This is a genomic window from Pseudomonas sp. KCJK9016 (assembly GCF_046231795.1).
Taxonomy (GTDB): Bacteria; Pseudomonadota; Gammaproteobacteria; order Pseudomonadales; family Pseudomonadaceae; genus Aquipseudomonas; species Aquipseudomonas bananamidigenes.
In genome coordinates, this window is record NZ_JBJJMM010000011.1 from 1 (window position 1) to 217,718 (window position 217,718).

General features: G+C 60.4%; 182 protein-coding genes, 1 tRNA gene and 4 pseudogenes. 60 read left to right on the plus strand and 127 right to left on the minus strand.

Annotated features, from left to right (window positions below):
• Together ACK6BI_RS12745 and ACK6BI_RS12750 are read left to right on the plus strand one after the other, a co-directional pair.
• A partial coding sequence (locus ACK6BI_RS12745) for a hypothetical protein (protein ID WP_409317320.1) occupies positions 1 to 349 on the plus strand: 349 nt, incomplete at its 5' end.
• A gap of 72 nt (positions 350 to 421) precedes the next feature.
• A complete protein-coding gene (locus ACK6BI_RS12750) occupies positions 422 to 652 on the plus strand; it encodes a hypothetical protein (protein WP_260519640.1) in 231 nt (76 codons plus the stop codon).
• Positions 653 to 656: 4 nt separating this feature from the next.
• Here the strand turns inward: ACK6BI_RS12750 and ACK6BI_RS12755 are convergent, their stop codons facing one another.
• Together ACK6BI_RS12755 and ACK6BI_RS12760 are read right to left on the minus strand one after the other, a co-directional pair.
• The gene (locus tag ACK6BI_RS12755) at positions 657 to 953 is read right to left on the minus strand and encodes a hypothetical protein (RefSeq protein WP_409317321.1); all 297 of its coding nucleotides are present in this window, start codon (positions 951 to 953) and stop codon (positions 657 to 659) included.
• Between the two features lie 128 nt (positions 954 to 1,081).
• The gene (locus tag ACK6BI_RS12760) at positions 1,082 to 1,270 is read right to left on the minus strand and encodes a hypothetical protein (RefSeq protein WP_409317322.1); all 189 of its coding nucleotides are present in this window, start codon (positions 1,268 to 1,270) and stop codon (positions 1,082 to 1,084) included.
• A 247-nt stretch (positions 1,271 to 1,517) separates the two neighbouring features.
• On the opposite strand from ACK6BI_RS12760, the gene galU reads away from it, so the two are divergent.
• Both galU and gorA read left to right on the plus strand, forming a co-directional pair.
• Positions 1,518 to 2,357: a UTP--glucose-1-phosphate uridylyltransferase GalU gene (gene galU, locus ACK6BI_RS12765; RefSeq protein WP_065260495.1), complete on the plus strand. Its 840-nt coding sequence runs from the start codon at positions 1,518 to 1,520 to the stop codon at positions 2,355 to 2,357.
• A gap of 129 nt (positions 2,358 to 2,486) precedes the next feature.
• Complete coding sequence (gene gorA, locus ACK6BI_RS12770; RefSeq protein ID WP_409317323.1) at positions 2,487 to 3,845, plus strand: glutathione-disulfide reductase; 1,359 nt, start codon at positions 2,487 to 2,489, stop codon at positions 3,843 to 3,845.
• Here gorA and ACK6BI_RS12775 read toward each other — a convergent pair.
• Positions 3,842 to 4,846: a DNA-binding protein gene (locus ACK6BI_RS12775; protein WP_409317324.1), complete on the minus strand. Its 1,005-nt coding sequence runs from the start codon at positions 4,844 to 4,846 to the stop codon at positions 3,842 to 3,844. The genes gorA and ACK6BI_RS12775 overlap by 4 nt on opposite strands.
• Before the next feature lie 69 nt (positions 4,847 to 4,915).
• Between ACK6BI_RS12775 and ACK6BI_RS12780 the strand changes: the two genes are divergently transcribed.
• The 3 genes from ACK6BI_RS12780 to ahpF all read left to right on the plus strand — a co-directional run bounded on the left by ACK6BI_RS12780 (position 4,916) and on the right by ahpF (position 8,355).
• On the plus strand, positions 4,916 to 5,962 hold the full coding sequence (locus ACK6BI_RS12780) for a site-specific integrase (RefSeq protein ID WP_409317325.1): 1,047 nt from the start codon (positions 4,916 to 4,918) through the stop codon (positions 5,960 to 5,962).
• Positions 5,963 to 6,098: 136 nt separating this feature from the next.
• On the plus strand, positions 6,099 to 6,662 hold the full coding sequence (ahpC, locus tag ACK6BI_RS12785) for an alkyl hydroperoxide reductase subunit C (RefSeq protein ID WP_016774916.1): 564 nt from the start codon (positions 6,099 to 6,101) through the stop codon (positions 6,660 to 6,662).
• Positions 6,663 to 6,792: 130 nt separating this feature from the next.
• Positions 6,793 to 8,355, plus strand: a complete 1,563-nt coding sequence (gene ahpF, locus ACK6BI_RS12790) for an alkyl hydroperoxide reductase subunit F (RefSeq protein ID WP_409317326.1) — start codon at positions 6,793 to 6,795, stop codon at positions 8,353 to 8,355.
• Between the two features lie 60 nt (positions 8,356 to 8,415).
• Here ahpF and gloA read toward each other — a convergent pair whose 3' ends face one another.
• A complete protein-coding gene (gloA, locus tag ACK6BI_RS12795; RefSeq protein WP_065260490.1) occupies positions 8,416 to 8,937 on the minus strand; it encodes a lactoylglutathione lyase in 522 nt (173 codons plus the stop codon).
• A gap of 143 nt (positions 8,938 to 9,080) precedes the next feature.
• Between gloA and ACK6BI_RS12800 the strand changes: the two genes are divergently transcribed.
• Positions 9,081 to 9,599: a DUF4946 domain-containing protein gene (locus tag ACK6BI_RS12800; RefSeq protein WP_409317327.1), complete on the plus strand. Its 519-nt coding sequence runs from the start codon at positions 9,081 to 9,083 to the stop codon at positions 9,597 to 9,599.
• Positions 9,600 to 9,807: 208 nt separating this feature from the next.
• On the opposite strand, the gene ACK6BI_RS12805 is transcribed toward ACK6BI_RS12800, so the two are convergent.
• The 3 genes from ACK6BI_RS12805 to ACK6BI_RS12815 form a co-directional block, all read right to left on the minus strand.
• Positions 9,808 to 10,173 (minus strand): histone-like nucleoid-structuring protein, MvaT/MvaU family, encoded by a 366-nt coding sequence (locus tag ACK6BI_RS12805; RefSeq protein ID WP_065260488.1) that lies wholly within the window; start codon positions 10,171 to 10,173, stop codon positions 9,808 to 9,810.
• A 235-nt stretch (positions 10,174 to 10,408) separates the two neighbouring features.
• Positions 10,409 to 11,944 (minus strand): EAL domain-containing protein, encoded by a 1,536-nt coding sequence (locus ACK6BI_RS12810; protein ID WP_409317328.1) that lies wholly within the window; start codon positions 11,942 to 11,944, stop codon positions 10,409 to 10,411.
• Positions 11,945 to 12,058: 114 nt separating this feature from the next.
• Positions 12,059 to 12,931, minus strand: coding sequence for a LysR family transcriptional regulator (locus tag ACK6BI_RS12815; RefSeq protein ID WP_409317329.1), 873 nt, complete (start codon positions 12,929 to 12,931; stop codon positions 12,059 to 12,061).
• Between the two features lie 116 nt (positions 12,932 to 13,047).
• Between ACK6BI_RS12815 and ACK6BI_RS12820 the strand changes: the two genes are divergently transcribed.
• Together ACK6BI_RS12820 and hppD are read left to right on the plus strand one after the other, a co-directional pair.
• Positions 13,048 to 13,956 (plus strand): DMT family transporter, encoded by a 909-nt coding sequence (locus ACK6BI_RS12820; RefSeq protein ID WP_409317330.1) that lies wholly within the window; start codon positions 13,048 to 13,050, stop codon positions 13,954 to 13,956.
• Positions 13,957 to 14,202: 246 nt separating this feature from the next.
• Positions 14,203 to 15,279: a 4-hydroxyphenylpyruvate dioxygenase gene (hppD, locus tag ACK6BI_RS12825; RefSeq protein ID WP_409317331.1), complete on the plus strand. Its 1,077-nt coding sequence runs from the start codon at positions 14,203 to 14,205 to the stop codon at positions 15,277 to 15,279.
• Between the two features lie 60 nt (positions 15,280 to 15,339).
• Here hppD and rarD read toward each other — a convergent pair whose 3' ends face one another.
• The 3 genes from rarD to ACK6BI_RS12840 form a co-directional block, all read right to left on the minus strand.
• Positions 15,340 to 16,221 (minus strand): EamA family transporter RarD, encoded by an 882-nt coding sequence (rarD, locus tag ACK6BI_RS12830; RefSeq protein WP_409317332.1) that lies wholly within the window; start codon positions 16,219 to 16,221, stop codon positions 15,340 to 15,342.
• Positions 16,222 to 16,358: 137 nt separating this feature from the next.
• Positions 16,359 to 17,372, minus strand: a complete 1,014-nt coding sequence (locus ACK6BI_RS12835; RefSeq protein ID WP_409317333.1) for an aldo/keto reductase — start codon at positions 17,370 to 17,372, stop codon at positions 16,359 to 16,361.
• Positions 17,373 to 17,441: 69 nt separating this feature from the next.
• On the minus strand, positions 17,442 to 18,341 hold the full coding sequence (locus tag ACK6BI_RS12840; RefSeq protein WP_409317334.1) for a LysR family transcriptional regulator: 900 nt from the start codon (positions 18,339 to 18,341) through the stop codon (positions 17,442 to 17,444).
• A 99-nt stretch (positions 18,342 to 18,440) separates the two neighbouring features.
• Here ACK6BI_RS12840 and ACK6BI_RS12845 point away from each other — a divergent pair, with 99 nt between their 5' ends.
• From ACK6BI_RS12845 to ACK6BI_RS12855, 3 genes are all read left to right on the plus strand, one after another.
• Positions 18,441 to 19,157 (plus strand): SDR family oxidoreductase, encoded by a 717-nt coding sequence (locus tag ACK6BI_RS12845; protein WP_409317335.1) that lies wholly within the window; start codon positions 18,441 to 18,443, stop codon positions 19,155 to 19,157.
• Complete coding sequence (locus ACK6BI_RS12850; protein WP_409317336.1) at positions 19,154 to 19,519, plus strand: hypothetical protein; 366 nt, start codon at positions 19,154 to 19,156, stop codon at positions 19,517 to 19,519. The genes ACK6BI_RS12845 and ACK6BI_RS12850 overlap by 4 nt, the downstream gene beginning before the upstream one ends.
• A gap of 357 nt (positions 19,520 to 19,876) precedes the next feature.
• Positions 19,877 to 20,248 carry a DUF6124 family protein gene (locus ACK6BI_RS12855; protein ID WP_409317337.1) on the plus strand — a complete coding sequence of 124 codons (372 nt, stop codon included), beginning with the start codon at positions 19,877 to 19,879 and terminating at the stop codon, positions 20,246 to 20,248.
• A 184-nt stretch (positions 20,249 to 20,432) separates the two neighbouring features.
• Here ACK6BI_RS12855 and ACK6BI_RS12860 read toward each other — a convergent pair whose 3' ends face one another.
• Positions 20,433 to 21,743: an MFS transporter gene (locus ACK6BI_RS12860; protein WP_409317338.1), complete on the minus strand. Its 1,311-nt coding sequence runs from the start codon at positions 21,741 to 21,743 to the stop codon at positions 20,433 to 20,435.
• 170 nt (positions 21,744 to 21,913) lie between these two features.
• Here ACK6BI_RS12860 and ACK6BI_RS12865 point away from each other — a divergent pair, with 170 nt between their 5' ends.
• The 4 genes from ACK6BI_RS12865 (at position 21,914) to ACK6BI_RS12880 (ending at position 27,474) form a co-directional block, all read left to right on the plus strand.
• A complete protein-coding gene (locus tag ACK6BI_RS12865) occupies positions 21,914 to 23,026 on the plus strand; it encodes a sugar diacid recognition domain-containing protein (RefSeq protein WP_409317339.1) in 1,113 nt (370 codons plus the stop codon).
• A gap of 229 nt (positions 23,027 to 23,255) precedes the next feature.
• Positions 23,256 to 24,395, plus strand: coding sequence for a glycerate kinase (locus ACK6BI_RS12870; RefSeq protein ID WP_409317340.1), 1,140 nt, complete (start codon positions 23,256 to 23,258; stop codon positions 24,393 to 24,395).
• 224 nt (positions 24,396 to 24,619) lie between these two features.
• Entirely contained in the window at positions 24,620 to 26,245 is a 1,626-nt protein-coding gene (locus ACK6BI_RS12875) for a methyl-accepting chemotaxis protein (protein WP_409317341.1), read from the plus strand.
• A gap of 41 nt (positions 26,246 to 26,286) precedes the next feature.
• Entirely contained in the window at positions 26,287 to 27,474 is a 1,188-nt protein-coding gene (locus ACK6BI_RS12880; protein ID WP_409317342.1) for a pyridoxal phosphate-dependent aminotransferase, read from the plus strand.
• Between the two features lie 113 nt (positions 27,475 to 27,587).
• Here the strand turns inward: ACK6BI_RS12880 and ACK6BI_RS12885 are convergent, their stop codons facing one another.
• The 9 genes from ACK6BI_RS12885 to ACK6BI_RS12925 form a co-directional block, all read right to left on the minus strand.
• Complete coding sequence (locus ACK6BI_RS12885; protein ID WP_409317343.1) at positions 27,588 to 28,565, minus strand: 2-hydroxyacid dehydrogenase; 978 nt, start codon at positions 28,563 to 28,565, stop codon at positions 27,588 to 27,590.
• 21 nt (positions 28,566 to 28,586) lie between these two features.
• Positions 28,587 to 29,885: an MFS transporter gene (locus ACK6BI_RS12890; RefSeq protein ID WP_409317344.1), complete on the minus strand. Its 1,299-nt coding sequence runs from the start codon at positions 29,883 to 29,885 to the stop codon at positions 28,587 to 28,589.
• 58 nt (positions 29,886 to 29,943) lie between these two features.
• Entirely contained in the window at positions 29,944 to 30,981 is a 1,038-nt protein-coding gene (locus ACK6BI_RS12895) for a sugar kinase (RefSeq protein WP_409317345.1), read from the minus strand.
• Positions 30,974 to 31,756, minus strand: a complete 783-nt coding sequence (locus ACK6BI_RS12900; protein WP_409317346.1) for a sugar phosphate isomerase/epimerase family protein — start codon at positions 31,754 to 31,756, stop codon at positions 30,974 to 30,976. Before ACK6BI_RS12900 ends, ACK6BI_RS12895 begins: the two co-directional genes overlap by 8 nt.
• Before the next feature lie 64 nt (positions 31,757 to 31,820).
• On the minus strand, positions 31,821 to 32,846 hold the full coding sequence (locus tag ACK6BI_RS12905; protein WP_409317347.1) for a LacI family DNA-binding transcriptional regulator: 1,026 nt from the start codon (positions 32,844 to 32,846) through the stop codon (positions 31,821 to 31,823).
• 155 nt (positions 32,847 to 33,001) lie between these two features.
• Positions 33,002 to 33,643 carry a DUF1345 domain-containing protein gene (locus tag ACK6BI_RS12910; RefSeq protein WP_409317348.1) on the minus strand — a complete coding sequence of 214 codons (642 nt, stop codon included), beginning with the start codon at positions 33,641 to 33,643 and terminating at the stop codon, positions 33,002 to 33,004.
• A gap of 148 nt (positions 33,644 to 33,791) precedes the next feature.
• Positions 33,792 to 34,673 carry a hypothetical protein gene (locus ACK6BI_RS12915; RefSeq protein WP_409317349.1) on the minus strand — a complete coding sequence of 294 codons (882 nt, stop codon included), beginning with the start codon at positions 34,671 to 34,673 and terminating at the stop codon, positions 33,792 to 33,794.
• Between the two features lie 129 nt (positions 34,674 to 34,802).
• Positions 34,803 to 37,898: a multidrug efflux RND transporter permease subunit gene (locus ACK6BI_RS12920; protein WP_409317350.1), complete on the minus strand. Its 3,096-nt coding sequence runs from the start codon at positions 37,896 to 37,898 to the stop codon at positions 34,803 to 34,805.
• Positions 37,899 to 37,913: 15 nt separating this feature from the next.
• Positions 37,914 to 39,071 carry an efflux RND transporter periplasmic adaptor subunit gene (locus ACK6BI_RS12925; RefSeq protein ID WP_409317351.1) on the minus strand — a complete coding sequence of 386 codons (1,158 nt, stop codon included), beginning with the start codon at positions 39,069 to 39,071 and terminating at the stop codon, positions 37,914 to 37,916.
• Between the two features lie 274 nt (positions 39,072 to 39,345).
• Here ACK6BI_RS12925 and ACK6BI_RS12930 point away from each other — a divergent pair, with 274 nt between their 5' ends.
• Positions 39,346 to 40,047 (plus strand): response regulator transcription factor, encoded by a 702-nt coding sequence (locus ACK6BI_RS12930; protein WP_065261627.1) that lies wholly within the window; start codon positions 39,346 to 39,348, stop codon positions 40,045 to 40,047.
• Positions 40,048 to 40,051: 4 nt separating this feature from the next.
• Positions 40,052 to 41,353, plus strand: a complete 1,302-nt coding sequence (locus ACK6BI_RS12935) for an ATP-binding protein (protein WP_409317352.1) — start codon at positions 40,052 to 40,054, stop codon at positions 41,351 to 41,353.
• A 120-nt stretch (positions 41,354 to 41,473) separates the two neighbouring features.
• Here ACK6BI_RS12935 and pncA read toward each other — a convergent pair whose 3' ends face one another.
• The 4 genes from pncA to ACK6BI_RS12955 all read right to left on the minus strand — a co-directional run bounded on the left by pncA (position 41,474) and on the right by ACK6BI_RS12955 (position 43,988).
• On the minus strand, positions 41,474 to 42,100 hold the full coding sequence (gene pncA / locus ACK6BI_RS12940) for a bifunctional nicotinamidase/pyrazinamidase (protein ID WP_409317353.1): 627 nt from the start codon (positions 42,098 to 42,100) through the stop codon (positions 41,474 to 41,476).
• A 51-nt stretch (positions 42,101 to 42,151) separates the two neighbouring features.
• Positions 42,152 to 42,910 carry an anti-sigma factor family protein gene (locus ACK6BI_RS12945; RefSeq protein WP_409317354.1) on the minus strand — a complete coding sequence of 253 codons (759 nt, stop codon included), beginning with the start codon at positions 42,908 to 42,910 and terminating at the stop codon, positions 42,152 to 42,154.
• On the minus strand, positions 42,907 to 43,392 hold the full coding sequence (locus ACK6BI_RS12950) for an RNA polymerase sigma factor (RefSeq protein ID WP_409317472.1): 486 nt from the start codon (positions 43,390 to 43,392) through the stop codon (positions 42,907 to 42,909). Before ACK6BI_RS12950 ends, ACK6BI_RS12945 begins: the two co-directional genes overlap by 4 nt.
• Before the next feature lie 62 nt (positions 43,393 to 43,454).
• Positions 43,455 to 43,988 carry a tetratricopeptide repeat protein gene (locus ACK6BI_RS12955; RefSeq protein ID WP_409317355.1) on the minus strand — a complete coding sequence of 178 codons (534 nt, stop codon included), beginning with the start codon at positions 43,986 to 43,988 and terminating at the stop codon, positions 43,455 to 43,457.
• A 157-nt stretch (positions 43,989 to 44,145) separates the two neighbouring features.
• Between ACK6BI_RS12955 and ACK6BI_RS12960 the strand changes: the two genes are divergently transcribed.
• The 3 genes from ACK6BI_RS12960 (at position 44,146) to nudC (ending at position 46,651) form a co-directional block, all read left to right on the plus strand.
• Entirely contained in the window at positions 44,146 to 44,919 is a 774-nt protein-coding gene (locus ACK6BI_RS12960) for a methyltransferase domain-containing protein (protein WP_409317356.1), read from the plus strand.
• A gap of 82 nt (positions 44,920 to 45,001) precedes the next feature.
• Positions 45,002 to 45,814, plus strand: a complete 813-nt coding sequence (locus tag ACK6BI_RS12965; RefSeq protein WP_409317357.1) for a crotonase/enoyl-CoA hydratase family protein — start codon at positions 45,002 to 45,004, stop codon at positions 45,812 to 45,814.
• 6 nt (positions 45,815 to 45,820) lie between these two features.
• Positions 45,821 to 46,651, plus strand: a complete 831-nt coding sequence (gene nudC / locus ACK6BI_RS12970) for an NAD(+) diphosphatase (RefSeq protein WP_409317358.1) — start codon at positions 45,821 to 45,823, stop codon at positions 46,649 to 46,651.
• On the opposite strand, the gene ACK6BI_RS12975 is transcribed toward nudC, so the two are convergent.
• The 4 genes from ACK6BI_RS12975 to ACK6BI_RS12990 all read right to left on the minus strand — a co-directional run bounded on the left by ACK6BI_RS12975 (position 46,619) and on the right by ACK6BI_RS12990 (position 49,342).
• The gene (locus ACK6BI_RS12975; protein WP_409317359.1) at positions 46,619 to 47,398 is read right to left on the minus strand and encodes a TSUP family transporter; all 780 of its coding nucleotides are present in this window, start codon (positions 47,396 to 47,398) and stop codon (positions 46,619 to 46,621) included. The genes nudC and ACK6BI_RS12975 overlap by 33 nt on opposite strands.
• Before the next feature lie 107 nt (positions 47,399 to 47,505).
• On the minus strand, positions 47,506 to 48,027 hold the full coding sequence (locus ACK6BI_RS12980) for a hypothetical protein (protein WP_409317360.1): 522 nt from the start codon (positions 48,025 to 48,027) through the stop codon (positions 47,506 to 47,508).
• Positions 48,028 to 48,243: 216 nt separating this feature from the next.
• Complete coding sequence (locus tag ACK6BI_RS12985; RefSeq protein WP_085709991.1) at positions 48,244 to 48,723, minus strand: nuclear transport factor 2 family protein; 480 nt, start codon at positions 48,721 to 48,723, stop codon at positions 48,244 to 48,246.
• 52 nt (positions 48,724 to 48,775) lie between these two features.
• Positions 48,776 to 49,342, minus strand: a complete 567-nt coding sequence (locus ACK6BI_RS12990; protein ID WP_409317361.1) for a TetR/AcrR family transcriptional regulator — start codon at positions 49,340 to 49,342, stop codon at positions 48,776 to 48,778.
• 123 nt (positions 49,343 to 49,465) lie between these two features.
• Between ACK6BI_RS12990 and pssA the strand changes: the two genes are divergently transcribed.
• Positions 49,466 to 50,809 carry a CDP-diacylglycerol--serine O-phosphatidyltransferase gene (gene pssA / locus ACK6BI_RS12995; protein WP_409317362.1) on the plus strand — a complete coding sequence of 448 codons (1,344 nt, stop codon included), beginning with the start codon at positions 49,466 to 49,468 and terminating at the stop codon, positions 50,807 to 50,809.
• A 65-nt stretch (positions 50,810 to 50,874) separates the two neighbouring features.
• On the opposite strand, the gene efeO (ACK6BI_RS13000) is transcribed toward pssA, so the two are convergent.
• The 4 genes from efeO (ACK6BI_RS13000) to efeU are packed head-to-tail and all read right to left on the minus strand — an operon-like array spanning position 50,875 to position 55,093.
• Entirely contained in the window at positions 50,875 to 51,699 is an 825-nt protein-coding gene (gene efeO / locus ACK6BI_RS13000; RefSeq protein WP_409317363.1) for an iron uptake system protein EfeO, read from the minus strand.
• Positions 51,700 to 51,720: 21 nt separating this feature from the next.
• Complete coding sequence (gene efeB, locus ACK6BI_RS13005; protein ID WP_409317364.1) at positions 51,721 to 53,019, minus strand: iron uptake transporter deferrochelatase/peroxidase subunit; 1,299 nt, start codon at positions 53,017 to 53,019, stop codon at positions 51,721 to 51,723.
• Between the two features lie 17 nt (positions 53,020 to 53,036).
• On the minus strand, positions 53,037 to 54,236 hold the full coding sequence (gene efeO, locus ACK6BI_RS13010) for an iron uptake system protein EfeO (RefSeq protein WP_409317365.1): 1,200 nt from the start codon (positions 54,234 to 54,236) through the stop codon (positions 53,037 to 53,039).
• Between the two features lie 8 nt (positions 54,237 to 54,244).
• Positions 54,245 to 55,093, minus strand: coding sequence for an iron uptake transporter permease EfeU (gene efeU / locus ACK6BI_RS13015; protein ID WP_409317366.1), 849 nt, complete (start codon positions 55,091 to 55,093; stop codon positions 54,245 to 54,247).
• Between the two features lie 219 nt (positions 55,094 to 55,312).
• On the opposite strand from efeU, the gene ACK6BI_RS13020 reads away from it, so the two are divergent.
• The 6 genes from ACK6BI_RS13020 to ACK6BI_RS13045 all read left to right on the plus strand — a co-directional run bounded on the left by ACK6BI_RS13020 (position 55,313) and on the right by ACK6BI_RS13045 (position 62,051).
• The gene (locus ACK6BI_RS13020; RefSeq protein ID WP_409317367.1) at positions 55,313 to 56,329 is read left to right on the plus strand and encodes an AraC family transcriptional regulator; all 1,017 of its coding nucleotides are present in this window, start codon (positions 55,313 to 55,315) and stop codon (positions 56,327 to 56,329) included.
• Positions 56,330 to 56,470: 141 nt separating this feature from the next.
• Positions 56,471 to 58,135, plus strand: a complete 1,665-nt coding sequence (locus tag ACK6BI_RS13025) for an AMP-binding protein (RefSeq protein ID WP_409317368.1) — start codon at positions 56,471 to 56,473, stop codon at positions 58,133 to 58,135.
• 15 nt (positions 58,136 to 58,150) lie between these two features.
• The gene (locus ACK6BI_RS13030; protein ID WP_409317369.1) at positions 58,151 to 58,912 is read left to right on the plus strand and encodes an SDR family NAD(P)-dependent oxidoreductase; all 762 of its coding nucleotides are present in this window, start codon (positions 58,151 to 58,153) and stop codon (positions 58,910 to 58,912) included.
• A gap of 12 nt (positions 58,913 to 58,924) precedes the next feature.
• On the plus strand, positions 58,925 to 60,115 hold the full coding sequence (locus ACK6BI_RS13035) for an acetyl-CoA C-acyltransferase (protein ID WP_409317370.1): 1,191 nt from the start codon (positions 58,925 to 58,927) through the stop codon (positions 60,113 to 60,115).
• 20 nt (positions 60,116 to 60,135) lie between these two features.
• Positions 60,136 to 61,263: an acyl-CoA dehydrogenase gene (locus ACK6BI_RS13040; RefSeq protein ID WP_409317371.1), complete on the plus strand. Its 1,128-nt coding sequence runs from the start codon at positions 60,136 to 60,138 to the stop codon at positions 61,261 to 61,263.
• Between the two features lie 14 nt (positions 61,264 to 61,277).
• Positions 61,278 to 62,051 carry an enoyl-CoA hydratase gene (locus tag ACK6BI_RS13045; RefSeq protein WP_134827028.1) on the plus strand — a complete coding sequence of 258 codons (774 nt, stop codon included), beginning with the start codon at positions 61,278 to 61,280 and terminating at the stop codon, positions 62,049 to 62,051.
• Positions 62,052 to 62,151: 100 nt separating this feature from the next.
• Here ACK6BI_RS13045 and ACK6BI_RS13050 read toward each other — a convergent pair whose 3' ends face one another.
• The 11 genes from ACK6BI_RS13050 to argH all read right to left on the minus strand — a co-directional run bounded on the left by ACK6BI_RS13050 (position 62,152) and on the right by argH (position 73,880).
• Positions 62,152 to 63,303, minus strand: a complete 1,152-nt coding sequence (locus ACK6BI_RS13050; RefSeq protein WP_409317372.1) for an acyl-CoA dehydrogenase family protein — start codon at positions 63,301 to 63,303, stop codon at positions 62,152 to 62,154.
• 3 nt (positions 63,304 to 63,306) lie between these two features.
• The gene (locus ACK6BI_RS13055; RefSeq protein WP_409317373.1) at positions 63,307 to 64,413 is read right to left on the minus strand and encodes an enoyl-CoA hydratase/isomerase family protein; all 1,107 of its coding nucleotides are present in this window, start codon (positions 64,411 to 64,413) and stop codon (positions 63,307 to 63,309) included.
• 190 nt (positions 64,414 to 64,603) lie between these two features.
• Positions 64,604 to 65,290 carry an HPP family protein gene (locus tag ACK6BI_RS13060; RefSeq protein WP_409317374.1) on the minus strand — a complete coding sequence of 229 codons (687 nt, stop codon included), beginning with the start codon at positions 65,288 to 65,290 and terminating at the stop codon, positions 64,604 to 64,606.
• Positions 65,291 to 65,450: 160 nt separating this feature from the next.
• Complete coding sequence (locus ACK6BI_RS13065; protein WP_409317375.1) at positions 65,451 to 66,629, minus strand: MFS transporter; 1,179 nt, start codon at positions 66,627 to 66,629, stop codon at positions 65,451 to 65,453.
• 16 nt (positions 66,630 to 66,645) lie between these two features.
• Positions 66,646 to 67,998 carry an MmgE/PrpD family protein gene (locus ACK6BI_RS13070; protein WP_409317376.1) on the minus strand — a complete coding sequence of 451 codons (1,353 nt, stop codon included), beginning with the start codon at positions 67,996 to 67,998 and terminating at the stop codon, positions 66,646 to 66,648.
• On the minus strand, positions 67,995 to 68,885 hold the full coding sequence (locus ACK6BI_RS13075) for a polysaccharide deacetylase family protein (protein WP_409317377.1): 891 nt from the start codon (positions 68,883 to 68,885) through the stop codon (positions 67,995 to 67,997). The genes ACK6BI_RS13070 and ACK6BI_RS13075 overlap by 4 nt, the downstream gene beginning before the upstream one ends.
• Positions 68,878 to 69,726, minus strand: coding sequence for a polysaccharide deacetylase (locus ACK6BI_RS13080; protein ID WP_176504870.1), 849 nt, complete (start codon positions 69,724 to 69,726; stop codon positions 68,878 to 68,880). The genes ACK6BI_RS13075 and ACK6BI_RS13080 overlap by 8 nt, the downstream gene beginning before the upstream one ends.
• A gap of 147 nt (positions 69,727 to 69,873) precedes the next feature.
• Positions 69,874 to 70,698, minus strand: a complete 825-nt coding sequence (locus tag ACK6BI_RS13085; RefSeq protein ID WP_409317378.1) for an ABC transporter substrate-binding protein — start codon at positions 70,696 to 70,698, stop codon at positions 69,874 to 69,876.
• A 39-nt stretch (positions 70,699 to 70,737) separates the two neighbouring features.
• Positions 70,738 to 71,502, minus strand: a complete 765-nt coding sequence (locus ACK6BI_RS13090) for an amino acid ABC transporter ATP-binding protein (protein WP_064381510.1) — start codon at positions 71,500 to 71,502, stop codon at positions 70,738 to 70,740.
• A gap of 10 nt (positions 71,503 to 71,512) precedes the next feature.
• Entirely contained in the window at positions 71,513 to 72,391 is an 879-nt protein-coding gene (locus ACK6BI_RS13095; protein WP_169430487.1) for an amino acid ABC transporter permease, read from the minus strand.
• A gap of 61 nt (positions 72,392 to 72,452) precedes the next feature.
• Positions 72,453 to 73,880, minus strand: a complete 1,428-nt coding sequence (argH, locus tag ACK6BI_RS13100) for an argininosuccinate lyase (RefSeq protein ID WP_409317379.1) — start codon at positions 73,878 to 73,880, stop codon at positions 72,453 to 72,455.
• A 298-nt stretch (positions 73,881 to 74,178) separates the two neighbouring features.
• Between argH and ACK6BI_RS13105 the strand changes: the two genes are divergently transcribed.
• Positions 74,179 to 75,144 carry a LysR family transcriptional regulator gene (locus tag ACK6BI_RS13105; RefSeq protein WP_409317380.1) on the plus strand — a complete coding sequence of 322 codons (966 nt, stop codon included), beginning with the start codon at positions 74,179 to 74,181 and terminating at the stop codon, positions 75,142 to 75,144.
• 2 nt (positions 75,145 to 75,146) lie between these two features.
• On the opposite strand, the gene ACK6BI_RS13110 is transcribed toward ACK6BI_RS13105, so the two are convergent.
• The 11 genes and pseudogenes from ACK6BI_RS13110 to ACK6BI_RS13160 form a co-directional block, all read right to left on the minus strand.
• On the minus strand, positions 75,147 to 75,665 hold the full coding sequence (locus ACK6BI_RS13110; RefSeq protein WP_409317381.1) for a GNAT family N-acetyltransferase: 519 nt from the start codon (positions 75,663 to 75,665) through the stop codon (positions 75,147 to 75,149).
• 62 nt (positions 75,666 to 75,727) lie between these two features.
• Positions 75,728 to 77,326: an ArnT family glycosyltransferase gene (locus ACK6BI_RS13115; RefSeq protein WP_409317473.1), complete on the minus strand. Its 1,599-nt coding sequence runs from the start codon at positions 77,324 to 77,326 to the stop codon at positions 75,728 to 75,730.
• A pseudogene (locus ACK6BI_RS13120) lies at positions 77,321 to 78,702 on the minus strand (UDP-glucose dehydrogenase family protein); the annotation flags it as partial. The gene ACK6BI_RS13115 and the pseudogene ACK6BI_RS13120, both read right to left, overlap by 6 nt.
• Positions 78,699 to 79,112, minus strand: coding sequence for a 4-amino-4-deoxy-L-arabinose-phosphoundecaprenol flippase subunit ArnF (arnF, locus tag ACK6BI_RS13125; RefSeq protein WP_409317382.1), 414 nt, complete (start codon positions 79,110 to 79,112; stop codon positions 78,699 to 78,701). The gene arnF and the pseudogene ACK6BI_RS13120, both read right to left, overlap by 4 nt.
• Complete coding sequence (arnE, locus tag ACK6BI_RS13130; RefSeq protein ID WP_065257283.1) at positions 79,109 to 79,453, minus strand: 4-amino-4-deoxy-L-arabinose-phosphoundecaprenol flippase subunit ArnE; 345 nt, start codon at positions 79,451 to 79,453, stop codon at positions 79,109 to 79,111. The genes arnF and arnE overlap by 4 nt, the downstream gene beginning before the upstream one ends.
• Entirely contained in the window at positions 79,450 to 81,099 is a 1,650-nt protein-coding gene (arnT, locus tag ACK6BI_RS13135; protein WP_409317383.1) for a lipid IV(A) 4-amino-4-deoxy-L-arabinosyltransferase, read from the minus strand. The genes arnE and arnT (ACK6BI_RS13135) overlap by 4 nt, the downstream gene beginning before the upstream one ends.
• Positions 81,096 to 81,980: a 4-deoxy-4-formamido-L-arabinose-phosphoundecaprenol deformylase gene (gene arnD, locus ACK6BI_RS13140; protein ID WP_409317384.1), complete on the minus strand. Its 885-nt coding sequence runs from the start codon at positions 81,978 to 81,980 to the stop codon at positions 81,096 to 81,098. The genes arnT (ACK6BI_RS13135) and arnD overlap by 4 nt, the downstream gene beginning before the upstream one ends.
• Complete coding sequence (gene arnA, locus ACK6BI_RS13145; RefSeq protein ID WP_409317385.1) at positions 81,980 to 83,971, minus strand: bifunctional UDP-4-amino-4-deoxy-L-arabinose formyltransferase/UDP-glucuronic acid oxidase ArnA; 1,992 nt, start codon at positions 83,969 to 83,971, stop codon at positions 81,980 to 81,982. The genes arnD and arnA overlap by 1 nt, the downstream gene beginning before the upstream one ends.
• Positions 83,968 to 84,990: an undecaprenyl-phosphate 4-deoxy-4-formamido-L-arabinose transferase gene (gene arnC, locus ACK6BI_RS13150; RefSeq protein WP_085730868.1), complete on the minus strand. Its 1,023-nt coding sequence runs from the start codon at positions 84,988 to 84,990 to the stop codon at positions 83,968 to 83,970. The genes arnA and arnC overlap by 4 nt, the downstream gene beginning before the upstream one ends.
• Positions 84,987 to 86,135: a UDP-4-amino-4-deoxy-L-arabinose aminotransferase gene (gene arnB, locus ACK6BI_RS13155; RefSeq protein WP_409317386.1), complete on the minus strand. Its 1,149-nt coding sequence runs from the start codon at positions 86,133 to 86,135 to the stop codon at positions 84,987 to 84,989. The genes arnC and arnB overlap by 4 nt, the downstream gene beginning before the upstream one ends.
• Before the next feature lie 308 nt (positions 86,136 to 86,443).
• Positions 86,444 to 86,602 (minus strand): hypothetical protein, encoded by a 159-nt coding sequence (locus tag ACK6BI_RS13160; protein ID WP_176704399.1) that lies wholly within the window; start codon positions 86,600 to 86,602, stop codon positions 86,444 to 86,446.
• Here ACK6BI_RS13160 and xerC point away from each other — a divergent pair.
• Complete coding sequence (gene xerC / locus ACK6BI_RS13165) at positions 86,541 to 87,446, plus strand: tyrosine recombinase XerC (RefSeq protein WP_409317474.1); 906 nt, start codon at positions 86,541 to 86,543, stop codon at positions 87,444 to 87,446. The genes ACK6BI_RS13160 and xerC overlap by 62 nt on opposite strands.
• 7 nt (positions 87,447 to 87,453) lie before the next feature.
• Here xerC and ACK6BI_RS13170 read toward each other — a convergent pair whose 3' ends face one another.
• From ACK6BI_RS13170 to ACK6BI_RS13195, 6 genes are all read right to left on the minus strand, one after another.
• On the minus strand, positions 87,454 to 88,512 hold the full coding sequence (locus ACK6BI_RS13170) for an ABC transporter ATP-binding protein (protein WP_409317387.1): 1,059 nt from the start codon (positions 88,510 to 88,512) through the stop codon (positions 87,454 to 87,456).
• A complete protein-coding gene (locus ACK6BI_RS13175; protein WP_409317388.1) occupies positions 88,509 to 90,104 on the minus strand; it encodes an ABC transporter permease in 1,596 nt (531 codons plus the stop codon). The genes ACK6BI_RS13170 and ACK6BI_RS13175 overlap by 4 nt, the downstream gene beginning before the upstream one ends.
• Before the next feature lie 3 nt (positions 90,105 to 90,107).
• Positions 90,108 to 91,121, minus strand: coding sequence for an iron ABC transporter substrate-binding protein (locus tag ACK6BI_RS13180; RefSeq protein ID WP_409317389.1), 1,014 nt, complete (start codon positions 91,119 to 91,121; stop codon positions 90,108 to 90,110).
• A gap of 203 nt (positions 91,122 to 91,324) precedes the next feature.
• Positions 91,325 to 92,854 (minus strand): ArnT family glycosyltransferase, encoded by a 1,530-nt coding sequence (locus ACK6BI_RS13185; RefSeq protein ID WP_409317390.1) that lies wholly within the window; start codon positions 92,852 to 92,854, stop codon positions 91,325 to 91,327.
• Positions 92,851 to 94,563, minus strand: coding sequence for a lipid IV(A) 4-amino-4-deoxy-L-arabinosyltransferase (arnT, locus tag ACK6BI_RS13190; RefSeq protein WP_409317391.1), 1,713 nt, complete (start codon positions 94,561 to 94,563; stop codon positions 92,851 to 92,853). Before arnT (ACK6BI_RS13190) ends, ACK6BI_RS13185 begins: the two co-directional genes overlap by 4 nt.
• A gap of 292 nt (positions 94,564 to 94,855) precedes the next feature.
• Entirely contained in the window at positions 94,856 to 95,476 is a 621-nt protein-coding gene (locus ACK6BI_RS13195; protein WP_409317392.1) for a histidine phosphatase family protein, read from the minus strand.
• A gap of 359 nt (positions 95,477 to 95,835) precedes the next feature.
• On the opposite strand from ACK6BI_RS13195, the gene ACK6BI_RS13200 reads away from it, so the two are divergent.
• Entirely contained in the window at positions 95,836 to 97,146 is a 1,311-nt protein-coding gene (locus ACK6BI_RS13200; protein WP_409317393.1) for a sensor histidine kinase, read from the plus strand.
• On the opposite strand, the gene ACK6BI_RS13205 is transcribed toward ACK6BI_RS13200, so the two are convergent.
• From ACK6BI_RS13205 to ACK6BI_RS13225, 5 genes are all read right to left on the minus strand, one after another.
• Entirely contained in the window at positions 97,104 to 97,655 is a 552-nt protein-coding gene (locus tag ACK6BI_RS13205; protein ID WP_409317394.1) for a membrane integrity-associated transporter subunit PqiC, read from the minus strand. The genes ACK6BI_RS13200 and ACK6BI_RS13205 overlap by 43 nt on opposite strands.
• 16 nt (positions 97,656 to 97,671) lie before the next feature.
• Complete coding sequence (locus ACK6BI_RS13210; RefSeq protein ID WP_409317395.1) at positions 97,672 to 99,327, minus strand: intermembrane transport protein PqiB; 1,656 nt, start codon at positions 99,325 to 99,327, stop codon at positions 97,672 to 97,674.
• Between the two features lie 96 nt (positions 99,328 to 99,423).
• Positions 99,424 to 100,725 carry an NAD(P)/FAD-dependent oxidoreductase gene (locus tag ACK6BI_RS13215; protein WP_409317396.1) on the minus strand — a complete coding sequence of 434 codons (1,302 nt, stop codon included), beginning with the start codon at positions 100,723 to 100,725 and terminating at the stop codon, positions 99,424 to 99,426.
• Entirely contained in the window at positions 100,722 to 101,810 is a 1,089-nt protein-coding gene (locus tag ACK6BI_RS13220) for a polyamine ABC transporter substrate-binding protein (RefSeq protein ID WP_409317397.1), read from the minus strand. The genes ACK6BI_RS13215 and ACK6BI_RS13220 overlap by 4 nt, the downstream gene beginning before the upstream one ends.
• Positions 101,811 to 101,903: 93 nt before the next feature.
• Positions 101,904 to 103,262, minus strand: coding sequence for a glutamine synthetase family protein (locus ACK6BI_RS13225; RefSeq protein WP_065257395.1), 1,359 nt, complete (start codon positions 103,260 to 103,262; stop codon positions 101,904 to 101,906).
• Positions 103,263 to 103,424: 162 nt separating this feature from the next.
• Here ACK6BI_RS13225 and ACK6BI_RS13230 point away from each other — a divergent pair, with 162 nt between their 5' ends.
• The gene (locus tag ACK6BI_RS13230; protein WP_409317398.1) at positions 103,425 to 104,330 is read left to right on the plus strand and encodes a helix-turn-helix domain-containing protein; all 906 of its coding nucleotides are present in this window, start codon (positions 103,425 to 103,427) and stop codon (positions 104,328 to 104,330) included.
• Positions 104,331 to 104,348: 18 nt separating this feature from the next.
• On the opposite strand, the gene ACK6BI_RS13235 is transcribed toward ACK6BI_RS13230, so the two are convergent.
• The gene (locus ACK6BI_RS13235; RefSeq protein WP_409317399.1) at positions 104,349 to 105,095 is read right to left on the minus strand and encodes an anti-sigma factor family protein; all 747 of its coding nucleotides are present in this window, start codon (positions 105,093 to 105,095) and stop codon (positions 104,349 to 104,351) included.
• A complete protein-coding gene (locus ACK6BI_RS13240; protein ID WP_409317400.1) occupies positions 105,088 to 105,600 on the minus strand; it encodes a sigma-70 family RNA polymerase sigma factor in 513 nt (170 codons plus the stop codon). Before ACK6BI_RS13240 ends, ACK6BI_RS13235 begins: the two co-directional genes overlap by 8 nt.
• Positions 105,601 to 105,754: 154 nt before the next feature.
• Here ACK6BI_RS13240 and ACK6BI_RS13245 point away from each other — a divergent pair, with 154 nt between their 5' ends.
• Positions 105,755 to 106,726, plus strand: a complete 972-nt coding sequence (locus tag ACK6BI_RS13245) for a metallophosphoesterase family protein (protein ID WP_409317401.1) — start codon at positions 105,755 to 105,757, stop codon at positions 106,724 to 106,726.
• A gap of 14 nt (positions 106,727 to 106,740) precedes the next feature.
• A complete protein-coding gene (locus tag ACK6BI_RS13250; RefSeq protein WP_409317402.1) occupies positions 106,741 to 107,049 on the plus strand; it encodes a cupredoxin family copper-binding protein in 309 nt (102 codons plus the stop codon).
• Positions 107,050 to 107,087: 38 nt separating this feature from the next.
• On the opposite strand, the gene ACK6BI_RS13255 is transcribed toward ACK6BI_RS13250, so the two are convergent.
• The 19 genes from ACK6BI_RS13255 to ACK6BI_RS13345 form a co-directional block, all read right to left on the minus strand.
• Positions 107,088 to 108,137, minus strand: a complete 1,050-nt coding sequence (locus tag ACK6BI_RS13255; protein ID WP_409317403.1) for a hypothetical protein — start codon at positions 108,135 to 108,137, stop codon at positions 107,088 to 107,090.
• Between the two features lie 30 nt (positions 108,138 to 108,167).
• Positions 108,168 to 109,985 carry a hypothetical protein gene (locus tag ACK6BI_RS13260; protein ID WP_409317404.1) on the minus strand — a complete coding sequence of 606 codons (1,818 nt, stop codon included), beginning with the start codon at positions 109,983 to 109,985 and terminating at the stop codon, positions 108,168 to 108,170.
• A gap of 3 nt (positions 109,986 to 109,988) precedes the next feature.
• Entirely contained in the window at positions 109,989 to 111,281 is a 1,293-nt protein-coding gene (locus tag ACK6BI_RS13265) for a hypothetical protein (RefSeq protein ID WP_409317405.1), read from the minus strand.
• A 19-nt stretch (positions 111,282 to 111,300) separates the two neighbouring features.
• Positions 111,301 to 112,221 (minus strand): hypothetical protein, encoded by a 921-nt coding sequence (locus ACK6BI_RS13270; RefSeq protein WP_409317406.1) that lies wholly within the window; start codon positions 112,219 to 112,221, stop codon positions 111,301 to 111,303.
• A gap of 75 nt (positions 112,222 to 112,296) precedes the next feature.
• The gene (locus ACK6BI_RS13275) at positions 112,297 to 114,675 is read right to left on the minus strand and encodes a hypothetical protein (RefSeq protein WP_409317407.1); all 2,379 of its coding nucleotides are present in this window, start codon (positions 114,673 to 114,675) and stop codon (positions 112,297 to 112,299) included.
• Between the two features lies 1 nt (position 114,676).
• Positions 114,677 to 115,828 (minus strand): hypothetical protein, encoded by a 1,152-nt coding sequence (locus ACK6BI_RS13280; protein WP_409317408.1) that lies wholly within the window; start codon positions 115,826 to 115,828, stop codon positions 114,677 to 114,679.
• Positions 115,807 to 117,252 (minus strand): alkaline phosphatase family protein, encoded by a 1,446-nt coding sequence (locus ACK6BI_RS13285; RefSeq protein ID WP_409317409.1) that lies wholly within the window; start codon positions 117,250 to 117,252, stop codon positions 115,807 to 115,809. Before ACK6BI_RS13285 ends, ACK6BI_RS13280 begins: the two co-directional genes overlap by 22 nt.
• The gene (gene eboE / locus ACK6BI_RS13290; RefSeq protein ID WP_409317410.1) at positions 117,242 to 118,474 is read right to left on the minus strand and encodes a metabolite traffic protein EboE; all 1,233 of its coding nucleotides are present in this window, start codon (positions 118,472 to 118,474) and stop codon (positions 117,242 to 117,244) included. The genes ACK6BI_RS13285 and eboE overlap by 11 nt, the downstream gene beginning before the upstream one ends.
• Positions 118,471 to 119,355, minus strand: coding sequence for a TatD family hydrolase (locus tag ACK6BI_RS13295; protein ID WP_409317411.1), 885 nt, complete (start codon positions 119,353 to 119,355; stop codon positions 118,471 to 118,473). Before ACK6BI_RS13295 ends, eboE begins: the two co-directional genes overlap by 4 nt.
• Positions 119,356 to 119,391: 36 nt before the next feature.
• Positions 119,392 to 120,150, minus strand: coding sequence for an EboA domain-containing protein (locus ACK6BI_RS13300; RefSeq protein ID WP_409317412.1), 759 nt, complete (start codon positions 120,148 to 120,150; stop codon positions 119,392 to 119,394).
• Positions 120,147 to 121,037 (minus strand): UbiA family prenyltransferase, encoded by an 891-nt coding sequence (locus tag ACK6BI_RS13305; protein WP_409317413.1) that lies wholly within the window; start codon positions 121,035 to 121,037, stop codon positions 120,147 to 120,149. The genes ACK6BI_RS13300 and ACK6BI_RS13305 overlap by 4 nt, the downstream gene beginning before the upstream one ends.
• A complete protein-coding gene (locus tag ACK6BI_RS13310) occupies positions 121,034 to 122,908 on the minus strand; it encodes a 3-dehydroquinate synthase (protein WP_409317414.1) in 1,875 nt (624 codons plus the stop codon). Before ACK6BI_RS13310 ends, ACK6BI_RS13305 begins: the two co-directional genes overlap by 4 nt.
• A 556-nt stretch (positions 122,909 to 123,464) precedes the next feature.
• Complete coding sequence (gene dmpG / locus ACK6BI_RS13315; protein ID WP_409317415.1) at positions 123,465 to 124,484, minus strand: 4-hydroxy-2-oxovalerate aldolase; 1,020 nt, start codon at positions 124,482 to 124,484, stop codon at positions 123,465 to 123,467.
• Between the two features lie 10 nt (positions 124,485 to 124,494).
• On the minus strand, positions 124,495 to 125,436 hold the full coding sequence (locus tag ACK6BI_RS13320) for an acetaldehyde dehydrogenase (acetylating) (RefSeq protein ID WP_409317416.1): 942 nt from the start codon (positions 125,434 to 125,436) through the stop codon (positions 124,495 to 124,497).
• Positions 125,437 to 125,494: 58 nt separating this feature from the next.
• Complete coding sequence (locus ACK6BI_RS13325; RefSeq protein ID WP_409317417.1) at positions 125,495 to 126,286, minus strand: 2-keto-4-pentenoate hydratase; 792 nt, start codon at positions 126,284 to 126,286, stop codon at positions 125,495 to 125,497.
• Entirely contained in the window at positions 126,283 to 128,034 is a 1,752-nt protein-coding gene (locus ACK6BI_RS13330) for a bifunctional 3-(3-hydroxy-phenyl)propionate/3-hydroxycinnamic acid hydroxylase (protein ID WP_409317418.1), read from the minus strand. The genes ACK6BI_RS13325 and ACK6BI_RS13330 overlap by 4 nt, the downstream gene beginning before the upstream one ends.
• Complete coding sequence (locus tag ACK6BI_RS13335; RefSeq protein WP_409317419.1) at positions 128,027 to 129,058, minus strand: VOC family protein; 1,032 nt, start codon at positions 129,056 to 129,058, stop codon at positions 128,027 to 128,029. Before ACK6BI_RS13335 ends, ACK6BI_RS13330 begins: the two co-directional genes overlap by 8 nt.
• A gap of 9 nt (positions 129,059 to 129,067) precedes the next feature.
• Positions 129,068 to 129,937: an alpha/beta fold hydrolase gene (locus ACK6BI_RS13340; protein ID WP_409317420.1), complete on the minus strand. Its 870-nt coding sequence runs from the start codon at positions 129,935 to 129,937 to the stop codon at positions 129,068 to 129,070.
• A gap of 169 nt (positions 129,938 to 130,106) precedes the next feature.
• A complete protein-coding gene (locus tag ACK6BI_RS13345; RefSeq protein ID WP_409317475.1) occupies positions 130,107 to 130,712 on the minus strand; it encodes a TetR/AcrR family transcriptional regulator in 606 nt (201 codons plus the stop codon).
• 195 nt (positions 130,713 to 130,907) lie between these two features.
• Between ACK6BI_RS13345 and ACK6BI_RS13350 the strand changes: the two genes are divergently transcribed.
• Together ACK6BI_RS13350 and ACK6BI_RS13355 are read left to right on the plus strand one after the other, a co-directional pair.
• Entirely contained in the window at positions 130,908 to 131,981 is a 1,074-nt protein-coding gene (locus tag ACK6BI_RS13350) for an amidohydrolase family protein (protein ID WP_409317421.1), read from the plus strand.
• Positions 131,982 to 132,092: 111 nt separating this feature from the next.
• Entirely contained in the window at positions 132,093 to 133,388 is a 1,296-nt protein-coding gene (locus ACK6BI_RS13355; protein WP_409317422.1) for an OmpP1/FadL family transporter, read from the plus strand.
• A 91-nt stretch (positions 133,389 to 133,479) separates the two neighbouring features.
• On the opposite strand, the gene ACK6BI_RS13360 is transcribed toward ACK6BI_RS13355, so the two are convergent.
• Positions 133,480 to 133,644: a hypothetical protein gene (locus tag ACK6BI_RS13360; protein ID WP_176704400.1), complete on the minus strand. Its 165-nt coding sequence runs from the start codon at positions 133,642 to 133,644 to the stop codon at positions 133,480 to 133,482.
• A gap of 229 nt (positions 133,645 to 133,873) precedes the next feature.
• Here ACK6BI_RS13360 and fusA point away from each other — a divergent pair, with 229 nt between their 5' ends.
• Positions 133,874 to 136,021 carry an elongation factor G gene (gene fusA / locus ACK6BI_RS13365; RefSeq protein ID WP_409317423.1) on the plus strand — a complete coding sequence of 716 codons (2,148 nt, stop codon included), beginning with the start codon at positions 133,874 to 133,876 and terminating at the stop codon, positions 136,019 to 136,021.
• 229 nt (positions 136,022 to 136,250) lie between these two features.
• Here fusA and ACK6BI_RS13370 read toward each other — a convergent pair whose 3' ends face one another.
• Entirely contained in the window at positions 136,251 to 136,754 is a 504-nt protein-coding gene (locus tag ACK6BI_RS13370; RefSeq protein WP_409317424.1) for a cupin domain-containing protein, read from the minus strand.
• 242 nt (positions 136,755 to 136,996) lie between these two features.
• On the opposite strand from ACK6BI_RS13370, the gene chrA reads away from it, so the two are divergent.
• The gene (gene chrA, locus ACK6BI_RS13375) at positions 136,997 to 138,355 is read left to right on the plus strand and encodes a chromate efflux transporter (RefSeq protein ID WP_409317476.1); all 1,359 of its coding nucleotides are present in this window, start codon (positions 136,997 to 136,999) and stop codon (positions 138,353 to 138,355) included.
• A 389-nt stretch (positions 138,356 to 138,744) separates the two neighbouring features.
• Here chrA and ACK6BI_RS13380 read toward each other — a convergent pair whose 3' ends face one another.
• A complete protein-coding gene (locus ACK6BI_RS13380) occupies positions 138,745 to 139,806 on the minus strand; it encodes an SDR family oxidoreductase (protein ID WP_409317425.1) in 1,062 nt (353 codons plus the stop codon).
• A gap of 75 nt (positions 139,807 to 139,881) precedes the next feature.
• Between ACK6BI_RS13380 and ACK6BI_RS13385 the strand changes: the two genes are divergently transcribed.
• Positions 139,882 to 140,277: a MerR family transcriptional regulator gene (locus ACK6BI_RS13385; protein WP_409317426.1), complete on the plus strand. Its 396-nt coding sequence runs from the start codon at positions 139,882 to 139,884 to the stop codon at positions 140,275 to 140,277.
• Between the two features lie 24 nt (positions 140,278 to 140,301).
• On the opposite strand, the gene ACK6BI_RS13390 is transcribed toward ACK6BI_RS13385, so the two are convergent.
• The 6 genes and pseudogenes from ACK6BI_RS13390 to ACK6BI_RS13415 form a co-directional block, all read right to left on the minus strand.
• The gene (locus ACK6BI_RS13390; protein WP_409317427.1) at positions 140,302 to 140,604 is read right to left on the minus strand and encodes a hypothetical protein; all 303 of its coding nucleotides are present in this window, start codon (positions 140,602 to 140,604) and stop codon (positions 140,302 to 140,304) included.
• A 9-nt stretch (positions 140,605 to 140,613) separates the two neighbouring features.
• Positions 140,614 to 141,237, minus strand: a complete 624-nt coding sequence (locus ACK6BI_RS13395) for a LysE family translocator (protein ID WP_409317428.1) — start codon at positions 141,235 to 141,237, stop codon at positions 140,614 to 140,616.
• A gap of 51 nt (positions 141,238 to 141,288) precedes the next feature.
• A pseudogene (locus ACK6BI_RS13400) lies at positions 141,289 to 142,593 on the minus strand (SidA/IucD/PvdA family monooxygenase).
• Between the two features lie 10 nt (positions 142,594 to 142,603).
• On the minus strand, positions 142,604 to 143,071 hold the full coding sequence (locus ACK6BI_RS13405) for a GNAT family N-acetyltransferase (RefSeq protein ID WP_409317429.1): 468 nt from the start codon (positions 143,069 to 143,071) through the stop codon (positions 142,604 to 142,606).
• Positions 143,068 to 144,321, minus strand: coding sequence for a diaminobutyrate--2-oxoglutarate transaminase (gene ectB, locus ACK6BI_RS13410; protein ID WP_409317477.1), 1,254 nt, complete (start codon positions 144,319 to 144,321; stop codon positions 143,068 to 143,070). Before ectB ends, ACK6BI_RS13405 begins: the two co-directional genes overlap by 4 nt.
• Before the next feature lie 462 nt (positions 144,322 to 144,783).
• Positions 144,784 to 145,443: a carbonic anhydrase gene (locus tag ACK6BI_RS13415; RefSeq protein ID WP_065257353.1), complete on the minus strand. Its 660-nt coding sequence runs from the start codon at positions 145,441 to 145,443 to the stop codon at positions 144,784 to 144,786.
• A gap of 260 nt (positions 145,444 to 145,703) precedes the next feature.
• Here ACK6BI_RS13415 and ACK6BI_RS13420 point away from each other — a divergent pair, with 260 nt between their 5' ends.
• The 4 genes from ACK6BI_RS13420 (at position 145,704) to ACK6BI_RS13435 (ending at position 152,396) form a co-directional block, all read left to right on the plus strand.
• Positions 145,704 to 148,124, plus strand: coding sequence for a TerB N-terminal domain-containing protein (locus tag ACK6BI_RS13420; RefSeq protein WP_409317430.1), 2,421 nt, complete (start codon positions 145,704 to 145,706; stop codon positions 148,122 to 148,124).
• Positions 148,121 to 149,416: an ATP-binding protein gene (locus tag ACK6BI_RS13425; protein ID WP_409317431.1), complete on the plus strand. Its 1,296-nt coding sequence runs from the start codon at positions 148,121 to 148,123 to the stop codon at positions 149,414 to 149,416. The genes ACK6BI_RS13420 and ACK6BI_RS13425 overlap by 4 nt, the downstream gene beginning before the upstream one ends.
• 43 nt (positions 149,417 to 149,459) lie before the next feature.
• Positions 149,460 to 151,631, plus strand: a complete 2,172-nt coding sequence (locus ACK6BI_RS13430) for a DEAD/DEAH box helicase (protein WP_409317478.1) — start codon at positions 149,460 to 149,462, stop codon at positions 151,629 to 151,631.
• Positions 151,632 to 151,829: 198 nt separating this feature from the next.
• Positions 151,830 to 152,396 (plus strand): TetR/AcrR family transcriptional regulator, encoded by a 567-nt coding sequence (locus ACK6BI_RS13435; protein ID WP_065257354.1) that lies wholly within the window; start codon positions 151,830 to 151,832, stop codon positions 152,394 to 152,396.
• 83 nt (positions 152,397 to 152,479) lie between these two features.
• On the opposite strand, the gene ACK6BI_RS13440 is transcribed toward ACK6BI_RS13435, so the two are convergent.
• From ACK6BI_RS13440 to ACK6BI_RS13450, 3 genes are read right to left on the minus strand one after another with little or no spacing between them, the layout of a single operon-like run.
• Entirely contained in the window at positions 152,480 to 153,883 is a 1,404-nt protein-coding gene (locus ACK6BI_RS13440) for an efflux transporter outer membrane subunit (protein WP_409317432.1), read from the minus strand.
• Positions 153,884 to 153,886: 3 nt separating this feature from the next.
• The gene (locus ACK6BI_RS13445; protein WP_409317433.1) at positions 153,887 to 157,018 is read right to left on the minus strand and encodes a multidrug efflux RND transporter permease subunit; all 3,132 of its coding nucleotides are present in this window, start codon (positions 157,016 to 157,018) and stop codon (positions 153,887 to 153,889) included.
• A 27-nt stretch (positions 157,019 to 157,045) separates the two neighbouring features.
• Entirely contained in the window at positions 157,046 to 158,206 is a 1,161-nt protein-coding gene (locus ACK6BI_RS13450; protein WP_065257357.1) for a MexC family multidrug efflux RND transporter periplasmic adaptor subunit, read from the minus strand.
• 118 nt (positions 158,207 to 158,324) lie between these two features.
• Between ACK6BI_RS13450 and ACK6BI_RS13455 the strand changes: the two genes are divergently transcribed.
• Complete coding sequence (locus ACK6BI_RS13455; RefSeq protein WP_409317434.1) at positions 158,325 to 158,891, plus strand: TetR/AcrR family transcriptional regulator; 567 nt, start codon at positions 158,325 to 158,327, stop codon at positions 158,889 to 158,891.
• A gap of 53 nt (positions 158,892 to 158,944) precedes the next feature.
• Here the strand turns inward: ACK6BI_RS13455 and ACK6BI_RS13460 are convergent.
• The 3 genes and pseudogenes from ACK6BI_RS13460 to ACK6BI_RS13470 form a co-directional block, all read right to left on the minus strand.
• Positions 158,945 to 160,085 (minus strand): annotated as a pseudogene (locus tag ACK6BI_RS13460) (glutathione-independent formaldehyde dehydrogenase).
• 144 nt (positions 160,086 to 160,229) lie between these two features.
• Entirely contained in the window at positions 160,230 to 160,952 is a 723-nt protein-coding gene (locus tag ACK6BI_RS13465) for a DUF72 domain-containing protein (RefSeq protein ID WP_409317435.1), read from the minus strand.
• 3 nt (positions 160,953 to 160,955) lie between these two features.
• Positions 160,956 to 162,743, minus strand: a complete 1,788-nt coding sequence (locus ACK6BI_RS13470; protein ID WP_409317436.1) for a thiamine pyrophosphate-requiring protein — start codon at positions 162,741 to 162,743, stop codon at positions 160,956 to 160,958.
• A 276-nt stretch (positions 162,744 to 163,019) separates the two neighbouring features.
• Between ACK6BI_RS13470 and ACK6BI_RS13475 the strand changes: the two genes are divergently transcribed.
• Both ACK6BI_RS13475 and ACK6BI_RS13480 read left to right on the plus strand, forming a co-directional pair.
• Positions 163,020 to 163,496: a hemerythrin domain-containing protein gene (locus ACK6BI_RS13475; protein WP_409317437.1), complete on the plus strand. Its 477-nt coding sequence runs from the start codon at positions 163,020 to 163,022 to the stop codon at positions 163,494 to 163,496.
• Between the two features lie 50 nt (positions 163,497 to 163,546).
• Positions 163,547 to 164,080, plus strand: coding sequence for a cupin (locus ACK6BI_RS13480; RefSeq protein WP_409317438.1), 534 nt, complete (start codon positions 163,547 to 163,549; stop codon positions 164,078 to 164,080).
• Here the strand turns inward: ACK6BI_RS13480 and cydB are convergent.
• The 4 genes from cydB to ACK6BI_RS13500 are packed head-to-tail and all read right to left on the minus strand — an operon-like array spanning position 164,062 to position 167,284.
• Positions 164,062 to 165,063: a cytochrome d ubiquinol oxidase subunit II gene (gene cydB / locus ACK6BI_RS13485; RefSeq protein ID WP_409317439.1), complete on the minus strand. Its 1,002-nt coding sequence runs from the start codon at positions 165,061 to 165,063 to the stop codon at positions 164,062 to 164,064. The genes ACK6BI_RS13480 and cydB overlap by 19 nt on opposite strands.
• Before the next feature lie 15 nt (positions 165,064 to 165,078).
• Positions 165,079 to 166,452 carry a cytochrome ubiquinol oxidase subunit I gene (locus ACK6BI_RS13490; RefSeq protein WP_409317440.1) on the minus strand — a complete coding sequence of 458 codons (1,374 nt, stop codon included), beginning with the start codon at positions 166,450 to 166,452 and terminating at the stop codon, positions 165,079 to 165,081.
• A gap of 50 nt (positions 166,453 to 166,502) precedes the next feature.
• Positions 166,503 to 167,039, minus strand: a complete 537-nt coding sequence (locus ACK6BI_RS13495) for a hypothetical protein (protein WP_065257365.1) — start codon at positions 167,037 to 167,039, stop codon at positions 166,503 to 166,505.
• A gap of 17 nt (positions 167,040 to 167,056) precedes the next feature.
• Positions 167,057 to 167,284, minus strand: coding sequence for a PLD nuclease N-terminal domain-containing protein (locus tag ACK6BI_RS13500; protein ID WP_409317441.1), 228 nt, complete (start codon positions 167,282 to 167,284; stop codon positions 167,057 to 167,059).
• A 341-nt stretch (positions 167,285 to 167,625) separates the two neighbouring features.
• Between ACK6BI_RS13500 and ACK6BI_RS13505 the strand changes: the two genes are divergently transcribed.
• From ACK6BI_RS13505 to ACK6BI_RS13515, 3 genes are all read left to right on the plus strand, one after another.
• Positions 167,626 to 170,031, plus strand: a complete 2,406-nt coding sequence (locus ACK6BI_RS13505) for a glucose/quinate/shikimate family membrane-bound PQQ-dependent dehydrogenase (protein WP_409317442.1) — start codon at positions 167,626 to 167,628, stop codon at positions 170,029 to 170,031.
• 83 nt (positions 170,032 to 170,114) lie between these two features.
• Positions 170,115 to 171,401: a carbohydrate porin gene (locus ACK6BI_RS13510; protein WP_409317443.1), complete on the plus strand. Its 1,287-nt coding sequence runs from the start codon at positions 170,115 to 170,117 to the stop codon at positions 171,399 to 171,401.
• A 102-nt stretch (positions 171,402 to 171,503) separates the two neighbouring features.
• Positions 171,504 to 174,104, plus strand: a complete 2,601-nt coding sequence (locus tag ACK6BI_RS13515) for an EAL domain-containing protein (protein ID WP_409317444.1) — start codon at positions 171,504 to 171,506, stop codon at positions 174,102 to 174,104.
• Here the strand turns inward: ACK6BI_RS13515 and ACK6BI_RS13520 are convergent.
• Both ACK6BI_RS13520 and ACK6BI_RS13525 read right to left on the minus strand, forming a co-directional pair.
• A pseudogene (locus ACK6BI_RS13520) lies at positions 174,097 to 174,258 on the minus strand (DUF3313 domain-containing protein); the annotation flags it as partial. The gene ACK6BI_RS13515 and the pseudogene ACK6BI_RS13520 sit on opposite strands and share 8 nt — an antisense overlap.
• A gap of 19 nt (positions 174,259 to 174,277) precedes the next feature.
• Positions 174,278 to 174,604, minus strand: coding sequence for a hypothetical protein (locus ACK6BI_RS13525; protein ID WP_409317445.1), 327 nt, complete (start codon positions 174,602 to 174,604; stop codon positions 174,278 to 174,280).
• A gap of 163 nt (positions 174,605 to 174,767) precedes the next feature.
• Here ACK6BI_RS13525 and ACK6BI_RS13530 point away from each other — a divergent pair, with 163 nt between their 5' ends.
• The 4 genes from ACK6BI_RS13530 to ACK6BI_RS13545 all read left to right on the plus strand — a co-directional run bounded on the left by ACK6BI_RS13530 (position 174,768) and on the right by ACK6BI_RS13545 (position 179,899).
• On the plus strand, positions 174,768 to 175,478 hold the full coding sequence (locus ACK6BI_RS13530) for a response regulator (RefSeq protein ID WP_260519515.1): 711 nt from the start codon (positions 174,768 to 174,770) through the stop codon (positions 175,476 to 175,478).
• Positions 175,475 to 176,809 (plus strand): ATP-binding protein, encoded by a 1,335-nt coding sequence (locus ACK6BI_RS13535; protein WP_409317446.1) that lies wholly within the window; start codon positions 175,475 to 175,477, stop codon positions 176,807 to 176,809. Before ACK6BI_RS13530 ends, ACK6BI_RS13535 begins: the two co-directional genes overlap by 4 nt.
• Positions 176,810 to 176,886: 77 nt before the next feature.
• Positions 176,887 to 178,182 carry an OprD family porin gene (locus ACK6BI_RS13540; protein WP_409317447.1) on the plus strand — a complete coding sequence of 432 codons (1,296 nt, stop codon included), beginning with the start codon at positions 176,887 to 176,889 and terminating at the stop codon, positions 178,180 to 178,182.
• 79 nt (positions 178,183 to 178,261) lie between these two features.
• Complete coding sequence (locus ACK6BI_RS13545) at positions 178,262 to 179,899, plus strand: ATP-dependent nuclease (RefSeq protein ID WP_409317448.1); 1,638 nt, start codon at positions 178,262 to 178,264, stop codon at positions 179,897 to 179,899.
• Between the two features lie 15 nt (positions 179,900 to 179,914).
• Here ACK6BI_RS13545 and ACK6BI_RS13550 read toward each other — a convergent pair.
• The 7 genes from ACK6BI_RS13550 to fdnG form a co-directional block, all read right to left on the minus strand.
• Positions 179,915 to 180,010 (minus strand) — tRNA-Sec (locus ACK6BI_RS13550).
• A gap of 6 nt (positions 180,011 to 180,016) precedes the next feature.
• A complete protein-coding gene (selB, locus tag ACK6BI_RS13555; RefSeq protein WP_409317479.1) occupies positions 180,017 to 181,936 on the minus strand; it encodes a selenocysteine-specific translation elongation factor in 1,920 nt (639 codons plus the stop codon).
• Positions 181,933 to 183,339, minus strand: a complete 1,407-nt coding sequence (gene selA, locus ACK6BI_RS13560; protein ID WP_409317449.1) for an L-seryl-tRNA(Sec) selenium transferase — start codon at positions 183,337 to 183,339, stop codon at positions 181,933 to 181,935. Before selA ends, selB begins: the two co-directional genes overlap by 4 nt.
• A gap of 48 nt (positions 183,340 to 183,387) precedes the next feature.
• Positions 183,388 to 184,314, minus strand: a complete 927-nt coding sequence (gene fdhE, locus ACK6BI_RS13565; protein WP_409317450.1) for a formate dehydrogenase accessory protein FdhE — start codon at positions 184,312 to 184,314, stop codon at positions 183,388 to 183,390.
• A 3-nt stretch (positions 184,315 to 184,317) separates the two neighbouring features.
• A complete protein-coding gene (locus ACK6BI_RS13570; RefSeq protein WP_409317451.1) occupies positions 184,318 to 184,971 on the minus strand; it encodes a formate dehydrogenase subunit gamma in 654 nt (217 codons plus the stop codon).
• A complete protein-coding gene (gene fdxH, locus ACK6BI_RS13575) occupies positions 184,968 to 185,903 on the minus strand; it encodes a formate dehydrogenase subunit beta (protein WP_065257380.1) in 936 nt (311 codons plus the stop codon). The genes ACK6BI_RS13570 and fdxH overlap by 4 nt, the downstream gene beginning before the upstream one ends.
• Before the next feature lie 14 nt (positions 185,904 to 185,917).
• Positions 185,918 to 188,983 carry a formate dehydrogenase-N subunit alpha gene (gene fdnG, locus ACK6BI_RS13580; protein WP_409317452.1) on the minus strand — a complete coding sequence of 1,022 codons (3,066 nt, stop codon included), beginning with the start codon at positions 188,981 to 188,983 and terminating at the stop codon, positions 185,918 to 185,920.
• 218 nt (positions 188,984 to 189,201) lie between these two features.
• Between fdnG and ACK6BI_RS13585 the strand changes: the two genes are divergently transcribed.
• The 5 genes from ACK6BI_RS13585 (at position 189,202) to ACK6BI_RS13605 (ending at position 193,892) form a co-directional block, all read left to right on the plus strand.
• Positions 189,202 to 190,356 carry a MalY/PatB family protein gene (locus ACK6BI_RS13585; RefSeq protein ID WP_409317453.1) on the plus strand — a complete coding sequence of 385 codons (1,155 nt, stop codon included), beginning with the start codon at positions 189,202 to 189,204 and terminating at the stop codon, positions 190,354 to 190,356.
• A 90-nt stretch (positions 190,357 to 190,446) separates the two neighbouring features.
• The gene (locus tag ACK6BI_RS13590; protein WP_409317454.1) at positions 190,447 to 191,304 is read left to right on the plus strand and encodes an SDR family oxidoreductase; all 858 of its coding nucleotides are present in this window, start codon (positions 190,447 to 190,449) and stop codon (positions 191,302 to 191,304) included.
• 91 nt (positions 191,305 to 191,395) lie between these two features.
• A complete protein-coding gene (locus ACK6BI_RS13595; protein ID WP_409317455.1) occupies positions 191,396 to 192,007 on the plus strand; it encodes a Yip1 family protein in 612 nt (203 codons plus the stop codon).
• Between the two features lie 60 nt (positions 192,008 to 192,067).
• Positions 192,068 to 193,411 carry a cation:proton antiporter gene (locus ACK6BI_RS13600; RefSeq protein WP_409317456.1) on the plus strand — a complete coding sequence of 448 codons (1,344 nt, stop codon included), beginning with the start codon at positions 192,068 to 192,070 and terminating at the stop codon, positions 193,409 to 193,411.
• Between the two features lie 184 nt (positions 193,412 to 193,595).
• Positions 193,596 to 193,892 (plus strand): hypothetical protein, encoded by a 297-nt coding sequence (locus ACK6BI_RS13605; protein ID WP_409317457.1) that lies wholly within the window; start codon positions 193,596 to 193,598, stop codon positions 193,890 to 193,892.
• A gap of 59 nt (positions 193,893 to 193,951) precedes the next feature.
• Here the strand turns inward: ACK6BI_RS13605 and ACK6BI_RS13610 are convergent, their stop codons facing one another.
• The 3 genes from ACK6BI_RS13610 to ACK6BI_RS13620 are packed head-to-tail and all read right to left on the minus strand — an operon-like array spanning position 193,952 to position 199,849.
• Complete coding sequence (locus ACK6BI_RS13610; RefSeq protein ID WP_409317458.1) at positions 193,952 to 195,871, minus strand: PAS domain S-box protein; 1,920 nt, start codon at positions 195,869 to 195,871, stop codon at positions 193,952 to 193,954.
• A gap of 10 nt (positions 195,872 to 195,881) precedes the next feature.
• Entirely contained in the window at positions 195,882 to 198,200 is a 2,319-nt protein-coding gene (locus ACK6BI_RS13615) for an ATP-dependent DNA helicase (protein ID WP_409317459.1), read from the minus strand.
• Positions 198,197 to 199,849: a VRR-NUC domain-containing protein gene (locus tag ACK6BI_RS13620; protein WP_409317460.1), complete on the minus strand. Its 1,653-nt coding sequence runs from the start codon at positions 199,847 to 199,849 to the stop codon at positions 198,197 to 198,199. Before ACK6BI_RS13620 ends, ACK6BI_RS13615 begins: the two co-directional genes overlap by 4 nt.
• A 198-nt stretch (positions 199,850 to 200,047) precedes the next feature.
• Here ACK6BI_RS13620 and ACK6BI_RS13625 point away from each other — a divergent pair, with 198 nt between their 5' ends.
• Positions 200,048 to 200,272, plus strand: coding sequence for a YgdI/YgdR family lipoprotein (locus ACK6BI_RS13625; protein WP_409317461.1), 225 nt, complete (start codon positions 200,048 to 200,050; stop codon positions 200,270 to 200,272).
• 46 nt (positions 200,273 to 200,318) lie between these two features.
• Here the strand turns inward: ACK6BI_RS13625 and ACK6BI_RS13630 are convergent, their stop codons facing one another.
• From ACK6BI_RS13630 to ACK6BI_RS13675, 10 genes are all read right to left on the minus strand, one after another.
• Positions 200,319 to 200,693: a hypothetical protein gene (locus ACK6BI_RS13630; RefSeq protein WP_409317462.1), complete on the minus strand. Its 375-nt coding sequence runs from the start codon at positions 200,691 to 200,693 to the stop codon at positions 200,319 to 200,321.
• Positions 200,694 to 200,919: 226 nt separating this feature from the next.
• Positions 200,920 to 202,773, minus strand: coding sequence for a polyurethanase (locus ACK6BI_RS13635; RefSeq protein ID WP_409317463.1), 1,854 nt, complete (start codon positions 202,771 to 202,773; stop codon positions 200,920 to 200,922).
• A gap of 131 nt (positions 202,774 to 202,904) precedes the next feature.
• On the minus strand, positions 202,905 to 204,593 hold the full coding sequence (locus ACK6BI_RS13640; protein WP_409317464.1) for a polyurethanase: 1,689 nt from the start codon (positions 204,591 to 204,593) through the stop codon (positions 202,905 to 202,907).
• A 57-nt stretch (positions 204,594 to 204,650) separates the two neighbouring features.
• Entirely contained in the window at positions 204,651 to 207,737 is a 3,087-nt protein-coding gene (locus tag ACK6BI_RS13645; protein ID WP_409317465.1) for an autotransporter domain-containing protein, read from the minus strand.
• A 41-nt stretch (positions 207,738 to 207,778) separates the two neighbouring features.
• The gene (locus ACK6BI_RS13650; protein ID WP_409317466.1) at positions 207,779 to 210,730 is read right to left on the minus strand and encodes an autotransporter domain-containing protein; all 2,952 of its coding nucleotides are present in this window, start codon (positions 210,728 to 210,730) and stop codon (positions 207,779 to 207,781) included.
• A gap of 42 nt (positions 210,731 to 210,772) precedes the next feature.
• Positions 210,773 to 212,137, minus strand: coding sequence for a TolC family outer membrane protein (locus ACK6BI_RS13655; RefSeq protein WP_409317467.1), 1,365 nt, complete (start codon positions 212,135 to 212,137; stop codon positions 210,773 to 210,775).
• A gap of 2 nt (positions 212,138 to 212,139) precedes the next feature.
• The gene (locus ACK6BI_RS13660; protein ID WP_409317468.1) at positions 212,140 to 213,489 is read right to left on the minus strand and encodes an HlyD family type I secretion periplasmic adaptor subunit; all 1,350 of its coding nucleotides are present in this window, start codon (positions 213,487 to 213,489) and stop codon (positions 212,140 to 212,142) included.
• Positions 213,486 to 215,270, minus strand: a complete 1,785-nt coding sequence (locus tag ACK6BI_RS13665; protein ID WP_409317469.1) for a type I secretion system permease/ATPase — start codon at positions 215,268 to 215,270, stop codon at positions 213,486 to 213,488. Before ACK6BI_RS13665 ends, ACK6BI_RS13660 begins: the two co-directional genes overlap by 4 nt.
• Positions 215,271 to 215,475: 205 nt before the next feature.
• Positions 215,476 to 215,901, minus strand: a complete 426-nt coding sequence (locus tag ACK6BI_RS13670; RefSeq protein WP_409317470.1) for an AprI/Inh family metalloprotease inhibitor — start codon at positions 215,899 to 215,901, stop codon at positions 215,476 to 215,478.
• A gap of 93 nt (positions 215,902 to 215,994) precedes the next feature.
• On the minus strand, positions 215,995 to 217,458 hold the full coding sequence (locus ACK6BI_RS13675) for a serralysin family metalloprotease (RefSeq protein WP_409317471.1): 1,464 nt from the start codon (positions 217,456 to 217,458) through the stop codon (positions 215,995 to 215,997).
• Between the last annotated feature and the right edge of the window lie 260 nt (positions 217,459 to 217,718).

Consider the following 217,718-nt stretch of genomic DNA (forward strand, 5'->3'; position numbering starts at 1 on the left):
GGGTGTGGTCATTGTGCCGTTGGTATTGACGATGGGTGGTTGCGCAAGTGTTTCGGAGATCAATGAAACGTTGCCGACCATGAACGTCATTTCCGGCAAGAAACCCCACGAGTACGCGCAGTGCCTGGCCGAAAAGCTGGCGCAAAGTCGCGGGGCCCTGCAAATGGAGCCGCACAAGGATGGCGTTCGAGTGATCGTGCCGGGGAAACTGTCGTCAGGCCCGGCGGCGGTGTTTGACATCGAGGATCGCTCGGGTGGTAGCAGCATCAAGCTGCACGAGCGCATGTCCAATGTGCCGATTCGTCCTCGGGATGTACGCAACGCTGCTGAGGCGTGCATTTCCGGCTGATAAACTGTCACTTGTCAGTATCGATGCCGCCCAGGTCATGTCTGGGCGGCATTTTCATTTCTGGAGGTGTGCATGAAGCGGGAACAGGTGCGCGAGCGCCATAAAGAGGGATTGATTGCGGCTACCCATGTGATTCAGAACCCGGCGAATCCGGGGGAATGGATCGTGTTTTTCAAGAAGAGCGCCGGACGCAGTTATTTTCTGGTGGACGAAAATGACGAGGTCGAGTCCTTCGACAGGCTGGACGACCTGATTGAGGTCGTTCGCGGTCTGGGAATCAAGTTCGCCGAAATCCACATGTAGATTGCTATTTGCAGACCACCACGACACTGCGGTTCTTGTAGTTGCCGACGTCGACACCCAGCGTCTTGTCGCTTTCCTTCGGTGCGGGCGTACCGTCGGTTCCGACGATACGATAGCCCGTGCCGGCGCAGGAAGCATCGGCCTTTTCATAGCAGGCAGCCCAGGAATTGGCTTCACCCGAGCAGTCGATGCTCAGGCCTTGTTCGCCATTGTTCAGATAGGTCGTTTCGGAAGTGGCGCAGCCGGCCAGGACCAGGAGCGCAATCATTGGCAGCGTGCGATACAGGATGCGAGTGTTCATGGCGATGTTGTCTTCGCAAGGAGAGGGGTAGACGCTATGACAGCGCCGGTGTGAAAAGGTTATAGCGATTGGCCACGCCTTTGTGGGCAAGCGAAAAAAAGCCCTGCACATTGGCAGGGCTCGTTCGATCAGTCCTGATCCTTGCCGCGACGTTTCGGTGCAGCAGGTGTGTATTCAAGCACCGCGGCTACTTCAACCGCCATCGCTTCAGTGGGCAATGGACCGGACACATCTTCGCCGTTGGCGGCGGTGATATGCCACTGGCCATCTTTCGCCTTGGCGACGGTGTACCCGTTGATGATTTTTGCTGCGGACATCTAGCGGCCTCGTTGGCTGGTTCAAAGGCGTCATGATAACGGGAAACAGGCAAACGGGCGCGGGTCGATGCGGTGTTCCTGAATCTTTGGACTACGCTGAATGCGCAGGCTCGATGTGCCGATGGAACTATCCGCCAGATTATTTCTCTATGTTGGCATCGGTTAGCCAGTGCGGGGCATTGTAAGGTGCACGCCGCCTGATTAGACTGCGCCGAAACTCGTACACACAGCCCTTTCAAGGACTTATATGATCAAGAAATGCTTGTTCCCAGCAGCCGGTTACGGTACTCGCTTCCTGCCAGCGACTAAGGCCATGCCCAAGGAAATGCTGCCGGTGGTAAACAAGCCACTGATCCAGTACGGCGTCGAAGAGGCTCTGGATGCCGGCCTGAACGAAATCTCCATCGTCACTGGTCGTGGCAAGCGCGCTCTGGAGGACCACTTCGACATCAGCTATGAGCTGGAAAACCAGATCAAAGGCACCGACAAGGAAAAATACCTGGTCGGTATCCGCAAACTGCTGGACGAGTGCTCGTTCTCCTACACCCGCCAGACCGAAATGAAAGGCCTGGGTCACGCGATCCTGACCGGTCGTCCGCTGATCGGCGATGAACCGTTTGCCGTGGTGCTGGCAGACGACCTGTGCGTCAACCTTGAAGGCGACGGCGTACTGACCCAGATGGTCAAGCTGTACAAGCAGTTCCGCTGCTCGATCATTGCCATCCAGGAAGTCGACCCGTCAGAAACCAGCAAGTACGGCGTCATTGCCGGCGAGATGATTCGCGACGACATCTACCGTGTACACAGCATGGTCGAGAAGCCGAAGCCGGAAGACGCGCCGTCGAACCTGGCGATCATCGGTCGTTACATCCTGACTCCGGACATCTTCGACCTGATCGAGCAGACCGAGCCAGGCAAGGGCGGTGAGATCCAGATCACCGACGCCCTGATGAAACAGGCCCAGAACGGCTGTGTAATGGCGTACAAGTTCAAGGGCAAGCGTTTCGACTGTGGTGGTGCCGAGGGTTACATCGAGGCAACCAATTTCTGCTTCGAAAACTTCTACAAGACCGGCAAGGCCTACTGATAGCGCCTGATCTGTCTGTACGAAAAAGCCACCTTCGGGTGGCTTTTTCATTTTTCGCCCCTATATCGGCAGGAGTGCTTGCCCAAAGGGCGACGGCGCGTATGCTGATCGTCTGCCGAGGAGAAAGAAATGGCCTACGATTTTGACCTTTATGTGATTGGCGCCGGTTCCGGCGGTGTTCGCGCTGCACGATTCGCGGCTGGTTTCGGCGCCAAGGTGGCGGTGGCCGAGAGCCGTTATCTGGGCGGCACCTGCGTCAACGTCGGCTGCGTGCCGAAAAAACTGTTGGTGTACGGCGCGCATTTCGCCGAAGACTTTGAACAATCCTCGGGTTTTGGCTGGAACCTGGGTGAAGCGGACTTCGACTGGGCGACCCTGATCGCCAACAAGGATCGCGAGATCAATCGCCTGAACGGCATTTATCGCAATCTGCTGGTCAACAGTGGCGTGACCCTCCATGAAGCGCACGCGAAGATCGTTGGCCCCCATGAAGTGGAGGTCAGTGGCGAGCGCTACACCGCGAAAAACATTCTGATCGCTACGGGCGGCTGGCCGCAGGTTCCGGAGATTCCGGGGCATGAACATGCGATCAGCTCCAATCAGGCGTTTTTCCTCGAGGAGTTGCCCAAGCGGGTTCTGGTCGTGGGTGGCGGATACATCGCCGTCGAATTCGCCGGGATCTTCCATGGGCTGGGGGCTGAAACCACGTTGCTGTATCGCGGCGATCTGTTCCTGCGTGGCTTTGACGGTTCAGTACGCAAGCACCTTCAGGAAGAACTGACCAAGCGTGGTATGAACCTTCAGTTCAACGCCGACATCGAGCGGATCGACAAACAAGCGGATGGCAGCCTGAGGGCAACCCTGAAGGATGGCCGGCAGCTCGAGGCCGATTGCGTGTTCTACGCCACCGGACGACGTCCGATGCTGGACAATCTGGGGCTGGAAAATACTGACGTCACACTGGATGACAAGGGTTTTATCAAGGTCGATGAGCTGTACCAGACCACCGAGCCGTCGATTCTGGCGCTGGGTGATGTCATTGGTCGCGTTCAATTGACACCCGTGGCGCTGGCCGAAGGCATGGCGGTAGCGCGACGTCTGTTCAGGCCGGAGCAGTATCGCCCGGTGGATTACAAGATGATCCCGACGGCGGTATTCAGCCTGCCCAACATCGGTACCGTCGGCTTGACTGAAGAGGAGGCGCGGGCGGCCGGGCATGAGGTGGTGATTTACGAAAGCCGCTTCCGCCCGATGAAGCTGACCCTGACGGACTGCCAGGAGCGCACGCTGATGAAACTGGTGGTCGATGGCAAGACCGACAAGGTGCTGGGCTGTCACATGGTCGGGCCGGATGCCGGTGAGATCGTGCAGGGGCTGGCGATTGCGCTGAAGGCTGGCGCGACCAAGCGTGACTTCGACGACACCATCGGGGTGCACCCGACGGCGGCCGAAGAGTTTGTCACCATGCGTACGCCGGTTGGCGCTTAAACATCCTTTGATGCTGTCGCGTCTGGCGCTGCCTTGACGGCAGTCGCCAGGCGCATCTTCTCCTGACTCTCGGTCAGTTGCATGTTCAGTGAGTGGTTGAGCTGTTTCTGCTCTTCGACGCTCTGCTTGAGTGTCTGGCTGTCAAGCAGCGCCACGCGCAGGCGCTCTTGAAGAAGCGTGCGTTCACTTTCAACGCTTCGTGCTTGCTCCAGCAACTGATCCTGGCGCTGATGACTGTGCTTGAGCTGGTCCTGCAGCAGGCTCAGTTCGCGGATCGTGCCACGGTTCTCGGTCAGCAGGCGCTCGTTATCGCGGTGTAGTTGAGTGATTTCGTCCTGGCGTACCAGCGCACTTTGCTGCGCTTGGCGCAACTCCATCTGCAGTTGCTGAACCTGGGCTTCGTGACGGCTCTGTTCCTGCTCGCGCTGCTCCTTGATCGCGTTGCGGTAGTGCTCCAGCGCGTCACGCGCGTGCAGGTGTTTTTCTTCCAGCGAGCGGATCTGTTCGTCCTTGTCCTGCAAACGCAATTCAAAGTCTGCCAGCGCCTGGTTCAGGCCGGCATTGCGGGTCTGTTCGGTCTGGAGCATCGAGCGTGTACTGCTCAAGGCTTCGGATTCCCGGGCCAGGGATGCCCCCTGAATTTCGTGCTGATGTTCCAGTTGGCTGAGGGACTGGCGGGTCTCGTTCAACTCGGTTTCCAGAGTCTGGCGTTGTTCCTCGAATTGCTCGCGCGCCTGGTCGATGGGCTCCTGTGCCTGCTCCTTCAGGCGTTGCGCGAGACGCGAAACGAGGGCGGTCAGTTCATCGTCGATCGGTTCAGAGGCTGTTTCGGCGAGACCGCTGCCATCGTCCAGTTCTTTCAGATAGCGGTGGATGGTGGTTTTCGATCCGGTGTTGCCCAGTTCGATGCGTACTGCGTCGATGCTTGGGTGTTCGCCGCGGGCGAGGATCGCTGCGCGCGCGATCTGCACTACTGCTTTATTGACGCCGCCACGGGCCATATTGACTCCTTCGATTACGTACTGTGGTACATGCCACTAAAATACGCAGTGTACCATGCTGAAAATAAAGTGAAATATTTCAAGATAAACGGACGGGATATACTGGTATTACCCCGTGTGAAGAACCAGAATGCGCTTTCCACTCCTGCAATCAGTACATCTGCGAGAAATCTGCCCATGAGCGATCTGGATCGCTACCTGCAAGCCGCCACCCGTGACAACACCCGCCGCAGCTATCGTGCAGCCATCGAGCATTTCGAGACGGTATGGGGCGGGTTTCTGCCCGCGACGGCGGACAGTGTTGCGCGCTATCTGGTGGCTCATGCGGGCGTGCTGTCGGTCAATACGCTGAAGCTACGTCTGTCGGCGCTGGCGCAGTGGCATAACAGCCAAGGGTTCGTCGATCCGACCAAGACGCCGGTCGTGCGCAAGGTGTTCAAGGGCATTCGCGCGCTGCATCCTGCGCAGGAAAAACAGGCCGAGCCCTTGCAATTGCAAGATCTCGAGCAGACGGTGGCCTGGCTCGAGCAGGAAATGAAAGAGGCCCGGGAAAAACAGGATCGGCCGTTGCTGCTCAGAGCCTGCCGTGATCGAGCGTTGATTCTTTTGGGTTTCTGGCGTGGGTTTCGTAGTGATGAGCTGTGTCGGGTGCAGATCGAGCACGTCCAGGCCCACGCCGGCAGTGGCATCACCCTTTACTTGCCGCGCAGCAAAGGCGACCGGGAAAACCTGGGTCAGACCTATCAGGCCCCTGCGCTGCTGAAGTTATGTCCGGTACAGGCGTATATCGAATGGATCACTGAAGCGGCGCTGGTGCGCGGCCCGGTATTTCGCGCTGTCGACCGCTGGGGAAATCTGAGCGAGGAGGGCTTGCACGCCAACAGTGTGATTCCGCTGTTGCGTCAGGCCCTTGAGCGTGCAGGGATCTGCGCCGAGCGCTACACCAGTCACTCGTTGCGGCGTGGCTTTGCCACTTGGGCCCACCAAAGTGGCTGGGATCTCAAATCGCTGATGAGTTACGTGGGCTGGAAGGATATGAAGTCTGCCATGCGCTATGTTGAAGCAAGCCCTTTTCACGGGATGGCCCGGATTACGGATAAACCGTTATCGTCGTAGATATCGTTTTCTTCTATTAATACAGTGAGCTAATAGCGAAAACAAATCAGCAGCATCAGGTTTGCCAATGAGCCATCCGTCGAGTGAGTGGGTAGGATTCATCCATCGAATTCACAACCCTGACGGAGAGTCATCAATGCCTATCATCAACAGCCAAGTAAAACCGTTCAAAGCGACCGCGTTCAAAAACGGCGACTTCGTACAAGTCTCGGACGCTGACCTGAAAGGCAAATGGTCCGTAGTGTTCTTCTACCCGGCCGACTTCACCTTCGTTTGCCCGACCGAGCTGGAAGACCTGGCCGACAACTACGCTGAGTTCAAGAAACTGGGCGTAGAAATCTACAGCGTTTCCACCGACACCCACTTTGCCCACGCTGCCTGGCACAACACCTCGCCAGCCATCGGCAAAATCGAATACACAATGATCGGTGACCCGACTCATGTCATCTCCCGCAACTTCGACGTGCTGATCGAAGAAGCTGGTCTGGCCGACCGTGGCACCTTTGTGATCAACCCTGAAGGTCAGATCAAAATCGTTGAACTGAACGATGGCGGTGTTGGCCGTGACGCTTCCGAGCTGCTGCGCAAGATCAAGGCTGCTCAGTACGTCGCCGCTCACCCAGGCGAAGTTTGCCCGGCCAAGTGGAAAGAAGGCGAGGCCACTCTGGCTCCGTCCCTGGACCTGGTCGGCAAGATCTGAGTCTGTGAGACACGCAACACAGGGCGGGACTTCGCACCTACCCAAGTAAGCTGCACCGCCCAATAGAAAAGCCCGGGCGAGATTCGCTCGGGCTTTTTTTCGCCTCAAATAAAGTCAGGAGATCGCCCGTATGTTGGACGCCAATCTTAAAGCCCAGTTGAAATCGTACCTGGAACGGGTCACCCAGCCGATCGAGATCGTTGCCTCACTCGACGACGGTGCGAAATCCCGTGAAATGCTCGACCTGCTGAAAGACGTTGCCAGTCTTTCGCATCAGATTACCTTGATCGACAGCGGCGACGATGTACGCAAACCGTCGTTCTCGATCAACCGTCCGGGTGCCGACATCAGCCTGCGTTTCGCGGGCATTCCAATGGGCCATGAATTCACTTCTTTGGTGCTGGCTCTGCTGCAAGTTGGCGGTCACCCATCGAAGGCCAGTGTCGAAGTGATCGAACAGATCCGCTCGCTCAAGGGCGAGTTCAACTTCGAGACGTATTTCTCGCTGTCCTGCCAGAACTGTCCGGATGTGGTCCAGGCGCTGAACCTGATGGCGGTATTGAACCCGAATATCCGCCATGTCGCCATCGATGGCGCGCTGTTCCAGGACGAAGTCAACGATCGCAAGATCATGGCCGTGCCAAGCATTTACCTCAATGGTGAGAACTTCGGTCAGGGTCGCATGGGCCTGGAAGAGATCCTCGCCAAACTCGACACCGGCGCCATCGAGCGTCAGGCCGAAAAAATCAGCGCCAAGCAAGCCTTTGATGTGCTGGTGGTCGGCGGTGGCCCGGCCGGTGCTTCGGCGGCGATCTATGCAGCGCGTAAAGGCATTCGCACCGGTGTTGCAGCCGAGCGCTTCGGCGGACAGGTGCTGGACACCATGGCCATCGAGAACTTCATTTCCGTGCAGGAAACCGAAGGCCCGAAACTTGCTGTGGCCCTGGAGGAACACGTCAAGCAGTACGACGTCGACATCATGAACCTGCAACGTGCCGACAAGCTTATCCCGGGCAAGAACGGTGAACTGCATGAGGTTCATTTCGCCAGCGGCGCGACCCTCAAGGCCAAGAGTGTGATTCTGGCGACCGGCGCACGGTGGCGTGAAATGAACGTACCGGGCGAGCAGGAATACCGCAACAAGGGTGTGGCTTACTGCCCGCACTGCGACGGCCCGCTGTTCAAAGGCAAGCGTGTAGCGGTGATCGGCGGTGGCAACTCCGGCGTTGAGGCAGCGATTGACCTGGCGGGTATCGTATCTCACGTCACATTGCTGGAATTCGACGTACAGCTGCGTGCTGACGCGGTGCTTCAACGCAAGTTGCACAGTCTGCCGAACGTCACCGTGATCACCAGTGCACAAACCACTGAAGTCACTGGCGATGGCCAGAAGGTCAATGGTCTGCGGTACAAGGACCGCAAGACCGACGAGCTGCGCAACGTGGAACTGGAAGGGATCTTCGTGCAGATCGGTCTGTTGCCTAACACCGATTGGCTCAAAGGCACGATCGAGCTGTCACCACGTGGCGAGATCATCGTCGACAACCGGGGTGAAACCTCGATCCCCGGCGTCTTCGCTGCCGGTGATGTGACCACTGTGCCGTACAAGCAGATCGTGATTGCGGTGGGTGAGGGCGCCAAGGCTTCCCTCAGCGCCTTCGATCACTTGATCCGTACTTCGGCTCCGGCGTAAATCCCGGACCGAAAAAAGAAAAACCCCATCAGCGATGATGGGGTTTTTTCTTTTCAGCTTTTACAGCGGCGCCGGTTGAATGATCTCGACCCAGTAGCCATCCGGATCCTTGATGAACGCCAGACTTTTCATGCGGCCATCGGTCAGGCGCTTCTGGAAGTCGCACCCCAGCTCTTCAAAGCGAGCGCAAGCGGCAACGATATCCGGCACCGAAATGCAGATGTGGCCGAAACCACGTGGATCGGTGTTGCCGTTGTGGTAGGCGAAATCCGCATCGTTTTCGGTGCCGTGGTTGTGGGTCAGTTCCAGGATGCCGGGAATCGACTTCATCCACTCGGTCCGGGCGGCGGCGTCGGCCGGGATCTGCGATTTGTCCACCAGGGCGAGGAAGTACAGGCTGAATTCCGCTTCCGGGAAATCACGCTTTTCCACCAGCGAGAAGCCCAGTACACGAGTGTAGAAATCCAGCGATTTGGTGATGTCTTTGACGCGCAGCATGGTGTGGTTGAAGACAAAGTTGCGGGTTGCGCTGTCCGGGGTGGCGGTTACGCCAGGGAAAGTGTTCAGTTCTTGCAGGCTCATGGGCCCTCCGTAACAAATTGGGGCGAGTGAATGGGCGCAATGATACGCATGCGGTGCGGCATCGCCAAACCGAAAGCGCAGGCTTGCCCTGCGGGCAGTTGAGCCCTCACACTTCACGGCTCAATCCGCGAGTGCTTCTGGTAATGATCCGACCGTTCAAATCGCTGTTCGTTTTCTTCGGCTTGTCGCTTGTCACCGCTTCGGCCTTCGCGGATGCGCCGAGCATTGCCTGGCCTGCTGGCTGGCAAGTCGAAGCGCTCCCCGAATCAGCACCGGAAGTTTCCCGCCAGCGAGCGGTGAAAAACGATGCGGATGGCAACCAGGTGATGGTGATGGAGTTGACGATGACGCGTGTGGAAACAGGTCATCAGGTCAATTTGCAAGGTGTGTTGCTGGAGATGCGAAAGTCAGTGCAAAAGGGCTTTTTCCAGGCTGGCTACCAGAGTGTCTGCAACAAGATCCATCCAGGCACACTGGGTTCATTGGCGGCGCTTGAAACCACTTGCACGGTCACCGAAAACGGACGTCATGTGTTGTCACAAACATTGGTCGCCGCAGTAGAGGCGCAGAAGGCCTATGTACTTTCGTATGCCGGACAAGCCGAGGTTTACAAGGCCTGCGCGGAGGAAGTAATGGCGGCGAGAAACAGCTTGAAATTTTAGTCAGCTGTTCGGTGATCCTCATTCTGTTAGATACCTGAACGGATTAAATACAAAGTTGGGCCCCCTGCGAGGGTGCAACATTCGGAAGCATAGTTTCAGCGCAAGCGGCTGTTTGTTTCTGAACTTTCGAGTCGGGAAATTGTTGCATTTGTTAGATATTGTCCAAAAAAAAGCCCTGCATTTGCAGGGCTTTTATGTTTGCGAGGGATTAACCGCGCAACCAGGAATCAACGGTGGCTGCACCGTATTGTTCCTTCCAGGCCTTCAGGCCGCGATGGTTGCCACCCTTGGTCTCGATCAGCTCGCCGGTGTGCGGGTTCTGATAGACCTTGACCACTCGCGCGCGGCGGGTCTTGGGTGCGGTGGCCAGTTGCAGACCGGTTTTTGTCGGGTTCGGATCGAGAATGGCGATGATGTCTTTCAGGCCTTTGCCGTAGGTTTTCATCAGCCCCTGGAGCTTTTCTTCGAATTCGATTTCTTTCTTGAGCCCGGCATCGTTCTTCAGCGATTCCAACTGCTTGAGCTGTTCCTGAAGGGCCTTTTCAGCTGCACGAAATTCAGCGAGTCTGGACAATATCTTTACTCCAATAGTGTGTTTGGCTGATACCAACCGCAAACAAAGCTATAAGCCAAGAGCCTTGTAGCGACTCGGTGATAGTGGCTCACCTGCCAATCTTGCAACAGGCAAGAAAAATTGTAGTAGTTAATGCGGCGAGAGTAAATCCTGACGTTTTCTTTATGTAAAAAGCTGCGATGCCTTGTATCAATTTGGTGCGTGCCGGCGGTGAACAAGGATTTATCGTGTCAAGTTAATAATGAGTTAATGCCTCAATGAAATCCATGGCCGGCATGGGCTTGCCGAACAGGTAACCTTGCAGGAAGTTGACGTGATGAGCCGCCAGGTAATCGCACTGGGCTTGTGTTTCCACGCCTTCGGCCACAATCCCCAGCTCAAGCTTTGCGCAAAGTTCGATGACGCTGTCCAGAATGTGCCGGGACAGGGCGTCTTTATCGATCATGGCGACGAACGTCTGGTCGATCTTGAGGAAGTCGACATTGAATGTTCTCAAATAACCCAGGCTCGAATGCCCGGTGCCGAAGTCGTCGATGGCGATCTTCACACCCATGGCCCGCAGTTGTGCAAACAACTGATGAGTGATGTCGCTGGGTTCGATCAACTCCCGTTCCGTCAATTCGAGTACCAGATTGATACTGCCCGGTGCGAACGCCGCCAGGAACTCCCGGCAATCTTCCAGCAGTTCGAGATCTTGGCAGTGACTGGCTGTGATGTTGATACCGATGTGGAAGGGGGCCTCGAAGGCAGAAGACAGCGGCCCGAGCAGCGCAGCGGTCTGCTGCATCAATGAACGGGTCATCGGTACGATCAGTCCGGAATGTTCGGCGAAGGGTATGAACAGATCAGGGCGTACCAGGCCTTCCTTGGGATGATTCCAGCGCATCAGCACTTCGCAGCCCGACCAGCGTTTGCTGTCGCCATAGACCACCGGTTGAAAGTAGGGAATGAACTCTCCCGACTCCAGCGCACGCAGCATTTCATGACTGGGGGAGGCCGCACGGTTCTGCACGATGTAACCGATCGCCCCTGAAACCGCACCAAAGAAAATCAACAGACTGAACAACGGCGGGTATTCGTCGCTCATGTAGTTCCAGGTTTCATGTTCGGGAAAACCGGCCCTCACCGTGTAGGCATAGTGTGGAGAGTTCAACGTACTCTGGGCCACCGGAAGTTCTGGAAGGACGCTTTGATGCACTTGGCCGTCGGCAGAAAGCCAGTTGTTGCCAACCCGCAGCAACAGCAATGTCTGCCGTCCGATCAGCCGCAGAATGTTGCTCAAGTGATAGCCGTCCAGCGTCGTCAGCGCGCCAGCCCGGCCATCGCTCAGCCGATAAACTAGCAGCGCGGTGTCGGGTGTCACCGGGTTGCCGTTCATGAGCCATAACTTGCCTTGGGCGTAGTCGCCCGGATTGACGGTTTCCTTGAAGTTGCCGAACAGCGAGCTGCAATAAAGGTTGTTGTCCCACACCAGATTGGTCGAACGCACAAAGGGGCGGCGGGTGACCTGTTCGCGCAACGCCAGTTTGACGTCCTCGCAGCTCTGGCCCGCCAGCGGCAGCAACTCGCGGGCAGACTGGGCGGTGTTGTCGAGCATCAGATCGAATTGACGCAGGGCCTCCTCTGCGGTTTGCCGGGCGCTCTGTTCCAGCGTGCGTTCGGCCTGCATATGAAGAATGACGGTGCCGATGATGATCGGCAGCAAACCGCACAACAGCGTCACGATGATTCGGGTACTGCGTTTGCGGCGGGGCCTGGCGGTCAGAGGCATGGGGGCATCCTGTCGCGACGGTGTGGTGCGCTCGATTGCAGGAGGGGCAAGGCTGCACTTTCCGGAAACTTTGGGTCTGTGCCCATGATAGATGGCCGCTGGAGCTTGCGCCGCTCAACGGAAATTCAATGTGGTCGCGAGTTTGATGAAAGCCAGGGTAGCGGGAGAGGCCTGGCGTTGATCGAGCACCGCCAGGCCGATGTGTCGTTGCACGGCTGGTGATAACGGCTTCTTCAAATAAAGCGGTTCCGGCTCGTCAGGCAGTGAACCTTCGGCAACGATCGTGATGGCATCACCGCGACTCACGGTATCGAGGGTGCTCAGCAGTTGCGAGCATCGATAGCGGATATTCGGGCTCAGCCTTGCCGCGTTGAACAGGCGTGAAACCAGTTCCGAAGAGCCGGCTTCGGTGAGTACGAACGGGTCGTTGCACAGGTCTCTCAGGTTCAGCGCCGCTCGTGTCGCCAGAGGATGGCCCGGCGGAAGCAGGGCAACCATCTGGTCTTCGATCAGATCAAACGTATCGAAGCGTTCTTCGGGCAGCACCACGAAGCCGACATCAATCCGTCGTTCATCAAGCCACTGAATCACCTGACGATCCGGTCCTTCGTCGATATGGACCTCGATGCCCGGATGCGCCTGGCGGAAGTGTTCGAGGATGTGCGGCAGCAACCTGATCGAAGAGGTCGGGCCGAACGAGCCGATACGCAGGGTGCCGCTTTTGAGCCCGCGCGCATCGGCGGCTTCCTGACGCAATGTGTTGGCCAGGCCGAGCATGCCGCGAGCACGCAGCAGCAATTGCTGGCCAATGTCGCTGAGCTCCACCTGCGATTGATGCCGGCGCAACAATTCGACGCCCAGTTCCTGCTCCAGCGACTTCAAGGCATGGGACACCGCCGATTGGGAGATTCCCAGACGATGAGCGGCGAGGGTGAAACCGCGCAGTTCGGCCACCACAGAGAAGATTTCGAGCTGAGTCAGGGTCATGAGTAAAAACTCATTTTACGATGATTTGAAATTAGCCGGATGATACGGCATTCGTCAGTATCGTCGTCGAGAGTGTTATGAATAGTCGTGAATCAGTGCCTACGGTGGCCTCGGACATGCCTGTCTATTTGAATCTGGCGACAGTCAGCATGATCTGGGGCGGGACCTGGGTGGCCGGGCGATTTCTCGCCGGCAGCCTGAGTCCGATCCTCGCGGCCAGCCTTCGGTTTTTGCTGGCCAGCGTCGCGCTGCTCGGTTTTTTGTGGCTGGCGCGGATTCCTTTTGCGCGACCGACTGCAGGGCAATGGCTGCAACTGGCATTGCTGGGTTTCTTCGGGATTTTCTTTTACAACCTGTGTTTTTTTTACGGTCTGCAATACATCAGTGCGTCGCGGGCCTCGCTGATCGTTGCGTTGAATCCGGCGGTGATCGGCCTGGCTTCATGGCTGCTGTTCAAGGAGCGTCTGAGTCGACTGAAAGTCCTCGGGATCCTGATCTGCATCGGTGGTGCCGGTGTGGTGATCATCAGCCGTAATCCGCAACTGCTGGCCGCGACGCCAGACGCCTGGATCGGCGATCTGCTGATTTTCGGCTGCGTGTTGAGCTGGGGTATTTATTCGCTGTTTTCCCGTAGCCTCAACCAGAGCATCGGTCCGTTGCAGACGGTGACCTTTTCGATTCTGCTCGGCACGCTGATGCTCTGGGCGCTGGCTGCCGTTCGCGGCGAAGTGAGCGGGGCGGCGATGGCAAATCTGGGGATGACGCAGTGGCTGAGTCTGGTCTATCTCGGAGTGTTGGGCTCGGCCCTGGCCTACATCGGATACTACGATGGCATTCGCAGAATCGGCGCCACTCGTTCCGGCGTGTTCATTGCGCTCAATCCGCTGACCGCCGTGCTGGCCGGCGCCGTCCTGCTGGGCGAGCGACTGACGATGCCCATGTGTCTGGGCGGTGCGCTGATTCTGGCGGGCATCTGGCTGTGCAACAAACCCCTTGCACCGGGCGGAAAAAAGCGGATTTTATAGAGAGGGCAGACAACCCGTTTTACGCTGTGTAGAATCCGGTTACGCATACAATAATAATCGTCTTCTGGCAGCAGAAGCCTCGCCCGCAAGAGCCTTGGGTCGACAATGAAGATATTCGGGTTTCAATTGATCTACGGTGACTTCCTCGCCCGCAGTGTGCGTGGCATCTCCTGTGCGCCACCCACCGGCCTCAGCATTACTGACAAATAACTCTGGTTAATTGATAAGAATGATGAGGCGCCAACCATGGCAGATTTATACGAAAACCCAATGGGCCTGATGGGCTTCGAGTTCATCGAGTTCGCATCGCCGACCCCCGGCACCCTGGAGCCGATCTTCGAGATCATGGGCTTCACCAAGGTCGCGACCCACCGTTCCAAGAACGTGCACCTGTATCGCCAGGGCGCGATCAACCTGATCCTCAACAACGAACCCCACAGCGTGGCTTCGTACTTCGCCGCCGAGCACGGTCCGTCGGTGTGCGGCATGGCGTTCCGGGTCAAGGATTCGCAGAAAGCCTACAAACGCGCGCTGGAACTCGGCGCTCAGCCGATCCACATTGAAACCGGCCCGATGGAGCTGAATCTGCCGGCGATCAAAGGCATTGGTGGCGCGCCGCTGTACCTGATCGACCGTTTCGGTGAAGGCAGCTCGATCTACGACATCGACTTCGTGTTCCTCGAAGGTGTTGACCGCAACCCGGTCGGTGCCGGCCTGAAGATCATCGACCACCTGACTCACAACGTGTATCGCGGTCGTATGGCCTACTGGGCGAAGTTCTACGAGACGCTGTTCAACTTCCGCGAAATCCGCTATTTCGACATCAAGGGCGAATACACCGGCCTGACTTCCAAAGCGATGACCGCGCCGGACGGCATGATCCGCATCCCGCTCAACGAAGAATCGTCGAAGGGCGCGGGGCAGATCGAAGAGTTCCTGATGCAGTTCAACGGGGAAGGTATCCAGCACGTGGCGTTCCTCACCGACGACCTGGTCAAGACCTGGGACGCGCTGAAGAAGATCGGCATGCGCTTCATGACCGCACCGCCGGACACCTACTACGAAATGCTCGAAGGTCGCCTGCCGAACCATGGCGAACCGGTTGAAGCACTGCAATCGCGCGGAATCCTGCTCGATGGCGCTTCGGACAAGAACGACAAGCGCCTGCTGCTGCAGATCTTCTCGGAAACCCTGATGGGCCCGGTGTTCTTCGAATTCATCCAGCGTAAAGGCGACGATGGTTTCGGAGAAGGCAACTTCAAGGCGCTGTTCGAATCGATCGAGCGTGACCAGGTGCGTCGCGGCGTACTCGCCACCGAGTAACCCGCAGATGTAAAAAAGCCCGGCCTGCCATCGCGCAGGCCGGGCTTTTTATTGTGCATCTTACGGGCGCCGCTGGCGCATCAGATGCTTGAATCCTTCAAACACCAGCACCACCACCGCGAGCCAGATCGGGATATAGGTCAACCATTCTCCGGCCTTGATGCTCTCGCCAAGCAACAGTGCAACGCCCAGCAACAACACCGGCTCCACGTAGCTGAGCAGACCGAACAGGCTGAACGGCAGCAAGCGGCTGGCGATGATGTACACCACCAGTGCCGACGCACTGATCAGGCCCAGCAACGGAATCAGCCAAGTCAGAGCCGGGTATTGATCGAACACGCCGAAGCCCTGTTCGCCGCTGTGTACGAACCAGTAGGCCACCGGCAGCATCAAGGTCATGTCGACCCACAGGCCGCCGAGGTTGTCGGCCTTCAGGCGTTTGCGCAGGACGAAGTACAGCGGATAGCCGATGACGACCACCAGCGTCGCCCAGGAGAATCCGCCGACCTGATACAACTCGTTCAGCACACCGACACTGGCAAAAAACACCGCGATCTTTTGCAGATGCGACAGGCTTTCGCCATAAGCGATGCGGCCCGTCAGCACCATGGCCAGCGGCAACAGGAAATAGCCCAGCGACACATCAAGGCTGTAACCGTTGAGCGGTGCCCACATGAACAGCCACAACTGTACGCCGAGCAGCGCCGACGAGAGGATCAGGCCACCGATCAGCTTCGGATAGTGCGCAACCCGGCGCAGCAGCTCCAGCACCCGCCGCCATTCGCCGGACAGCACCATGAACAGGGTCATGCAGGGCACGGTCAGCAGCATCCGCCAACCGTAGATTTCCACGCCGCTCAGCGGAGTGAGCAACGAGGTGTAGTAATACATGACGGCAAACAGTGTGGAGGCTGTTACCGAGAGAGCGATACCTTTAGACAAACTGTCCTCGCGGGGTGATGGGCAAACGGGGCGCGCAGGATACGTGGTTTTTGTGCTGAATATTGGCCGAGTGATCGATATTTCCAACATTCGACACAGATCCCGCGAGAGCAAGACCCGTGTCGAAGCATAGGTGCTTAAGCCGAACGCGGTTTGCGCCCCGACACAAAATGGCTCACATCATTGAACCCCGGCGTCGACGCATGCCCCGGCGTCACCAGCGAATCAATGAACGCCTCATCCTCCGCCGTGATCTTCACCGCCTGCGCCTTGGTGTAGGCATCCCACTGTTCTTCCGTACGCGGCCCGACAATCGCCGACGTCACCGCGCCGTTGTTCAACACCCAGGCAATCGCGAACTCGACGATCCCGACCCCGTGCTCCTGGGTGTACTGCTGAATCTGCTGGGCAATGCGCAACGACTCCACGCGCCATTCGGTCTCCAGGATGCGTTTGTCCTGGCGCCCGGCGCGGCTGTTGGCGTCCGGGGTCACGTCCGGTGCGTATTTGCCGCTGAGCACGCCACGGGCCAGCGGGCTGTAAGGCACCACGCCGAGACCGTACGTCTGGGCGGCGGTGATCTGTTCGGTCTCGGCCTGACGGTTGACGATGTTGTACAGCGGCTGGCTGATCACCGGGCGATCGACGCCGAGTTTGTCCGCCACGCGAATTACCTCGGCAATCCGCCAGCCGCGATAGTTCGACAGGCCCCAGTAACGGATTTTGCCTTGGCGAATCAGATCGCCGATGGCCGAGACCGTCACCTCCAGTGGGGTGTTGTGGTCTTCGCGGTGCAGGTAATAGATGTCGAGGTAGTCGGTGCCGAGTCGGGTCAGGCTGGCCTCCAGAGCATTGAAGATGTGTTTGCGGCTCAGACCGCTGCGATTCGGCACGCCATCCACCGGGCCAAAACCGACCTTGGTTGCCAACACCCATTCATGACGATGACGGGCGATGGCTTCACCGACGATTTCCTCCGAGCGACCGTTGGTGTAGACGTCGGCGGTGTCGATGAAGTTGATGCCTTGGTCCCACGCCTTGTCGATGATGCGCAGCGAGTCTTCCGCGCTGGTCTGTTCGCCGAACATCATCGTACCGAGGGTGAGGGTGGACACCTGCAACCCCGAGTGACCCAGTGTGCGATAGCTCATGCCGAAATCCTTTTGTCGGTGGGAAAGCGTCCATCAAATACCAGAAGCTTGCGCCGGGGCAAAGTGAATTTAACGGCGCAATGCCTGGCAGCGCTCGCGCAAAAAAGCCTGCAACACCTTGACCCGCTCCGACACCTGCACCCGATGCGGGCACAGCAGATTGAACGGCACGCTCTCGCCGTGCCAGTCATCGAACAGCGTCACCAACCGTCCGGCGCGCACGTCTTCGGCGACGTCGAGCCAGGCCTTGTAGGCGATGCCGTGCCCGGCGAGCGCCCAGCGGCGGGCGACTTCGCCGTCGTCGCTGAGGTAGTCGCCGCGTACTTCGACTTCGACTGTTTCGTCGTCACGATGAAAACGCCAGGTGTTGTAAGGCCGGCCATTGCGCAGGTAGAGCAGGGCGCTGTGTTCGCTCAATTCGGCGGGGTTTTGCGGTGTGCCGTGACGCTCCAGATACGCAGGGCTGGCGCAGACCACACGGCGATGCTCAGGCAGAATCGGCAACGCCACCAGCGTCGAATCACTCGGCACGCCAAAGCGCAGCGCCACGTCCACCGTCTCGCGAAACAGATCCGCATGCCGGTCGTTGAGCAGCAATTGCAGCTGAATGTGCGGGTGCTCGCGCTTGAAATCGTCCAGCCACGGCAACAACACGTTGCGCCCGAAGTCCGACGGCGCCGCCAGTTGCAGCACGCCGCTCAGGCCCTCGGTCTGCTGCTTCAGCGCCTGTTCGCCCTCGGCCAGGGTGGCCAGCGCCAGACGCACGCTTTCCAGATAGCGCCGGCCTTCTTCAGTGAGGCGCATGCTGCGGGTCGAGCGGGCGAAGAGGCGGATGCCGAGGCGGGTTTCCAGGCGTTTCAGCGCGATGCTGGCCGCCGCCGGGGTCAGCTCCAGCGCCCGGGCGGCGGCGGAAATACTGCCGGAGTCGGCGGTGCGGACGAAGATTTCCAGATCGAGGATCGAGCTCATTGGTAAAAATCCTTTAAAGATCCTTCCGATTTACCGGGATTTTTCTGCGATTGGCAACCGGAGAAGATGCAATCTCCTTGAACCTCCCGGAGAACTCTCATGAAACCACTCGACAACCAGACCGTTGTGATTATCGGCGGCAGCAGCGGCATTGGCGCCGCTGTCGCGTCAAACGCTGCTGAACGTGGCGCCCGTGTTTATTCGGTCGGGCGCCGTGTCGAAACCTCCGAAACCCATAACGGTGTCCGTCACGAAACTGCCGATGTCACTGATAACGCCTCGCTGCGTCAACTGTTCGAAAGCATCGGCGCCTTTGATCATCTGGTGATTACCGCCGGGCCGAGTGTCAGCGCCAAGCCGTTGGCTGACAGCGATCTGCTTCAGGCGCAGCAGGCTTTCGACGTGAAATTCTGGGGCACCTTGCGCGCCATTCAAGCGGCGCTGCCGTACCTGAGCGAACGCGGCAGCATCACTTTGACGTCGGGTCTGCTGTCGCGCAAATTCGTTGCCGGGCAATTCATCAAGACCACCCTGAACGCGGCGCTTGAATCGCTGGCCAAACAACTGGCCAAGGAACTGGCCAAGGAACTGGCGCCGCGCCGCGTCAACGTGATCAGCCCCGGTGTGACCGACACCGAAGCCTACGCCGGCATGGACGAAAGCCACCGCAGGGCGATGTTCGCCCGCACCTCGGCCGCGTTGCCGGTGGGCCGAGTCGGGACACCACAGGATCTGGCTGCCGCGTTTATGCTGGTCATGGAAAACGGCTTTATCAGTGGCAGCATCATCGACGTCGACGGAGGTGGATTGTTATGACCTGGCACTTCGATCACCTGGCGTTCAATGCGCCGGACGGGCAACCGATTCAAGAGGCCTTCAATGCCTTGCTGGGCCTGACGCCGGGGCGCAGGCCGCCGTTTCCGTTTCCCGGGCGATGGTTGTATCAGGACGCGCAGGCGCTGGTGCATGTGATTGAACAGCCTGCACTGGATGAGGCTGCGTTGAGCCATATTGCGTTTCGTACCGATGAAGACGCGGCGGTGGTTTTGAAGCGGGTGCAGGGCAGTGGGTTGCCGTATCAGGTGGCGCAGGTGCCGGAGGATGGGGTCTGGCAGATTTTTGTGCAAATGCCGGGGGGAGTGGTGCTGGAGCTGGATGCAAAAACGGGGATTTTGTGAATGTTTAATCGTTGCGTTTAAAGGAAACGTTCAGACACGCACCCCAGGCTACACAACCTTGCGCCGTTGCCTACGACTGCGCCAGAATCCACCGGCTTGTGCGCTTATAGGCCGGGTTTTATCGTTGCTCCGTCGCTGAAAAACAGCGATCGGGTTTGGTAGCCCGGATCTGACTTGTTGCGCAATTCACCGTATTCGGACACTCATCCGTCCGTGCTTTTATGGTGGCCATGCGCGGGGCGCTTTCGAGCGCGCCGGTTCTCCAAGTCACCGGTCTACCAACCCGTGTACGGCCACCACCTCTTCGTTTGGTAGCGAAGTTTGATGGCTCCATTTTTCTGATTTGGAGATTCAAACGTGATCAAACCAACACCCAATCCACCCGAAGCCGATTCGACTTCCCCCTACGAAACCCTCGACTCCAAGAAATTCCACGAAGCCGCCGAACGCGCCCTCGATCACTACCTCAACCCGTTCCACACCAGAAAACCGCTGCTCAAACCCGGCACCCGCTACCTCATCGCCCCCGGCATCGCGAACGAAGAACTGCTGGCCGACGCCTGCGAGACCCTGACCTCCGCCAAAACCATGGCCAGCGATTTCGCCGGGATGATCGATCCGCCGCAGCGGCATGTGCTGCTGGGCATCGGGCAACTGATCATGCTGGCGGAACTGGCGGTGAATCGGGTGCTGGATAATCTGGAGATGAAGGCCGAGGCGCCGCTATAGCCTGATCGTTCCCACGTCGAGGCGTCGAACCGTCTGCGTGGGAATGCCTCAAGGGACGCTCCGCGTTCCAGCTCTGGAAGGGACGCGGAGCGTCCAGGGCTGCATTCCCACGCGGAGCGTGGGAACGATCCAGCGCCAATAAAAAACGGCCCGTAGTGGGCCGTTTTTGTGTGTCTGCCAATAATCAGGTCCGCAACGTCCGCGTCATCCGCAACGCCAGCAGACTCCCGCCAACGATCACACCCGCCAGCAGATACAGCGCCGCATCGGTCGAGCCGGTGCTGTCCTTGACCCAGCCGACCAAGTAGGGACTGAGGAACCCAGCCATCTGCCCCATGGAGTTGATCAACGCCAGACCACCCGCCGCAGCACCCGCGCTCAACATGGCAGTCGGCACCGGCCAGAACATCGGCAGACCGGTCAGCGCGCCCATGGTCGCAATGGTCAGACCGAGAATCGCAATCGCCGGATTCGCCGCGAAGTTCACCGCGATCAACAGGCCGATGGCGCCCATCAGCATCGGCACCACCAAGTGCCAGCGACGTTCCTTGCGCAGGTCAGCCGAGCGACCGACCACCAGCATGAACACGGCGGCCAGCAGATATGGAATCGCGCTCAACCAGCCAATCAACAGGTTGTCGCTGAAACCGAGGTTCTTGATGATCGACGGCAGCCAGAAGTTGATCGCGTACACGCCGCTCTGGATGCAGAAGTAGATCAGGCCGAAGGCCCAGATGGCCGGGTTCTTGAATACGGCGATCAGCGAGTCGGAGGTGGTTTTAGGCTTGTTCGCCAGGTCTTCTGCCTGATCGGCTTCCAGCACCGAACGCTCGTGCGGGGTCAGCCATTTGGCCTTGGCGAAGTTGTCGCTGAGCAGGAAATAGGCCAGCGCGCCCAGAACCACGGTTGGAATGCCTTGCAGCAGAAACATCCACTGCCAGCCGGCCAGACCGCCCTGGCCTGCAGCGAAGTGATTGAGGATCCAGCCGGAAAACGGGCTGCCGAGCAGGCCGGACACCGGGATCGCTGACATGAACAGCGCCATGATCCGGCCACGGCGGAAGGTCGGGAACCACTGCGAGAGATACAGCACAACGCCCGGGAAGAACCCGGCTTCGGCCGCGCCGGTGAACAGGCGCAAGGTGTAGAACTGGGTCGGCGTGGTGACGAACAGCAGGCAAGTCGACAGCGTGCCCCAGGTGATCATCATCAGCGCAATCCAGCGCCGTGGGCCGAATTTGGTCAGCGCCAGGTTGCTCGGTACGCCGCACAGCACGTAGCCGATGAAGAAGATACCGGCACCGAGGCCGTACACGGTTTCGCTGAATTTCAGCGCGTCGAGCATCTGCAGTTTGGCGAATCCGACGTTGACCCGGTCGAGGTAGTTGAACAGATAGCAGATGAAGATGAAGGGGATCAAACGCAGGGTGATGCGTTTGTAGACGGCGTTTTTACCGTCGTCGATGGTCTGGGCGGCAGCGGCGCTCTGCGACATGGCGGCTCTCTCTTTATTATGATTTTTTGCGATGCAAAGGGTAACGTTGATCGCCCTGAGAGTCTCGGTCACCTTTGGCCGGATTGTCTTTGTGCCTGAGCACAGGGTTTGCCGACAGACCCTGTGCGGGTGAACAACCGTCCGCGCCTGTTTTCAAGGATTTTCCCCTTATGTTCGAACTCGATCACGACCTTGCCCAGGACATCGTTGACCGGGCCATGGCCATTTTGCCGTACAACGTCAACGTCATGGACAGCCAGGGGCTGATCCTCGGCAGCGGCGAGCCGGAGCGCATCAACACCCGTCACGAAGGCGCGCAACTGGTGCTGGCCAACGGGCGGGTGGTGGAGATCGACGCGCAGACGGCGGTGCATCTGAAGGGCGTGCAGCCGGGGATCAATCTGCCGCTGCTGCTCGATCAGCGTTTGATCGGCGTACTCGGCATCACTGGCGAGCCGGAGCAACTGCGCACTTACGCCGAGCTGGTGCGCATGACCGCTGAAATGCTGGTCGGTCAGCGCAACCAGCAATCCGAGCAGCAATGGCGGCGGCAACGTTGCGACGACTTGCTGGCGCTGCTGTTGAGTGAATCAGGGGATTCGCCAAGGCTGGTCGACGAAGCTCAACAGCTCGGGCTGAAACCGCAATTGACGCGGGTGCCGTATCTGTTCGAACTGGGCCTGGAACACGGGCCGGGGCAAACCGTCGAGGCGCTGAGTGCCTGGCTGATGTCGCGCTATCCGGACAGTTGGTGCGTGAGTTCGGCCAAGTCGTCACTGCTGTGGTGCCGACCGGCGAGCCAGAACGTCGAGCATGATCGCCTGCTGGAAAAACTTGATGGTCTGGGCTGGAACATCCTGCGCATCGCCGTCGGCGGGCAGGCCGATGGACTGGCCGGACTGCGCCGTTGTTATCGGCGGGTCGGCGACTTGCTCGCCTATGGCCGCGAAGTGTTGCCGCGCTCACGACTGCTGACCCTCAATCGCTATCGCTTGCCGGTGATGCTCTGGCGCCATCGCAACGACGATGCGCTGGATGAATTGCTCAAGCCGTTGCGCAAGGTCATCGCCAGGGACAGCAACGGCCAGTTGCTTGCGACCCTGCGCAGCTGGTGCGATCACGATGGGCAGAGCCAGGCCTGTGCCGATGCGTTGGGGATTCATCGCAACAGCTTGCGTTATCGAATGGAGCGGATTGCCGAGTTGAGCGGGGTCGATCCGCTGAAGCTCGACGGCATGCTGGCGCTGTATCTCGGGGTGCAATTGCTGCCGCAGAATGACTGAAGTTTATTCGGCGCCTCGGATAATGCTATCGCGAGCAGGCTCGCTCCCACATTGAGATTCCATTTCCCTGTGGGAGCGAGCCTGCTCGCGAAAGGGTCGGGACATTCAACATCAACTTCAGAGCCTTTGTGAAAATGAACAATAAACGCCAATCCAACTTGTGCAGCGGACAGGCGTCAACGTTTCAAGTGACTGGCAGCATGAGGGGCATTGGAACTGGAGAATTCGCATGAAAGTCGTCATCGCCCCCGATTCGTTCAAGGACAGCCTGAGTGCCCAGGGCGTCGCAGAGGCCATTGCGCTGGGTCTGGCGCAGGTCTGGCCGCAGGCGACGCTGGTCAAGTGCCCGATGGCCGACGGCGGTGAAGGCACGGTGGAGTCGATTCTCGATGCCTGCGAAGGTGAACTGCGCCGCACTCGCGTGCGCGGCCCGCTGGGCGCGGCGGTTGAAGCGGCGTGGGGCTGGCTGCCGCACAACCACACCGCGATCATCGAAATGGCCGAAGCCAGCGGTTTGCAGCTTGTACCGCCGGGTCAGCGTGATGCGTGCATCAGCAGCACGTTCGGCACCGGTGAACTGATTCGTGCGGCGCTGGATGCCGGCGCGCAACGAATCATTCTGGCCATCGGCGGCAGTGCCACCAACGACGGCGGTGCCGGCGCGATGCAGGCGCTGGGCGTGAAACTGCTGGATGCTCAAGGCCAACCATTGGTGCCGGGCGGTCTGGCGCTGGCGCAACTTGCACGACTGGACTTGAGCGAACTCGACCCGCGTCTGGCACAGGTGCGTTTCGACATCGCCGCCGACGTCAACAATCCGCTGTGCGGCCCTCACGGCGCGTCGGCGATTTTCGGTCCGCAGAAAGGCGCATCCCCGGAGCAAGTGCAGCAACTGGATCACGCCCTCGGCCACTTCGCCGAACTCTGCGCGCAAGCGCTGGGCAAGGATGTTCGGGACGAACCTGGCAGCGGTGCGGCGGGTGGACTGGGCTTTGCCGCCAAGGCGTTTCTCGGCGCCCGGTTTCAGGCCGGGGTTGAAGTGGTCGCGGAGCTGGTCGGGCTGGCGCAAGCCGTGAAAGGCGCCGATCTGGTGATCACCGGAGAAGGGCGCTTCGATGCCCAGACCCTGCGCGGCAAAACCCCGTTTGGCGTGGCGCGGGTCGCCAGACAACACGGCGTGCCGGTCATTGTCATCGCCGGCACCCTGGGCGAGGGTTATCAGGCACTCTACGAACACGGCATCGATGCAGCTTTCGCCGTCACCGCCGGTCCGATGACACTGGAACAAGCCTGTGCCGAGGCACCACGCCTGCTGCGCGAACGTGCAACGGACATTGCCCGCGTCTGGCGCATGGCGGCTTCGGACTGACCTGTCACCCGTCATATGAAACATCGAGTGTTTCAATTGGGAAACACTCGCAATCATTTGAAAAATATTTACTCTTGACCTGAAAAAATACTCAAGCCTGGCCGATATAAGGATCAGGCGCGCACAAGACCTCCACAATCAGTGACGCCGGACTGAAGCCCGCTTTCGCGGGTCAGTGATTACGGCATGGATGCTCTTAGCTTCGACTACCCGAGAGCCTTCCTATGTCTTTGCGTAATCTGAACATCGCGCCCCGTGCCTTCCTCGGTTTTGCCTTTATTGCCCTGTTGGTGATCGTGCTCGGCGTCTTCGCCGTCAACCGCATGTCGGTCATCCGCCAGGCATCCGTCGAGATGCAGACCAATCAGTTGCCCAGCGTCGCTTACCTGGGCGTAGTGACGGAAAACGTCCTGCGCCTGCGGATCCTCTCGTTCCGCATTCTGGTCAACCGTGATGCCGCCGGCCTGCAGGAGGCGCAGACTCGCATCGGCGTTCTCGTCGACAAGGTGCGCAGCGCACAGGCTGCCTACGCCGCGCTGCCGGCCGAAAGTGAAGAACGCGCGCAATATCAGGCCTTCGCCACGACGCTGGACAACTACCTGCAAGCGCAGAACCAGATGATGGAGCTGTCCCGTCAGGACAAGCTCGATGAGATGCGGACCCTGATCAACACGAAGATCAAGGACGGTACCGACCAGATGGGCGAGCAGCTCAACAAACTGATTGCGATCAATGCCGCCGGTGCCAAGGAAGCCTCCATGCTGGCCGGTGAGCATTACGACAGTGCCATCACCGGCGTGGTGATCGTGGCGGTCATCGCTGCTGTGGCTACCGTGCTGCTGGCCTTGTTGTTGACCCGCAGTATCGTCACCCCGCTGAACCGCGCCGTGGCCGCCGCGCAAACCATCGCCGGTGGCAACCTGACCAAACCCATCGAAGTCGACGGCAAGGACGAACCGGCGCGTCTGCTCGAGGCGCTGGCCGCGATGCAGGCCAACCTGCGCAAGACCATCGAACAGATCGCCGGCTCCGCCACGCAGTTGGGTGCCGCTGCCGAAGAACTCAGCGCCGTGACCGAAGAAGCCTCCCGTGGCCTGCAACAGCAGAACGACGAAATCGAACAGGCCGCCACCGCCGTCAACGAAATGACCGCCGCGGTGGAAGAGGTGGCACGCAACGCGGTGTCGACCTCCGAAGCGTCGAACCAGTCGACCCACGCTGCTCGAGAAGGTCGCGATCAGGTGGTGAAAACCGTCGATGCGATCCAGACCATGACTCAGGACGTGCAGAACACCGCACAAATGATCGAAGGCTTGGCTGCGCAGGGCCGCGACATCGGCAAGGTGCTGGACGTGATCCGCGCCATCGCCGAACAGACCAACCTGCTGGCGCTCAACGCCGCCATCGAAGCGGCCCGCGCCGGTGAAGCCGGACGTGGCTTCGCCGTGGTGGCGGACGAAGTTCGTGCGCTGGCCCACCGTACCGCGCAATCGACCCAGGAAATCGAAAAAATGGTCGCCGGCATCCAGAACGGCACGGGTGAAGCGGTGGAATCGATGCAACAAAGCAACCAGCGCACCCAGACCACACTGGAAATGGCCCGCGCTGCCGGCGTCGCGCTGGAGCAGATCACCCAATCGATTCACCAGATCAACGAGCGCAACCTGGTGATCGCCAGTGCCTCCGAGGAGCAGGCACAGGTGTCCCGCGAGGTGGACCGCAACCTGGTGAATATTCGTGATCTGGCCACGCAATCGGCCGCCGGGGCCAACCAGACCAGCGCCGCGACCCATGAGTTGTCGCGCCTGGCGGTGGATTTGAATGCGATGGTGGCGCGGTTTGTGATTTGACCTAGGGTGAAGGCTGGAGACCGCGCAATCAGGAGACGTACATGCGCTATTCAGCCTTGACCCAACGAATCGCCGGGGACGGAGCAGCGGCCTGGCGGATTCACGACCGAGCGCTGGAACTGCGCGCCGAAGGGGTCGATGTGTTGCTGCTGTCGGTGGGTGATCCGGATTTCGACACGCCGCTGCCGATCATTCACGGCGCCATCGACAGCCTGCTGGCGGGTGATACCCATTATTCCGAAGTGCGCGGGCGGCTGGAGCTGCGCACGCGGATTGCCGAGCGCCATCGGCGCAATAGCGGCCAGCCAGTGGACGCTGACCATGTGATCGTGCTGCCCGGCGCACAGTGCGCGGTGTATTCGGTGGCGCAATGTCTGCTGGATCCAGGCGATGAGGTAATCGTCGCCGAGCCGATGTACGTCACCTATGAAGGTGTTTTCGGTGCCTGCGGTGCGACGGTCGTACCGGTGCCGGTTCGCCCGGAGAACGGCTTTCGCGTCGATCCGGCGGATGTCGCGGTGCGAATAACGCCCAAGACCCGGGCCATGCTGCTCAACAGTCCCAACAATCCCTCCGGCGCCAGTCTGTCATTGCTGATCTGGCAGGAATTGGCGGCGCTGTGCATTCGACATGACCTGTGGCTGATCAGCGATGAGGTCTACAGCGAATTGTTATACGAAGGCCAGCACGTCAGCCCGGCGAGTCTGCCGGGCATGGCTGAGCGCACGGCGACCATCAACAGCCTGTCTAAATCCCACGCAATGACCGGCTGGCGCATCGGCTGGATGATCGGGCCCAAACCGTTGGCCGAGCATTTGGTGAATCTGTCGCTAAGCATGCTGTTCGGTCTGCCGGACTTCGTGCAGAAAGCCGCGCAGGTCGCTCTGGAGAAAGATTTGCCGGAGGTGACCCGGATGCGCGAGGAATACCGGTTGCGCCGGGATCTGGTGTGCGAGCGCTTGCGTGGCTGTCCAGGGTTGTACCCGATCAGGCCGGATGGCGGGATGTTCGTGATGGTTGACGTGCGTCAGACCGGGTTCGGCGCACAAGCGTTTGCCGAGCGGCTGCTGGAAGGCTATGGCGTTTCAGTGCTGGCGGGGGAGGCATTCGGGCCCAGCGCGGCGGGGCATATCCGCATCGGACTGGTGGTGGATCGGGTGAAGCTGGCGGATGCGTGTTCGCGGATTGCCCTTTGTGCTGCGCAGCTTCTCCAGGTGCGCAGCGCTTGAAGGTTTTGTGTTGTCGTTGCTGGCCCTTTCGCGAGCAGGCTCGCTCCCACAGTGTTACGCGGTGTGTGGGAGCGAGCCTGCTCGCGAAGACGGCCTGACAGGCGCTGAATATTTCAGCCTTGCCAGGCTGATGAGTTCACCAGATTTATCGGCTTCTCACCACCCAGCGCCGTCAACAGATTCTCCACCGCACACCGTGCCATCGCTTCGCGGGTCTCATGGGTTGCCGAACCCATATGCGGCGTGGCCACCACGTTGTTCAACTGCAACAACGGCGAGTCATGATTCAGCGGCTCGCGCTCGAACACATCCAGCCCTGCCGCGCGAATCCGCTTATGGCGCAAGGTGTCGATCATCGCCGCCTCGTCCACCACCTTGCCCCGTGAAATATTGATGAAGATGCTTTCCGGACGCATCAACGCAAACTGTTTCGCGCCAATCAAACCTTCAGTCTGCGCGGTCAACGGCAACGTAAGACAGATGAAGTCTGCCTGCTGCAACAAATCTTCAAGACTGCGGTACTGCGCATCAAAACGCGCCTCGACCGCCGGTTTGCGCGATTGACTGTGATAGATCACCGGCATCCCGAACCCGAAATGCCCACGCTGCGCCAGCGCTTCGCCGATCCGCCCCATGCCGATGATGCCCAGCGTCTTGCCATGCACGTCGGTGCCGAAATGCGCCGGGCCGATGCTGCGATGCCAGTGACCGCTGCGCACCATGTTCGCCAGTTCCACCACCCGCCGGGCGGTGGCCAGGATCAGCGCGAAACCGGTGTCGGCAGTGGTTTCGGTCAGTACGTCCGGGGTGTTGGTCAGCAGGATCCGGCGCCGGGTCAGGTAGTCGATGTCGTAGTTGTCCACGCCTACCGAAACGCTGGATATCGCTTCGAGCTTCGGTGCCAGATCGAGCAGCGTCGCGTCCAGCTTCAAACTCGCGCCCAGCAATCCGTGGGCAACCGGCAGGGCGTCACGCAGTTTCATCAGACCATCGGCATCAAGGCTTTCGATCAACGTCACATCGACCTGTTCCTCAAGGCGCGCCATCAACGTCGGCGACAGTTTCTTGTACAGCACAACCTGCTTTCTCATCGCAGTCATCTCTCTATCAATTCAGGAATGCGCCGGCAGCGGACGCGGTGCGACGCGCTTGGCGTTCACCCGGTCGCTGGCGCCGGGCTTGAGAAAAATCGTCAGCACCACCGACAGCAGCAACGCGCCGCTCATCAACAGGTACGAAGCGCCGGGCGAGCCGGTGGAGCTGTTCAGGTAACCGACCAGATAGGAACCGCCGAACGAGCCGAGGGCACCCATGCTGTTGATCAGCGCCATGGCACCGCCGGCAACGTTGGCCGGCAGGATCTCGGGGACGATGGCAAAGAACGGCCCGTAAGGCGCATACATGCAGGCGCCGGCAATCACCAGCAGCGTGTACGACCACCAGAAATGCTCCGCGCCCAAGGCGTATGAGCCGTAGAACGCCACTGAGGCGATCAGCAGCGGCGGCCAGACGAAGCGTTTGCGCTTTTGCAGTTTGTCCGAGCCCCACGACACCAGCAGCATGCCGATCACCGCCGCCAGATAGGGCAGGGCCGACAGCCACCCGGCCTCGATCATGTCCATCTGCGCGCCAGCCTTGAGGATCGATGGCAGCCACAGCACGAAGCCGTAGACGCCGATGCTCCAGCAGAAAAACTGCAGCGCCAGGATGATCACCTTTGGCGAACGGAAGGCTTCGGCGTAGTTCTTCACCGCTTTGATCCCGACCTGTTCGGCAGCGAGAGCGCTTTCCAGATCTTGCTTTTCCCGGTCGGTGAGCCACTTTGCCTGTGCCGGTCGGTCATCCGCCAGCTTCCACCAGATAAATGCCCAGAGCACCGCCGGCAGGCCTTCGATGATGAACATCCAGCGCCAGCTGAAATGCTGCACCAGATAACCCGAAACCACTGACATCCACAGCATGGTCACCGGGTTGCCGAGGATCAGGAAGGTGTTGGCCCGGGAGCGTTCGGCGCGGGTGAACCAGTGGCACAGGTACACCAGCATCGCCGGCATCACCGCCGCTTCGACCACGCCGAGCATGAAGCGGATGACGATCAGCCAATAGGCGTTGGAGACCACGCCGGTCAGCGTGGCGAGCCCGCCCCAGAAAATCAGGCTGACGAAGATCAGCTTCTTCACGCTGTGCTTTTGCGCGTAGATCGCCCCGGGTACCTGGAAGAAAAAGTAACCGAGAAAGAACAGCGCGCCGAGCAGCGAGGACAGGCCCGGAGTAATCATCAGGTCGGCGGCCATGCCCGAAGCGGCGGCGAATCCGTAATTGGCCCGGTCCAGGTACGCCAGGCTATAGGTGATGAATACGATCGGCATGATGTACCACCAGCGGCGGGTGGCGAGGGTTGCGGTTTTCATGGTCTTGCTCCTGAGCTTGTTGTTTTTGTCGCAGCAGGTTCAAAAAATATGTTGCCTGTCAGGGCCTTATCGCGGGCAAGCCCGCTCCCACAGGATCGGTGGTGTGCACAAAATCTGTGAGAGCTGCGGTGTGAAGATTCGACTTGCCAGCGATGGCGGCCTCGAATTCAGCGGTGAGTTCGGATCGGGTCGGCAAACCCTCCATGTCGCCACGGCTCTGCACTGCCCGGCTGCCAATCCAGTTGGCGCGTCTGACGGCCTCGGGAAAACTCAGATGTTCAAGCAGGGCGCTGATCATCCCCACTGCAAATCCGTCCCCGGCACCGACTGTGTCGACCACGGTTTCAACCGGCACCCCGGCGACAAACCCCTGATCCAGATGCGTGCGGTAATACGCACCCTGCGGCCCGAGCTTGATCGCCACGGCTTCGGCACCCTGATCGAGATAGAACGCCGCGATGTCCGCCGGGTCTTCAAACCCGGTGAGCAGCCGACCTTCGCTCAACCCCGGCAATACCCAGTGGGCGAGGGCGGCGAGGCGGTTGATCTCGCTGATCATCTCTCGTTCGCTGGCCCACAGGCTCGGACGCAGGTTCGGGTCGAACGACACGCTGCGCCCGGCGTTGCGCATGCGGGTCATCAGATCTCGGGACATTTCCCGGGCTGACGCCGACAGCGCCGGCGGAATGCCAGTGGCGTGCAAATGTCGGGCATTCAATAGCGTCGGATTAATCGACTGCGGCGACAGATGACTGGCCGCCGAGCCACGACGAAAATACTCGACCGTCGGGTCGCTGCCGTCATCGTTGCGGGATTTGAGCTGGAAACCGGTCGGGTGGGTGTTGTCGACTTGGACATGGCTGCAATCGAGCCCTTCGCGAGCCAGGGTTTCGACAACAAACCGTCCCAGCGAATCGGCACCGACCCGGCTCAGCCATGCGACGTTGAAACCGAGCCGAGAAAGTCCGATGGCCACGTTGCTGTCGGCCCCGGCGATCCGTTTGTGGAACTGGTCGACGGAGGCCAGATCACCGCTTTGTTCGGCGACAAACATGGCCATGGTTTCGCCGAACGACAGAATATCGATCTCAGACATGAGCAGGCTCCAGGCGGGATTGGCCGAGACGGGCGAGAGCGGCGACGTGTTCAGCGGTGAGTTGCACCAGGTCATCGCCCTGCAACGGGTATTCGGCGGCACGCATGACACCTTGGGCCATGTGTCTCAGCAGTTGTTCCCACAGATGCAAGTCAGTAGCAGCCGGCGGCACTGCTACCATTTTGCCGTCGGCGCGACGGGCCACGGCTTTGCAATGCACGTAGCCAACGTGCCGGCCCAGCAAGCGTGCGGCGGTCGCGGCGGACTGGTCCTGCCACTGCCAGTTGCCGATGTCGAAGGTCATCTTGATCGGCAGATTGTGCTGTTCGACAGCGGCGAAGAAACGCTGAAAGGGTTCGATTCGACCGCCGTGCAGGGTCTGGTCGTTCTCAACCAGCAGATGTACCGGGCTTTGTTGAAGGATTGGCGCAAGGGTCCGCAAATCGTTGTTATCGGTGAAGAAGCCCAGCGACACTTTCAGCCACTTCGAACCGAACGCTTCGGCGTTGTGCAACGCGGTGATGAGTTCGGGATTGGGCCGCGACTGACCGGCCAGCCACAGCTCGGTGGGCGAGGAATAAATGCTTTGCAGGCCTGTTGCACGCGTGGCAGCGACGAGTTGTTCGGGGACCTCGTTGGTCAGCAGCTCTTCGCGCCATTCGATGCGATTGGCGCCGGCAGCGGCCAAAACTTCGATGAAAGAGCCTTGGCCACGAAGGCGCACAAGATCGGCGCCGTAGCTGGAAAGGCTGATGGAAACGGCGGGTTTATTCATTGTTATCTACCTCTGAAACCGGTTTCATTTTTGTTCAAAAAAATTTGGTTGGCCCCGCAGGGCCTTATTTCGCCTGGCTGCGCGTTGAGCCGCGCTCGATCAAAACCGGCGCAAAATCCAGGGTCCGCGCCGCTTCATCATTCCCGCGCAACCGCTTGAGCAAGCATTCAAATGCCTGTGCGCCAATCTCGGCGGTTGGCTGAGCGAGGGCAGTAATCCCGCTGCCCACCAGCGGATACCAGTCCAGATCATCCAGGGCGATCACCCCGACATCCTCGAACAACCGGCAGCCGATCTCGCGCAGCGCCAGGGTGCAAACCAGCGCCGCCACGCCGTTGGCGCAGAACAGGGCTTTCGGGCCTGAATCAGGTGTGTTCAAAAAGGTTTGAAGGTCGTTCGCAAGACTCGAACCGGTTTCCAGCACCGCGCCACACATGTGTTCGCGATGGCCAACCTGTTGCTGAAAACTGCCAACCCGCTCGATCCGCGAACTGGTGCCGTCATAGGGTTCGGTCACCAGCAGCACATCGCGATAGCCGCGCTGCTGAAGGTGTTCGAGCGCCATCTCGATGGCCTGCGGGTTGTTCAGCCCGACCATGTCGCTGTCGAGTCCGTCGACCTTGCGATCGACCAGCACCAGCGGCATTTCCCGTTTCAGCTCGTGCAGTTCATCCCGATGATGGCCCAGGGTGTTCACGATCAGCCCTTCGATGTTGTACGAGCGCAACAGCGCCAGATGCTGGCGTTCCTGCTCATCGTCGCGATCGGTGTTGCACACCACCAGGCTGTAGCCGTGTCGGCGGCAGGCGGTTTCCACCCCGTGCATCACGGCAATCGAATAAGGGTTGCGGATATCGGCCACCAGCATGCCGATAAGGCGAGTGCGACCGCGCTTCAGGCCGCGGGCCATTTGATTGGGGCGGTAGCCGAGTTCGGCAATCGCCCGCTCGATACGCTGGGCAATCGCATCGGAGAGCAGGGCACGGTCGTCGCCGATAAAGCGCGAGACGCTGGCCTTGGACACGCCCGCGTGTTGGGCGACGTCGAGCATGGTCACGCGGCTGCGCTGGGCGGCGGAGAAATCGTTCACGGTCTGAAACCTTGTTATTGGATTTGTCAGATCAGATCGCTGTATCAGGATCTGAAACCGGTTTCAGGGAACACCAGAAGAGAACCGATCGTCAAGTGAATGATCAGAAGTTCGTGAGCCACCGACAAGTAGCGCTCAGCAGGGAGTCGCTGACGTCAGCCGAACAACCCGGCGGCGATGTTGATCGAAAACCCGAGGATGGCGGTGTTGAACACAAATCCGATCAGCGACTGCGCCAGCACGATCTTGCGTATCTCTCGCGTGGCCACACCGACATCCGCCGTCTGCACAGCAACGCCGATGGTGAACGAGAAGTACAGGAAGTCCCAATAATTGGGCGTTGTCAGACCTTCGGCAAAGCGCAGTGCCGGTTCCTTGCCGTTCCAGGTATAAAACAGTCGGGCGTAGTGGACGCAGAAAATCACTCCGATCAACAGCCATGAGCCGATGACCGTCAGTGCGGTAAAACCGTAGTGCAGGAGTTTGCGGGTGGTTTCCAGGTCCTTGCTGCCGGCCAGTTCCAGGGTGATGGTTGCGAGGCTGGCCAGCGCCGCGATGCACACCACAAACAGCACCAACCCCGCATTCTCGTCCTCGATGACCGCGATCCTCTTGACGTCCGGTGCCTTGGCACGAACGGTAAGCCACAGCATCAGGGCCAGGTAAGTCCAGACCCCGACGTTCCAGCCAATGAGGATTTTGCTGATGACGGAGTCGGCAGGAACCAGCAGACCGACGGCGAGGCCGAACAGCGCGGCAGCGGAGAGGCGAGGGTGGGTACGGGCGAGGAAGCGCATGCGATGTTCACTGAGATCGAGGGAATAGCAAACATAACATGGATGATGGTGGTGACGAGGGAGGACTATTCCGAAGAGAGGAAAACCTCGAAGTCCTCAGCTTGAAAGGACTTCGAGGTTTTAATGTCGACAGGAAGTTACTTCACAATCAGGGGTTCTCAATACTCATATCACCGGCGGTGATTTCTGCTGTACTACCGTCGCTGGCCGTTCCTCGAAAATGAAAAGTCGCTTCGATTTTTTCGGTTCCAGGTGTCGGAAGTGTACGAAAGGTGATCGAACCGGCAGTCGCTGGATAGGGCTGGATTCCAAACTTGAGGTTCATGAACATACCGGTGACAAGGTTTTTATCGGTCGCGAAATCATAGGCCGTATTTGTTTTGACTTTTTCCGAGACATGGAAAAGCAACCTTTGGTTGTGGTGATCGGGTCTTCCTGACCAATATTCAGACCAAGCCACGGATTTCGGACCAAGATTTGGATCATTTTCCTGGGTGGTCAGATTCACTCCAGTGGATCGGTAACTGAACACTTCTCCGGTTTCAGGTAGCAACACATTGGCGTTGATGGCTCCCTCTGAAACGTCCCCGGAAGCGACCATGTTCTTGCTATCCGCTTTGAGGTTAAATTCGCCTTCAGACAGATTGATCTGTTTGCCATTGGGTGATGTGCCTTTGAAGCGGAAGGTTCCTCTTGCCGTTTCCTTCTCAGTATCAAGCGTGAGCGTCAATTGGCCTTCAAACGCCCGGTACGGTGCATCGACGGTACTGGGTGTGCTTTTGTACCAATTCCCCAGGGCGCCTGAACTGCTACTGGAAAAATCAAAAGTCTTGTCGGTTACACTTTCATCCGGCACATAGAAACTGATGTTTCGGAACTCGTTCGGAAAACCGGGAAGTGCCTGTTCGGCAGTGATGATCCAGTGTTTGCCAGGTATAAGAAAAAGTCTTACACCGTCGAAGAGTGGAAGCTCCGGATCATCTGTTTTCGCAGTGAGTGTGCCTGTTGCGGCGAACTTTGAACTGAACATAATTAGCTCCTGAATCGGGACGTTTTGAGAGAACGCACTTCAGGAGCTACATTAGTGAGAGTGACGAAGGGCCGCTACTGTCAAAGTTGACAGGTATGAACCCTCAGCTTTTTATGACCTATAACTCAATCACTGCCCCGCCCATTTCTTGACAACTTTGATCACCACCACAAAGAACACCGGCACAAAAACCACCGCCAACGTTGCGGTAATCATCCCGCCAATCACCCCGGTACCAATCGCCTGCTGACTCGCCGAACTCGCGCCCGTGGCAATCGCCAGCGGCACGACACCCAGAATGAATGCCAGCGACGTCATGACAATCGGCCGCAAGCGCATGCGTGCCGCTTGCAACGTGGCGTCAATCAGGTCGTGACCTTCGTCATACAGGCTCTTGGCAAACTCGATGATCAGGATCGCGTTCTTCGCCGACAGGCCGATGATGGTGATCAAACCGACCTTGAAAAACACATCGTTGGGCATCCCGCGCAGCGTGACCGCCAGCACTGCACCGAGCACACCCAGCGGCACCACCAGCAGCACGGAAGTCGGAATCGACCAGCTTTCGTATAACGCCGCCAGGCACAGGAACACGATCAGCAGCGACAGCCCGAGCAGAATCGGCGCCTGACTGCCGGACAAGCGCTCCTGCAACGACAGACCGGTCCACTCCTGACCCAGACCTTGCGGGCCCTGAGCCACCAGCCGCTCGATTTCGGCCATGGCTTCACCGGTGGTATGTCCGGGTGAGGGTTCGCCGGAAATCGCGATGGCCGGGTAGCCGTTGTATCGGGTCAACTGCGTCGGCCCCTGAGTCCAGGTTGCCTTGACGAACGCGGACAGCGGCACCATTTTCCCGGCGTCATTGCGTACGTGCATTTTGAGCAAATCATCAACCTGGCTGCGGCGGTCACCTTCGGCCTGCACGACCACCCGTTGCATGCGCCCCTGATTGGGGAAATCGTTGACATAGGAGGAACCGACGGCCGTGGACAGCACGTTGCTGATATCGGCGAACGATACCCCCAGCGCATTGGCCTGCTTGCGGTCCACTTCCAGCTGCACCTGCGGCGCTTCGGCCAACGCGCTTTCACGCACATTCATCAGGATCGGACTTTCTTCGGCGTCATGCAGCAGTTCGGTTCTGGCCTGCATCAGCGCGGCATGACCAAGGCCTCCGCGGTCTTGCAGACGGAACTCGAAGCCACTCGAAGTGCCGAGACCGTCCACTGGCGGCGGCAGTACCGAGAACGCCATCGCATCCTTGATCTGGCTCAGGGCGATGTTGGCGCGGTCGGCAATCGAGCTGGCCGAGTCGTCGCTGCCGCGATGCGACCAGTCCTTGAGCGTGGTGAACGCCAGTGCGGCGTTCTGCCCGCTGCCGGAGAAGCTGAAACCAAGGATCACCACGCTGTCGCTGATGCCCGGTTCGCCATTGTTGTGCGCTTCGAGTTGTTCGGCGACCTGCACGGTACGGTTCTTGGTCGCGCCCGGCGGCAGTTGAATGTCGGTTATGGTGTAACCCTGGTCCTCGACCGGCAGGAACGAGGAGGGCAGACGTGCGAAGCACAGGCCCAGACCGACCAACAGCACAACGTAAATCAGTAAATAGCGACCGGTACGTTTCAGCGCGTAACCAACCCAGCCCTGGTAGCGATCACTCAGTCGTTCAAAGCGACGGTTGAACCAGCCGAAGAACCCGGTTTTCTCGTGATGTTCGCCCTTGTCCACCGGTTTGAGCAGCGTGGCGCACAGTGCAGGAGTCAAGGTCAGGGCGAGGAAGGCCGAGAACAGAATGGAGGTGGCCATGGACAGCGAAAACTGCCGGTAAATCACGCCCACCGAACCCTGCATGAACGCCATCGGAATGAACACCGCGACCAGCACCAGCGTGATGCCGATGATCGCACCGGTGATCTGCCGCATCGCCTTGCGCGTCGCCTCTTTCGGTGACAGGCCTTCAGTGGCCATGATCCGCTCGACGTTCTCGACCACCACGATGGCGTCGTCCACCAGAATGCCGATGGCCAGCACCATGCCGAACATGGTCAGCACGTTGATCGAGAAACCGAGCGCGAGCATGGTCGCGAAGGTGCCCATCAGCGCCACCGGTACCACCAGCGTCGGGATCAGCGTGTAGCGGATGTTCTGCAGGAACAGGAACATCACCGCGAACACCAGCAGCATCGCTTCGCCGAGGGTGTAGACCACTTTGGTGATCGAGACCTTCACGAACGGCGAGGTGTCGTAAGGGATCTTGTATTCCACGCCCTTCGGAAAGTAACGCGACAGCTCATCCATTTTTGCCCGGATCAGTGTTGCGGTACTCAGAGCGTTGGCGCCCGGCGAGAGTTGCACGCCGACGGCGGTGGAGGGTTTGCCGTTCAAGCGGGTGCCGAACTGGTATTCCTGGCTGCCGATTTCCACCCGTGCCACATCCTTGATGCGCACGGTGGAACCGTCCGGGTTGGCCTTGAGCACGATGTCGGCGAACTCTTCCGGCGTCGACAATTGCCCCTTGACCAGAACCGTCGCGGTGATTTCCTGAGTGCCAGGGTTCGGCAGATCGCCGATGCTGCCGGCAGAGACCTGAGCGTTCTGCGCGACGATGGCGGCGTTGACGTCAGCCGGCGTCAGGTTGAAACCGATCAGCTTCTGCGGATCGACCCAGATCCGCATCGCTCGCTCGGCACCATACAACTGGGCCTTGCCGACACCGTCGATGCGTTTGATTTCGTTCATCACGTTGCGCGCCAGGTAATCGCTGAGCGCCACGTCATCGAGCTTGCCGTCGCTGGACGTGAGACTGATCAACAACAGGAAGCCGGCGGAGACCTTCTCCACCTGCAAGCCTTGCTGATTGACCGCCTGCGGCAGACGCGACTCGACGGCCTTCAGTCGGTTCTGCACATCGACCTGCGCCAGTTCCGGGTTGGTGCCGGGCTGGAACGTCGCCTTGATCGTGGCGCTGCCCAGGCTGCTCTGCGATTCGAAGTACAGCAAGTGATCGGCGCCGTTGAGCTCTTCCTCGATCAGGCTGACCACGCTTTCGTCGACGGTCTGCGCCGAGGCGCCCGGGTACACGGCATAGATTTCGATCTGCGGCGGTGCGACGTCCGGGTATTGCGCCACCGGCAACTGCGGGATGGCCAGCGCGCCGGCCAACAGGATGAACAACGCGACGACCCAGGCGAATACCGGGCGGTCGATAAAAAATTGCGGCATGGAAGAGCGTCCTGCTTACTGACCAGAGGTCTGGGCAAGTGGAAGAGGGGTGTCGTCGATCTGCACGGTTTCACCGGGGCGGGCGTGCTGCAAGCCTTCGATGACCACGCGGTCGCCGGCCTTCAGGCCGCCGGTGACGATCCAGCGATCATTTTGTACGGCGCCCAGCTGCACCGGTTGCAGGGCGACGCGCATCTGATCGTCGACGGTCAGCACCTGGGCGACACCGGCGCTGTCACGTTGAACGGCACGTTGCGGCACAGTAAGGCCATGCTGGATCACGCCTTGTTCCAGTCGCACGCGCACGTAGCTGCCGGGCAGCAAGTCGAGGTCCGGGTTGGGGAACTCGCTGCGCAGAACGATCTGCCCGGTGCCCGGATCGACCGTAATGTCGCTGAACAGCAACTTGCCCGGCAGCGGATAGAGACTGCCGTCGTCCTGGATCAGCGTGGCCTTGACCTGATCTTGGCCGACCTGCTGCAACTGGCCGGAGCGGAAGGCCCGGCGCAGCTCGTTCAATTCACGGGTGGACTGGGTGAGGTCGGCGTGGATCGGGTTCAGTTGCTGGATCAGTGCCATGGGCGTGGTTTCGTTCTGGCCGACCAGTGCGCCTTCGGTCACCAGAGCGCGGCCGACGCGGCCCGAAATCGGCGCGGTGACGGTGGCGTAACCGAGGTTCAGCTTCGCCCGCTCGACGGCGGCCTTGTTGGCGGCAACCTCGGCGGCGGTCTGCCGGGCAGTGGCGCGGGCGTTGTCGTAGTCCTGAGCGCTGATGGCCTTGTCGTCAACCAATTGGGCGTAGCGTTGCTCTTGCAACTTCGCCTGGAAGGCGTTGGCCTCGGCCTTGCGCAGGGCGGCTTCGGCGCTGTCCAGATCAGCTTTGAACGGTGCCGGGTCGATGCGGAACAGCACGTCACCCTTTTTCACGTCGCTGCCTTCGCGGTAGGTGCGTTGCAGCACCACGCCGGCCACCCGGGCGCGGACTTCGGCGATGCGTGGCGCGGCAATGCGTCCGCTCAGTTCACTGGTGATCGAGAGGGGGCGTGCCTCAAGGGTTTCGACCCGCACCGTGGCCGGTGGCGTCTGTTCCTCGGCGTCCGAGGATTTATCACACGCACTCAGCGTCAGCGCCAATGCGATCAGGCCGAGCCCGGCCAGCAAATTCTTCGACATGTACAACCCCCAATATTGATCTGCGCATCCTACGGGCAGGCACCGAGGGTAGCGGTGAAGCTTTGTAGGCGCTGTGTGAAATTGTGTAAGGGTTTTGCTCAGGGACGATTGCGGGCGTATATCCTTTACGCCTTGAATTATTTCGTGACTGTTAAACCGCTTTCGCGAGCAGGCTCGCTCCCACAGGTTTTGTGAACGACGCAAATCCAATGTGGGAGCGAGCCTGCTCGCGAAGGGGGCCTGACAAACACCACCGCGATATCTGGACACCTCAATGCCCAACATCCTCCTGGTCGAAGACGACACCGCCCTCGCCGAACTGATTTCCAGCTACCTGGAACGCAACGGTTATTCCGTCAGCGTGATCGGGCGTGGCGACCATGTGCGCGAGCGGGCGCGGCTCAATCCGCCGGATCTGGTGATTCTCGACCTGATGCTGCCGGGCCTCGACGGCTTGCAGGTCTGCCGACTGCTGCGCGCCGACTCCGCGACGCTGCCGATCCTGATGCTCACCGCCCGCGATGACAGCCACGATCAGGTGCTGGGCCTGGAAATGGGCGCTGACGATTATGTCACCAAGCCCTGCGAACCACGGGTTCTGCTGGCGCGAGTGAGGACTTTGCTGCGCCGCAGCAGCCTCGGCGAGCCGATGACCGCCAACGATCGCATCCTGATGGGCAATCTGTGCATTGACTTGTCCGAGCGCACCGTGACGTGGCGCGATCAACCGGTGGAGCTGTCCAGCGGCGAATACAACCTGCTGGTGGTGCTGGCCCGTCATGCCGGTGAGGTGTTGAGTCGCGATCAGATCCTGCAACGCCTGCGCGGCATCGAGTTCAACGGCACCGACCGTTCGGTGGACGTGGCGATTTCCAAGTTGCGGCGCAAGTTCGACGACCACGCCGGCGAAGCGCGCAAGATCAAGACTGTGTGGGGCAAGGGTTATCTGTTCAGCCGTTCCGAGTGGGAATGCTGAGTCGATGTTCAGAATCCTGTTTCGCCTGTATCTGGTGACGATCGTTTCCTACAGCGCGGCGATCTATCTGGTGCCGGATCTGGTGGTGATGGCGTTCAGGGATCGTTTCGTCACCTATAACCTCGACTATTCCCGTGGCCTGCAATCGCTGATCACCAAGCAGTTTCGCGCCGTGCCGCAGGATCAGTGGCCGGCGGTTGCCGCTTCGATGGACAAGGACTTCCAGCCGCTGCACATCGTCCTGGCCCGTATCGACAACGCCGATTTCACCCCGATCGAACAAGAGCGTCTGCGCCGCGGCGAAAACGTGGTGCGTATCGGAGATTGGGGCTGGCGCACGCTGGCGGTGACACCGTTGAACGGGGAAATCGCCGTGCAAATGGTGGTGCCGCCGGATCCGATGGACGTGAACCTGCTGTACTGGAGCATCAACGTATTGATCGGCGCGAGCCTGCTGGCGTGCCTGTTGCTCTGGTTACGCCCGCACTGGCGGGATCTGGAGCGACTCAAGGGCACCGCCGAACGTTTCGGCAAGGGTCATTTGAGCGAGCGTACGCAAATCGCTCCGAGTTCGAACATTGGCAGTCTGGCAACCGTGTTCGACACCATGGCCGGCGACATCGAAAACCTGCTCAATCAGCAGCGCGACCTGCTCAATGCGGTGTCCCACGAACTGCGCACACCGCTGACCCGTCTGGACTTCGGCCTGGCGCTGGCGCTGTCCGATGACTTGCCGCAAACCAGCCGTGAACGCCTGCAAGGTCTGGTCGCGCACATCCGCGAACTCGATGAGCTGGTGCTGGAGTTGCTGTCCTACAGCCGCCTGCAGAACCCGGCGCGTCTGCCGGAGCAGGTCGAGGTCGCGCTGGACGAATTCATCGACAGCATTCTGGGCAGCGTCGACGAAGAACTGGAATCGCCGGACATCGTCATCGATGTGTTGCTGCACAACCAGCTGGAACGCTTTTCTCTCGATCCGCGTCTGACCGCCCGGGCGATTCAGAACCTGTTGCGCAACGCCATGCGCTACTGCGAAAAGCGCATTCAGATCGGCGTGCAGGTCTGCCCCAAGGGTTGCGAGATCTGGGTGGATGACGACGGGATCGGCATTCCGGAGGATGAGCGGGAACGAATTTTCGAGCCGTTCTACCGACTTGATCGCAGTCGTGACCGGGCGACCGGAGGGTTTGGCCTGGGACTGGCGATCAGCCGGCGTGCGCTGGAAGCGCAGGGCGGGACGTTGACGGTGGAGGGCTCACCGTTGGGTGGGGCACGGTTCAGGCTATGGCTACCGACCCCGACCTGATATTGGCACGATACCCGTGGCGAGGGAGCTTGCTCCCGTCGGGCTGCGAAGCAGGCCTCTATAAAGGGCCGCTGCGTGTCCTTGGCGGGAGCAAGCTACCTCGCCACAAGTCTTCATTCCTCAGAGCAGTTCAGTGGACTGGATCAATCCGACCCCGGCCACCTGCATCCGTTCGATCGCCGAGGCCAGTGATCCGTTCATGTCGATTGCCCGGCACGCATCCAGCACCACAAAGGTATTGAACCCTGCCGCCCGCGCGTCCAGTGCGGAAAACATCACGCAAAAATCCAGCGCCAGCCCGACCATGTATACCGTGTCGATCCCGCGCTCTTTCAGATAACCGGCCAGCCCGGTGGTGGTCGCCCGGTCCGCCTCCAGAAACGCCGAATAACTGTCGATGTCCGGGTTGCAGCCCTTGCGGATGATCAGCTGCGCGTGGGGCAAGTCGAGACCGGAATGAAACTCGGCGCCGTGTGAGCCTTGAATGCAATGGTCCGGCCAGAGAGTCTGCTCACCGTAGGGCAATTGAATCACTTCATAGGGCTGGCGACCGGGATGACTGGAAGCAAATGAAGCGTGGCCCGTCGGGTGCCAGTCCTGGGCGACGATCACTTGCTTGAACTGCCCGGCAAGACGATTGATCAGCGGGACGATCAGATCACCCTCGGGCACGGCCAGTCGGCCACCGGGAGTGAAATCGTTCTGGACATCGATGACCAGCAATGCGGTGCGCGTCGATATCGGCATGTAAGGGGGCCTCCCTGGAGAATGACTTGCCAAGCATAGTGACAAGCCCGCTCATGTGCCCAGCCGCTCCTTGAACATTTTCGCCAGACCTTCCAGCTCTGAGGGCGGATTGTGACCGATCAGCATCCAGGCGTGCTCGCGTTCAGTCCAGTACACGACGTTCATCCCGTGTCGTCGTTCGTGGGCCAGCGCCTGGTTGCCGTTGTTGGAACGCGTGACGCACAGCGCCAGCGGGCCGTGTGTGGCGTCGAGCCAGGTCATTTGTGCAATCGGCACGCCGTCATATTCGAGCAGTTGTGCCCGTTTGAACTGCGCACCGGACAGTTTCAGTTTCGCCGGCGACAGGCTCAGGCCCAGCCGCGCATCGACGGTACGCAACTGCGCCAGTTGCGAGGCCTCGTCGGTGGCAAGATGCTCAAGGGTTTGCGGCACGTATAACGCCATGTAATCGCCCACCCGTTCGCGCCAGTCGTTCGATTGCTGCGCTTGCCAGCTCATGAACAACCGGTCGGCCGCCATACCCGCGAGCGCCATGCCCGCTGCGGCTGCACCGATGAACCAGCGGCGGCTTAGTCCGGGTCGCTGCGCAGAGGGTGCGGCATCAAGGCGGGCTTGCAGGCGATCGAGCGGGGCCTGTCGGGCGAGTTCGTCATAAGCGTCGCGATAGGGCAGGTTGCTGCGGTTCAGCCACTGCACGCGCAGATTGAGTAGCGGATCATCGGCGATAAGGCTGTCGAGCCGGCTGCGCTGTTCGCTGTCCAGTTCGTCGTCCAGATACGCCACCAGTTGTTCGTCCGAGGGCGTATTCATTGCCGGTCTCCTGCTGGGCTGTTCGGTACCGCATGCAGCGGCGGGTATTCGGCGAGTTTCAGGCGTGCGGTGGCCAGACGACTCATGACCGTGCCGATCGGTACTTGCAGGATCTCGGCGACTTCGCGGTAGGACAGGCCTTCGACATATGCCAGATACACTGTTTCGCGCTGGGTTTCGGGCAACGCATCGACACGCCGGATCACCTGAGTCGCCATCACGTGGGTGTGCGCGACATGTTCGCCGTCGATGGTCAGCTGGCCGTCGGCGTCCACGGTGCCCTGGCCCTGACGCACGCGGCGGGCGCGCACTTCGTTGAGCCATATCGAATGCAGAATGCTCAGCAGCCAGCGGTCCATGCGCGTGCCGGCCACGTACTGGCCCGAACGCTCCAGCGCCCGTACGCAGGTGGCCTGCACCAGATCTTCGGCCACATGCCGATTACGCGACAGCAGCAAGCCGTAGCGCCAAAGGCGCGCCAGGTGTTGTCCGAGTTCGGCTCTGAATGCCTGATCGCTGAAAATGATCGCCTCCGCGTGTCGTGTCAGGTTTTCGATGAATCGTTGATGGCTTCGGCCAGGTCCCGGTATTCCTCGCAGGTCGTGCCGCAAATCTTGCGGATGTGCTGCAGCTGCTCCTGCGCCAGATCGATGCGGCCCTTGATGACGTAAGCCTCGCCCAGGTACTCGCGTACTTGCGCATACTGCGGATCGAGCCTGACCGATTGCAGGTAATAACCGATGCCTTCGTCTGTACGTCCCAGTTTGCGAGTGGCATAGCCGCGATAGTTCAGCGCCTTGGCGGTATTGGGCTGCTTCAGGGTGTCGAGCAAGGCCAGCGCTTCTTCATATCGGCCATCCTTTGCCAGACGATAGGCGTAGTCGGTGCGATCCGCGTCCGGCACCAGACTGCTGGTCTGCATCACGCATTTCTGTGATTTGCTGTCGTAGACCTGACCTTTCGGGCAGTTGGGTTTCTGCACCGGCTCGTCTTCATCGCCATGGGCCAAGGCCAAAGGGCTGGACAACATCGCTGCCATCAGCAACGGGGCGGCGAACATAACGGAACGGATAGTCATGGGCAAGGCTCCATAGTGGGTCATGTCTGAGGTTGAACACCGCAAGGTGAAGTTTTATTCATTGCTTTGTCAGCTGCCATTCAAGGAAAGCCCAGGCCCGAGCGCTATGCTCCAGGCGTCTGTCGTCGATCCGCCGTTCCACATTGGGAGTCGCGCCATGAAAGATCAGGTTCACCACAGCGCTGCCGCCGGTTACAAAACCGCCGCCGAAACCTATGTCAAAGGCCGGCCTGACTATCCGCCGGCGGTGACCGAATGGCTGACGGCAACGCTGGATCTGGACACCCGCAAGACCGTTATCGACCTCGGCGCCGGCACCGGCAAGTTCACCGGACGGCTGGTGGCGACCGGTGCCCAGGTGATCGCCGTGGAACCGGTGTCACAAATGCTGGAGAAACTGTCCGCCAACTGGCCCGACGTACTGGCCGTGAGCGCCATGGCGACGGATCTGCCGCTGCCCGACGCCTCGGTGGACGTGGTGGTCTGCGCCCAGGCCTTTCACTGGTTCGCCAGCACCGAGGCGCTGGATGAAATCGCCCGGGTGCTGAAGCCGGGTGGCAAGCTCGGGCTGATCTGGAACCTGCGCGATACCCGGGTCGGCTGGGTGCCCAAGCTCGATGCCATCGTCAATGCCCGGGAAGGCGACACGCCGCGCTACTACACCGGCGCCTGGCGCAAAGTGTTTCCGCACCCGGCGTTCGGTCCGTTGCAGGCTCAGCACTTTCATCATGGCCATACCGGCTCGCCGGAAGACGTGATTTTCAACCGGGTGCGTTCCACCAGTTTCATTGCGGCGCTACCGGACGCGGAGCGGGCAAGGATCGATGAGCAGCTTCGCGAGTTGATCGCGTCCGATCCCGAGCTGCGGGGCAGGGATGTGATGACCGTGCCATACGAAACCGCGGCGTTCGTGGCCGTAAGGGGCGATTAGAGTCCTGCATTTGGCCGAACCGCCGTTCTGCGGCCTTGATATAGTTCAGGCCTCATTTTCAGACCGGTAAAGGATTTCTGCCATGACTCAATACACCGCCTTCAGCGTCGAACTGGCCGACAACATCGCTCATGTGCAGATCAACCGGCCGGAAAAGATCAACGCGATGAACGCCGCGTTCTGGAGCGAAATCGTCGAAGTGTTCCAGTGGATCGACGACACCGACGAAGTGCGGGTGGTGGTGCTCAGCGGAGCCGGCAAACATTTCTCTTCAGGCATCGATCTCATGATGCTGGCCGGCGTGGCCAATGAGCTGGGCAAGGATGTCGGCCGCAACGCGCGCCTGTTGCGCAAGAAGATCCTCACTCTGCAAGCCTCTTTCAATGCCGTCGACACTTGCCGCAAACCGGTGCTCGCGGCGATTCAGGGTTATTGCCTGGGCGGCGCGATCGATCTGATCGCGGCCTGCGACATGCGCTACGCCGCCGAAGACGCACAATTCTCCATCAAGGAAATCGATATCGGCATGGCGGCCGACGTCGGTACGTTGCAACGGTTGCCACGGATCATCGGTGACGGCATGCTGCGTGAGCTGGCCTACACCGGTCGTATCTTTGGCGCCGATGAAGCGCGCAGTATCGGTCTGGTCAACCGCGTCTACAGCGACAAGGACAGCCTGATCGAAGGCGTGATGGACATTGCCCGGGAGATCGCCGGCAAGTCACCGATCGCGGTTACCGGCACCAAGGAAATGATCAGCTACATGCGCGACCATCGCATCGACGATGGTCTGGAGTACGTTGCCACCTGGAACGCCGCCATGTTGCAATCCAACGACTTGCGCGTGGCCATGGCCGCCCACATGAGCAAACAGAAACCCGAATTTCTGGATTGAAAAACCATGACATCTCGCTGGACCACCGCAGTACTGGACACCGATCAACCCGGCGGCTGGGCCGTCGCGCGCAGCCCCGAGGGCTTTCTGTTCGATGACAACGGCGTGCTGTTCCCCCGGGAATGGCTCAAGCGCCAGGAGTTGTCGATCCTCGCCGAGCATGGTATCGGCCACCTCGATGGTGAACCGGTGTTCCTGCTGGAGCTGCGCAGTCACAGCGAGGTGCCGGGCTGCAACTGGAAAGGCTTGCGGGCGTTCATGCTCGACGGCGATCACACGATCTACAAGGTGCTGGGTTATGCCGCACAGATCGGGACATGGGCGCGGGAACACCGTTTCTGCGGCAATTGCGGTCAGGTCATGACCCAGGTGCCACGGGAGCGGGCGATGTATTGCCAGCCGTGTGACCTGCGCAGCTATCCGCGGATCTCGCCGAGCATGATCGTGCTGGTGACCCGTGGCGATGAAGTGCTGCTGGCGCGCTCACCGCGCTTCGTGACCGGGGTCTACAGCACGCTGGCCGGTTTCGCCGAGCCTGGGGAATCGGCCGAGGACTGCCTGATTCGCGAAGTGCGTGAAGAAGTCAGCATCGAGGTGAAAAACATTCAGTACATGGGCAGCCAGTGCTGGCCGTTCCCGCACTCGATGATGCTGGGCTTCCACGCCGAATACGCCGGTGGAGAGATTGTCTGTCAGGAAGACGAGATCGAGGACGCCCGGTGGTTCAACGTGCACGACCTGCCGCCGTTGCCAGCGTCCAAATCGATTGCACGTTACCTGATCGACGTCTATGTGGCGCGACGCTTAGGTCACGTTGAACCAGTGTTGCCAGGCTAGGCGCACGGTCAACCCGAGCACCACGGTGATGAATACCGGACGAATGAATTTGGCGCCGCCGCTGATCGCGGTGCGCGCTCCGAAGAATGCGCCGACCATCACCGACAGGCCCATGCACAGGCCGATGATCCAGTCCACCTGACCGGAAAACACGAACACCGACAGCGCCGCAATGTTGCTGACGAAGTTCATGCTGCGCGCCACGCCGCTGGCCTTGACCAGATCGATCGGGTACAGCAGCAGGCTGCTGACGGTCCAGAATGCGCCAGTGCCCGGACCGGCCACGCCATCGTAGAAACCGAGACTGAAACCCTGACTCGATTGCCACGTCTTCTTGATCGGTGCGTCGCTGTCCAGTGGCGCCTTTGGCGTGCCGCCAAACAACAGATACAGGCCACAGGCGAAGACGATCACCGGCAGCATCTTGTTCAGCCATTCCGCCGGCAGATAGTGGGCGACGATGGCGCCGGTCAGCGCACCGACCAGCGTGCCGATGATCGCGTGCATCCACTGCCTCGGATGGAACAACTTGCGCCGGTAGAAGGTGAAACTCGCGGTGGCCGAGCCGAAGGTCGAACTCAACTTGTTGGTGCCCAGCACCAGGTGCGGCGGCAGACCGGCAGTGAGCAACGCCGGCGTGGTCAACAGACCGCCACCGCCGGCGATGGCGTCGATGAATCCGGCAATGAAAGCGACAAGGGCCAGAACGGCCAGGGTGGTGAGGTCAACGCTGAGTTCGAAAGGCATGGAATCGGCTTATTTCGGCAGGGCAGGAACGGGCGGTCATCATAGCTGTAACACCTGTTCATCGCGACTGGGATCCTTATCGATCAAGTGATGCTGGATGAAAGTCGTTACAAAACCCAGAACCAGAAATTGTCGATGATGTAATGCCCTTTGTTTCCAAAGGGATCGCTGGGGATAGCGAGGTAAATATCGACTCGTTCAAAACCTGGCGGAACAGTACCTTTGAATGTCAGCGTCTGCTTGGTCGGATCTACATATTTCAACTGATACCACACTTCGGATTCTCCGGTAGTTGGATTCTCCAGCCAGAGGGTATAAATGACAAACGCATGTAGCAGTGGGTTTGATAGTTTGTCGTGATCCGAGATGTGAAATCGTCGATCCTTGGTGTCTTGCAGCGGGACGGCATCGGGTGCTTGAACGTCGAAGCTCAAAGTGAACTCTCCCGGCTCAGTACGGAAACGCTCGGTGGCCAGATTTTGGCCCTGGTTTCTGCCGCCGACCATGCGCACTGCGTAGTTGGAGTTATGGAGTATTACCGACATGGGCGTGTCGTAGTTGCTAGCAATCCAATGCTGGAAGTCGCCGGTGCTGAAATCACCATTTAGAATCAGGTTTTTTTGCGTCATGTCAGATGCTCACGATTATGGGGAAGTAAGCAGTTGCCAGCTTTTCAACCGGGCAACCTTCCGGTGCGTGAGTATCATTAGGTGGATTTGTTATCGTCGCTACTGTCATAACTGACAGTTCATAAGCACCATTCGCTATTTGCAGAGCAGCTAAACAGGAATATCAGCATGAGAGTGGGGGCTTCCGTGCTCCCACCTCTGCAGTTTGATCTGAAACTACAGACCGAGCTCGGACAACCCCGGATGATCATCCGGGCGTCGGCCCAGCGGCCAGTGGAACTTGCGCTCGCTTTCCTTGATCGGCATGTCGTTGATGCAGGCGTAACGCTGGAACATCAGACCATGCTCGTCGAACTCCCAGTTCTCGTTGCCGTAGGAACGGAACCAGTTGCCCGAGTCGTCGTGCCATTCGTAGGCGTAGCGCACGGCGATGCGGGTGTCGGAGTAGGCCCAGAGTTCCTTGATCAGCCGGTAATCCAGCTCCTTCGCCCATTTGCGGGTCAGGAAGGCCTTGGCTTCTTCGCGGTTGTTGGCGAATTCGGCGCGGTTGCGCCATTTGGTGTCCAGGGTGTAGGCCAGCGACACGCGCTGCGGGTCGCGGGAGTTCCAGCCATCCTCGGCCAGGCGAACTTTTTCAATGGCCGATTCACGGTTGAAGGGTGGCAATGGCGGACGTACTTCGGCTGCAGTAGACATGTTTGTCTCCCGATCAAATTAACGATTTAACAACTTGTCGCTTATTGAGGCTTTACAGGTCCAATAACTTTCGCGCCATGCATTGCGCATTATCGGCGGCACTGTGATCACCCATCACAAGCGCTACGGTAATGGCGCCGTCAATCAGGATCAGCAACTGTCTGGCCAGCAGTTGCGGGTCCTCGGCACCATGTTCGGTACACAGCTCGCACAGGTAGTCGAGCAGCTTCTGTTTGTGGTCTTTGGCGACCTGGCGCACCGGATCCTGCGGATCGCCGGTCTCGCCACTGGTATTGATGAAGGCACAGCCCCGGAAGTTTTCCGAGGCGAACCAGCCCTTGAGCACGGTAAACAGGTTGAGCAGGCGGTCGGCCGGGGTTTCGGCCTGATCGACGGCGCTTCTGTACCAGTGCATCCAGCGCACGTCGCGGCGTTGCAGGGCGGCGACGGTCAGCTCTTCCTTGTTGGCGAAGTAGCGGTAGATACTTTTTCTGGAGACGCCAGCGGTTTTCACCAGAAGATCCATGCCGGTGGCCGCGATGCCACCTTTGTAGATCAACTTTTCGGTGACATCCAGAATGATGTCGCGGGTCGTGTCGTTGCTGTTGATTTCGTTCATGTGGCGAACAGTAGAACGATCGTTCTCCTTGGTCAAGAATTTATTTTTTGATCAGGCGGGAGACCCGAAGGAGTTGATGGTGTAAGCTCTCGGGTTCTTCGGATTCGACCCATTGCGAGCCCTATGCCGTTGCTTTTCAAACGCTCTCTGCTGCCCAAGTTGCGCAGCTTTCCGCTGACCGCCGAGGCCGTGACCATCCTGTCCGGCGCCGCCGAGTTCCGTCGTTGCCTGCTGGAGAACATCGCCCAGGCGACCCGGCGCATCTACCTCGTCGCGCTCTATCTGCAAAACGACGAAGCCGGTCAGGAAATCCTCGAAGCCTTGCACGCAGCCAAACTCAAGCGTCCCGAGCTTGAGGTCGTGGTGGTGGTCGACTGGCTGCGCGCCCAGCGCGGCTTGATCGGAGCCGGCAAGCAGCCGGGCAATGCGGCCTGGTATCAGGAAATGACCCGCACCCACCAGAGCATGGTGCCGGTCTACGGCGTGCCGGTGCAGACCCGCGAGCTGTTCGGCGTGCTGCACCTCAAAGGATTCGTTATCGATGATCGAGTGGTCTACAGCGGTGCCAGCCTGAACAACGTTTACCTGCACAAGTTCGACAAGTATCGCTTCGACCGTTATCACGTGCTGCAGAGCCGTGATCTGGCGGACTCGATGCATCATCTGGTCAAGCACGGCCTGATCGAATCGAAAGCGGTGCATCGCCTCGACTTGCCGAAACTGCCGACCACCCGCAGCTTGCGCAACGACATCGGTGACCTGCGCAGTCGCCTCAAATACGCCGCTTACGACACCAGTGCCGGCAGCATCGCGCATGCCGGCCTGTCCGTCAGCCCGTTGCTCGGTGTCGGCAAGAACAACCCGCTGAACCGGGTAATCCTTGAGCTGATCGCCAGCGCCCAGAAGCAACTGACCATCTGCACGCCGTACTTCAACCTGCCGCTGGGGGTGATCCGCGAGATCAACCGGGCGCTGGCGCGCGGCGTGAAGATCGACATCGTGGTCGGCGACAAGACTGCCAACGACTTCTACATTCCGCCGACCGAGCCGTTCAAGGTGATCGCGGCGCTGCCGTATCTTTACGAGATCAGCCTGCGCCGTTTTGCCAAGCGTCATCAGCGCAATATCGACAGCGGCCAGTTGAACCTGCACCTATGGCGTGAGGGCGATAACAGCTATCACCTCAAGGGCATGTGGATCGACCAGCGCTACACGCTGCTGACCGGCAACAACCTCAACCCGCGGGCGTTCCGTCTCGATCTGGAAAACGCCTTGCTGATCGACGATCCGAAAGGCGAGTGGCTGGAGCCGCGACGGCTGGAGCTGGAAAACATCTTCGAACACACCACGCGGATCGAGCGCTTCCAGGATCTGGAAGCCTTGCCGGACTACCCGGCCGGGGTGGCCAAGTTCCTCAAACGCGTTAGCCGGGTGCGGGTCGAACGGTTGCTGTACCGGATTCTGTAACGCCGGAAAACAAAAAATCCCCCCGACGCGCAGACCGCGTCCGGGGGATTTTTTATGCGCGGAACTCAGTTCAGACCGAGCTTGCCACGCAAGGTCGACAAGTCTTCGGCCAGGGTATTGACCGGGCCCACCAGCGCTTTGCGGTCGTTTTCCTTCACTTTGTCATAGGTCTCGAAACCACCATCCTTGGTCTTGTACTTGGCCAGGATCCTGTCCACGGTGGCGAAGTTCTTGTCGACTTTGGCCACGAAGGCCTTGTCCTGCTTCTCGATCTGCGGGCGGAACAGGTCGACGATTTTCTTCGCGCCGTCGATGTTGCCCTGGAAGTCATAGAGGTCGGTGTGACTGTAGCGGTCTTCCTCACCGGAGACCTTGGTGGCGGCGACTTCTTCCAGCAGGGCGGCGGCACCGCCCACAACTTTTTCAGGCGGGAACGTCAGGCTGGCGACGCGGGTCTGCAGGTCCTGGACGTCTTTATCCAGCTTGTCGGCCAGATCGTTCAGACCCTGGGTGCTTTTCTCCGAGAACAGCGAATATTCGAGGCGGTGGAAACCGGTGAAGTCTTCGGCCTTCACGCCTTTTTCGTGGTCGTCGACGCGGGAGTCGATGGACGCGTCGAGGTCACTGAACAGCTCGGCAATCGGCTCGATCGACTCGTAGTAGACGCGGGTCGGCGCATAGAGCTTTTGCGCGGTGGCCAGGTCACCCTTTTTCACGGCGTCGGTGAACTGCTTGGTGTGGGTGCCCAGTTGGTCCAGTTGCTCGGTGACGTAGATCTTGTAGTCCGAAACCGGCCCGACCAGATCCAGCGGTGCGGTCGCCGCGAACGCCGTCAGCGGCGTGTTGAGTAAACCCAGGGTCAGCAATAACGCGATGGGCGTCTTTTTCATGGGGGCGGCTCCTGTTGAGTGCTATGCAGTTGTTTTTGGTTGGGTAGCGTCGAGCAGCGAGCGACCGATGAAATCCTTGTCGCCCGTAACACCCGGCAGGGTGAAGAAGTAACCGCCGCCGACCGGCTTGAGGTATTCCTCCAGCGGTTCGCCGTTAAGGCGGGTCTGTACGGTGATGAAGCCTTTTTCCAGGTCGGCCTGGTAGCAGATGAACAGCAGGCCCATGTCGAGCTGGCCGTTCTTGTTCACTCCGTTGGAATAGTTGAAGGGACGGCGCAGGATCAGGTTGGCCTGGCTTTCGGCGGTACGCGGGTTGGCCAGGCGGATGTGTGCGTCGAGCCTGGTCAGCTTGCCTTCCGGGTCCTTGCTGTAGTCCGGGACTTCGGTCTCGTGGCTGGCGCCCATCGGCGCGCCGGTGGTTTTCACCCGGCCGATGATGCTTTCCTGTTCCTGCAATGGCGTGCGGTCCCAGCGTTCGACGAAGTTGCGGATGATCCGCACCGCCTGATAACTGCCGTGAGCGGCCCAGGCCGGTTCGTCGCTGCCCGGTTGCACCCAGACAATGCGGTCCATGGCTTTGGCGTCGTTGGAATCCGGGTTGGCCGAGCCGTCGCGGAAACCGAGGAAGTTACGCGCCGACTGCGCCGGAACACCGGGTTTGGCCGGGGCTTGCGGCGGCACGCTGCCTTCCTGCTTCCAGCGTATCAGCAGCAGGTCCGGCAGGTTTTTCACGATGTCGCGCAGGGCATGGATATTGGTGTCGGCAGTGTTGGAACAGAACTGCAGGCTCAAATCGCCGTGGCAGCAATCGGCTTCCAGCGCATCGTTGGGGAAACCGACCATGCGCACCAGACGCTTGGGTTTGGCAGACGCGAGGCCGAAGCGCTCATCGAACAATGATTCGCCGACAGACACAGTGATAGTCAGGTTGTCCGGGGTGACGATCGGGCCGAGGATGCCGGAATCCGGAGGCGGCAGTTTCGGGTCAATCTGCGCCACCGGACCGCCCTTCATCAGGAACGCGATGCGCTCGTTGAGGGTGCGGAACAGGCGTTCGAGGTCTTCGCGGTCGCTGGCCAGTACGTCGAACGACACCAGCATGCCGGACGCAGGGCGCGGGGTGACGATGCCGGTCTGGTGCACACCATGGAAGTCGTGGTGATCCTGGGTCTTGTCGCTGCTCGGCGCTTCGGTGACTTGTGCAGGGGCGGCGGCCATGGCCGGGCAGCTCAGGGCGGTGCCGGCCAGTGCGACGCCGGCGGCGCCCATGCCCATCAGTACACGGCGGCGTTGCAGGTTGAAATGTTCGCAATCGTTCATCGTTAGTCGTCTTCTGCTTACAGGCCGGAGAGGCCAAGGGCGGGGTCAATGGCGTCGAGGGCGTCGGCCAGAGCCTTGGCCTTGTCGGCGATCTGTTTGCGTTGTTCACCGCTGACGGTGTCGTAACTCGCGTAGCCGTCCTTGACCTTGAAGCCGTTCAGGGTGTTGTCGAAATCGGCCAGTGCGCTGTCGATCTTCGGCAACAGGTCGGCGGCGGATTTCGTCAGCAGGGGTCGCAGCAGTTCGACGACTTTGTGCACGGTCTCCAGGTTCGCCGCGAAGCCGTTGAGATCGCCGTGGCTGTAGCGTTCCTCTTCGCCGCTGGCGGCGCGTACGTCGGCCAGGGTGTTGAGGTTGCGCACAAGGATTTCCACCAGTTGCTCCGGCGGCAGCGATTGGGCCAGCAACTGTTGTTTCAGCGTGGTGACGTCGCCCAGCAGGCGCTCGGCAATGGGTGCCAGACCGTCGAGGTTGCGTTGCTGGAACAGCGCGTACTCGATGCGATGGAAGCCGACAAAGGCCGGATCCTGCTCGCGTTTTTCGAAGTAATCGGCGCGGGCGTTGATGCTGTTGTCCAGCTCGGCCAGGCGTTGTGCGGCCGGGGCCAGGCGCTGATACGCCGCGCGGGCCGGCAGGTACGCCGCCTGGACCTGGGCCAGATCACCGCTGTTGATCGACTGATTGAGCGTCGTGACAGCTCTGATCAGCGCGCTGCCCTGAGTGGCGAGATAGACCCGGAATTCCGACAGTGGCCCGACAAACGCGACCATCGACGGCTTGGCCTTGGCGGCAGCGTCCGAAGCCGCCGTCGGCGTGACATGCAGCACGCCACGCGGATTGCTCAGCAGACCGCAGGTGATGGCGTAGTCGCCAGGTTGCAGGTTGGCGTTGATCACCTGGCTCAGGCCCGGCGCGATGTTTTCGCGCTCTTCGATCACCAGCACGCCGTCAAGGATTTCCCATTCCACCGCTCGCTCGGAGCGGTTGACGATGCGGAAACTGGCGTGCCCGGCGGGTACGCTCAGTTCGTTGGGCTCGCAACTGCCGGGGTGAATGTTGACCACCACTTCGTCATGGTTGTGCTGACGTTTGGCCGCAGCCATTTTCGAGGCGTAGTAGAACAGGCCGCCGGCGGCGATCATCACAACCACCGAACCGGCCACCGCCCAGCGCAAGGCACGGGGAGGCGAGGCCTGAGGAGTATTAGGCTTTGACATGGGGGCCCTTATTGGCTGGAAACGGAATTCGAGGCGGCGGCTTTGGACGCCGGGGCGGGAGCCGGATAGAAGAACATCACCAGCGCCACCACCAGATAGATCAGGTACGCGCCGAGGGTGCTGACGGTCGGCACATCCTGATAACCGAACATGCCGGCCAGCACCGAGCCCAGTGGGCCGTCCATCGGCAGCGTCGCGCTGAAGTCGAAGAGCACGGTTTGCAGGTGATTCCAGACGCCGGCTTCATGCAGTGCCTGTACCGAGTTGGAGAGAATTCCGGCAGCGACCACTAGGATGAACAGCCCGGTCCAGCGGAAGAACGCCGAGAGATTCAGGCGCATGCTGCCGCTGTAGATCAGGAAACCGACGACGATCGCCAGGCTCAGGCCGAGCAGGGCGCCGATCGGCGCGCCCGGACCCTCGCTCTGCTGGAACACGGCGAGCAGGAAGAACACCGTTTCCAGTCCCTCCCGGGCCACGGCGAAAAACACCATGGCGATCAGTGCGATGACCTGATGCTTCGACGCCGTCAGCGCATGATCGAGAGATGCCTGCAGCGAATGCTTGATCGAACGCGCCACCTTGCGCATCCAGAACACCATGGAACTGAGAATGCCCACGGCAACGAGGCCGACCGCGCCTTCGAACAGTTCCTGCTGTTTCTGCGGAAATTCGGCACTGACCAATTCCAGGCCGCCACCGACCAACAGAGCCAGTGCGGCAGCGAGAAATACGCCGATCCATACCGCCGGCATCCATTGGCCGCGACCGGTCTGTTGAAGGTAGCTGGCGATAATGCCAACGATCAGCGCAGCTTCAATGCCTTCGCGCAGCATGATCAGAAAGGGAACGAGCATTCGGCATCCACTGTGTCACGAAATGAGGTAACAAGTTGTAACATAATGACATTCATTCTCACATGAAATTCATTGGCATTTACCTGAACGAAAGCTGAACGGTCTTGAAGAACAACCATTCTCAAATGCATGACCACAATCCGGATGGAGCGAGCCGACCCCTGCGCAGCTGCGTTAAGATACCCGCCACTCGAACAACAACAGGATTTGCCTGGATCCATGTCGGAAAAAGACACCATCGCCATTCAACTGGTGCGTGAAGCACTGCAGCAAAGTTGTGCCCCGGGCGTGGCCACGGAAGAGGTCTTGAACAAGGTCGGTATCGATCCGGCGCTGCTGTCCACTGAGGGTGCGCGCGTCCCGGCCAGTCAGTACGCGCGGTTGTGGCGGCTGCTGGCACGGCGGGGTGATGACGAGTTCTTTGGCATGGACCCACGCAAGCTGAAATCCGGCAGCCTGGAGTTTCTCTGCCGTAGCGCCATGGCCCAGCCCAACCTGGCTGCGGGGCTCGGCACCGGATTGAATTTCCTGTCGTTGATGCTCGAGCGCCTGCCCGCGCAACTGGTGCATCAGCAAAGTCTGGCGGAGATCGTCCTGCTGGAGGACGACCCCGAACCGCGCCGGGCCTTCACCTATTTCACTTACTGGATGATTGTTCACGGCGTGGCATGCTGGCTGGCGGGGCGGCGAATCCCGATCCTGGCCATCGAGCTGCGCTGCCCGGCGCCGGCGTTCTGCGATGACTACCGGGTGATGTTCTCGGAAAACCTGCGCTTCGACCGGCCGCGCACGCGGATGATCTTCGCCGCGGACGTGCTGGATCTACCGATCAAGCGCAGCGCCGAGGAACTGAAGCGTTTCCTGGCTCATGCGCCCGCCAACATTCTGGTGAAGTACCGCGACCCGGAAAGCCTCGCCAGCCGGATCAAGCAGGATCTGCGGCAATTACCCGCCGAACATTGGCCGGAAACCGATGCGCTGGCCCAGCAGTTGTGCATGTCGGCCTCGACCCTGCGTCGGCGTCTGGCCGAAGAAGGGCAGACCTGGCAGGGATTGAAGGACAGCGTGCGCAAGGAGCTGGCGATCACCTGGCTGGCGGAACCTTCGGTCAGCTTTGCCGACATTGCCACGCGCCTCGGTTTTGCCGATGCGAGTTCGTTCTACAAGGCGTTTCGCAAGTGGTCCGGGACCAATCCGGGGCATTACCGCAGCCTGATCCTCAACGAAGCGGTCTGATCCTCGAATCGACGCAAACCTTGGCCAAACCAGTCATCCACTTTGAGGGCTTTGACCATTGCCGCAACCGGCCTGCGGCGCGAGTATTCCTCTGATGTTTACGGTTCCCCGACCTAATAAAAACACAGAGGGATTCTGGCAATGCGCGATTACTTGTCTGCCACCGAACAGTTCAATTATCAGCACACCGTGGACGCCGCACTCAGCGGCTCGCTCGAGGCGCTCAACGCCTGCGTCGAATGTTGTGACCGTCACGCCTTGCCGGGGCGCATCGCGCTGTTCTGGGAAGGCCGCGATGGCGCCAGTGCGACTTACACCTTCAGTGACCTGCAGGACAAAGCCGCACGTTTCGCCAATTTCCTCCTCGCCCAGGGCGTGCAGAAGGGCGACAAGGTTGCCGGTCTGTTGCCGCGCAACATCGAACTGCTGATCACCGTGTTCGCCACCTGGCGCATCGGCGCGGTGTATCAACCGCTGTTCACCGCATTTGGCCCGAAAGCCCTCGAACATCGTCTGAACAGCTCCGGCGCCAAAGTCGTGGTGACCGACGCGGTCAACCGGCCGAAACTCGCCGAAGTTGCCGATTGCCCGACGCTGGTCACCGTCGGTGGTCCGAAAGGCCAGGGCATCGTCCGTGGCGATTTCAGTTTCTGGGCCGAGCTGCCCAACCATTCCAATGTCTGCGAGCCGGTGATGTTGACCGGCGAAGACCCGTTTCTGCTGATGTTCACTTCGGGCACCACCGGCCCGTCGAAAGCATTGTCGGTGCCGCTCAAGGCCATCGTCGCATTCCAGAGCTACACCCGTGACGCCGTGGATCTGCGCCCGGAAGATGCGTTCTGGAACGTCGCCGATCCGGGCTGGGCCTACGGCATTTATTTCGGCGTGACCGGCCCGTTGTCCATGGGCCATCCGATCACCTTTTACGATGGCCCGTTCACCCTCGAAAGCACCTGCCGGGTGATCAACAAGTACGGCATCACCAATCTCACCGGTTCGCCCACGGCGTATCGCCTGCTGATTGCCGGCGGCGATGAATTCGCCAAGTCGATCAAGGGCAAGCTGCGCATCGTCAGCAGCGCCGGCGAGCCATTGAACCCGGAAGTGATCCGCTGGTTCGCCGACAACCTCGGCGTGGTCATTCACGACCACTACGGTCAGACAGAGCTGGGCATGGTGCTGTGCAACCATCATGGCCTCGAACACCCGATCCACCTGGGTGCCGCCGGTTTCGCCTCCCCGGGCCATCGCATCGTGGTGCTTGACGACCAGTACAACGAACTTGGCGTCGGCCAGCCCGGCATCCTCGCCATCGACCGCACACAGTCGCCGATGTGCTGGTTCGCCGGTTACGAAGGCGCGCCGACCAAGGCCTTTGTCGGCGATTACTACCTGAGCGGCGACACCGTGGAGTGGAACCCGGACGGCAGCATCAGTTTTGTCGGTCGCAGTGATGACGTGATCACCACGTCAGGCTACCGGGTCGGCCCGTTCGACGTGGAAAGCGCGCTGATCGAGCACCCGGCCGTAGTCGAGGCGGCGGTGGTCGGAAAACCCGATCCGGAGCGCACCGAACTGGTCAAAGCCTTCGTCGTGCTCAACCCGCAATACCGCGCCGAACCTGCGCTGGCCGAAGAACTTCGGCAACACGTGCGCAAGCGTCTGGCCGCGCATTCGTACCCGCGTGAAATCGAATTTGTCAGCGAATTGCCGAAAACCCCGAGCGGCAAATTGCAGCGCTTTATCTTGCGCAACCAGGAAATCGCCAAGGCTCAAGAGGCCGCGGCGCACAACGTTCCAGCTTGAATCAGGAAGTCAGTCATGCAGATCGAAAACAAGGTTTTTATCGTCACCGGCGGCGCCTCCGGCCTGGGTGCCGCCACCGCTGAATTGCTTGTGGGCGCCGGCGCCAAAGTGATGCTGGTGGACATGAACGCCGAAGCCGTTGCCGCCCAGGCCCAGCGCCTCGGCGCGCAAAGCGTAGTGGCCGACATCAGCAACGAAGCCGCCGCTGAAGCCGCCGTGCAGGCGACCGTGAAAGCCTTCGGCAGCCTCAACGGGCTGGTGAACTGCGCCGGTATTGTTCGGGGTGAGAAGATCCTCGGCAAGAACGGCCCGCATGCGCTGGCGAGCTTCGCGCAGGTGATCAACGTCAACCTGATCGGCAGCTTCAACATGCTGCGCCTGGCGGCGGCAGCGATTGCCGAAAGCGAGGCCAACGCTGACGGCGAACGCGGCGTGATCATCAACACAGCGTCCGTGGCGGCGTTCGATGGCCAGATCGGCCAGGCCGCATATTCCGCGTCCAAAGGCGCCATCGCCAGTTTGACCCTGCCTGCCGCCCGTGAACTGGCGCGCTTCGGCATCCGTGTGATGACCATCGCCCCGGGCATATTCGAAACCCCGATGATGGCCGGCATGACCCCGGAAGTGCGCGACTCGCTGGCCGCCGGCGTACCGTTCCCGCCACGTCTGGGCAAGCCTGCCGAGTACGCTGCGCTGGTGCGGCATATCATTGAAAACAGCATGCTCAACGGTGAGGTGATCCGTCTCGACGGCGCCTTGCGCATGGCCGCCAAGTAAGGAGGATTTCCCATGACCATCTCCAACGATCCGATTGTCATCGTCAGCGCCGTCCGCACCCCGATGGGCGGTTTCCAGGGCGAACTGAAAAGCCTGACCGCGCCGCAACTCGGCGCTGCTGCGATCAAGGCTGCGGTCGAGCGTGCCGGTGTTGCCGCCGATGCGGTCGATGAAGTGTTGTTCGGTTGCGTGCTGCCGGCAGGTCTCGGCCAGGCGCCTGCGCGTCAGGCTGCCCTGGGCGCCGGCCTGGACAAATCCACCCGCTGCACCACCGTCAACAAGATGTGCGGTTCGGGCATGGAAACCACCATCCTCGCCCACGACATGCTGCTGGCCGGCAGCGCCGATGTGGTGATCGCCGGCGGCATGGAAAGCATGTCCAACGCGCCGTATCTGCTGGACCGCGCCCGTGCCGGTTACCGTATGGGCCACGGCCGGGTGCTGGATTCGATGTTCCTCGACGGCCTCGAAGACGCCTACGACAAGGGGCGCCTGATGGGCACCTTCGCCGAGGATTGCGCCGCAACCAACGACTTCAGCCGCGAGGCTCAGGACGCATTCGCCATCGCCTCGACCACCCGCGCCCAGCAGGCGATCAAGGACGGCAGCTTCAAGGACGAAATCGTTCCGCTGACCGTGACTGTCGGCAAGGAACAAGTGGTGATCAGCAACGACGAGCAGCCACCCAAAGCCAGACTGGACAAGATCGCCTCGCTGAAACCGGCGTTTCGCGAGGGCGGCACCGTGACAGCGGCCAACTCCAGCTCGATCTCCGACGGCGCTGCCGCTCTGGTGTTGATGCGCCAGTCGCACGCACAGAAACAGGGCCTGAAACCGCTGGCGGTGATTCATGGCCACGCCGCGTTCGCGGACACCCCGGGCCTGTTTCCGGTGGCCCCCATCGGTGCGATCAAGAAGCTGATGAAAAAAACCGGCTGGTCGCTGGATGAGGTCGATCTGTTCGAGGTCAACGAAGCCTTCGCCGTGGTCGGCATGGCGGCGATGACCCACCTGGAAATCCCCCACGACAAGCTGAATATTCATGGCGGCGCCTGCGCCCTGGGTCACCCGATCGGTGCGTCCGGTGCGCGGATTCTGGTGACCTTGCTCTCGGCCCTGCGCCAGAAAGGCCTGAAACGCGGCGTCGCGGCGATCTGCATCGGCGGCGGCGAAGCCACGGCGATGGCTGTCGAGTGCGTCTGAACCCGAGTTAAGGATTTGCCATGATTCCCAATGACGACCAGCAACAAATCCGCGATATGGCCCGGCAGTTTGCCGAGGAACGGCTCAAACCGTTCGCCGCAGAGTGGGATCGCGAACACCGTTTTCCGAAGCAAGCCATCGGCGAAATGGCCGGGCTGGGCTTCTTCGGCATGCTGGTGCCGGAGCAGTGGGGCGGTTGCGACACCGGTTACCTGGCCTACGCCATGGCCCTGGAAGAAATCGCCGCCGGCGACGGCGCGTGTTCGACCATCATGAGCGTGCACAACTCGGTGGGTTGCGTGCCGATCCTGAAGTTCGGCAACGACGACCAGCGCGAGCGCTTCCTCAAGCCGCTGGCCAGCGGAGAAATGCTCGGTGCTTTCGCGTTGACCGAACCCCAGGCCGGCTCCGATGCCAGTAGCCTGAAAACCCGTGCACGACTGGAAGGCGATCACTACGTGCTCAACGGCTGCAAACAGTTCATAACGTCCGGGCAGAACGCCGGGGTCGTGATCGTGTTTGCCGTCACTGATCCGAGTGCCGGCAAGCGCGGGATCAGCGCGTTCATCGTGCCGACCGACTCGCCGGGCTACAAAGTCGCCCGCATTGAGGACAAACTCGGCCAGCACGCTTCGGACACCTGCCAGATTCTGTTCGAAGACGTGAAGGTGCCTGTGGCTAACCGGTTGGGCGAGGAGGGAGAGGGCTACAAGATCGCCCTGGCCAACCTGGAGGGCGGCCGCGTCGGCATCGCTTCGCAATCGGTGGGCATGGCTCGTGCCGCGTTCGAAGCGGCCCGTGATTACGCCCGTGAACGCGACACCTTCGGCAAGCCGATCATCGAGCATCAGGCCGTGGCCTTCCGCCTCGCGGATATGGCCACGCAGATCGCCGTGGCGCGGCAGATGGTGCATTACGCCGCCGCCCTGCGTGACAGCGGTCAGCCGGCGCTGGTCGAGGCGTCGATGGCCAAACTGTTCGCCTCGGAAATGGCCGAGAAGGTCTGCTCCATGGCCTTGCAAACCCTCGGCGGTTACGGTTACCTCAACGACTTCCCGCTGGAGCGCATCTACCGCGACGTGCGGGTCTGCCAGATCTACGAAGGCACCAGCGACATTCAGCGCATGGTCATTTCGCGCAATCTTTGAGAAGGAATCTGCACATGAGTTACGAAACGATTTTGCTGGAAACCCACGGCCGCGTCGGCGTCATCACCCTGAACCGCCCGCAGGCGCTGAATGCCCTGAACGCGCAACTGGTCAGCGAAGTGAACCGCGCCCTCGACGGTCTGGAAGCCGATGCGAACATTGGCTGCATCGTCATCACCGGTTCGAAGAAGGCCTTCGCCGCCGGTGCCGACATCAAGGAAATGGCCGAGTTGACCTACCCGCAGATCTACATGGACGATTTGTTCAGCGACAGCGACCGCGTGGCCAACCGCCGCAAGCCGATCATCGCGGCGGTCAACGGCTTCGCCCTTGGTGGTGGCTGTGAACTGGCGTTGATGTGCGACTTCATCCTGGCCGGTGATAACGCCAAATTCGGTCAGCCGGAAATCAACCTCGGCGTGCTGCCAGGCATGGGCGGCACCCAGCGCCTGACCCGCGCCGTGGGCAAGGCCAAGGCCATGGAAATGTGCCTGAGCGGGCGTTTGATCGACGCGGTGGAAGCCGAGCGTTGCGGCATCGTTGCGCGGATCGTGCCGAGCGACGAGTTGCTGGATGAAGCGCTGAAAGTTGCTGCCGTGATTGCCAGCAAGTCGCTGCCGATTGCGATGATGGTCAAGGAAAGCGTCAACCGCGCGTTTGAAGTCAACCTAACCGAAGGCGTGCGTTTCGAGCGCCGGGTGTTCCATGCGGCGTTTGCGACGCAGGATCAGAAAGAAGGGATGGCGGCGTTTGTGGCCAAGCGGTCGCCTGAGTTCCAAGGCAAGTAACGCGGCGTATTCACTGACGCCATCGCTGGCAAGCCGGCTCCCACATTGGATCTGAGGTTTACACCAATCCCTGTGGGAGCAGAGCTTGCTCGCGAAGCTTTTAGAGCTGGTAGTTCTTCAACTCCCGCGCAATCACCATCCGCTGTATCTCGCTGGACCCCTCGTAAATCTGGGTAATCCGCGCATCCCGGTAGTATTTCTCCACCGGATAATCTTCGAGATATCCATACCCGCCATGAATCTGAATGGCTGACGAGCACACCTTCTCGGCCATTTCCGACGCGAACAGCTTGGCCTGCGAAGCCTCCGACAGACACGGCTTGCCCGCCGTGCGTAGCCGCGCCGCGTGCAGGATCATCAGCCGCGCCGCGTTGATCTGCATCTGCATGTCCGCCAGCAGGTTGGCGATGCTCTGGTGTTCGACGATGGCCTTGCCGAACTGAACGCGATCACGGGCGTAACCCAGCGCCGCTTCGAACGCCGCACGGGCGATGCCCAGTGCTTGCGCGGCAATGCCGATGCGCCCGCCTTCAAGGTTGGAAAGGGCAATCGCCAAACCTTTGCCGCGTTCACCCAACAGATTGGCTTCAGGAATGCTGCAATTGTCCAGCGTCACCGCGCAGGTGTCGGATGCCCGGATGCCCATCTTGTGTTCGGTGCGGTCGACAATGAAGCCCGGCGTATCGGTCGGCACCAGAAACGCCGAAATGCCGCGCTTGCCCAGATCCGGGTCGGTGACGGCAAACACGATCGCCAGTTTCGCCCGCTTGCCGTTGCTGACAAATTGCTTGGCACCGTTGATCACCCATTGCCCGTCGCGCAGTTCGGCACGGGTGCGCAGGTTGTGCGCTTCGGAACCGGCCTGAGGCTCGGTCAGGCAAAAGCAGCCGATCACCGCGCCGCTGGCCAGGTCCGCCAGCCAGGTCTGTTTCTGTTCTTCGCTGCCATAGTTGAGCACCGGTCCGCAGCCCACCGAGTTGTGGATGCTCATGAACGCACCGGTAGCGCCGTCTGCGGCGGAAATTTCTTCCACGGCCAGCGCATAAGCCACGTAGTCGACGTAAGTGCCGCCCCATTCTTCCGGCACCACCATGCCCAGCAGCCCCAGTTCGCCCATCTTCGCCACCAGAGCGTCATCGATCCAGCCAGCCTTTTCCCAGGCTTGTGCATGGGGGGCGATTTCGCCCCGGGCAAAGTCCCGGGCCATGTCGCGGATCATGACCTGGTCTTCAGTCAATTCTAGATCGTGCATGGCTCAGCTCCCGCTCTCATCAAAACCGTGGAAGAAACTCGCAACCTGCTCGGCGTGCAACGCGGCCAGCGTCGGCGGGTTCCAGCGTGGTGATTTGTCTTTGTCGATCAACAAGGCGCGTACGCCTTCGATCAAATCGCCGCGCTCGAACCACTGGCGATCCAGATGCAGTTCGAGGGCGAAGCAGTGTTCCAGGCTCAGGTGCCGGCCACGACGCAGCATTTCCAGGGTCACGCCCATGGCCAGTGGCGAGCGGGTGTCCAGCAGGTCAGCGGTGGTGGTCGCCCACTCATGGCTGTCGGCGACGGTCACGGCGCGCAGTTGCTCGACGATGCTCGGTACGTCGGGCAGCGCGAAGAAATGGTCGATGGCTGGACGCAAGGCTTCCAGCGGCGCGTCCGGCAGCGTTTGCACGGCGTGGCGGGCCAGCAGGTTTTGCAGGTCTTTCAGCGGCGTGTCGTGCCACTCCAGGTGATCGAGCTGTTCGTCGAGGGTACCGAGTTTGCTGCTGTCCAGATACCAATCGGCGAGGCCGCAATACAACGCATCCGCCGCACGAATCTGCACGCCGCTGACACCCAGATAAATCCCCAGCTCACCAGGAATGCGCGGCAAGAAATAACTGCCGCCGACATCCGGGAAATATCCGATGGCCACTTCCGGCATCGCCAGACGGCTCTTCTCGGTGACCACCCGCAGATCGGCGCCTTGCACCAGCCCCATGCCACCGCCGAGAACGAAACCGTCCATCAGTGCCAGCACCGGTTTGCGGTAGTGGTGGATCGTCAGGTCGAGGGCGTATTCCTCGACGAAAAAAACTTGGTGCAACGTGTCGCCGCTTTTATGGCTGTCGTGCAGGGAACGAATGTCGCCACCGGCACAGAAGGCTTTTTCGCCGGCTCCGCGCAGCACCACGGCATGCACATCGGCATCGGTTGCCCAGGCATCCAGATGTCGCTGGAGCTGGCGAACCATGTCGAGGGTCAGGGCATTGAGGCCGGCGGGGCGGTTGAGGGTCAGGTGACCGATGTGATTGCGAACCTCGGTCAGCACTTCGTCTTGCGTGGCATCCATGGGCGAAGTCCGCGGGGATGAAGCCTGAGCAGTCATCACTAACTCCCTGCTTTTATTGTCTTTATTCGAGAAGCCCGGGCACGGGCGTTGACGGATCGTAACAGTGCAAATTTGCCGTGTACAACGGGGATATGTGCATGGGGTGTCTGCATTTTTGCCTTGGGCCAAATGCACCGGATCGCGGCTTGTTTTCTATCGACAATGCTGACAGGGACAGGCCCGTAGCTTATCTGAACACTTGCCCGATACTGCGCCGCCTGGCGTGCAATTCACTGGCATGAATCAACTGCTCCAGATCCTCCGGCGTGACATCGATGAACGCCTCCATGTCCGCGAGCGCCAGTTTCAGGTCTCCAGCCGTAATGGCCTGGGAGTCGACCGGTGCCACGGCCGGCGCAGGCTCGGCGGGGCGTTTCGGATAGCGGATGCGGGTCAGGTTGTTGTAGGCCAAAGCGGCCAGCAGCAGGCAGGCGGCGCTGAGCATCAGCGGTTCCAGCGCTTTCCAGTCCATGGCGATGGTCGTCGGGTCGGCCAGCACCATCGTCAGGGCCACCGCGCCGGCCGGTGGGTGCAGGCAGCGCAGCCAGCACATCAGGATCAGCGCCATGCCTGCCGCCAGGCAGGCGCTGCCCAACGTTCGACCAAGGACATGAGCCACCAGCAATGCAACAACACCGGCACACAGATAACCGCCGATGATCGACCACGGCTGGGCGAGGGCACCGGAGGATACGGCGAACAGCAACACCGCCGATGCCCCCAACGGGCCCATCAGGTGGCAGGCCACTTCGATACCGAACACCTGACTGCACGCCCACACACTGAACAGTGTGCCGAGTGCCATGCCGATCGCGGCACGGCTCCATTCGGTGGGGCGAGTGTTGATGGCAGCGGGCAACCAGCGAGCGAGCATGAAAAAAACGATCCTTTGCAGAAAACCGAAGGCAAAAAAAAGGACTTGTCCGTCAATCCGGAAAGTCCTTCGAAGCGTTCCAACGATTGGGGGAGGAACGCGCACAGTGTGCCAAGCAATCTCGATGCTGACAAATTCATATAAATGCATCTTCAGTGCATTATTTATGCAGTAAAGCCACTCGCCGACCACTCATGAAACACAGAAATCCGCCCATCGTGGTCAGTGCGCTGAGCGCGTAGAACATGGTCGGTGCCGGCGCATGCACCAGCAGGAAACCGCAGATCACCGGGCTCAGTGCGCCGCCCAAGGCTGCGAGGTTTTGAGCGCCGTAGTAACTGCCGCGCAGTTCTTCCGGAGCCAGGGTATCGACGAACAGGAATTCCGACGGATAAATGATCATCTCGCCGAGGGTGAAGATGAACATGGCGATGCACCAACTCACCAGGCTGTCGGCCAGGCTGAAGCCGATCAGGCCGAGGATGAACAGACTGGTGCCGGCGGCGATCCAGTAGCGCAGCTTTTCCCGGTTGAGAAATCGGCCGATCTGGTACTGCAACAGGATCACCGCGATGGCGTTGCAAGCGAGCAGGGCGGCCATGGTTTGCAGCGCCCGTTGCGAGTCTTCGACCACCAGCAGGTATTGCGACAGGTACAGCGTGAAACGTCCATGGACTACGGTGCTGAGCAGGCACCCGCAGGTGAACATGATCAGCGTGCGATCGTTTTTCAGGGTGATCAGGGTTTTCAGGAAGCTTTGCGGCTGGCCGATGACGGCAACCGGGCTGGCGTCCCTGGGAATACCTATCATCAGGAAGATGCTGCCGAAGGCGATGCCAGCGGCAATCAGGAACGGCGCAATCGGGTACACCCCGGCGATCACCACGCCGAGCATCGGGCCGGTGGCGTAACCGATGTTGGTCAGGGTGTAGCGCAGGGAAAACGCCTTGGCCCGTTGGCCCATGGGCAGGTTTTCACTGAGGATCGCCTTGGAACCGATCAGGAACAGCGCCGAGGCGGTTTCGGTGATGACCAGGGTCAGGGTCGTCAGGTACAGGTCTTTGGCGAAGGTCAGCAACACGAAGCCGATGGCGCTGGAGAGCATCGCCAGAATCAGCAACCTGCGCTTCTCCAGCCGGTCGATGATGTAGCCGCCATACAGCGCGAGCAGAGTGGCGATAAATACCGCGATGCCCAAGAGTAACCCGACGTCCTGTTGGTCGAGGCCGAGCTTGTTGCTCAAGAATAGCGTGAGTAACGGACTGGTGATGGCGCGACTGACGACGATGGTCAGTGAAACGATCATCAGGCGGCGGATAACGAGCGAGTAGGTGGCCACGGAAAATCAAATGTCCTTATTCGGTTAACAGGTGCTCGAGATCGCGCACGGAATCCAGCGTTTGCAGTTGCCGCAGCTGCACCATTAGCGACTCGGCCTTAAGCGGTGAAATCACCCGCAACGCCAGACTGAAAAACTTCTCCTCCAGAGCCGTCTCACTCAGCGGATTGCCCGGCGCGCCCAGCGGCACCTCGACACACAGGCTCGCCTGGCGCCCGTCGCGGGTTCGAACGATGACCACCGGCTCGCCATCCTCCGACAGCCGCTCATCCACTTCAAGGCGAATGCGCGTCAGCCATTGAGCAATGCGCGGATCGTTGCGCGGCTGTTCATCGTAAGCCTCGAGCCGGCAATGCCCGTGCACCAGTCGCGCGGCGAGGGCGTAGGGCAGACTCATCTGCGCAGCGGCCAGACTTTGGGTGTCGCGACCGCCGCACATGTCGAGCAGAAACCCGCACAAACTCACCTGGACGTCTTCCACCTGATCCGCTCCGACCTGTAATTGCTCCAGCAACAAGCCGAGCGCATCGATGGCCGAATGAGTGCCACGACACGCGGCATAGGGTTTGATCGAACAGCGCGCGAGTTTCCAGACCCGTCGCAAATCAGCATTCAGCGCATCCGGCTGCGCACTGCCCGGCGCGAGGGTTTTAAGAAAACCACCCCAGACATCCTCGAACAACATCGACGGCCCACTGACACCTTCGCGAGCAAACCGCGCCGCGAGCAAACCGCCCTCGGCCGCACGACCGCTGTGCAGTTTCTTGCTTTGCGAACCGTCATGGATGAACGCCCACAACCCACCGCTGAAACTGCCGGCGATGCCGAGCGCTGACACGGTTTGCGCTGCATCCAGGGCAAAGATCCGCGCACAGGCCGCCGCCGCACCGAATACGCCGCAGGTGGCGGTGGAATGCCAGCCGGCGCCGTTGTGGGCCGAATAACTGCCGCAGGCTTCCAGCACCCGCCGGCCGATTTCATAACCGATCACCACGGCGGTGATGAAATCGCGACCGTCCACCGGCCGATCCACCAGCGACAGCGCCGCCATCACCGCCGGCAGCACCACCGCGCCGGAATGATCGCAGCCGCCGGTGTCGTCCAACTCAAGCGCATGGGCGGCGATGCCGTTGAGCAATGCTGCGTGCCCGGCGCCGACACGCAGTGACGAACCCCAGACCGGTGCGGTGCCGGGCTCGGCACCGAACACCTGCCGCGCCTGAAGTGCCACCGCACTGTCGGCACCGGCCAGCGCGGCACCGAAGGTGTCCTGAATGTGCCGCTTGGCCTGTTCCACCAACGCCGGGGGCAGATCCTCGAACCGGGTCTCGACACAAAACTGCGCCAGCCGCTGCATGCGTTCAGTCATACGAGGTAGTCCCGATAATGGCGCTCATACACTGACGCCGGATGATCCTGCGCAACCGGTACCGCCGTTTGCGACCACCACTGCGCGACTTCAGCGCCGGTGGCGATCCATACGTCGTCGTGCTGATGAATGCCTTGCAGCAATTGGCGCAATACACCGATGCGGCCCGGTGTGGCGATGATTTCCGGGTGCAGGCGCAGCACATAGCACAGGCCGAAGCGGTGGAACCCGGCGAAGTCCATTTGCAGGTTGCCCAGCGTGTGGCTGTAGGAGGCGATCCGCGATTGCGCCGGCGGTACGGCCGGGCTCAGGTTGAAGGCGAAGTAGGGCTCGTCTTCCAGTTCGTAATGCAGCGGCAGCTCGACCACTTCGGGTGCGGTCGGGTGCAAGAACGGCAGGTCATCACCACGCCACGATGACGACCAGAGAATGCCGTGATCTTTCAAGGCTTGAATGAAGCCCGGGGCGCCGTTACCCGCGGGAATGCGGAAACCGCTTGGGTGCACGCCGGTTAATGCTTTCAGCGCCGCACAACCCTTGGCGATTTCCGCGCTCTGCGCTGGCAGATCCAGCGTGTCGTAATCCTGATGGCGGTAACCGGCGCAGGCGATTTCATGGCCGTCGGCCAGAATCGCGGCGATGTGCTGCGGGTTTTCCTCGGCGACGATGCCGGGCACGAACCAGCTGCTGCGCACCCCGAGTTCCCTGAACAGGCCGAGCAAACGCTCGACGCCGCGTTGGGTGCCGTAGCGCCACACCGACAGCGTCTTGTCGCGCCCGGCGACTTCCGGGGCCTGGGTGAGAATGCCGTGGATGTCGTTGTAATCGACGGTCAGCACCACCGCGCAGCGTTTACCGGCAGGCCAGAGATTATTCGCGTCAGCCATGGTGATGCTCCTTCAGCCACCAGCGTGCGACGTCGCGACAGGTGGCGAACCACACGTCATCGCGTTGGCGCATGTGTTCGAAGAGTTTCTCCAGCAACAGGATGCGCCCCGGTTTGCCAGTGATTTTCGGGTGGAACAGGGTGGTCAGGCACAGGCCTTCGTCCATCGCGCCGTCGTACTCGCGCTGCCAGTTGTCGAGGGTCAGCTCGTAGCTGGCGGTGCGGTCGAGCCCGGACGGAAAGTTCGGTGCGCGGGTGTAGGCGAGGGAGGCGTAGTCGTCCATTTCCCAGCGGCCGGGGATTTCCACCAGTGGGGTGTCGTGGCCGGGGACGTTGACCAGATAGGGGCGGTCATCGCCGCGCATACTGCTGGAATAGATGACGCCGTTGTCGGCCAGCATCGCCGGGGTTTCAGCACGCCAGTCCCCGGACGGGGTGCGAAAACCCTCGGCGCGGATGTGCAGGTATTGCCAGAAGACATCGCGGGACTTGTTCATCACGGCCTGCTGCTGGTCCAGCGTCAGGGCATAGAAAGATTCGTGCTTGTAGCCGTGATAGGCGACTTCATGGCCGCGCTCGACGATGGCCTGGCACTGTTTCGGCCAGTTTTCCACGACCCACGCGGGGACGAAGAAGGTGGTCGGGATCTTGAAGGTGTCGAGCAGGTCGAGCAGGCGTGGCAAGGCGCGGTAAGGGCCGTAGCCGCCGAAGCCGAAGTATTCGGGTTTGTGCCAGATCGAACCGTTGAGCATGGCATCACCGGTCGGGCCGTCGAGGTCGAAGGCCAGGGCGAGGCAGGCTTTGTGCTGGTCGGGCCAGGTGGGTTGCAAGGAGGACATCAAGAGCGCTCCAACTGTCTGAAGATGGGCACCTGACCTGTGGGAGCGAGCCTGCTCGCGATGACGGAATGACTGGCGGCATCAATGTTGAATGTGCCGGCCTCATCGCGAGCAGGCTCGCTCCCACATAGGGTCGCGGTGCCTGCAGGATTACTTGCCCGCGTTAATGGTCACGTCCTTGATTGCACCCAACTCCAGATCCCACTTCTTCAGAATCGCGCCATAACTTCCGTCATCCACCATGCTCTGCAACGCCACTTTCACCGCCTCGCTCAGCTCAGGTTTCTTCTTGCTCACACCCAGGCCGGTGAACTGCACGGAGATCGGCTGGCCGACCGTCTTGTACATGTCCTTTTCCTGGGTCTTGAGGTAAGACAGGGTTTCGCTGCCTTGCATCGCCGCGTCAATGCGGCTCTGGCGCAGTTGGGCGCGAGCGTCCGCGGAGCCCTCGGTGCCGATCACGTTGATCGCCGGTTTGCCTGCGGCCTCACAGTGCTCCTTGCTCCAGGCGGCGATTTCCGCCGGGAACGTGGTGCGGCGGCTGGTGCCGACTTTCTTGCCGCACAGGTCGGTGATCTCGTTGGTCGCGGTGTTCTTCTGCAAGGTGTAGAACTGCGGGCCGCTGGTGAAGTAGTCGACAAAGGTCACGCTGGCCTGACGCTCGGCGGTGTCGGTCATGCCCGACAGCACGATGTCCACGCGGTCGGTGGTCAGGGCGTTGATCATTTGTTCGAAGCCGGTTTCCTGCCATTTGATCTTGATCCCGAGGCGCTCGGCCAGGGCGTTGCCCAGGTCGTAATCAAGGCCGGTGAGCTTGTTGGTGGCCGGATCCTTGAAGTCCATCGGCGGATAGTTGGGCATGATCGCAACGACGATCTCGCCTTTCTCCTTGATGCTGGCCGGCAAGTCGGCGGCCACGGCGAAACCGCAAGACATGAGGGAGGTGAGTACTGCGGGAATGACGAAGTTCTTCATGGACGTTCTCTTATGAGTGTTGTGAAGGCCAAAGGGGCCTCAGGTTCGAACGGCAGAAATGAAGCTTTGGGTGCGCGGGTTTTGCGGACTTATTAGTATTTCTTCGGGGCTTCCAGCCTCCACGATCTGCCCGCCGTCCATGAACACCATGCGGTTGGAAACCTCGCGGGCGAAGCCCAGTTCATGGGTGACGACGATCATGGTCATGCCGGTCTGCGCCAGATCGCGCATCACCGACAGCACCTCACCGACCAGTTCCGGGTCGAGTGCCGAAGTGGGTTCATCGAACAGCATCAGCTTGGGTCGCATGGCCAGGGCGCGGGCAATCGCCACCCGTTGCTGCTGGCCGCCCGACAGTTCGATCGGGTAGCTGTCGCGTTTGTCGGCGAGGCCGACCCGGGCCAGGAGTTCCAGAGCTTCTTCGTGCGCCTCCTTGGGCGAACGCTTGAGCACCTGACACGGGCCTTCGATGATGTTTTGCAGCACAGTCATGTGCGGAAACAGGTTGAAGCGCTGGAACACCATGCCGGTGGCCAGGCGCTGGCGGGCGATCTGCGACTCGTTGAGTTCGTGCAGCTTGTGCCCGACGACGCGGTAGCCGACCAGTTCGCCATCGACCCACAGACCACCCTTGTCGATCTTTTCCAGCTGATTGACGCAGCGCAGCAGGGTGCTCTTGCCCGAACCGGACGGGCCGATGATGCACAGCACTTCGCCTTGCTCGACCTCGATGTTGATGTCCTTGAGCGCGTGGTACTGGTCGTAATATTTGTTCAGGCTCACGGCCTTGACGATGCTTCTCATGACGGACTCCTCAAGAACGCTTGCCGGCGCCGCGAGCGAAACGACGCTCCAGACGGCTTTGACCAAAGGACAGGACGGTAACGGTAGCCAGGTACCAGATACCGGCGACGATCAGCAGCTCCATGACCCTGGCGTTGGCGTAGTAGATGTTCTGGGCGTTGTAGAGCAGTTCCGAGTACTGGATCACGCTCGCCAGCGAGGTCATTTTCACCATGCCGATGAATTCGTTGCCGACCGGCGGAATGATGATCCGCATGGCCTGCGGCAGGATGATCCGGCGCAGCGCTTGCAGGCGCGGCATGCCGATCGACTTCGCCGCTTCGTACTGTCCGGTGTCCACCGACAGCAGGCCGGCACGCACCACTTCGGCGGTGTAGGCGCCCTGGTTGATGCTCAAGCCGAGCAGGGCGGCCACGAAGGGTGTCATCAGGCTCACGGTGTCGAGTTCGAACAGACCGGGAATACCGATGGTGGGGAAGATCAGCGCCAGGTTGAACCACAACAGCAGTTGCAGAATCAGCGGCGTACCGCGAAACAGCCAGGTGTAGGTCAGCGCCACGTAGCGCAGGATCGGGTTGGCCGACATGCGCATGATTGCGGTAATCACCCCGAACACGATGCCCAGCGCCATGGCCAGCACGGCCATGATGATCGTGTTGAGCAGGCCCCACATGATCGCTTCGGAGGTCAGGAACTGGCCGATGTACGACCATTCGATCTTGCCTTCGGCGAAGGCACGTACCAGACCGATGATCGCGATGACGATCACGGTGGCGAAGAAAATTCGCCCGTAGTAACGCCGTGGCACGTGCTGGTACTGGGTGATGTCGAACTGGTTTTCCGCCAGTTTGCGCTCCGCCTGGAGTCGTTCTGCCTGAGTCTGGCTCATGGTGTTTCTCCGTACACTGTACTTTCATATCACCCCCCTCCCGGTGGGAGGGGGGCCCGGCTCAGAGGCGGAAGCCCTGGTAGTTTTCGGTCCACTGTTGCTGCGCAGCGAGGGCGCTTTTCAGTCGGCCGATCTGCTCGCGCACCTGTTGCGGCGCGGTGCCGCCCCAGCCGCTGCGGGCAGCGATGGCGGCTTCCAGGGTCAGGCTGTCACGCACGTCTGCCGTGAGGCGCGGGTCAATCCCGGCCAGCAATGCCGGCGAGGCTGACCACAATTCGAGGCTATGTTTTTCGCAGGCTTGCACCAGCGCTCCGGTGATTTCGTGGGCCTCCTTGAACGGCACGCCTCGTACCGCCAGCCAGTCGGCGACTTCGGTGGCGAGGGTGAAACCCAGCGGCGCCTGACGCCGCAGTTCCTCGACGTTGACGGTCATGGTCGCCACCATTCCGGCCATGGCCGGCAGCACCAGCAGCAGGGTGTCGACGCTGTCGAGCGCGCCGTTCTTGTCTTCGCTCAGGTCGCGGTTGTACGACAGCGGCAGGGATTTGAGCGTCGAGAGCAGGCCGGTCAGGTTACCGATCAGGCGGCCGGCCTTGCCTCGGGCCAGCTCGGCGATGTCCGGGTTTTTCTTCTGCGGCATGATCGAGCTGCCGGTGGCGTAGGCGTCGTCCAGGTCGACCCAGCGGAACTGGCGCGACGACCACAGGCAGAACTCTTCGGCCAGACGCGAGATGTTGATCCCGAGCATGCTGGCGATGAACAGGAACTCGGCGACGTGATCACGGCTGGCCACGGCGTCGATGGAGTTTTCGCAGACCCCGGCGTAGCCCATTTCCTTGGCCGACTGTTGCGGCTGGCGCGCGATGGCGGAACCGGCCATGGCTGCGGCACCGAGTGGCGACAGCGAAGTGCGGGCGTCCCAGTCCACCAGTCGTTGCACGTCACGCAGCATCGATTGCGCGTGGGCCAGCAGGTGATGGGCGAACACGATCGGCTGCGCTTGCTGCAAGTGGGTGAAGCCCGGGCAGATGCTTTCGACGTGCTGCTCGGCCTGATCCACCAACGCCGTTTGCAGGGCCAGCACTTCCACGGCCAGGGTGCGCACGTGATCGCGCAGGAACAGGCGCAGGTCGTTGGCGGTCTGGTCGTTGCGCGAACGGCCGGCGCGCAACTTGCCGCCCAATGCGCCGAGGCGTTCGGTCAGCAGGCGCTCGATGAAGGTGTGAACGTCTTCGTCATCCAGGGTCGGGGCGATGCGTCCGGCAGCGAAATCGGCACCGATGCCGTCCAGGGCGTCGATCATCGTGAGGGTTTCTTGCTCGTCCAGCAGGCCGGCACGTTGCAGTTCCCCGGCGTGGGCCTTGGAGCCGGCCAGATCGTACGGCGTCAGGCGGAAATAGCGCTCGGGGCAACGGGACAGGGCCGCCAGGGCTGCGGATGGGCCGCTTTTGAAACGGGCACCCCAGAGACGGTCGGTGGTTTGAGACATTTGTTGTTTTCCTCGTCGATAACGCGAACTGAAATCGGTATGCCGGGCCCTGAAAATCACGCTGAAGAGTCAGCGGACAGAATCAGGCCAAAGCAGTTTTCAAGGGGGCAGTTGCAAAGAGACAAGCGCTGATCGAAGTGTCAGCTTTTAATGTTTGGCGATCAGCGAGTTGGCACTGATGTTCGGGATTTTTTGGCGGGTGCCAAGGCCAGTTTTCTGTGATCATTATTATTGGTCGGCGATGTTTTTGTTGTTGGACACAGATTGTTGAACATGGCGCCAGAGGTAAATCAGCATTATGGAAACCCCACTTTCCAATTCCGGAAACCCGCCGCTGAAAACGGCTCACCGAGCGCCGCTGGCCCTCAGTGGACTGGATTTCAAACTGCTGAAAGTGTTCAAGGCCGTGGTCGAGGCGGGAGGCTTCAGCGCCGCGCAAAATGAGCTTAACGTGGGCCTGGCAGCCATCAGCAAGCAGATCTCCGACCTGGAAATCCGTATCGGCATGCGTCTGTGTACCCGGGGTCGCGAGGGCTTTCACCTGACCGAGGAAGGGCGTCTGGTGTATCAGGCGTCGATTGACCTGTTCGCGTCGGTCGACAACTTTAGGGATCGGCTTAGTTCAGCGCAGAACGAACTTATTGGCGATCTTGGTGTGGGCGTTATTGATAATACGATCAGCGACCTAAATTCACCGTTAGTTGCTGCGCTTAAAAAGATAAATGAAGAGTCGCCGAAAGTAAGATTTCAACTTCAGGCCACCCAGCTGGATGAGGTGGAAAGAGGCGTGGTAGAAGGGCGTCTGGTGGCGGGAATAGTGCCGGTTTATCAAAAACGGGAAGAGTTTGATTATTACCCGTTATATGAAGAACGCTCGGAAGTTTACTGCGCTGTCGGCCATCCGTTGTTCGACATGCCCGAGTCGCAGATGAACAGCAATGTGCTGCAGGATTACGAGTGCATCAACCACCGCTACGCGATCCATCGTGACAAGCTCAATTTTGCCCGCTATGACAGTTTTTCCGCTTCGGCGACCCAGGTCGAAGCCGTGGCACTGCTGATCAAGACCGGGCGCTTCGTAGGCTTTCTGCCCCGACATTACGCGGCCACGCTGGTGGCGGCGGGGCAGTTTCGCGCAGTGCTGCCGGAGCGAATCAACATCGCTACGCCGTTCAATCTTATCCTGCGTCACAACACCGTGCGCAGTCCGTTGGTGAAGGCGTTCGCTCAGGCGTTGGGTGTCGATCTGAAGGCGTCGATGTGACGTCAATCGAGCGTAAAACGCATTGCACAGCGTCGCACGCCGGGCAAACCGTGGGCGATTTCGTCCTTGAGTACGTCGATCAAACGCGCTCCGGCATCCATTTCGTTCAATGGCACAAAACCCATTCGTTGATAGAACGGCGCATTCCACGGCAGGTCGCGAAAAGTGGTCAACGTGATTGCTTCAAGTTGTTGCCGTCGCGCGTGTTCAATCACGCCCAACAATAACTCGCGACCGATACCCTGTCCCTGAAAGTGTTGGCTTACGGACAGCTCTTCGACGTGCAACTGGTGGTCGATTTCAACGGCCCTTATAAAGCCGGCAAGTTGTCCGACAGTATTTTCTGCAACCCATACATGTCCCTGTTCGATAGCCTGCAAATGCTGCGCTGCGTCGGGTACATCGCTATCGGCCAGCCAGGCCAGTGCAGAATCCAGACGAAACAGTTCGGCGGCCGAGCGTTCGATGGCGGGGAGAGTGGCCGCGTCTGCGGGCCGGGCGGGGCGAATGAGAAATGTCATGCTGGAACTGCCGATGGCTGCGATCTTGGGAAGCTCCGCAAGATCGCAGCCTTCAACGAGGTCTACAAGGGTTTCAGATACAACAGCACGTAATCGTTCTTGTCGAAGCGGCCGCTCAGTACCGGTTGCAGGCTGGCCAGCGGCGTGCCCTGCAGCGATTGCAGGTCCTTGCTGTCCATGATCAGCCAGGCCGGCCCCTTCAATGCTTCCAGTTGCTGAACGGTTTCGGTGAACTGCGGTTGCAGGTCCTGTTCGACGTTGACCATGAACTTGATCGCCTTGGCGTCCTTGCCCATGCCGTGCAGCACCAGCGGGGCCGGGTTCTGCCGGACCTGGGCGAACGCGGCGCGGCTGAAGGCGCGGGTGTCGTAGAGCGCGCGCTCCACCGGTTCGAACACCGCCGCGTAGACCACCCACAACGCCAGCACCGAACTCAATGCCAAAACTTCCGCCCGCCAGCGCGGTTTCCACAGTCGGGACAGCGCCAGCAGTTGCAGCACGCCCAGCACGATCAGTACCGGCATCACGCCGCTCAACAGTTCGGGAAACTTGCGTCGAGCGACCAGCAGGGCAACGATCAGCAACAGCGGCGTCAGCAGCCACAGGGCCTGAATGATGCCGCGCAGCCACGCAAACACTCGACCGTGAGCCACCTGGAACGGATACGCCGCGATGATCGCCGCCATCGGTAACATCGGCAGCAGGTAGCGCGCCTTCTTCGCTTGTGGAATCGACAGGCCGACCATGACGATCAGTCCGGCGGCTGCGCAATATTGCACCAGACGCAATGCCGGCCCGCGCTGATGCGGTTTGCTCAACCATGCTGCCGCCAGTACCACCAGCGCCAGCGGATACGCCAGCGCGTAGTTGCCCAGCGAACTGGTGAAGTAATACAGCGAACCGCTGACACCTTCACTGCCATCCATGCGCCCCATGAACTGCATGCGGATCACGTCTTGCAGAAAGGCCTCGCCACCGCTGAGCTTGGCCAGCCACAACAGCAGGCCCACGCACACCGCGAGCAGGATCGACGCCAGCACACCGAACACGAACAGCCGTGTCCACTGACGGTTGAGCAGGTAATAGCTGCAGAGCATGCCCGTCGGCACTACAAGCCCGATCGGTCCGCGAATGCCAAAGCCCAGTAGCAACAGGGCAAAGATCAGCGGCCAGCGCCGCCCGGTGCCAAAGTGGTCGTGAGCGTAACCCAGGTAGAACACCGACAGCGCCACGGCGGCCAGCATCAAGTCTTGCGATACGGCGCGGACTTCCGTGATGAAGGTGCTGGTGAGCATCAACAGCGCAATGCTGATCAATGCCCAGCGCTGTGAATGCACCGCCAGCAAACGGTACATCAGCATCACGATCACCCCGCCGGCGATGGCGCTGGGCAGCCAGGCGGTGAGGGTATTGATCTCGCCGAAAGGCAACGCCAACAGCCAGATGAACAACGTCGAGACAGCCGAATAGTCAGCGTAGGGCTCGCCGTAAGTGGTCGGGAATACCGTCGGCCCGTGGCGCAGCATCTCCTGGGCAAACAGTACAAAGCGTGAATCAAAGCCGATGGGTGCCTGTCCATAAACCCCGGCGATAAACAACAACAGTGCCAGCAGCCCTGCGATCAGGGACTGCCGGCGGATGGCAGGCGACAGCGTAATCAAGCGACGTCCGCAGTGTTGGGCCATTGATGCAGCGGCATCGGCAGCTTGCGCGAATCCCCTCGACCGATCGGGAAGTATTTGAAGCCATTGCGCGCCAGACGATCGGCGTCGTACAGGTTACGGCCGTCGAAGATCACCGGATCCTTGAGGCGTTGCTGGATCAGGTCGAAATCCGGTGCCTTGAACTGCTGCCATTCGGTGCAGATGATCAGCGCGTCGGAACCGGACAGTACCGATTCAGGGGTGCCCATCAGCATCAGTTTTTCTTCATTCGGGTACAGATGCTGGGTTTCCTGCATCGCTTCCGGGTCGAAGGCGCGAACGCTGGCGCCGGCGGCGAACAGCGAGTCGAGCAGGACTCGGCTTGGCGCATCGCGCATGTCGTCGGTGTTCGGCTTGAATGCCAGGCCCCACAGGGCGAAAGTCTTGCCGCGCAACTCGCCCTTGTAGAACGCATTGATGCGGTCGAACAGCTTGTGCTTCTGACGCTCGTTGATCGCTTCGACCGCTTGCAGCAGGTCACTGGAGCAATGGGCCTGCTCGGCACTGTGGATCAGCGCGCGCATGTCTTTGGGGAAGCAGGAGCCGCCGTAGCCGCAGCCCGGATAGATGAAGTGATAACCGATGCGCGTGTCCGCACCGATACCCTGACGGACCGACTCGATATCGGCGCCCAGGTGTTCGGCCAGCTCGGCGATCTGATTGATGAAGCTGATCTTGGTCGCCAGCATGCAGTTGGCGGCGTACTTGGTCAGCTCGGCGCTGCGCAGGTCCATGAACATGATGCGGTCATGGTTGCGGTTGAACGGCGAGTACAGGTCGCGCATCACGTCGCGCACTTCATCGCCTTCGCAGCCGATGACGATGCGGTCCGGACGACGGCAGTCGGAGACCGCCGAGCCTTCCTTGAGGAATTCCGGGTTGGAGACGATATCGAATTGCAGCGTACGACCGGCCTTGTCCAGTGCGGCCTGAATATGGGCGCGCAGGGTGTCGCCGGTGCCGACCGGAACGGTGGATTTTTCCACCAGAATCAGCGGCTGTTCACGATGGCGGGCGACCGCATCACCCACCGAAAGCACGTATTTCAGATCGGCCGAACCATCTTCGCTGGACGGTGTGCCCACGGCGATGAAGGCGACGCGACCGTGAAGCACGGCGGTTTTTTCATCGGAAGTGAAGTGCAGGCGACCGGAATCCAGGCCTTCACGGACCAGGCCGGAAAGCCCGGGTTCAAAGATGCTGACGTGACCCTGGCTGAGCAGCTCGACTTTCTTCTGATCGATATCCATGCACACGACATCATGGCCGACCTCGGCCAGAACCGCGGCTTGCACCAGGCCGACGTAACCGCTTCCAAATACTGTGATTTTCATGGAGCACTCCTCAAATCGGGCGCTTGTGCCGGACGAGTGTTGATAGTGATGACACCGAGCATGACCAGGGCCACGCCCAGCGATTTGGTGAAACTGAAAGATTCGTTGAACAGCGGCAGACTGGCCGCCAGCAGATAAACCAGCGCATAGCTGATGCTCAGCAGCGAATAGGCCCGGCCCAGCGGCAGGTCACGCAGAGCGGCGAGCCAGCAGAGCATCGACAGTGCGTAGGCAACGATGGCCGTGAACACCACCGCCAGCGCCGACAGATCGACGCTGCCGGTGCTCAGCGCGGACAACCATTGCTCCGGCTGCGGCAGGCGCGTCATGCTCCAGCGCATGCCCAGCTGGGCACCGCTGACCAGCAATACGCTGCCCAGGGCGAAGCCGATCCCGCGTCCCTGACTCATGACTGCTGTCCCAACAACGCCACGCCGCCGATCACCAGCGCCACGCCGATCCAGTGCTGGCGATCGATCGGTTCGCGAAACACGAAACGCGCGATCAGCGTGATCAGCACAAAGTTGAGGCTGAGCATCGGGTAAGCGATGCCCACTTCAAGGCGTTGCAACACCAGCAGCCAGACCAGCAGCCCCGAACCGAGTGCGAACAGCGCCAGCCACAGCCAGGGCGAGCGCAGCTTGTCGGCCCAGGACGAGTCGACTCCGCGCCAGCTCTCCACGGCGTACTTCTGTGCAACCTGGCCCAGACACGTCAGCAGACACGCCGTCAGCAACAGCAACCAGCTCATGACGGATCCTTGGGCAGGACGATAATCACGAGGTTGCCTTGCTCGTAACGGGTGCCATCCTTGGGCAGCAGATCGACTTCATGCAGCTCGTCGTCACCCTTGACCCGCATGACCACGCCGACCGAGCCGGTGCGGCGGGCATCGCGTACCCACTGCTGGACTTCATCGGTGGTGATCCGCTGCTGCGCGCCTTCGGGATAGCTCAGGCCATATTTCAGCTCACCCACGGTGTTGTACAACGCCACCTTGGGTTGCTTCAGACGCCAGGCCAGTGCCGAGGCGGCACCGAGATCGTTGCTCAGCAGGTGCGTGGTGCCGGACAGTTCGTCGAGGTGATGCAGGATGAACTGGTCCGGCGTCTTGTTCGCCACCACCGACTTCGGCAGCGCGGCCGGCAGCACACCGATCAGCAGCAGACTGCCGAGCGCCGGAGCGGCCCAGCACTGCAGCGGCAGAAACGCTTGAGCGAGGTTGGCGATGATCCAGCCGATCAGGGCAATAAACACCAGCACCATGCTGTGCAGTTCGTGGTCGTACACCGGCTTCTTCAGTTGCAGATAAACCAGTGCGATCAGCGTAACGACACCCAGCACCAGGTTAAGCAAACCGTTGATGCTCAAGGCCCGGCCCTGTTCCAGACGCAGTCGGTCGGCGAGGGCATGACCCAGCAACAGCGCCAGCGGCAGCAGGCACGGCAGGATGTAGGTCGGCAGCTTGCCGTTGGCGGTGCTGAAAAAGGCCAGCGGCATCACCAGCCACAGCAGCAGGAAGGCAATGCCCGGTTGGGTACGGGTCTGCCAGGCTTGCTTGAACGCCGGCACCAGCATGCCGACCCACGGCAGGCTGAAGGCAACCAGCAAGGGCAGGTAGAACCACCAGGGTGCGTCGTGCTGGGCATCGTCACCGGCAAAGCGGCGGATGTGTTCGTGCCAGAAGAAGAACCGCCAGTAATCCGGTTCCTGACTGTGCACTGCCAGCACCCACGGCAGGCTGACGACGATCGCCACGACAACCGCCACCGGACCGTAGATCAACAGTTCACGCCAGCGTTTCTGCCAGAGCATCCAGGGCAGGGCGATCAGCACCGGCAGCAGCCAGGCGAGAAAACCCTTGGTCATGAACCCCATGCCGCAGGCCAGCCCCAGGACCGCCCAGCTGATTACGCGTTGCCGGGTGCTTTGGCTGTCGACGGCAAACCACAGGGCGACGAGGCTCAGGTTGACCCAGAAAGTGAATTGCGGATCGAGGTTGGCATAACCCGCCTGACCCGCAACCACCGTGAAGCTCATGTAGAGCAGGGCGCAGATAAAGCTTTTGCCCGGTTCGTTCCACAGGCGACGGGCAACCAGGAAGCACAACAGCACACTCAGACCGGTGCTGAGGGCCGAAGCGAAACGGACACCGAACAGATTCTGCCCGAACAGTTCCTGACCCAGCGCGATCATCCAGTAACCGGCAATCGGCTTCTCGAAATAACGCAGGCCCATGAAGTGCGGGGACACCCAATTGCCGCTCAGCAGCATGTCCTGGCTGATCTGGGCGTAACGGGTTTCATCGGGAATCCACAGGCCATGGGTGCCGAGCGGCAGCAGGTAGGCGAGCAGAAGCAATCCGATCAGCAGCGGCAATGCCCAGCGTTTGCTCATGCGCCTTGCACTCCCAGCCAGCCTTCACGGCCTTCGAGGACGCCACGTTGCACACGGCCGACCGGCAAGGTGTTGAGAAACTCGGGCAGCAGGTCGCCCAGAGGCTGAAACTCGATTTCTCGCTGGCGTGCATCAGCCAGCAAACGGCGAAACTCATCGGCCATCAGAATCCCTTCTACTTCGGCATGAATGGTGTAGTTGTTGAGGTTGTCCGGGCGGAACCGGTCCAGGATGAAGGCGTTGAAATCCTTCGCCGCCACGGTCGGACCGACTACCTCGTCGAAAGTCGGCATGTCCACCGGAATCTGCGGTGCCCCCACGGAACCATCGGCCAGCAGCGGTCGAAACAGACGATTCCCGCGGCAATCGCTGTTATAGCGAAAACCGAAGGTTTCCTTGGCTTCGACCACTCGCTCGTCCGCACGCCAGCCGGCGGCGGCCGAGCACTGGATCTTCTCGCCGATGATGTCGCTCAGGGTGTCGACGCCGCGACGGATCTGTTCGATCAGTTGCGCATCGCTCCAGGTCCCGGCATTGGCTTGCCAGCCGTGGTGATCCCAGGCGTGCAGGCCGATTTCATGGCCGGCGTCCCGGGCCTGACGCATCAGGTGCCCGAGGTCGCGACCGATCGGCTTGCCCGGCCAGGCGGTGCCGGCCAGCAGGATGTCCCAGCCGTAAAGGCCGGCGGCATTGGAACGCAGCATTTTCCAGAGGAATTGCGGACGGATCAGGCGCCACAGATGTCGGCCCATGTTGTCCGGGCCGACACTGAAGAAAAACGTTGCCTTGACCTGCGCTTCGTCGAGGATTTCCAGCAACCGGGGCACCCCTTCACGGGTGCCTCGGTAGGTGTCGACATCGATACGAAGACCTGCCTGCATCAACGCTTGTCCGCGATTTCGAGCATGGCTTCACGCAGGAAGAAGTCCAGGGTGTTGCCGATGGTTTCGCGCATTTCCACGGTCGGCTCCCAGTTCAGCAGGCGCTTGGCGTTGGCAATGCTTGGCTTGCGGTGTTCCACGTCCTGGTAACCGGCACCGTAGAACGCCTTGCTTTCCACGTCGCGGAAACCGGCGAACGGAGGGAAGTTGGAGCGCAGCGGGTGAGCCTCGAACTGACGCAGCAGTTCTTCGGCCAGCTGACGGATGCTCGCTTCGTTTTCCGGGTTGCCGATGTTGATGATCTGGCCGTTGCAGACGTCGTTGTCGTTGTCGATGATGCGGGCCAGTGCCTCGACGCCGTCGGCGATGTCAGTGAAGCAGCGCTTCTGCTCGCCACCGTCGAACAGGCGGATCGGGGTGCCTTCCACCAGGTTCAGAATCAGCTGGGTGATGGCGCGGGAGCTGCCGATACGGGCGGAGTCCAGACGGTCCAGACGCGGGCCCATCCAGTTGAACGGACGGAACAGGGTAAAGTTCAGGCCCTTGGCGCCGTAAGCCCAGATCACGCGGTCCAGCAGTTGCTTGGACACCGAGTAGATCCAGCGTTGCTTGTTGATCGGACCTACGATCAGGTTCGAGCTGTCTTCGTCGAAGTTCTTGTCCTGGCACATGCCATAGACTTCCGAGGTCGACGGGAAAATCACGCGCTTGTTGTACTTGACGCAGTAGCGAACCAGTTTCAGGTTCTCTTCGAAGTCCAGTTCGAATACGCGCAGCGGGTTGCGGGTGTATTCGATCGGCGTGGCGATGGCCACCAGCGGCAGGACCACGTCGCACTTCTTGATGTGGTACTCGATCCACTCGGTGTGAATGCTGATGTCGCCTTCGACGAAGTGGAAACGCGGGTGGTCGCGCAGACGGTCGATGGCGTCGGAACCGATGTCCAGGCCATAGATTTCGTAACGGTCGTCACGCAGCAGGCGCTCGGACAGGTGGTTACCGATGAAACCGTTGACGCCCAGGATCAGTACGCGGGTGCGACGTGGCGCACGACCGGATTCGGCACCGCGCAGCAGCGAGCCGTCTACCAGACCCAGTTCATTGGCCAGTTGCGGGCCGCTCAGGTACAGGCCGTTGTCGTTGCGTTGACCGGCGTTGATCACCAGCGAGTCTTCACCACAGGCAATGCGCAGCGGATCGACGCTGATCACGCGGCCCGGCGCCTGACCTTCGTTGCCCTTGACGACTTCGGCGCTCCAGACGATCAGCTTGTGCTCGCCCACGGCGCAGAAGGCGCCAGGGTACGGACGGGTCACGGCGCGAACCAGGTTGAACAGCTGCTCGGCAGGCTTGGCCCAGACCAGCTTGCCGTCCGCCGGCGTACGGCGACCGAAGACGGTGGCCTTGGATTCGTCTTGCGGGGTTTCGGTGATCTTGCCTTGCAGCATGTTCGGCAGGGTATCGCGCAGCAGGTCGCTGGCGGCCGTGCGCAGTTTGGCGTGCAGGCTCAGGCCGGTGTCGCTGCGCTCGATGGCCACGCGTTGCTGGGCGACGATGGCGCCGGCATCGGCGCGCTTGACCATGCGGTGCAGGGTGACGCCGGTTTCGGTTTCACCGTTGACCAGCACCCAGTTGGCCGGTGCGCGACCACGGTAGCGTGGCAGCAGCGAGCCGTGCAGGTTGAACGCGCCTTTTTTGGCCAGGGCCAGCAGCGGCTCGCTCAGCAGGTTGCGGTAGTAGAACGAGAAAATGTAATCCGGGTCGAGTTTGGCGATGCGCTCGATCCACAGTGGGTGGTTGGCGTCTTCCGGCGCGTGCACCGGGATACCCTTGTTGGCGCACAGCTGCGCAACCGAGGCGTAGAAGGCGTTTTCTTTCGGATCGTCGGCGTGAGTGAACACTGCTGCAATGTCATAGCCGCTGTTAAGCAGGGCTTCAATGCCGGCGCAGCCAATATCGTGGTAAGCGAAGACAACAGTTTTTGCACTCATGAGAGAACCTGATCGGAAGTGGAATTGGAAGTAAGGCCGTCAACGGTGACCGCAGGCGCCGGGGAGGCCGGCTGACTGCGCAACACCTTTTCAATGAAGAAGCGCGGGCGGGCGCGCACGTCGCTGTACATGCGTCCCAGGTATTCACCCAGCAGACCCATGCCGATGAACTGGCCACCGGTGAACACGAACAGCACCGCAAATAGGACGAACGTGCCGTCACCGGCCCAGACCGCACCGAACGCCAGACGTAGAACGATCAGCGCAACGGCGAACAGCGCACCCAGACCCGCCATGGCGAAACCGACGATGCTCAACAGGCGCAGCGGCGTGGTGGTCATGCAGGTAACCAGATCGAACATGAGGTTGATCAGGCGCATCGGGCTGTATTTCGAATCGCCGTGTTCACGCTCGGCGTGGGCCACGACGATTTCGGTGGTGTGACGGGCGAAGCTGTTGGCCAGGATCGGGATGAAGGTGCTGCGTTCGCGGCAGGCCAGCATCGCGTCGATGATGGTGCGGCGGTAGGCGCGCAGCATGCAGCCGTAGTCGCTCATGGCCACGCCGGTGGAGCGTTGCACCGCCAGGTTGATCAGTTTCGACGGATAGCGGCGCAGTGCCGAATCCTGACGATGGCCACGCACGGTGCCGACCACGTCATAGCCTTTCTCGGCTTCTGCCACCAGGCGCGGAATTTCTTCCGGCGGGTTCTGCAGGTCGGCGTCGAGGGTGATCACCACGTCGCCCTTGCACTGCTCGAAACCGGCCATGATCGCGGCGTGCTGGCCGTAGTTGCGGTTGAGGATGACCGCCACGAACGGGCTGTTTTCGCGTCCGGCGGCTTCTTCGAGCATGTTGGCCGACTCGTCGCGGCTGCCGTCGTCGACCAGCACGATTTCGTAGTCATGTTTGAGTTGGGCGCAAGCCGCTTCTGTGCGCCGAAGCAGCTCAGGCAGACTGTCCTGTTCGTTGTAGACCGGGATGACGATCGACACGCATTTAATCGGGTAAGGTCTCACGAGCGTTTGTCCATAAGAGTGGCGATGGCGCCGACAACACGATCCAGATCCTGGTCGGTCATGTCGGGGAACAGCGGAATCGAGCACAGCCGCGCCGAGTTCCATTCGGTGTTGGGCAGGTACAGGTCAGGGTCACGCTGGCGATACCAGGTGTGCAGGTGGGTGGCGATGAAGTGGATACCGGTGCCGATGCCTTGCTCCTGCAAGCCTTTCATGAAGGCTTCACGATCCATCCCGCAGCGCTCGCTGTCGATGCGCAGGATGAACAGATGCCAGGCGTGTTGCTGGGCGTATTGCGGCACGGCCAGGGGCTGTACCGGCAGGCCTTCGAGCTTTTGCAGGTACTGACCGGCCAGCTCGGTGCGGCGGGCGTTGATGGCGTCCAGACGCTGCAATTGCACCAGGGCAATGGCGGCGTTGATGTCAGACAGGTTGTACTTGAAACCGGGTTCGATGACCTGGGCCTGCGGCTTGCGGCCACCGGTCAGGCGGTCGTAGGCATCGACACCCAGACCATGGAACTTGAGCATGCGCACGCGGCTGGCCAGGGCTTCGTCGTCGGTGACGAACATCGCGCCTTCGGCACAGGTCATGTTCTTGATCGCGTGGAACGAGAAGATCGCGGTGCCATGGGAGCCGACATGGCGGCCCTTGTAGCGGGTGCCGGCAGCATGGGCGGCGTCTTCGATGACGGGGATGCCGTGCTTGTCCGCCAGGGCGTACAGCGGATCCAGATCGAACGCGGCGCCGGCGTAGTGCACCGGAATGATGGCCTTGGTGCGCGGTGTGATGGCGGCTTCGATACGGGCGGCGTCGGTCATCAGGGTGTCGCGGTCGACATCGACGAACACCGGTGTGGCGCCCAGCAGGGAAATCATGTTGGCGGTGGAAACCCAGGTCTGCGACGGCGTGATGACTTCATCGCCGGGGCCGATGCCCAGGGCCAGCAGTGTGATGTGCATTCCGCCGGTGGCGGAGGACAGGGCAACGGCGTGCTTGCAACCCACGTACTGCGCGAACTGTTCTTCAAGTGCCTGGTTTTTCGGCCCGGTGGTGATCCAGCCCGAACGCAGTACCTGTTCGACGGCCGCAATTTCTTCGTCGCCGATACTCGGGCGAGAGAAGGGGAGAAACGCCTGACTCATGGACACCTCATTGCGAAAAAAATGGACAGATCCATCTGTTCATCGGATCCAATCCCAGCGTAGACGCAAAAAACGGGTTTTGCATCAACGAGTTGCTTGGTAAGCATGACGTCGGGGGTTGGTTGACTTTTCAGGCGTTGCCCGGCAGGTTGGGCGGCACCGACTGAGGACCTATCCGGCGTAGGTTATTCCCGATTTTGTGAAAGGAATATGAAAAACCGGTCGGCGAATCGTTTATCTGAAATTCATACAGCCGTTGTTCAGATTTGCGCGGCTTTATCTGGAAAGTCCCACTAAAAGACTCTTCTTTACATCAAGTTCATTGCAGTAGTTAGTTGTTGTGCTGGACTGTTTTTACTCAAGGCCTTTCGTTTGAGCAGCTTATCCGTTACCCCTTCAGAATCCATCGCAAGTAACCCTTTGTCCTTGTATTTGGCGCGTTTGGCACCTTCAAGCCAACTGACCATGCGCTATGTCCTGCAGGATGCCGCCGACCGTCTGGGCTTTGAAGACGTGAATGTCGAGGACATTCCGTGGCACGCCCTGCAACCGGAAGATGTCGTTGCGTTAGTCGCGGCATTGCGTGCCGATAACTACGCCCCCAATACCTCTTCACTTTATGTAAACGCCATTCGTGGTGTCATGAACGAGGCCTGGCGCATGAGCCTGATCAGCCAGGATCATCTGCTGAAGATGCGCTCGGTCAAGGGGATTTCCGGCACGCGGCTGTCACAGGGACGCAATCTGAAACGCACGTTGATCCATGAGTTGATGGAAGTCTGCGCGGCGGATCCGCGTCCGCAAGGGCTGCGGGATGCGGCGGTCATTGCGCTTTTGTATGGCACGGGCATGCGCAAGTCCGAGTCGGTGGACCTTGACCTGAACCAGGTGGATTTCGCCGAGCGCAGTCTGTGCGTCACGGCCAAGGGCAACAAACAACTGATCAAGTACGCGCCGGCCTGGGCCTTCGCCAAACTCAACGCCTGGCTGGAGTTTCGCCGTTCGCAGCTCAGCGAGGGCGAAAGCGACGACGCTTTTCTGTTCAACCGCATCCGCCGTGGCAGCCATATCACCCGCGAGCGCATTACCAAGCACGCGATCTATTACATCGCTCGCCAGCGTGGAACCCAGGTCGGAGTGAAAATCATGCCCCACGATTTCCGGCGTTCGTTCATCACCCGGGTGATCGAAGAGCACGATCTGTCGATTGCCCAGAAACTGGCGCACCACAGCAACATCCAGACCACGGCCAACTACGACGTACGCGACGACAATGAACGGCGTCGCGCCGTGGACCGTTTCGACCTGTAGTCGAGCGTCACGAAACCTCGAAGACGTGGGCCGCTCCCAGAATCGACAGCTGCACCGCGCTGCCGGCGGGCGGCGCGTGCATTCCGGAACTGCGCACCAGCAACGAGCGGCCCGATGATTCGCCGGCTCCGGCAAGCAATTCGACGGTCAACGTGCAGGTATTGCCGCCGAAATCGCGCTCGGTGACCACGGCATTGCAGCCTTGCGGGTTTTCGGGATGATCGGACAGCAACAGTTGTTCCGGGCGCAGCATGATGTGCGCCGGGCCTGCAAACCCGTTTGTGTTCACCGCCACCCGCCCCAGATCGCAATGGGCCCAACCGTCCTCGATCCGCGCCGGCATGACCACCGCTTCGCCAAGGAAACGCGCAGTCTGCTCGTCATCAGGGTAACGATACAGATCCATCGGATGCCCCGACTGCACCAGCCGTCCCTCACGCATCACCGCCAACTGGTCGGCGAATGACAGCGCCTCACTTTGATCGTGGGTGACCAGAATCGTGGTCACGCCAGCGGATTCCAGCAACCGGGCGACCATTTTGCGCATGTCGGCTCGCAGGCCGGTGTCGAGGGCGGAAAAGGGTTCGTCCAGCAACATCAAGCGCGGTTGCTGGGCCAGCGCCCGGGCGAGGGCGACCCGCTGCTGCTGGCCGCCGGACAACTCATGGGGCCAGCGGCCGGCCATGTTCGCGTTCAATGCAACGCTGTCCATCAGCGACTGGATGCGTTCGGTTCTGGCGCTGCCGGTGACGGCAAGACCGAAGCCGATGTTGTCGGCGACGCTCATGTGCGGAAACAGTGCGCCGTCCTGCGGCACGTAGCCGATCTGGCGCTGGTAGGCGGGCACGGCATGACTGCTGTCCACCAGGGTCTGGCCATTGAGCGTCAGGCTGCCGGCATCGGGAAATTCGAAGCCGGCGATCATCCGCAGCAGCGTGGTCTTGCCCGATCCGGACGGGCCGACGATGACCGTGCGGCTGCCGGTGGGGACGGACAGGTTGATGGTGTCCAGCGCTGTTTGTGCGCCGAAGGATTTGCTGAGATTGATGATGTCGAGAGCGTTCATCGGCCGGCACTGCGCCTGGATTGGTGATAGAGAATGGCCGTGAGCGGCAGCGAAAGCACGACCATCAGCAGCGCATAAGGCGCGGCTGCGGCGTAGTCGATTTCGCTGGTCATGGCCCAGAAACCGGTGGCCAGGGTGCGCGTGCCGTTGGGCGCGAGCAACAGGGTTGCGGTCAATTCATTGGTGATTGCCAGGAACACCAGCGCGGCACCTGCCGCCGCACCGGGTGCGGCCAGGCGCAAGGTGATCAGCCACAAGGCGCGCAGCGGCGAGCGTCCGAGGCTTTGCGCGATGTTCTCCAGCTCTACCGGCGCCTGGGCGAAACCGGCACGCAGGCTGACCAGCGCCCGTGGCAGGAACATCAGCAGGTACGCCAGCAGCACGGTGAGGGAGGTCTGGTAAATCGGTCGCGCGAAGTGGATCGTCACGGTGACCAGCGCCAGTGCCACGACAATGCCCGGCAGTGAACTGGTGATGTAGTTGCAGCCTTCCAGCAGGCGCTGCAACTTGCCGGGGGCGCGAATCGACAGCCAGGCGATGGGAATCGCCGCGAGGCTGGTCAACAACGCTCCGGCGACGCCGAACGACAGGGTCTGGAGCAGCGCGGGCAGCAGTTCTTCGCCTTGCCAGACGTCGGCACCGCCAGCGATCAGCCATCGTCCCAGCGTAAGCATCGGGACGCCGAGGGCCAGCAGGCAAGTCAGGATTTGCAGGCAAAGGCCCAGCGTTGCAACGCCGGACTTGAGGCGCACCGTCCGCTGTTCCCGGGCGCTGCCGGAACCGACCCGGGCATAGCGGGCATGGCCGCGGGCGCTGGATTCGGCGGTCAGCATCGCCAGGCAGCACAACGCCAGAACGCTGGCGAGCATGTTGGCGGCCGGGCCGTTAAAGGTGGATTTGAACTGGTCGAAAATGGCCGTGGTAAACGTGTCGAAACGAATCATTGCGTACAGGCCGTATTCGGCCAGCAAGTGCAGGCCCACCAACAGCGCACCGCCACAGATTGCCAGACGCAATTGCGGCAGCACCACCCGGAAGAACACGGCCCACGGTTTGAGACCGAGGGATTCGGCGACGTCCTCAATCGCCGGGTCGAGGCGGCGCAATGTCGCCGCGATCGGCAGATAAAGGAACGGAAAATAGGCGATCACCGACACCAGCACCCCGGCCGGCAGCCCATTGATTGACGGAACCAGACTGACCCACGCATAGCTGTGCACGAACGCCGGCACCGCTAGCGGCGCGACCGCCAGCACTGACCACACTCGCCGTCCCGGCAGGTCGGTGCGTTCGGTGAGCCAGGCCAGAGTGACGCCCAGCACAATGCAGATCGGCAGGGTGATCAGTACCAACAGCACGGTGTTGATCAGCAGTTCGGCGACCCGTGGACGAAAGATCATGGCCTCGATCGTCGCCCAGCCGGTGTACCACGACACGCCGATGACAAATGCAATCGGCAGCAGTGACAACAGCGAAACGCCAATCGCCAGTACGACCACCCACGGACTCCCGCGCCCGTTGAGGGCGCGGGTTCTGCGTGGCAACTTGGCGGGGGATGCCGCAGCGATCCCCGCCGGCAGAGTTTCAGGCATCAATTAAAGCAGTCCCGCCTGAGTCATCAGTTCGACGGCTTTCTTGCTGTCGAGCTTCGACGCATCGACTTTGGGCGCATCAAGATCCTTCAACGGCACCAGTTTCGGGTTGGAAGCCGAGTCCTTGCCCACGGCGTATTCAAACGAGTTGCCGGTGCGCAACACGTCCTGACCTTCCTTGCCGGTGATGTACTGGAGAAATTTCTGCGCTTCTTCCTGATGTTTGCTGGACTTCAGCACGCCACCACCGGAGATGCTCACGAATGCGCCCGGATCCTGATGCTTGAAGTAGTGCAGGGCCGTGTTCTTGCTGTTTTCGCCGGTCTTGGACTGATCGACGAAGGCGTAGTAGTGATAGATCACGCCGCTATCCACCTGGCCGGCGTTCACCGCTTTGAGCACGGAGCTGTTGCCACGGTAGGCGGTGAAATTGGCTTTCATGCCCTTGAGCCATTCCAGGGTAGCCGCTTCGCCTTTCTGTTCCAGCACGGCGGCGACAATGGCCTGGAAGTCGGCACCGGCAGGGGACGCGGCCCAGCGGCCTTTCCATGCCGGGCTCGCCAGATCCATCAGGGATTTCGGCAGGTCCTTCTCCGGCAGTTTGGCCGGGTTGTAGACGAATACCGTGGAGCGAGCGGCGATGCCGACCCACTGGCCATGGGCCGGACGATAGGCCGAGCCCACTTGTTCAAGCGTGGCCGGTGCCACCGGAGCAAACAGTTTGGCATTGTCCACCAGCACCATGGCCGGGGAGTTTTCCGTCAGGAACACGTCCGCCGGGGATGCCGCGCCTTCCTGAACCAGCTGATTGCCCATTTCCGTGTCGTCGCCGTTGCGGATCGTGACCGGGATCCCGGTTTCTTCGGTAAAACCGGCAACCCAGGCCTTGGTCAGGGTTTCGTGCTGGGCGTTGTAGACCACGATGCCGACGGAATCGGCGGCCAATACCTGGCCGGTTGCCAGCAACGCGGTCGCCAGAACAGCGTGCTTGAAAAAGGACGGAACGGATGGACTCATGACGGAGCAGCTCCTGTTTTTTAGACGTTATGGGCGAGCATTCGCCGGAAAGCATGCAATGCGAATGAGTTGCATATGTTGGCTGGCTGGCAATGTAGAGAGGCAAATGAGAAAAAAACGTCAAACAAACCGTTAATACATGTCATTGTCATTCAGGTTAGCAGTCACTGCGCGGGGACGCCGGGCGAACCCGGCGTTGTTTTTCAGGAGTCTTTGGGGAGATAAGCGACGCTTTGATCCTCGCGGCCATGGAAAACCTGTTCGCCGCGGGTCGGGGTGGTCGTGATGATTTGATGATCGCGACCGAGCTGAGAAAGTGGAACGGGATCGCCAGTGCGGTACTGAGCGACAAAGATCGTACGTTGCGGATCCCAATGCCGTCCGCTGTTGCGTTCCAGCCATTCGAACATCGCCGCCGCGTCGCCATCGCGAGGGAAATCACGGGTTTCCGGCACGTAGTAGAACGGCTCACCGCCAGTCTGCAGGTACATCGGAACCTTGTTGTCCACCTCGACCATGACGAAGTGCCATTGACTCAACGGCGCCTTTTGGCTGGCTTGCAGGCGCACGGTTTCGCCGAAACGGATCGCACCGCCTCCGCTGTTGGTCCACGGGTAGAGCACACCGAGGATGCCCAGCAGCAACACCGTGGTCACGGCGAAACCGATTTTCAGGCCGCGCCCGCCAAACGGACTCACGGCATTGCGAGCGGCCATGCGCCGGGTGATCCACCAGGCTCCGAGCAATTGTGCGAACGGGACCAGCGGCAGCACGTAATAACTGCGCCGGCTACCGCTGGCGGTGAAGAACAGCATCAACAACCCAAGGCCCTGTATCAGCCAGCGGGTGTCCGGTTCGATGTGTTTCCAGTTCCGCGCCGCCACCCACAGTGCGATGATCCAGCACGGTGCCCAGGGCAGGGTGTAGACCGGCAGGTAAAGCAAATAGGTATAGATCGGGCCGATGTTGTCGAACGGCTGGAAAAACCGCACGACGTTTTCCCGCAAGACGAGCCCCAAGCCGCTTTCGCCATAATTCGGCGCGCCATAGAGATGCGACAAAAGGAACGGCGTCATGTAGAGCGCCCCGGCAATCACCAGCGCCGCGAGCAGGCGCAGGTTCAGGTGACGCTTCCAGCGGCCTTCATTCAGCAGGTGCGGCAGCAGCACCAGCCCGGGCAGGACGAAACCGATCAGGCCTTTGAACAATGATGTCAGCGACAGCAACACGCAGAACACCAGGTAGCGCGAAAAACGCGTGTCCTCCGGCCCGCGCCAGTACCACCAGACCGCTGCCAGCACGCCGCACACCGTCAGGATGTCGGCAGTAGCCACCCGCGCCCAGAACACGAAATAGAACGTGGTGGCCAACATCCAGCCGGCGATCAGGCCGGTGCCTTTGCGAAACAACTGTTCGCCCAGCAGATACACCAGCCAGACGCTGAGCCATGCAGACACCACCGAAGACAGGCGCAGCGACCAGTGATCCAGACTGCCGGTCAACCAGGCGGTCGCGGTGATCAGCCAGTACGACAGCAGCGGCTTGTCGTAGTAGGGATCGCCCTTGAGGTACGGGTCGAAGTAGTCGCCGCTCTGCATCATCTGCAACGCGATGTTGGCCCAGCGGGTTTCCGCGCCCCAGAGTTCGCGACTGCCCAGACCGAGCAGCAACATCAGGGCGCTGGCCGCCAGCAGGAGCAGCAGGGCGCCCCGGTCGTTATTGCGCAAGGTCATGGCTGGCGCTGCGGGAAGATGAAGATCTGCAGGTTGCCGCGACGATAGTGCTTGCCGTCTACCGGCAGCAATTCGACTTCCTGCTCTTCCTGCGTGCTGTTGACCCGCAGGACCACACCGACTGCGCCTTTTTTCCGGGCTTCGGTCATCCATTGACCGACGTTTTCCATGGTGACTTTACGGGCTTCCATGGCCGGATCGTCCAGGCCGTATTTCAGTTCACCGATGGTGTTGTAAAGGTCTACCTGCGGACGCTTCAGTCGCCATGCCAGTGCCGAGGCAGCCCCCAGGTCGTTGCTCAACAGGGACGCGGTTTCGCTCAGTTCCTGTTGATGTTCGGCAATGAACTGGTCAGGCATCTTGCTGTTGACGATCTGCCCCGGCATGGCCGCCGGCAACAACGCCACCAGCAGACCGATACCCAGCGCCGGCACCGCCCACAGCGTCAACGGACGCAACACTTGCAGGGCGTTCACGATGATCCAGCCCACCAGCACGATATAGGCCAGTGAAAGGCTGAACATCTCGGTGTTTTCGTAGATTTCCTTCGTCGCTTGCAGATAGAGCAGAGCCACCAGCGCAGCGCTGGCAATGACGGTGTTGATCACGCCGTTCAGGCGCAGGGCGCGGCCACTGTTTTGATCCAGCCAGTTGATCACGGTCTGTCCCATCAGCAGGGCGACCGGAAGCAGGCACGGCATGATGTAGGTCGGCAGTTTGCCGCTGCTCAGGCTGAAAAACGCCAATGGCAGCAGGAACCACAATGCCAGGTAGGCGGTTTTTGCATCACGCTTTTCGCGCCACATGCGCAGCAACGTCGAAGGCAGCAGCAGCGCCCACGGCAGGGTCGAGGCGAACAGCAACGGCAGGTAGAACCACCATGGACGGGCGTGTTGCGCCGCATCGCCGGCGGCAAAGCGGCGGATGTGTTCGTGCCAGAAGAAGAAACGCCAGAAGTCAGGCTCACGGTAATGAACGGCCAGTACCCACGGCAGGCTGACGAGGGTGCAGACTACCACCGCAATCAGCCCGTAACGCACCAGTTCGCCGAAGCGGCGCTGCCAGATCATGTAAGGCAGAGCGATCAGCACTGGCAGCAACAGGGCCAGAAATCCTTTGGTCATCAGGCCCATGCCGCATGCGACACCGAGCAGCACCCAGCCGCCCAGACGAGCGCGAGGTGTCTGGCTGTCGATGGCAAACCACACGGCGACCATGCTCAGGTTGACCCACAAAGTGAACTGCGGATCGAGGTTGGCGTAGCCGGCCTGACCGGCAATCAGCCCGAAGCTCATATAAAGCAGGGCGCTGGCGGCACTGATCCGCGGGTTGTTCCACAACCGGTGTGCCATCAGGTAGGTCAGCCAGACGCTGACACCGGTGCTGAGCGCCGACGCAATGCGCACGCCGAACAGGTTATCGCCGAAGATCGCCTGGCCGATCGCGATCATCCAGTAGCCGGCAATCGGTTTTTCGAAATAGCGGATGCCCATGAAGTGCGGTGCGACCCAGTTGCCGCTGAGCAGCATTTCCTGGCTGATCTGGCCGTAGCGGGTTTCATCGGGGATCCACAGGCCGTGGGTCATCAGCGGCAACAGATAAAACACCACGAAGCCCAGAATCAGACCGGGAATGGCCCAGCGTTCGAAGGTCGTGGTGGGGGAGAAATGACGGGCAGCGTGGCGCAGCGGGTTGTTTTCAGACGTCATGACAAAGCCTTGGTGCCAAACGAAGTTCTTGTGTCGATGGCCTGCCCGGCGCGTTCCTGAGCGGGCGGGTCATCGTGTTGAATGAATGCAGGTGTGCGATCGGGCGACGGGCATTTCCTGTATCCAGAGAACTGCCAAACCTCCAGGCTGGAGTTCTCGCACTATAGCCAAGCTTAAAAAAAACGGTTGTCCAGTAAATCGGGGGCAGATACATCTTTTATTACAAGTTAATGAAGTCCGCCCTGACAAGTTGAAAAAAAAGCAACCCTGCCGGTCCGCCCCAACTAAAGCATTAATGAGTATTAAGGTGTGACCAGGCATCGGCATTCATGATGCCCAGTACTTTGAGTTGCCCTTTGTCATCGATGCGGGCAAACAAAGTGCTGCCGTATTCGGCGGCGACGGCGTGAGGAAAACCGGTCTGTTTTTCAAAATCGCTGATGCAGCCACTGTGGGTGACCAGCACCAGATTGCGCTTGGCAACCTTGTGTGCCACCACGTCGTTGCGCAGCGAAGAACCACAGGATTCGAGCCAGGTCTGGGCGGTAGCGTCCTGACCGAACATGGCACGGGCCGTCTGCACGGTCCGGGTCAACGGGCTGGTAAACACCTGTGCCTGCTGCATGCCCAGACCCATGAAGCCTTTACCCACCTGCACTGCAGAGTCATTGCCGACCTGAGTGATGCCGTCGGCCGGACCCATGCAAAGGTTACCGGAGCGGTCGCAACGTTCGGCATGACGCACCAGCGCCACGACTTCGCCAGCCTGCCAGGCCTGGGTCCAGTCAGCCCGTGCGGCCTTGCCGGCCTGGCCAAGATCCATGGGCGAACGGGTCACCCAGACGAAGCCGCTGACCAGCGCAATCGCGGCCACCACACCGATGCCGGTCAACAGTTTTCCAAGTCCAAACATGCGGCGCTGTTTATATGTCGCAGTTAATTGCATCTGTCGCTCCACGGCATGCCCCTTGACGTCGCAGGCGAGTTGGGCCGGCGATTTAACCAACTTTTATAGTTATGTACTTGAATAATGGCTGAACATTACGTTCGTGCACGTCGGGGGGGAGTGAAGAACATGTGAAAATTTCGCGAGTGTCGAAAGTTCGCAACTAATCGGGTGTTTGATAACCAGACTCAAATACCCTTTTTTTACCGGCCAGTCTTAACAAATGTTCATGTTTGCGGTGAAGCTGCGCAGGTTCGGTCAATGTCGCGGTCTTCGCCTGTTCTTGACCGTGAAGTCTGCAATCAGCCGTGGAGTCATCGACCCGAATGGATCTCAAGCAAAGCCTGACGAAACGTATCGTCATCGTGTTCGCTTTGATGAGTGCCCTGGTGGCCGGCTTTTTTGCGCTGGGCATCGTGGCCGCCGTGCACGTGGTCGAACACAGGCTGGCCAGCAACTCCCTGAGTGGCGGCCTGCACCGCTTGCTGGCGATGGAAGACATCGATCGCTGGAGTCATCAACCGGAGAAAGGCGAGCTGTTTTTCTTCGAAGGTGGGCCCGGCCCCATGGCCCTCATGCCTTCGCTGGCGGCACTTTTGCCCGGCTTTCAGGAAATCCGCTTCAATGGCGATGACTTCTTCGCCATGGTCGAAGTGGTCGGCGGACGCAAATATGTGTTGTTGCGCGATCAGGAAAGCCTCGAACAGCGTGAGCGGCTGTTGTTCATCGTGGTGACCGTGGGTGTCGTCCTGAGCATACTGCTGGCGCTCGTGCTCGGCCGATTGCTGGCGCGGCGGGTCATGGCGCCGGTCATTCGTCTGGCGCGTCAGGTGCGCCACCGCGATCAACTGCTGGTTCTGGCGCCGCCATTGCACCCGGATTATGCAGCCGATGAAGTGGGGGAACTGGCGCTGTCGTTCGACCAGACCCTGGGCCGCCTGCGTGAAACCCTCAGCCGCGAAAAGCTCTTCACCAGTGACGTCAGCCATGAACTGCGCACGCCGTTGATGGTGCTGTGCGGTTCGTGCGAATTGCTGCTGGCCAACCCGTCGCTGGATGCCCGCTCAACCGCGCAGGTCAACCGTATCGCCCGGGCCAGCCACGAGATGCGGCAACTGGTCGATACTTTTCTGATGCTGGCCCGCGCGGAGGACGATACCGGCAACGATCGCTGTGTGACACTCAAGGAAGTGGCGGACGCTCAGGCGGAAATCTGGGGCCGGTTAATCCGGGAAAAAGGTCTGGCGTTTTTCTACGAGGTGCATCAGCCGAGCCCGGATCGCTTCAACCTGACGTTCCTGCAATCGGTGATGGGCAACCTGTTGCGCAATGCCTGGCATTACACCGATCACGGGTTTGTCCGGCTGACCCTGACCTCCAACGGTTTCGTGGTGGAGGACAGCGGCATCGGCATTCCAGAAGAGCAGCGTCAAACCGTGTTCCAGCCGTTCGTACGCGGCGACGAGGGGCGGGGAGAGGGCCTTGGTCTGGGGTTGTCACTCGTGCAACGGATCTGCAAACGCCAGCACTGGCGGGTGCAATTGAGCAGCGGTCAGTCCAGTGGCAGCCGCTTCAGCGTGGAGTTGAAACCGGCTCAGGATGAGGATGGACAGCCCCGCATTTCACCGGCGGCCTGACGGATCAGCGCGGCGAGGCGTTTGACGTTGTTCTGCTGAGCGATCACCAGATCGTCGATGCTCCCTCCGGACGGGGTCTGCAGGATCGAGCGACAGGTCATCAAGCCGACGTCGCCCGCATTGGCCGGGCGCAGACGCCATTTCACGTCCATCAGCCCGTATTGTCCGGGCACCGAATCGAAGCGTTGCACATCAATGCGTACCGACGTCTTGTGCGGGACGCCCGCATTGCTCAGTTGATCCACCAGCGCACTGCGCAGCTCATCGCTCAGGCTTGCCGCCCACCACTGGGTTTCGAGAATCGCCAGCCCGCTGTTGCCCTGACGGATGACAATTTGCGGGCGGTCAACCTGGGGCGGCACGCTGATGTTTTCAATCGCAATGTCCTGCCCTGATCGACCGGGCGTCGGTTGTGCCGGGGTCAAGGTGTGGAAGCTGATCGGGTCGCTGCGACAGGCGCCCAGCAGCAGGCACGCAGCGAGCACGGTGAACTTCAGCGGTAAAGCCATGGCAAGGCTCCTGTGCTCAATTGCGCGGCGGTCCCTTGAGATCCAGCGGCGCAGCGTTGTCGGGACGACCGCGAACCAGCGATTCCGGATGGCGACCGAGGTAATCCGACAGTTCACGCAACGAGCGCGACATGCGCCCGAGTTCGTCGAGGGTCTGGGTGAGTTTTTCCCGTTGCGGCGAATCTTCGGCCAGGGTCGAATTGGCCGATTGCAGGGTCTTGCTGACGTCGGTCAGGGTGTTTTGCACGCTCGGCAAGGTCTTGGCATTGAACTGGGTCAGGCTTTTGCGCAGTTCCACGAGGTTGCCGTCCAGATTACCGGCAATACGCTCCACCGGCAGTTTGTTGAGCTTGTCGACCATGGCTTCGAGTTTTTCCTGCAACTGTTCGAGGCTACCGGGAATGGTGGGAATGACGATCGGGCGAACGGTCGGGTCAAACGCGACCTTTTCGGCCTTGGGGAAGAAATCCAGTGCGATGTACAGCTGACCGGTCAAGAGGTTGCCGCTACGAGCCTGCGCGCGCAGACCGTTGTCGATGAACGTGCCGATCAGGCGTACAGCGGCGGCTTCGTCATCCGGATTGTGACTGAGCACCTTGAGCATTTTTTCGTGGGCCCGGCCGAGGCGTTGCGGGTAGATCACGATGCCGACACTCACCGGGAAGCTGCGTTTCTTCTCGTCGTAATCCAGGTTGACGCTTACCACCCGGCCGATTTCCATACCGAGGAATTCCACCGGCGCATCGACTTTGAGGCCGCGCATCGCCTGATCGAAACGCAGGCTCAGGTACTGCGGCTTGCCGGCAGGCGGGGCGAGGGCGGTCTGCTGGTCTTCGAACAGGTCGAACGTCTTTTCTTCGGCGGCGGCGACGTCGTTGGGACTGTAGTCCGGAGCGCGAAAGGCGATGCCGCCGATCAGCAAGGTTGAAAGCGATTCGGTTTTCACGGCAAAGCCATTGGCGCCGACATTGACGTCAATGCCGCTGGCATTCCAGAAACGGGTGTTTTCGGTGACGAAGGCATCGTTCGGCGCATGAATGAACACTTCGATATTCACACCTTTGCCATCGCCATCCAGCGCATAGGCCACCACCTGACCGACCGGGATCTTGCGGTAATAGACCGGTGAACCGATATCCAGCGACCCCAAATCCTGGGTGTGAAGGTTAAAGCGTTTGCCCGGCTCGCCGTAGGTGATCGGTGGCGGGTTTTCCAGGCCCTTGAAGTATTTGGCGCGTGAACCTGACTGGCCGATGTCGGCACCGATGTAGTCGCCGGACAGCAACGTGTCGATGCCCGAAACGCCGCCGGCGCCGATGCGTGGGCGCACCACCCAGAATTTCGAGTCTTCGCGGGTAAAGGTTTCGGCCTGCTTGGCCAGTTTGATCGTGGCGTTGACGCTCTTTTGATCGTCGCTCAGCTCGACGTCCGAGACATGGCCGACCACCACGTTGCGGTATTTGACTTCGGTCTTGTTGGCGGTCAGGCCACTGCCGGTCTTGAAGGTGACGACGATGGTCGGGCCTTCCTGCATCACGTTGTGCACTACCAGCGAAATGCCCACCAACACCGCGACAATCGGCACGATCCACACCAGCGAAATGCTGAAACGCCGGGTCTTGATCGGGGCCTGGCCGGGTGCCTGCGGTTTGTCGGCGGCTGACGACTCCATCCATGACCTCCAGAGTGTATTGGGCACTGAGCGTCAGGAACGCAAAAGCACTTCATCAATATAGAAGTGCTTTGCGATAGAGCAAATCGGCTGGCTTCAGCCCAGCATTTCCCGCAGGCGATACCAGAACATCCCCAGTGCCAGCAGCGGCGAGCGCAACGCAGGGCCACCCGGGAACGTCATGTGCGGCACGCCGCTGAACACGTCCATGCCCTGACTGTGACCGGCATGGATCGCTTCGCCCAGCAACTTTGCGCACCAGTGCGTGACGTTCAGGCCATGGCCGGAATACCCCTGGGCGTAGAACACGTTCGGCTGCTGTTTGAGTCGCCCGACCTGCGGGAAGCGATTGGCGGTGATGCCGATCTTGCCGCCCCATTGATAGTCGAGACGCACATCCGCCAGTTGAGGAAAGACCTTGAGCATTTTCGGTCGCATATAGGCAGCGATGTCCGACGGATCCCGACCGGAATAATGGCAGGCACCGCCGAACAACAGCCGGCGGTCTGCCGAGAGCCGGTAATAGTCGAGGCCGACTTTCTGGTCGCAGAGTGCGAGGTTTTGCGGAATCAGTACATCGGCGCGCTCCTTCGACAACGGCTCGGTGGCGATGATGTAGCTGCCCGCCGGCAGCACTTTGCCGCTGAGCCGTTGCTCGAGTTCGTCCAGATGTGCGTTGCAACCGAGCACCAGACTGCCGGCACGCACCGTGCCCGAGGCGCAACGCACTTGTACCGTCGCACCGTGGATGATTTCCAGCACCGGACTCTGTTCGAAGATCCGCACGCCGAGCGATGCCGCGAGTCGCGCCTCGCCCTGAACCAGATCGAGCGGGTGCAGATGGCCTGAACCCATGTCGATCAGGCCGCCCTTATAGACACCCGAATCGACGACCTGGCGGCGAATGTCTTCAGGGTTGACCAGCCGTGTTTCGTGGGCGTAACCCGAGGCTGCGAGACTGTCCTGTTCCACCTTGAACGCCTCGAACTGTGCGGTGGTGTTGGCCAGTTCGCAAAAACCCCAGCGCAAGTCGCACTCGATCCCGTGGTCGACGACTCGACGGCGCACCAGTTCCACCGAATCGACGCCGGCCTGTTGCAGGTAGCGCACGCCTTCGGTGCCGACGTAGCGGGAAAAACCTTCGATCTCATGACCGATGCCACGAATCAACTGGCCGCCGTTGCGCCCGCTGGCGCCCCAGCCGATACGTCGACCTTCGAGCAAGACCACCGAAAGGCCGCGCTGTGCCAGTTCGATGGCGGTGTTGACGCCGGTGAAACCGCCGCCGATCACGCAGACATCGACGGTCAGGTCGGTGTCCAGCACAGGGTAGCGCGTGCTCGAACGGGCCGAAGCGGCGTAGTAGGAGCGTGTGTGTTCGTGGGTGTACTGATTCATTTGTTCGACTTCACTTTGCTCCAGGAACGAGTCATCAGACGCATGATCGACTGGGGCGGGGTGGTGGAAATGTAGAGTTTGTCGAGCACCTCTTGAGGCGGATACACCTCTGGATTACTGACCAGTGCCACATCCATGTATTGCTTGGCCGCGGGGTTCGGGTTGGCGTAACCGACCTGGGCGCTGACTTTGGCGATCACTTGCGGATCGAGCAGGTAATTGATGAAAGCGTGAGCCTCTTTGGTGTTGGCCGCGTCGGCTGGGATGGCCAGCAGGTCGAACCACAGGTTCGCGCCTTCCTTGGGAATCGCGTAGGCAATGTTCACGCCGTTCTTCGCTTCCCTGGCGCGGTTGGCGGCCTGGAACACGTCGCCGGAGTAACCGAACGCCACGCAGATGTCGCCGTTGGCCAGGTCGGTCACGTATTTCGAGGAATGGAAGTAGGTGATGTACGGGCGGATGCTCAGCAGTTTGGCCTCGGCCTTCTTGAAGTCTTCCGGGTTCTCGCTGCGCGGGTCCATGCCCATGTAGTTGAGAATCGCCGGGAACACTTCATCCGCCGAGTCCATCATCGACACGCCGCACTGGGTGAGTTTCTTCAGGTTCTCCGGTTCGAACAGCACCGCCCAGGAATCGATCTTGTCAACGCCCAGTACCTGCTTGACCTTGTCGACGTTATAGCCGATGCCGTTGGTGCCCCAGAGATACGGCACCGAGTGCTGGTTGCCCGGATCGTTCTTCTCGAGCAATGCCAGCAGTTTCGGGTCGAGGTTCTTCCAGTTCGGCAGTTGCGAGCGGTCCAGTTTGAGGAACGCCCCGGCTTTCACCTGACGAGCCAGAAAGTGGTTGGACGGCACCACCACGTCGTAACCGGTGCGACCGGCGAGCAGTTTGCCTTCGAGGGTTTCGTTGGAGTCGAAGACGTCGTAGATCACCTTGATGCCACTGCCGGCCTGGAAGTCGGCGAGGGTGGTTTCGCCGATGTAATCGGTCCAGTTATAGACGCTGACCTGGGGTTCGGCCTGGGCACCTGCACTGCAAGCCAATGCCAGAGCGGCAGGGATCAGGGATTTCAACAGACGCATGGCGACACCTCTTCGAATTATTGGATTTTTCGAGTGGGCACGGTCCCCTGTGGGAGCTGGCAAGCCAGCCCCAACAGGGGTCGTGTGTGTTGGTTAAACGCTCAACAGCAGGAACTCACGCTCCCAGGAACTGATCACGCGCTTGAAGTTTTCATGCTCGGCACGCTTCACCGCGACGTAGCCACGCACGAACTTGCTGCCCAGGTACTCGGCGACGGTGTCGCATTCTTCCATCTGTGTCAGGGCTTCTTCGATGGTGATCGGCAGGCGCAGGTTGCGGCGCTCATAGGCGCGGCCTTCGACGGCAGCGCTCGGTTCGATGCCCTCGACCATGCCGATGTAGCCGCACAACAGACTGGCTGCAATCGCCAGGTACGGATTGGCGTCGGCGCCGGGCAAGCGGTTTTCCACGCGCATCGCCTCAGGCCCGGACGTCGGAACCCGCAGGCCGACCGTGCGGTTTTCCTCGCCCCATTCGACGTTGACCGGCGCCGAGGTGTCCGGCAGAAAGCGGCGGAACGAGTTGACGTTCGGCGCGAACATCGGCAGCACTTTCGGGATCAGCTTTTGCAGACCGCCGATGTGATGACGGAACAGGTCGCTCATGCTGCCGTCGGCGTTGGCGAAAATCGGCTTGCCGGTGGCGATTTCCACCACGCTCTGGTGCAGATGCATGGCACTGCCGGGCTCATCGCCAATCGGCTTGGCCATGAAGGTCGCGGTCACATTGTGCTTGAGTGCGGCCTCACGCAGGGTGCGCTTGAACACGGTGATCTGGTCGGCCAGATCCAGCGCATCGCCGTGACGGAAGTTGATTTCCATCTGCGCCGGGCCGTCTTCGTGAATCAACGTGTCCAGGTCCAGGCCTTGCAGTTCGCACCAGTCGTAGACGTCTTCGAACAGCGGATCGAATTCGTTGGCCGCATCGATGGAAAACGACTGACGACCGCTTTCAGCCCGACCGGAACGGCCCAGCGGCGCCTTTAACGGCAGGTCCGGGTCTTCGCAGCGCTGGGTCAGGTAGAACTCCATCTCCGGCGCGACGATGGGCTTCCAGCCTTTGTCGGTATAGAGCTGCAGGACTTTCTTCAACACGTTGCGCGGCGACAGTTCAATCGGGTTGCCGAACTTGTCGAAGGTGTCGTGGATCACGATGGCCGTCGGCTCGATGGCCCATGGCACCACGTACACCGCGTCGCTCACCGGTTTGCAGACCATGTCGATATCGGCCGGGTCGAGCAGGTCGTAGTAGATGTCGTCGTCGACAAAATCCCCGGTTACCGTTTGCAGCAGCACACTTTCCGGCAGGCGCATGCCTCGCTCATGCAGGAACTTGTTGGTCGGTGCAATCTTGCCGCGGGCGATGCCGGTCAGGTCGCTGACCACGCATTCCACTTCGGTAATCTTGTGATCTTTCAGCCATGTGAACAGCTGATCGAAAGGGGCATTCATAAAGACCTCGTCGTTGGTTTTGTTGACGCGGGGGAAGTGCGATTTCATCTTTCGCAGACTTCCCCTGTGGCGCGTTGACGACTATCTTGGGCGGGCCTTGACGTTCGATCTATCCACTTTCAGCAGCACCAAAGCGCACCAAAAGAGTGCGCAAGGTCTCCCATGACAACGTGTAATCCGCTACAGGTTCAAGCTTTCAACACCGCCGATGTCGCCGAGCAGATCCGTGCGACACCGGGCTGGGTCCAGCATTACCAACAGATGTCGCCGGGGCATTTCGCCGGGCGAATCCGTTATCTGGATTTGCAGGGTGTGGAGGTCTACGAAGAACAGATGAACACCCGGGTCGAGCAGAATTTCAGTGCGCCGTCGGGTGCCCTGGCGTTCTGCTTCGATCGCAGTGACAACGCCCTCTATCTGCTGAACGAAGAGAGCCGCAACATCTGGATCACCCCGGAGAACTACCAGGAAATCGCCGTGGTGTTCGGCCCGGAATTCGTCCGGCGCAACGGCCTCGACGTGGCCAGGCTGGAAGGCCTGTTCATGGCGCCACTCAACGGCGCGCAGAACGCACTGTTCAGTCGCTGGTTGAGTTCAACGCTCACGAAGTTGTCGCAAGCCCCGGATCAGCCAGACAAAGAGGCTTTGACCCAGCAGTTGCTGGAGGACTGCCTGTTTATCCTCGATAACGCCCGGGTGTGTCTCGACAGCGGTGGTTTGCAGCGTCGCACGCAAGAGCGGCAGACCATGAAGCGGGTGGGGGAGTGGGCGGCGGACTCGCCGGAAGAAACCCTCAACCTGCTGGAGCTGGCCCAGGTGGCCGGGGTGTCGTTGCGGCAACTGCAGCAGACCTTCAAGGCTTACACGGGGATGTCGCCGACCCGGTGGTTGCGTTTGCGCCGGCTCAACAGTGCACGCCGTGAGTTGCTCAATCGTTCATCCCATGAAACGACCGTGGCCGAAGTGGCCATGAACTGGTCGTTCTGGCACCTGGGGCGTTTTTCCAATAGCTATCGGGCGTTGTTCAATGAATTGCCGAGCGAAACCTTGAAGCGATCCTGTCGCTGAAAGAGGCGTTACGTCTTCTCAAGCGCCGTTTCTGAGTAACTGACCGAACGCCTCCAGCTCGCTTTTTTCAACGTCGGACACCAGCACGAAACGCATGTGATCGACCTGCCAGGAGACCACGTTGAAGCCGCGAATCGACTGGCTCTGCGTGGGTTTGTCGGCGTCTGTCGTCGGCAGAATGAACACATTGATGATGTGTTTGGCCCGGCCGTAACTCAGCGCTGCGGTGGTCTGGTGCTGCAGATAATCCAGCCGCCCGCCGAGCAGTGGAAAACCCTGCGCCGAATAGTCGACCACCGGCGGCGAGAAGTCGAGTTTGCCGGTGAACCAGGGTTTGACGGTATGACGGTCGGACGACACCACATCGTTCAGATGAGCGCCCATCAACGAGCGCACATGGCTGGAAACCGCTTCCTCCATCAATGGCTGTTCGCTGCCCGGCGTTGCCACGTAAAGCACCATCGCCAAGGCCAGAGCGGCAGTGGAAAATGCCGGGGCGAGCCATTTTCGCCAACGCTCGAACGGGCTCGGCGGAGCCGGTGCAACGGCGGCGAGCACGCTGGCCGTCAGCGATGCCGGTGCGGAGTAATACGGTGCATGGCGCTTCACGCTGACCTTCAACAGTTTCGCCTCATCATGCAGCCGCGCGCAGTCTGCGCAGGTGGCCAGATGCGCCGTGACATTCGCAGCGGTTGCCGGATCGAGCTCCTGATCCAGATAACCCTGCAGTCGTGTCTGGCAAACCGTGCAGTCGAATTCATTCATGATCGTACAACTTCAGTAATTCGAGCTTGAGCATCGCCCGTGCCCGGGCCAGCCTCGACATGACGGTGCCGATGGGAATGTCGACCACCAGCGCAATGTCCTTGTAAGGCAGGTTTTCGAGTTCCTTGAGCACAATGACCTCGCGAAAGGTTGGCGGCAAGGCGCTCAGAGCCTGGTGGATCAATGCCGCGTTTTCCGTGTGAATGGCCAGCAGTTCCGGCGTCTGGCTGTGGCTCAAAGCACCTTCGTTCTTTTCGATCTCTTCATCGAAGGCGACCCAGTGGCGCCCGGCCGAGGCCTTGAGCCAGGTGTAGCTTTCGTTGCGCACGATGGTCAGGAACCAGGCCTTGGCATTGCCATCGGCAAAACGCTGCAAAAACCGGAAGGCGCGCAGGGCACTTTCCTGCACCACGTCCCGTGCGGCGCTGTCACTGCCCGTGATCCAGCGCGCGAGGTTGTAAGCCGCGTCCAGGTGCGGCGCAATCAGTTCCTCGAATCGATTCATAGTGGCTTCCGCACCGTCACCCCCCTATAACCGTGATGCGTCGAGATTTATTCCCTGAAAAGAATTTGTTTTGCGGCGTGGAATAAATGCCCGGGCCACAAAGTTCTCTCTGGTGTCAGCTACATCACTGTAGTCCGCCAGCGAGGGCCCACCGATGGACAATCAAACAAAACATCCACTGCGCACCGACGGTTTGCTGAGCAACCCGGACCGGCGAACGTTGCTCAAGTGCTCGGCGTGGGCCGGGGCCGGGGTGCTCTGGGCCTTGAGCGGCGGCATTCCCAGAGCCTTTGCGATGGATGAGGCGGGTAACGTCAGCGATCCCGAAGCGATGGCCAGCACCTTTCATTTCGTGCAGATCAGTGACTCGCACATCGGCTTCAACAAGGAAGCCAATCCTGAGCCGGTGAAAACCCTGCAAGTGGCGATCGACAAGGTCATCGCGCTGCCGAAACGGCCGTCGCTGATCCTGCACACCGGCGACATCACGCACTTGTCGAAGCCTGAGGAGTTCGACACGGCGGCGCAGGTACTCAAAGGCCTGCCGTCCACCGTGCATTACATCCCCGGCGAACACGACACCCTCGACGAGGGCGGCGGCAAGCTCTATCTGGAACGCTACGGCAAAGGCACCAAAGGCAACGGCTGGTACAGCTTCGATGATCATGGCGTGCATTTCATCGCGCTGGTGAATGTCTTCAACTTCCAGGCCGGACATGAAGCCAACCTCGGCGCCGACCAACTGGCGTGGCTGGCCGATGATCTGCGTGCGGTATCGAGCAGCACGCCGATCGTGGTGTTCACCCACATTCCGCTGTGGACGATCTATCAGCCCTGGGGCTGGGGCACCGAGGACGGCGACCAGGCAATCGCGATGCTGCGCAAGTACGGTTCGGTGACGGTGCTGAACGGGCACATCCATCAGGTGATCCAGAAGGTCGAAGGCAACATTACCTTCCACACCGCCCGAGGTACGGCGTATCCGCAACCGGCACCCGGGGCAGCGCCGTCACCGGGGCCGATGACGGTGGCGGCGGATCAGTTGCGCAACTATCTGGGGATCACCGAGGTGCGGGCGACGCAGGGCGATCATCCGTTGGCGCTGATCGACTCGACACTGGTTTAGGGGAGGATGGCTCAATGAAAGCGCGACTGTTGGCAGTGCTTTGCCTGTTTTTGTCGATGCCCGTATGGGCACAGGAGGTAAAGGTCGATATCAAGGAGTTCATGTTCGGCCCCAAGGATTTGACCGTGGCGGTGGGCACCAGGGTGACGTGGGTCAATGACGATCAGATCCCGCACACCGTGGCTGAAACCCACAAGGTGTTTCGCTCCGGGGCACTGGACACTAATGACAGTTTTTCGTGGGTATTCAATACGCCGGGCGAGTACGAGTACTTTTGTGTGCTGCATCCGCAGATGATCGGCAAGATTGTGGTGACTCAGTAAACGGAAGGCGCGGCTTCCACAAGCCGCGCCTTGTTTTTTCAGAGCTGTACCCGACGCAGCTTGCCACTCAACGCAACCACCTTGTTATCCGGCGTGGGCAACGGTCGCCCGGTCAACCCCATGCCTTCGCTCACCAGCACCGCATCCTGCACCAGACACAGGTTGGACGGGGTATCCAGGTCACGGGCGAGTACGGCCACTTCGCCGGTTTGCAGATTGCAGCTCAACAGGCGCCCGCTGAACCGGGTGAAACCGCCATGCAGGGTTTGGCCGTTCCAGTCGGGGGGCAACGGTTGTTGCAGATGGCTGCAAAGCTCCAGCACCAGGACGTTGCCTTGTGGGCACAGCGCCAGTCCGGTGGGCAATTGCAGGCCGCGGATCAGCACTTCGATTCTGCCGGTGTCGGGCCAGACCCGAATCACCTGACCGGCCTGATCATCGAAGTCGATGCCTTTGCGGGCGGGGTCGTTGTGCAGTTCTCCGGAGAACAGACTGATCAGCACGGCGTCTGTCGCCGGTTCGTGGATCAGTGTGACCGGCACGGCTTCCTGGCCCATGTCCAGATCGGGCAATTGCACCAGTACCTGCTCGTCCTCGCCTGAGCTGAATTCCACCAGTTGATTGGTATCGGGTTTGACCGCCAGCCAGCTACGGCGGGTCGGGTGATAACACAAAGCGTTGAGATTGCCCCGGCTGTGAAATATCGGTTCGGGCGGGGTGTATTGCAGGTCCAGCAGTTTCGAACCCGCAACGTAATCGGTCTGGCTGACCAGGCAGCGCCCGTCGCCACAGGCCACGTCCGACAGCCCCATGATTTCATCGCGCAGCATGCGGGCCTGCATGTTCATCGAGCGAAAACCCTGGGCCAGGGTTTCCCGGGCGAGCCAGGCGCCGGGGTGGAGCGGGTCGGGGCGCAATCGGCTGATGCGACCACTGAAGGGCTGGTCGGGCAGGCCCGAGCCCGCTTCGACCAAAAGCAGGCTGCCGTCGGCTTGCAGGCAGGCACCGCGTGGGTTCAGCAGGCCTTCAGCGATGATCGTGCTCGGGCGCAGCGTCTCGCGGGGGCGCGCAGGAATGTGTACGGTCATGGATTTCTCTCCAGAGGCGAAGGGGCGCGATTACTGCGGCGGCTGCCACGGCTCGCCCGTGAGATAGGCCCGCAACAGCGCCCGCTGAGAGGCCGACATCGAGCGCACCACGGGCATGAACAGCGTGGTGCCTTTGTAGGCATCCGAGGTTCGGGCGAGGATCGGGTTCTTCGCGCCCATGATCGCGTCCGGCTGATTCAGCGGGATGTAGCGAGACATGGCCGGGAAGGCCAGGTAGTGAAAACGCAGGACGTTCGGGTACATCTGCTCCCAGGTGATGGTGGTGCCTTTGGGGATGCCGAAGTCGGTCTGAGCGTATTTGCGGAAGTTGGTGAAATACGTGCCGCTGTCCTGACCGTTGACGGTGTAGGTCAGGGCGACGAAACCTGCGAGGGGTGCCGCTGCGGGTTTTACGTTGACGGAGAACGTGACGGACAACTGACCGGGGCTCACCGTCAGCGCAGGGGGGAAATAAAGGAAGTCGCAGTAGCGCTGTTGCGTGTAATACGGTCCCGGGGGCGCGGCGGTGAGATCGATTTCAGTCGTGCTGGTCACCGCAGCACCGAGATACCGGACCTGCAGCGTAATCGACAGGCCCTGCGGGTAGTCCTCGGTATAGACGCTGCGTTGATCCGCGTAGATTCGATAGACAGACTCTGTTGCCAGCAGCTTGGTCCCGGCGACCGTGCCGGGGGCGCTGATGGCCAGCGCCGAGGATCTGACCGCCGACTGTTGGGCTGTATTGAGCGGCAGATCGACAATGCCGCCATACACGTAATAGTCGAACAGGGGACTGCTGGTCGGATCGAGTGTGCTCAGGGTGGTCTCACCGGCTGCCAAGGTGACGGGCCCGTAATTGCCGTTAGGTCCGATAGGGCTGGTGATATCATCCCTGACGGCCCTGAACGTCTGTTTCGGAATGATGTTGACCATGTCGACGCTCAGCATGCCCGCGTTGCTCATGTCTGCGTAGCCGGTGCCGCCCGTGCCTTGATTGACGATCTGACGGCCCGCCTGACAGTCCAGCGGCTCATTGGCGAACGCCGGCGCCAATGTGCCGATGACCCGGCCAATGCTCGGGTTCGGGGTGTCTCGGCCGGCGGCATAATCGGCCTGCAACTGGGGCGTGGTCATTGTCGGGCACATTTCGAACATCACGAAGCGCAGCACGATTCCGGTGGCACCCGGTGCCTGGATGATCGATCGCAAACCGATGCTGTTCTGGTTCCAGCTGACGATACTGCTCAGTGGAAAGGTCAGCTGGAAGGTGCCGCTGATACGGCAAGAACCAGGTGCATCCAGCTCCTTCGGCGTCGGTTGCAGCACCCGCTTGCCGAGATCCTGGCTGCTGCAAACCGTGTTGGCGTGAATCAGCAACTGGATGTTGCTGCTGCTACCGATTTGCAGGCCACCGACAAATATCTGGGTGGTGGTGGTCGAGGTGGGGTCGAGGTCCACCATCATCGGGCCTGATACCGGCCCCTGTCCGGTGACCGGGTCCACGGAACCCAGCAGATAGACCGGCTGGCCCACCATATCCCCGGTGGTACTGACGCTGCCCGGGCTGCCTTGGGAACTGATCAGCGCATTCTGCATGTCGACGACATGCTGCCCGTAGTGATTCCAGCCTCCGGCGGTGTAGTAATCGCCCGTGGGCGCATTGATCATGTTGTTCAACTGATCGTCGGTGTAAGACTGGGCACCCGATGCCAACGTCGAAGTGGTCAGGTCAAAGATCGGCCAGTTGTCATCGCCGTCATAAGGAATGGTGGGTGAATTATTCGGCAGGCTGACATCCGTGCGGATACCACCCCAGAAATTCAGTCGCGGGCCATTGAGGATGCTCATGATTTAGTTCCCGTCCTTGATGGTTTTGCCGAGCGGCGAGTTGGCGAATTTGAACAGGTAGGAGTAATCGGACTTGTAGGGACTCTTGACCGGCGTCGCCATGGAATGGCAATTCATGCAGCTGCTGTTGGGCTGGATGTAGCTTTCCATGGTCACGTTGGCCGAGAGTGCCGGCGTCGGCTGGCCCAGCGGGTTGCTCGGGTTGTCAGGCATCAATGGGCGCTGGGTGGTGATGAGCTGGTAGTACTTCAACACGCTGTTTTGCAGCCCCGGGTCGGCCTGGTAACGGGCGTTGATCTGGTGGGTGATGTCGGCGATCGGCGTGACCCGGTTCAGCGGGTTCGGGGTCTGGAACGTGGTGCCGGGTTTGGGCACGCAGACCTGATGCGGGCCCTGGGTCTGCCAGTCGCAGGGAGACTGGTTGAGGGACGCGGCGGGCGCAGCGGCGTTGAAGTAGGAATAGGCCGTGCCCGCGACGGGCTGATCGACCCACTGGCCGTTCACCAGTGCCTTGGGCGGAACGTTGTCGACCTGTTCGAACGTCGACCAGATCCACTGCGGATAGCCGTTGGCCTTGGTGATGATGTGCAGGCCGACCAGCCCCAGAAACGCTTCGGTGACACCGTTCTTCTGGCCTTGATCATTGAAGGTCGCCACCCGGGCAAGCATGGTCAGATAGCGGCTGGCATTGTCATGAGGTGTGAGAATGCGCCAGCTCGACTTGATCTCGATGACGCCCCACGGAAACGTGATGTTGTTGGCCCTGGAGACGACGTCGGCGTTGTAGAAGTTGTTGTTGACGATGTAGTTGTATGAAGTCTCGTTGGCCGAAATGTCGTAGTAGGTCGGGTTTTTCGCCTGATCGATCAGCCAGCCGCCGACCGCCTGATCGACGGCGTTCACCTGAGCGCTGTTTTTCAAAGAGGCGATGTTGATGATGTTGAAGCTTTTGGCGAGTTGCGGGGAATTCCACGGCCCCGGATTGGCGGCGTTCGGCAGAAAGATCTCGCTCACGGTCTTGTAGGTCTGCCAGACGGTGTAGCCGGCGGCACCAGGCTGCCTGGTGCAGTCGGGGTTACCCCGTTGCCCATCCTTTGCCGGCCAGCTCAAAGCGATGAACATCTGCCAGCTATATTGATCGAACTGGTCCTGACCCGCCGTGGCGGCGGGTGCGGTAGCGGGCGGCTGGCAGTTCAACTGGCTGGCCTGCATCGCGGGCATGGCTTGTTCCCTGGCCAGCGCCGGCAGGCTGGCCAGACCCAACAACATCACGGAAAAACAGAGTGTGGTTTTCATGGCGATCCTTCGTCGTTGATCACGGTTTACGCTGCATGAGCTTGTTCCACTGCGCCTTGTGGCCGTTGCTCTGCGAAGCGGGCGGCTCGAACAACTGGCAGGGCGGCGGATTCGACGGGCACATGGCGGCGACCTGCGCCCAGGTCTGCGCCGGGTCCGGTCTGGCGATACGGAAGTCGGTGTAGTTCTGGCTGACGATCGGTGCGTTGGCGACGCTGGTATCGCCCGAGAAAAAGAACGATTGCGGCGGGCGGAAGGGTGGTTGACCCGACATCTTTTTGTAGAAGGCATAGCCGAACAGAATCGGCCCTTGCGGCGATTGCAGATCCAGTGCGTAGGCCTGCACGCTGCCATCGAGGTTCTTGCTGCGCTCGGCACTGTAGGGCAGGTGTTCGATAAAGTCCTGCCGTGGCGGATGATTCATCGGCGAAAACATGCAGCAGGCCGGCATGTCCTTTGGACGATCCTGCGGATAGGTCAGGAAATACGCCTTGTTGCCCAGCGACACGAATGAGCAGGTGTAGTTGTTGTTCTTGATCGGGAAGATCGGCAGGCAATATTTCTCGTAGTGCTCCATCATCGCGCCGAAACCATCGCCATCGGGCGGGATGTACGTCGTGTCGTAGTAGCTGGTTCCGCGGGAGACGGTGTAGTCCGCAGGCTTCAGGGTCGTTGGTGGGTTGCTGTAGGGCGGCGGGTTGTTTTCGTAGTTGTGCATCACCCGGTACATGGTCCAGTTGCTGATCCAGAACGCCGGGAAGAACGGGTCGGACGGCTCACCCGGCTTGCGTTTGGCGATACAGTTGCCGTTCTCTTCATTGCAGCCCAGCGTGTTGTGCACGCCATTGGTGAAGTAGACGGCGCCGCTGTCCTGGGCGAATGCAGACGGGCAAAACAACAGGATCAACAGCAACAGACGGTTCAAGAGGCTGACGTTCATGGGGCACTCCCTGGCAGGGCGCACTGCGGGCTCCAAGCCCGCAGTGGCTCATCGTTCCTGGTTGAGCAGCGTGTATCAGAGGTTGTCGTAATCGCTCATCCTCAGAGGCATGGGCGGGAAGTTGCGCTTGACCAGCTTCTGCGCCCACAACTCCAGCACCGCTCGACGGCTTTGCGACAGGTCGCGGGTGATGGGCATCGCGAGGGTGCTTTCTTCCTGGTATTCCTTGCTGATCAGCCGGATCAACTGGTCGACGGCGCCTTCGACCCGCGTGCGGGAGTTGAGCGGCATGAACTTGTTCATGATCGGGTACAGGTAGTAGAAGGTCTTGAGCACCCTTGGGTAGATGAAGTCATTCCAGATTTCCTCGGGCGCATTCTGGTCCTCGTAAATGTCGTTCCAGTGATTGACGAAATCCTGTTGCAACTGCATGTCCAGTGGCAGGACGCGCAGCGGGGCGAGGAAATCGATCTGGGCCTGGTTGAGCGCGAAGCTGAAAGGGATGTCCGGGTCGCTGGCGGTGTCCTTCACGAAAAAACGCAAGGTCGGAAAGCCGGGGGCTATGGCCCTGAAACTCACCTGGGCGATGCCGTCGGGGCCTGTGGTGGTCGTTACGTAGGAGTAATTCACCTGGGTGGACTGGTCGTTCTCGAGTATTCCCGTGGTATAGACACCGGCGTCGAACTGCAGGCATGGACTCAGGGGCACCGTAATCGGTTTGCTCGAGCCGGTCAGGAACGCCTGATAACCGACCGGAGTTCCCGTCTGCTGACTTACGTTCTTGAGGGCGGTGAGTCGACGTCCGCTGCCGGTGGCCAGATAATTCGATACGGGGCGCGCGCCTTGAAACTGCTGCAGGTTGGCCTTGTTCAGGTTGCGATTTTCGGGGTGGTCGTAGAACAACGTGAAGTCGGCGTTGTTGCTGAACGTCAAGTAGTAGTCGCTGGTGGTTACGTTGTACGGGTTACCGTACTCCGCCACAAACAGGGTGGTGTTGGCCGCCGGCTGCCCGTTTTTCTGCACCATGATGTTCAGCGTTTTGTGGTCGTTCACGTCGACGAAGGTGCCGCTTTCGATCACCTCGGCGGTCCAGACTTGCTGAGTGGCGGCTTTGACGGCCCCGGTCGGATTCTGTTGTTGCAGCTCCAGCGGACCGGATTGCAGCGTAGCCGTTTGCGCGGCGGTGAGCGGAATGTCCAGCAGGCCCGAGCGTTGGTGGAAGGCCGACTGTCGATACTGCTCGAAGCCGATGTCGACCACCGGTACGAAATTCCCGTTCTGCGATACGCCCAGCTTAAAGTTGCCGGCCTGGAACTTCTCGGCAGTCAAGATATCGGCGTTCTGGTCCAGCGGATAGAAAGGGAACGTGTTGGCCAGATCCAGCGACAGCGTGTTGTTGGTGATCTGCGCCGAGGTCACCCCGAGGTTGGTGCTGGTCGGCTGAGGCATGCCGGGGCGAGTGACCATGATCTTCTGGCCGGTAACCAGGCGCTGGCCGGCCGGCGCTGTGGGGTATTCGTGTTCGAACCAGAGTCCCAGAGTCGCCGCGGTCCGGTTGTAGGCGGGGTTGAAGAAGATATCGGAAACGTTGTCCAGCCCCTTTTGATACATCGCTGTCAGCCGTTTCAGCGCCGAGGGGTCATTGTCGCGTGTGTCAACGTAAGGGAAGTCGTTGAACACCCCGTTCCTGTCGTAGCAGGTGAGGTAAGTGGCGAACCTGAACATCAGGCCCTTGGCATTTTGCAACTCCATCTGTTGTTTGAGATTGTTCAGCAGGACCGAATCGCCGGTGACCCATTCCAGATTGTCCCGGGGAAAGCAGGTCTGCCAGGTGGTGGTGACATACGCCAGGCCACCGAAATCGCCGGCCCAATTGAACGTCAGGAAACGGTCCAGCATCCGGTATTCACGGTTAAGGGTCAGGCCGCAACTGGCGTCCCCCAGTTGCAGCTTGTCGAAGTACAGCGCCGTGAAGGTGTTCTGCCACGGGCTGATATCCACGAAGCGGGCGGACGTCGGGCTCTGGCTGCCAAAGGGATTGCCGAGCAGCTGGAAGTCTCTGCCGACCAGCGCGTCTTCAACGATGTAGGTGTTTGCCTGCAACTCGCCACCAATAATGGTCGAGCGGGTGCTCTGGTAACTCACCGTCCCGCAGGCGTTGTCGCCAAACAGGTCCCATTCGGCGGGTATGAACGGGAAGGTGGTCGGACTGCCATTGGTCGGAACCTGCTGCACATAGGGAGGCAGATCCTTGGCCTGCACCGGTGAAATGATCCAGGGCATCAAAGTGGTCGGTGCGTTCGCCTGGGTGATGTCGAAGTAGTTGGTGAACGGCCAGTTGATATCCATCTTCACCGCGTCATACAACGGCAGCACATCGTTGTTGTTGGCCGTGGGCGGGTTCCAGAACATATGGCCGTTGAGGTAGATGCGGGGGAAGTTCAATACGCTCATGTCAGGCTCCTTTTCGTTGCCACTGGGCGCGCTTCAGCGACCAGACAAAGTCCAGTTTTTTGTAGCCGTCGAAATCGGACGGCGGCAGCGGAGTGGTCGGGTAAACGATGCCGCCACCTTGCTTGATGGCGAAGTTGAAATAACCCTTGTCGTTGGAGTAGGCGGCGGTGCCATGGCAGGCCAGGCACGATGAGGTGTTCTGGAACGCCGACTCCAGCTGCGAGTTGGCCAGCACCTGCGTGACCGGCTGAAACTCGACGCCGATCAATTCGTACTTCGACAGCGACGGGTTGCCAGCCTGGAAGCTGGCGTTCACCGGTTTGGCAGCCGGGGTCGGCCCCGTGATGTTGGTCATCGGCGTCGGGGTCGGCGCGTTGGTGACGGTGTACTTGCTGTTGTTGATGTTTTCGAAGGTGGTCCAGACCCAGTTGGCGTCCAGCTTGTTGACCACATGCAGACCGCTCAAAGCCGCATAACCGACCTGATAGGTGCCGTCATCCTGCTGGTAGTAGGCCTGGCCGATGTAGTAACCGTCGTTGGCCAGTGTCTGCCGATAGGTCGTGTCCGCACCGATCCACAGCCACGCGGCTTTCAGCTCCCAGGCGGTGGCAGGAAAGTCCAGGTCGCCGGCCAGCGCATTTTGCCCGTTCATGTTGTAGACATTGCGCGCCACGATGTAGTCGAAGGTGTCCTGCCCCATCAACAGTTGAAAGCGCACGGGGTTGCCTTTCTGGGAGACCGGCACCGACCCGCCCATGTGCAGCGCCAGACCATCGACCTGTTGCACCGCGTTGATGTTATGGAAGGTCCGGTTCAGGTCCATGCCCAGCGCCGTGGCTTGCCTGGTCACGTCGGCCGGAAGCGGCGCGTTACTGGCATAGGGGCCGGGCGCAGCGCCATTGGGCAGGTAGACCTGATCCGACGGCTTCATGGTTTCCCACACCCGGTTGCCGGTCTGCGCGGCGCTGGGCTGGTTCAGACAGACGAACCAGTTCCAGGCCATCGTTTCGGGGCTCTGCTGGAACGCGGCCCGGGTCTTGGTGATGTCGGTTCCGAATTTCAGGAACTGGTTGCAATCGAAACTGTTGGTGTCCTGTGCCTGAGCCAAACCGGCCAGTGCACTGAGAACGGTTAAAGAAATGGCTCGCCGCATGGAAGCTCCTTGGCATTGGCCGAGTGGTGGTAGAGATGCCCCAGAAAATGCGCAAGGAGCAGTTGTTTCACCGCCGTGGCCGCCAGGGTTTGCGGCAGCGGCAGATCGCAATTGGTGATGAGCAGCGGGCCGGTTTCCTCGCGCTCGGGCAGGCGACCATGACTGCCGCGGACCAGTCCGGTGTCCAGCGGGATCAGGTCCATGTAGTAGCGAAAGCCAAGCTTTTTCTGCAGCAGACGGCGCGCCACTTTCAGGATCGGGAAACGGATGGCCGGGTCGATGAACAGCTCGAGCGGGTCGTAGCCGGGCTTGCGGTGGATGTCCACGGTGCGGGCAAAGTCCGGGGCCTTGCGATCATCGAACCAGTAGTAGTAATCGAACCAGTAACCCGCCGCAGCCACGGCCACCAGTTCGCCGCTGCGGGGGTGATCCAGCTGAAACGCCTTTTGTTCGGCCGTATCCAGCACTTGCTCGATGCCTGGCTGGCGTTGCAGCAACGCTTTGACGCGAGGAATGTCGTGGGTGTTTTTCACATAGACATGCGCGATCTGGTGATCGACGACGGCAAACGCGGCGCTGGCGCCGGGGTCGAGCAGCTCCCAGGTCAGTGACTGACGTACCTGCAGCAAACCTTCCGAACGCAACACGCGGTTGATGGACACCGATTGATTGACCGCTTCGATGCCGTACTCCGACAAGAGCATCACCGCAGCGCCTTGCTCTTCGGCGAACGTCAGCAGCCGGCCGACCTCATGGTCGATGGCCCGCACCTCATCGGCAATCGAAGGATGATCAGGCCCCACACGCTGCAGGCTGTAATCCAGATGCGGCAGATAGATCAATTGCAGGTCGGGCCGGTCGAGCCGGAACTCGGCAATGGCGCAATCGACGATCCAGCGGCTCGACGCAATGCCTGCCGCCGGCCCCCAGAAACCGGGGAAAGGAAACGCACCGATCTGCTGTTCGATGGTTTCGTGCAACGAAGCCGGAGACGAATACAGGCCGAATATCTTGCGGCCATCGGCAGGGTAATGCGGACGCGGGGTGATGGCGGCGTCCACATCGGCGTACATGTTGTACCACCAGAACAGCTGACTGCAGCGAAACCCGGGGATCTCGCGCCTGAGTGTTTCCCAGACCTTTTCTCCCTGGATCAACGCATTGGGTTGCAGCCAGAAGCGTACTTCAGCCTGATCGCGAAAATACCAGCCGTTACCGACGATGCCGTGTTCAGACGGTGGGCGACCGGTAAGAATCGAGGCTTGCACCGACGACGTGACAGCCGGGAACACTGGTTGCAGGCTGGCCATTCTGGCGGTTTTCAGCAGGGCATTGATGTGCGGCGTCGCGTCACCCAACAGCGACGGGGTCAGCCCGACCACGTTGATCAGCAACAGCGGTTGGCGAGAACGATCAGAGGGCATCGGCGTACGCCTCCCGTGTCTGGGGCCGCAGTAATTGACGCTGACGCAACTGGTCCTCGACCCATTGCAGTTCGGCGGCGATGCCTTGCAGTTGGGCCTGTTCAGTGGTCGGCCTCAGTTGGGTAGGCAGAACGCCCCAGCTGTAGGTTTCCACTTCCAGCACGGGACGAAAATCGCGATGGTCGGCGAGGTAGTCGAAGGTCTGCGCCAGGGCGAGCTGGCTGCCGCTGAGTTCGGGTATCACCAGTTGTTCGCAGAACAGCGGGATGTGGAAGTGAATCCGTAGCTCCGGGTAGCGTCCCGGATGCGTTGTGCAATCGTCCAGCGCAGCCGGCAGATCCGCCCAGGCCACCAGGCGGTTCTCGCTGTCGAGCGCCTTCACTTGATGCAGGTAAGTGGTTTCGCAAAAGTCACTCAGAGTCTGGAGGACGTGTTCGCGGCGTTCGTCGTCCGCAGCAGGCAAGCGACACACCAGGGCACTGGACAGCTGGATCTTGCCGATGGGCACCTGCGCCTGACGCAGCCGGACCAATGATCGATAGCAGTCTTCGAACATCACGGCCTGGTGGCAAACGTCAAAACACAGCGCCAGATAGTCATGGTGCGGATCAGTGGTTTGCCAGCGGCGGAAGAAGGCGATGGCCTGGTCGGTGTTTTCCAGCACGCAGTCCGGTTCCATCTCCAGACAGAACACGATTTTCTTGCCGGTTTCCCGATGCAGCCGGGCCAGTGCCGTGGTGAGTTCGCGCAGTTGAAACTCGGCACGCTGTTGCAGCGTCGGGCTCCAGGTGGCGGCGTACCCCAGCGGCACAGTGGAAATCACCCCTTGCTGACAATCCGCCGGCAACGCTTGCGCGAGGATCTGCGCCAGTTCGAGGCTGTACGCCAACCGTTTCGGCTCGGCCCAGCTGGGCAGGTAGACGGCGGCTTTCACCGCCCCGTCGTGAAACTGACCGTAGGGGAAACCATTGAGCGACGTGAGGCGCAATCCGCTGCGTTGCAGCAGCCCCAGGAACGCCGAACGAGCGGATGTCTGCTGCAGCCCGGAGGCGGCGAGGGCGCTGATCCACAGTCCACTGTCCTGCTCCTGCAGCCCGCGTTGCGTCCGCACACCCTGGAAGTGCTGGTCGACGGAGGCCTTCAGCCTCGCCAGATCATGGGTCGGGTGCACATTGCTGCAGTACCCGACCTGTGTGGCAGACCACCCCTTGCCGACACTCATTTGATCACCGGCTCCTGCCCCCGAAGGGCAGAGTTGTCCTGCCACTGCCGGCGCTGATCGATCGGCAGCGGCGTGCTGATCACGGCTTTGTCCAGTTGACCGCTCTGGGCGAAGAAGTCGACGGGATTGTGGAACAGCACCTGCTCGACCTGGGCTTCGCTGAAGCCCGCCGCCAACATCGCCTGACCGGTTTTCGGCACCTTGAGCGGGTCGCTGATGCCCCAGTCGGCGGCGCTGTTGACCACCATTTTCTCGGTGCCGTACTGCTGGAGCAGGGCGACCATGCGTTGTTCCGACATTTTGGTGTTGGGATAGATCGAGTGGCCGCGCCAGCAGTCGCTGTCGAGCACCAATGGCAGGGTCAGCTCGTTGAGGTGGTCGATGATCACCAGATGTTCAGCAATCCCCACTTCGCGGATCACCGCCAGCGTGCGCTTGGTGCCGCCGATCTTGTCGCGATGCGGCGTGTGCACCAGCACCGGCAGGTTGAATTGCCTGGCCAGTTCCAGCTGGGCGGCGAGAAAGCGGTCTTCCTCGGGCGTGATGTCGTCATAGCCGATTTCACCGACCGCTACCACGCCGTCCTTCACCAGGTAGCGCGGCAGGACTTCCAGCACTTCGTTGGCCACCGACAAGTCATTGGCCTCCTTGGGGTTGAGGCCGATGGTGCAGAAGTGATGGATGCCGAACATGCTGGCGCGAAAGCGCTCCCAGCCCAGCAGGGTGTCGAAATAGTCGATGAAGCTGCCGACACTGGTTCTAGCCTGGCCCTGCCAGAAGGCCGGTTCGATCACCCCGGTGATCCCGGCGGCGGCCATGTTCTGGTAGTCATCGGTGGTGCGGCTGACCATATGAATATGCGGGTCGAAGTACTTGGCCATGGTGAATCCTCATCAAGGGAAAGGGATCGTCGGGTATCAGTTCAGGTGATCTCGCCATTGCGCCGGCAAGCGCCGCTGTCGGTTCAGCTCGATCAATCGCTGGCGTTGAACCGGGCTGAGCTGGTCAAAGGCAATGGCCAAGGGCAACCCGACGGATACCGCCCGGTCAGCGGCCAACTGTTCCTCCAGCAGGTCGAGGGCCAGTTGATTCAGAGCGATGCTGTGTCGCTGGCTCAGGCCGGTCAGGCGACGTATGTCCAGGCCCATGCCCAGTGCCTTCAGCACCAGTTGGTGGAAGGCGCGCTCCGGGTAATGGCGGGACGGGTAGGGGGTGTCGAGGGCGAGTGCGGCGAACACCTGGCTGTTGCTGGTGCGTCCGGCCTGCAACGCCAGTTCAACGCACACGCCATGGCTGTCGAGCCAGTCGAAGGCTTTGAGGATGGCGATCTTTTCCTGATCGTCACCCCATAGAAAAAGCTGGCGCAGCATGGACAATTGTCCGCCCCCGGAGGACTGTTCGAGGACCTGTGCCAGCAATAAGGCGCGGGCCAGCTGGATCAGACTCCAGCTGTCGTTGTCGGGCAGTGCGCGATCACGCAGATGACGCTTGCACTGACCGCTCAGGAGCGCCGCTGTGTTGGCGTCCGGTTGCCGGGCCAGTTGCTCCTGTACCTGACGCCACCAGTGCAATTCGGTGTCATCGAGTTGTTCGGCCAAGGCCTGATGCTGTCGGGCGAGGCAATCGCGGCGCATGCCAAGGGCCGCCGTCGGCGGTGCAGTGACGTCCATGTTCATGTCGGTTTGACCCAGCGTTGGAAGTGTGGGAGCAGGAAAAACACCAGAACACACAGCAGGCTGCCCAACGGCTGATTGGCCACGGCCATCACCAGCGCATCGAACAGCGGCAGCGCCGCTAGACCGGCACCGATAAACGCGCGGATCTGCCGATGCTGCGGGTTGGCCAGGTGGTGCCAGTAATGCCAGCCCAGCCAGCCGAGCCAAAGCAGCAGCACCGGCCAGAACCACAGGTTGTCGGAGTAGATCGCCAGGACCAGCGGGCTCAGCATCAGGAGCAGAGGCAAGCGACTGAGCAACTGGTTGTTGTGCTCATTACGCGCCAGATAAGTCAGCCCGCTGATGTAGACCCCCAGCAGCACCGCGCACAGCCAGATCGGCTCCGGTGGCAGCGCCAGGCTGGCCGCCGCCGTGAGGTACAGGGCCGAGCGGCAGGCACCCATCAACCACACGCTGTGGGCGTATTTCTTGTGCAGCACGTTATAGCCGATGATGCAGCCCACCAGCAGGCTGACGCTGACCAGCAACCAATGGGGTTGATCGATCAACTGGCTCAACCCCAGCACCGACGCCGCCGCGAGTGTCAGCAACAATACGGTGGCGAGACGCACTTGCTGGCGGCTGACCAGCCCCAGGGTGATGGGCCGAGGATTGTGGTGCTGTTGATCCCAGTCGGCGTCCAGCAGATCGTTCAGCAACATGCCGGCCAGATACAGCAGCGACAGCGTGAACAGCAGCAGAATCCACACCAGCGACGAGGGCGGCGCCAGGGCACCGGCGCTGCTGGCCAGCAGGGCGGCAGCCAGGGTGTTGGTCCACACCGTGGGCAGGTTGGACACCCGGCCCAGGGTCATCCAGGTCTTAAGGTTTTGCGAGGGCTGGCTCATTTCGCAAAACCCTCGCTCAGACCGATAGCCGGGGCATTGAGGGCGGACAGCTTCGCCAGCGCCTGCTCCATTCGCGTGTCGTCGATCTCGTGCACGTCCACCGACTGGCCAATGCCGCTGAGCATCGGAATCGAGAGCTGTCCGCCGAGGTGCTGGCGGAACTCCTCCAGTCCAAGCAACACCAGCGAGCGACCTTGCGCATCTTTGAGGGCCAGTTCCGGCGGGCACAGGTTGAAGCCGAGCCGGCTCAACAGACTCGTCACCCGCTCGGTATCACCATCGTTCAGCAGCCCGAGGGCGTTGGCGTAGAGCCCGTCGAGGGCCATGCCCACCGCGACGGCTTCGCCATGACGCAAGCGATGGTGGCTGAGGTTTTCCAGTTTGTGCGCCGCCCAGTGCCCGTAATCCAGTGGTCGCCCGTTGCCGCGCTCGAAGGGATCGCCGGCGCCGGTAATGTGTGCCAGGTGCAGTTCGGCGCAGCGGCGAATCGCGTAACGGCTGGCCGGGTGATCGAAGCGGGCGAGGGCTTCGGCCTGTTGCTCCATCCACTCGAAGAACGCCCGGTCCTTGATCAACGCGACCTTGACCGCTTCGGCCAGCCCGGCGATCTGATCGCGGCGGGTCAGGGTGGTCAGCAACTGGAAGTCATTGATCACGGCGGTGGCAGGGTAGAAGGCCCCCAGCAGGTTTTTCTGGCCGAAGGCGTTGATGCCGTTTTTCACGCCGATGCCGGCGTCGTTCTGGGCCAGCACCGTGCTAGGCACCCGGATCAGCCGGATGCCCCGATGGAAAGTGGCACAGGCATAGCCGACGCAGTCCAGCACCGCGCCACCACCCAGGGCCAGCACATAGCAATGCCGGTCCAATCCGTGGTGCAGCATGTCGGCGTAGAGCTGTTGCAACACCTGTGAATCCTTGCTCAGCTCGCCGGCCGGAACGGCAATGGGCGAGGCCAGCAAGTGCAGATCCGTTGCATGTGCAGCAAAGTAGATGTTGATTTGCTCCAGCAGCGTCGGCGTGCTTTTGAGCAACTGTTCATCGGCGAAGATCATCACCTTCACCTGAGCGCTTTGCCCGGCAGTGAGCTGTTGGTGCAGGCAGGGATTGCGCGGATCGAACAGATGATCGGTGAACACCACCGGGTAGTCGTAACTGACCTCGAAACGTCCGTGCAGCGTTGGCGCCGTTCCCTGTTTGCGCAGGGCCTTGAACAGGCTGTATCCGGCGATGAACAGACCCGGCAACACCATGCTGGCAAGGATGGTCACCAGCAACGCGTTCTCTTCGACCAGGAAGGTGCCGATGGCGCTGTAGGCCAGCGCCAGTCCCGCGTTGGCCAGGGTCGTCACCAGCAGAAAAGCGCGCAGCGGATAACGCTGCATGCCGGCGGCCACCACCGAGGTTTCCGCCAGTACCGGCACGCCACGCAGGCAGATCAACGACAGCGTGCCCAGCCGATACGCCAGTTGCCCGGTCTGGCGCTGATGCAGACCAAGTCGGCTGGACAGCATCCGGAAATAACCGGCCCCCAGCGCATAACCCAACCCGGCCCCGAGGCACAGACCAGCGAAAATCACCAGATAACCGCCGACACTGCCCAGCATCGCCACCGCCAACAGCGCGACCACACTCGACGGCACGGGCAACACCACGTCCAGTGCCAGCAGGGCAATCAGCAACAACGCGACGTTGAGCTTCTGGGTGGGAGAAGAGGGCAGGTACAGGTCGAGATGTGTGAGGAAGTTTTGGATCTGCTGTTCGAACAGCAGGAAGCTGGCAATCACAAGGGCTGCAAAGCAAAGCAGCGAGAGCCAGAAATGCCCGGCCGACGCATTGTTCGAGAGCGCACGAAACCAACGGCTGTGCTTCATCAAGCATCCCTCTTGAATGGTTATGACTGAGTTCCGTTCAGCAACTAAAGCAGAGTCTGATTTATCTCAGAAGAATGAATGCTCCCGCCGCAAAGGCTGTTTTTATTGTCAGGCCGATAGCACTTGCGAAGATATTGATGAACCTAGACGGTTGTTGTGGATTTGCAAGTCGATTGGGGTGGGAAGTTGTTTGTGCTGTGTTGAAGTGATGTGAGACGGCGAAGGAGTGTCGCTCAAGCGTGGTCAATTTGTTCCTTGGTATCAATCAGATAAGGTCGTTTAGTCTGGCGTGATGAGCAGCCTCTTTCATTCGGAATGAGAAGAGTCACCCATAATCTTAATTAGCTAACTAATAAAAGGTGGCCATGTGACATTATTTTTGGTTATTTATGCTATTGCTGCTGGTTATATAAGTTTTAAAGTTGACTGAAATGCTCGGTTAGTTAATGGCAACTGATTTGGCAATAAACTGCAATCAACAACAATAAAGAGGGCACAAGCCAGTCTGAAACCGGCTGACCGCTGCATGGGCGGTCAGCCGGGAGTGCTACACGGTTTACTGCTTGAGCAGGTCCAGTGCGACATCGACGATCATGTCTTCCTGACCGCCAACCATTCGACGCTTGCCCAGTTCCACCAGAATATCCAGAGTCTTCAGGCCGTATTTGGCGGCGGCAATCTCGGCATGGCGCAAGAAGCTGGAGTAAACGCCTGCATAACCCAGTGCCAACGTTTCACGGTCGACCCGCACCGGCCGATCCTGCAGCGGGCGAACGATGTCGTCGGCAGCGTCGAGCAGCGTGTAGAGGTCCGTGCCGTGGTTCCAGCCGAGACGTTCGGCGGCGGCAATAAAAACTTCCAGCGGTGCGTTGCCGGCACCCGCGCCCATTCCGGCCAGACTCGCATCGATCCGGTCACAGCCTTCCTCGACAGCGGTTATCGAGTTGGCGACGCCCAGCGACAGGTTGTGGTGGGCGTGCATGCCGGTTTCGGTGTCCGGTTTCAGAACGGCTTTGAAAGCCCGGAAGCGCTCGCGAACATCCTGCATGCTCATCGCGCCACCGGAGTCGGCCATGTACACGCAGGTCGCACCATAGCTCTCCATCAGCTGAGCCTGGGCCGCGAGGTGCTCAGGAGCGATCATGTGGCTCATCATCAGGAAACCGACGGTGTCCATGCCCAGCTCGCGGGCGTATTCAATGTGCTGCTTCGAGACATCGGCTTCGGTACAGTGCGTGGCGATGCGCACCACTCGTGCGCCGGCGTCATAGGCGGTCTTGAGGTCGTGCACCGTGCCGATACCTGGCAGCAGCAGGGTGGTGATTTTGGCGTGCTCGATGACATCGGCCGCCGCTTCGATCCACTCCAGATCGGTATGGGCCGCGAAACCATAGTTGAAACTCGAACCCTGCAGGCCGTCGCCGTGGGCGATCTCGATCGAATCAACCTTTGCCTTGTCCAGGGCGCGCGCAATGTCTTGCACATTCTGCAGTGAGTATTGATGTCGGATGGCATGGCTGCCGTCGCGCAGAGTCACGTCGGAGATGTAGATTTTCTTGCCGGGATTGAAGGTCATGTCGGGCCCCTCAGGCGTTGAGCATCGACTGCGCCATGCGCTCGGCGGTGGCCAAGGCGGCGGAGGTCATGATATCGAGATTGCCGGCATAGGCTGGCAGGTAATGGGCGGCCCCTTCGACTTCAAGAAATACGGAGGTCTTGAGGCCACTGAAGCGTCCCAGCCCCGGAATATTCAACGGTGCCGAATCGGAAACTACGTCAAACTGAACCCTCTGTTTCAGGCGATAGCCCGGCACATAGGCCTGGACTGCCGCCACCATCTCCTCGACGGAAGCCTCGATCTGCGCCTGATCGGCGGTTTCGGACAGCACAAACACCGTGTCACGCATCATCAGCGGCGGTTCGGCGGGGTTCATGATGATGATCGCCTTGCCTTTGGAGGCACCACCCACCATTTCGATGGCCCTGGAGGTGGTTTCCGTGAACTCGTCGATGTTGGCGCGGGTGCCGGGACCGGCCGATTTGCTGGCGATCGAGGCGACAATTTCGGCGTAGTGAACCCGGGCAACACGGGATACGGCGGCGACTATTGGAATCGTCGCCTGACCACCACAGGTGACCATGTTGACGTTGAATCGATCCAGATTTTGCTCCAGGTTGACCACTGGAGTGCAGTAAGGGCCAATCGCCGCCGGTGTGAGATCGATCAGGCGAATACCGGGCTTGATCGAGCGCAGGATTTTTTCGTTCTCGATGTGGGCACTGGCCGAGGTGGCATCGAAGACGAAATCGATGTCCTTGAACGCCTCCATGCAGGTCAGGCCTTCAACGCCCTCGTGGGTAGTCGCAACGCCCATGCGTTCGGCACGGGCGAGACCGTCGGATGCAGGGTCAATCCCGACCATCACCGCCATTTCCAGATACCTGGCATTGCGCAGAATCTTGATCATCAGGTCGGTGCCGATGTTGCCGGAGCCGATGATGGCGACCTTGAGTTTGGTTTGACTCATGGGAGCAATCTCTCAGAATGGCCAGGCCACGACAGCCTGGCGCAGAAGGATGGGCAGGTCAGATGAAGTGGCAACTGATCTGGCCAAGTCGGGTCAGGTGCAAGTGCAGGCTGTCCCCGGCCACGACAGGTGTCATTGGCCCCAGGGCGCCAGAAAGCAACACGTCACCGGCCAGCAAGGGACGACCCATCCGGGCCATGGTGCGAGCCAGCCACAGGCAGGCGTCCAGCGGATTGCCGAGGCACGCAGCGCCGACACCGATCGAAGCCGTGGCAGCATTTTTTTCCAGCAGCATGCCTTCCAGCCGAAGGTCCAGCGAGGCGAGTGGAGTCGGCTGTTTACCCAGCACATACAGCCCTGATGAAGCGTTGTCCGCCACCGTGTCCACCAGCGATATGTTCCAGTTCTCGATGGCCGAGTCGACGATTTCCAGCGCGGGGACCATGTACTCCACCGCCCGCAGCAGTTCCGCGAGGGTCGTATCTTCATACGGAAGATCGCGGCCCAGAACGAACGCAATCTCGCCTTCGGCCTTGGGCTGGATCAACTGACTGATCTGGATTTCACCGCCATCGACGATTTCCATATCGGCGAACAGCATGCCGAAATCCGGTTGATCGACGCCCAGTTGCTGTTGCACGGCAGCCGAGGTCAGTCCGATTTTACGGCCGACCAGACGCCGCCCCTGGGCCAGGGCCCGTTGGGTGTTGATCTCCTGTACGGCATAGGCGCCGGTCAACGAATCGATACCGAAAGTGGACGAGATCCGTGCACAGGGCTCGCGTTGCTCCCGTGCTCTGGCCAAGGCTGCGGCCGCGTCTTGCAAAGGCTTCAAAGGGAACTGGCTCATGCGATTTTCCTCAGCAGCCGGAGTTCGTCCGCAACGACGCCAGAACCAGGGCTCCATTGCAGCTGGAACTTGAGTTCGTTGATCGCCCGATCCAGATCCGCGGCCTCGACCATGGCGAAGGTGAATTTGTCCGGGCGCACCACGGCGACGGCGCCGCTGGAGTACCCCGAGCGCTTGAACCAGGCGACCATCTCACCCTGCACATCCTCCAGTTCGACCAACTCTTGGGTATTGGAACGATCGGTATTGGCGCCCTGTGGACGGGTGCCGAACGGGAAGAGGGTGGCGAAACGCGTGTTCTGGATATCCAGCAGTTTCCGGGAGGCCTGACTCAGGTGGGCGCGTGGATCGACTTCAAGACCTATCAAGGCAAACCCTTCGCCCAGCAGGTCATCGAGCAATACGCGCTGGCCCTTGAAGGTGCGGACCTCGGGTTGCGGAATCATCCGGCCTTCCGGAGAGCGTCGGTGGCGGCGCAGCATGCCCAGATAGCTGTCAGGGGCATAGGTCGGGGCCGGTTTGAAGCGGCCTTCGCGAACATAGCGGCCGAGAAATGGTGTCGCCAGGACGGTCTTGACCAGCAGGTTGCGCATCAGGCTGGAAACCGGACGGGACATCGAGACGAAGTCTTTCATCTGCACCGAAATATCAATCATCGCCTTGGCATGGTGGAAGCGTTCGCTGCCATAGGTGTCGAGCAGCCGTTCACCGGCTTGCCCCTTGATCACGGCGTCGATTTTCCAGGCCAGGTTGTAGGCGTCACGCACGCCGGAACTCATGCCCTGGCCCATGAACTGCGGTGTCATGTGGGCCGCATCGCCGGCGATCAATACCCGACCCTTGCGCCAATCCTTCGCCACCAGCGCGTTGAAGGTGTAGACCAGCTTGCGTTTGACCTCGAACTTGTCCGGATCGACGTAGCGGCTGATCAGGTTGCGCACCATTACCGGATCTTCCATTTGCTCGCGAGTCTGGCCGGGCATCAACATGAATTCGAAGCGATGGAAACGCCCGGGCTGAGGGCAGCAGACCGTCGGGCAATCCGGGTCGCAGATGAAGCTGAAGTAGGGCAGATGACGCAAGGCATCCTCGCCTTCCTTCATCTCCAGGTCGACCACCAGCCAGGGTTCGGGAAAGTTCTTGCCGCTCATGCCGATGCCCAAGGCCTCACGGACCGTACTGCGGCCGCCGTCAGCCCCCACCAGATAGCGCCCGCGAATGGTTTGCGGGTCGGGATCGACTTCGCGGGCCTGACGGGCATCCGTCGCATCACTGAAGCGGAAGGTGCTGGTAGCCTGATGGGTCACGGTCACGCCCTGTTCATCCTGTGTGAACTGCGTGAGTTCACGACCACGGGCAACCCGCACATCGGGATAGCGCTCGAGCAGATCGCTCAGCGTGGTTTCCAGCCAGGGCTGGTAAAGGAAATTGATGATCGGCCAGCCGTAGGGGCGATCGAGGCGCCAGTACTGGCCGAGGATCTTGCCATTGGCGAGTACCCACTGCGCGGGCGTATCGACTTGCATGTTGGCCGACAGCTCGGCGGCAACACCGGCCGCCTGCATGACCCGCATGCATTCGTCGTCCGTATAGACCGCCCGCGCGTTGCCATAAAACATGGGCTCGCGTTCCAGTACCAGCACCGACAGACCACGCTTGCCGAGTAGATGCGCGAGCGTAGCGCCCGTCGGACCAAGCCCGGAAATAATCACGTCGACGCTCGTTGCGGATTCGTTTTTGTTATTCATGACGATATCTCTCTTGCAGCGGTGAGTATTCGGGCTTGAACAACGAGCGTGTGCCGCGGGCGAAGTTGCCCAGGTTGGTGGTCAACGTGTGCCAGGCACCGCTTTTCTCGGGGCGATGCCCCCAAAGGCTGATGCCTTGATAGGAGGTTGTGCGCCAATGCGACTCATCGACCACCATGGCGTTGCAACCCAGTTCCAGCTCGAAACCGCTGGGGCTCATCACGTAGAACGATTGCTCACGGTCGTTGGGGTGCTCACCGATTTCGTGGGCCATTTCGAAACCGAGGGTCCGGCAGCGCAAATAGGCGTTGGTCAGTTCGCTGACCGAGGTGGTCAGCATGTTCATGTGTTGCACACGGGTACGAATCGGGTCCATCGGCAGGCCACGCAAACGGGCGATGGCAATCGAATGGTGACGTTCGTTGACCCGGAAGAAATCAATGTCCAGCGTCACCCCGGCAATACGTTCGACGATGTGGTCGCTGGCTCTTGCATCAAGAATTTCCTGCCAGAAACGTTGCATCTGCTGCGGTTTGCGCGTGGTGATTGCCAAGTGGCCCATACCGGCAGACCCGGTGATGAAACCTGCGCTGAGCATGTTCAGTGGCTTGTCAGTCAGCAGCGGCTCCCAGAACAGCTCGACGGCCATGCGTTTGGGGCCGAGTACCCGCCAGAACCTTTTCACGCCGCGTTGTGCGGCTTCTTCCGGCTGGCTGGGTCCCGCTTCGATACCGAGGCGTTGCAGGCGCTTGAGCACTTCATCGAGGGTGGCCTGGTCGCGCAGCTGCCAGCCGACGGCAAGAAAATCTTCCTGCGGACCGCGCTGGATAATGATCCGCCGCTGGTGCTGATCCATACGGAAAGCCAGGGTTTGCTCGTCCGAACTGGCCAAGTGCAGACCGATGCCGTGCTGGAGCAGCTCACACCACCGCGTCAGGTGGCGAGACTCGATCAACGCATAGCCCATGCTGCTGGCGCCGAAGATGTCCGGCGTTGTTCGACTGATCGTTGCTTGATTGTTCATGACGACAACTCAGCGCGCTGTGCGCCTGGCGAGGAACGCCAGGGTCACGGAGTTGAATTCGTCCGCACGTTCCCACTGCACCCAATGACCGGTCCGGCTGAACAGGTAGAGGTTGCAATCCGGCATGCGACTGCGCAGCGCCTCGCCACCGCTGGGACGGTTGACCTTGTCGTCCGCCCCCCAGAGCACCAGGGTCGGAACCTGGCAATGCTTGAGGCGTGAATCGCGGGTGAAGTCCCAGCGCGAGAAGCGGGGAATACCGGTTGGCCGACGCAGAGGAGGGGCCGCAATGACCTGCGGGTCGATACTCGCCTCGAAACGTTCGCGGATCATTTCGTCACTGACCTGGCTGCCGTCATACACCAGGTAGTCGCGGATAAAACGCGTGATCTTGGCCAGCGTCGGGCCTTCGCCGTTGTAGTAGTCGAGCAACAGCTTGAGACCGGGCGTCGGCAGGCTGCGAGTGGTATTGACGCCACCGGGGCCCATCAGCACCAGAGCCGAGACACGGCCGGGTGCATCCAGCGCCATGCGCAAGGCACAGGCACCACCCAAAGAGTTGCCCACCACGTGAGCGCTGCTGATGTTCAGGGTGTCGAGCAGGCCGAGCATCGCCCCCGCCAGATCGCCGAAGGGGTCTTTGCGATCCACACCCTTGGTGGATCGGCCGTAACCGGGCATGTCGACCACAATGACGCGGAACTGCCGGGCAAGCGATTCGATATTGCGCGAGTAGTTTGAGAGCCCCGAGGCTCCCGCTCCGCCACCGTGAAGCATCAGCAGGGGATGGCCGACGCCCGTTTCGCTGATGAAAATCTGCCGACGACCCACTTGTACCGTTCGCGAGGTCAGGGCAGGAAGAGGTTCTTTATTGTTCATTGTCAGTTCCTGGCGTAAGGCACTTCGACCCGGGCGGTGGGTCAGTGCTTGCGACAGACTCTAACACTCAAGATTAGAATTGAACAACAGTGTTCAATTGTCTTTTTGCGGGCAATAAAAAAGCCAGATTCCCGAAGGGATCTGGCTCAAGAAACATCAGCGTAGGACCTCAGGTTGCGAGAAGGGGCAGATCCTGTGTAGCAATGCTGCGCGCTTCATCGGCTGACACGCCGAGCGCCCGGAGAACGAATTCGGCCATATCGGAACCTGCGTCGCGCCAGGTCTTGTGCCCCTGAAGTACCAGCATCGTGGCCCCCAGTACGCCACCTCCGATCATCGCCATCACCGAAGGCAGTTGCTCCTGTCTAAAGCTGTATTGCTCACTGGTCAGGCCGCTGAGTACATCGTGCATGGGTGGACCGCTCCACATCTGTTGCAGCGTCTCATTGCTGGCCCCGTAGCGCACGATGAACGCCCCCCAGTGCGGCTCTTCATGGGCGCGGCGGATATACAGACGGATACCGGTAGCCAGGCGGACGGCAGGGGACGCATGGGGATCTGTACTGCGCGCGGCCCTGTCGTTCATTTCGGCACTGAGCTGGCTGGCGACATCTTCGAACAGCGTCTCCACCGAGTTGAGGTTGTTGTAGATCGTGCCGCGCGCCACGCCGGCGATTTGGGCCAGCTCGCTGACATTGACCTCTTCGATACGTTTCTCGACAAACAGCCGGATCGCCGCTTCATGGATGCGCTTTTGCACGGGACTGAGTTTCAAAGCAATGAGCTCCAACGGAGAGATTCCGGACATTGAACAATTGCGTTCAAAATAAAGCAAATCAGCGTTTGCCGATCGTTGACATAATTGAACACAAATGTTCAATATTGATCTCGAGAGCTGTACGGCCACCGAGCACGGTTCTTTACCCAGTGGCCGCACGCGCTCGGTCGAAGCCCAAACAAGAGAGTCAGCATGTCAATCAAGCAAGGCCGTATCGATGTCCACCATCACATCATTCCACCTGCATTCGTCGATGCGATGAATGCCAGAGGGCTGCACTCCGTTGCGGGAGCGCCGCTGCCAGACTGGACCCCGGAAAAATCCATTGAGGTGATGGATGCGAACGGCATCGAGCGGGCGATCACCTCGCTGTCTGCACCCGGCGTCCACTTCGGTGACGGGGTCCAACAGGCCAGTGAACTGGCGCGACGCTGCAACGAATTCGCCGCGCAGATGCGTACGCGCTACCCGAGCCGCTTCGGCAACTTCGCGGTGCTGCCGATGCCGTTCACCGAGGCCGCCTGCCGTGAAGCCGTTCATGCGCTGGACGTGCTCAAGGCCGAGGGCATTGTTTTGCTGGGCAGCACCGATGGGGTGTTTTTGGGTGACCCACGTTTCGATGAATTGATGGCCGAGCTCGACCGTAGAAAAACTGTGGTGTTCATCCATCCCAACATGCACCGGACCAGCGAAAGCATCGGTCTGCAAACCCCGGGATTTCTCATCGAGTTTCTTTGCGATACCACCCGAGCGGCGGTCAATCTGATTCTCAGCGGCACCATGGAACGGTATCCCGGCATCCGCTGGATTCTGTCCCACTCCGGCGGCTTCCTGCCGTTTGTAGCCTGGCGTGTGTCGCTGGCCAACATGTTGCCGGAGTTTCAGCAGCACGCCCCGCAAGGGGTCATGACCTACATCCGTCGCTTTTACTTCGATACGGCGTTGTCACCATCACCTTATTCCATGGCGGCGCTCAAGGAAATGGTGGAACCGTCACACATTCTTTTCGGCAGTGACTATCCCTTTGCCCCGGCTCCCGCCACGGCGCTGCAGTGCCGGACGCTGGAAAGCCTGGAGATGTGGTCGCCGGCAATCATGCACGGCATCAACCGGGCCCATGCACTCAGTCTTTTTCCGCAGTACCGCCAGCCGAATGAAGTGGTCACCCCGGCGCCGATCTATGAGGGCGAATCCTTCTCTCAACGCTTGCGACGCAGCATGACCCGACCGATCGGTGCGCTGGCCGAGCGGATGCGCAAACGCTGAACCAAACCCGTCGCCATGGATGGTTGGCGACCTATCTCATCATTGAATCCAACGATCCATCCGCGTGCCTTGGGTGTTCGCGCCCACCAAAAAAATAACAAGAGCCAGATCATGACAATAAGAAATCAGCTTTGTGTGCTGGGGCTTTGCCTCACCTCCACTCAACTCCTGGCCAACGGCCTGCAAATCAACGAACAGAGCATCAGCTCGGCAGGCAAGGCTTATTCGGGTCGGGCTTCTGATGTGCAGGATGCCTCGATCGTTTACGGCAACCCCGCCGGCATGTCCCGCCTGGCGGGTGAACACGTCAGTGGCGGTCTCAGTTTCATTGATGTCAGTTCGCGCATCAGCAACGTCAATACCACGGTGTCGGGCACTTCGCGCGGCGATATGGTGCCCGATCCGATCATCGTGCCATCGGGCTTCTATACGCTGCAACTCAACGATGACTGGCACGTGGGTTTCGGGGTTTACGCCCCCTTTGGTGGAAGCACGGATTATGAGAGCGGCTTCCAGGGACGCTATCGCAGTTCGCGGACTCAGGTGAAGGTCATCACCTTGCAGCCGACGGTCAGTTACCGGATCAATGATCGACTGTCGGTGGGTTTTGGGCCGACGATCAACCGCATCGACGGGCTGCTCGAAAGCAAAATTGCCAACAGCGCGGTGGGCGGGCAGGGCGACGGGACGGTCAAGGTCACCGGCGATGACACGGCCTTGGGATTCAATCTGGGCATCCTGTTCGACCCCTTGGACGATCTGACTCTCGGGCTCACCTATCACTCCAGGGTCGACTACAACCTGAGTGGAAAGACCAAAGTCTCGGGCGCCAATGGGTTGCTGTCACCGATCCCGGTGCCGGGGTTGCCGGGGCTCAACGGTAAGTACGACGCGAGCCTCGATTTCACAACCCCGGAAACGGTCGATGCCTCGGCGACCTGGCGCATCAATGATCGACTGGATATTTCCGCCGGCGCGCTGTGGAGTCGCTGGAGCCGCGTGCAGGAATTGAGGGTGCTGAACTCCGGTGTGCCACAGGCCTATGGCCCTTTCGATACGATCCTCGAAACCTTGAAGTGGCGTGACACCTGGTCGTTCTCCACAGGTCTGTCCTATCGCCTGAACAAGCAATGGAAGGTTCGTGGCGGGATCGCCTATGAACCGACACCGATGCCCAATCAGTACACCTCCACCCGTGCGCCTTCGGGAGACCGCAAGATTTTCACGGTAGGTCTGAACTGGCAGATGACTGACCAGACCTCTCTGGATCTGGGGTACGGCTATATTCATGAAGATCCGGTGAAGGTTTCACAGGACACGACGCAGGGTGGCCTGCGCCCGGGTTATAGCGCCACCTACCAGAACACGGTCAATGGCGTTGGGCTGCAGTTGAACCACCACTTTTGATCAATCTTGGTTCCACAACAAGATTGCGTTGGGCGCCCGAATCGAAGCCACGTCTGTGCTGCAATGGACCCGGAAGGCCTGGTCTTCGGACTCAATCGGTAGAGCGCGAACTGGAGATATGTACCAGTGCAACGAGTGCCGCAATGCTTGCTAGAACGGCCATGAACAACGGTGGTTGAGCAGCCTGCGGTCCTTCAACCAGGGCATAGCCCAGAGCACCGATTACGAACAACAACGCGACGACGACTTTGCCCATGTTCAATTCCTGAGTGATGACGGCATTTCGAGGATCATGCGCCGCCGTGTGGCGCAGCGTAAACAGGTGTTATGACAGTTGTACGTTTCACGAGTTTCCGTCAACAAGGTGCTCGGAAACAGTGTGTTGATTGCTGCTGAAAACTGCCTTCGTCGTCTACCTCTCGATGGATCTACAATCATTCTTCCGGTCGTGAATAATTGCTTTATCACCCTTCAAGGAGCGCATCATGGCTCGTACAACGCCCATCAATCTTTATCGCAATCTCGGTATCGTCGCGCACGTCGATGCCGGCAAAACCACCACGACCGAGCGGATCCTGTTTTACACGGGCCTGAGCCACAAGATGGGCGAGGTTCACGACGGTGCCGCGACCACCGATTGGATGGTGCAAGAGCAGGAGAGGGGGATCACCATCACTTCTGCGGCTGTCACCACGTTCTGGAAGGGGTCCCGTGGCCAGTACGACAAACATCGCGTAAACGTTATCGATACCCCGGGCCATGTTGACTTCACCATTGAAGTTGAACGTTCCCTGCGCGTACTGGACGGCGCTGTCGTGGTGTTCTGCGGCACCGCCGGTGTCGAGCCACAGTCCGAAACCGTATGGCGTCAAGCCAACAAGTACCACGTTCCCCGTGTGGTTTACGTGAACAAGATGGACCGTGCCGGCGCGAATTTCCTGCGTGTAGTCGCGCAGATCAAGAACCGTCTGGGCCACACTCCGGTTCCGATCCAGCTGGCCATCGGCGCAGAGGATGACTTCCAGGGTCAGGTCGACCTGATCAAGATGAAGGCCATTTACTGGAACGAAGACGACAAGGGCACGACCTATCGCGAGGAAGAGATTCCTGCAGATCTGGTAGACCTGGCCAACGAGTGGCGAAACAAGATGGTGGAAGCAGCAGCCGAAGCCACTGAAGAGTTGATGAACAAGTACCTGGAAGAAGGTGAGCTGTCCGCCGAAGAGATCAAGGCGGGTCTGCGTGCCCGAACGCTGGCCGGCGAGATCGTTCCGGCGGTCTGCGGTTCGTCGTTCAAGAACAAAGGCGTTCCTTTGGTTCTCGACGCCGTTATCGACTACTTGCCTTCGCCGACCGAGATCCCATCGATCAAGGGTATTCACCCTGATCTCATCGAGAAGCCGAAGGAAGAACTGGTAGAGGATGACTACGACGAGCGTCACGCTGACGATGACGAGCCGTTCTCGGCGCTGGCATTCAAGATTGCCACAGACCCGTTTGTGGGGACTCTGACCTTCGTTCGCGTTTATTCGGGCTTCCTGACCTCGGGTGACTCGGTCATCAACTCGGTCAAGGGCAAGAAAGAACGCGTGGGTCGTATGGTGCAGATGCACGCCAACCAGCGTGACGAAATCAAGGAAGTGCGGGCAGGCGACATCGCTGCGCTGATCGGCATGAAAGACGTCACCACGGGTGAAACCCTGTGCGACGCCGACAAGCCGATCATCCTTGAGCGTATGGATTTCCCTGAGCCTGTGATTTCGCTCTCCGTTGAGCCGAAAACCAAGCAGGACCAGGAAAAGATGGGGATCGCGCTGGGCAAGCTGGCCCAGGAAGACCCGTCGTTCAGGGTCAAGACCGATGAAGAAACCGGTCAGACCATCATTTCGGGTATGGGCGAGCTGCACCTGGACATCATCGTTGACCGCATGCGGCGCGAATTCAACGTCGAGGCCAACATCGGCAAACCACAGGTTTCATATCGCGAAAAGATCACCAAATCCAACGTCGAGATCGAAGGCAAGTTCGTTCGTCAGTCGGGTGGTCGTGGCCAGTTCGGGCACTGCTGGATCCGTTTCTCGGAGCCGGACATGGACGAAAAAGGCAACATCACCGAAGGCCTGGTCTTCACCAACGAAATCGTGGGGGGTGTGGTTCCGAAGGAATACATTCCGGCGATCCAGAAAGGGATCGAAGAGCAGATGAAGAACGGTGTCGTTGCCGGCTATCCGCTGATCGGACTGAAGGCTGCCGTGTTTGACGGTTCCTACCATGACGTCGACTCCAACGAGATGGCGTTCAAGGTAGCGGCCTCCATGGCGACCAAGCAACTGGCCCAGAAAGGCGGCGGCGTTGTGCTTGAGCCGATCATGAAAGTTGAAGTGGTCACACCGGAGGAATACCTGGGTGACGTGATGGGCGACCTGAACCGCCGTCGCGGTCTGGTACAAGGTATGGACGAGTCTGTCTCTGGTCGTATCGTCCGCGCTGAAGTACCGCTTGGCGAGATGTTCGGTTACGCGACAGATGTACGTTCTATGTCGCAGGGACGCGCGAGCTATTCAATGGAGTTTTCCAAATATGCGGAAGCACCGGCGAACATTGTTGAAGCGCTGACGAAATATCAGAAGTGATTGGCTCGGGCCGGGACGCTGGTGGAGGCGTCCCGGTCGATAATGCTGAAGAGGCGTTGGGACCAGTTGGTGGCGCTTATCTCAGACACACCGTTTAACATAATATACATTACACGTAACAATGTATTTCAAGATCGACCCGGTTGCACACACGATTTCAATCTCCGGCATCGTCCCAGGCGCCATGTCTTTGATGCCGATGATCTCCCTGTTTCAAAATGGACCATTCTCAATCCTCATCACGTGTCAGCATTTCAATCAACGCTCGATGCTGCGGATACTGCGCCACGAGCTTCTGCCGATTCCCCATTTCCATATCCGCAAAATCAAATCCTGGCGAAACCGCTTCGCTGATCAACCCAAACCCGTATTCGCCATGCAGCAGTCTGGAGGCTTTCCAGATTCCGCCTGGTACGTGTAGTTGCAGATGCTGTCCGGCCAGAACGTTTTTGCCCATCACCAATGTCTGCAATGAGCCGTCAGCATGAATCAGGCTGTACTCGATAGCGTCGCCCAGATGGAAAAAATGCAGGATGTCCGACTGGTTGAAATGAAACTGGCCGATCGGCGAATCTTCGGTCAACAGATAGTAAATGGACGTCATCAAATAACGTGGGCCAGTCCTGGTTTCGAGCATGTCTCGATGATCGGCCTGATACGTCCTGCGGAAATAGCCGCCTTCAACATGAACTTCCAGTTCAAGAGCGGCAATCACGTCATTTGCGTTCGGCATGGTCTTCTCCATTGATTTCTCAGCTTTTTTTCATAGCTCAACTAAAGACTCATTTAGTGTAGTTAACCTAAAATAGCGTCACAACTGATGGTTTTTGCTTCATTTAGATACTTTAAGAGCAATCAATCCTCTCCTCGGATAAAGCTCATCTTGCCCGCCGCGCTCATATTGCTGTTGTGGATTACTGCTTTTATCCTGCCCTTCATCGATCCTGACGGCGTTTGTAAACGATGACCAATCCAATGGATAAAGTGATGTCCCCCACGATTGAAAACGAACTGCCGAGACCGCCAACCGTCAGTCTGCGTGAGGCGTTCTGGTTTTGGCTGAAGCTCGGCTTCATCAGCTTCGGTGGACCGGCAGGGCAAATTTCGATCATGCACCAGGAGTTGGTAGAGCGGCGGCGCTGGATCTCCGAACGCCGCTTCCTGCATGCGCTCAACTACTGCATGCTGCTGCCCGGGCCTGAAGCCCAGCAGTTGGCAACTTACATCGGCTGGCTGATGCATCGTACCTGGGGCGGAGTGATCGCAGGAGCACTGTTCGTGCTGCCCTCCTTGTTCATTCTGATCGCCCTGTCCTGGATGTATATCGCGTTCGGCGAAGTGCCCGTGGTGGCCGGGCTCTTCTATGGGATCAAGCCTGCCGTGACGGCTATTGTGGTGCAAGCGGCCCATCGAATCGGATCTCGGGCGCTGAAAAATAACTGGCTGTGGGCGATAGCGGCGGCGTCATTCACTGCGATCTTCGCGTTCAATGTTCCGTTCCCCTTGATTGTGCTGGGGGCGGCATTGATCGGTTATGCCGGCGGGCGCCTGGCTCCCGAGAAGTTCAGGACCGGAGGCCATCGCGCCGACAAGAAATCCTTTGGCCCGGCTCTGATCGACGACGACACCCCTCCCCCGGAACACGCCCGGTTCAGCTGGCTGAAACTGACAGTGCTGGCACTCATCGGCGCCGGGTTGTGGGTACTGCCGATGAGCGTGTTGACCGCCGTTTTCGGTTGGGAAGGCACCCTCACCCAAATGGGCTGGTTTTTCACCAAGGCGGCGTTGCTGACCTTTGGTGGAGCCTATGCGGTTCTCCCGTATGTGTATCAGGGCGCGGTCGGTCACTATGGCTGGCTGACACCCACGCAGATGATCGACGGCCTGGCGCTGGGGGAAACCACGCCCGGGCCGCTGATCATGGTGGTGGCCTTCGTGGGGTTTATCGGAGCCTACGTTTCACAAGTCTTCGGGGCCGATCAGTTATTTATGGCCGGGGCTGTGGCCGCCATCGTGGTGACATGGTTCACGTTCCTCCCCTCCTTCCTGTTCATCCTCGCAGGCGGTCCATTGGTGGAGTCCACCCACAATGAACTCAAGTTCACTGCACCACTGACGGCCATTACCGCCGCCGTGGTTGGCGTGATCCTCAACCTGGCCTGTTTCTTCGGTTATCACGTCCTTTGGCCAAAAGGCTTCAGCGCCAGTCTCGACTGGCCTTCAGCGCTGATCGCGATATCCGCCGCCGTAGCCTTGTTTCGCTTCAAACGGGGAGTTATCCAGGTGTTGCTGGGCTGCGCGCTCGTGGGCCTGGCAGTGCATCTGCTGCGCTAGTGCTCTCCGCCGATCCGGAATGCGCAAAGCAGAATGAACTCCGCCGCCGTTCGAGCCTTCGGAACTGGAAGAGGTATTTTCAGTTGAAAGGAGAGGATCATGAAAACACTTTGCGCGTGTCTGGGACTTTGTTCCGTGTTGATCTTGCAGGGCTGTTTCGAAGGTTCGAACGATGCCCCGAATAAAGATGGCGACAAAAGCAAGGCATCGTTGCAGATTCAGAAGGACAAGGCGGCGGAGCCAAGCCAGTAATTGTCGACCTACGCCGCCTTGGCCGCGAAGCCGCCACCGACGCAGATGCCCAGGCCGTATTTGCTACCACAGCAAACGTATGACTTGCCGTTGAATCACCTGCACTGGAGCGGCAGCTATGGATTCTGAAGGCCCCTCTACAGGCAATATGAATGGACGAACCTTGCAGTGTGCTGCAACGATTCGCATATGTCCGGCCTGGCAATGCCATGCCGGTTGGCAAATTGCTCGAGCGTTGAAGTATCAAAGCGCGTGGTCTGGATGAAGTCCAGCGCCTCGGGTTGTGTATTCAGAAAACGCGCGACGGGAGCAATCTTCAAAAGCCACTTGAGCCATCGAAGCGAGATGTAATGCCTGGGTGATTTCACGCCAACCGATTCTGCCACCTGTGCCAGGAGTTCGCGCAGGTCGGGCGTCTGGTCATCGAGCGCCAGCAGTTCCTGCCCGGCCATGGCAGGATCGAACGCACACGCTGCCGTCAGATCAACCAGGTGATCCACGGTAACCAGCGGCAGCCAGTGCCTGGCGGTACCGGGCACCGCAGTCAGTTTGCCTTGCACAAGGTTGCGTATCAGCGCCACCAGCGGCTGGCCCTCCAGGATGTGCCCGGTGCGGCTGTGGCCACATACCGTCGCCGGGTGCACCACGGTCATTTCGCCGCCCTTGGCAGCCATCAGCGCCAGGGTCGCAAAGTGCGCCTCCAGCTTGCTGCCCTCGTAACCACCGACGCGCCGATAGACCGCTGGCCAATCGGTCGACTGCGGATGCAGAGGATCGATGCCGATGCGCCGCAGATGCTCATGATTTTTCAGCATGAAGCCGCCGATCATCACTAACCGGCTGTTTTGCTCGGCCGCCAGCAAGGCCACACGCTTGGCGCCTTCAACATTGACTGCCCGAGCCTGCTCCATTGACAGCCCCCAGGCGAACTGGGCGCCGAGGTGGAACAGGACGCCAGCGTGTTTCAACACGGCCCGGTCTGCCGGGCTCAACCCCAACCCGTCACTCTGCAGGTCACCCGCCAAGGCGAATACCCGGGTAGAGTTGCCTCCCAACGCATCCACTTGCTCGCGTAGCGTCGCGAGTCGCTCGGGGCGACGCATCAGCACTCGAACGGTGTGACCTTTTGCACTCAAAAGCGCCACCAAATGCTGGCCGATAAATCCGGTTCCCCCTGTGACAAAGCACTCCACGCTCATTCCTCTGCTCCTGTTTTCCGGTGAGGAATCAAGCGTAAACTATCGACCCAACTCTACAGTCAAGCGGTGTTTTTCATGAAAATCGGCGAACTCGAGACCCGCAGCGGTGCCAGCCGCCATACGCTACGTTACTACGAACAAATCGGCCTGATCACAGCGGAGCGTCGAGCGAACAACTATCGCGTCTACAACGCGCAAACCCTGCAGGATCTGGACTTTATCCAGCGTGCGCAAAGCATGGGCTTCTCCCTGGGGGAAATCGGCGAAATTCTCGATGCGCAGCGCGACCAACGGATTGACTGCGCCGAGGGCGCCAAGCTGATTGAAAAGAAAATGGCCGAAATCCAACAGAAGATCGCCAGCCTCCAGAGCATCCATCGGTATCTGGATCAGGAGCGTGCCAATCTTGAAGCCAGTGCGGCACGGCAACTTGAGCTTCAGCGCCTGAATGAGCTGAAGGCCACTTCGTAGCAGAGGGTGGCGAAAATGAATCCATCAACACGCCCACTTGAAGTCGTGAAACGCCACCGCCTCCGGTATTTCCGCCACCTCAGCTTCAGCCTCGCGCCTGACCGTCTGTAACGAGGCTGCATAGCTGATACCCGCCCCCAAGGCATCGACTATGGAAAAGACATCTTCAAGGCCACAGTCGAGTATCAGGGTGAACCGGGTGTAATCGCTTGCCAGGTTCCGCATCAGCCGATTCAGCAGCAACCCCTCGCGAGGCAGGTCGATCAGCAACCAACTGCGAGATTTGAAGCGCACGCTCACGTCCTTGAGCACATCGTTCCATTCCATGACGCGACCTCACCGGCTGGCAATCAAGACTGGAATGGCGTTGTTGAGAGAGAACGCCACCAGGAACACCGCCAGCCCTATATCGATCTGCCGAGTGTATTTGAGAAACAGCGCCTTGATCGGGCCTTGGCCGAAGAGCAACGACACGGTGGAATACCAGATGACTTCGAGGGTTGAACACAACGCGACCACCAGAACCTTTTCGATGTCGGTGCGCGGTGACGAGAGAAAACCGGCGTAGATGCTGATCATGAAGGCGATCGTCTTCATGTTGCTGATGTTGGTGATGACGCCCACCCGATAAGCCTTGCCGAAGCTGGTGACGCCAACGGCAGTGCTTTCGGTGGTGCCGGTATTTTTGGCCAGCACGCTTTTGATGATGCTGTAGGCGATGTAGAGCAGGTAGGTCGAACCACACAAGGTGGCCACCTTGGAAAAGGCCGGGTATTCATGCAGCAAGGCCGCCAAACCCAGCAGGGAAATGGTCGAGAAGAAGACGCCGACGGTGCAGATGCCCAGCGTCGCTCCAAGCCCGGTGGAAATCGAGCCCAGTGAGGAGAATCGACTGACAATGATGAAGTTCGGTCCCGGGCTGATGACCGCCAGGATGTAAATCAACGCTGCTGTGAACATAAAACCTCCTTGTTTGAAGCAGCAGCCCGGACGGGCTGCTGCCGGGTGGCATCAAGCCAAGGCTTGCACCGGGGTTTCGACCTGCTCCAGGTTTTTCTCCAGGGCCGAAAGAATGTGCTCCACCCGCAGGGAAATCAGGCTGAACGAGCCCGCATCCCCCAGCCCGTGGGAGCTTTCGCACAACCCGTTGAGAAACACCGCCGGCAAGTCATCCAGAGCGGTCAGGCTGTAATCGCGATTGACCACCAGAGCGCCTTGTTCATCCGTGCGGAACCGGCGGTGATGAGGCGCGAGCAGCGGCGGATACAGCTCGCCGTTTTCCTTGTCTGCGATGTCTTTGAAGCCGGTGGCGAGGACCAGCGCATCCAGCGTCAGGCTCGAATGCGTCAGCTGATTGACCTCCTTGAGTGCCAGTTGCACCTGACCCGACGCATCAATGTGCGCCTGTTCGATGGCGATGTTATTGAGGATCCTGATGCGCTCCTTGCCCTGCAGTTTTTCCTCATGGATGCGCACGTACAGGGCGTTGATGACATCTTCGTCGGCGGAGCTGTAGTTGGTACCGCGCAACTGCTTGTCCAGCCGCGATTTGGCTTCAGGCGGAAGGCCGAAGTAGTAGTCGATGAATTCCGGGAAATACACCTTGTCACTGAACGGGCTGGTGTCCTTGAGCCGAAAGCTGAAGCTGCGGTGCAACGAATAGATTTCCTTGTCGGGGAATCGGGCCGTCAGGTCGAGAACGATCTCCACCGCACTCTGACTGGAGCCCACCACGCCGACACGTTGCACGCTCGCAGGCAGCTTGTTGATGTTTTCCAGGTAGTGATTGAGGTGGAACACGCGGGGGCCGGTCAGCCCTTCGAACACCGCCGGGATATTCGCCGTGCGCCCGGTGCCCAGCACCAGGCTGCGCCCGTAGATCACACGCTGATCGTTATAGGTGACCTTCCACACTCGCTCTCCCTTGAACAGCAGCGGTTCGACCTGCTGCACAAACGCCGACGACTCCACATCGCCGAGAAAATGCCCGGCGACCCATTTGATGTACTCGGCATATTCCCGTCGCAGCGGATACGTCAACGGCAGGTTGAGATAATCGAACAGGCGACCGGTTTCTTTCAGGTAATTGACGAAACCGTAGCGGCTGCGCGGATTGCGCGGCGTCACCAGATCCCGCAACGGGTTGTTCTGGATGTCCGATCCGCTGAGCAGCATCTCGTCCTGCCAGTCCGGCTTCTGCTTGGCGTCGAGGAAACGCTAGGTCAGCGCCGATGCCGACTCTTCGAGCGCAATGGCCAATGCCAGATTGGAGGGGCCAAAACCGATACCCACAATATCGAAAACAGTGTTTGACATGGTAAAGCTCCTATCCCTGGAATGGCTTTAACGGAAGATGGTAATAGTGATATGCCGTGTTCTCGATAAATCCAAATCGAGTGTAAAGATCTCGTGCGTGTGGATTGTCGTCTGCGCCTTCGATAAACAATTGTTTGGCGTTTGTTGACTGCGCAAATGTCTTTGCCGCATTCAATAACGCCAGCCCGGCTCCTTTCTTGCGTTTGGAGGCTTCGACATATAAGTCATTGAGTATCCAGAGGCGCTCAAGTGTGACACTTGAGAAGCTGGGATATAACTGCGTGAATCCAATGATTTCATGATTGAACTCGGCAACCACAATGACGGATTCGCCCAAAAAGAATCGCTGTTTAATAAACTCCAGCGAGCGTGCCAGGTCGGAGCTTTCACCATAGAACTGGCGGTATTTGTCCAGCAATGGTGCGATGGCTTCGGCATCATCGAGTGACGCATGGCGGGTAATGACTTGATCACTCATGGCGCGGTCACCTCGGCGAAAGCCTGCTCGAGTATGTGCAAGCCTTGTGTGATCTGCGCGGGAGATATGGTCAGTGCCGGCAGGAACTTCAGGACCTGGTTGTCGATGCCCGACGTTTCAATGATCAGCCCGCCCGCGTAAGCCTGTGCCGCAACCTTTTGCGCCAGGTCCTTGTCCTGAAACTCAATGCCTCTGAAGAACCCGCGCCCTTTCAGGCGATTAGGCGCCCTTGCGGCAAAGCGTTCGGACAACGCCAGCAACCCTTGCTCCAGCAGATCGGCCTTGGTGCGAAGCACCCGGGTAAAACTCGCATCGCTCCAATAGTGGTCGATAACCGCTTTGCCCGTGACAAACGCCAGATTGTTGCCACGAAACGTGCCGTTGTGTTCCCCGGGCTCCCACACATCCAGATGGGGAGCCAGTAACACAAGGGACAAGGGCAAGCCGTAGCCGCTGATGGATTTGGACAAGGTCACGATATCCGGGGTGACACCGAGGGCCTCGAAGCTGAAGAAGTCCCCTGTGCGGCCGCAGCCGGCCTGGATATCGTCGATGATCAACAGAATGTCATGCTCATGGGCGATGCGCTGCACCGCCTGCACCCACGCGGCCGAAGCACTGTTCACACCGCCTTCGCCCTGCACTGTCTCGAGGACAATGGCGGCGGGCTTATCGACACCGCTGCCGCTGCGCAACATGTTGGCCAGGTACAACGAGGTGTCCAGGTCATCGCCGAAATACCGGTCATACGGCATGAACGTCACGTTGTTCAAGGTAACCCCTGCCCCGGCCCGCTTGCGCGGGTTGCTGGTCAAGGCGAGGCTGCCCAGGGACATGCCATGAAACGCATTGGTGAATGCCACGATGTTCTGGCGACCGGTGTACTTGCGGGCCAGTTTGATCGCGGCTTCTACCGCATTGGTGCCGGTAGGGCCCGGGAACTGGACTTTGTATTTCAGGTTGCGTGGCGCCAGGATCTGCTCATCGAACGCCGTCAGAAAGCTTTTCTTGGCAGTAGTCTTGAAATCCAGGCCATGGGTGATGCCATTGCTGTCGATATAGTCGAGCAGCGCGGCTTTCAGGACGGGATTGTTATGCCCGTAATTCAGAGCCCCCGCACCGCTGAAGAAATCAATGAACACCTGACCCTGTTCGCTGGTCAGGGTCGATCCTTCGGCAGTGTGAAAGGTGGCAGTGAAGTCCCGGCAATAAGAACGAACGTTGGATTCTTTAAGTTCGAATATATCCAGGGAGTGTGGTGTGGCAGGTGCAAGTCGCAAAGTCGAGTCATTCAGCGTAGCCGTCATGTCAGGTACCGTTTATCAATCCAATTGAATGGACTTCAAACAGGCATAGCGATTTCCCAGTGGCCATGTAGCGAATGCTGAGAGGTCTATCGTCCTTGAAGTCCGCGTGCAACTTTCATCCGTTGAAACATGACCCGCTCTGTTGGCCAGCAGGAACAATGACGTCTTTCGCTGATTAAGCTATCAGTAATTCGTGAGCGTGCGATCAATTATAAATTCATATGCTTATGACTGACTTCCGAAGCCACAGCAGACGGCAGTAACGCGATCGTTTATCGAACGGAGGCCATGTGTGAAGTGCCCGCGCCGGCGAGCTGGGACTGCTGGGAAGAAAGGGAATTGAAAGCCTGACCCGGCCCCGGGCTGCGCCGGGCACCGGGCCGGGTCGGGCCAATAAAGACGTCGTTACATCTGATCCGTGTTGCGTGCAGCGACGGCAACGGTAGCCGGTGAGTCGGAAAGCTTGACGAAGCGCCGGGTTGCGCCATCCAGCGCGTCGATGCATCCGGCCTCGATGTCGTAGACCCAGCCATGCAGATTCAGGCGACCTTGTTCGAGCGCGAGGGCCACCGACGGGTGTGTCCGCAGGTTCGCCAGTTGTGCGATCACGTTTTCCCGCACGAGACCGTCGAGTTTGGCGCCAGGCGTTTCGAACTCATGGGCCGCGTTGATCGCTTTCGCGGCGTCTGCGTGACGCAGCCAGTTGGCGACCGCCGGAAGGTGATCCAGACAGGTACAGCGTGAAATCGCGCCCATTGCTCCGCAATCCGAGTGACCGCAGATCACGATGTCCTTCACGCCAAGCACGGCGACTGCATATTCCACGGTGGCCGAGACGCCACCCGGTTCAGGTCCGTACGACGGCACGATGTTGCCGGCGTTGCGAATCACGAACAGCTCGCCCGGCTCGCGCTGTGTGAGAAGTTCAGGTACTACACGGCTGTCCGAGCAGGTGACGAACAATGCCTTGGGGTTTTGTTCTGTCGCGAGCTGCTTGAACAGCTCGACCCGCTGCGGATACACCTCGCGCTGAAAGCGCAGAAAGCCATCAATAATGTCACGCATGGAATCCTCCAATACCAGATGCCGGATACCGACACGAGCACTCGACATGCCCTCGCGCCGCAATGGTGGTCATTATTGCAGACGTCGTGCACGTTAGGTGTACTTGATCGTGGGCTCGCCCCGGCTCTGGCCGAGAAAAAGCCTAACGACGTGTCTGAAATTTGTTAACCACTACACTCCCTTCGTCTGTTCAACTTGGCCCCCCTCGAAAAATCCGTAAGAATGCCATTTGGCCATTACCAACTTTACGGACCACTTATATGCCACGGAAGCGCAAAGGGAGCGGCGGCGGGCTGATCGCTCTGTACGCCTTGTTATTCGTCGTTGCCCTTTTGGCACAGATTCCTAAACAGGTGTGGATTGCACTTGGGGTTATTTTGGGCATAGGTGCATTGATATGGACCGTCAGACGCGTCACCCAGGCAAAGCCCTACATTCCTGAAGATGACATTGCTGCAAAGGTCGCCGCGGCCTCTCGACAAGCAATCTCCCCCACTTTTACCATCCAATTCAGCACCAGCACCCGCGAACGAGGCTTCCATAATGTTCAGGTCGGTTCGTCCAGCGATAATCAGAGCTACGCCATCCCAAGCCCAAATGCCAAGCCCATGGGGATTCGTTGGCTGGCTAAAGGTGAGTCCATCAACGTGGCTGGCTTGGCCATCCCCGGCGGAATGCTCTACATCACCGAGCGAGCGACACAGTTTGGCCAATATGAACCGTCCTTGATCGATGCCACGCTTCGAGTCGCGCGCTCACCTGTAAGTTTCACCGAGCGGCAGATGCCCTACTGGCCAAACTACCGAAGCATCACGCCCGAGGCGCGACGAGCGTATCTGCAATGGTTGGCAGGAGAACGCTGTCAGCCTGCAGATGCAGGTTACGTGTTCCTGTTTTTCTACGGGCTTGAACGCCGCGCGTTGGTCGATGCACCGAGCGATCCCCAGGCCAAAGCAGAGATCCCTGCCATCAAGGCTGAGGTGGAACGCTTGCTTGGTCTCTACGGCGACAACAACTCCTTCCGCAGCTACGCTACCCGTTTTCTCGCCTATATCGACGCTGATTCTGTACTACCTCAAAGCTACATGAGCGAGCCCGCTGCCAGTGCCGCAGATGGATATGAGCTTCCTATGTCACTGCGCGTTGCGCTGGGACAGATGGCCGTGGACAAGTATCCGCTTGACCCGAGCTGGGCATTGGCCTGGGCGCTTGCAGAACCCAACATTTCCAGGCGTACACCCGTGACCCGGTGCCCGGAGCAATTCGCAGCGCTCTTCAAAAACGAATTCGCGAAGCGCTATCCCAATGGCATTGCGCTCCTGCAGAACAAGACCAAGCTAAAGATTGCCTATCGCCCCGCTTCTGCCGGGTTGAACATTCCGGCAGTGGCCGTAGGTGACCTTCCCGATGTTGCGGCGACCTCAGGAACGCGTAACAAGCTGCAGGTCATTGTCGAAGAATGCACCACCGTACTCGATGCCTACAGTCGGTATCTGGGGCGCAATCCAGACGCAGGGAATAGCCTGGAAGCCATCCTGCAATTGCCAACTGAACTCTGGCCTGCTGATGCTAAAGCTGAACTCGAACAGTTGGAGCTGCGCGTCGGTGGCGAAACCATCAGCATGAGTTTCGGAGAACTTGCAGGTCGCTTCAAATCCGCCGGCGCGCTTTCCCGCGACAAAGTCATCGCACTCGCCCGGGCGTTGGAAAGCAAACGGATCGGATTGGAGCCCGATGTCCTTTCTGGCAGCCGTACACCCAAGGCAGAAGACACCATCGCGTTGTTCGCTGCGGACTCTGACGAAGGCACCCTTCGCTCTACATATGCCTACAGCGCTGCAGCTGTGACTTTAGACCTGGCCAGTGCAGTCGCTGCGGCAGACGGTGACACTTCGCTAGAAGAGGTAAGTCTGCTGTCAGGCCACATTGACTCATGGGATCACCTCTGCGTCGCGCATCGCAAACGTTTGAAGGCACACCTCCAAATCCAACTGAAGCAACCGCCCACGCTGGCAAGCCTCAAGAAGAAGCTTGAACCCCTTACCCTCGAGGCCAAACGAAAAATTGCTAGTTTCCTGGCCCATCTGGCACATGCGGATGGTGAAGTGACGCCGCAGGAGGTGAAGCTGCTTGAGCGCGTGTACAAATCGCTCGGTCTTGATCCTCAGTTCGTCTATAGCGACCTCCATATTGCAGCCGTTCGTCCTTCCCCGGTCGTGGAAGCAATGACTGCGACTGCCACGCCGGCCCCTGAGGGACAGACTTCAGAAATCACTGGTTCAGGCCTTGCACTGGACATGAACAAGGTTGCTCGTTTGCAGCAAGAAACGGCAGAGGTGTCGGCGCTGCTGGCCAGCGTCTTCAATGATGAAGCGTCCACTGAAATACCTAGCGCCTTGGAGTCCGGGTCGCCCCAATTGCAGGAAGACAGTACCGCAGAGCAGTTTGCTACCGTACATGGCTTGGACGTCGAGCATTCCGCGTTCCTCCGACTTCTGGTCTCGCGGCCTGAATGGAGCCGTGCGGAGCTGGAGGACGCGGCCAGCGATATGGAACTGATGTTGGACGGCGCCTTGGAACGGATCAACGACACAGCGTTTGAGCTGTTCGACATGCCCGTCACCGAGGGCGATGATCCCATTGAAATCAACCCCGACATTCTGGATGAGTTAGCCCTATGAGTAAGATACGAGCCAAGGATCGCGACGCGGTCATCCAATCGCTACGTGCAGGCGTGGTGCCCCGTGTTGGGCAACATCTGATTCAGGTAGGTCGGGCGGGTGAGCTCGACTCACTGCTCAAGGATGTGGATCGTCTTGCGGATGGCGGCTCGGCATTCCGCGTCGTTGTTGGCGAGTACGGTGCGGGCAAAACCTTCTTCCTCAACCTGGTGCGTGGAATCGCCATGGAGCGCAAGCTCGTTACCATGCACGCCGATTTGAATCCAGACCGCCGACTTCACGCTTCGGGCGGTCAGGCACGCTCACTTTACTCGGAGCTGGCCAAAAATATAGCCACGCGTACCAAGCCTGATGGCGGCGCCCTCCAAGGTATCGTTGAGAAATTCATCTCCCAGGCGAAAACGGAAGCCAAAGCCAAAGGGGTCGAGAGTGAGGTAGTTATTCGTGAGTACTTGGCAGAACTCACCGAGATGGTCAACGGCTATGATTTTGCCGACGTCATTGCTGCCTATTGCCGCGGTTTCGAGGAAGGTAATGAGCAACTCAAAGCTGACGCCATCCGGTGGCTCCGCGGGGAATTTTCTACCAAAACCGACGCGCGAGCTGCACTGGGCGTGCGGACGATTGTCGATGATGCTTCTGTCTACGACCAGTTGAAATTGCTGTCGCGGTTCGTGCGTCTGGCTGGCTTTGGCGGCTTAATGGTCTGCCTGGATGAACTGGTCAACCTCTACAAACTAGCAAATACCCAAGCCCGTAACGCCAACTACGAACAGATTCTGCGCATCCTCAACGATTCGTTGCAGGGCTCCGCTGAAGGTCTGGGCTTTGTCTTGGGCGGTACACCAGAGTTTCTGATGGACACTCGTCGGGGACTCTACAGCTACCCCGCCCTGCAATCGCGACTTGCGGAAAACAGCTTTGCGAAGTCGGGCCTCGTCGACCTTTCTGGGCCGGTCATTCGGCTCAGCAGCCTAACCCCTGAAGACTTTTACGTGCTTCTACAAAAACTTCGCAATGTCTATGCATACGGCGAGCCTGATAAATTCTTGCTGCCGGACGAAGCTATCCCCGCTTTCATGGTGCACTGCAATCAGCGCTTAGGCGAGGCGTACTTCCGGACGCCGCGCACGACCATTACAGCCTTCATCAATCTGCTCGCGGTGATCGAGCAAAATCCTACGGCGGAATGGCGTACCTTGCTGGGGGCCGTGGAGCTGTCTAAGGATGATGGCGGGCAACAAGATCTTGAAGTCGAGGCCGACGATGAGCTCGCAAGCTTCAAGCTCTGACTCCTCCTCGTTCGAGCGTCTTCATCCCGAGGTTCAACAATGGATCTGGTCACAGGGGTGGACGTCGTTACGTGATGCTCAGGAGTGGGCGGTACCTGCTTTGGTGGGCGCTGATCGGGATGTAATCATTGCAGCGTCCACCGCAGCAGGTAAAACAGAGGCCGCATTCCTTCCCATCCTGACCAATCTGCTTAACGACCGTGAGCCCGCCGGCGCAGTTCTGTATATCAGCCCGCTCAAGGCACTGATCAACGACCAGTGGGACAGGCTCAGCCGGCTATGTGAGAGGCTCGAACTGCCCGTCGTTGCTTGGCATGGTGATGTAGCAACCAGCAGGAAACAGCGGTTCCTGAAATCTCCTGAGGGCATCTTGCTGATCACTCCGGAATCCCTCGAGGCCCTCTTCGTAAACAGAGGATCAAGCTTACCTGCAGTCTTTCAGAACCTGCGCTACATCGTCGTTGACGAGCTACATGCTTTCATTGGAAGTGAGCGCGGGAAACAACTGCAATCACTCATGCAGCGGGTTGAAATAGTCTTAGGCAGAGCGCTGCCCCGTGTTGGGCTTTCTGCGACGCTTGGGGAGATGTCGCTGGCACGAAAGTTCCTGAGGCCAGCTCGCCCCGATGACATTACAGTCATCGAGTCGAAATCTTCAGGACAGGAACTCCAGGTACAAGTCCGTGGATACATAGAACAACCCATGCAGCAGCTAGTGGCGGAACACCTGGGGAATACGTCAGCAGATGAAGGTGACGAGAAGGAGGACGCCTCAGGTACCAAAGTGGCAATTGCAGGTCACCTGTACAAGGTACTGAAGGGGCATAACAACCTGATCTTCCCCAACAGGCGCCAAGAGGTTGAATGGTTTGCTGACCGCCTGCGTTCACTGTGCGAGAACGATGGAGTACCAAACGAGTTTTGGCCGCACCATGGTAGTTTGTCCAAGGAATTGCGGCAGGATGCCGAACGGGCATTAAAAGCAGGAGATCCTCCTGCTTCTGCCGTATGTACTACCACCCTAGAGCTGGGAATCGACATCGGTAACATCAGGACAGTCGCGCAGATCGGCTGTCCGCCCTCCGTGGCGAGTCTTAGGCAACGGCTTGGCCGCTCGGGTCGTCGAGCCGGTGAGCCCGCTACACTCAGGGCATACTGCCGAGAGCGTCCCTTAACGGATCAGTCGGATCTTTCCGATCAGTTACGAGAGGGCCTTGTCCAAACAATTGCAATGATCCGATTGCTGATCAGTGGATGGTTTGAGCCACCTCGGTCGGAAGGTTTACACGCGTCAACGCTGGTGCAGCAGTGCCTTTCTTCGATCGCTCAGTTTGGTGGTGCTTCGGCTACGCAATTATGGGGAGATCTCATAGCCAGCGGCAGTTTTGCGAGTGTTACCAAGCCTGATTTCCTGTCTTTGCTCAAGGGCATGGGCGAGAAAGAATTGATCGTCCAAGAAGGTTCAGGCCTCCTGCTGCCAGGCGAGTTGGGGGAGCGCTTGATAAACCACTACGAGTTCTACACTGCCTTCACGAGCGATGAAGAGTTTCGTTTACTCCGAGATGGCAAACCACTGGGCTCGCTGCCCGTCAGCAAACCCCTGTCCAGGGGACAACGTATCATCTTCGGCGGAAGACGCTGGCAGGTTCAAGATGTAGATCTTGAAGCTAAAGTGATCGTCGTTACGCCAGCAAGAGGGGGGGAGCCGCCGGAGTTTGATGGTTTAGGTGCACGGGTAGATGATCGTGTCAGGCTTGAAATGCGAAACGTGCTGATGGAAACCACTTCCTGTCCCTTCGTGGACAAATACGCTCAAACCCTACTGGAGGAAGCTCGAAGTAACTTCCGCGCCCTCGGTTTGAACAGTGCGGCAATTTTCAGCTCTGCCAGCGTAAGCCACGTTGCGACCTGGCGAGGGGACTACACCAATGATGCGCTGGCGTTGTTGCTCCGACATGTGGGCATTCAGTGCGAAAACACCGGGCTTTTCTTAGAGGTTGCATTTGGTAAGGACGATACGTTGCGAGCGTTACGTGTGGTCGGTCAGATGGACATCTCAGATGTAGAATCCATCTTGGAGAACGTCGAAAACATGAGCCGAGAGAAATGGGATTGGGCCCTTCCCCGCTCGCTCCTAAAGAAGTCATTTGCCTCGAGCCATCTTGATCTCCTAGCAGCGGTCACCACAGCACGACTGCTAAGCGAGGAGCTGTAGGAAGAGGCGAATCCCCATGATGCTACCCAAAATCTGTCGCCCGCTTTTCGAGCTCGGCTTCTAATTGCTGAAGAGCAAACCGTATGCACAGCTGAGCGAAAAGAGCCTCAATGAGCTGACTCTCTCTATTTCCGCAGTTGCAGTTATGGGCTTTTCCTGCACAATCCCCCGCATTGAAATTCGCTTCGAGACCCACTGATGTCCCTGACACCCCAAGACGAACGACTCATCAAGGCGCTGGCACTGGCCATCGTTGATCGCCCGCGGGCCACGCTCAAGGAACTGGCTGAAGCCGCAGGTGTGAGCAAAGCGACGCTCCACCGCTTTTGCGGTACTCGTGACAATCTGGTGCAGATCATGGAAGGCCACGGTGAGACCGTGCTGAACCAGATCACCACGTCCACCGATCTGTCGCAGGGCGATCCCGTACAAGCCTTGCGCAGTCTGGTCAACGAGCATCTGGCGCACCGTGAAATGCTGGTGTTCCTGCTCTTTCAGTACCGCCCGGACACGTTCACCGACACCGACGAAGGCAAACGCTGGCAGTTCTACCTCGATGCCCTCGATGCCTTCTTCCTGCGCGGCCAGCAACTGGGCGCGTTCCGTATCGATATCACCGCCGCGGTCTTTACCGAGCTGTTCCTGACCATGATCTTCGCCATGGTCGATGCCGAACGCCGTGGGCGTGCCGCCAGTGCCAACTCGGCCAACGTCGTGGAACAGATGTTTCTGCACGGTGCTGCCAATCCCGCCCGACCTCAATAACGCTGCACTTGGCAAAAAAAGGCCCCGTGACCTCTCGGTACACGGGGCTCAATGGCTGGACGCGCCAACCCAAAGGAGCTGTTTCAGGACTTGTCGGAGGACCAGCCGCCACCCAGCGAGCGGAACAGATCGATCAGCGCAATCTGCCGCTGCGTGCTGACTTCGATAAACGCCGTCTCGTTGACGAAGCTGGTGCGCTGGGCATCTAGGTAGCGCAGATGACTGTCGATGCCACCTTCATAGCGCGCCTTGGCCAGTTTCAGGGTCTCGCTGCTGGTATTGGCCAGGGCGCGCCGGGCTGCCTCTTCCCGGCGCAAGGTGTCGGTGGCGGCCAGTGCATCGGCCACTTCGCGAAACGCCGTTTGTACCGTCCCTTCATAAGCCGCTACCGCCGAGTCTTTGCGAGCCTCTGCCAGACTCAAGCCGGCACGGTTGCGCCCGGCATCGAACAACGGCAGCGACAGGTTCGGCACAAAACTCCAGGACCGCGAGCCACCGTCGAACAGACCGGACATTTGTGCACTGGACGTACCGAAACTGCCAGTCAGGCTGATGCGCGGGAAGAACGCCGCCCGCGCCGCGCCGATGTCGGCATTGCGAGCCTGCAAGCGATGCTCGGCGGCGAGAATGTCGGGCCGGCGCTCGATCAGGGCGGACGAGGTGTCCGGGGCGATGTCCTGCACCAGCATCGGCTCACTCGACAATTTCTCGGGAATCGACTTCGCCGCATCCCTGGTGCCGAGCAACAGCACCAGCGCGTTGAAGGCCTGCTGTTTCTGTCGAAGATTGCTCTCCTGCTCGGCCCGCGATTGCTCTACCAGCCCCAACGCTTCCTGATAGTCCAGCGCAGTGGCGGTACCGTTCGAACGGCGCTGGCTGATCAGGGCGAACGAATATTCGCGGCTGATCAGCGTTTGCTGGGTCAGCTCCAGACGACGCTGGGCGCCATCGTGAACCAGATAAGCCTGACTGACCTCGGCGATCAGGGCGATCTGCGCCGCACGGGCGGCTTCTTCAGTGGCCAGGTATTCCTGCAACGCAGCATCCGTGAGGCTCTTCACCCGACCGAACAGATCCAGCTCATATTCCGGCAGCGCAACGCCCACCTGATAGTTGCTGGCAACCCCTGCCCGGCCATCGCTGGCCAGATCCGCCGGCAAACGCTGACGATTGCCGGAGGCATTGGCATTCAAGCCCGGAACCCGGTCGGCCCGCTGAATGCGGTATTGCGCCCGGGCCTGTTCGATGTCCAGCAGCGTCTGGCGCAACGAGCGGTTGTTGTCCAGCGCGATGGTCACCAGTCGGCGCAGATCGGGATCGACAATAAACGTCTGCCACGCCAGTTGATTGATCGGACTGCCCTGCTTCGTCGACTCTCCCGCCCAGTGATCCGCCACCGGTGCAACGGGACGCTCATAAGTCGGTGCCAGCGAGCAGCCGCCCAGCATCAGGGCGATCACCAGCGTAGAGAAAGCTGAAATACGCATGTGTCACTCCTGAGCCAAAGCGGGTTGTTCAATGGGGGCCGGTTTGCTGCGCAACCGCGACAGCACCCAGACAAAACAGATCGGTACGAACAGCACACCCAGCAGCGTCGCACTGAGCATGCCGCCAATCACGCCGGTACCGATGGCGCGCTGACTCGCCGCGCCGGCACCGGTGGCGATGGCCAGTGGCACGACACCGAGAATGAACGCCATGGAGGTCATCACGATGGGCCGGAAACGCAGGCGTGCGGCCTCGATGGCGGCGTCGCGCAGGCTGTAGCCCTTCTCCCACAGTTCCTTGGCGAACTCGACGATAAGGATCGCGTTCTTCGCCGCCAGGCCGATGATGGTGATCAGCCCCACCTTGAAGTACACGTCGTTGGGCATGCCGACGACCATCACCGCCAGCACCGCACCGATGGCGCCGATCGGCACGATCAGCATCACGGTCAGCGGAATGGCCCAGCTTTCGTACAACGCCACCAGCAACAGGAACACCACCAGGATCGCCAACGCGAAGAGTTGCGTCGCCTGACCGCTGGAGACCTTTTCCTGATAAGAAAGCCCCGTCCACTCATAGCTGAAACCGGCCGGCAATTGCGCAGCGATTCGTTCCATTTCCGCCATGGCTTCACCGGTGCTGTAACCCGGCCCGGCGTCACCGACGATGCGAATCGACGGATAACCGTTGTAGCGCACCAGTTGCACCGGCCCTTCTTCCCAATGGGTGGTGACGAAGGCGCTCAACGGAACCAGATTGCCGGCGCTGTTGTGAACGTACAGTTTGAGCACGCTTTCCGGGGTCATCCGGTCGCCCTGCTCGGCCTGCACCACGACGCGCTGCTGGCGGCCGACGTTGGTGAAGTCGTTGATCACCTCCGAACCGAACGCGGCGGACAATGCCCCGCTGATCGACTCGAAACTCACGCCCAGGGTGCGGGCCTTGTCACGGTCGATCACCACTCGCAATTGTGGCGACTCGGCCAGACCTTCCATCATCGCGTAAAGGATTTTCGGGTTGCCGTTGGCCTGACCGAGCACCTGATCGCGGGCGGCGAGCAAGGCTTCACGGCCCAGGCCGGCGCGGTCTTGCAGACGCAACGCAAAACCACCGGAGTTGCCCAAGCCGTCAATTGGGGGCGGCGGCACGGCCATCACGGCGCCGTCGTTGGTCACGGCAAACTGCTCGTTGAGTGCCATGACTTCCGCCATGGCCGACTGATCTTCGCCACGCAGCGACCAGTCCTTGAACACCGGGAAAGCCAGCGCTGCGTTGTCACCCATGCCCGAGAAACTGAAGCCCGAAACCAGGAAGGTCGATTGCACCGCGTCACGGGAAGCGAGGAAACGCTCCAGTTGTTCGCCAGTGGCCTCGGTACGGGTGCGGGTCGCGCCCGGCGGCAACTGCACGTCGACAATCATGTAACCCTGGTCTTCCACCGGCACGAAGGACTCCGGCAAGCGCAGGTAGAAGTAACCGAGCACCGCAATAATGCCCGCGTACACCAGCATCATCCGTCCGGCACGGGCGACCAGCCCGTTGTTGAGGATCGAATAACGCTCGGTGAGCCGGGCGAAACTACGGTTGAAGGCACCGAAGAAACCACGTTTTTTATGATGCCCCTGAGGGATCGGCTTGAGCAGCGTGGCGCACAGGGCCGGCGTGAAGGTCAGCGCGAGGAAGCCCGAGAACAGGATCGACACCGCCAGCGAAACCGAAAATTGCTGGTAAATCACACCCACCGAACCGGACATGAACGCCAGCGGCATGAACACTGCCGACAGCACCAGGGTGATGCCGATGATCGCGCCCGAGACCTGACTCATGGCCTTCACCGTGGCGTCGACCGGCGACAACCCTTCTTCGGCCATGATCCGCTCGACGTTCTCCACCACCACGATGGCATCGTCCACCAGAATCCCGATCGCGAGCACCATGCCGAACATGGTCATCATGTTCACCGAGAAGCCCAGCAGGTACATCATCACCAGCGTGCCGAGCAGACACACCGGCACCACAATCGACGGAATCAGCGTGTAACGGATGTTCTGCAGGAACAGGAACATCACCAGGAACACCAGCACCATTGCCTCGATCAGGGTGTGAATCACCTTCTCGATTGCCACATCGACGAAACGCGACGTGTCGTAAGGCACGGAATATTCAACGTCCGACGGGAAATACGCCGACAGTTCCGCCAGGCGCTCCTTGACCGCGCTGGCCGTCTGGATCGCGTTGGCACCCGGGGACAGCTGAATCGCTGCTGCCACCGCCGGTTTGCCATTCAGACGCGAGTTGAAGTTGTAGCTTTCCTGGCCCACTTCCACACGGGCGACGTCACCCAGTTTGACCGTCGAGCCATCTTCATTGGCGCGCAGGACGATGCGACCGAATTCTTGCGGATTATCCAGCGTGCCCTTCACCGCCAACGTGGCGGTCAGTTCCTGCTGGCTGCTGCTCGGCGTGCTGCCGAAGCTGCCCGCCGGCACCTGTACGTTCTGCCCCCGGATAGCGTTGTTCACATCCTCGATGGACAGGCCGTAGCCCACCAGTTTCTGCGGATCGATCCAGACCCGCATGGCGGCTTCGGACGAGAAGAACTGCAGTTTGCCGACACCCGGCACCCGGCGCAGTTCGTTGTTGATGTTGCGCGCGGCGTAGTCGCCCAATGCGGTCGTATCACTGTGCTGACTGCCTTCCTTGTAGCTGAGCGCATAGATCAGCAGAAAACCGGCGCTGGTCTGTTCCACCTCAAGGCCCTGAGTGAGCACCGCTTGCGGCATGCGCGCCTCGGCCTTTTTCAGGCGATTTTGCACATCGACCTGGGCAAGTTGCGGATCGGTGCCGGGCTGGAACGTCACCACGATCTCGGCAATGCCGTTGGAGTTGTTGGTCGACTCGAAATACAACAGGTTCTTCGCGCCGTTGAGCGACTCTTCGATCACGCTGGTGACCGAATCCACCAACACCTTGGCCGAGGCACCGGGATAGGTCGCCGTCACCTTGATCTGGGGCGGCGCAACATCGGGATACTGCGCCACCGGCAGCATCGGAATGACCAGCAGACCGGCCAGAGAGATGAACAACGCCACCACCCAGGCAAAGTTCGGGCGCTTGATGAAAAACTTGGACATCGGAAAATCCTCGCGACAACGGCGCCCTTACTGTTTCGACTCAGGCGACTGAGCCAGGGCCGGGGATTGACCCGCAACGACCTTGGTCCCCGGTTGCAGGCCGGCCAGACCGCCGACGATCACCTGATCGCCGGCCTTCAGGCCCTCACTGATCTGCCAGCGTGAATCCTGCATGGCACCGGTCACGACAGTGCGTGCCTCGACCCGGTCATCGGCGCCGACCACCAGCACCTGGGCGCTGCCATCGCTGCCGCGCTGCACCGAGCGCTGCGGCACGAGAATTGCTTGGCTGTCGGTGCCTTGCGGCGTGCGCACACGGACAAACATGCCCGGCAACAGCACGCCGTCGGTATTGGCGAATTTGCCGCGCAACGACACTTGCCCGGTGCCGCGATCCACCGCCACGTCGGTAAACATCAGCGCCCCCTGACGCTCGTACGCGGTGCCCTCGACCCGGACCGACAACGCCGTGTTGTCGTCGGCGGAGAGTTTTCCGTCCTTGAGCGATTCACGCAGACGCAGTGCTTCGGCAGCCGACTGCGTGAAGTCGACGTACACCGGATCCAGCTGCTGAATGCGCGCCATCAAGGTTGCATCCCCCTGCCCGACCAGCGCGCCTTCGGTCACCAGCGCACGACCGACACGACCGGAAATCGGCGCCGTCACCGAGGCATAACCGAGATTAAGCCGTGCCGTCTGCAGATCGGCCTGGGCCGAACGGGTGGCTGCCTGCGCGCTGCGAAGATCAGCCATGGCGCTGTCGAAATCCTGCTGGCTGACCGCCTCGATCTTCACCAGCGGCTCATAGCGTTTGACCCGGGCCTGCGCCTCAAGCGCAACGGACTGGGCACGAGCCAGTTCACCCTCGGCCCGGGACAACGCCGCCTTGAGCGGTGCCGGGTCGATCTGGAATAACAGGTCCCCGGCCTTGACGTCAGCGCCCTCTTCAAAACGCTTCTGCATCACGATGCCAGGCACCCGGGCACGCACTTCCGCGACGCGCATCGGCTCGACCCGGCCCGGCAGCTCCGAAGAGAGCGCCAACGCTTCAGTCTTTACCGCCAGCACTTCTACCGGACGCGCCACTTCAGCGCTGCTCGCTGCCTGATCCTCAGTCGGCCCACACCCGGCCAACGCAATGGCGAGTGCCAACGAACTCGCCATCCCTACCGCACGCAAATTGCCCATAACTCACCCAAGGCTTGATCGAATTTGGCGCGAATGCTACGTTTCAAATCCTAATGAGTCAATATTGTCTCATGTGAGTATTTTGTGAATCTTGTATGACTGTCGCCAAGGCCCCGTGATGAACTCGATTTCCCATGATGAACAGCTGCTCAAATCGCTGACGCTGGCGGTGGTCAACCGACCGCGAGCGACGATGAAGGAGCTGGCGCAACTGGCAGGCGTGAGCAAGGCGACCCTGCACCGCCATTGCGGCACGCGGGAAAACCTGATCGTGCAACTGGAGGCGCATGCCGAGGGCACGCTCAGACTGATCATCGATAACGCCGCTTTAGAGGAAACAGAACCACTGGACGCGCTGCGCCGGTTGATCCGCGAACACCTGGCCCATCGTGAAATGCTTGCTTTTCTGATGGCGCAGTACCGCCCCGACTTCCTCGATCTGGAATGCGGCGGCACACGCTGGCTGTTTTATCTGGAGGCGCTGGACGGCTTCTTCCTGAAAGGCCAGCAAAGCGGGTTGTTTCGCATCGACATCACCGCCGCGATCCTGACCGAACTGTTCATCGCTCTGGTCTATGGGCTGGTGGATGCCGAGCAGCGCGGGCGGGCTGCCAACGCCAACTCGGCCAGAACGATCGAGCACATGTTCCTGCAAGGAGCTTCATCGGCTGAGGGCGTTCGCTGACGCCCATCTGCACGAAGCAAGCCTTCAGCAATTGCCTTTCTGTCAATGCAGACTCACGCGCCCGGTTTCAGGACGACCTTGGTCCAGCCGTTGTCACGCTCATCAAAATGTTTGTAGGCGTCCGGCCCTTCGTCGAGCTTCAGACGATGAGAAATGATCTGCGCAGGATTGGCGCGACCGTGGTGAATGAGCTCGGCCAATCGGCGATTGTAGGCTTTGACGTTGGCCTGACCGGTCTTGATCTGCTGGCCCTTGAACCAGAAAGCACCGAAATCGAAGGCCATCTTGCCTTGTCTGGCGAGTTCGTTTTCGGCCCCCGGGTCTTGCGGTACGAAGACCCCGACGACGCCGATTCCACCGGTGGCCTTGGTGGAAGCGACCAGATTGTTCATGGTCAGATGATTGGCCTCATGGCCATGTCGATCACAACATTGGTAGCCCACGCATTCGCAGCCACGATCCGTACCTTTGCCATGGGTCAGGTTGAGAATCTGGTCCACGGCCTCCTTCTCGACCGAATTGATCGGCGTTGCACCGATGCTGGCGGCGAGCTTCAGCCGGTCAGGGTGATCGTCGACGACAAAGACTTGCGAAGCCCCTTTGATCATGGCGGAGTGAGCAGCCATCAAGCCGACCGGGCCGGCGCCATAAAATGGCGATGCTTTCGCCCGGCAGCAGGCCGGCCAGCTCGGTGGCGTGCCAGCCGGTGGGGAAAATGTCGGACAGCATCACGTAATCATCTTCCCGCTCCTGGGCGTCCTCGGGTAGAACCAGACAGTTGAAGTCCGCGTAGGGCACCCGCAGCAGTTCTGCCTGGCCGCCTTGATACGGCCCCATGTCGGCAAACCCATAAGCGGCACCCGCCGTGCCCGGATTGGCCGTAAGGCAGAAACCGGTCAGGCCCCTCTCGCAGTTTTCACAGAAACCGCAGCCGATGTTGAAGGGAAGGCAAACTCGATCTTCCACCTTTACCCGCTCCACCGCTGCGCCCGCTTCGATGACTTCCCCCAGATTCTCGTGTCCGAAAACCCGGCCGGTTTCCATCGAAGTGCGCCCCTCGTACATGTGCAGATCGGAACCGCAGATGTTGGTCGTCGTGATTCTGACCAGGACATCGGTCGGCTTTTCAATTTTCGGATCGGCGACGTTTTGCACACTGACGTCACGCGGGCCGTTATAGACGATTGCTTTCATGGTCTTCTCCCGTTGGCAGACGAAGTGAAATTCCGCCTGCTCAGACTTATCTGTCAGAGACGACCAAAGGGATGTTCAAACAATTGCCAGACCGCTGCGACGAGTGGTGGCGTGCGACGTCTTTGGTCAGAATGATTGAACGACTCACGCCTCAAGCCAATCAGACAGCGTCAGCGCATCGACCAGAGCCGCGCCGCTGGCCGTGTTATCGAAGATGCACCAGACATGCTCGGCCTCGACCGTCCGCAGCTGCATGGCCAGGTTTTTCAGGTAATCAGGGCCGTAAGGACTGTGGTAAATCCTCGGCGAGCCGTGCAAGCGCCAGTACTGTGTGCCCGGCGCTCCGCGAGGTGCGCCATCTGTCTTTATGCGCGAGGGATCGACCGCCGCTTGGGCAATCTGCCAGGTCGTCAGAAGCGGCTGGGCATTCACCCAGCTGGAGTGACGTGGCTCCAGTACGACGGAGCCGGAAAACCGGTCCCGTAGCTGTTTGAAGAAAACCCGGGCGACGGCCTCGTCATAAGCGAGCGACGGCGGCAGTTGCACCAGCAGACAGCCCAGACGCTCGCCGAGCCCTGAACACTGTTCAAGGAACGTATCCAGCTCGGTCTCGCATCCGGCCAGCCGCCGTTCATGAGTGATGACTTTCGGTACTTTCACGCTGAACCGGAAATCCCGAGGCACGGCTTGCGCCCACCGTTCGTAGGTCGTTCGGCGATGCGGACGGTAAAACGAACTGTTGATCTCGACACCCGAGAGCCTGAGGGCGTAACGCTGCAGGTGCGTTCCATCCCCGGGAAACTCCGCGGCAAGTTCACGCCCGATGCCCCATCCCGCGCAACCGATATACAGATGCGGCGCGCCCATGAGTCACTTCTTGCGCGTCATGACCGAGCCCAGCACCTGCCTGGCGGTCTGCACCAGAACACCCGCCTCGTCCGGGTCGCCCTTGAGCAAGGTCGTGGCGAACTTCTTCGCCTGTTCGAGCTTGATGTGCGGCGGCAGCGGCGGCACGTCGGGGTCGGTCTTGAACTCGATCAGCACGGGAACCTCCGATGCCAGCGCCTGCTCCCACGCGGCGGCCACGTCCTCTTCGCGATCGACGAAGATGCCTTTCAAGCCAATGGAAATGGCAAACAGGTGATAAGGAACATCGGGAATGCTCTGTGACGCTTCGAACTTCGGATCCCCCTCCATGACCCGTTGTTCCCAGGTCACCTGATTGAGGTCTTCATTGTTGAAGACGGCGCAGATCCACTTGGGGCTCGCCCACTGCCGCCAATATTTGGCCACGGTGATCAACTCTGCCAGATTGCTCATCTGCATCGCACCATCGCCCACCAGTGCGATCACAGGACGCTCCGGGAACGCGAATTTGGCCGCAATCGCATAAGGCACTGCGGCGCCCATCGAGGCCAGACCGCCGGACAATGAACACTTCATGCCGCGCCGCACTTTCAGATCGCGGGCGTACCAGTTGGCGCAAGAGCCGGAATCGCTGGTGATGATCGAAAGCTCCGGCAGGCGTGGCGACAGTTCGAACACCACCCGCTGCGGATTGACGGGATCGGCCTTGACCATGGCGCGTTTTTCCAGGGTCTTCTCCCAGGAACCGCGCCAGCCTTCGACCTTTTTGCGCCATTTGCGTGAAGTTTTGTGCTCGAGCAACGGCAACAGTGCGGCGAGGGTTTCCCCGGCGTCCCCCACCAGATTGACCTCCATGGGGTAGCGCAGGCTCAGCATGTCGGGTTGCAGATCGATCTGCACCCCGCGTGCCTGACCTTCCTTTGGCAGAAATTCAGAGTACGGAAACCCCGAGCCGATCATCAGCAAGGTGTCGCATTCGGTCATCAGCTTGTAGCTGGGCTCGGTGCCCAGCAAACCGATGCTGCCCGTGACCCAGGGCAGTTCGTCCGGCAGTACCGCTTTGCCGAGAAGCGCCTTGGCGACACCGGCGCCGAGTTTTTCCGCCACGGCGATGACCTGGTCGGTGGCCTGCAACGCACCGGCCCCCACCAGAATCGCCACTTTCTCGCCTGCGTTCAGAACCTCGGCGGCGCGTTGCAGATCCGCGTCATAAGGCACGACTTTCGGTTTGGTATAACCCACCCCGGAATGCACGGTGCCATGGGTTCGTCCCGGGGCTTCATATTCGATGTCCTGCAAGTCGTTGGGCAGGATGATCGCCGTCACGCGCCGCTCACCGACAGCCGTGCGTACCGCCCTGTCGATCAAGTGGCGAACCTGTGCCGGCGCTGACGCCTGTTGCACGAAGGCACCGGCCACATCCTTGAACATCGACAGCAGGTCGAGCTCCTGCTGATAGTGTCCGCCGAGTGCCGCGCGCGCCTGTTGACCCACGATGGCCAGCACGGGGACGTGATCCATGCGCGCGTCGTAGAGCCCGGTGATCAGGTGCGAGGCACCGGGGCCCGAGGTGGCGATGCACACCCCCAGCTCACCGGTGAACTTGGCATGCGCCGAGGCCATGAAAGCGGCCATCTCTTCGTGCCGCGCCTGAATGAATTCGATCTTGCCCCGGGCCCGGCTCAGTGCACCGAATACGCCGTTGATGCCGTCGCCCGGATAACCAAAAATCCGCGTCACGCCCCACTCGCTCAGTCGCTCGACCAGAAAATCTCCTACGGTCATCGTCATGTCGTTTCCGCCTCCATCCAGTGCATGTAAAGGACTGGACAGTCCGGCGGACGGCGAAGTTCGTGTGGATGTCGAGCCCATGTGACGCATGGGCTGATTGCAAGGCTGGCAAAGGGTGAATCTTGCAGAGTGCAATCCGGCTTACAGACGGGTCGAGCGTCATATAACTGATTTGAAAGACATTTTTATCCGCGATAGAAATGGCATGCGAAATGCGAGTACGCCTGAGCACATAACAATGATTCAGCCGCAATCCTTTAATCGGAGACAGCCAAAATGAACGCCATCGATCTTCTGAAAGCTGACCATGAAAAAGTGAAAGGCATTCTGGGCCAATTGAGTGATTCCACCGAACGGGCCACCAAGAAACGGGTAGAGCTTCTGGACAAGCTGGAGATGGAAATCACCATCCATACCCGCCTTGAAGAAGAAATCCTCTACCCGGCCTTCAAGGCAGCGGGCAGCAAGGAACAGGACGTGATGTATTACGAGGCCAAGGAAGAACATCGCACCGTGGATTCGCTCGTATTGCCCGACCTCAAGGAAACCGATCCCGGCATCCCGGAATTCGCAGGCAGAGTGAAAGTCGTCAAGGAACTGCTGGAACACCACATCGAGGAAGAGGAAAAAGAGATGTTTCCTCAAGCCAGGAAGTTGCTCGGCAAAGCCCGGCTCGATGAACTTGGCGAGCAGATGGAAGCCATGAAAAGCGCCTGTAAAAAGGAATGGGCCGCCAGCCATATGGCGGCATGACCTGCCACAGGGCCTGATTGACGATCAGGCCCTTTTTCGGGAGAGCAGTCATGACCCGAGATGATTCCGATTCGGTGCACGCCTTGTTGCTGCCGCGCAATGGCTGGGTGCCGAACAATCCGCGTCTGCCCGTGTTGGTGTATTCCGGTGCCATTGCCATCCATGGCGAAGATCCAGCGTCGGCATTCGAGAAAACCTTTGCCGACAACGGTTGGCCGCCACAGTGGCGTTCCACTGTCTTTGACTATCACCACTACCATACCCAAGGCCATGAGGTGCTTGGCATCGCCCGCGGCGAGGCCCGCTTGATGATCGGCGGCCCGGACGGGCAGATACTCATGGTCAGCGCGGGCGATGTCCTGTTGTTGCCGGCAGGCACCGGTCATTGCAGCCTGAATGCCAGCGACGACTTTCTGGTGGTCGGCGCCTACCCGCCTGGCCAGCATCCGGACATTCGCCGCGAGTCGCCCAGCGAAGCTCAGATGCAGCAGATCGAAACACTGCCATTCCCTGCCACCGACCCTGTTCAGGGCCGCTCTGGAGCGTTGACCAAGCATTGGAAGAATCAATCTTCGGCGGGATGAATCTTGCCGCTGAACACGCGAAAGCCGTAGGTGTTGTAGAACAGCGTCAGCGGGATCAGCACCGCGAACCCCGTCAGCATGAACACCTGACTGACCGGGCTCGACGCAGCGGCCTGCAAGGTCAATTGCGGCGGGATGATCAGCGGAAACAGGACGACGAGCATCAAGGCGAATGCCAGGACAAAAATGCCCAGGGCAGCGAAGAGCGGCAGATAGTCGCGTCGGGTTGCGAAGGCCGCCCGGAATCCGGCCAACAACAGCGTCAGGGTCGCCATTGTCGGTAGCCACACCCGAGGATTTCCCAGGCGCTGCGCATAGTGCGCGTGAAGGGTCGATGTCCAGACAACCAGAACGATCAGCAAAGCCACGGTCAGCATGGCCAACCACTTTGCCTGCCGCCGCGCTCGGATTTGAAGTTCGCCTTCGCATCGCCAATACAGCCAGCCTGCGCCCAGCCATGTGTAGCCGATCACCAGCACCGTGCCGCAAAACAACGGGAACGGGGCCAGCCATTCCCAACCGCCACCGCTGTATTGGCCGTTCTGTTCGGGCACACCTTGTACCAGCGTGCCCAGCACGATTCCCTGACAGCCGCCCGCCACAACCGAGCCGAGCATCAATAAACCATCCACCCCGCGCTTGATGCGGCAATCGGGCGCATGATCGCGAAACTCCAGCGCCATCGCCCGGACAATCAACGCCAGAAACATCAGCATGAACGGCAGGTACAGCGCCGGCAGCAGAATGGCGTAAGCCTTGGGGAACATGGCGAGCAAACCACCGCCGCCGAGCACCAGCCAGGTTTCGTTGGCGTCCCAGATCGGCAGGATGCTCACGGCCATGGCCCGGCGGTGTTGACGGCTGCGAGTCACGCCCATCAGGGTGCCCGTGCCCAGATCCGTGCCGTCCAGCAGCACATAGTTCAGCACGGAGAACCCGACCGCTGCCGCGCAGAGAAGTGTCAGCCAGTCAGTACCGAACATGCGCTTCAAGCCTCATCATTTGCCGGTTTCCCGTGCGAGAGCAGGTTGCGGCCCTTCTTCGTGCTCGCGAGGCGGCTGACGCAACAGGCGCAGCAGCACCCACAGGCCGATCCCGAATGTCGCCAGATAGAACAGCAAAATGGTCCATGTGGCGCTGACGACCTGCTCCCGGGACACGGACGAAAGGCTGTCGGCCGTGCGCAACAGACCATAGACGGTGAACGGCTGACGGCCCACTTCGGTGACTACCCAACCGCAGAGCATCGCCAGCATTCCCGCCGGCGCCATCCAGACACTGACTCGAAGCATCCAGCGTGCCGCGTACAAGCGACCGCGCCAACGCAGTACCAGGCTGATGACGCCCTGCCCCAGCATCAACAGGCCCAGGCCGACCATCGCCCGAAAGGCAAAAAACACGGCCGGCACTGGCGGGATGTCCTGCGCCGGAAATTCATCGAGCGCCGGGATCGTGCTGCTCAAGTCGTGGCGCAAATACAAGGACGCGATGCGCGGGATCGCCAACTCCCAATGATTGCGCCGCTGGTCCATGTCAGGGATCGCGAACAGACGCAAGGGCTCGCCCGCGCCCTCGGGTGGACGCGTCCATGTGCCCTCGATGGCGGCGACCTTTTGCGGCTGATACTCGAGGCTGTGTTCGCCATGCAGATCACCGACCACGATTTGCACCGGGATCAGCACTGCCAGCGCCCAGAGCGCCATGGAATAGGTCAGCCGGGCCCTTGGATTCTCGGGTGCATGCAGCAACTGCCAGGCGCTGACACCGGCCAGCAGTGTGGCCGTGCCCAGCAGCGTGGCCAGGGTCATGTGCACGAACCGGTATGGAAAGGACGGATTGAAGATGATCGCCCACCAGTCCCGGGCAATGAACCGACCATCGGCGGCCATCGAATAACCGGAGGGGGTCTGCATCCACGAATTGGCTGAAAGAATCCAGAACGCACTGATCAGCGAGCCCGCCGCAACGGCGCAGGTGGCGAAGAAATGCAGGCGCGGGCCGACCTTGTTCAAGCCGAACAGCATGATTCCCAGAAAACCGGCCTCGAGGAAAAAGGCCGCCAGCACCTCGTAGAACATCAAGGGGCCGAGGATATCGCCCGCCTGCGTCGACAAACGCGACCAGTTGAGCCCGAACTGGTACTCCAGAATCAGCCCCGACGCCGTGCCCACCGCCACATTGAGCGCGAAGATTTTCAGCCAGTAGCGATAGACATCCAGATAGACAGCCTTGCCGCTGCGTAACCACAGGGCCTCGAGCACCATCATGAAATTCGCCAGACCGATGGTCAGCGCCGCCAGGACGATATGGAAACTGATGGTGATCGCAAACTGCGCCCGTGCGGCCATCAGGGCGCAATCAAGCGTTTCCATGGGACGGGCCGGGGGTGCGGGCGCAAATGTGAATGACGGGTTCCAAGTTCTCATCCCCCGGGATTGGCCAGTTGTATGTAAACGGACCACCCTGTCAGCAACACCCAGAATGCCGCGAAGATCCAGGGCGTGCGCACCGAAAACAGCAGCGCCTTGCGATAACCCTTGTGGCTGGACTCGCGCTCGCTGAACAGTGGCGACTCGTCATAGGCCAGTCCCATCACAGGTTCGCTGCGCAGCAGCTCGCTCTGCTTGTAATACCAATGGTCGATGATGTCGTACGCCGCGCGAATACCCGGCCAGGCGTTCAGCGAAGTGAGTATGCCCAGCAGCGCCAGCAACGGTGGCACCACCAGCGTGAACAGTTTCCCCCATTCAGGGTTGACGTTGGCCATGCACGACCCGAACGCAATGACCAGAAAGGATTGCGCAGTCAAATACGCATTGGTCCGGTTGGAGAGGATGCTGGTTTCGTACTGGATTTCACGCCGGTAAAAGTCCAGCCGCTGTTTGGGTGAACCAAACATCGTTGCATCCCGTGCAGACAGTTCGGTGTCGCTCACCTGGGAAGTCAGAATTCTAGGCACAACAGTCGTCCCGGTGATTAGCCTTTACTGTGTTCAGGGGATGTCGGCCCCTCTTTGATCCCTCGCGGACCGGCGATCCCCCAGACGATCAGTCCCAGCACGGGAAAGACGATCAGGCCGATGGCCCACGCGGCTTTGATCCCCACCGTTTTGTCGCTGCGAAACACACTGATGATGGCCCACAGGTCGATCAACAGAATGATCACCGCCATGGCGATCAAGAAGTAGCTGGTTGCTTGTGCCATTGGGCAATCCTCCGGAGTCGGTAAGGTTTAGGCGCCCGCCAATCCAGGGTGTTCAAAACAATTGTGGTCAACGGTCGAGACGGGAGCGTCATCCCTGCGCGACAGGCAGGCACTGTGACCTTCATCTGACTGCGAAATGAATACCTGTCATAAACAACACTTCACCTGACAAAAAAGACAATTTCATCTACACCACCACCTTTATGAAGGCGCTTGATCGTCAGTAAGTGCTTGTTAACTCTGCCACCGGGCAGTAAACACCTCTTCAATCAAAATTAGTGATTTAACTAGGTAGTTACCTAACGATATAATGCCCGCCTCATTTCAACGGGACATTCAACGTGAAGCAGAGTCAACGCCTCTCGGGCATATCAACATTCATTCTGGTCGGGCTCGGGGTGACCATCGCCCTGCTCGGTCTGGCACTGGCCGCTGGCGGTGTGAAATTGGTCAGCCTGGGAGGCTCCTGGTACTTCCTGGTCGGTGGACTGGTCATGGCCGTTTCCGGTCTGCTGATCGCTCGGCGCAAGCCTGCCGGTGCCTGGTTGTTCGCGGCGTTTCTGCTGGGCACCGCGATCTGGGCCGTCTGCGATGCCGGTTTTGAATTCTGGCCGGTGTTCTCGCGCCTGTTCATGTTCAGTGCGGTGGGCCTGGTCGTTGCGCTGGTCTACCCGATGCTCAAACGCGCCAATGGCGGCGTTGCCGGGCGCGGCGCTTATGGCGTTGCCGCTGTCCTGGCAGTCGGGCTGGCCGTGGCAGCCGGCAACATGTTCGTTGCGCACCCGACGGTCGCCCCTACCGGCACCGGCCCGGGCCTCACCCCGGTCGAACCGGAAAAGGCGCAGAAAGACTGGGCGCATTACGGGAATACCGAAGGCGGCAGCCGCTTCGCCGCGCTGGACCAGATCAACCGCAGCAACGTCGACAAGTTGAAAGTCGCCTGGACCTACCACACCGGCGACATCGCCGAAAGTGACGGCAACGGCGCCGAAGACCAGCTGACCCCGCTGCAGATCGGCAACAAGGTGTTCATCTGCACCCCGCACAACAACCTGATTGCGCTGGATGCCGACACCGGCAAGGAACTCTGGAAAAACGCGATCAACGCCAAATCCAAAGTCTGGCAGCGTTGCCGTGGCATGGCCTACTTCGATGCCAGCACTGCGGTCGCCAAACCGGCCGGCTCGCCGGTAGCCGAGACGCCAGTCCCGTCGGCCGCCAACTGCACGCGCCGTCTGCTGACCAATACCATCGACGCCCGCCTGATCGCGGTCGATGCCGACACCGGCGAGTTCTGTCAAGGCTTCGGCAACAACGGCCAGGTCGATCTGAAGGCCGGTCTGGGTGATGTTCCGGACAGCTACTATCAACTGTCTTCCGCGCCGCTGATGGCCGGCACCACCGTGGTGGTTGGCGGTCGCGTGGCCGACAACGTGCAGACCGACATGCCGGGCGGCGTGATCCGTGGTTTCGACGTGATGACCGGTGCCATGCGCTGGGCCTTCGACCCGGGCAACCCGCTGGATAAAAAAGCACCGGCCGACGGCAAAACCTACGTACGCAGCACGCCGAACAGCTGGGCGCCGATGTCCTACGACCCGGCAACCAACACGGTCTTCCTGCCGATGGGCAGTTCCTCCACCGACATCTATGGCGTAGAGCGCAGCAAGCTCGATCACACCTATGGCGCATCGATCCTTGCGCTGGACGCCAACAGCGGCGAAGAAAAGTGGGTCTACCAGACCGTGCACAACGATCTCTGGGACTTCGACCTGCCGATGCAGCCGAGCCTGATCGACTTCACCAAGGACGGCAAAACCATTCCGGCACTGGTGATCGGCACCAAGGCCGGACAGATTTACGTGCTCGACCGCGCCACCGGCAAACCGCTGACCGAAGTCAAAGAAGTACCGGTCAAGGCGTCGAACATTCCGAACGAACCCTACTCGCCAACCCAGCCGAAATCCGTGGGCATGCCGCAGATCGGTGCGCAGCACCTGACCGAATCGGACATGTGGGGCGCCACGCCGTACGACCAGTTGCTGTGCCGGATCGATTTCAAGTCGATGCGCTACGACGGTCTGTACACCGCGCCAGGCACCGACAAGTCCCTGAGCTTCCCGGGTTCGCTGGGCGGCATGAACTGGGGCAGCATTTCCACTGACCCGGTGCACGGTTTCATCTTCGTCAACGACATGCGTCTGGGCCTGTGGATTCAGATGATTCCGTCGCAGAACAAAGGTGAAGCAACCTCCGGTGGCGAAGCGCTGAACACCGGTATGGGTGCCGTTCCGCTGAAAGGCACGCCGTACGCAGTCAACAAGAACCGCTTCCTGTCGGTGGCCGGCATTCCGTGCCAGGCGCCGCCGTTCGGCACCCTCACCGCCATCGACATGAACACCCGCAAAGTCGCCTGGCAGGTGCCGGTCGGCACCGTTGAAGACACAGGTCCTTTGGGCATCCGCATGCACCTGCCGATCAAGATCGGTCTGCCGACCCTGGGCGGCACGCTGTCGACTCAAGGTGGTTTGATCTTCATCGCCGGTACCCAGGACTTCTACCTGCGCGCCTACAACAGCGGCAACGGTGAAGAAATCTGGAAAGCGCGCCTGCCCGTCGGCAGCCAGGGCGGCCCGATGACGTACGTATCGCCGAAAACCGGCAAGCAGTACGTGGTCATCACCGCCGGTGGTGCCCGTCAGTCGACCGATCGGGGCGACTACGTCATGGCTTACGCCCTGCCGTAAACCGCTGCGCCCTCCTTCATTTCACTGCGCGCGGCACCTTCGGGTGTCGCGCCGTTTCATGTCTATCGTTCTGGATTTCAGCAATGTCATTCGTGGTTCGCTTTTCCTGCACCGGAGTACTGCTCGCTCTTGCCGGCAGCACCGCCCTGCCCGCCTTCGCCGACGCCGACTCAAACCTGTTCACCCGTAACACCCTGACCGGCGACTGGGGCGGCCTGCGCCACCAGCTCGACGAAGACGGCGTCAAATTCACCGGCGACTACACCGGCGAGACCGCCTACAACGCCGACGGCGGCCTGCACCGTTCGGCCCGTTACTCGCAGAACATCAAGCTCGGCGCGCAATTTGACCTGAGCAAAATCTATGGCGTGGACAACGCCGGCAAAGTCCAGCTGACCATCAACGACCGGCGCGGCAACAGCGCCTCGCAAGATCTGGTCGGCAACCGTCTGCCGATCCAGGAAAACTACGGAGGCCTCTACACCCGCCTGACCGAACTGAGTTACGAGCGCACGCTCTTCACCCCGGCACTGAACGTCAAACTCGGCTACATGGCCATGGGCAATGACCTCGGCGGTCTCGACAGCGGCATTCTCTGCAACTTCATGAACGCCGGTTTCTGCGGGCACCCGCTGAACATGTCCGGTGGCAGCGGCTGGACCAACTACCCCAACGCCCATTTGGGTGTACGGGTGAAATACGACCTGACACCGCAATGGCAATTGCGCGTGGCGGCGTTCAACGTCGATCCTGAAAGCAACGGCAACTCCAGCCGTGCCTGGCACCTGGGTCCGAAACACACCACCGGCACCGTGGTGCCGGTCGAACTGGTCTACAAACACGCAGGCACCCTGCCCGGCGAATACAAGCTCGGTTACTACTACGACAGCTCGGATGTGAAACGCATCGGCAGCAACGAGGACGTTTCCGGTCGCGGCGGCCATTACCTGCTGATCGATCAGGCCGTGTGGAGCTCGCCAACGTCCGAGGGCAGCAGCCTGCACGCCTTCGGCCAGTATTCGGCAGCCAGCGAAGCGGCATCGCCGTTCACCAAGTGGTATGGCGCCGGGGTGGTCCTGTACAAACCGTTCGAAGGCCGCCCGCGTGACACCGTCGCCCTGGGTTACGGTCGCGCCGTGCAGAACCCGCGCAGCCGCGACGTGCAGCAAGACGCGGCGCTGGCCAACGGCACGCCGCTTTCCAGCCTCGATGGCGCCGAGCAACTGATCGAACTTGGTTACGGCTACCAGGCCACTCCTTGGCTGACCTTGCGTCCGAACCTGCAGTACATCATCGAGCCGGGCGCGTTTTCCGGGCAGGACATCGACAATGCGCTGGTGGTCGGTCTGCAGGTGAAAGCCGCGCTGTAAGCAGCCATTTACGGGTGGCTACGAAGCGTTGCGCAGAAGATCTGAACGTCTTGCGCTCGCCAGTGTTCTACATTCAATAGACACCGGATCAGGGACGAGCAAATGGACATTTCCAGCGATGCGACGCCTCTCGCCACCCTTCAAGGCGCAATCACCCGACGTCTGGCCCTGGCAGTCGGGGCACTGTTCATTGCCGGTGTCACCGCCGCCACGGCGGCACTGTTCAGTATCGCCACGCACCTGGATGAAGATGACTTCAATGACGTGCACTTCTATTCAGCCCGTGCGCTGGAAAACCGTATCACGGCATCGAAAAACTACATCACCAGCTACGCCTACTGGACGACGGCCTACGAGCATTTAAGCGGCCAGGTCGATACGAATTGGGCGTACACCGAGCAGAACATGGGCAAGACCCTGTTCACCAACGATGGCTACGACGGCGTATTCGTGCTGGACCGCGAACGAACCAAATACGCGGTGGTTCGCGGACAGTTGCTCGACGCGCAGATGCCCGCGTTTCTGCAGGTACCGGCGCAGACACTGATCGATCTAGTGCAGAATCAGCCGGACCTGACCAAACCCGTCAACACCTATTCACTGTTCGAGGACTGGCCGGCACTGATCACCGCTGCCGCGATCATTCCCAACGACGAACGTCCCATCGGTGACCCGCAAAAGACCTCGGTGCTGGTGTTCGTCGACAAGCTGACACCCACCAAGCTGCGCAAGATCGGCAGCGGTTACGGCCTCAACAACCTGACCCTGGCCCCCGACGACACCATTGACCCGGCCCAGCCCCGCGTCCCGCTGGACAGCACCGGCTACAGCCTGGTCGCCGACCTGGACCGACCGGGCCAGCATCTTCTGTGGTCGTTGCTGCCGACGCTGGGTTCTGCCCTGTTGGTACTGATGGTGCTGACGGCGTGGTTTTTTCGCCACGCCATGCGCTCTTCCCAGCACGTCGACAAGAGTGTCGCCGCGATGCTGGCTTCGAAGCGGGCACTGGAGGCCAGTGAAGAACGGTTCCGGGCGGTGGCCGAAGCGGCTTCCGACTGGATCTGGGAAGTCGACCGGGATTTGTCCATCACCTACCTTTCGAACCGTTTCAGCGAAGTGACCGGCCACGCTCAGATGCAGTGGATCGGTCAGGACATCGGTCATTTGCTGGTCTGCGATACCACGCCACTGGCACTGTGGCTGAGAAAACTCGACGAGGGCGGCAACGCCAGCGATTTGCGCTGTACCTATCGCGATCACGCCGGGCAATTGCGCCACTGTCGCCTTTCGGCCAGGCCCTACCTGGAAAACGGCAGTGTCATCGGCTATCGAGGCACCGCCAGTGACATCACCGATGAGGTGGCGGCCCATGCGCAGATCCAGCACCTGTCCTTGCACGACGCGCTGACCGGCCTGCCCAACCGCAACAAACTGGCGCGCTACCTGGACGACGCCTTGTTGCTCAAGGAACACGCGGCCCCGTTGTCGCTGTTGATGATTGACCTGGACAACTTCAAGCCGATCAACGACTCGCTGGGGCACCCCGCCGGAGATGCCGTGTTGCAGGAGGTCGCCAGTCGCCTGCGTGAATGCACCCGCGATCAGGACATCGTCGCCCGGCTCGGCGGGGACGAATTCGTGGTGGTCCTCAACGGCATGGACACCCGTCAGGAAATCGACAAGTTCTGCACACGCCTGATCGGCAGCCTGCATCAACCGATCATCTTCGAGCAGCATCCCTTGCACATCGGAGCCAGCATCGGAATCGCCCTGAGCCGGCGCCATGGCTTCGTGGCCAGCGAGCTGATCCGTTGCGCGGACATCGCCCTGTATCGGGCCAAGTCCGATGGCAAGAACACCTGGTGCTATTTCGAAGCGCACATGAGCGATCAGATCCAGACACGGCGGCAGATGGAAGATGATCTGCGGCGCGCGCTGAGCAACCAGGAACTGGTGCTGCATTACCAGCCGCGCTACACGGTCGATGGCAAGGAGATCGTTTCGGTCGAAGCGCTGGTGCGCTGGCAGCATCCGACCCGGGGATTGCTCGGGCCGGACGTGTTCATTCCGTTGGCCGAACAGACCGATCTGATTGTGCCGCTTGGCCGTTGGGTCCTGCGTGAGGCCTGCGAAACGGCGCTGACCTGGCCGGGCGACATCCTGTTGTCGGTCAATCTGTCCCCGGCCCAGTTCGCGATCAGCGATGTGGTCGAGGACGTTCGCGAAGTGCTGGTCGGCACGCGATTTCCGGCCAGCCGCCTGGAGCTGGAAATCACCGAGAACGTCATGCTCAACGATACCGACGGTGCCCTGACCACCATGAACGCCCTCAAGGAGCTGGGCGTGAGGCTGAACATGGATGACTTCGGCACGGGCTATTCCTCGCTCGGCTATTTGCGCGCCTACCCCTTCGACGGCATCAAGATCGACAAACGCTTTATCGCCTCCATCAGCAGCGGCGCCAATGACCGGGCGGTGGTGCAAGCGATCATCGGGCTGGGCAAGGCCATGGGCCTGACCGTCACGGCCGAGGGCGTCGAAACCGAGGAGCAACTGGACATTCTCGGCAAGGACCAATGCAACGAGGTGCAGGGTTATTACATGAGCCGCCCCATCGACAAGGAAGCCTTCGCCCGTCTGTTGCAGACGTCCAGAGACGTCCGCGCCGAGCGGCAGCCGTCACGCAAGAACCGTGTCACTTGAGCTTTCGCGAAGCGATACAGGTCTGACTCAGATCGCTGGCCCAGCCGTCAAGCACGCCTTTGAGATGATCAGCGGTCATCACTTGTCTGTCGTTTTCCAGCGGCACGCCCGTGCCCTTGCGAACGACCTTCGCCACCACCTCGCCGGTCGAGCCGTGCGCGTGACGACTTCTATCAATGCGTTTCCCCGGCGGCCTGCATCTGACTGGAGGGCGTATTGTCAGAGCACTCGATGCGCAAGTGACCGTGGGTCATGATCCATTGGATGAATTCGCTGGTGGGAATCGAATGGATGTATTCCACCCAATGACTGTCGGCGGGGCTGAAACGCTCGAAGTAGCGGCGCATGACGAGTTGGCTTTGATCCTGAGCAATCCCCAGGCAGGTTTCCTGGAAAAGAATCGGCGCGTTGAGCATGCCGGTCGTGGTGCGCTGCGTCAGGATCAACGGGCGCACGACGCCATGTCCCGGGTTGGTATAAGCGCTTTTCATATCCTTCATATGAACCCCCTTGGATGGAATGCGCGCAGAGTGCCCGAGTTTTTTTGCCCGACGATGTCCGGCTGATGTCCGCGCTGAAGAAATGTTGCCGGATTGAAATAAATGACCCCGGCCGCGAAATGGTTTTAGATGCCTTTTTTTTGGGTACAGGGATCCTGCAACCGTGAGCAGATTGCTGATCGTCGACGACGACGTGGAAATTCTCTCCCTGCTGAAGAAGTTTTTCGTGCAGCACGCCTACGAGGTGGATGTGGCAGCGGATGGCCAGGCCATGTGGGCCGCCATCGAACAGACGCGCCCGGACACGATCATTCTCGACCTGATGCTGCCGGGTGAAGGCGGTTTGAGCCTGTGCCAGAAAATCCGTGCGCAGATGGGGATCCCGATCATCATGCTCACGGCCATGGCCGAACTGAGTGACCGGATCGTCGGCCTGGAACTGGGGGCCGACGACTACCTGACCAAGCCCTTCGCGCCCCAGGAACTGCTGGCCCGGGTGCGTGCGCTGCAACGCCGTACCGGCGAGAATGTCAGCCGCAACAATGAACCGGCACGCCCGGTCATGTCCTTCGCCGGTTGGCACCTGGACATCACGTGCCGCGAGCTGCGTTCGCCCGAGGGCGTGATGATCCCGATGTCCGGCGGGGAATTCGACCTGCTGCTGGTGTTTCTCGAACATCCCCAGCGCATCCTGACCCGCGAACAATTGATCGATCTGACCCACGGCCAGGGCCACGAAGCCTTCGATCGCAGCATCGACGTGCAGGTCAGCCGCCTGCGGCGCAAGATCGAACCGGACAGCAAACGCCCGGACCTGATCCGCACCGTGCGCAACGGCGGCTACATGTTCACGGCCAAGGTCAGCCGCTCATGATCGGTCGAATCCTGCCGCGTGACACCCTCAGTCGGCGGATCGCCCTGACGATCGTCGCGGCCATGCTCGCCTCGCTGTTGCTCAACGCCCTCTTCGTGCAAGTGGCCGGCATCTGGGCCCAACCGCCCATCGAACGCACCGGCCTGCTGGAGCGGATCGCCGCAACCACCCGCCTGATCGAAGCAGCCCCCGCCTCGCTGCGTCCGCAACTGGCCAGCGCGGCCAGCAGCCCGACGCTCCAGGTGGAGTGGAATGTCCGACGCACCCTGTTCAACCTTCCCGGCGACGGTGCAGCAGTCGAAACCTCGGAGGTTCCGGCGCTGGAACAATTGCTGGGCAGTCATCGGGCGTTCGAAGTGTTCAACCCGGACGACTGGCCGGCCGGCAGTGCGCAGGCTCACTATGTCGCCCTCATCCCGCTGACCGATGGCAGCTGGCTGTCGTTCACGCCGCCGGAACGCAGCTGGGGGCTGACCCTGAATGCCCGGATTGCAGTGATTGTCGCCCTGGGCCTGATCGCCACCCTGCTGGTGGCCTGGGTCGCTACCCGTCAACTGGCCAAGCCCTTGCAACGTTTCGCCAGCGCCGCCCGGCGGTTTGGCGGCGACCTGCACGCGCCGCCCATCGACATCGAAGGCCCCCACGAAATCCGCCAGGCCATCATTGCCTTCAACACCATGCAGGCGCAGATCCAGCATTTCATCGGCGAACGCACCCATATGCTCGCTTCCATCTCCCACGACCTGCGCGCACCGTTGACCCGCATGCGCCTGCGCAGCGAGTTCATGGAAGACCTGGAACACCAGCAGAAACTGATTCGCGACATCGAAGAAATGCAATCGATGATCAACGCCGCTCTGGCGTTCTTCCGCGAGGGCACACGCCTGGAGCAAACCACCGCGTTCGATCTGTCGGAGTTGCTGCAGACCATCCTCGACGACTACCGCGACCAGCACGTCCTCATCGACTTCAATGGCCCGGCCCACCTGGTCTATGACGGTCGTCCGCTGAGCCTCAAGCGGGTGATCGTCAACCTGCTGGAAAACGCCGTGAAATACGCCGAGCGTCCGCACATCTCGCTGAGTCGCAACAGCCATTCGATCTGCATCGAAATCTGCGACGAAGGCCCGGGCATTCCTGAAGAGGCGCTGCAACGGGTGTTCGACCCTTTCTTCCGCCTCGAAACCTCGCGCAACCGTGAAACCGGCGGCGTCGGGCTCGGCCTTTCGGCGGCCCGGGCAATCGTGCGCGAACAGGGTGGTGAACTGACCTTGAGCAACCGCACGGGCTCGGGGCTGGTGGCGAAAGTGCAATTGCCGGTGGCTGACTGACGCAGCACATCCGCTCAATCAATCGAAGATCATCCGCACGACAATCCGGCGACATCCCATCAACGCCGGACCGACACATGAAAGATTTATCGCCATCGGGTATCACGCTGGCCTTGCTGCTGGGCGGTATCGCCAACCCGGCACTGGCCAGTGGTTTTCTGGATGACGCCAAAGGCGAAGTGCTCAGCCGCAACTTCTTTCTGAGCAACGACTACCGCTCGCCCTCGCCCAGCGGCAAGAATTACAAACAGGAGTGGGCTCAGGGGTTTATCGGCACTTTCTCATCCGGTTTCACCGAAGGGACGGTCGGTTTCGGCCTTGATGCGCACGCCTTTTATGGGCTGAAACTGGACGGCGGCCGGGGACATTCGGGCACCGGTCTGTTACCGGTGGACAGTGACGGTCGCAGCGAAAGCGACTATTCCAGCGCAGGCGGTGCGCTGAAGCTCAAGGCGTCGGAAACCACCCTCGCCTTCGGCGAAATGACCGTCGAAACACCGGTATTCGACACCTCCGACAAACGCCTGCAACCGGAATACGCCACCGGTTTTCTGCTCGACAGCCGGGAAATCGACAACGTGAATCTGGTGGCCGGGCGCTTCACCGCGTTCAAGAATCAGGACAGCTCATCCGGCCAAGGCGATTTTCAGGGCTACGGCGCCAATACCAAGGCTGGCGCAATCAGCTTCATCGGCGCCGATCTGTTCACCGAAAGCCCGGTTGGCGGTGCGTTGTACGCGTCCGACTTGAGCGACACCTGGCACCAGTACTACGCCAACCTGCATTTCAAACAGTCCGGTCTGCTGCTCGACGCCAACGTCTACCACACCCGCGACAGCGGGCAGGCGCTGGCCGGGGAAATCGATAACACCGCGTTCAGCCTTTCGGGCAAATACGCCTTTGGCCCGCATGCAGTGATGCTTGGCTGGCAACGGATCAACGGCGATACACCGTTCGATTTCGTCGGCGGCGACTCGATCTACCTGGCCAACTCGATCAAATACGCCGACTTCAACGGCGCCCATGAGCGCTCGTGGCAGGCCCGCTATGATCTGGATCTCGGTGCGTTCGGCATTCCCGGGCTCAACTTCATGACCCGCTACGTCTCCGGCAGCCACATCGACGGCACCCATGCACCCAAGGGCGGCGCCTACAATCCATTCGACCCGCAGAGCGGCCAGTACCAGCCTCAGCAAGGAGATGGCGGCAAACACTGGGAGCGCGACATCGACCTGCGCTACATCGTCCAGTCCGGCGCGGCCAAGGATCTTTCCGTGCAACTGTCCCACGTCTCGCACCGGGCCAACAGTGCTCAGGCGGGGGATGACATTGACCGGATTTACGTGGTGATTCAGTACCCGTTGGGGTTCTAGGGACCCCCAGGCTCCGCAAGTTGACTAGCTATGTGCCATTACTTCTTTTAGTCTGCGCCCCCTTCATAGTGAGTCATGGATGCGCGCTAACCCGATGAAAATCAAAAATATCTGGCTATCCGCCATTCGGACGCTGAACACACCCGATGTTGCGGTGAGCTCCGGCGACTTCTGGGGCTACATGCGGGTGCTGTGGCGCAATGAACCGGTCAGTCTGGGCCAGATCAATATCTTCATTGGCGAAAACGGTTCCGGAAAATCGACTGTCCTCGACATGGTCAGGGCTCTGAGATACCCGGAGGTGCTGGCCTCGCTGCCTCGTGAAAACCCTCCCCGGCAGATCCTGCCCAGCGCCAGTGTCGAGTTTGATAACGGTGAGCGCTGGTCCTACATCTTTTCCGCATCGACGTTCGACGACACGCTTGACGGCATCGAGGACGTCGCCTGCAGGCAGGTTGTAGAGTCACCCTTTAAACCGCTCCGGCAACGTTCCGGCGACCTGCACAAACACGCACTGTGCTCTCCGATTCCGCGATTTATCACGCATGAAAACATTCATTACCGCAACGGAATGACGCTGGAAGAGTCCTTTACCGAGGCCGCAGTCGCCGAGCTGAACAGGAGCAAGCCATTCCTGTGCAATCTCGACATCGAACGCCAAGACCCCTTCGGGCATGAACCACTGGATGACGGGACATTCCAGTTGGGTGAGGACGGAAGATTGTCGGTCTGGATCAAAGACGATCCGCTCATGCCCAATCAACTTCCGGCCAGTTGGCTCCCTTCTGGCTGGAAAGCCTACGCCTTGATGGCCGCCTGGCTGCGAGAGTGCCCCGAGCACTCCATCTGCCTGTTGGAGGAGCCGGAAACCCATCTGCACCCGAAAATGCTCAGGTTTGTCATCGACTCATTGATCGCCATTGCCGAGGAGCGCAATCAACAACTGCTGCTCAGCACCCATTCGGCAACCGTGATCAACGTTGCAGCCAAGGACAGACTGACACTGTTCCAGACGTGCGGCAGTCATATCAAAAGTAAGCCTGACTTGCGCGACATTCTCGATCGCCTCGGGTATCTCGCTTCCGATATTTTGCAGGCCAACTGCATCCTGTGGGTCGAAGGCCCTTCCGATCGCATTTACCTGAACCACTGGATCAAAGGCCATACGCCGGATCTGGTTGAAGGTCTGCATTACTCGATCATGTTCTATGGTGGCCGCTTGTTGAGCCACCTTGCAGCGGACGAGCAGGAGGATGGAGCAGATGACTTTATTGACCTGCAATCACTCAACAGGAACTCGGCAATCCTGATCGACAGCGACAGATCCAGTGCACAAGGGGCGTTACGTCAAAGCAAAGTGCGAGTCATGAAAGAAATCGAGGCCAGTGGCGGGGTTGCCTGGGTCACCAAAGGCCGGGAAATCGAAAACTACATTGCGCCGGCTCATATTGAGGCTGTGATCAGAAATCACCACCGTCACGTCGACTCAATCGTTTCCCCATCCATCTGGGCCAATCCCCTGGAATACAAAACGCTCAGAAGAGTCGCGAAAAAAGTGCCGGGCAAGGCAAGCAAAGTAACCCCTCCCAAGCGACTGGTGGCCAACAAGGTCAAGGTAGCGGCGAAGATCACCAGCCAGTACGCCCCTGATTACTCGATTCTTGACCTGGCAGAGCGCATTGAGGCTTTGTGCCGCTTTATTCGCAAATGCAACTGAACAGCCTGGAAGAAATGGCGGAAGGCAGCCGGAGTCGAACCTGCCCGGGAACGGATGCCGTCCCCAACCGGGTTTGAAGCCCGGCCGCGCCACCGGGCGCGATTGCCTTCCTTGAACTCAGTCGGCGCCGGGACTGGCCAGCGCGTTGTCGAAACGGATCTGTCGCCCTTCGCCGACTCGTCGGGTCAGGCCGAGGCGGTCGAAGTATTCGAGGATCTGGATACTGCGTTTGCGACCCAAGCCTAGCGCATCCCGGAACGCCGTGACTTGAATCTGTGGATTTTCTTCACCGAGGCGCAGCAGCAGGGCTGCCGTTTGCCGCAGGGTAATGTCGGTGTAAAAAAGATCGCGCACTACTTGATGCATCACCCCCTGGCGCGCCAGTTTGCGTAACAGCAACCGCACTGTGGCATCCTCCTGTCCCACGGTTTGGGCCAGGTCACGTACCCAGGGCGGGTCGAAGCCTGCCTGCTCGAACAGCGGCTGCAGCACCTGCCACAAGGTTTGGTCGTCGGCATTCAGGCGCACCTGATGATCCGGCAGGTGCAGCCACGGGCCGCTGGCGGTGAGCGAGCCGGCGCTGCGCAATTCTTCCAGCAGGCTGATGAAGGTCGAATGCTCGATGTTCAAGCCGCTGAAGCGTCGCAATCGGTCACGGTCCGGGCCCATCTGGTCGGGCTCCAGCTCATGGAAGCGCGCCAGTTGCTCCAGCAATGTGAACTTCAGGATGCCCCAGCGCTGGGCATTGAACAGCCGCGGTCCCTGGCGGGTGTCGATCAGACGAACGTTATCGGGCAATGACCAGCCTTCACGCGGACGGTTGAACTGACGCTCCAGCCGCTGCGGATCGAGGCCGCTTTCGCTGTATTCCAGCAGCGTTGGCAGCACCTGCTCCAGGTCCGAACTGATTGCCAAGGCTCGCAGCTGCGCCAGACGCCCGGGGCTGCGCCGCTGCCGGGCCGGGGCGAACGGATCGAGCAGTTGACCGCCACCGAGCGTGCGCTGGGCACTCGGGTCACGCAGGATCAGCCGGTCACCCTTCACGCCGTGTACCGGAACATCGGTCAGCAGTTGCGCAAACATGCGCTCGCCCGGCAGCAGCCGAGGTCCTTCGAGCAACGCCACACGGGCGATCACGTCCTGTGTGCCGAGGTGCAGGTGCACCGGCTGAAAGTGTTCGAAGGTGCGCGTCTCGTCGGGCAGCAACTGGAAATCGATGTCCAGACGTTGAGTCGGTGCGAAGAGCGTTTCGGCGAGCAGCCATTGCCCGCGATGGATTTGCCCAAGCGCCAGGCGATCACCGCTGATGTTCAGGGCGACACGCTGGCCGGCAAATGCCATTTCCGCAGGTTGATTCTGGGCGTGCAGCCCTCTCACCCGTATGGCTTTGCCCGAAGGCCCGAGGATCAGCCTGTCGCCCACGGCGACCATCCCCGACAACGCGGTGCCCGTCACCACAATCCCGGCGCCGGCAACGCTGAATGCCCGGTCGATGGCCAGACGAAATCCCCCCTCGCGTCCCCGCTTCAACACTTCACTTTGTGCCAGCAACAATGCCTGGCGCAGTTCATCGATGCCCTCGCCCGTCACACTTGAAACCGCCAGCATCGGCGCTCCGGCAAACGGGCCGGGCGCCAACAGCTGTTCGATTTGCCGGCGAACGTCCACCACCCTGCCCGCCTCGACGCGATCACACTTGGTGATCGCCACCAGCGCCCGAGGAATCCCCAGCAATTCGACGATTGCCAGATGCTCGCGAGTCTGCGGCATCACGCCGTCATCCGCCGCGACCACCAGCAGCACCAGATCGATGCCTTGAGCGCCGGCCAGCATGTTGTGGGTGAATTTTTCGTGGCCCGGCACATCGATGAAGCCGGTCAGCCCTGTGCCGGGCGCCAGTTCGGCGTAGAGATAACCGAGGTCGATGGTCATGCCCCGCTCGCGTTCCTGCGGGCGACGGTCGCCCGACTGCCCGGTCAAGGCTTGCAGCAGTGAGGTCTTGCCGTGGTCGATGTGCCCGGCGGTGCCGACGATCATGTCTGCAACTGCCCGAGTTGGGCGAGCCACGCCGGTTCATCATCGAGTTGCCGCAGATCCAGCCACAGCGCGTCATCGTCCAGACGCCCGAGCACCGGTATCGGCAATTCGCGCAAGGCCGTTTGCAGATTCAGCAGCGAGCGTCCGCGCAGGCGTTTTGAAACCTGTGGGCGCACGCACAATGCGGCGCTAGGCAATCTCGCCACCGGTTGGCTGCCACTGCCGATCATGCCCAGCGCCGCCACGGCAGAGACTGTCCAGCCTGCACCGAGCACACCGGACAATACCGGTTGCAGGCGTTCGGCCTGAGCCAGAATCTCGGCTTGCGGGCGTGTCAGCAGATGCAGGGTCGGCAGCCGCTCGGCCAGCCGATCCGGATCGCGATACAGCCCCAGCACCGCTTCCAGCGCCGCCAGGGTCATCTTGTCGACCCGCAAGGCGCGTTTGAGCGGGTTTTTCTTGATCTTCGCGATCAACGCCTTGCGCCCGACAATCACCCCGGCCTGCGGCCCGCCGAGCAGTTTGTCGCCGCTGAAGGTGACGATGTCCGCGCCATCGAGCAGCGCTTGGCGCACGGTCGGTTCGGCCGGCAATCCGAAGCGGGTCAGGTCCAGCAGGCTGCCGCTGCCGAGGTCTTCGAGCAGCGGCAAGCCATGACGATGGGCCAGCTCCGCCAATTCGGCCGTCGGAACTCGTGCGGTGAAACCTTCGATGCTGTAATTGCTCGCATGCACACGCATGATCAAACCGCTGCGCGGACCGATGGCCGCTTCGTAATCCCGGGCATGAGTGCGATTGGTGGTGCCGACTTCATGCAGACGCACGCCGGCACGGGCCATGATGTCGGGAATGCGGAACGCACCGCCGATTTCGATCAGTTCGCCCCGAGAAATGATGCCTTCCTTGCGCACGCCGAGGCTGTTGAGGGTCAGCAGCACCGCGGCGGCATTGTTGTTGACCACGGTGACGGCTTCGGCGCCGGTCAGCTCGCGGATCAGGCCTTCGATCAGGTCATCGCGATCACCGCGCTTGCCGCTGGCCAGATCGAATTCCAGATTCAAGGGATAGCGGGCTGCCCGTTGCACTGCCTCGATGGCCTCTTCCGGCAACAAGGCACGCCCCAGATTGGTGTGCAACACGGTGCCGGTCAGGTTGAACACCCGCCGCACCTGGCTGCGCTGTTGCAACGCCAGGCGCTCGGCAGTCCTGCCGGCCAACGCTTCAGGGCTGATCTCGACAGCGGAAAGTTGCCCCGCCACGACCGATTCGCGCAAATCGTCGAGCAACTGACGCAGCATCGCCAGCAGCGCTTGGCGACCGTGCCGCTCGGCCACGGGTTGAAAGGCGTCATGACGCAACAGACTGTCGATGGAAGGCAACCGCTGGGCAACACTGGCAGGCATCAGGCGCTCCGGATAAAAAGCCGTTGCGCCAGAGTGTAGACGCTCTGCTTATTCGTCTCCGGGTGCCAGCAACAGATTCGGTGCCAGTCGCTGATAGCCGTCCTGGGCCAGACGCATGTCCAGCAGCAGACTGCTCAGGTCCGCCGACAGTGCTTCGGCCTCGGCATCGTTCTCCAGATACAGCAATTTCAGGTAGCTGTTGCAACCCGGGCAGACTTCCGCCCGCAGCGGCGCCTGATTGGCGGCGTGGCGGTCATCCTCCAGACACAGGTACTCAAGGCCTTTGCTTTGTTCGCAATACACGCACTTGACCCGCACCACATGCCATTCGCAGGCGCACAGCGAGCACACCAGATAACGCAGGCCGTTTTGCTTGCCGCGATGACGGATCACCCCGGCCATGGCCGGCGAGCCACAGGCCGGGCACTGGCCGAGGCTGTTGCCGGGGGCCAGTTGCAGGTTGGGTGCGCTCAAGAGCCAATGACTCCAGGCCGTTTGCAGCGCCGCGCCCAGAAACGGCACCAGCGCCGCCGGCACCAGCGAATACTGGCCGCTCACCAACGCCACCGCCCAGGCCCGTAACTGGCCGGGACTGGCAGCCCGCAACGACCTCACCGCATCGGCAACGGCGGGTTGTTCCGGTACACCGTAGCGTTGCAGCAAGGCGTCCAGATACGCCTGCCAGCCGTCCTCGCGGATCAGGGTGTCGGCAGCGAACGGCGGCATGCCGTGTTGTCGGCAGACTTCGAGGCGTTGTTCATCAATCGGGGCGTTTGAAGGGGGATCGTCGAGGACTTGTTGCTGCACACGGCACAGTCCGGCGATCAGACGCAGGTAGTCGGCCAACGGATGACCGATCGCCAGGTGGTCCAGACGTTCGGCGCGCAACGCGAAAAGGTCGTGCGGCGGCAAGTGCAGAAACGGCGGCGAACTGGCCGCCGCTTCGATCTCCCCGGGTTCAAGAATGGTCGGCAACTGTCAGCCCTTTTTGGTGACCGGTCGCTCTGGTGGATCCCTGGATTCCACCTCGCGATACCAGAGTGCATGGTGTTTTTTCGCCCAGGCGCGGCTGACCCAGCCGTGCAGCATCGCGTCCACCGAGCCCTTGATCCAGATGCCGGCATAGATGTGCACGATGATGCTCAGGATCAGCACAAACCCGGCCAGGGCATGCAGCAACATCGCCCAGCGGATGGTGGTGATGCCGAAGTAATGACTGAAGTACGCACGCCAGATCACCAGCCCCGTGAACAGCAGCCCGAGCATGCACAGCAGTAAAGTCCAGAACAGCAGTTTTTGCCCGGCGTTGTACTTGCCCACCGGCGGCACGGTCTCTTCGTCGTTGACCAGCACCCGGTCGATGCGCCGCAGCCACTTCCAGTCGTTGTCGATGAAGAAGTTGGAACGCCAGAAGCGAAACACCAGGCCAAGAAACAGCACGAACATCAGCACGCCCATGAACGGGTGCAGAATCCGCGTCCACGGCCCGCCGCCGAACAGATGGGTCAGCCAGAACATCGACGGATGAAACAGTGCCAGCCCCGACAGCCCCGCCATAAAGAACAGGATCGCCACCAGCCAGTGGTTGGTGCGCTGGTTGGCGGTGTAGCGCAGGATCGTCTTGTTGCTCATGGCCGGTCCTCCCTGCGTGGATCGAAGGTGTGCACCGCCGGATCGACCACGTGGACCGAGGTGTCGGGTGGTTCCGGATGGTCATCCTCTTCGGTGCGGTTCGGGCCGATCCGCACGTAATGGAAGAACCCGGCCAGCACCGCCGCGCCCATGGCCAGCAGGCCCAGGGGTTTGCTGATGCCTTTCCACAGCCCCACCAGCGGACTGATCGCCGGATGCTCCGGCAGCCCGGCGTAGATCTTCGGCGTGTCGGCGTGATGCAGCACGTACATGACGTGAGTGCCGCCGACGCCTTCGGGATCGTAGAGACCGGCGTTGTCGAAGCCACGGCTCTTGAGGTCGACGATGCGTTCGGCCGCGTGGGTTTTCATGTCCTCCTTGGAGCCGAAGACAATCGCCCCGGTCGGGCAGGTTTTCACGCAGGCAGGTTCCAGTCCCACGGCTACGCGGTCCGAACACAAGGTGCATTTGTAGGCCTTGTGGTCTTTTTGCGAGATGCGCGGAATGTTGAACGGGCACCCGGTGATGCAATAGCCGCAACCGATGCAGTGATCCTGGTCGAAGTCGACGATGCCGTTGGCGTGCTTGATGATCGCCCCCGGGCTCGGACACGCCGCCAGACAACCGGGCTCGGCGCAGTGCATGCAGCCGTCCTTGCGGATCAGCCATTCGAGGTTGCCGGCGTCGGTTTCGTGCTCGGTGAAGCGCATCAGCGTCCATGTCTCTGCGCTCAGATCCTGCGGGTTGTCGTAGGTGCCGTGGTTGTGGCCGACCTCGTCGCGCAGTTCGTTCCATTCCGAGCACGCGACCTGACAGGCCTTGCAGCCGATGCATTTGGTGGTGTCGATCAGCTTGGCGACGGCCTCCTGATTGCGCACCGAGGGCGCCGGGGTCGTGGTGGCCGAGCGGGCAATGATGTCTTGGCTGGCCATTTAAAGATTCTCCATCAGAGCTTCTCCACGTTGACCAGGAATGACTTGGATTCCGGGGTCTGTGTATTGCCATCGCCGAGGAACGGCACCAGGGTGTTGGTCAGGTAACCGTGGCGGGTCAGGCCGGTGAAGCCCCAGTGCAGCGGGATGCCGATCTGATGCACGACCTGACCGTTGACCTGCAACGGTCGGATCCTTTTGGTCACCACCGCTACCGCTTCAATGAACCCGCGCTTGCAACTGACCCGTACCCGGTCGCCGGCCACAATGCCCTTCTCCTTCGCCAGCACTTCGCCGATTTCCACGAACTGCTCCGGCTGGGCAATCGCATTCAACCGGCAATGCTTGCTCCAGAAGTGGAAATGTTCGGTCAGCCGGTAGCTGGTGGCGGCGTACGGATAGTCCTTGGCCACGCCGAGGCTGTCCCACACCGAATCGAAGATCCGCGCCGCCGGGTTGCTGGTGGCTTTCTTGTTCTCGGGGTGCAACGGGTTGATGCCGATCGGCGTTTCGAACGGCTCGTAGTGCTCGGGGAATGGCCCTTCGTTCATTTTGTCGACGGCGAAGAACCGTGCCACACCTTCGGGGTTCATGATGAACGGGTTCATCCCGGCTTCCGGCGGCACGTCGGCCTTGTAGTCCGGTACGTCGGTGCCGCCCCAGGCCTTGCCGTTCCACCACACCAGACGTTTTTTCGGATCCCACGGTTTGCCCTGCATGTCCGCCGAGGCACGGTTGTAGAGAATCCGCCGGTTGGCCGGCCAGGCCCACGCCCAGCCCTGATGCTGATGCATGTTGTAAGGGTCGGCGTTGTCGCGGCGGGCCATCTGGTTGCCGGCCTCGGTCCAGCTGCCGCAGAAGATCCAGCAGCCGGAGGCGGTGCTGCCGTCGTCCTTGAGCTGGGCGAACCCCGCCAGTTGCGAATTGCCCTTGATCGCGGCACCCGTGGCGTCGGTGAAGTCGGTGGTGGCGTAACCGTTGACCTCCTTGGCGATCTCTTCCGGCGACGGTTCTTCCGGCACCTTGTATGGCCAGGAGAGTTTGAGTATCGGATCGGGATAGGCCCCGCCCTCGGTCTGATATCGCTGGCGCAGACGCATGAACAGCTCGGTCATGATCCGCACGTCGGTGCGTGACTCGCCCGGGCCGTCGGCGCCCTTCCAGTGCCATTGCAGCCAGCGGCTGCTGTTGACCAGCGAGCCGTCCTCCTCGGCAAAGCAGGTGGTCGGCAGGCGAATGACTTCGGTCTGTATGTCGGCGCTTTTCACATCGTTGTACGGCCCGACGTTTTCCCAGAACTGCGAGGTTTCGGTGGCCAGCGGGTCCATCACCACCAGCCATTTCAGTCTGGCCAGTGCGGCCATCACCCGGTTCTTGTCCGGCAGCGCGGCAATCGGGTTGAAGCCCTGGCACATGTAACCGTTGACCTTGCCCTGCCCCATCAGGTCGAACACCTTGAGGATGTCGTAGTTGGGGATGTCAAGTTTGGGCAGGTAATCGTAGGCCCACTGGTTCTCGGCGGTCGCATTGGCGCCGTACCAGGCTTTCATCAGGCTGACGTGGAACTTGCTGTAGTTCTGCCAGTAGGACAACTGGCCCGGGCGCAACGGCGATTGCGTGCGCTTCTTGATGTAGGCGTTGTAGTCCTGTTCGGCGTCGGTCGGCAGGGTCAGGTAACCCGGCAGCGAGTTCGACAGCAGCCCGAGGTCGGTCAGGCCCTGAATGTTCGAATGCCCGCGCAAGGCGTTGACCCCGCCGCCGGGCATGCCGACGTTACCCAGCAACAGTTGCACCATCGCTGCACTGCGGATGATCTGCGAGCCGATCGAGTGCTGGGTCCAGCCCAGCGCGTAAAGGATGGTCATGGTCTTGCCCGGTTGCGAGCAAGTGGCGATTTCCTCCCAGATTTTCTTCATCGCCTCCACCGGCATGCCACAGATCTGGCTCGCCAGGTCGATGGTGTAGCGGCTGTAATGCTGCTTCATCAATTGATAGACGCAACGCGGATCCTGCAGGGTCGGGTCGACCCTGGCAAAGCCGTCCTCGCCCAGTTCGTAACCCCAGCTGGATTTGTCGGTGTAACTGCGTTTGGCCGCGTCATAACCGGTGAACAGCCCGTCCTCGAAGCCGAACCCGGCTTTGACGATGAACGACACGTCGGTGTAGTTGCGCACGTACTCGTGCTGGATCTTGTCCTCGGTCAGCAGGTAATTGATCAGCCCGCCCATGAACGCGATGTCGCTGCCGGTGCGAATCGGCGCGTAGTAATCGGCCACGGAGGCGGTGCGGGTGAATCTCGGGTCGACCACGATCAGCCGGGCCGCATTGTGCGCCTTGGCTTCGGTCACCCATTTGAAGCCGCACGGATGCGCTTCAGCGGAGTTGCCGCCCATCACCAGGATCAGGTTCGCGTTGGCGATATCGGTCCAGGTGTTGGTCATGGCTCCACGGCCGTACGTCGGGGCAAGACTTGCCACCGTCGGGCCGTGTCAGACACGCGCCTGGTTATCGAACCCCAGCATGCCGAGACTGCGCACCACCTTGTGGGTGATGTAACCCGCTTCGTTGGACGCCGCCGACGCCGCGAGGAACCCCGTGGTCAGCCAGCGATTCACCGTTTGCCCCTGGGCGTTCTTCTCGACGAAATTGGCGTCGCGGTCGGCCTTCATCAGGTCGGCGACACGGTCGAGGGCTTCGTCCCAGGTGATCCGGGTCCATTCGCTGCTGCCGGGCTTGCGCACCTGCGGGTACTGCAGGCGGCCCGGGCTGTGAATGAAATCCAGCAGGCCGGCGCCTTTCGGGCACAGGGTGCCGCGGTTGACCGGATGGTCGGCGTCGCCCTCGATATGGATGATGTTTTGCGCAACGTTCTTCGCGGCATCGCCCTGGCTGTACATGATCAAGCCGCAACCGACCGAGCAATACGGGCAGGTGTTGCGAGTTTCATGGGTGTGGGCAAGCTTGAAGTGGCGCACCTGCTCGGCGAAGGCAGGCAGAGGGGCCATGCCCAACGCGCCCAGGCTAGAGCCTGCAAGGCCGATACCGGCGACCTTGAAGAATTGACGACGGCTGAGATCCATCGTGCACTCCTGATCAGGTGGAACCCGGTACTCGAGCCGGGTTTTTCTGGACAATCACGGTGCCGGCAAGCGAGTGCCGACTTTTTCACTGTAGACAACGTCGCCGTCGTCTGTGTGAAAACCGACCGTCGGCCATTCGTCGGTCACAAGTTCGCGCCCGCAGGGGATGGAGGTTTATCATCGCCGGCACGACCCCTCTCCGCCTTCAGAGACCTCGCATGACTTTCGATTTTGATCAGGTATTCGACCGCCACGACACCGGCAGCACCAAATGGAGCCGTTATCCGGCCGATGTGTTGCCGATGTGGGTCGCTGACATGGATTTCGCGGCACCACCGGTGGTCATCGAGGCGCTGCAACAGCGTCTGCTGCACCCGCTGGTAGGCTACAGCGTGGCCCGGGACAATCTGCGCGAGGCCATCGTCGCCGACCTCTGGAACAAGTTCGCCTGGCGGGTCAAACCTCAGGAGCTGATCTTTCTGCCGGGCGTCGAATCGGGTTTCAACATGGCGCTCAAGGCGCTGGTGCAGCCGCAGCAGAACGTCGTGGTGCAGACCCCGAACTACCCGCCGCTGCGCCATGCACCGGGCCATTGGGGCCTGAACAAGGTCGAGCTGGAGTTCAATCCGCAGGCCGACGGCACCTACGCCACGCCGCTGGAGGCACTGCGTGATGCCCTGACCGGCGGTGGCGCCCTGCTGCTGAGCAACCCGCACAACCCGATCAGCAAGGTCTTCGACCGCGAAGAACTGCAAGCGGTGGCGGACATCTGCATGGCGCAGGACGCCTGGATCATCTCCGACGAAATCCACGCCGAGCTGTGCTACGACGGTCGCGTGCACATTCCGACCGCCTCCCTGAGCCCGGAGATCGCCCGCCGCACCATCACCCTGATGTCGGCGAGCAAGGCCTACAACATTGCCGGCCTCAAGACCTCGTTCATGATCATTCAGGACAGCGCACTGCGCGAACGGGTCAACCACGCCCGCTGCGGCATGGTCGACAGCGTCAACCCGCTGGGCATGGAGGCTACCCGCGTGGCCTACAGCGACGCGGGGCCATGGCTGAAGGAGCTGAAACAGTACCTGCAGGCCAACCGGGATTATCTGGTCGAGGCCGTTCGCAGTCGTCTGCCGGGTGTGACGATCAATGTGCCGCAGGGCACTTACCTGGCTTGGCTCGATTGCTCGGCGCTGGGCCTGGACAATCCGCAGCAGTTCTTCCTCGAACAGGCTCGGGTCGGGCTAAGCCCCGGCATCGACTTCGGTGACCACAGCCAGCAGTTCGTGCGCCTGAATTTCGGTTGCCCGCGTTCATTGCTGGAAGAAGGCATAACGCGGATGGAACGCAGTCTGGCCGAACGCCGGGCCTGAATCTCGTAGAGGTCATCGTCAATCCGATCGAACTCCTGGCAAAGACGCCGAGTCAACCGGCCACACCTGCCATAAGCCCGGAGATTGACGATGACCGATTATCCCGTTCCACCCTTCCCGCAACAGGCGCAAGCCGTACCCGGTTCCCAGCGCAAGATGGAACCGTACCCCGACTGCGGTGAGCAACATTACACCGGCTCTGGTCGGCTCGCCGGCAAAGTTGCCCTGATCACCGGCGCCGACAGTGGCATCGGTCGCGCCGTGGCCATTGCCTTCGCCCGCGAAGGCGCCGACGTGGCGGTCGCGTACCTCAACGAACACGAAGATGCCAAGGAAACCGCGCGCTGGGTCGAACAGGCCGGTCGCCAGTGTCTGCTGCTGCCCGGCGACATTGCACAAAAAGCCCATTGCCAGACCCTGGTGGACCAGACCGTCGAACGCTTCGGCCGCATCGATGTGCTGGTCAATAACGCCGCGTTCCAGATGACCCACGAAACCTTCGAAGAGATTCCCGATGACGAATGGCTGATGACCTTCGACGTCAACATCACGGCGATTTTCCGCCTGTGCCAGGCAGCGCTCAAACACATGGGGCGTGGCGCCTCGATCATCAACACCAGTTCAGTCAACTCGGACATGCCCAAACCCACCCTGCTCGCCTACGCCACGACCAAAGGTGCGATTGCCAATTTCACCGGTGGCCTGGCGCAAATGCTCGGTCCTCGTGGCATTCGCGTGAATTGCGTGGCCCCTGGGCCGATCTGGACGCCGCTGATTGTCTCGACCATGCCGGACGAAGAAGTACAACACTTTGGCGAGCAGACCCCGCTCGGTCGCCCCGGCCAACCGGTGGAAGTCGCGCCGATCTACGTGCTGCTGGCATCGGATGAAGCCAGCTACATCACCGGCCAGCGCTACGGGGTGACCGGCGGCAAGCCGATGCTCTGAACGGTGGGCGGAAAAAGTGAACCGTCGAACAGGACGGCCTCTCAATACCTTTAAGGCCCGCTCTCGTGCCACGAAAGATCAGGAGGTCGTCATGTCCGCACCTATCGTCAAGCTTTTCACCCAGCCGAACTTTGCGTGGACCGACATCCGCCGCGAAGAAGAGGCGCACCCGCGTCATTACATGACTCATTTGCTTTTGCTCGCCCTCATTCCCCCCGTGTGTCTGTTCATTGGCACGACGTCGGTCGGCTGGAGCCTGGCGGCAGGCGAAACGGTCAGGCTGAGCACCGCCAGCGCCTTGCAATTGAGCATTCTGCTGTACGTCACCACGGTCCTGGGCGTCGCGATCATCGGAGGTTTCATCCGCTGGATGTCACGTACCTTCGATGCACGCCCCACGCTCAACCAGTGCATCGGCTTTGCGGCGTACACCGTCACCCCGTTTTTCCTGGCGGGCATCGCCGGTCTCTGGCCCAGCCGCTGGCTGGCGGTACTGGTACTGGGTGCGGCGGCGATGTATTCGACGTTCCTGCTGTTCGTCGGGCTGCCGACGTTCATGCACGAGCGCAAGGAGCAAGGCTTGCTCTATTCAGCCAGCGTGTGGGGTGTTGCGCTGCTGGTGCTGGTGACCCTGCTGGTCTCGATGATCCTGTTGTGGTTCAACGTGCTCACACCCGAGTACCTGCGCACGACCGTTGGCTAAGTCCTTCGCAATGCGTTGTCGCCACGACACAGCAACGCTTGTCAGCACGAGCCGCGTGCCATGAGTTTCATTATCTGGGTCACCGTGCTCGGCGCGGTTCTGCTGGTTCTTGCGCTGACCTCGTCCTACCTGCGCTGGCTGCCGGTCACGACATCGGCCGTGTGCCTGCTGCTCGGCATCGGTATCGGGCCGGGCGGTCTCGATCTGTTGAAGCTGCCGCTGGAACAGTCGTCCTTATGGATGGAGCACCTGACCGAAGTCGCCGTGCTGTTTTCGCTGTTCGTCTGCGGTTTGAAGCTGCGCCTGCCGTTGCGCGACAAGCGCTGGCGGATCGCCTTCGGCCTGGCTGGCCCGGTGATGGTGCTGACGATCATCGGCGTCAGCCTGTTGCTGCATTACGGTCTGAACCTGGGCTGGGGGCCGTCGTTGCTGATCGGGGCGATCCTGGCGCCCACCGACCCGGTGCTGGCTTCGTTGGTACAGGTCAATGACGCACGGGATATCGACAGCGTGCGCTTCGGTCTGTCGGGCGAGGCCGGTCTCAATGACGGCATTGCCTTTCCGTTCGTGATCCTCGGGCTGTTGTGGCTCAAGGGCAATGGCATGGCCACCGAGTGGAGTCACTGGATAGCGCGTGACGTCCTCTGGGCCGTTCCCGCCGGATTGCTCACCGGGTACTGGCTGGGGCGCGGAATCGGACGCATCACCCTCGCCCTGCAGATCCGCAATGAAGACAGCACCGTGAGCCCCAACGACTACCTGACGCTGGCCCTGATTGCACTGGCTTATGTGGTGGCCGACGCCATGGGTGGCTACGGTTTTCTGTCGGTGTTTGCCGCGGGGTTGGGCTTGCGTCAGGAGGAAGTGAAATCCACCGGTGCCAGTGAGCCTCCGGCCGAGCATCTGGTTCAACCGGTGGTGGGTCATCAGCATGTTGAACCGCAACACGCCGTACATGGGGATACTGAACGGCTTGAGGACAGTCAGGTGGCCGCGGGGATCATGATGGGTGACATGCTCGCTTTCGGCAGTCTGGTGGAGCGGGCGATGGAAGTATTTCTGGTCACTTTGCTCGGTGTGGTGCTGGCGACACACTGGGACTGGCGGGCATTGTGGGTCGGCGGCATTTTGTTCTTCGTCATCCGCCCGGCCTGCGTTGCCTTGATGCCATGGGGAGCGCTGCTTGAGGGGCGTCAGCGGGTGTTGATCGGCTGGTTCGGCATTCGCGGCATCGGTAGCCTGTTCTACCTGTTTTATGCCCTCAATCACGGACTGGGCGACAGTCTGGCAAGCCAATGCACAGACCTGACGCTGTCAGTCGTGGCCCTGAGTATTTTGCTGCACGGTATCAGCACACAGCCCGTCCTCACCCGCTACGAGCAGCGGAAGAAACAGAAAACATGATGAGTACGGGGCGCCAGCCCGCACGGAAACATCAAAATTCCTTCTCCAAATAAATGGATCCCATACCCTTTGTCCGCAGTCACAACCTTAACCCCTCGTACATCAGCGAGGCTCAACAGGCTCGATACTCCTCAACGGCCATAGCGCCCGGCACGGAGAATCCCGAAAAACAAGGCCAAAGGTCATGAAAAACGACTCAACCCCCGCGCAGATCAAGGCATGCAGAAATCTGGCACTGGAACGCAACAGGCAACTGTTCGAGGAGGCCCGGGCGCTCAACCGCACGGCCAATGAATTACTGGAAGGCGAAAATCTGGATATCGAACAGTTCGAACGCTATCGGGTCGTGCGCCGCAAAGCCGATCGGCGCTTCGAAGACGCCATCGATCATCTGAGCGTGCTCAACGAAGACTTCCCGCCGCTTCAGGGATCGATGCAAAACAGCGTTGGCCCGCGCCGGGTGCTTCAAGCCACGTGCTGAACCTTTCCCGAAAACCCGGCTTCAACGCCGGGCTTTGCTTTGGCTGGCGCGGAGTGAATTCATTTCATTGACGTAGCGATGATCTCGATCAGACCTTGCTGGTTGAACGGTTTGGGCAGCCGTGGCAACTCGGCTGCGAACCCGTCGATGCGCTCGGCGTAACCGGTAGCCAGGATGATCGGCAGGTCCGGCTTGAGCAGCCTTACGGCATGGGCCAGCTGTGCGCCGCTCATGAGGGGCATGGCCATGTCGGTGATCATCAGATCGATGACTTCCCCCTGATCGAAAAGCTCCAGCGCCCGGGCGCCGGAGCTTGCACTGATGACCCGATGCCCCAGGTCTTCGAGCAGCAGGCTGGTACTGGTCCGCACCAGTGCATCATCGTCCACCACAAGGACACTGAGCCTCGGCACCGACGCCATGGCTGTGCCCGGCTTCAGAGGTCTGGCAACAACGCCATCGGCAGCGACCGGCAACCAGAGCTCGGCACAGGTTCCCTGCCCTTTTACGCTTTTGAGGATGAAACGGCCGCCCAACTGCTCGATGAAGCCGTGCACCATCGACAAACCCAGCCCCGTCCCCTTGCCCAGCCCTTTGGTGGTGAAAAACGGATCGGTTGCCGACGCCAGCGTCGCGTCGTCCATGCCTTCGCCGGTATCAGTCATGCTCAGGCACACATAGCGTCCCGCCGCCAGGCTCGACTGACTTTGCTCAAGTACCACTTGCGGCTCGGCACTGATGATGACGGTGCCCCCCTCGGACATCGCATCACGGGCATTGGTGGCCAGGTTCAGCACCGCCAGTTCAAGCTGGTTGGTGTCGGCCAGCACCGCTTCAAGATCGTCGGGGAACCGTGTTTCGATAAGAATGCCCGGCCCCAGCGAACTGCGCAGCAGGCCGGTGATGCCTTGCACCAGTGTGGGAATGTCCACGGCTTCGGTCTTGAGTTCCTGGCGCCGGGCAAAGGCCAGCATGCGTTGCGTCAGCGACACGCCGCGCAAGGCGCCCTGCGTGGCGTTTTCCAGCAGACGGCTGACTTTCGGATCGTCGCCCACCCGTTTGCGCACGATCTCCAGGTTACCGAGGATCACCGTCAGCAGATTATTGAAGTCGTGGGCGATACCGCCGCTGAGTTGGCCGATGGCCTGCATCTTCTGCGCCTGGAACAATGCCTCGCGGGTCTGCTCCAGCGCCTGTTGCGCCTGGTGGGCTTCGGTCACGTCGCGGGTGATCTTGGCAAAACCGAGCAGCGCACCGGTGTCGCCACGGATCGCATCAACCACCACATGGGCCAGAAACCGCGTGCCATCCTTGCGCAAACGCCAGCTCTTGCTCTCGAAGCGGCCTTCGCGCACCGCGGTTTCCAGGGATCGCTGCGGCTCGCCTGCCTCCCGGTCCTCCGGGGTGTAGAACATCGAGAAATGCTTGCCGATGACTTCCTCCGGTGCGTAACCCTTGATCCGTTGCGCACCAGGATTCCAGTTGGTCACACACCCTTCAGGGCTGAGCATGTAGATCGCATAGTCGCTGACGCCCTGAACCAGCAGGCGAAACTGCTGTTCGCTTTGTTTGAGCGTTTCTTCGGCCATCTTGCGATCGGTCAGGTCACGGGTGATCTTGGCGAATCCGAGCAGTTGACCGTCCGGGCTGAAAATCGGATCGATCACCACATGGCACCAGAAGTGCGTACCGTTCTTGCGCACCCGCCACCCTTCGCCTTCGAACCGGCCTTCGCGGATTGCCGTGTCCAGCGCACGTTGCGGTTTGCCGGCGGCGCGGTCTTCATCAGTGTAGAACCGCGAAAAGTGCTCGCCGAGAATTTCGGTTTCCTCATACCCCTTGAAGCGTCTGGCCCCGGAGTTCCAGCTGGTGATGATGCCATCGGGGTCAAGCATGTAGATCGCATAATCGACAACGGCATCGATCAGCAGGCGAAAACGCATGTCTTCGATCGCAGCGGACTTGTTGTTCTCGCTCATCAGGCTTGGCTCAACGCAGATATTCAATAGCTGGAGTATGCGTCAAACCGTCGGATAGGACAGCAGCATCTGCATGATCGAGCGCCCACCAGCGCGGCAGCAGCTGTTGGATGCGGCTTTCGGCAAAGCGGTCGTCGATCAGCATGACCACACCACGATCCTGTTGCGTACGGATCACCCGGCCGGCAGCCTGTACGACTTTCTGCACACCGGGGAACAGATAGGTGTAGTCGTAGCCGGCACCGAAAATCGCCGCCATGCGCCGCTTCATCTGCTCGTTGACCGGGTTCAACTGCGCCAGGCCCAGTGTGGCGATGAAGGCTCCGATCAGCCGGGCACCGGGCAAATCGATGCCTTCACCGAACGCGCCGCCGAGCACCGCGAACCCGACGCCCTGACTGTGCGCCGTGAACTGGTCGAGAAACGCCTGCCGCTGCCCCTCGGCCATGCCCCGTGACTGTTGCCAGAGGGTGATGTGCGGATGCCGTTCGGCCAGCAATTGCGCCACCTGTTGCAGGTAATCGAAGCTGCTGAAGAACGCCAGATAATTGCCCGGGCGCTCGCCGAACTGGCGGGCGATCAGTTCGACGATCGGCTCCAGCGACGCCTGGCGGTGGGTGAAACGGGTGGAGATCCGGCTGACGATCCGCACCTGCAACTGTTCGGCGCTGAAGGGCGACTCGACGTCGATCCACACCGTGTCCGGCGGCGTGCCGAGCAGGTCGGCGTAATAGTGGCGCGGGCTGAGCGTCGCAGAAAACAGTACGCAACTGCGGGCCGCCGTCAGGCGCGGGCCGAGCAGCGCGGCAGGCACTACGTTGCGCAGGCACAGTTGTGACAGCGGGCGCTTGCGGTCGAGGTCGCGCTTACCGAGATCGAAGAGGTAATGCGCATCGAACAACTCCGCGACCCGGCCGAATTGCAGCATCTCGAACCAGGCGTTCTGCAAGCCGCTGTCGAGCCCCTGAGGATGGTCATTGAGGTAGTCACCGATGCTCGCGCTGCACGATGTAATGGCCTGAAGCAGTTTCTCCGGTGCCCTGTCGTACGCCTGATACGGCGCCAGTTGCGCTTCATTGAGGGCATTCCACTCGCGATTGACCCGCTGCAAGGGCTTTTTCAGGACGTCGGGCGCGGTTTTGCGCACGCTGTTGAAGATCCCCTGATCAAGGGTGGCGCTGTACATCTGCCGACCGCGTTCGACCAGGTTGTGCGCCTCGTCCACCAGCACGGCGACCTTCCATTGATTGAGCTGGGCCAGGCCGAACAGCAATGCGCTGAAATCGAAGTAGTAGTTGTAGTCCGCGACCACAACATCGGCCCAGCGGGCCATTTCCTGGCTCAGGTAATACGGGCAGACCGAATGTTGCGCGGCGACTTCTCGCAGTGCCGCCTGATCCATCAGTCGCAATCGACTGGCCGCCTCGCGTGCCGCGGGCAGGCGATCATAGAAGCCCTGTGCCAACGGGCAGGACTCGCCGTGACAGGCCTTGTCGGGATGCTCGCAGGCCTTGTCGCGGGCGACCATCTCCAGTACCCGCAGCGGCAGGGTTGCGCTGTGATCGAACAACACTTGCGCCGAATCCAGCGCCAGTTTGCGCCCCGGTGTCTTGGCGGTCAGGAAATACACCTTGTCCAGTTGCTGCGGCGCCAGGGCCTTGAGCATCGGAAACAGCGTGCCAAGGGTCTTGCCGATGCCGGTGGGTGCCTGGGCCATCAGGCAGCGTCCGGTGCTGACAGCCTTGAACACCGACTCGGCGAGATGACGCTGGCCAGGACGAAAATCATCATGGGGAAAGCGCAGTTGCCGAGCCGCGTGATTGCGGGCCTCGCGGTGGGCCATTTCCTGTTCGGCCCACGCCAGGAACAAGCCGCACTGTTGTTCGAAGAACTCGCGCAGCGCGTCGGCGCTGTGGGCTTCGACCAGACAGGTTTCCTTTTCGCTGACGATGTCGAAGTACACCAGCGCCAGATTGATCTGCTCCAGTTCAAGTCTGCAACACATCAGCCAACCGTAGATCTTCGCCTGCGCCCAGTGCAGAGCGCGGTGATTGGCCGGTTGCTTGCTCAGGTCGCCACGGTAGGTCTTGACTTCCTCCAGGCAGTTCTGCGCCGGATCGTAGCCGTCCGCCCTGCCCTTGACCTTCAAGGTGCGAAACTCGCCTTCCAGCGCCACTTCGCTCTGATAGGCGTCATTGCGCCGCGAGGCGACGGTACGATGGCCGGCGATACCCTCCAGCGCGGTGGGTGACGGGGTGAAGCGCAAGTCGAGGTCGCCGCTTTTGGCGGTGAATTCGCACAGTGCCCGTACGGCGATGCTGTAGCTCAAGCGCCCTGCTCCGCCCATTGCACGTAACACACCGCCACCGGCATCCGGTGCGTGTGGCAGAACTCCAGCCAGCGCAACTGGTTGTCCTGCAGGCGGTCGCCGGGACCTTTGACTTCGATCATCCGGTAGGTCCTGTGCTGCGGCCAGAACTGGATCAGGTCGGGCATGCCGGCGCGGTTGGCCTTGATGTCGAGCAACAGGCGATTGAACCAGTGTTTGAGGTGTTCGGCCGGCAGGCAGGTCAGTGCCTGCTCCAGCAGTGCCTCATTCAGTGCACCCCAGAACACGAACGGCGACTGAATGCCCCACTTGGCGGCAAACCGGCTGCGAATGGTGTCGGCGTAGCGCCCGTCGTCGAGCTCCGCCAGGCAGGCTGCGAACAGCTCGGCCCGCCGCCCATGAAAGTCTTCATGAAGCAAATCAGCCGGTCCACGCTGGAACGGATTGAAAAACGCCCCCGGCAGCGGCGCGAAAATCGCCGGCCAGCACAACAGGCCGAACAGCGAATTGATCAGGCTGTTTTCCACGTAATGTACGGGGCCGGCGTCATCATGCAGATGGGCCTGCACGTGATACTCGACGGACAATGCCGGGTCGAGCCGTGGCAGATGCAGGTCAAGGCGTTCGACAGGCTCTGGTGCAACACGCTTGAGCGGCGGGCCACCCAGTTTTCGTCGCAGGCGTGGCAGCATCCGTTGCAGGCCCTGCTGTTCGGCGGCGCTTTGCGGTGCCAGTTCGGCCTGCGTACCCAGTTCCAGCGCCAGCGCATATTCGCCGCAACGCTCCAGCACACGAATCATCCGCAACCGCGCACCGGGATAGGCGCAGTCACGATAGAGACTCAGGGCCAGTGCAAACGCTGCGATGCGCTCACAATGCTGGCCGATCTGGAACAGCAACTTGCCGAGCCTGCGCTGCAGCCACGGATTGTCGAACTGCAGGGCAATCAACTGCCCGGCGATCGGTTCGATGGCCTCACCCGCCTCGAAACGCTGCTGGCAGTCGTGCAGGAACAGGCAGGCATCGACGTCGGCACGGTTGCGCAGGCCTCTGGAGTCGGCGCTGAATTGGACTTTCTCGTAGGTGAAGATCCCGAGGTCGGCGAGGACGAACTCCGACCAGTCCTGATACAGGTTGCCGAAGAACATCAGGCGGAACCGGTCGCACAGGCCCATCAGCGTCAGGCTGAACAGCCGATCAGCCATTGCCGGGCACCAGTCATGCCAGCAGCGTGGCTCGGGAAACCGCGCATGCAGCATCGGCAGCCAGTCGACCTTGCGGCCCTTCGGATCGTCAATGGCCGGGCCGAAGGCTTGCACGACTTCGGCCTTGAGCAGCAGATCGAACAGCTCCGGCATCGACAGCAGCGCCCGTTCATCCAGCCAGCCATGTTCCAGCAATGGTTGCGCGGCTGACGCAATGTCACCGATTTCCGGATAATTGAGCTTGCCCGCACGAAAATGCACGCCCTTGCGCATCACCATTCGCACCAGCAAGCCTTGGGATCCACGAGGCAGTGACTTGAAGTCACGAATGAAGGCATGCTCCGTGTCGCTCATCACGTCGGCATAGCGAAGCTCAAGCCAGTCAAGCACTTGCCGAAAGTTGTTGAGGTAATAGAACGGATCGTCGAGGGAGCTGGAAGTCACGGTGATCGAAGGCCATGGCAAGCGAATACTGGTTATGCGTACAGATACCAGTTCTGTCCCGACGGGTGCAAACGGAAAAGGATCAGTGGCATCGGCGATCCGCTTTTTTTGAAGGTTCATCGAACTTTTACGGACGATGCGGCACCAACCGCGTTAGAAGACCGACAGCGGTCGAATTTGAACGGAGGAATACCGGATATGAATTTCAGGACATTGGGTTTGTCAGTGACGACAGTGGCGCTGCTGGCGCTGGCCGGTTGCTCCACCCCCACCGTGGTGACCCTGCAGAACGGTACGCAGTACTTGACCAAGGACATGCCGAAAACCAAATCCGAGGACGGTTTCTATGAGTTCCGGGACATTTCCGGCGCGAAGATCCGGGTCAAGGCCGATGACGTGGCGACGGTGCGCAAGGAAGATTGACTGCGCCAGCGGAGCTGCCCCTGCGGCAGCTCCCTGAACAGCGCGATTATTGCGGCAGGGTCATGCCCGGAATGCTGTTGTCGCAAGTGAAGTAACGCTCACCTCGACGGGCAAGTTCGGCTTGCAGTCGCTGGCAACGCTCCCGCTCCTGTTGGGTCATGCGATCGATGCTGAGGTTGCCGGTGGTTTCCGGCTGTTTGCCGTCACCCAGCCGGATCGTTACGAAGGGCTGCTCCGGCTGGAGCTGAAAGCGGCTTTTTTCTTCAACCGGCTCGGTGTGCTCGGCAGGTGCCGGTTTCGGCAACTCATCGGAATCGACGCCGTAGCGGCTCAGAATCGAGCTGTGAGGCAGATCGGCCCAGGCGTTGGCCGACAGCAGCGCCAACCCGATGACACCGATATACCCCTTGAAACCTTTCACGTTTGAATCTCCTGTACTCAATGGCGGCTTGCCCTTGCATGACGAGTGCGCATGCGAAGGCTTTAGTCCGCGTTTTCTGTTGATGCAAGGGTTTGAGTCAGGTCGTGGCTTGCGGGTCACTTTCAATACCGCGTTATCGTTCATTCGCGAGCAGGCTCGCTCCCACATTTGACTGATTGCGGGAGCGAGCCTGTTTGCCATGACGCCTTTGCAGGCGCCACACACATCAGGCGATCACGATCCCATCGGCACTGAGGCTGCTCAGCGAAACCCCCACCAACGTCACCGAGTCGGCACCGAACTTCAGCACCGTGTCCTGCCCCACCGCCGAGGCATGGGCACGGAAGTCATCGCCCGGCAGCACCCCCTGCACACCGAGGAACACCAGTTTGTCATTGCCGGTGAATCCCACCACCCGGTCCTGACCGAACGTACCGCTGAACAGGAAAGTATCCGCCCCGCCACCCGACTCCATCAGGTCGTTGCCGGCGCCACCGACGAAGACGTCGTTGCCCGCCCCGCCGATCAGGTGGTCGTTGCCGTCCAGGCCAAACAGCCAATCACCGCCGGCATGGGCCTTGAGGGTGTCGGCGCCGTTGGTGCCTTTGATGCTCGATGCGTATTGCGTGACGTTGCTGCCGACCTTCAGCCCCTCGGCGGTCACGCTGTGGGTCACGTCATCCTTGAACAGGCCCCAGAGGAAGCCAGGCTCCTTGGTGACGATGCTGCCGATGTCGCGGGTGATGCTGATCCCGCCGTTGGCATCGCGGATGTACAGATTGCCGGCGCCGTCATTGGCGAAAGCGAACTTGTTCACCGACTGCTGCAGTTCGAGGGTATTGCTGCCCGAGCCGCCGAGAATGATGTTGTAGCCGCCGCTGTCGCGAAAAGTGTCGTTGCCGGCTCGGCCTTCCAGGTAATCATTGCCGCTGCCGCCCTGGATCAGATCGTTGCCGTCGCTGCCGATGATGAAGGTGCTGCCCTTGTGGGGTTCGGCGTTGCGATTGAGGTCCTGCACCCAGGTGTTGGCCCGTGCCGGGTCCGACAGGTTGGCGACGATGATTGTCGAATCGCGGCTGGTGAGATCGTAGAACTTCGACTCGATCACCCGGTTCATGCCGTCGCCGTAAGCGGTGGGCAAATGCGAGATCCAGGTCGGAATGTTGACGATCGAATAGGGCAGCACGTTCCACGCGTTCGAGGCGTAGTGGTCGTTGAAGCTGACGATGTTGTCGGTCGCCGAGACTTTTGACGCGTCGTGCACGCCCAGCGATGCGCCGGTGAAGGTCGAGCCGTCGAGGGCGCGGAACACGGGGTCGTTCTCGTAGCCGACGTTGAGCACCTTGTCGGTGCTGCTCTGGGTCGGCGAGGCGTAGGCGATGTAGTTGGCGTTCTGGAAGAAGCCGCCCCACTTGCTGCCGCTCAAGTCCGCCATGCTGTTGACCGCCAGCCCCCCGAGGCTGTGGCCGCTGACCAGCACGTCCTTGCCGCTGAGGCCGTTGGCCTTGGCAAAGGCCACCACGTTGTTCATCAGATTGCCGAAGGCTTCGCCGACGTAGTTCTTGGCGTAATCCTTGGGACCGAACGCGGCCAGCAGGTCATTGATGGCGTCGGCGATGGAATCTCCGATCAGGATTTCCCGGGGCCCACTGGTACCGCGAAAGGCGATGCCGATCTCCGTGAGATGGCCCTGGGCATCGTACTTGCCGAGGATCTCCACCTGGGCGCTGGTGTAGCCGGGCTTTTCGCCGAAGAAGGTTCCACGCTCGTCGGTCTTGCCGTCATAGCCCAGTTGCGCGGCGGTGATGGGCGTCCAGCCCGCCTTTTTCACGGCATCGAGGGCGAGTTTTTCCGAGTCCGGATTCCACGGCAGGCCGGGAATCACCCCTTGCGAGTCAGTGCCGCCGATCAGCGCACTGATCAGCGTGGCCGGCAGACCGAGGCCGAAACCGTTGTGCTGATAGCCGACCGCAAAACCGTTGTCGAGGTTGTGATAGGAGTACAGCGTGATGGCCATGGCATCGCTTAACAAGGCCTTGGAGTCCGCTGTGCTGAAGTTCTTGTAGTCATACACACCCATTGCTGTTGCCTCTCTCTTTGTTGGAATTATTCAGAGATAGCTCACAACCAGAACGCCCCTCTCGGGGCGTCCCGGAGCATTTACTGCGTATTCATACTGTGGGAGCGAACAGGCTCGCGCCCACCGGTTCACTAGGCGAACACGAAACTCGAATCCGACAGGTTAGCCACACCCACCCCGATCAGGGTTACGGCATAGTCGCCAATCTTCAGCACGGTATCGGCGCCGGACTGCAAAGCGTGTTGCTTGTAGTCGTAGCCCTGCCCTGCGCCCTGCACGCCCATGAACACCAGTTTGTCGCTGCCCTGGTAACCGTGGATCGAGTCGAAACCGAACGCGCCGCTGAACAGGAAGGTGTTGTTGCCACCCACCGCATTCATCACGTCGTTGCCGGCGCCGCCGACGAAGGTCACATGGGCCTTGTCGCTGAACAGGTGATCGTCACCGCCCAGGCCGAACAGCCAGTCGCCATCGGCGGTGGCTTTCAGCGTGTCGCCGAGTGCGCCGCCATTGAGCGAATGGTTGTACTGAGTCAGCTCGGCACCGTTGGCCAGGCCTTTGGCAGTGACGGTCCAAGTGATTTCCTTGCTGCTCCACAGCGAGCCGGACTCTTTGCTCACCAGTGCGCCGATGTCACGGGTCATGCTGATACCGCCGTAGGCATCGCGCACGTACAGCGTGCCGTCACCGTCGTTGGCGAAGCTGAAGTTCTGCAACGGCTTTTGCAGGTCGAAGGTGTTGTGCCCCTGACCGCCAAGCAGAATGTTGTAGCCCCCGTCATCGCGGAACAGATCATCGCCGGCACGGCCTTCGAGAAAGTCGTTGCCCGCCCCGCCCTTGAGCCAATCGTTGCTGTCGGTGCCGATGATGAAGGTGCTGCCGGTGTGCGGCTCACCGCTGCGGCCCAGATCCTCGACCCAGGTCTTGCCCCGGGATGACGCTTCCAGGGTGGACACGATGATGGTCGAGTCCTGGCTGGTCAGGTTGTAGAACTTCGAGTCGATCACCCGGTTCAGGCCATCGGCGTAGCCCAGCGAGCTGTGAGCCGACCAGTTCAACGGATTGACGATGCTGAACGGCACCAGGTTCTGCGCGGTGGACGCGTAGTTTTCGTTGAAGTTGACGATGTTGTCGGTGGTCGAGTCGTGCGGCTTGTCGTGCTTGCCCATCGACGCCGTGCTGAACGTGGTGCCGTCGAGTGCACGGAACACCGGATCGTTCTCGTAACCGATGTTCAGCACTTGGGGGCCGGTGCTGCTCTGGGTCGGCGAAGCGAACGAAATGTAGTTGGCGTCCTTGAAGAACCCGCCCCAGTCGCTGGCACTCAGCTCCGCCACGCTGTTGACCCCGAGCCCGCCGAGGCTGTGGCCGCTGATCAGCACGTCTTTGGCTGCGATGCCGTGAGCCGTGGCAAACGCGGCCACGGATTTGAGCAGGTTGTCGAAGGCGTTCTTCGCATAGTTTTTGGCGTAGTCCACCGGCCCGATGGCGGCCAGCAGGTTGTTTTTCATGTCGCCAAAAGTATCGCTGTAACCCAGGCCGCCGGTGCCGCGAAAGGCCACGCCGATGCCGATCAGCTTGCCGGCAGCGTCGTATTTGCCGAGCACCTCGGCCTCGGCGCTGGTGAAGCCGTCCTTCTCGCCGAAGAACGTGCCTTTCGCGTCGGTCTTGCCTTGATAGCCCAGCGCCGAGGCGCCGAGCGGTTTCCACCCGGTACCGGGCAACGCCTGCCCGGTCGGCGTGTAGGAATACAACGTCAGCGCGATGGCATCGCTGTACAGCGCTTTGCCGTCGGCATTCTTGTAATCAAACAGTCCCATGTCGTGCTCTCTCTTCCTTTCAAAAACGGCAGTTCTCTGCAGAACTGCCGCTACACCTTAGAACTGCCAGTCCAGCGTCAGGCCCACACCGTGGTCCTTCTCGTTCGAACCGATCAGTCCGTTGTAGTCCAGGTTGACCCGGACATCGCGATTGAGCGCCAGACCGGCACGAACGCCAACCACCGCTGCGTCACGATCCATCGACACACTTTGCACGTTGAATGCGCTGTTGCCATTGGCGAAGGCCAGATGGTTTTCGGCGTCCACGCTGCTCAGGTTGTGCTGCCAGCCCAGTGTCGCACCCAGTTCCAGCTGATGTTTCTCGGACAGGGCAAACGTGCGCTTGGCGCGCACACCGAGGGTCGACAATACCGCGTCGCGGTTGTCTTCACCGCCCTTCAGTGCGGCGGCATCCCCTTTTTCGGTGAAGCTGTCGCTGTTGAGGTGCACGTAAGCCAGGTTGGCGAACGGCTCCAGGTTCATCGGTTGCAGGCCCAGGTCATACGCCGCTTCGGCGAACAGTTGCGTGGTGGCCGCATCGCGTTTGGTTTTCTGCTTGCCGCTGACACCGGCGAATTGCAGGTCACGTTTGACGTCGATGCGATGCCAGCTGTAAGCCGCACCGGCGCTCAGGCGCAGCGCATCGATCTGATGCCCCAGGTACGCCCCCAGGTGATAGCTGTCGACTGACGCCGAAGAATGCGTGCCGCTGCCCATGTTCAACGAGCTGTCGCTATAACCGGTAACGAAACCCAGACGGGTATCTTCAGTGATCAAGCCATCGACACCGAGCAACAGTCCGCCAATGGAGCTGTTGGAATTGGCGTTGTCATGGCCGCCATCGCTCTTGCCCCAGGCACCGAGTACCTTCATCCAGGCGTTGCTGCGGTCGTCGGTCGGTGCGCCGGCATCGAACATATCCCGTTCACGCAGACGTTCGCCCACCGCATCGCGCAGGTAATGGCTGTCGTTGATCAGCATCGTGCCGATGGCCGGGTGAATTTCGCCGGACAGTTGCTGGAACGCGTCCTGCGCCACCGCAGCGGTTGGCGACAGCAACAGGGTTTCGAACAACGCATTGCCCGCGCCCAGACGTTCGGCGGCGGCACCGACGGCCCGCTGGTTCGGAGTCAGGCCGACGCTGGCGAACGAAGCGCCATTACGCCCCACATTCAGTTGCACACCGCCCGACGAGTAATCGAGGGTGCCACCCAAAAATGCGTAGCTTGGCAGGACCTGACCGAAACGGCCCTGAATGCCACCCGCCGCCTGCAGGATGTTGAACTGGCTGCCGAGCAGGGATTTCACCTCGCCGGTGGTCAGCAAGGTCGGGCTGTTTTCCAGAGACAGCGCGACGGTCGCGCCTTCGATGGTTGCAGTACCACCGGCCACGACGCGGTCACTGCTGGTAGGCGAGACTTCCACGGCGTAGGTCGAGCCTGGTTCGAACGTCACATTCCCGGCCACGTTTAAGGTGCCGATTGAGTTGCCCGGCGCAACGATACCGCCGCTTTTCGCGGTCAGCGCCGCGATGCTGCCGTTGCCGCCGAGGATACCGCCGTTATTGACCGTGACCGCCGATTGCAGCGAGCCATTGATCGCCAGTCGCCCTTGATTCACCAGGGTCGGACCGGTGTAGGTGTTGGCGCCGGTCATCACCAGCGTACCGATGCCCTGCTTGGTCAGGCCGCCATGGCCGGAAATGTCGTTGCGCCAGGTGTCGAGCCCGCAGGTGATGTCAGTGCACACACGTTGAGTGGGCTTGCCGGCATCGATGATCGCGCCGATGCCCGGCAGGTCTGCCACGAACTGGCTGGAGCCGTAGGCGCCCTCGATGCGGAACTCGGTCGGGATGTCCTGCTCGGTGACGAACATCGCCGGGCCGTCGATGGCCTTGCGCAGATTGATCATGCCCCAGCCGTACAGGGCGTCGATCCCGGGTGCGCCGAGGTCGGTGGCGGTGGTGCGCAGCACGCTGGCGACCTGGGCACCGGTCATGTACGGGAAGCGCTCCATCAGCACCGCCACGGAACCGGCGGCGTGCGGCGCAGCCATCGAGGTGCCGTTGTAGTTGGCGTAGCCGGTGGTCAGGTTGTCGGCGTTGGTGCCGCCGATGATCGAGCTGTAGATCTGGGTGCCCGGCGCCGAGACGCAAAAACTCGCGGTGTAACCGCAACGCGAGGAGAACGTACTCATGATGTACGGGTTGGCGCTGGCCTGATCCGGGTTTCGCTGCAGGGCGGCGACGGTCATCCAGTTCGGCGCGATTTCCGGCACGAAGTAACCGAGACCGGCGATGGCGTCCGGGTTGTTCAGGTTGTAGTCGTTGCCGGCGGCGAAAATGGTCACGATCCCGCTGCGTGCAGCGGCAATCGCACCGTCATAGGCGCCGCCGGGCTTGGTACCGAGCAGCGTACGAATCTCGTTGAACTGCAGTTGCGCGTCATTGACAGTGAAATGCGGATAGGCCGGGTCACGACCACCCAGGTCGAAGCGGTCGGTGATGCCGATGCCCCAGCTGTTGTTGATGATCCGCGCGCCACTGGCGATCAGGGCATCCCAGCCGGCCTTGTACACCGCGCCGTCGTTGCCGCGCACGATGCCGTCTTCCGGGCCCGGGTCGCCGTTGTCGGCGCTGATGATCTGCGCACCGAATGCCACGCCGTGCATGGGCCCGCCGTCACGGCTGCCCGCCGCGATGCCGCCGACGTGGGTGCCGTGAGCGCCGAGTTTGCCGTTGGAACCCACCGAAGGTGAACCGTCATAAAGAAACGCATCCCCGGCTTTGACCGGAATGTACGGGTCGGTGTATTCGCGAATGCCGCTGGTGACCAGCGTTATCACTTTGTTCGGACCGGAAAACTCCGGGTGCGCGGCGTACACCGGCTGGTCGAAGATCCCGAGTTTCACACCCTTGCCGGTGTAACCGGCGGCGTAGGCGTAATCCGCGCCAATCGCGCCAAGGCCCCAATCCGCCTTGAACTCGGCGCTGCGCCAACTGGCCGGGTCCCCTGCCCGACCGTTCTCCACATAAGGTGCAGCCTGTGCGCTGCCCCAGGTGGCCATGGCGCAGAGCAATGCGCAGTTGAGAGATTTCAGGCGAAAGCCTCCACCCGATTGCGCGGGGGTGTTGTTGTTTTTCATCCAGCGACCTTCCTTAGTGATGTTGCGAAAAATCCGTTTATTCAGAACTGCCAGTTCAGGCTCAGGCCAACGCCGTGGGTCTTCTCGCGGCTGGCCAGTTGTCCGTTGTAATCGAGGTTGACCCGCACGTCGCGGCTCAGCGCCAGGCTGGCCTGCACGCCCACCAGCGCGGCATCGCGCACCAGTGGCGAGCTTTCGACGCTGTACGGCGCACTGCCGCTGGCGAAGCGCAAATGCTGTCCGGATTCGATGTCGCCGAGACTGTGCTGCCAGCCGAGACGGCCACTGACATCGAGTTTCTGCGAGCCCGACAGGTTGATGGTCTTGATCGCCCTGGCGCCCAACGTACCGAGTACCGCGTCACGCTGGTCGCCACGGCTTTTCAGCGCGGCCGCGTCACCCTTCTCGGTAAAACCTTCACTGTCCAGATGCACGTAGGCCAGATTGGCGAACGGCTCCAGGGCCAGCGCTTGCAGATTCAGGCGATACGCCGCCTCGCCGAACACCTGTGTGGTGGCGGCATCGACCTTGGCTTTCTGTTTGGCGCTGACGTCGCCGTATTGCAGATCGCGTTTCACGTCGGCGCGATGCCAGCTGTAGGCCGCTCCGGTGCTCAGGCGCCAGGCACCGATGTCGTGCCCGGCGTAGGCCCCGAGGTGATAGCTGTCGACCTGGGCCGATGAATGCGTGCCGGATCCCATGCTCAACGAACTGTCGCTGTAACCGGTGACCAGGCCGATACGGGTGCGCTCATCCAACGCCCCATCGACACCGGCCAGCAGGCCGCCGATCGAGGTGCTGTAACCGGCGGTGTCGTGTCGCGAGTCGGTTGTCCCCCAGGCGCCGAGGGCCTTGACCCAGCCGTTGCTTCGGGTGCTGTCAACGTCATGCAGACGCTCGCCGATGGCGTCGCGCAACTGGCGGCTGTCGTTGATCAGCACCGAACCGAGAGCCGGGTAGATTTCCCCGCTCAGTTGCTGGAAGGCTTGTCGGGCATCGCTGGCAGTAGCCGACAGCAACAGGCTTTCGTACACCGAGTTGCCTGCGCCCATGCCCTCGACGGCGCCGGCCACGGCCCGTTGGTTCGGGGTCTGGCCGATACTGGCAAACGACGTGTCGTTTCGCTCGACACTGAGCGTGATCCCGTTGCCGGTGGCCGCCAGGTTGCCACCGATGAACAGGTAATCCGGCACCACCGCACCGAACTGCCCCTGAATGCCGCCCGCCGCTTGCAGAATGTCGTACTGATGACCGAGCAGGCTTCTGGTTTCAGTGGTGCTGAGCAAGGTCGGGCTGTTTTCCAGCGACAGACTGACGGTCGCGCCACTGATCGTCGCGATGCCGCCGGCGACAATCCGGTCGCTGGCCGTCGGGGACAATTCCACCGCGTAAGTCGAACCCTCTGCGAAGCTCACGTCACCGGCCACATTCAATGTGCCGATGGAATTGCCCGGCGCCACACGACCACCGTTATTGGCGATCAGTGCGCCGATTCGTCCGGACCCGCCGAGGGTGCCGCTGTCGTTGACCGTGACTGTCGAAGTGAGCGAGCCGTTAACGCTCAGCAGGCCGCCGTTGATCGTGGTCGGCCCGCGATAGCTGCTGTTACCGGTCAACAGCAGACGACCGGCGCCGGACTTGATCAGACTGCCCTCATAAACCCGGCTCGCGGCGGCTGCGTCCCGGGCCGTACCGATGGCGTAATCGGTCTGGTCCTGCTGGCTGGCACCGGCCGGAACGCCGTTCTGCCAGCCCTTGTCACGCAGGGTTTGCTGCCAGGCATCGTGCTCGGCGAGGTCTTCACTGCGCCGCTGGATCAGCGCCTTGTCGGTCATGTCGTTGCTCCACACATCGCTCTGCCCGGCCAGCAGATGCGCGTCGAACACGCCGAGCAGTTGCCCCGGCCCACCCATCGCCCGTTTCAGGTTGGCCACACCCCAGCCGACTTGCGTGGTCGGTGCGTCGGTCACCGATCCGTCAAGCTGGGTCGCGGTGGTCAGCAACACTTGCAGCGCCTGCTGGTTGTTCATGTACGGGTAACGTTCCATCACCAACGCAAGCGCCCCGGTGGCATGCGGTGCGGCCATCGAGGTGCCGGACTTGATCCCGTAGCCACCGTCGGGGATGGTGCTGTCGATCTTCGCGCCCGGCGTGGTGATGCACCAGTATTTGGCGAGGCCGCACTGGTTGTATTTCTGCTGATTGCTCTGGTCCAGTCCCGACACCGCCAGCCAGTGACCTTCCAGATCCGGCTGAAAGTACGGCAGCGCCGAACGTACGCTGGCGTTGGGATAACCGCTGTTGCCGGCGCTGAACACGTTGATCACACCGCGACGCGAAACATCGGCGGCGGCATCGAGCCAAGTGCCTTTGTTCCAGTGCTGGGCGTAAGCGGCGTGCAGATCCGCCAAGGTCCGATAGCTGACATCCGGCGGCTGGCTGCCCCAGCTGTTGTTGATCGCCCGTACGCCAGCGTCAGCCAGGGCGTCATAGGCCGCTTTGAAATAGCGTGGATCGGGATTGGGGCCGAACAGAAAACTGTCGTTCTTGTTGGTGTTGCCGACGTAGATCTGCGCATTGAACGCCACGCCGTGCATGCCGTTGCCGTCACGGGAGGCGCCCATGGTGCCGACCACATGGGTGCCGTGGGAGTCGTTGTTCGGATTGAGCGTGCCATTGACGCTGAACGGCGAGCCATCGACGTAGCTGCCGCTGGTCAGCAGCGGATGATAACGGTCGCTGGCGAACTCCGGATGGGCCGCATCGAAACCGGAGTCCAGCGCACCGATTTTCACGCCTTTGCCGGTGATGCCGGCGGCGTAGGCCTGATCGGCCTGCATCCGGCCCAGGCCCCAGTCACGCAGAAATTCAGCCGAGCGCCAACTCGCAGGATCACCGGGTTTGCCCGACTCCAGATATTGCGCATGAGCCTGGGAGATAGAAACTGCGAGCAACAGAGTGCCGACCGATGCCGGCTTGAAGCGTACGTCCATGTTCACCACTCGTTTTTGTTGTTTGGTGTAAAAGCGACTGTGTTATCGCGTTCGCGGGCCTTGCCCGAATGCTTCATCCACCCGAGCCAGATCCTGCTCGCTCAAGGTGCCCGCGTAGTAATGCAATTTGGTCCAGGCCATGAGGTAGTCATAGCGTGCCTGGGCCAGATCGCGGCGGGTGGTAAACAGTTGTTGTTCGGCGTTCAGCGCGTCCAGATTGGTCCGCTCGCCGCCGAGGATGCTTTGTTTGGTCGAGACCACCAGCGCTTCGGCCGAGGTCAGGGCCTTTTGATACGCGCGCAACTTGTTGACCCCGGACAGGCAGGCACTGAACTGGCGGCGCAGTTCGATCAGGGTTTCGCGCGTCTTGCCGTCCAGCTCGTATTCGGCTTGCTCCATGTTGCGGCTGGCCTGACGGGTCGAGGCCGATACGCCGCCACCGGCGTACAGCGGCACGTTGACTTCAAAACCGATGGTGTTGGTTTCGTAGCGCTGGTTGTAGGTGTTGCCGCTTTCCGATTCGTTCTGACGCACCGTGGCGTAGGCACTGACTTTCGGCAGGTGCCCGGCGCGGTTGCGTTCGACTTCGTAGCGGGCCACTTCCACGGCCTGGCGCTGCGAGGCCAGATTCGGGTTGTTGCTGATCGCCAGCTCGTGCCAGGTGTCGTAATTGGCCGGTACCAGAGCGAAAGTCTGGAAGTTCTGATCCAGTGGCGCCAGATCGGCGATGTCCACCGCCGGTACGCCGATCAGTGCGCCCAGTTCACGCAGTGCAGCATCCTGCTCGTTGCGCGCTTCGATTTCCTCGGCGGTCGCCAGTTCATAGCGCGACTCGGCCTCGAGGATGTCGGTCCGCGTACCTTCACCCTGCTTGAACATGTGCTCGTTCTGCTGGAACTGCTGTTCGTAGGCCTTTTTCTTGGCCTGGGCGATGTCGATCTGGTCCTTGGCGAACAGGGCCTTGGTGTAGTTGTCCAGGACGCGCACCAATAATTCCTGACTCTTGCCACGGAAGTTTTCGTCGGCGAACAGTGACTGTGCCACGCCCTTGCGATAGGCCGCGTAGGCTTCGTAGTCGAGCAGCGGTTGTTGCAGGGTCAGGTTCGAGCCGTAACTGTTGTAGTTGCGGTTCTCGGAAAAATTGCCACGATCGGTCAGTTGCGTGACCTTCGACGTGTTATGACCCTTGTTGTAGTTGTAACCGAGTTTCGGCAGCAGCCCGGCGCGGCCGATGGCACGGTTTTCCAGACCGGCGTCACGTTCCTTGATCGCGCCGAGAAACACCGGGTCGTTGCGTAATGCCTGTTCGTAGATCTCGAACGGCCCCATGGCCGCCATCGCACTGTTGCCCGCGAGCAGCGCGAACGCTGCCGCCAGCATGGAAAGCTTATTCATACAGCCGAACATCCTTATTCTTCAGTCAATGCGGAGCCGGCCCGGTCGAGCAACGGTTTGAACAGGTAGTTGAGAAGTGAGCGTTCGCCCGTGCGCACGAACATTTCCGCCGGCATGCCCGGCTTGATCACCAGGCCGTTGAGCTTCTCCATGGCCTGATCGCTGACAGTGCTGCGCAACACGTAATAAGGCGCACCGGTTTTTTCGTCGACCATCTGGTCGGCGGAAATCAGGCTGACTTCGCCCGCAACACGAGGTGTCTTGCTCTGGTTGAACGCGGTAAAGAGGATGTCCACCGGCAGGTGCGTGCCGACCTTGTCGATCAGGTTGATCGGCAGGTGCCCTTCCACTTCCAGGCGAGTGCCTTGCGGAACGATCTCCAGCAGTGTTTCGCCCTGACGCACCACCGCGCCTTCGGTGTGTACGCCGAGATTGACGGCGATGCCGTCCGAGGTCGCAAGGATTTCGCTGTGTTGCAGGTCGAAACCGGCGGAGGTCAGTTGCTCGGACAGCGTGACGCTTTTCAGTTGCGCATCCGCCAGTTGGCTGCGGACTTCTTTCTGGTACTCCTCGCCGTGCTGTTGCAGTTTCAGGCGCGACTCGAGAATGCCCTGCTCCACCCGGCCGCTTTCACCGGTGTTCTCTGCCAACTGTTGCTGCACTTGCGACAGTTGACGCTGATATTCCATCAGCCGGTTGCGCGGGATGTAGCCGTTGTCTGCCAGCGGTTGCAGGTTGCTCAATTGCTGCTGCAGGGATTGCGCCTGAGCATTGAGGTCGGTCCGGGCGCGGCGCATGCCGGCCAGTTGGGCCGTGGCACCTTCGATACTGGCACGCAAGGCGGCCTGCTCGCGGGAGAAAGCTTCACGCCGGCTGCTGAACAGTTGACGCTGGCCTTCCAGCACCAGCGCCAGGCGCGGGTCGGCGCTGTCACTCAGTTCCGGTGGAAACGTCACTTGTTTGAGGTTGTCGCGCTCGGCCTGCCAGCGCGCCACGCTCGCCCAGGCCATACGGTACTGGGCCTGCAGCGATTGCACGTCGGCGGCAACCTGTGTCTGGTCGAGGCGGAACAAGGGCTGGCCCTGCTTCACGATCTCGCCTTCACGCACCAGAATCCGGCTGACCACGCCGCTGCTCATCGACTGCACGGCCTTGCGCTTGCCGGAAACCACCACCGTGCCTTGCACCGGAATCCCCTGATCCAGCGGCGCCAGGGCCGCCCAGGCAAAGAAACTGCCGGCGCCGGCGATGGCGAGAATCCAGCCCATGCGGGCGAAAAACTTCGCGTCGCGTTCCGGACGTTCGGTGATGTAGGCGTGTTCCATGGTCGCTTCGTTTTCTGTGTTCATGCTCGCGCTGCTCATACACCCGAATTCCTTGTCGAGGGCTGGTACTGCCGGCTCATGCTGAGCCCGCCCGGTGCCTGCGCGGTTTTTTCCGTCTGCTGGGGCTGTTGCGGCTGGTTGCCGGACAGCGCCTTGAGTACGTCATGGCTCGGGCCGAAGGCTTGCAGGCGACCATCGTTGAGCACCAGCAGCTTGTCGGCCTGGGCCAGCACCGAGGAACGGTGCGTCACCAGGACCACCGTGGCGCCCTGCGCCTTGAGTTGCACGATGGCGCTGGACAGCGCCGCTTCGCCGACGGTATCGAGGTTGGAGTTCGGCTCATCCAGCACCACCAGGCTTGGCGTACCGTAAATGGCCCGCGCCAGCGCCACACGCTGTTTCTGGCCGCCGGACAGACCGCTGCCGTCCTCGCCCAGCTGGGTGTCGTAACCCTGCGGCATGCGCAGGATCATTTCGTGAACCCCGGCCTGTTGCGCGGCGGCCACGACTTTCTGCGGATCGGTCTCGCTGAAGCGCGCAATGTTTTCGGCGATGGTGCCGCTGAACAGTTCGATATCCTGCGGCAGGTAGCCGATGTACGGACCGAGCTGATCGCGGTTCCAGCGGTGGATGTCGGCACCGTCCAGGCGCACCGTACCGCCCAGGGTCGGCCACACACCGACCAGCACCCGCGCCAGGGTCGATTTGCCGGAACCGGAGGCACCGAGCACGCCCAGCACTTCACCGGCCGCCAGATTGAAGTTGATCATGTGCAACGTCGCCGCACGTTGCCCGGGCGGGCCGGCGCTGACTTGTTCGAAGGCGATCTGGCCTTTCGGCGCCGGCAGCGCCATGGCGTCGTCGCTCGGCGGGAACGCCTGCAACAAGGCATCGAGACGGCGATAAGCCAGCTTCGCCCCGCTCCACTGTTTCCACACGGCAATCAACTGGTCGATCGGGCTCAGCACCCGGCCCATGAGAATGGAGCCGGCGATCATCATGCCGGCGGTCATGTCGCCCTTGATCACCAGCAAGGCGCCCAGCCCCAGCACCAGCGATTGCAGGCACAGACGCAAGGTCTTGCTCAGGGAACTGATGACTGCGCCGGTGTCACTGGCCTGGTTCTGCAGGCCAAGGAACCGCGAATGCACCTGGAACCAACGCTTGCGCAGGGAGCCGAGCATGCCCATCGCCTGGATGGTTTCGGCGTTGTGCAGGTGGCTGGTGGCCAACTGGCTGGACTTCTGCGAGAAACCGGCGGCTTCGCCCAGCGGAGACTTGGTCATGTATTCGTTGAGGCACGCCAGCGCGATCAACAGCACTGCACCGGCAGTGGCCAGCACTCCGAGCCAGACGTTGAACAGATAAATGACAAACAGATAGACCGGGAACCATGGCGCATCGAAAAACGCGAACAGCGCAGGCCCGGTGACAAACTGGCGAATGTGAGTCAGGTCGCCCAGAGACTGGCCGGCATTGCCCTCGCCCTTGAACAGGTTGCGCTCGAACGCCGCCTGATAGACCCGAAGGTTGAAACGACGCTCCAGTTGACTGCCGATGCGGATCACAATGAAGCTGCGCACCACCTCCAGCAGGCCGATGAACGCGAAGAAACCGACGACCATCAGCGACAACATCGCCAGGGTGGTTTCGTTTTGCGAAGACAGCACTCGGTCATAGACCTGAAGCATATAGATGGAGGGCACCAGCATCAGCACGTTAATCAGTGCGGTAAAGCATCCGACGCTGATCAGAATGCCTTTATAGTCACCCAATGCCTTGAATAAGGGAGCGGTGGCCGGGGCCTTCGCCATCTTCATTGTTTATTCCTGAAATGATATTTCCCGCCATACTTGGCGAGTCTTCAATTAATGAGCCCGCGCACGAAGCGGGACATACACCAACAGTATCCGCTTACACTTCAACAACAACTTCCGCCATAAAACCGGAATCCGTGATTATTAAAGCCCCGCTTATAACTGTAACGGACTGCCTTATATTTAAACTGTGTATCGATCCTGGCCATCACGGCTGTTTCGCCGCCCGTTCAAGGGTAATCACCAGGCCCGACTTCAAAGTACTCAGATAAAGCCCATCACGTTGTCGGCTGAAGAACTGGATTCTTGAGCCCTCCTTGCCGGTGATGGAGAGCCCGTCCGGATCCGGAAACCAGCCGGTGGCCGTCTCCTGCAACCACGCACTCAGGCAGTCGGCGCCCTTGCCCAGGACCTGATTGGCCTCAAGATCGACCACGCAGGTGTTCGACGGTTTGTCCTGCATCGCTTGTGATTCGGGGCTGTCGCTGCGGGCGCTCAAGGTCGCCTGCCACGGCCCGGCAAATACCGATGGATCTTCGAGTCTCAGGCTGCTTGCCATGGTTGTTTCTCCATACATCATCAGCATCGGCAACAGGTACGCCGCCGCTTTGCGGGTAAAAGCGAATTGGATCATAGGAAATTTCACTCCGGCGTGTAGCCTTGCTTACCGGCCAGGGCGATGCAAGTGAAAGAAAGCGGCGCATGACACGCCGCTTTCCCGTTCACATCACGCCACGATGTCGCTGTACGCCGCCTGGCCAACGGTGCTGACCTGGAAGTCCGCCACGCCATGCCCGGAGAAGTCCACCGACAGCAGGCTGTTGCCGCCCGAGGTGGTCAGGATCGCGTCACCCGCCGCACCGGTGAAGGCGCTGACGAAATGCAGGCCTGCACCTTTGGTGATGCCGGTCAGGTCGATTTTGTCCAGGCCGCTGACAAAATCGAGGATCTGATCGATTGCACCCGGCTTGGAATCGGAGCTGGCCGCGAACACGAAAGTGTCCGAGCCCGAACCGCCCCACAGTTTGTCGGCGCCGCCGGCCCCGTAGATGATGTCGTTGCCGGCACCACCCTTGAGTTCGTTGGCTGCGCTGTTACCGATGATCAGGTCGTTGCCCGAACCGCCGATGGCATTCTCGATGGTGACGCCCTTGGCGATGGACACGTTGCCCACCAGGCCGCCCACGTCAGAGAACGAGGCTTCATTGAGGTTGATCTTCTGGTTCTGGGTGAAACCCGAGAAGTCGAAGGTATCCTTGCCACCGGCATCCCACACCGAGAACACCAGCTTGTCCGCCGACGAAGTCGCGCTGAGGAAGTCGCGACCGGCGTTGGAGTTGAAGCCGTATGTGGTGTCACCGGTACGGGTGGACATGTTGGCGCCGTAGAGCTTCTGGATGGCGGCGATGTCATCCATCAGCGGGCCCGAAGCGTAGGCCTCGACGCCGCCCTTGCTGAAGTTCTGGCTGGTGTTGCTTTCACTCCAGTAACTCATGAGGCTGTAACCGCGGGTGTCTTGCCCGTAGGTCGCGTCATTGTAGGTCGGGTTGCCATTGCCGGCGTTGTAGTCGCCAGGGTGAGACAGGCCCAGGGTGTGGCCGATTTCGTGGGTCAGTGTCTGACGCCCGTAGTTGTTCACGCCCGGGGTTTTGTTGACATCGTATCCACTGCCGGTCAAGTACCAGGACTGACCGTCATAGCCTGGCTCGGTACCTGGCAGGAACGCGAATGCCGCTGCGCCTTCCTGACCGCCGCTGTAGTTACCGAAGGTCATGTGGCCGTCGCCACCTTTGGCGGCTTCGGTAAAGGTCACGTTGGCGACATCGGCCCAGGATTGCATGGCGAGCACCGCCTGGGCTTTTTGCAGGGAGCTGAACTGACTGAAACCGGTGACGCCCAGGCCACCGAAGTTGGCGGTCTTGGAGGTCAAGAAGGTGTAGGTCAGCTCGATCTTGCCGCTACCGTCGAGGTCGTGCCAGGAGGCACCGTCGCGCAGCAGCTGAGTGGCGGCTTGATCCACCGTGAAGGAGGGTTTGCCATTGACCGTGAGGTTGCCGCCACGATCGTACTGATGGCTGAAGCTATTGATCTGGTTGTACGCCGAGCTGGTCGCAGCCAGAGGTTGTGGCGCCGCGTTCAGCGGGAAAAGCTGTTCGGCGGTATCAATAGCATTAGCTTTTACTTTCGACATAAACACACTTCCTTGTTTAGCAATGGAACAGTTTTTGTCCGATAGCGACAACCTCTGGCGAGATTGTCCTATCACTCGCCCAATGAAGGCGTAAGCAACCTGACACAATTTGAAATCTGTCGTCTAGCGTTTTTTCGAGATCAAATTGAACTATTCCGGGAAAGCCCCGTAAACAAAGCGCGTGCCGCCGAAAGAATGTTGCAAGTATGGTGAGTTTGCCTAATTGTCTGACGATTTCTTATTTAAATATTAAATATCGG

What these genes read in the sequence shown, in the direction of transcription:
- dmpG (WP_409317415.1), bottom strand. Translation starts at nt 124,484, where the DNA reads ATGACCTTCAATCCCGGCAAGAAAATCTACATCTCCGACGTGACTCTG.
- ACK6BI_RS13590 (WP_409317454.1), top strand. Translation starts at nt 190,447, where the DNA reads ATGACCGATTATCCCGTTCCACCCTTCCCGCAACAGGCGCAAGCCGTA.
- ACK6BI_RS12750 (WP_260519640.1), top strand. Translation starts at nt 422, where the DNA reads ATGAAGCGGGAACAGGTGCGCGAGCGCCATAAAGAGGGATTGATTGCG.
- ACK6BI_RS13250 (WP_409317402.1), top strand. Translation starts at nt 106,741, where the DNA reads ATGAAAGCGCGACTGTTGGCAGTGCTTTGCCTGTTTTTGTCGATGCCC.
- fdxH (WP_065257380.1), bottom strand. Translation starts at nt 185,903, where the DNA reads ATGGCCAGCCAAGACATCATTGCCCGCTCGGCCACCACGACCCCGGCG.
- ACK6BI_RS12965 (WP_409317357.1), top strand. Translation starts at nt 45,002, where the DNA reads ATGACTCAATACACCGCCTTCAGCGTCGAACTGGCCGACAACATCGCT.
- ACK6BI_RS12865 (WP_409317339.1), top strand. Translation starts at nt 21,914, where the DNA reads ATGTTCGAACTCGATCACGACCTTGCCCAGGACATCGTTGACCGGGCC.
- ACK6BI_RS13625 (WP_409317461.1), top strand. Translation starts at nt 200,048, where the DNA reads ATGAATTTCAGGACATTGGGTTTGTCAGTGACGACAGTGGCGCTGCTG.
- ACK6BI_RS13095 (WP_169430487.1), bottom strand. Translation starts at nt 72,391, where the DNA reads ATGAGCCAGACTCAGGCAGAACGACTCCAGGCGGAGCGCAAACTGGCG.
- ACK6BI_RS13490 (WP_409317440.1), bottom strand. Translation starts at nt 166,452, where the DNA reads ATGGAAACGCTTGATTGCGCCCTGATGGCCGCACGGGCGCAGTTTGCG.
- ACK6BI_RS13450 (WP_065257357.1), bottom strand. Translation starts at nt 158,206, where the DNA reads ATGGGCAATTTGCGTGCGGTAGGGATGGCGAGTTCGTTGGCACTCGCC.
- ACK6BI_RS12820 (WP_409317330.1), top strand. Translation starts at nt 13,048, where the DNA reads ATGCCTGTCTATTTGAATCTGGCGACAGTCAGCATGATCTGGGGCGGG.
- ACK6BI_RS12930 (WP_065261627.1), top strand. Translation starts at nt 39,346, where the DNA reads ATGCCCAACATCCTCCTGGTCGAAGACGACACCGCCCTCGCCGAACTG.
- ACK6BI_RS13325 (WP_409317417.1), bottom strand. Translation starts at nt 126,286, where the DNA reads ATGAGCCAGTTCCCTTTGAAGCCTTTGCAAGACGCGGCCGCAGCCTTG.
- ACK6BI_RS13070 (WP_409317376.1), bottom strand. Translation starts at nt 67,998, where the DNA reads ATGACTGAACGCATGCAGCGGCTGGCGCAGTTTTGTGTCGAGACCCGG.
- ACK6BI_RS13275 (WP_409317407.1), bottom strand. Translation starts at nt 114,675, where the DNA reads ATGAGCGTATTGAACTTCCCCCGCATCTACCTCAACGGCCATATGTTC.
- ACK6BI_RS13170 (WP_409317387.1), bottom strand. Translation starts at nt 88,512, where the DNA reads ATGAACGCTCTCGACATCATCAATCTCAGCAAATCCTTCGGCGCACAA.
- ACK6BI_RS13360 (WP_176704400.1), bottom strand. Translation starts at nt 133,644, where the DNA reads ATGGGCAAAGTCGTCGTCGCGTTGTTGTTCGTAATCGGTGCTCTGGGC.
- nudC (WP_409317358.1), top strand. Translation starts at nt 45,821, where the DNA reads ATGACATCTCGCTGGACCACCGCAGTACTGGACACCGATCAACCCGGC.
- ACK6BI_RS12935 (WP_409317352.1), top strand. Translation starts at nt 40,052, where the DNA reads ATGTTCAGAATCCTGTTTCGCCTGTATCTGGTGACGATCGTTTCCTAC.
- eboE (WP_409317410.1), bottom strand. Translation starts at nt 118,474, where the DNA reads ATGAGTGTCGGCAAGGGGTGGTCTGCCACACAGGTCGGGTACTGCAGC.
- ACK6BI_RS13195 (WP_409317392.1), bottom strand. Translation starts at nt 95,476, where the DNA reads ATGTTTGGACTTGGAAAACTGTTGACCGGCATCGGTGTGGTGGCCGCG.
- ACK6BI_RS13225 (WP_065257395.1), bottom strand. Translation starts at nt 103,262, where the DNA reads ATGAATGCCCCTTTCGATCAGCTGTTCACATGGCTGAAAGATCACAAG.
- gorA (WP_409317323.1), top strand. Translation starts at nt 2,487, where the DNA reads ATGGCCTACGATTTTGACCTTTATGTGATTGGCGCCGGTTCCGGCGGT.
- ACK6BI_RS13265 (WP_409317405.1), bottom strand. Translation starts at nt 111,281, where the DNA reads ATGAAAACCACACTCTGTTTTTCCGTGATGTTGTTGGGTCTGGCCAGC.
- ACK6BI_RS13470 (WP_409317436.1), bottom strand. Translation starts at nt 162,743, where the DNA reads ATGACGATGACCGTAGGAGATTTTCTGGTCGAGCGACTGAGCGAGTGG.
- ACK6BI_RS13270 (WP_409317406.1), bottom strand. Translation starts at nt 112,221, where the DNA reads ATGAACGTCAGCCTCTTGAACCGTCTGTTGCTGTTGATCCTGTTGTTT.
- ACK6BI_RS13035 (WP_409317370.1), top strand. Translation starts at nt 58,925, where the DNA reads ATGACCATCTCCAACGATCCGATTGTCATCGTCAGCGCCGTCCGCACC.
- arnT (WP_409317383.1), bottom strand. Translation starts at nt 81,099, where the DNA reads ATGAGCAAACGCTGGGCATTGCCGCTGCTGATCGGATTGCTTCTGCTC.
- ACK6BI_RS12975 (WP_409317359.1), bottom strand. Translation starts at nt 47,398, where the DNA reads ATGCCTTTCGAACTCAGCGTTGACCTCACCACCCTGGCCGTTCTGGCC.
- ACK6BI_RS13655 (WP_409317467.1), bottom strand. Translation starts at nt 212,137, where the DNA reads ATGTTCGGCTGTATGAATAAGCTTTCCATGCTGGCGGCAGCGTTCGCG.
- ACK6BI_RS13260 (WP_409317404.1), bottom strand. Translation starts at nt 109,985, where the DNA reads ATGAGCATCCTCAATGGCCCGCGACTGAATTTCTGGGGTGGTATCCGC.
- ACK6BI_RS13380 (WP_409317425.1), bottom strand. Translation starts at nt 139,806, where the DNA reads ATGAGCGTGGAGTGCTTTGTCACAGGGGGAACCGGATTTATCGGCCAG.
- ACK6BI_RS13440 (WP_409317432.1), bottom strand. Translation starts at nt 153,883, where the DNA reads ATGCGTATTTCAGCTTTCTCTACGCTGGTGATCGCCCTGATGCTGGGC.
- ACK6BI_RS13215 (WP_409317396.1), bottom strand. Translation starts at nt 100,725, where the DNA reads ATGAATCAGTACACCCACGAACACACACGCTCCTACTACGCCGCTTCG.
- ACK6BI_RS13230 (WP_409317398.1), top strand. Translation starts at nt 103,425, where the DNA reads ATGACAACGTGTAATCCGCTACAGGTTCAAGCTTTCAACACCGCCGAT.
- ACK6BI_RS12945 (WP_409317354.1), bottom strand. Translation starts at nt 42,910, where the DNA reads ATGAATACGCCCTCGGACGAACAACTGGTGGCGTATCTGGACGACGAA.
- ACK6BI_RS13570 (WP_409317451.1), bottom strand. Translation starts at nt 184,971, where the DNA reads ATGAGCAACAAGACGATCCTGCGCTACACCGCCAACCAGCGCACCAAC.
- ACK6BI_RS13670 (WP_409317470.1), bottom strand. Translation starts at nt 215,901, where the DNA reads ATGATCCAATTCGCTTTTACCCGCAAAGCGGCGGCGTACCTGTTGCCG.
- ACK6BI_RS13660 (WP_409317468.1), bottom strand. Translation starts at nt 213,489, where the DNA reads ATGAGCAGCGCGAGCATGAACACAGAAAACGAAGCGACCATGGAACAC.
- ACK6BI_RS13455 (WP_409317434.1), top strand. Translation starts at nt 158,325, where the DNA reads ATGAACTCGATTTCCCATGATGAACAGCTGCTCAAATCGCTGACGCTG.
- ACK6BI_RS12775 (WP_409317324.1), bottom strand. Translation starts at nt 4,846, where the DNA reads ATGGCCCGTGGCGGCGTCAATAAAGCAGTAGTGCAGATCGCGCGCGCA.
- ACK6BI_RS13675 (WP_409317471.1), bottom strand. Translation starts at nt 217,458, where the DNA reads ATGTCGAAAGTAAAAGCTAATGCTATTGATACCGCCGAACAGCTTTTC.
- ACK6BI_RS13340 (WP_409317420.1), bottom strand. Translation starts at nt 129,937, where the DNA reads ATGAACAATAAAGAACCTCTTCCTGCCCTGACCTCGCGAACGGTACAA.
- ACK6BI_RS13245 (WP_409317401.1), top strand. Translation starts at nt 105,755, where the DNA reads ATGGACAATCAAACAAAACATCCACTGCGCACCGACGGTTTGCTGAGC.
- ACK6BI_RS12845 (WP_409317335.1), top strand. Translation starts at nt 18,441, where the DNA reads ATGAAACCACTCGACAACCAGACCGTTGTGATTATCGGCGGCAGCAGC.
- ACK6BI_RS13030 (WP_409317369.1), top strand. Translation starts at nt 58,151, where the DNA reads ATGCAGATCGAAAACAAGGTTTTTATCGTCACCGGCGGCGCCTCCGGC.
- cydB (WP_409317439.1), bottom strand. Translation starts at nt 165,063, where the DNA reads ATGTTCGGTACTGACTGGCTGACACTTCTCTGCGCGGCAGCGGTCGGG.
- ACK6BI_RS13285 (WP_409317409.1), bottom strand. Translation starts at nt 117,252, where the DNA reads ATGCCCTCTGATCGTTCTCGCCAACCGCTGTTGCTGATCAACGTGGTC.
- ACK6BI_RS13310 (WP_409317414.1), bottom strand. Translation starts at nt 122,908, where the DNA reads ATGAAGCACAGCCGTTGGTTTCGTGCGCTCTCGAACAATGCGTCGGCC.
- ACK6BI_RS13240 (WP_409317400.1), bottom strand. Translation starts at nt 105,600, where the DNA reads ATGAATCGATTCGAGGAACTGATTGCGCCGCACCTGGACGCGGCTTAC.
- ACK6BI_RS12985 (WP_085709991.1), bottom strand. Translation starts at nt 48,723, where the DNA reads ATGTCTACTGCAGCCGAAGTACGTCCGCCATTGCCACCCTTCAACCGT.
- ACK6BI_RS13405 (WP_409317429.1), bottom strand. Translation starts at nt 143,071, where the DNA reads ATGAGTGATCAAGTCATTACCCGCCATGCGTCACTCGATGATGCCGAA.
- ACK6BI_RS12960 (WP_409317356.1), top strand. Translation starts at nt 44,146, where the DNA reads ATGAAAGATCAGGTTCACCACAGCGCTGCCGCCGGTTACAAAACCGCC.
- ACK6BI_RS13175 (WP_409317388.1), bottom strand. Translation starts at nt 90,104, where the DNA reads ATGCCTGAAACTCTGCCGGCGGGGATCGCTGCGGCATCCCCCGCCAAG.
- efeU (WP_409317366.1), bottom strand. Translation starts at nt 55,093, where the DNA reads ATGCTCGTTCCCTTTCTGATCATGCTGCGCGAAGGCATTGAAGCTGCG.
- ACK6BI_RS13355 (WP_409317422.1), top strand. Translation starts at nt 132,093, where the DNA reads ATGACAATAAGAAATCAGCTTTGTGTGCTGGGGCTTTGCCTCACCTCC.
- gloA (WP_065260490.1), bottom strand. Translation starts at nt 8,937, where the DNA reads ATGAGCCTGCAAGAACTGAACACTTTCCCTGGCGTAACCGCCACCCCG.
- ACK6BI_RS13320 (WP_409317416.1), bottom strand. Translation starts at nt 125,436, where the DNA reads ATGAGTCAAACCAAACTCAAGGTCGCCATCATCGGCTCCGGCAACATC.
- efeB (WP_409317364.1), bottom strand. Translation starts at nt 53,019, where the DNA reads ATGAACGATTGCGAACATTTCAACCTGCAACGCCGCCGTGTACTGATG.
- arnA (WP_409317385.1), bottom strand. Translation starts at nt 83,971, where the DNA reads ATGAGTGCAAAAACTGTTGTCTTCGCTTACCACGATATTGGCTGCGCC.
- ACK6BI_RS13235 (WP_409317399.1), bottom strand. Translation starts at nt 105,095, where the DNA reads ATGAATGAATTCGACTGCACGGTTTGCCAGACACGACTGCAGGGTTAT.
- ACK6BI_RS13425 (WP_409317431.1), top strand. Translation starts at nt 148,121, where the DNA reads ATGAGTAAGATACGAGCCAAGGATCGCGACGCGGTCATCCAATCGCTA.
- ACK6BI_RS13540 (WP_409317447.1), top strand. Translation starts at nt 176,887, where the DNA reads ATGAAAGATTTATCGCCATCGGGTATCACGCTGGCCTTGCTGCTGGGC.
- ACK6BI_RS13640 (WP_409317464.1), bottom strand. Translation starts at nt 204,593, where the DNA reads ATGGGACTGTTTGATTACAAGAATGCCGACGGCAAAGCGCTGTACAGC.
- ACK6BI_RS12860 (WP_409317338.1), bottom strand. Translation starts at nt 21,743, where the DNA reads ATGTCGCAGAGCGCCGCTGCCGCCCAGACCATCGACGACGGTAAAAAC.
- ahpC (WP_016774916.1), top strand. Translation starts at nt 6,099, where the DNA reads ATGCCTATCATCAACAGCCAAGTAAAACCGTTCAAAGCGACCGCGTTC.
- ACK6BI_RS12895 (WP_409317345.1), bottom strand. Translation starts at nt 30,981, where the DNA reads ATGTCTGAGATCGATATTCTGTCGTTCGGCGAAACCATGGCCATGTTT.
- ACK6BI_RS13480 (WP_409317438.1), top strand. Translation starts at nt 163,547, where the DNA reads ATGACCCGAGATGATTCCGATTCGGTGCACGCCTTGTTGCTGCCGCGC.
- ACK6BI_RS13160 (WP_176704399.1), bottom strand. Translation starts at nt 86,602, where the DNA reads ATGGTCAGTTGGCTTGAAGGTGCCAAACGCGCCAAATACAAGGACAAA.
- ACK6BI_RS13040 (WP_409317371.1), top strand. Translation starts at nt 60,136, where the DNA reads ATGATTCCCAATGACGACCAGCAACAAATCCGCGATATGGCCCGGCAG.
- ACK6BI_RS13110 (WP_409317381.1), bottom strand. Translation starts at nt 75,665, where the DNA reads ATGACATTTCTCATTCGCCCCGCCCGGCCCGCAGACGCGGCCACTCTC.
- ACK6BI_RS12885 (WP_409317343.1), bottom strand. Translation starts at nt 28,565, where the DNA reads ATGAGAAAGCAGGTTGTGCTGTACAAGAAACTGTCGCCGACGTTGATG.
- ACK6BI_RS13045 (WP_134827028.1), top strand. Translation starts at nt 61,278, where the DNA reads ATGAGTTACGAAACGATTTTGCTGGAAACCCACGGCCGCGTCGGCGTC.
- ACK6BI_RS13545 (WP_409317448.1), top strand. Translation starts at nt 178,262, where the DNA reads ATGCGCGCTAACCCGATGAAAATCAAAAATATCTGGCTATCCGCCATT.
- ACK6BI_RS13605 (WP_409317457.1), top strand. Translation starts at nt 193,596, where the DNA reads ATGAAAAACGACTCAACCCCCGCGCAGATCAAGGCATGCAGAAATCTG.
- ACK6BI_RS13255 (WP_409317403.1), bottom strand. Translation starts at nt 108,137, where the DNA reads ATGACCGTACACATTCCTGCGCGCCCCCGCGAGACGCTGCGCCCGAGC.
- selB (WP_409317479.1), bottom strand. Translation starts at nt 181,936, where the DNA reads ATGATCGTCGGCACCGCCGGGCACATCGACCACGGCAAGACCTCACTG.
- ACK6BI_RS12900 (WP_409317346.1), bottom strand. Translation starts at nt 31,756, where the DNA reads ATGAATAAACCCGCCGTTTCCATCAGCCTTTCCAGCTACGGCGCCGAT.
- ACK6BI_RS12910 (WP_409317348.1), bottom strand. Translation starts at nt 33,643, where the DNA reads ATGCGCTTCCTCGCCCGTACCCACCCTCGCCTCTCCGCTGCCGCGCTG.
- ACK6BI_RS13180 (WP_409317389.1), bottom strand. Translation starts at nt 91,121, where the DNA reads ATGAGTCCATCCGTTCCGTCCTTTTTCAAGCACGCTGTTCTGGCGACC.
- ACK6BI_RS13085 (WP_409317378.1), bottom strand. Translation starts at nt 70,698, where the DNA reads ATGAAGAACTTCGTCATTCCCGCAGTACTCACCTCCCTCATGTCTTGC.
- ACK6BI_RS13210 (WP_409317395.1), bottom strand. Translation starts at nt 99,327, where the DNA reads ATGGAGTCGTCAGCCGCCGACAAACCGCAGGCACCCGGCCAGGCCCCG.
- ACK6BI_RS13020 (WP_409317367.1), top strand. Translation starts at nt 55,313, where the DNA reads ATGTCGGAAAAAGACACCATCGCCATTCAACTGGTGCGTGAAGCACTG.
- ACK6BI_RS12955 (WP_409317355.1), bottom strand. Translation starts at nt 43,988, where the DNA reads ATGACTATCCGTTCCGTTATGTTCGCCGCCCCGTTGCTGATGGCAGCG.
- hppD (WP_409317331.1), top strand. Translation starts at nt 14,203, where the DNA reads ATGGCAGATTTATACGAAAACCCAATGGGCCTGATGGGCTTCGAGTTC.
- fusA (WP_409317423.1), top strand. Translation starts at nt 133,874, where the DNA reads ATGGCTCGTACAACGCCCATCAATCTTTATCGCAATCTCGGTATCGTC.
- pssA (WP_409317362.1), top strand. Translation starts at nt 49,466, where the DNA reads ATGCCGTTGCTTTTCAAACGCTCTCTGCTGCCCAAGTTGCGCAGCTTT.
- ACK6BI_RS12875 (WP_409317341.1), top strand. Translation starts at nt 24,620, where the DNA reads ATGTCTTTGCGTAATCTGAACATCGCGCCCCGTGCCTTCCTCGGTTTT.
- ACK6BI_RS13390 (WP_409317427.1), bottom strand. Translation starts at nt 140,604, where the DNA reads ATGGAATGGAACGATGTGCTCAAGGACGTGAGCGTGCGCTTCAAATCT.
- chrA (WP_409317476.1), top strand. Translation starts at nt 136,997, where the DNA reads ATGGATAAAGTGATGTCCCCCACGATTGAAAACGAACTGCCGAGACCG.
- ACK6BI_RS13220 (WP_409317397.1), bottom strand. Translation starts at nt 101,810, where the DNA reads ATGCGTCTGTTGAAATCCCTGATCCCTGCCGCTCTGGCATTGGCTTGC.
- ACK6BI_RS13610 (WP_409317458.1), bottom strand. Translation starts at nt 195,871, where the DNA reads ATGAGCGAGAACAACAAGTCCGCTGCGATCGAAGACATGCGTTTTCGC.
- ACK6BI_RS13420 (WP_409317430.1), top strand. Translation starts at nt 145,704, where the DNA reads ATGCCACGGAAGCGCAAAGGGAGCGGCGGCGGGCTGATCGCTCTGTAC.
- ACK6BI_RS13645 (WP_409317465.1), bottom strand. Translation starts at nt 207,737, where the DNA reads ATGAAAAACAACAACACCCCCGCGCAATCGGGTGGAGGCTTTCGCCTG.
- ACK6BI_RS13515 (WP_409317444.1), top strand. Translation starts at nt 171,504, where the DNA reads ATGGACATTTCCAGCGATGCGACGCCTCTCGCCACCCTTCAAGGCGCA.
- ACK6BI_RS13510 (WP_409317443.1), top strand. Translation starts at nt 170,115, where the DNA reads ATGTCATTCGTGGTTCGCTTTTCCTGCACCGGAGTACTGCTCGCTCTT.
- ACK6BI_RS13665 (WP_409317469.1), bottom strand. Translation starts at nt 215,270, where the DNA reads ATGAAGATGGCGAAGGCCCCGGCCACCGCTCCCTTATTCAAGGCATTG.
- efeO (WP_409317363.1), bottom strand. Translation starts at nt 51,699, where the DNA reads ATGAAAAAGACGCCCATCGCGTTATTGCTGACCCTGGGTTTACTCAAC.
- ACK6BI_RS13305 (WP_409317413.1), bottom strand. Translation starts at nt 121,037, where the DNA reads ATGAGCCAGCCCTCGCAAAACCTTAAGACCTGGATGACCCTGGGCCGG.
- ACK6BI_RS13525 (WP_409317445.1), bottom strand. Translation starts at nt 174,604, where the DNA reads ATGAAGGATATGAAAAGCGCTTATACCAACCCGGGACATGGCGTCGTG.
- ACK6BI_RS13055 (WP_409317373.1), bottom strand. Translation starts at nt 64,413, where the DNA reads ATGACTGCTCAGGCTTCATCCCCGCGGACTTCGCCCATGGATGCCACG.
- ACK6BI_RS12980 (WP_409317360.1), bottom strand. Translation starts at nt 48,027, where the DNA reads ATGACGCAAAAAAACCTGATTCTAAATGGTGATTTCAGCACCGGCGAC.
- pncA (WP_409317353.1), bottom strand. Translation starts at nt 42,100, where the DNA reads ATGCCGATATCGACGCGCACCGCATTGCTGGTCATCGATGTCCAGAAC.
- arnE (WP_065257283.1), bottom strand. Translation starts at nt 79,453, where the DNA reads ATGAGCTGGTTGCTGTTGCTGACGGCGTGTCTGCTGACGTGTCTGGGC.
- ACK6BI_RS12755 (WP_409317321.1), bottom strand. Translation starts at nt 953, where the DNA reads ATGAACACTCGCATCCTGTATCGCACGCTGCCAATGATTGCGCTCCTG.
- ACK6BI_RS13090 (WP_064381510.1), bottom strand. Translation starts at nt 71,502, where the DNA reads ATGAGAAGCATCGTCAAGGCCGTGAGCCTGAACAAATATTACGACCAG.
- ACK6BI_RS13350 (WP_409317421.1), top strand. Translation starts at nt 130,908, where the DNA reads ATGTCAATCAAGCAAGGCCGTATCGATGTCCACCATCACATCATTCCA.
- arnB (WP_409317386.1), bottom strand. Translation starts at nt 86,135, where the DNA reads ATGAGTCAGGCGTTTCTCCCCTTCTCTCGCCCGAGTATCGGCGACGAA.
- ACK6BI_RS13060 (WP_409317374.1), bottom strand. Translation starts at nt 65,290, where the DNA reads ATGCTCGCTCGCTGGTTGCCCGCTGCCATCAACACTCGCCCCACCGAA.
- arnF (WP_409317382.1), bottom strand. Translation starts at nt 79,112, where the DNA reads ATGAGTCAGGGACGCGGGATCGGCTTCGCCCTGGGCAGCGTATTGCTG.
- ACK6BI_RS13105 (WP_409317380.1), top strand. Translation starts at nt 74,179, where the DNA reads ATGGAAACCCCACTTTCCAATTCCGGAAACCCGCCGCTGAAAACGGCT.
- ACK6BI_RS13200 (WP_409317393.1), top strand. Translation starts at nt 95,836, where the DNA reads ATGGATCTCAAGCAAAGCCTGACGAAACGTATCGTCATCGTGTTCGCT.
- ACK6BI_RS12920 (WP_409317350.1), bottom strand. Translation starts at nt 37,898, where the DNA reads ATGCCGCAATTTTTTATCGACCGCCCGGTATTCGCCTGGGTCGTCGCG.
- arnD (WP_409317384.1), bottom strand. Translation starts at nt 81,980, where the DNA reads ATGCAGGCAGGTCTTCGTATCGATGTCGACACCTACCGAGGCACCCGT.
- ACK6BI_RS13650 (WP_409317466.1), bottom strand. Translation starts at nt 210,730, where the DNA reads ATGGACGTACGCTTCAAGCCGGCATCGGTCGGCACTCTGTTGCTCGCA.
- ACK6BI_RS12990 (WP_409317361.1), bottom strand. Translation starts at nt 49,342, where the DNA reads ATGAACGAAATCAACAGCAACGACACGACCCGCGACATCATTCTGGAT.
- ACK6BI_RS13415 (WP_065257353.1), bottom strand. Translation starts at nt 145,443, where the DNA reads ATGCGTGACATTATTGATGGCTTTCTGCGCTTTCAGCGCGAGGTGTAT.
- ACK6BI_RS12915 (WP_409317349.1), bottom strand. Translation starts at nt 34,673, where the DNA reads ATGTTCAGTTCAAAGTTCGCCGCAACAGGCACACTCACTGCGAAAACA.
- ACK6BI_RS12925 (WP_409317351.1), bottom strand. Translation starts at nt 39,071, where the DNA reads ATGTCGAAGAATTTGCTGGCCGGGCTCGGCCTGATCGCATTGGCGCTG.
- ACK6BI_RS13500 (WP_409317441.1), bottom strand. Translation starts at nt 167,284, where the DNA reads ATGGCACAAGCAACCAGCTACTTCTTGATCGCCATGGCGGTGATCATT.
- efeO (WP_409317365.1), bottom strand. Translation starts at nt 54,236, where the DNA reads ATGTCAAAGCCTAATACTCCTCAGGCCTCGCCTCCCCGTGCCTTGCGC.
- ACK6BI_RS13635 (WP_409317463.1), bottom strand. Translation starts at nt 202,773, where the DNA reads ATGGGTGTGTATGACTACAAGAACTTCAGCACAGCGGACTCCAAGGCC.
- ACK6BI_RS12810 (WP_409317328.1), bottom strand. Translation starts at nt 11,944, where the DNA reads ATGCCTCTGACCGCCAGGCCCCGCCGCAAACGCAGTACCCGAATCATC.
- ACK6BI_RS13465 (WP_409317435.1), bottom strand. Translation starts at nt 160,952, where the DNA reads ATGGGCGCGCCGCATCTGTATATCGGTTGCGCGGGATGGGGCATCGGG.
- ACK6BI_RS13295 (WP_409317411.1), bottom strand. Translation starts at nt 119,355, where the DNA reads ATGGCCAAGTACTTCGACCCGCATATTCATATGGTCAGCCGCACCACC.
- ACK6BI_RS13075 (WP_409317377.1), bottom strand. Translation starts at nt 68,885, where the DNA reads ATGGCTGACGCGAATAATCTCTGGCCTGCCGGTAAACGCTGCGCGGTG.
- ACK6BI_RS12835 (WP_409317333.1), bottom strand. Translation starts at nt 17,372, where the DNA reads ATGAGCTATCGCACACTGGGTCACTCGGGGTTGCAGGTGTCCACCCTC.
- ACK6BI_RS12760 (WP_409317322.1), bottom strand. Translation starts at nt 1,270, where the DNA reads ATGTCCGCAGCAAAAATCATCAACGGGTACACCGTCGCCAAGGCGAAA.
- ACK6BI_RS12870 (WP_409317340.1), top strand. Translation starts at nt 23,256, where the DNA reads ATGAAAGTCGTCATCGCCCCCGATTCGTTCAAGGACAGCCTGAGTGCC.
- ACK6BI_RS13185 (WP_409317390.1), bottom strand. Translation starts at nt 92,854, where the DNA reads ATGACCTTGCGCAATAACGACCGGGGCGCCCTGCTGCTCCTGCTGGCG.
- arnT (WP_409317391.1), bottom strand. Translation starts at nt 94,563, where the DNA reads ATGACGTCTGAAAACAACCCGCTGCGCCACGCTGCCCGTCATTTCTCC.
- galU (WP_065260495.1), top strand. Translation starts at nt 1,518, where the DNA reads ATGATCAAGAAATGCTTGTTCCCAGCAGCCGGTTACGGTACTCGCTTC.
- ACK6BI_RS13335 (WP_409317419.1), bottom strand. Translation starts at nt 129,058, where the DNA reads ATGAACAATCAAGCAACGATCAGTCGAACAACGCCGGACATCTTCGGC.
- ACK6BI_RS13595 (WP_409317455.1), top strand. Translation starts at nt 191,396, where the DNA reads ATGTCCGCACCTATCGTCAAGCTTTTCACCCAGCCGAACTTTGCGTGG.
- ACK6BI_RS12890 (WP_409317344.1), bottom strand. Translation starts at nt 29,885, where the DNA reads ATGAAAACCGCAACCCTCGCCACCCGCCGCTGGTGGTACATCATGCCG.
- selA (WP_409317449.1), bottom strand. Translation starts at nt 183,339, where the DNA reads ATGCCTGCCAGTGTTGCCCAGCGGTTGCCTTCCATCGACAGTCTGTTG.
- ACK6BI_RS13280 (WP_409317408.1), bottom strand. Translation starts at nt 115,828, where the DNA reads ATGCGGCGAGCCATTTCTTTAACCGTTCTCAGTGCACTGGCCGGTTTG.
- ACK6BI_RS13585 (WP_409317453.1), top strand. Translation starts at nt 189,202, where the DNA reads ATGACTTTCGATTTTGATCAGGTATTCGACCGCCACGACACCGGCAGC.
- argH (WP_409317379.1), bottom strand. Translation starts at nt 73,880, where the DNA reads ATGTCTCAAACCACCGACCGTCTCTGGGGTGCCCGTTTCAAAAGCGGC.
- ACK6BI_RS13205 (WP_409317394.1), bottom strand. Translation starts at nt 97,655, where the DNA reads ATGGCTTTACCGCTGAAGTTCACCGTGCTCGCTGCGTGCCTGCTGCTG.
- ACK6BI_RS13300 (WP_409317412.1), bottom strand. Translation starts at nt 120,150, where the DNA reads ATGAACATGGACGTCACTGCACCGCCGACGGCGGCCCTTGGCATGCGC.
- ACK6BI_RS13330 (WP_409317418.1), bottom strand. Translation starts at nt 128,034, where the DNA reads ATGAATAACAAAAACGAATCCGCAACGAGCGTCGACGTGATTATTTCC.
- ACK6BI_RS13050 (WP_409317372.1), bottom strand. Translation starts at nt 63,303, where the DNA reads ATGCACGATCTAGAATTGACTGAAGACCAGGTCATGATCCGCGACATG.
- ACK6BI_RS13370 (WP_409317424.1), bottom strand. Translation starts at nt 136,754, where the DNA reads ATGCCGAACGCAAATGACGTGATTGCCGCTCTTGAACTGGAAGTTCAT.
- ACK6BI_RS13475 (WP_409317437.1), top strand. Translation starts at nt 163,020, where the DNA reads ATGAACGCCATCGATCTTCTGAAAGCTGACCATGAAAAAGTGAAAGGC.
- ACK6BI_RS12880 (WP_409317342.1), top strand. Translation starts at nt 26,287, where the DNA reads ATGCGCTATTCAGCCTTGACCCAACGAATCGCCGGGGACGGAGCAGCG.
- ACK6BI_RS12850 (WP_409317336.1), top strand. Translation starts at nt 19,154, where the DNA reads ATGACCTGGCACTTCGATCACCTGGCGTTCAATGCGCCGGACGGGCAA.
- ACK6BI_RS13445 (WP_409317433.1), bottom strand. Translation starts at nt 157,018, where the DNA reads ATGTCCAAGTTTTTCATCAAGCGCCCGAACTTTGCCTGGGTGGTGGCG.
- ACK6BI_RS13395 (WP_409317428.1), bottom strand. Translation starts at nt 141,237, where the DNA reads ATGTTCACAGCAGCGTTGATTTACATCCTGGCGGTCATCAGCCCGGGA.
- ACK6BI_RS13025 (WP_409317368.1), top strand. Translation starts at nt 56,471, where the DNA reads ATGCGCGATTACTTGTCTGCCACCGAACAGTTCAATTATCAGCACACC.
- ACK6BI_RS13435 (WP_065257354.1), top strand. Translation starts at nt 151,830, where the DNA reads ATGTCCCTGACACCCCAAGACGAACGACTCATCAAGGCGCTGGCACTG.
- ahpF (WP_409317326.1), top strand. Translation starts at nt 6,793, where the DNA reads ATGTTGGACGCCAATCTTAAAGCCCAGTTGAAATCGTACCTGGAACGG.
- ACK6BI_RS13385 (WP_409317426.1), top strand. Translation starts at nt 139,882, where the DNA reads ATGAAAATCGGCGAACTCGAGACCCGCAGCGGTGCCAGCCGCCATACG.
- ACK6BI_RS13535 (WP_409317446.1), top strand. Translation starts at nt 175,475, where the DNA reads ATGATCGGTCGAATCCTGCCGCGTGACACCCTCAGTCGGCGGATCGCC.
- ACK6BI_RS12815 (WP_409317329.1), bottom strand. Translation starts at nt 12,931, where the DNA reads ATGACCCTGACTCAGCTCGAAATCTTCTCTGTGGTGGCCGAACTGCGC.
- ACK6BI_RS13600 (WP_409317456.1), top strand. Translation starts at nt 192,068, where the DNA reads ATGAGTTTCATTATCTGGGTCACCGTGCTCGGCGCGGTTCTGCTGGTT.
- ACK6BI_RS12840 (WP_409317334.1), bottom strand. Translation starts at nt 18,341, where the DNA reads ATGAGCTCGATCCTCGATCTGGAAATCTTCGTCCGCACCGCCGACTCC.
- ACK6BI_RS12800 (WP_409317327.1), top strand. Translation starts at nt 9,081, where the DNA reads ATGATCCGACCGTTCAAATCGCTGTTCGTTTTCTTCGGCTTGTCGCTT.